Here is a 163,482-nt window from a genome sequence, read left to right as displayed (position 1 = left end):
TTTTAGCACGCTGTTGAGTTCTCAAGGAACGGTCGCTTCCTTTGTACTCACCCTCTCGGGCTTTCCTCCGGGCTTCCCTTCGGTGTTTCCGACTCTATCAGATCTTTTTCCGATCCGATTTCCTCGGTGCTTTCCAGGTTTTCGCTTTCGCGTTTCCCTTTCCGGCGGTTCCGACTCTATCAGATCCTTTCGGCGTCTGATTCCCAGTCAGAGGGGGTTGTCTTCCCGGCCCGCTGGGCCGTTCCGACGAGTGAGACTTTAGCGGATTCCCGGCTCCCGAGCTAATCGGGGGCCGCGTCCTTTCGAACACGGATTCCTCATTTCGCAAATGCGCACACGAGCATGCGACAGCAAGTGTCGATGTGTAGTGGGCCCTGCGAGATGGCTGTCCGGGGACCGACCGGAGTCGGCGCTCACGTCGGACAGCTCGGAGTACATTACGCATCCGGGGAGGGAGTGTCAACCCCCTCCCGCGAAGATCTTGCCGGGGTCAGTCCTTCTTGCCGGAGGCCAGCTCACGGCTGCGGTCGCGGGCCGCTTCCAGGGCGGCGATGAGGGCGGCCCGTACCCCGTGGTTCTCCAGCTCGCGGATGGCGTTGATGGTCGTGCCGGCCGGCGAGGTGACGTTCTCGCGGAGCTTCACCGGGTGCTCGCCGCTGTCGCGGAGCATCGTCGCGGCGCCGATCGCGGACTGCACGATCAGCTCGTGGGCCTTGTCGCGGGGCAGGCCGAGCAGGATGCCGGCGTCCGTCATGGCCTCGACCAGATAGAAGAAGTACGCCGGGCCCGAACCCGAGAGCGCCGTACACGCGTCCTGCTGGCCCTCGGGGACGCGGAGGGTCTGGCCCACGGCCCCGAAGATCTCCTCGGCGGTGGCGACGTGCTCCTCGGTGGCGTGGCTGCCCGGCGAGATGACGGACATGGCCTCGTCCACCAGGGCCGGGGTGTTCGTCATGACCCGGACGACGGGAGTGCCCTCGGCGAGCCGCTCCTCGAAGAAGGAGGTGGGGATGCCCGCGGCGCCGCTGATGATCAGTCGGTCGGCGGGGACATGGGGGGCGAGTTCGTCCAGGAGGGCGCCCATGTCCTGCGGCTTGACCGTGAGGATCAGGGTGTCGGCGCCTTTGGCGGCCTCGGTGTTGCTGACCGGGGTGACTCCATGGCGGGCACGGAGTTCCTCGGCGCGTTCCGGGCGGCGGGCGGTGACCAGGAGGTCGGCGGGCGCCCAGCCGCCCCGGATCATCCCGCTGAGCAGGGCTTCGCCGATCTTGCCGGTGCCGAGGACTGCGACTTTCTGGCTCATGCGGTTCATCCTCGCACCGGGGATACGGCGGGTGGGGCGTTTGTCCGGTGGGCGGACGCGGCCTCAGTCGGTGCGACGGCGCAGGGTGGCCGCGCCGAGGGCGAGGACCAGGAGCGCGCATCCGGCGACGATCAGTACGTCCCTTACGAAGGCCGAGGTCAGGTCGGTGTGGTGGAGGACCTCGTTCATGCCGTCGACGGCGTAGGACATGGGCAGTACGTCGGAAACGGCCTCCAGCAGCGGGTGCATGTCCGCGCGGGGCGTGAAGAGGCCGCACAGGAGGAGCTGGGGGAAGATCACCGCCGGCATGAACTGGACCGCCTGGAACTCCGAGGCGGCGAAGGCCGAGACGAAAAGGCCGAGGGCGGTGCCGAGCAGGGCGTCCAGGAGGGCGACCAGCAGAAGCAGCCAGGGTGAGCCGGTGACGTCCAGGCCGAGGAGCCAGACGGCGAGGCCGGTGGCGAGCGCGGACTGGACGACGGCCACGGTGCCGAAGGCGAGTGCGTAGCCGGCGATGAGGTCGGCCTTGCCCAGCGGCATCGCGAGGAGGCGTTCCAGGGTGCCCGAGGTGCGTTCGCGCAGGGTGGCGATGGAGGTCACCAGGAACATCGTGATCAGCGGGAAGATGCCGAGCAGTGAGGCGCCGATGTTGTCGAACGTGCGCGGGCTGGCGTCGAAGACGTAGCGCAGCAGGACCAGCATCAGGCAGGGGACGAGGAGCATCAGGGCGATGGTCCGGGGGTCGTGGCGGAGCTGGCGCAGGACGCGGGCCGCGGTGGCGGTGGTGCGGGCGGTGCTGAACGCGGCGGTGGGGGCGGCCGGGGTCGTCGTGCTCATCGGGTCGGCTCCTTGGTGCGGGCGTCCGCTTCGTCGACGAGGCGCAGGAAGGCGGCCTCCACGGTGTCGGTGGCGGTGCGGGTGCGCAGGTTCTCGGGGGTGTCGTCGGCGAGGACGCGTCCTTCGCGCATGAGGAGGAGGCGGTGGCAGCGCTCGGCCTCGTCCATGACGTGGGAGGAGACGAGGAGGGTGGTGCCGCGGTCGGCGAGTTCGTGGAACAGGTTCCAGAGGTCGCGGCGGAGTACGGGGTCGAGGCCGACGGTCGGTTCGTCGAGGACGAGCAGGTCGGGGGTGCCGAGGAGGGCGACGGCGAGGGAGACGCGGCTGCGCTGGCCGCCGGAGAGGTTGCCGGCCAGGGCGCCGGCGTGGGTGGTCAGGTCGACGTCGGCGATGGCGCGGGTGACGTGTTCGCGGCGGCGGTCGGCGGCGGCGCGGCCGGGGTCGAGGATCGCGGCGAAGTAGTCGAGGTTCTGTTCGACGGTGAGGTCGTCGTAGACCGAGGGGGCCTGGGTGACGTAGCCGATGCGGCTGCGCAGGGTGGGGTGTCCGGCGGGGCTGCCGAGGACGTCGAGGGTGCCGGTGACCTTGGCCTGGGTGCCGGTGATGGCGCGGATCAGCGTGGACTTGCCGCAGCCGGAGGGGCCGAGCAGTCCGGTGATCCGGCCTCGGGGGACGGTGAAGCCGAGGTCGTGCAGGACCGTGCGGGTGCCGCGTACGACGGTGAGGCCGGCGGCGTGGACGGCGTCGGGTGCCGTCGGCTGGGGTGGCTCGGGAACATTATTCATCACGTGATGAATAATGTTCCCGAGTCTGGGTGTCGTCAAGGGGTGTCGTCAACGGGCCGTGTCAGGGTCGGTCCGTTTCGGCTCGGGGATGCGTCAGGGTCGGCTCCGGGGCTGGTCAGGGGCGGGTCGGGGGTTCCGGGGTGGTGGCGACGAGCAGAACCACTTCGTACGTCTCCTCGACCAGGCCGTCGGGGAAGACCTTGATCAGGTGGGCGCGCTCGGCCGCGAAGAATTCGGTGCGGGCGGGCTCGGGGGCGAGGAGGAAAGCGGAATGACTGCCGATGTTGGCCAGGTGGGTGTCGAGCGGCACGTGACGGCTCCAGCGGACCGAGCGCCGGGTGAAGTCGAGCCGGCCGCTGGGATCGGCGGCGGCGACGCGGTCGGCGGCCTTGCGCTGCTCGGTGTGCACGGGCAGACCGAGGAAACGGGCGGCGCGCGTGGCGGCCGCGGCGATCCAGTCGACGTCCGTGGCGTCGGTGTTCCACCACAGCGCGAGCGCGCCGCCCGGCCGCAGCACGCGCAGCGCCTCCGGCACCGAGCGGGCCGGGTCGGTCCAGTGCCATGCCTGGGCGTAGGTGACGAGGTCGGCCCGGGCGTCGGCCACGGGGAGGGCGTCGCCGCTGCCCCGGACCAGGGAGAGGTGCGGGTTCCGGCGGCGGAACTCGGCGGCCATGCCCGCGCCGGGCTCGACGGCGAGCACACCCGCGCCCCGCTGGTGCAGCAGCTCGCTGGCGATGCCGGTGCCCGCGCCCACGTCCACGGCTCGGGCTCCGGTCAGGGGGCGGCCGGTGAGTTCCTCGATGGTGTCGAAGAGCGCGGGGGGATAGGAGGGGCGGTTCTCGGCGTACTGCGCGGCGGCCGCGTTGAAGGAGTGGGCGCGGGCTTCGGCGGTGGGGGCCTCTGGTGCGGTCATGCCGCCCATGGTGCTCGGCGCGCGGCCGGTGGGGACAGTGGCTTCGTCCGTCGCCCCCGGTGCCGCCTCCGGGGTCAGGCGCGGCGCTTCTTGCGGGCCTTCGCGGGGTTGCCCGTGCGCCGGGACTGGGTGCGCTCGTACTCGGCGCGGGCCGTGTCGTACTCGGCGCGGTGCAGTTTCTCGCCGGGCGCCTCGGTGAGGGAGCGGGCGGACCAGGCGAGGAGGGTGCCGACGAAGCCGACGGCGAGCAGGCCGCGCAGGCGGGCCTGGCGCTCGGGGTCGGGGCGGCGGCCGAAGTTGTCCCAGGTGGTGCGGAAGGCGAGCGCGCTGCACACCGCGAACATGACGATGACCAGGACGGTCACGAAGGAACCGGTACCGGCGATCTGGAGGCCCTGGTAGGCGAGGCGCAGGATCAGGCAGGAGACGGCGGCCGCGGCGAGGGCGCCGAGGGCGACGGCGGCGCGGCGGACCGCGTAGCCGCCGGTGTGGTCCACCCAGGTCGTGCCGAAGAAGCGGAGGGGTTCGGGGCGGGGCCCGCTCGTGGAGCCCGCCGGGGTGGCGCTGGTGCCGGTCTCGTCGCTCACGCGTCGATTATGGCTCCGCCGTCCGGCGGGCTCCGGGGCGGGGCGTCAGCCGCAGCGGCCGGTCACGTAGCCGTCGCTGCCGGTGTGCACATAGGCGTCGGACACGTACTCGCCGGAGCCGATGTTGTCCCAGATCTTCGTCGTGCCGTACGGGCCGGTCACGGTGGTGCCGGGCGTCTGGCAGTAGAGGGTGACGCTGGAGCCGGCGGGCAGCGTGCGGACGACGCCGTAGCCGGTGCCGGGGCCGCTGCGGACGTTCAGGGCGGTGCCCGGTGCGATCGGGAAGCGGGGCGCGGCGGCCGTGGCGGTGGTCGCCGCCGGTTCGGCCAGGATCGTGGGCGCGTGGTCGTCGGACATGAGATACCTCCCCCGTGACACCCCGTGACGGCCACGGGGTGGTGACGCCGCTCGCCGGGCATCGCGTACGGGTGCCGGACGGGCGGACGGGCCACGGCTGCGCCGCGACTCGCAGGCGGAGGTTAGCAAGCCGCCTCGGTGTCGTACGGGCAATCGAATAGGCTCCTTTCGTCGCGCGCGCGGCCGATGAGCACGGGGGTGGTCCATGGCGCCACGGCACAGCACCGGAGCCGGCGCGGAAGCGGAACTTCCGGCGTACGACGGCCACTACCGGCTGGAGTCGCGGCTCGGTTCCGGCGGGATGGGCGTGGTGCATCTGGCCCGCGGCGCCTCCGGGATGCGGGTTGCGGTGAAGGTGGTGCACGCGGAGTTCGCGCGGGACCCCGAGTTCAGGGGGCGGTTCCGGCAGGAGGTGGCGGCCGCGCGGCGGGTGAGCGGTGCGTTCACCGCGCCGGTGGTGGACGCGGACCCGGAGGCGGCGCGGCCGTGGATGGCGACGCTGTTCATCCCCGGGCCGACGTTGTCGCAGCAGGTGAAGCGGAACGGTCCGCTGGAGCCCGCGCAGGTGCGGCGGCTGATGGCCGGGCTCGCCGAGGCGCTCAGGGACATCCACCGGGTCGGTGTGGTGCACCGGGATCTCAAGCCGGGGAACGTGCTGCTGGCCGAGGACGGGCCGAAGGTGATCGACTTCGGGATCTCCCGGCCGAAGGACAGCGAACTGCGCACGGAGACAGGGAAGTTGATCGGTACGCCACCGTTCATGGCGCCGGAGCAGTTCCGGCGGCCTCGGGAGGTGGGGCCGGCGGCGGACGTGTTCGCGCTCGGGTCGGTGATCGTGCACGCGGCGACCGGGCGGGGGCCGTTCGACTCGGACAGTCCGTATGTCGTGGCCTATCAGGTGGTGCACGACGAGCCGGAGCTGGCCGGGGTGCCGCAGGATCTCGCGCCGCTGGTGCGGCGGTGTCTGGCGAAGGAGCCGGAGGACCGGCCGACGCCGGACGAGCTGATGCTGGCGCTGCGTTCGGTGGCGGCGTCGTACGACACGCAGGCGTTCATACCGGCGCAGCGGGAGGGAGGGGCGGACGGGGGCGGAGACGCTCCACAGCAGGAGGAGCCCGAGGTCGCACCCGAGTCGGCCCCGCCGAAGCGGCACCGGTGGCGGGGGCGGGCGGTGCTCGCGGCGACCGCTGCGGTGCTGGCCCTCGGCGGGATAGTGGCCTCGGTGCAGTGGGCCGGGGCCGGGCAAGGGCGCGGCGTGCGGCCGCAGGCGGCTCCGGCGGTGACGGCGGCCGGGTTCGAGGGGTGGCGGTCCGAGGCGGTGGCCGGGGTGCCCGGTGCGCCCCGGTGTGTGCTCGGCGCGGGCAGGTTGCTGTGCACGGCGGACGGGGCGGTCTTCGCGCTGGACCCGGTGAAGGGGTCCGTGGTGTGGCGGCGGGCGTTCGCGGGGGCGTTGTGGAGTGATCCGCCGGTGGTGTCGGGCGGGGCGCTGCGGCTGCGGAACCAGAGCGGCAGGCTGACGGCGCTCGATCCGGGCACGGGGCGTACGCGTGGGGAGCGGGAGCTGACCGGGGACACCGGGACGCGGTACATCGGGGACACGCTGGTGACGACCCGGGCGGACGGGGTGGTCATGGGGGCGGAGAGTGGTTCGGGGAAGGAGAAGTGGCGGCTGCCGTTGCCGGACGGGACCCGGCCGCGTATCGACGCCTTCGGCGCCGGGAGTGACGGGTACGCGACGGTGACCTCGGCGGACGGGCGGAGTACGCGGGTCACAGCGTTCGACCCGGCGTCCGGGGCCGTGCGGTGGAGTGAGCGGATGTCCGGGATGGTCGAACCGGTGGGCGCCGAGGGCGGGTTCGTGTACTTCCTCGACGACGATCCGGTGTACGGGGACACCAACGGGCTCGTGCGGTACGAGGTGAAGTCGGGCTCGACGCACCGGGTTGCGCTGCTGGGGCCCCGGCCGGACGCTCAGGCCACCGTGCGGGACGGGGTGGTGTACCTGCTCGCGGCCAACGGGGGGCTGGACGCGGTGGACATGGCGGCGGGCAAGCCGTTGTGGCACCTGGAGACGACGGTGAGCCGGGGTTCGGCGCCGGTGACGGACGGGCGGCGAGTGTACTTCTCGGCCGCCGACGGGCGGCTGCTCGCGGTGGACGTCCGCCGGGGCACCCTCGCGGGCCAGACCCGGCCCCGGCTCGGCGCGCGGGCGGACCGGGTGACGGCGGGGCTGCCGACGCCGGTGCTGGCGCTGGGCCATGTGTACGCGGGGGCGCCGGACGGGTCGGTGTTCGCGGTGAACACGGCTGATCCGGCGGCCTGGTGAGCGTGGAGCGCACCGGCCGCCGGAGAGCCCGAGCGGGTCAGCCCAGGAGGGAGACGTCGCGGACGGCGCCCCTGTCGGCGCTGGTGGCCATGGCCGCGTAGGCGCGCAGGGCGGCGGAGACCTTGCGGGTGCGGTTGGCGGGCGCGTAGACGCCGTTCAAGTCGGCTTCGCGGCGGGCGAGTTCGGCGTCGTCCACCAAGAGGTCGATGGTGCGGTTGGGGATGTCGATGCGGATGCGGTCGCCGTCCTGGACCAGGGCGATGGTGCCGCCGGAGGCCGCTTCGGGGGAGGCGTGGCCGATGGAGAGGCCCGAGGTGCCGCCGGAGAAGCGGCCGTCGGTGATCAGGGCGCAGGTCTTCCCGAGGCCGCGGCCCTTGAGGTACGAGGTCGGGTAGAGCATCTCCTGCATGCCGGGGCCGCCCTTGGGGCCCTCGTAGCGGATGACGACCACGTCGCCGTCCTTGACCTCCTGGGTGAGGATGCGCTGGACGGCCTCCTCCTGGGACTCGCAGACCACGGCGGGCCCCTCGAAGGTCCACACCGACTCGTCGACGCCCGCGGTCTTCACCACGCAGCCGTCGACGGCGAGGTTGCCCTTGAGGACGGCGAGGCCGCCGTCCTTGGAGTAGGCGTGCTCGGCGGAGCGGATGCAGCCGCCCTCGGCGTCGTCGTCCAGGGAGTCCCAGCGCTCGGACTGGGAGAAGGCTTCGGCGGAGCGGACGCAGCCGGGGGCCGCGTGCCACAGCTCGACGGCCTCGGCGGACGGGGAGCCGCCGCGCACGTCCCAGGTCTTCAGCCAGTCGGCCAGGGACGGGCTGTGGACGGAGTGGACGTCCTCGTTGAGCAGGCCCGCGCGGTGCAGTTCGCCGAGGAGGGCGGGGATGCCGCCGGCGCGGTGCACGTCCTCCATGTAGTACGTGCGGTTCTTCGCCACGTTGGGCGCGACCTTGGCCAGGCACGGCACGCGGCGGGAGACGGCGTCGATCTCCGGGAGGCCGAAGGGGACGCCCGCCTCCTGGGCGGCGGCCAGCAGGTGCAGGATCGTGTTGGTGGAGCCGCCCATGGCGATGTCCAGCGCCATCGCGTTCTCGAAGGCCGCGAAGGAGGCGATGGAGCGGGGCAGGACCGTCTCGTCGTCCTGCTCGTAGTAGCGCCGGGTGATGTCCATGACCGTGCGGGCCGCGTCCTCGTACAGCGCCTTGCGGGCGGTGTGGGTGGCGAGGACCGAGCCGTTGCCGGGCAGGGAGAGGCCGATGGCCTCGGTGAGGCAGTTCATCGAGTTGGCGGTGAACATGCCGGAACAGCTACCGCAGGTCGGGCAGGCGTTCTCCTCGATACGGAGGATGTCCTCGTCGGAGATCTTGTCGTTGACCGCGTCGGAGATCGCGTCGACCAGGTCCAGCGTGCGCACGGTGCCGTCGACCAGGGTGGCGCGGCCGGACTCCATGGGCCCGCCGGAGACGAACACGGTCGGGATGTTCAGCCGCAGCGCGGCCATCAGCATGCCCGGCGTGATCTTGTCGCAGTTGGAGATGCAGACCAGGGCGTCGGCGCAGTGGGCCTCCACCATGTACTCCACCGAGTCCGCGATCAGGTCGCGGGAGGGCAGGGAGTAGAGCATGCCGCCGTGGCCCATGGCGATGCCGTCGTCCACGGCGATGGTGTTGAACTCGCGCGGGATGCCGCCCGCGGCCGTGATCGCCTCGCTGACGATGCGGCCGACCGGCTGGAGGTGGGTGTGGCCGGGGACGAACTCGGTGAAGGAGTTGGCGACCGCGATGACGGGCTTGCGGCCGATGTCCGCACCGGGTACACCCGAGGCACGCATAAGGGCGCGGGCGCCCGCCATGTTGCGGCCGTGGGTGACTGTGCGGGACCTCAGCTCGGGCATCGTCGCTCGCTCCTTCTAGAGAAGACCGGTCAGAGAGACTTCTGACTGCTCCCGAGCGTACGCCGGTCATCCACGGGGCGGGACGAAGTGTCCGGAATGCGGGACGGACGTCTTGGCGCCCGGCCCCCCGCGCGCCCCACGCCGCACTCCCAGCGCGCCCCCTCGCCCAGTCCCGCCTCACTCCCCCGTGAGATGCCCCTGCACCACCGGTGCCAGCCGGGCCACGATGCGCTCCAGGTCGGCCGAGGCCAGCGGCTCCACCTTGATCACGTAGCGCAGCATGGCCGTGCCGACCAGTTGCGCGGCGGCCAGCTCGACGCGCAGCTCGGCGTCCGGCACGTCCAGGCGCCCGGCGATGCGGCCCAGGAGCTGGGCGGCGATCAGGCGGCGGAACACGGCGGCAGCGGTGTCGTTGTTGACGGCGGAGCGGACGATGGCCAGCAGCGGGGTGCGCGTGGCGGGGTTCTCCCACACGCCCAGCACGAACCGGGTCAGCCGCTCCCCCACCGAGTCCAGCGGGCCCTCGGCGATCGCTTCCGGCGCGGCGAGGGCGGGCGCGAAGGCGACCGAGACGGCGGCCTCGAAGACCTGCTCCTTGGTGCCGAAGTAGTGGTGGACCAGCGCGGAGTCGACCCCGGCGGCCTTGGCGATGCCGCGTACGGAGGTCTTCTCGTAGCCGCGTTCGGAGAACTCCTCGCGGGCGGCGCCGAGGATGCGGTCGCGGGTGTCGCCGGACTCGGCGCGCGGGGGCCGTCCCCGGCGCCGTGCGGTGGGCTCGCTCACGGCCGGGGCACCCCGGCGCCGGCCGCGAGGTGGCGGCGGGTGAAGGCGAGGGCCTCGGCGAGGTCGGCCTCGCGCTCCGCACTGGACATGGCCCGGCGGGTGTTGACCTCGATGACGACATGGCCGTCGAAGCCGGTGCGGGTGAGGCGGTCCAGCAGTTCGGCGCAGGGCTGGGTGCCGCGGCCCGGCACCAGGTGCTCGTCCTTGGCGGAGCCCCGGCCGTCGGCGAGGTGGACGTGGCCGAGCCGGTCGCCCATGCGGTCGATCATGCCGAGGGCGTCGGTGCGGGCGGTCGCGGTGTGGCTGAGGTCGATCGTGAAGTGCCGGTAGTCGTCCTTGGTGACGTCCCACTCGGGGGCGTAGGCGAGCAGTTCGCGGTCGCGGTAGCGCCAGGGGTACATGTTCTCGACGGCGAACCGCACGTCGGTCTCGTCGGCCATGCGCCAGATGCCGTCGACGAACTCGCGGGCGTACTGCCGCTGCCAGCGGAAGGGCGGGTGGACGACGACGGTGGAGGCGCCCAGCTTCTCGGCGGCCGACCGCGCGCGGCGCAGCTTGGTCCAGGGGTCGGTGGACCAGACCCGCTGGGTGATCAGCAGGCAGGGCGCGTGCACGGCGAGGATCGGCACGCCGTGGTGGTCGGAGAGGCGGCGCAGCGCCTCGATGTCCTGGCTGACGGGGTCGGTCCACACCATGACCTCGACGCCGTCGTAGCCGAGGCGCGCGGCGATCTCGAAGGCCGTCGCCGTCGACTCCGGGTAGACCGAGGCCGTCGACAGGGCGACCTTTACGTCCCTTGGTTCAGCCACGAACACACCTTACGGGGTGGGATACCGGGGACGAGGGGTGTGCCCGGGCCGGTGTGAGCTTCGCCATCGCGGGCCCGCGACACCGTTCACGCCGAGCCCATGTGGTCCAGGCGCCGCAGGATCACGCCCTCGCGCAGCGCCCACGGACAGATCTCCAGGCTCTCCACGCCGAACAGGTCCATCGCCCCCTCGGCCACCAGCGCCCCGGCGAGGATCTGCCCCGCCCGGCCCTCGGAGACTCCGGGCAGCTCGGCACGCTGCGCCGCGGACATCGCGGCGAGCCGGGGCACCCATGCCTCCAGCGACTCCCGCTTCAGCTCGCGCTGGACATAGAGGCCGTCGGCGTCCCGCGCGGCGCCCGCGATCCGGGCGAGCTGCTTGAAGGTCTTGGAGGTGGCGACCACATGGTCGGGGGCGCCGAAGCGGCTGAACTCGCCGACGGTACGGGCGATCTCCGCGCGCGCGTGGCGGCGCAGCGCGCGTACCTCGTCGGAGGTCGGCGGGTCCTCGCGCAGCCAGCCGGCGGTGAGGCGGCCGGCGCCGAGGGGCAGGGAGGCGGCCGCGTCGGGCTCCTCGTCGATGCCGTAGGCGATCTCCAGCGAGCCGCCGCCGATGTCGAGGACGAGGAGCTTGCCCGCGGACCAGCCGAACCAGCGGCGGACGGCGAGGAAGGTGAGCCGGGCCTCCTCGGCGCCGCTGAGCACCTGGAGGCGGACGCCGGTCTCGTCGGCGACGCGCGCGAGGACGTCGTCGGCGTTGCGGGCCTCGCGCACGGCGGAGGTGGCGAACGGCAGCAGGTCCTCGACGCCCTTGTCCTCGGCGGCCTGGAGGGCGTCCCGGACGACGGCGACGAGGCTTTCGATGCCCTCGTCGCCGATCGCGCCGCTGTCGTCGAGGAGTTGGGCGAGCCGCAGGTCGGCCTTGTGGGAGTGGGCGGGCAGCGGACGGGCGCCGGGGTGGGCGTCCACCACCAGCAGATGCACCGTGTTCGAGCCCACGTCCAGGACACCGAGTCTCATGGACGAAACGCTACTGCCAGAAGCCCGTTCCGCGGTGCCCGTACGGCCCTCATGCGTCTTACCCTGGACGGGTGCCAAAGACGAAAAAGGCAAAGGTCAACAAGGCCGCCAAGCCTGACAAGCCGACCAAGTCGCGCAAAGCCGACAAGGCCCTCAAGGACGACGAGAAGGGCCTCGACTTCGCGCGCGCGTGGGTGGAGTTCCCCGACCCCGCCGACGACGAGCAGATTTTCCGCTGCGACCTGACCTGGCTGACCTCCCGCTGGACCTGCATCTTCGGCCAGGGCTGCCAGGGCATCCAGGCCGGCCGCGCGGCCGACGGCTGCTGCACGCTGGGCGCGCACTTCTCCGACGAGGACGACGAGAAGCGGGTCGCGGAGCACGTGGCCCGGCTCACCCCGGAGATCTGGCAGCACCACGACGAGGGGCTGGCGGGCGGCTGGGTCTCGGAGGACGAGGAGGGTTCGCGGCAGACGCGTCCCTTCGAGGGCTCGTGCATCTTCCAGAACCGGCCCGGCTTCGCGGGCGGCGCGGGCTGCTCGCTGCACATCCTGGCGCTCAAGGAGGGCCGGGAGCCGCTGGAGACCAAGCCGGACGTGTGCTGGCAGCTACCGATCCGCCGCACCTACGACTGGATCGACCGCCCCGACGACACCCGCGTCCTGCAGGTGTCCATCGGCGAGTACGACCGGCGCGGCTGGGGCCCCGGCGGCCACGACCTGCACTGGTGGTGCACCTCGGCCACCTCGGCGCACGGCGCGGGCGACCCGGTCTACGTCTCCTACCGGGCCGAGCTGACCGAGCTGATGGGCAAGGCGGGCTACGACCGCCTGGTCGAGCTGTGCGAGCAGCGGCTGGCGTCGCAGTTGCCGCTGGTGGCTCCGCACCCGGCGGACCCGGCCTAACCGTCGGTGGGACTCGGGGTGTCCTCGTCGTCGCCCGGCGGCGGGGACGAGTCCGGCGGGTGGGAAGAGGGTGACGAGGGCGGATCGGACGGCTCGGGGTCCGGGCTCGGAGAGGTGCTGGACGGCGGCGGGGACTGACTCGGCGGGCTGGAAGAAGAGGGCGGAGCGGTCGGCGTCGTCGGGTCCGGGCTGGGCTGCGGGCGGGACGGCGTCGGGGCCGGGCCGTTGCCGTCGATGGTGACGACCGCGCCGGCCGGGGCGACGGCCACGCGGGCCCGCCAGTGGCCCGAAGGCTCGCGCAGATGGTCGACGTACACCTTGACCGTGACCGAGTCGCCCGGATCGAGGGTGCCCGCCGACCGGCTCAGATAGAGCCAGGGCGCGGAGGTGGTCGCGGACCAGCGCACCGGGGTGTCGCCGGAGGCGCTGAGGGTGATCAGCGTGGTGTCGCCGTGGTGGGCGGCAGCGACCGCGAGCCGGCCGGCGTCCTTCTCCCCGGCGCCGTTGACGCTGACGACCTCCACGGAGACGTCCGACTTGCCCTTCTCGGCGGGCCGGGTGCCGGGCTTCACGCTGGCGTTGCCCGCGTTCTGGTAGCCGCCCGCCGGGTCGCCGCCGAGCGCGCCGGGGCCGTCCGCCTCGCGGGCGGCGCCGGGGCTGTCGTCGCCGCCGAGGGTGGGGGCGCCCCGGTAGGCGGCCCACAGGGCGAGCACGGGGGCGGCGACCACGGTGGCGACGACGGTCGTGGTGACGGCACGCGAACGGAGCTTGTCCCGGCGGGCCGCGCGGTCCTTGGGGTCCATCGGGAAGCCGCGCCGGTCGAAGCGCGGCACGGCGGCGGACCGGGCGCGCGGTGGGTGGGCGAGCGCGGAGCGCAGGGCGGCGCGGGGCGCGGGCAGCACGGGCAGCTCGGCGGGGGTGACCGCGGCGCCGGGCCAGCGGCCGGGGACGGCGCGCTCGGCGGTACGGCGGCAGCGCGGGCAGTCGTCGACGTGCCGGACCAGCTCACGGCGCAGGGCCGCGCTGAGCATCAACTGGCTGTCGCCGGTGAGGTGGGCCACGCTCGGGCAGCCCCCGGTCTCCACCACGGCGAGGGCGGCGCGGGTGCGTTCGACCTCGCAGGCGGCGGAGGCCAGCAGTTCGCGGGCGGCGGCGGGCTCCAGCCCGAGCACGGCGGCGACCTCGGGGGCGGTGAGCTTGTGCCGGACGGCCAGCTCCAGCGCCTCGCGCTGCTCGGGCGTGGTCCCGGCCGCCTCCGGCCAGGCCAGCAGGGCGAGTTCGCGGCGGCGCAGCTCCAGCACCTCGGCGGGCGGCGCGGGTTCGGGCGCCGGAGCGCCCTGGGCGGGGCGGCCGGCGGCGTGGGTGGCCTGGCGTTTGCGGCGGGCCTCGGCGAGGCCGCGCAGACAGGCCCAGCGGGCCAGCGCGTACAGCCAGGCCCGGCGGTCGCCGGGGGTCTGCGGGTCGCGGCGGCCGCGCCGCTCGGCGATGACGAGGACCTCGCCCAGGGCGGCGGTGGCCGCGTCGTGGTCGCACAGCACCGACAGGCAGTAGGTGAACAGGCCGTCCAGATACGCCTCATGGCGCGACGACGCCCGCTGGGCGATGTTCCGCGCCGCGGATCGGTCGCGCGCCTCCCGGTGCGCCCGTTGCGCCCGGTGTGCGCCGGTGGTGCGGGTCGTGGTCTCCGGAGTGCTGCTCATCACCTGTGCGACCGTAGGCGTCGGCGGAGTGCCCCTACTTGCACCTTGAGCACTTTTAATCCGTACGGGTGAAACGATCCCTCATAAGGGGACACCGGCCTCCGGGGAGCGGGCGCGAACCCGGTGGACGGCATCCGGAACCATTCACTCCGCGTGCGCCCCGATGCCCCGGCGTGCGCCCCGCTCGCGCGCCCTCCGAGGCCGGGCGGCGGGCGTTGTCAGTGGCGGGGGCTACGGTTTCCGCATGGCCACCCGTACCAAGTCCGCCAAGGAGCGTCCGTCCTACCGCTGCACCGAGTGCGGCTGGCAGACGGCCAAGTGGCTCGGCCGCTGCCCCGAGTGCCAGGCGTGGGGCACGGTCGAGGAGTACGGCGCGCCCGCGGTCCGTACGACGGCGCCGGGCCGCGTCACCAGCTCCGCCCTGCCCATCGGCCAGGTCGACGGCCGCCAGGCCACCGCCCGCTCCACCGGCGTCCCCGAGCTGGACCGGGTGCTCGGCGGCGGACTCGTACCCGGCGCGGTGGTTCTGCTCGCGGGCGAGCCGGGCGTCGGCAAGTCCACGCTGCTGCTCGACGTGGCGGCCAAGTCGGCGAGCGAGGAGCACAAGACCCTCTATGTCACCGGCGAGGAGTCCGCGAGCCAGGTGCGGATGCGCGCCGACCGCATCAAGGCCCTGGACGACCACCTCTATCTCGCCGCCGAGACCGATCTGGCCGCCGTTCTGGGCCACTTGGACGCGGTCAAGCCCTCCCTGCTGATCCTGGACTCGGTGCAGACCGTCGCCTCCCCCGAGATCGACGGCGCCCCCGGTGGCATGGCCCAGGTCCGCGAGGTGGCCGGCGCCCTGATCCGCGCCTCCAAGGAGCGCGGCATGTCCACCCTGCTGGTGGGCCATGTCACCAAGGACGGCGCCATCGCGGGCCCCCGCCTGCTGGAGCATCTGGTCGACGTGGTCCTGAGCTTCGAGGGCGACCGGCACGCCCGCCTCCGCCTGGTCCGCGGCGTGAAGAACCGGTACGGGGCGACGGACGAGGTCGGCTGCTTCGAGCTGCACGACGAGGGCATCACCGGCCTCGCCGACCCCAGCGGCCTCTTCCTCACCCGGCGCGCCGAGCCGGTGCCCGGCACCTGTCTGACCGTGACCCTGGAGGGGCGCCGCCCGCTGGTGGCCGAGGTGCAGGCGCTCACCGTGGACTCCCAGATCCCCTCCCCCCGCCGCACCACTTCCGGCCTGGAGACCTCCCGCGTCTCGATGATGCTGGCGGTGCTGGAGCAGCGCGGCCGGATCAGCGCGCTCGGCAAGCGGGACATCTACTCCGCGACCGTCGGCGGGGTGAAGCTGTCCGAGCCCGCCGCCGACCTGGCCATCGCGCTGGCGCTCGCCTCGGCGGCCAGCGACACCCCGCTCCCGAAGAACCTGGTCGCCATCGGTGAGGTGGGTCTCGCCGGCGAGGTCAGACGCGTCACAGGCGTGCAGCGCAGGCTCGCCGAGGCGGCCCGGCTGGGCTTCACGCACGCGCTCGTACCGGGCGATCCGGGCAAGGTCCCGGCCGGGATGAAGGTCGTGGAGGTGGCCGACATGGGGGACGCGCTGCGGGTGCTGCCCCGCTCCCGTCGCCGAGAGGCCCCGCGGGAGACGGAGGACCGCCGGTAGACTTTGCGCAGGTCTCGCCCGTCCGTGCGAAACGCGTGCCGTGACGGAAGCGCGTCAGAACCTGCGACCGGAGGAGTGCAGTGGCAGCCAACGACCGGGCAGCAGCTCCCGGAAAGTCCGGTGGGAGTGCCGGTGCCGATGGCCTGATGCGCGCCTCGCTGAGCGCCGTTGCCCCGGGCACGGCCCTGCGCGACGGTCTGGAGCGGGTCCTGCGCGGCAACACCGGCGGCCTGATCCTGCTGGGCTGGGACAAGACGGTCGAGGCGATGTGCACCGGCGGTTTCGTGCTGGACGTGGAGTTCACCGCGACCCGGCTGCGCGAGCTGTGCAAGCTGGACGGCGGCATCGTCCTCTCCTCGGACCTGTCGAAGATCCTGCGCGCCGGCGTCCAGCTCGTCCCGGACCCCACGATCCCCACCGAGGAGACCGGCACCCGGCACCGCACCGCCGACCGCGTCTCCAAGCAGGTCGGCTTCCCCGTGGTCTCGGTGTCCCAGTCGATGCGGCTGATCGCGCTGTACGTCGACGGGCAGCGCCGGGTCCTGGAGGACTCGGCGGCGATCCTCTCCCGCGCGAACCAGGCGCTGGCCACGCTGGAGCGGTACAAGCTCCGCCTGGACGAGGTCGCGGGCACGCTGTCCGCGCTGGAGATCGAGGACCTGGTGACGGTCCGGGACGTCTCCGCGGTGGCGCAGCGGCTGGAGATGGTCCGGCGCATCGCCACCGAGATCGCGGAGTACGTGGTCGAGCTGGGTACGGACGGGCGGCTGCTGGCGCTCCAGCTCGAGGAGCTGATCGCGGGGGTCGAGCCGGACCGTGAGCTGGTCGTGCGGGACTACGTGCCCGAGCCGACGGCGAAGCGGTCGCGGACGGTGGAGGAGGCGTTGTTCGAGCTGGACGCGCTGAGCCATGCGGAGCTGCTCGAACTGGGGACTGTGGCGCGGGGGTTGGGGTACACCGCGTCTCCCGAGTCTCTGGACTCGGCGGTTTCGCCTCGTGGGTTCCGGTTGCTGGCGAAGGTTCCCCGGCTGCCGGGGGCGATCATCGATCGGCTGGTGGAGCACTTCGGGGGTCTGCAGAAGTTGCTCGCTGCCAGCGTGGATGATCTGCAGGCTGTTGACGGGGTGGGGGAGGCTCGGGCTCGTAGCGTGCGGGAGGGGCTTTCGCGGCTTGCCGAGTCTTCCATTCTGGAGCGGTACGTCTAGTTTTCGGGTGCGGGTGCGTGGGGGCTGGTCGCGCAGTTCCCCGCGCCCCTAAAAACTCACAGCTCGACCGGCATCCCAGCCTCTAGTCCGCCGACAGGACGAACGACGTCTGGGTCTTGGCGAAGCCCGATGCCTTGGCCTCCAACAGGTATGTGCCCGGCTTCGCCTTGCCGGCCGGCGGGGTCGCGCACTTGGCGGCGCTCGGGTGGCGGTCCCACTTGACCGTGTAGGTGATGCTCTCCTCGGCCGGGACGCGGAAGACCAGGCTCTTGGTGCCCTTGGGGCAGTCGTCGGAGGACCAGTAGGGGTCGTCGCCGTCGGCCGGGGTGATCGCGAGGATCGTGTGCTCGGGGCCGAGGTCGACCTTGCAGTCGCCGGACGAGCTGTTGCGGACGGTGAGTTCGAAGGTGGGGGTCTCGTCCGGCGAGAAGGAGTTGTGCTTGCTGCGCAGGCTCACCGTGACCTTGCCCGGCGCGCACACCGGGAGCGGGGAGGACGCGGCCAGCGCGTCGCCCGCGCCGACACTGCCGCCGCCCGTGCCGGACGCCGAGCCCGAACCGCCCGTACCTGAGCCGGAGTCACCGTCACCGGAGCCGTCCGAACCGGAGCCGTCGCCCGACCCGTCACCCGAGCCGGAGCCGTCGCCGGAACCGCCGTCACCGGAGCCGCCACCGCCCGACTCGTCGCGTCCGCCGGGGTGTTGGCTGATCGCGGGGCCCGAGGACGTGGGGCCCGGCGTGATCGTGGAGGCGGGATTCTTGCCGTCGGGCCCGTTGGCACCGTTCTTGCCTCCCCCGCCGCCCGACACGACGATCCAGGTGACCACGAGCGCCAACAGGGCGATCACGGACACGATGACGACCCTCCGTCGCCAGTAGATGGAGGAGGGAAGCGGCCCGACCGGATTGCGCAGAGATCCCACGCGGGAACTCTACGAGAGATCATGCCCACGACTCGCGTCCCCCGCCGCCCTCTCATCAACTTTTCCGGATCATCATCCCGGTAACTTCCCTCGCGCACCGGCATCTTGTGCCGAGCGCGACGCTCCGTGCACGGGCGGTGACCCACGCGGTCCGCGTGCGGCGTGGCAGGATCGGAAGGCCATGACTGAGAAGCTTCACGCCCCCGTGATCGACTGGTTCGACTCCCACGCCCGCGACCTCCCCTGGCGCCGCCCGGAAGCGGGGCCCTGGGGCGTGATGGTCAGTGAGTTCATGCTCCAGCAGACCCCGGTCAGCCGGGTGCTGCCGGTCTACGAGCAGTGGCTCGCCCGCTGGCCCCGCCCCGCCGACCTGGCCAAGGAGCCGCCCGGCGAGGCGGTGCGCGCCTGGGGCCGGCTCGGCTACCCGCGCCGCGCGCTCCGGCTGCACGGCGCGGCCGTCGCCATAACGGAGCGGCACGGCGGGGACGTACCCACCGACCACGCCCAACTGTTGGCGCTGCCCGGCATCGGGGAGTACACGGCCGCCGCCGTGGCCTCGTTCGCCTACGGGCAGCGGCACCCGGTGCTGGACACCAATGTGCGCCGGGTCTTCGCGCGTGCGGTGACCGGCGTGCGCTACCCGCCGAACGCCACCACGGCCGCCGAGCGCCGGCTCGCCCGTGAGCTGCTGCCCGAGGAGGACGACACCGCCGCGCGCTGGGCGGCTGCCTCCATGGAGCTGGGCGCGCTGGTGTGCACGGCGAAGAACGAGGAGTGCCACCGCTGCCCGATCGCCGCGCAGTGCGCCTGGCGGCTCGCGGGCAAGCCGGAGCACGAGGGTCCGCCCCGGCGCGGGCAGACCTACGCCGGCACCGACCGCCAGGTGCGCGGGAAGCTGCTCGCGGTGCTGCGGGACGCGCATGTCCCGGTGCCGCAGACGGCGCTGGACCGGGTGTGGCACGAGCCGGTGCAGCGGGCCCGCGCGCTCGACGGCCTCGTCACGGACGGTCTGGTGGAGCCGCTGCCCGGCGGGATGTACCGGCTGCCGCTCGGCTGACCCACAGGAAGGTCACAGCCACCGGCCGTCCGTCACGGCCTGACCACCCCAACAAAGCACCACATAAAGGGAAATAACGGGCGCTTTCCTTACCCCCGGCTCACGGCTGTTACACAACCGACGGACAGCCGAGTGCCGGCCGCAGGCTTCCTCGGACAACCCCGTGACAACCGCTCCGTAGCTTCGTTCCGTGCCCGGCGGACCACCGGGCCGGTGGGAAGAAGGCCCCGGCGTGGACCGGGGCGACGGGGAACACGGAAGGCGGTCGGGACATGGCGCAGGGCGAGGTGCTCGAGTTCGAGGAGTACGTACGGACCCGGCAGGACGCGCTGCTGCGCAGTGCCCGCCGTCTGGTGCCGGACCCGGTGGACGCGCAGGACCTGCTCCAGACCGCGCTGGCCCGCACCTACGGCCGCTGGGACGGCATCGCCGACAAGCGGCTGGCCGACGCCTATCTGCGCCGCGTCATGATCAACACCCGTACGGAGTGGTGGCGGGCGCGCAAGCTGGAGGAGGTGCCGACCGAGCAGCTCCCCGAGGGCCCGGTCGCGGACTCCACCGAGCAGTACGCCGACCGCGCGCTGCTGATGGACATCCTGAAGGTGCTCGCTCCCAAGCAGCGCAGTGTCGTGGTCCTGCGACACTGGGAGCAGATGTCCACGGAAGAGACGGCCGCGGCCCTCGGCATGTCCGCGGGCACGGTCAAGAGCACGCTGCACCGGGCGCTCGCCCGCCTCCGCGAGGAGCTGGAGGCCCGCGACCTCGATGCACGCGCGCTGGAGCGTGAGGAGCGGGAGCGTTGCGCGGCCTGATCCAAACGAGAGGCCCCAGACGTGTCCGAGGCGTACGCGCGGTGATCCTGGCGGTGGCCGGGATCGCCGCCGTCGGCATGTCCGCGACCGCCTGCGGCGCCGGGGGCACCGGCGCGCGGGACGAGGGCCCGGCGCACGCCTCCGCCGTGGCCGGCGCGGCGCCCGCCTCCCCCTCCTCCAGTCCGGCGGCCGGCTACCACCGTGTGAACGCGGTGAGCCTGCTGAAGCGGGACCCGGCGGTCTCGGCGGCCGTCAAGCACGAGCTGAAGCCGTGCGGCAGCGGCGACGACTATCCGGTGGACGTCTCCTACGGCGACCTGACCGACTCGGACCGTTCCGACGTCGTGGTCAACGTGCTGACCTGCGCCGACGCGGTCGGGATCGGCGCGTATGTGTACCGGGAGAGCGGGGGCTCGTACCGGAACGTGTTCAAGACCGAGGAGTCGCCGGTCTACGCGGAGATCGACCAGGGCGCGCTGACCGTGACCAAGCAGGTGTACAGCCGGGGGGACCCGATCTCCAGCCCGTCCGGCGAGGACGTCGTCCCCTATACGTGGAAGGCGGGCCGGTTCGTGGCGGGCAAGCCCGTGCACACGGACTACAGCGGGGCGGTGGGCCACGAGCCGAGCCCCGTGCCCGGCGACTGACGCGCCGCCCTACATCACGAGGACTGAGAGCACCGGATGCCAGAGCACACGCACGTCCTGTTCGTCGAGGACGACGACGTCATCCGTGAGGCCACCCAGCTCGCCCTGGAGCGGGACGGCTTCGCGGTCACCGCCATGCCCGACGGGCTGTCCGGGCTCGCGGCGTTCCGCGCCGACCGGCCCGACATCGCGCTGCTGGACGTGATGGTGCCGGGGCTCGACGGGGTCAGCCTGTGCCGCCGCATCCGGGACGAGTCGACGGTGCCGGTGATCATGCTGTCGGCGCGGGCGGACTCCATCGATGTGGTGCTGGGCCTGGAGGCGGGCGCCGACGACTACGTGACCAAGCCGTTCGACGGCGCGGTGCTGGTCGCCCGCATCCGGGCGGTGCTGCGCCGCTTCGGGCACGCCGGGCACTCGGCCGGTGCCGGGGCCGACGGTCCGGCGGACAGTGACGGGGTGCTGACCTTCGGCGAGCTGGAGGTGGACACCGAGGGCATGGAGGTGCGGCGGGCCGGGGTGCCGGTGGCGCTCACCCCGACCGAGATGCGGCTGCTGCTGGAGTTCTCCGGCGCGCCGGGCACCGTGCTCTCCCGCGACAAGCTGCTGGAGCGGGTCTGGGACTACGGCTGGGGCGGGGACACCCGCGTGGTCGACGTCCATGTGCAGCGGCTGCGGCAGAAGATCGGCCAGGACCGGATCGAGACGGTCCGCGGCTTCGGCTACAAGCTGCGGGGCTGAGGGCGGTCATGCGGAGTCTCTTCGGACGTCCGGTGCGGCGGGTGGCGGGCGTCGGCCTGCGCACCGGTCTGCGGTGGAAGCTGAGCGCGGCCATCGCGCTCGTCGCGGGTCTGGTGGCCATCGCGCTGAGCCTGGTCGTGCACAACGCGGCGCGGGTCTCCATGCTGGACAACGCCCGTGACCTGGCGAACCAGCGGGTCCAGCTCGCCCAGCGCAACTATGAACTCGCGGGGCGGCCCAACTTCCCCAGCATCAAGATCGACGACCCCGCCCTCCCGGCCGAGCTGCGGGCCAAGGTGGAGGAGGGGCGCCGGGCCAGTTACGTCAGCGACACGGGCAGCGGCGAGCCGGACATCTGGGCGGCGGTGCCGGTCAAGAACGGGCATGTGCTCTCGCTGCACGGCGCCTTCCCGGACAAGTCCGCGGACGTGCTGGCCGACCTCGACCAGGCGCTGCTCATCGGCTCCATCGCGGTGGTCCTCGGCGGCAGCGCGCTCGGCGTGGTGATCGGCGGCCAGCTCTCCCGGCGCCTGCGCAAGGCCGCCGTCGCCGCGAACCAACTGGCGACCGGCGAGACCGACGTACGGGTACGGGAGGCCATCGGCGGGGTCGTACGGGACGAGGCCGACGACCTGGCCCGCGCGGTGGACGCCATGGCGGACGCGCTGCGGCAGCGGCTGGAGGCGGAGCGGCGGGTCACGGCCGACATCGCGCACGAGCTGCGTACGCCGGTGACCGGGCTGCTCACGGCCGCCGAGCTGCTGCCGCCCGGCCGGCCCACGGAGCTGGTGCTGGACCGGGCCAAGGCGATGCGCACGCTGGTGGAGGACGTGCTGGAGGTGGCCCGGCTGGACGGGGCCTCCGAGCGGGCCGAGCTGCAGGACATCATGCTGGGCGAGTTCGTCGCCCGGCGCGTGGCCGCGAAGGACCCGGAGATCGCGGTACGGGTGGTGCACGAGTCCGAGGTCACCACCGACCCGCGCCGACTGGAGCGGGTGCTGCTCAACCTGCTGACCAACGCCGCCCGGCACGGCGAGCCGCCCATCGAGGTGACCGTCGAGGGCCGGGTGATCCGGATACGCGACCACGGCCCCGGCTTCCCCGAGGCTCTCCTCGCCGAGGGCCCGCTCCGCTTCCGTACCGGCAGCGAGGACCGCGCCGGCCAGGGCCACGGCCTCGGCCTCACCATCGCCGCCGGCCAGGCCCGCGTCCTCGGCGCCCGCCTCACCTTCCGCAACATCCACCCCCACGGCGAGGGCGCGATAGCCGTCCTCTGGCTCCCGGAACACGCCCCTACAGCCACGGGCAGCTACACGGTCCCCCCGACCCTGCGGGGCTGAACGCCTCCCGGCGGGGGCGCGACGCGGAGACACGCGGGCCCCGCCGGACCGGCGAAGCGCGCGGGTCGCCAGACAGACCGCAGGGTCGGAGACCAATGTCCCCGGGGCCGAGGGCCCGGAGGCAGGGGCCGAGGGCCGGGGGGCCGCAAGGCCGGAGACCGGGAGCGGCAAGACCCGGACCGGGGGCCGGGGACCGGAAAGCCCGGAGCCGCAAAGCGGGGGACCGGGAGCCGCAAGGCCGGAGGCCGGAGGCCGGAGGCCGGAGGCCGGAGGCCGGAGGCCGGAGGCCGGTGACCGGGGGCCGGGGGCCGGAGGCCGGTGGCCGTGGGCCGGAGGCCGGTGGCCGTGGGCCGGAGGCCGGTGACCGGGGGCCGGGGGCCGGAGGCCGGTGGCCATGGGCCGGAGGCCGGTGGCCGTGGGCGTGGGCCGCAAGGCAGGAGACCGGAAGCGGCGAGACCCGGAGCCGGAGGCCGTGGGCCGGCAGCCCTTCCGCCGTTCCCGGTGCGGCCGCCCAGGCCCCGGCGGATCGCCGAAGGCCCCCCGACCGATGGTCGGGGGGCCTTCGTGGGGTCGGGGCGGTCAGACCGCTTCGATCGCCGGGGCCGGGATCGCGTCCGTGGGGTCGGTGGACGGCTTCGCGGGGCCGCCGCGGAGGGGGACCTCCTTGACGAAGACGGCCGCGACGAGGACGACGACGGCGATGGCGGAGCCGAGGAGGAAGGCGGAGTGGGTGCCCGCGGACACCGCGTGCTGGTACGCCTCCCGTGCCGCGGCCGGCAGCTTGGCCAGGCTGGCCGCGTCGAGCTGGGCGGACTTCTCGGTGATGCCCTTGCCCAGCGCACCGGCGCGCTCGGTCATCACGTCCTGCACCCGGTTGTTGAACAGGGCGCCCATGACGGCCACACCGAACGAGGAGCCGAGCGTACGGAACAGGGTGGCGGAGGAGGACGCGACGCCCATGTCCTTCATTTCCACGCTGTTCTGCGCGACCAGCATGGTCACCTGCATCAGGCAGCCCATGCCCGCGCCGACCACGGCCATGTAGATACCGGAGGTCAGCCGGGTGGTGTCGGTGTCCATCGTGGACATCAGGTACAGCCCGACGATCATCAGCACCCCGCCGGCCACCGGGAAGACCTTGTAGCGGCCGCTGTTCGTGGTGACCCGGCCCGCGACCATCGAGGTCACCAGCATCGCGCCGAGCATCGGCAGGAGCAGCAGCCCGGAGTTGGTGGCGGAGGCACCCTGCACGGCCTGCTGGTACAGCGGCAGGAAGAGCGTCGCGCCGAACATCACGAAGCCGGTGACGAAGCCGATGAGGGACATCAGGGTGAAGTTCAGGCTCTTGAAGATGTGCAGCGGCAGCACCGGCTCGGCGGCCTTGGTCTGCCAGAACACGAACCCGACCAGCGAGACCACGCCGAGGGCGGTCAGCTCCATGATCCGCGCGGAGGTCCAGGCGTACTCGGTACCGCCCCACGTGGTGACCAGCACGATCGCGGTGATGCCGACGGTCAGCAGGACCACGCCGAGGTAGTCGATGCCCGCCTTGGCCCGCTTCTTCGGCAGGTGCAGCACCGCCGAAACCAGCGCCAGCGCGACCGCGCCGAGCGGCAGGTTGATGTAGAAGGTCCAGCGCCAGCCCCAGTTGTCGGTGATGGTGCCACCGACCAGCGGGCCGCCGATCATCGCCAGCGCCATGACGCCGGCCATCATGCCCTGGTACTTGCCCCGCTCACGCGGCGGAATCAGGTCGCCGATGATCGCCATGACGCCGACCATCAGACCACCGGCGCCCAGACCCTGGACGGCCCGGAACGCGATCAGCTCGCCCATCCCCTGGGCCATACCGCTCAGCGCGGAGCCGATCAGGAAGATCACGATCGAGCCGAGGAAGGCGCCCTTGCGCCCGTACATGTCACCGATCTTGCCCCAGACCGGGGTCGAGGCCGCGGTGGCGAGGGTGTACCCCGTCACGACCCAGGACAGGTGCTCGAGCCCGCCCAGTTCGCCCACGATGGTGGGCATCGCGGTGCCCACGATCATGTTGTCCAGCATCGCCAGCATCATGGCGATCATGAGCGCGAGCAGAACCACTCGTACGCTCTTCGGCTGCTTCTCCGGCTGCTCGGGCTCCGCCTGGCCCGCCTTGGCCGTCTGCGTGTCCGCCATTTCTCCCACTCCCCCTGGCGACTGCTACTTACTTGTCGCCCGGCTAGTTCACTACACTGGAAGGTAGCCTGCTACTAGCCGGGCGTCAAGTAAGTTTCCGCGGGAGCGGGAGGAGTACGAGGATGGGCGACACCATGGACGGCACCAAGCACCAGCGCCGCGGGAACACCCGCCAGCGCATCCAGGACGTCGCGCTCAAGCTTTTCGCGGAACAGGGCTACGAGAAGACCTCGCTGCGCGAGATCGCGGAGCACCTCGATGTCACCAAGGCGGCTCTGTACTACCACTTCAAGACGAAGGAAGAGATCATCGTCAGCCTCTTCGAGGACCTGACGCAGCCGATCGAGGACCTGATCGAGTGGGGCCGCAGCCAGCCGCACACCTTGGAGACCAAGCAGGAGATCGTACGGCGCTACAGCGCGGCGCTGGCCGGGGCGCAGCCGCTCTTCCGGTTCATGCAGGAGAACCAGGCGACGGTGCGGGAGCTGCGCATCGGTGACACGTTCAAGGAACGCATGAAGGGCCTCAAGGAGATCATCATCGATCCCGAGGCCGAGATGGTGGACCAGGTCCGCTCGATCAGCGCGCTGTTCACCCTGCACGCCGGCATGTTCGTGCTGGCGGACCTGGAAGGCGACCCCGAGAAGAAGCGCGAAGCGGTTCTCGAAGTCGCCGTGGATCTGGTGACGCAGGCGCACGAGGGCGCCCGCGGCAGGAGGTAGTCCGGACATCCGTGGTCCGGACTACCGGCGGTGGCCGGTGAGGGCCGGGGGGCGGTCGCCCAGGGCTCAGACGTGGACGCCGTGAGCCTTCAGGAAGGTGACCGGGTTGACGGCCGAGCCGTAGTTCGGCGTCTTGCGGATCTCGAAGTGCAGGTGCGGGCCGGTGGAGTTACCGGTGCTGCCCGACAGGGCTATGTGCTGGCCGGTCTTGACGACCTGGCCGACCTTGACGTCGACACGGGACAGGTGGGCGTACTGCGAGTACAGACCGTTGCCGTGCTTGATGACGACGGCGTTGCCGTACGCGGGGCCGTCACCGGCGCCGTTCGGGCCGGCCTTGACGACGGTGCCGCCGTGGGCCGCGAGGACCTCGGTGCCGGTGGGCACCGCGAAGTCCTGACCGCTGTGCTTGTGCGCCCAGTGGCTGCCGCCCTGGTCGAAGCTGGCGGAGAGGGTGTACTTCTTCACCGGGTCGACCCAGGAGGTCGCGGAGGCGGAGGCGGCGCTGGCAACCCCGCCACCCAGCACGGCCGCGCCACCGACAGCGGCGGCCAGGACGGCCACGCGAGTGCGGAGCGCGGACGTACGGACAGACGTGGAACGCTTGAACATCGATACCTCGTGAACTCGGAGACAGAGAGCCACCCGGCGTACGGATGTTTCACCGGTGCCGGGCGGGACTCCACATTGGTAACCCCTCACCCCATCCGGGTTCAAAGAGCCCATCTACGGCCCGAGGTAGTAGAAGTGTCTTAAATCGGTCATCTCTTGACAGGCCGGGCGCCACGGCCGGACCAGGCGGTACGGCCTGCCGATATCACTCAGGGTTTCGACGTGTACGTCTGGGTTTGCCCTGGTTTGGAATACCACTATCCCGGCTAGTACCGGACATTTCGCCTGTGCGGCATGTCACCGGCGGCCCCCGTCCGGGGCCCTATAAATGTGACGCGCGCCTCTAGCAACCTACCGTCCGGTAACCCTACGGTTCCCCTCGCGCCACCCGCTCCGCAGAGCATGCACTGCACCGTACGGACGCGAGAGGACCCCTCTTCATGACCAGACGCCCCTTGGCGCGCCGGATGGCCGCCGTCGCCGTCTCCACCGCCGCGCTGACCGCGCTCGCCGCCCCCGCCGAGGCCGCCACCCCGGCCCCCACCGCAGCCGCCGTCGACTACGCCACCTGGCAGCAGGACTGCGGGCGGGTGATGGACGAGGCCCTCCCCTACATCCAGAGCCGCGCGGCCACCGGTTCCGGTTCCGGTTCCGGTGAGAAGCAGGCCATCGTCCTGGACGTGGACAACACGACCCTGGAGACCGACTTCGGCTTCCAGTTCCCCCAGCCCGCCAACCGCCCGGTGCTGAAGGTCGCCCAGTACGCCCAGGACCACGGCGTCGCCCTGATCTTCGTCACCGCCCGCCCCGGCCTCCTGCACTGGCCCACGTCCTACAACCTCGAACACGACGGCTACCGCGTCACCGACCTCCGGGTGCGCGGCCTCGTCGACCTCTTCAAGGACGTCGCCGCCTACAAGACCGCCCAGCGGGCCGACATCGAACGCCAGGGCTACACGATCATCGCCAACATCGGCAACAGCGCGTCCGACCTGAGCGGCGGACACGCGGAGCGGACCTTCAAACTCCCGGACTATGACGGGCAGTTGTCCTGACCTGACCCGATATCCCTGGCTAGGGCCTGTCGTTTGGATCAGGGCGGCCGAGAGTGACTGCGCCTCTTGGCCGACCCGAGCGAGGCGTGGTGCGTGCAGATGCAAGGCGGAGGAGGGCGTCAACGCGGAGCGTTGGCAACCGACGACAACGCCGCAGATGTGCGTGCCACGCCCTGCGACGCCGGCATGATCCAAACGACAGGCCCTAGGCTCCATCCCGAAGACGGGGGTGACGGATGGAGCCGACAGCCATCGGCGGCAAGGTGGCCTCGGGGCTGCTGACCTCGCTGCTGAAGAAGGTCTTCCCGGCGGACGGGCCCGGCGCCGGGCTGGTCCCGAAGCCCGTACGGCTGGGCGGCCGGGTCTCCCTCGGCGGGGAGAAACGGCACCTGAGCGAACGGGAGCTGCGCCGGCTCGCCACGCATCTGGTGGACGAGGCGCTGGACACACCCGGCGAGCCGCCCTTCGCCCGCGACGAGCGGACGGCGGTCACCGACGCGCTGACCCGTCGGCTGCTCGCGCTCGGCGAGATCGACATGGACGCGGTGCAGTCGGTGGGGCTCGATGAGCGGGGGCTTGCGGGTCAACTGGTTGGGACAGCTTGCCGACTTGACGGTCTCTCCGGTGACGCTGAGCTGTTTCTGGATCGGGCCACCGAGTGGGCCTGCGGCCAGATCCTCGAGTTCTTCAGCCGCCGCTCCACCTTCCTGGCGCGGACCGTCGTGGAACAGAGTCGCGCGCAGGCCCGTACGGCCGCCGGGGTCGAGGAGTTGCTGGTGCGGACCCGCAGGCCCGACACCCTCGACCGCGACTTCGAGACGCGCTACCTGGCCCACCTGGCGAAGAAGCACGGCCGGCTCACGATCTACGGCATCGATCTCACCAATTCGCCGGGGCGCTGGCCGCTGGACGCCGCGTATCTGAGCCTGGAGGCGGTACGGCACGACAGTGAGCCCCTTAGCTCGGCCTTCGGCACCGCCCCCGCCAAGCCGGTCCGCGTACCGGCCGACGAGGCGCTGGCCGGGCACGACCGGGTACTGCTGCGGGGCGTCGCGGGCTCGGGCAAGACCACGCTGGTCCAGTGGCTCGCGGTGTCGGCGGCGAGCGGGGCGACCGGGCGGGTGCCGTTCGTCCTCCCCCTGCGCACGCTCACCCGGCACGGCGAGCAACTCCCCTCCCCCGCACGATTCCTGACGGCCGTAGGCTGCCCGCTGGACGGGGCTCAGCCGGAGGGCTGGGAGTACCGGGTACTGGCTTCGGGGCGGGGGCTGGTGCTGATCGACGGGCTGGACGAGGTGCCGGAACGCGAGAGGGAGAGGGCCCGCGGCTGACTGCCGCCTGGCCACCAACCCCTTGATGCGCGGCCCGATTTGCGCCCTCCACCGCGACCGGCGCGGCTATCTCCCGCAGGACCGCAGGGAGTTGCACGAATCTGCCCTGTCCATGCATGGCCGTCCCGGAGCTGAGCGAGGAACCCCAACTCCGGCTCCTGCAAAGGTTGGCGTACTGGCTGATCCGCAACGGCCTCCTTCTCACCTCCTCCCCCGACACCCTCCACTTCGTCCACCGCACCTTTCAGGACTACCTGGGCGCCCACGTGGCCGTAAAGGCAGACGACTTCGGCCTCCTGGCCGAACTACTGGACCTACTGGCATCGCAGTCGGACAAGCGGGCCCACCTACTGGCGATGGCCTGCCTGGAGCACGCGACGGAACTGGACCCTGCGGTCCGCACGCGAGTCCAGAACCTCGCCCGAAGGCTGCTGCCACCCCGCACAGCCGAGGAGGCGAGGGAACCGGCCCTCGCTGGCCCACGCGTGCTGGAACTGCTGCCGGGCCCCGAGGGGCTGTCGGACGAGGAGGCGGAAGCGGTGACCGCCACCGCGGCTCTGGTGGGCACGGACACCGCGGTGCCGCTGCTGGCGCGGTACACCTCGCATCCCTCACGGCGCGTGCGGGGCACTTTGATGCGCGCTTGGGAGTATTTCGATTCCTCCGGATACGCCGAGGAAGTGCTGGCGCATGTGGACTCCGAGGACTTCTACGTCCCCGTTTCCTCTTCGGACGCCTTGGCCGCGCTGCCCCGACTCGGACCCCGGTCACGGCTGACGTTCATCGGAAAGCACCCCCTGCCGGACATCCTGCGAGTGCTGCCGCCGGGCGTACGAAAGATCGGCCTGTCGGAGAATTACCCACTCCAGGATCTACGCCCCCTCACTTCCCTCCGCTGACCGTTATGACCGAACTCCCCGCAGGGCTGCGGAATCTGCCCCGCAATGCCTCCTTGGGCGCACTGCGTCTGGACGCGAACGCCTTGATGGTGAACGGCCTCAGGGGACTGAGCGACTGGCCGACGCTGAAGCAATTGGATCTGCGAGACGGCGTCGAACTCGCCACGCCCCGCCACGGCATCGTCCTGGACGTGAGCGCGTACGCGGAGGACTTCTCAGGCATCGAGGTAATGGCCCCACGCACCCGGGCCTACGCGCTCTGAAAAACACCAAAAGGGGCCGGCGCCAAAGGCACCGGCCCCTTCGGGCTACGCGAACCCCCGGAGGGTTACGCGTCCTTGCTCAGGTTGGGACCGCCGCCAGCCGCCTGCTCGATCGGCGGGGCGTCCGGGAGGGCGGCCTTTTCCTCGCCTCGGAAGGTGAAGGTCTGGTTGTCGCCCTCGCCCTCCGTGTCGACGACCACGATGTGACCGGGACGCAGCTCGCCGAAGAGGATCTTCTCCGAGAGGGTGTCCTCGACCTCGCGCTGGATCGTGCGACGCAGCGGACGCGCACCCAGCACCGGGTCGTAACCCTTCTTGGAGAGCAGCTCCTTGGCGGACTGGGACAGCTCGATGCCCATGTCCCGGTCCTTGAGGCGCTCGTCCACCTTGCTGATCATCAGGTCGACGATCCGGAGGATGTCCGCCTGAGTGAGCTGCGGGAAGACGACCACGTCGTCGACGCGGTTGAGGAACTCGGGACGGAAGTGCTGCTTCAGCTCGTCCGACACCTTGTTCTTCATGCGCTCGTAGTTGGTCTTCGTGTCGCCGGAGGCGGCGAAGCCCAGGTTGAAGCCCTTGGAGATGTCCCGCGTGCCGAGGTTGGTCGTCATGATGATGACCGTGTTCTTGAAGTCCACGACCCGGCCCTGGGAGTCGGTCAGCCGACCGTCCTCCAGGATCTGCAGCAGCGAGTTGAAGATGTCCGGGTGGGCCTTCTCGACCTCGTCGAAGAGGACGACCGAGAACGGCTTGCGCCGCACCTTCTCGGTGAGCTGGCCACCCTCCTCGTAACCCACGTAACCGGGGGGCGAACCGAAGAGCCGCGAGACCGTGTGCTTCTCGCTGAACTCCGACATGTCGAGGGAGATCAGCGCGTCCTCGTCACCGAAGAGGAACTCCGCGAGCGCCTTGGACAGCTCGGTCTTACCGACACCGGACGGACCGGCGAAGATGAACGAGCCACCGGGACGCTTCGGGTCCTTCAGACCGGCACGGGTACGGCGGATCGCCTTGGACAGCGCCTTGACGGCGTCGACCTGGCCGATGACCCGCTTGTGCAGCTCCTCCTCCATGCGGAGCAGGCGGCTGGACTCCTCCTCGGTCAGCTTGAAGACCGGGATGCCCGTGGCGGTGGCGAGGACCTCGGCGATCAGCTCACCGTCGACCTCGGCGACGACGTCCATGTCGCCGGCCTTCCACTCCTTCTCCCGCTTGGCCTTGGCGGCCAGGAGCTGCTTCTCCTTGTCGCGCAGGGAGGCGGCCTTCTCGAAGTCCTGCGAGTCGATCGCGGACTCCTTGTCCCGGCGGACACCGGCGATCTTCTCGTCGAACTCGCGGAGGTCCGGCGGCGCGGTCATCCGGCGGATGCGCATCCGGGAGCCGGCCTCGTCGATCAGGTCGATCGCCTTGTCCGGCAGGAAGCGGTCCGAGATGTACCGGTCGGCCAGGGTGGCGGCCTGGACCAGCGCCTCGTCGGTGATGGAGACGCGGTGGTGCGCCTCGTACCGGTCGCGCAGGCCCTTGAGAATCTCGATCGTGTGCGGCAGCGACGGCTCCGCGACCTGGATGGGCTGGAAGCGGCGCTCGAGAGCCGCGTCCTTCTCCAGGTGCTTGCGGTACTCGTCCAGCGTGGTGGCACCGATGGTCTGGAGCTCACCGCGGGCCAGCATCGGCTTGAGGATGGAGGCGGCGTCGATCGCGCCCTCGGCGGCGCCCGCACCGACCAGCGTGTGCAGCTCGTCGATGAACAGGATGATGTCGCCGCGGGTGCGGATCTCCTTGAGCACCTTCTTCAGGCGCTCCTCGAAGTCACCGCGGTAGCGGGAGCCGGCCACCAGGGCACCGAGGTCCAGGGTGTAGAGGTGCTTGTCCTTGAGGGTCTCGGGCACCTCGCCCTTGACGATGGCCTGGGCGAGGCCCTCGACGACGGCGGTCTTGCCGACGCCGGGCTCACCGATCAGCACCGGGTTGTTCTTCGTACGGCGGGACAGCACCTGCATGACCCGCTCGATCTCCTTCTCGCGCCCGATGACCGGGTCGAGCTTGGTTTCACGAGCGGCCTGGGTGAGGTTCCGGCCGAACTGGTCCAGGACCAGGGAGGTCGAGGGGGTGCCCTCCGCCGGGCCGCCGGCGGTGGCGGTCTCCTTGCCCTGGTAACCCGAGAGCAACTGGATGACCTGCTGGCGCACCCGGTTGAGGTCTGCGCCCAGCTTGACCAGGACCTGGGCGGCGACGCCCTCGCCCTCACGGATCAGGCCGAGCAGGATGTGCTCGGTGCCGATGTAGTTGTGGCCGAGCTGAAGGGCCTCGCGGAGCGAGAGCTCCAGGACCTTCTTGGCACGGGGGGTGAAGGGGATGTGGCCGGACGGGGCCTGCTGGCCCTGACCGATGATCTCCTCCACCTGCTGACGGACCGCCTCAAGCGAAATGCCGAGGCTCTCCAGGGCCTTAGCGGCGACACCTTCACCCTCGTGGATGAGACCCAGGAGGATGTGCTCGGTGCCGATGTAGTTGTGGTTGAGCATCCGGGCTTCTTCCTGAGCCAGGACGACAACCCGCCGCGCGCGGTCGGTGAACCTCTCGAACATCGTTAATCGCTCCTCAGAGCGGTCAGGCAGTGGGGGGAACTTCCCCTCCCTGTCCTTCCGCAGCTTAGTCCCGCAAGCGGGGACCGCTCATTCCAACTGCCGACACCGTCGATGGCCTCCTGACCCCGAACGCCGACATCTGCTCCAACTCGATGGTGCGAGACGATGTTCCCGCAGGCCAGGCAGTTACCCCACTCGCCGTTCCGCCGATGGCGAACGTGAGACGGCCTTTCCTGCGTGTCGCCCCCTCCCACTAGGCATGTCTTACCCGCGGTGACGGGCGGTCCATGCCGCGCGCACCGATTCCCTCCGCTATGGGCGAACAACCTCACGACTCCGGGTGCGCCCATGCGCTCCCCCACGCCGCACAGAACGTGACCGTCCGGACGCTCAGCGTAACTCCGAGGCGCCTTCGACGGTTGCACCTGGCATGGCTGGCTCAATTCCCCCGGCATCCTCCCCGGCGCCTCGCCCGGCGTCACCGGCGCTGCCCTTCCCGCGCCCGAGGCGCCCGCTCGGCCCGGCCCCCGGGGCGGCGGCCCGGCACTGGTACGAGGGCGTGCTGGGCTGGCCGACGGCGCCGGGGGCGCCGCTGCGGCTGGTGACGGGGGTGCGCTTCGACGTGCTGGACGTCCCGGCCGAGGCGGGGGCGGTGGCGCTCAGGCATCTGGCGCCCGCTTCCCCGGTGGCCCTGGCGGGCGGCCGGATGCGGCTGCTGGTGGCCGCGGGCAGCGCGGAGGAGCTGCCCGGGCTGCTCGACTGGCTGGAGTGGGGCGCGCTGGCGCTGGACCTGCGGGCGCTGGGCGCCGGGGGCCTGACCGAGGCGCCGGCGCCGCCCGTGCGGGCCGTGGGCGCGGCGGTGCCGGGGCAGGGCGCCGGGGCCTTGCAGGGGGCCGCCGTATGGCTGCGGCCCCCCGAGCCGGGGCGCGAGGTGGAGGCGTCGCTGCCCGCGCTGCCGTCCTTCGAGGGCGTCACGGGCGCCCCCGATCTCGTACGGCTGGTGGACACCGTGGCAGCGCAGTGCCACCGGGTCCGGCTGCGGCGGGGCGCCGGGCCCCGTTCGCGGGGGCGTGATCAGCCGTTGGCCTTCTCGTAGGCCTCGCGGATGGACGCGGGGACGCGGCCGCGGTCGTTCACGTCGTAGCCGTTCTCCTTGGCCCAGGCGCGGATGGCCGCGGTGTCCTGGTTGCCACCGGAGGCGGCGCGGGCCTTGCCGCGGCCACCGGAGGAACGGCCACCGGTGCGCCGGCCGCCCTTCACATACGCGTCGAGAAGGCCGCGCAGCTTGTCCGCATTGGCGGTCGTGAGGTCGATCTCGTACGTCTTGCCGTCCAACGCGAACGTCACGGTCTCGTCAGCCTCGCCGCCGTCGAGGTCGTCGACAAGAAGGACCTGAACCTTCTGTGCCACCGGATTTCCTTTCATCGAAAACGTGAGGGCGGGGAGGTCCCGCGGCGTACGCCGTTTAGCCGCCCCTGTTATATGCAGTGCAGCAGTACGCCGGAAAGCAAACCGCTTTTGCCGGAAAAACACAAACCCTCGGGGAGAGACCCCACGCCCTCTCGCGTCCGGAAACGTGCGCGTTTCGGACATAGGGCACCGGGGCATTGGCGATCACAGATGCAGAAGCATCCGGCTGTTGCCCAAGGTGTTGGGTTTCACTCGTTCGAGACCGAGGAACTCCGCGACGCCCTCGTCATAGGAGCGCAACAGCTCCGCGTACACATCGGTGTCGACCGGTGTCTCACCGATCTCCACGAAGCCGTGCTTGGTGAAGAAGTCGACTTCGAAGGTCAGACAGAAAACCCGGCGAACACCGAGCCGGCGCGCGGTGTCGAGCAACTTCCCCAGCAGCCGGTGGCCCACTCCGGCGCCCTTGAGGGCCGGGTTCACCGCGAGAGTGCGGACTTCCGCGAGGTCTTCCCACATGACGTGCAAGGCGCCGCAGCCGACGACCTCGGCGTTGTCGTCGCGTTCCGCGACCCAGAACTCCTGGATGTCCTCGTAAAGGGTGACCGTGGCTTTGTCGAGCAGGATGCGGTCGCGCGAGTAGGCGTCGAGGAGTCGGCGGACAGCGGGAACATCGCTGGTCCGGGCGCGCCGGACGGTGATGGCATTCGCGGAGACTTCGGGGCTCTTCGCTGACATGGGCGGACGCTATCGCCCGCCGGTCTCCTCCGCCGAACCGGGGTTCTCGCGCGTTTGCGGCCCTTGGACGATACGGATGGCGTCGCTGAGGGCCTGGCGCTGTTCCTCGCTCATCATCCCGAAGAAGGCGACGAGAGCGGCGGCGGGGTTGTCGCTCTGCGACCAGGCGTCGTTCATGAGGGCGGCCGCGTAGGCGGCTCTGGTGGAGACGGCCTCATATCGATAGGCGCGCCCTTCCGCCTCACGGCGGACCCAGCCCTTCTGATGAAGATTGTCCAAAACCGTCATGACGGTGGTGTACGCGATCGAGCGTTCCTGCTGGATGTCTTCCAGGACTTCCCGGACGGTCACCGGGCGGTTCCACTTCCACACCCGTGACATGACGGCGTCTTCGAGATCTCCCAAGGGGCGAGGCACAAAACAAATAATAGTGGGAGATCCGGTCAAACCGGCGCCGACGTGCGGGTGGCTCAGGCGTCGCCGTGGGCGGCCTGGCGGGCGTTCTCCGCGCGCGCGAGGGCGGCGTCGACGGCCGCGTCCTCCTTGCCCTTGGCCGCTCCGCCCTGGGACTTCACGATCACCCGGACCACCCCGATGAAGAGGGCGGCCATGACGAAGGGGGGCACCAGCGCGGAGACGTAGTCCATGGCTCCAGAGTAGCCAGGCGGGGCGGCCCGGCCGGGGCGGGGTGGGCCTTATGTCCTCCCCGCCCCATAGGGCCGGTCAGCCGGGTCAGCCCGCGGCGAGGTGGCGGGGGCGGTCCTGTCCGGCGGGCGGGGACTGCGGTTTGCGGCGCGGGAAGACCTCGCCGGGGGTGGGGACGGGGCGCTTCGGGGCGGCCGGTGCGGCGGGGCGCTCGCCGGGGCGCGGGGCGGGGGGCCGGGCGGGCTCCTCGGCGGGCTTCTGAGCGGCTTCCCCGGACTCGTCGGCCCCGGTGGGCCCGGAGCCCTCCGCGCCGCCCGTAAGGGCCAGCAGACGGGCGCGGGAGGGCGGTGCGGCGGGCGCGGGGACGGTGGGCGCGCCGGTGGCGAAGCGGGCGCGGACGCTGCGCTCGACCAGGCCCTGGCAGTGGGCCAGCAGGGCGGCGGCCACCGGGTTGCCGCGCAGGGCGCGCAGGGCGGCGAGGTCGTCCGGGGCGGGCCGGTGCCCGGCGCCGAGCGCCTCCTGGAGCAGGGCGAGGTAGCCGGCCGCGGTGCCGGGCAGGGCGGCTCGGTAGCGGCCCAGGTCGGCCAGGAGGAAGGCGCGCAGGCGAGCCGCTTCGTCCAGGGCCTCGTCGACCGAGTCGGCGAGGCGGAAGCAGTCCTGCACGTCCTCGGCGGAGGCCGTGCCGGGGTGGAGGGCGAGGGCGAGGGCGCGGCGGAGCACACGCAGCTCCTCCGCGCCGAACGCCATGCCGCCGCGAGTTCCGTATGGCGTGGGCATGCGGCGACGCTACCGCTAATCGGACAAAAGTTACGGAATGGGACGCTTTGTCACGCGTGTCGGACCCAGGGTTCCCCCGCCCGGCCCTGAGTCCCACGCGGGCCCGGCTACCTGCGCGGCACGTTGCGCTCGTAGACCAGGCGCAGACCGATCAGGGTGAGCCAGGGCTGGTGCTCGTCGATCACCGAGGACTCCCCCAGCACCATCGGCGCCAGACCGCCGGTGGCGATCACGGTGACGTCGTCGGGATCGGCGGCCAGCTCGCGCGCCATCCGGCCGACCACGCCGTCCACCTGGCCGGCGAAGCCGTAGACGATGCCGGACTGCATGGCCTCGACGGTGCTCTTGCCGATCACGTTGCGCGGGCGGGCCACCTCGATCTTGCGGAGCTGCGCGGCCTTGACGCCGAGGGCCTCCACCGAGATCTCGATGCCGGGCGCGATGACCCCGCCGACGTACTCCCCGCGCGCGGAGATCGCGTCGAAGGTGGTCGCGGTGCCGAAGTCGACCACGATCGCCGGGCCGCCGTACAGCTCGTTGGCGGCGACCGTGTTGATGATGCGGTCGGCGCCGACCTCCTTGGGGTTGTCGAACTGCACCGGCACCCCGGTCTTGACGCCGGGCTCGACCAGCACCGCGGGCACGTCGCCGTAGTAGCGCCGGGTGACCTCGCGCAGTTCGTGCAGCACCGAGGGCACGGTGGCGCAGATGGCGATGCCGGAGATGCCGTCGCCCAGTTCCTCGCCGAGCAGCGGGTGCGTGCCCATCAGGCCCTGGAGCAGCACCGCCAGCTCGTCGGCCGTGCGGCGCGGGTCGGTGGACACGCGCCAGTGCTCGACGATGTCCTCGCCGTCGAAGAGACCGAGGACGGTGTGGGTGTTGCCGACGTCGATCGTGAGCAGCATCCGCCTCACTCCGCCGGGCGCAGGTCCAGGCCGATGTCGAGCACCGGCGAGGAGTGGGTGAGGGCGCCGACGGCCAGGAAGTCCACGCCGGTGTCGGCGTAGGCGCGGGCGTTCTCCAGGGTGAGCCGCCCGGACGCCTCCAGCTCGGCGCGGCCGGCCGTGAGGGTGACGGCCTCGGCGCACTCGCCTGGGGTGAAGTTGTCCAGCAGGATCAGGTCGGCGCCCGCCTCGACGGCCTCGTGGAGCTGGTGCAGGGTGTCGACCTCGACCTCCACGGGGAGGTCCGGGAAGGTCTCCCGCACGGCCTTGAACGCCTCGGCCACACCGCCGGCGGCGAGGACGTGGTTGTCCTTGACCAGGGCGGCGTCGGAGAGCGACATGCGGTGGTTGACGCCGCCGCCGCAGCGCACCGCGTACTTCTCCAGCGAGCGCAGGCCGGGGGTGGTCTTGCGGGTGTCGCGCACGCGCGTGCGGCTGCCCTCCAGCACGTCGGCCCACGCGCGCGTGGCGGACGCGATGCCGGACATGCGGCCCAGGATGTTCAGGGCGCTGCGCTCGGCGGTGAGCAGGTCGCGGGTGCGGGTGGTGACCGACAGCAGGCGCTGGCCGGCTTCGATCAGGTCGCCGTCCTCGACGTGCCGCTCGACCTCGAACTCGTCCTCGCAGACCACGGAGAGCACGGCCTCGGCGACCCGGAGGCCCGCGACCACGCCGGCCTCGCGGGCGACGAAGTCGGCGGTGGCCACCGCGTCCTCGGGGATGGTCGCCACGGTGGTCACGTCGACGCCGCCGGCCAGGTCCTCCTGGACGGTGACGTTGGCGATGTCCTCGATCTCGACGGGGTCGAGCCCGGCCTCGGCCAGCAGCGCGGCCAGCGCGGGGTCGAGACCGCACTCCAGTTGCTCTTCGCCCTCCTCGTCCGCGCCACAGGCGCAGCCGTCGCCGCAGCCGCCGGTCGGGGCGAGGGGAAGGTCGTCGGTGCTCACGTTCGTCACTGCTCCTGGGGAGGCGGGTTCACCCGGTGGACCGAGATGTCACCGGGTAGGGGGGAAGTCTGCGCTGTCGGTGGTGCGTACGGCCAGCGAACGGTCCGCGCGGAGGGTCACCACCAGGTGGCGGCGCCAGTGGAGATCGTCGCGGCCGGCGTGGTCCTCGCGCCAGTGGCAGCCGCGGGTCTCCTCGCGCAGCGCTGCGGCGGCGACCAGGACGCGGGCCACGTCCAGCAGGTTGGTGGCCTCCCAGGTGTCGACGCCGGGCTCGGCGGTCTTGCCCTCGCCGTCCAGGGTGTCGCTGGCGCGGGAGTGCAGCTCCGCGAGGCGCTGTGCGGCACGCTCCAGGGAGGCGGCCGAGCGCAGGACGCCCGCGCCCTCGCTCATGATCCGCTGCACGGCGAGCCGGTCCTCGGGGGCCAGCAGGGGGTGCGCGGGCGTGCCGTGGTGCGGGACGGGGGCCGGTACGCGCGTGTGCGGGCCGTGCGCGGTGTGCTCGGCCGCGATGTCGGCGGCGATGCGCTCGGCGTAGACGAGCCCTTCGAGCAGGGAGTTGGAGGCGAGCCGGTTGGCGCCGTGCACGCCGGTGCAGGCGACCTCGCCGCACGCGTACAGGCCGGGCACCGTCGTACGGCCGCGGTCGTCGGTGCGGACGCCGCCGGAGGCGTAGTGGGCGGCCGGGGCCACCGGGATCGGCTCGGTGACCGGGTCGATGCCGTGGGCGCGGCAGGCGGCCAGGATGGTCGGGAAGCGGTGCTCCCACATGTCGGCGCCGAAGTGCCGGCCGTCGAGGTACATGTGCTCGGCGCCCAGCTCGTGCATCCGCCGCGTGATGCCCTTGGCGACGATGTCGCGCGGGGCCAGCTCGGCCAGCTCGTGCTGCCCGACCATGAAGCGGGTGCCGTCGGCGTCGACCAGGTGGGCGCCCTCGCCTCGCACCGCCTCCGAGACCAGCGGCTGCTGGCCCTCGGCGTCGGGGCCGAGGAACAGCACGGTGGGGTGGAACTGCACGAACTCCAGGTCGCTGACCTCGGCGCCCGCGCGCAGCGCCAGCGCCACGCCGTCGCCGGTGGAGACCGAGGGGTTGGTGGTCGCGGAGAACACCTGGCCCATGCCGCCGGTGGCGAGCACCACGGCGGGCGCGTGCACGGCGCCCACGCCGTCGTGCTGGCCCTCGCCCATGACGTGCAGCGTGACGCCCGCGGTGCGGCCCTCGGCGTCGGTGAGCAGGTCCAGGACGAGCGCGTTCTCGATGGTGCGCAGGCCCCGCGCGCGGACGGCGTCGACCAGCGCGCGGGAGATCTCCGCGCCGGTGGCGTCCCCGCCCGCGTGGGCGATGCGGCGCCGGTGGTGCCCGCCCTCGCGGGTGAGCTGGATCGAGCCCGCGTCGTCGGTGTCGAACCGGGCGCCGGTGTCGATCAGCCGCCGTACGGCGTCGGGGCCCTCGGTGACCAGGAGGCGTACGGCGTCCTCGTCGCACAGGCCCGCGCCCGCGACCAGGGTGTCGTCCAGGTGCTGTGCGGGGGTGTCGCCGTCGCCCAGGGCGGCCGCGATGCCGCCCTGCGCCCAGCGGGTGGAGCCGTCGTCCAGGCGGGCCTTGGTGACGACGACCGTCGTCAGGCCGGCCGCCTCGCAGCGCAGCGCGGCGGTCAGGCCGGCCACGCCGGAGCCGACCACCACGACGTCGGCCGGGATGGACCAGCCGGGGGCGGGCGCGTGCAGTCGTATGCCGGTGCTGTTCACAGGGCGGCTCCAGGGCTGCCGAAGGTGAGCGGGATGTTGTCGATCAGCCGGGTAGAGCCGACCTTCGCGGCGATCGCGAGGACCGCCTCGCCGGTGTAGTCGTCGGCGATCTCGGTGAAGTCGGCCGGGTCGACCAGGGCGAGGTAGTCCAGGTCGAGCGGCGGGTCGAAGCGGGCGGCCTCGTCCAGGGCCTGGCGGGCGGCCGCGCGGACGGCCGCCGGGCCGCCGGGCGCGGCGGTGGCCACGGCGTGCGCGTCGGCCGCCGCCCGCGACTCGCCTATGGCACTCAGCGCCTCCGCGCGCGCGTGCGTGGAGGGCACCTCCAGGGCCCGCGCGCGCAGGGCCTCCTGGGCCGCGTGCCGGTCGCGGCCGGCGAACAGGGCGCGGGACAGGGTGAGGGCGGTGGCGCGCTCCTCGGGGGCGAGGTAGCGGTTGCGGCTGGACAGGGCGAGCCCGTCCTCCTCGCGGACCGTGGGCACGCCGACGATCTCCACGCCGAAGTTGAGGTCGCGCACCATGCGCCGGATGAGCGCGAGCTGCTGGGCGTCCTTCTGCCCGTACAGCGCCACGTCGGGCCGGGTGAGGTGCAGCAGCTTGGCGACGACGGTGAGCATGCCGTCGAAGTGGCCGGGGCGGGTGGCGCCCTCCAGGCGGCCGCCCATGGGGCCCGCGGTGATGCGCACCTGGGGCTCGCCGCCGGGGTAGACCTCGTCCACGGACGGGGCGAACACCGCGTCCGCGCCCGCGCGGCCGGCGAGGGCCAGGTCGGCGTCCAGGGTGCGCGGGTAGCGGTCGAGGTCCTCGCCGGCGCCGAACTGGAGCGGGTTGACGAAGACGGTGACGACGACCTCGCCGTCCGGCCCGGCGATCTCGCGGGCGGCGCGGATCAGCGTGGCGTGGCCCTCGTGCAGGGCGCCCATGGTCATCACGACGGCACGGCGGCCGTGGCGCACGCGCGCGTGCAGCTCGTCGGCGGTGCTCAGCAGGGCGGTGGTCATCGGTCGTTCCCCTCGGGGCCGTTCTCGTCGTCGTCCGCGTCGGTGCCGGTGCCGGGCGCGCTGCCGGTGCCGGTGCCGGTCCCCTCGTCGGCGAGCACGCCGAGCAGGTCCTCGGCCAGCTCGGCCTTGAGCAGGCCGTGGGCGAGGGCGCGGTCGGCGGTCGCGCGGGCCATCGCCACATACCCGGCGACGGTCTGCGGGGAGTGCTCGCGCAGCTCGGCGATGTGCGCGGCGACCGTGCCCGCGTCCCCGCGCGCGACGGGGCCGGTGAGGGCCGCGTCGCCGGAGCGCAGCGCGTTGTCCAGGGCGGCGCCGAGCAGCGGGCCCAGCATCCGGTCGGGGGCGCCGACCCCGGCCGTGCGCAGCAGCTCCATGGACTGGGCGACCAGGGTGATCAGGTGGTTGGAGCCCAGGGCGAGGGCCGCGTGGTAGAGCGGGCGGCTCTCCTCGCTGATCCACTCCGGCTCGCCGCCCATCTCGATGACCAGGGCCTCGGCCGCGAGCCGCAGTTCCCCGGGCGCGGTGACGCCGAAGGAGCAGCCCGCGAGGCGCTGGACGTCGACGGGGCTGCCGGTGAAGGTCATCGCCGGGTGCAGCGCGAGCGGCAGCGCGCCCGCGCGCAGGGCCGGGTCGAGCACCGAGACGCCGTACCGGCCGGAGGTGTGCACGAGGAGCTGGCCGGGGCGGACGGCGCCGGTCTCGGCGAGGCCGGTGACCAGGCCGGGCAGGGCGTCGTCGGGGACGGTGAGCAGCACCAAGTCGGCGCGCTGGAGCACCTCGGCGGGCGGCACCAGGGGCACACCGGGCAGCATCTTCTCCGCGCGCCGCTGGGAGGCGTCGGAGACGCCGGAGACGGCCACCGGGCGGTGTCCGGCGAGCTGGAGGGACGCGGCCAGGGCGGGGCCCACGCGTCCGGCGCCGACGACACCGACGGTGAGCCGCGCGGGGCGGTCCCGGGTGTCTGTGCCGGCTGTGCCTTCAGGGGGATGGACTGTACTCACGCGACCGTGGCCTTCCCGTTCCAGTCCGCTCTGGGTACCGGACGATTTCTCGTCATGTTAACGCTATCCGGTGACCGGCCCCCGGTTGTCCACAGGCTGTGGGCCCCCGCACCGGCCCGCCCGGAAACCGGGTACCCGCGCGGGGCCCGGCGCGGCATGATCCCCCGCATGAGCGACACGACCGAGGACGAACAGCGGCCTTCGATACGGGAGCGGCGCCGGACCGCGATCCGCACCGCCCCGCGCGTGCTGGCGCGCGGCGGCTGGCGCGGCACCCTCCGCGAGCGCCTGGCGGAGCTGACGGAGTCGGCCCCCGAGGTGTACGACCTGGACGAACCCGCCGACCTCTACGGCGACGGCGTGGTGGCCGCCCTGGAGCGCCGGGTCGCGGAACTGCTCGGCACCGAGGCCGCCGTGTTCTTCCCGACCGGCACCATGGCCCAGCAGGTCGCCCTGCGCTGCTGGGCCGCGCGTACCGGCAACCCGGCCGTCGCCCTGCACGCCCTGTCCCACCCCGAGGTGCACGAACGTCATGCGTTCAGCCAGGTCAGCGGGTTGCGCCCGGTGACCGTGAGCCAGGAGCCGCGCCCGGTGACGGCGGCCGACGTGCACGGCCTGGACGAGCCCCTCGGCGCCCTCATGCTGGAGCTCCCGCTGCGCGACGCCGGGTTCCTGCTGCCCTCCTGGGAGGAGCTGACCGAGGCGGTCGACGCCGCGCGGGAGCGCGAGGCGGTGGTGCACTTCGACGGCGCCCGCCTCTGGGAGGCCACCGAGCACTTCGGCCGCCCTTTGGAGGAGATCGCGGCCCTGGCCGACAGCGTCTACGTGTCGTTCTACAAGTCCCTCGGCGGCCTGGGCGGCGCCGCGCTCGCCGGCCCCGCGAGCCTCGTCGAGGAGGCGCGCACCTGGCGGCACCGGTACGGGGGCATGGTCTTCCAGCAGTTCCCCACCGCGCTCTCCGCCCTCGCCGGCCTGGACCGGGAGCTGCCGAGGCTTCCGGAGTACGTCCGGCACGCGCGCGTGGTCGCCGCCGCGCTGCGCGAGGGGTTCGCCGAGGCCGGGCTGCCGTGGGTCCGGGTCCACCCCGAGGTGCCGCACACCCACGACTTCCAGGTCTGGCTCCCGTACGAGCCCGAGGTCCTCGCGGAGGCTGCGGTACGCCAGGCCGAGGAGACCGGCACCCTGCTGTTCGCCGGCGGCTGGGACTCCCGCGGCCCCGGCCTCTCCTTCACGGAGACCGGGGTCCGCGCGGCGGGCCTGGAGTGGACGGCACGCGACGTACGGGACGCGGCCGTGGACTTCGCCGGACGGCTGGCCCAAGGCACCTGACGTCCCGTCGATTGACGGTGGCCGTCAATCCGGGGGGCGTTGTCAGTGGTGGGGGGCACCATGGGCACATGAGCGTGACCATCGACGTCAAGGGGCTCCCGGCGGAGCGCATCTCCGTGGTGCCCTCACCGCTGACCGAGCTGGGGATGGCCCTGCACGCGCTCAGCGAGCCCGGTCACCATCCGGACCTCCAGGGCTGGGCGACCGCCGTGTCCGGCCGGCTGGACCCGTGCCTGGCCGACCGGCTCTGCGAGGCGGACTTCCTGTGGCGCACCACGTTCTCCGACGTGTTCGCCCCCTTCGCCGGGCTCCCCGGCCGGCGCGGGCTGCCGGGCGGCACGCTCGCCGAGGAACTCGACCTGCTGGACAAGCTGACGGACGAGCAGTTCGTCGACGCGGCCCTGGAGTTCACCTGCCACTCCCAGTACTCCCGGCAGAGCCCCGGCCCGCTGGGCGACCCGGAGCTGCGCCGCCGCGCCCTGGATCTGGCCGCCGCGCGCGGTGCCGTCCAGGAGCGGTTCGCCCGGCGCCTGCTGGAAGACCCGCCGGCGGTCCGCGCCTGGTTCCGGCAGCTCGTGCTCGACTGCGACGAGGCGTTCTTCGCCGACACCTGGGCCCGGCTGCAACCCCAACTCGCCGCCGACGCACGGCACAAGACCGAGCTGCTGCGCCGCAAGGGCCCCGCCGAGGCCCTCTCCTCGCTCTCCGGCGCGGTGTCGCTGGACGAGGAGGCCGGAATCGTCACGATCGACAAGCTCCTGGTGGGCCGGGGCACCACCGGTGACGGCGGGCTCGTCCTGGTGCCGACCAGCCTCGGGTGGCCGCATGTGATGGTGCTGCACCGGTACGGCTGGCAGCCCGTGATCACCTACCCCGCCAAGGCCACCCGCCCCAAGGCGCCCACCGTGGAGCAGCTCACCCTGCGCATGGAGGCCCTCGCCCACCCCGCGCGCCTGCGCCTGTGCCGCCACCTCGCCCGCAGCCCGCACAGCACCAGCGAACTCGCCGACGCGCACGGCATGTCCGCGCCGGAGATATCCCGCCACCTGGCCGTGCTCAAGAAGGCCGGCCTGATCACAAGCTGCCGCCAGGGCCGGTACGTCCAGCACCAACTGGACCTGGCCGCCGTGTCCCGGCTGGGCAGCGACTTCATCGAGGGCGTACTGCGCTGATCCCTACGGCTGCCCGCCCGCGCGGACCAGCCCGGTCTCGTAGGCGAGGACGACCACCTGGACCCGGTCGCGCAGCCCCAGCTTGGTGAGGATGCGGCCCACATGGGTCTTCACGGTGGCCTCGGAGAGGACCAGGCGGGCGGCGATCTCGCCGTTGGAGAGCCCCTGGGCGACCAGCACCATGACCTCGCGCTCGCGCTCGGTGAGCCGGGACAGCTCCGCGTGCCGGGGCTCCTTGACGGCCGAGGGCAGCATCGGGGCGAACCGGTCGAGCAGCCGGCGTGTGGTGGAGGGGGCCACGACCGCGTCCCCGCTGTGCACCGCGCGGATCGCGCTGAGCAGCTCGCCCGGCGGCACGTCCTTGAGCATGAAACCGGAGGCGCCCGCCTTCAGCCCGGAGAAGGCGTACTCGTCCAGGTCGAACGTGGTCAGGATGAGCACCTTGGGCGGCTCGGGCTCGGCGCAGATGCGCCGGGTGGTCTCCACCCCGTCCAGCTTGGGCATGCGCACGTCCATCAGGACCACGTCGACCGGGGTGGTGGCCAGCACCTGGAGCGCCTCCACCCCGTCACCCGCCTCCGCGACGACCTCCATGTCCGGCTGGGCGGCGAGCACCATCCGGAAACCGGTGCGCAGCAGCACCTGATCGTCGACGAGCATCACGCGGATCGCCATCGGGGTCCTCTTCCGTGTCCTTCTCGGGGTGTGCGGGCTTCAGGTGTGCGGGGCGCGTTCGTGACAGGTGTCAGTGCGCCGGTTTCAGCGGGAGCAGCGCGCTGATGCGGAAGCCGCCGCCGGGGCGCGGCCCGGCGTCCAGGGTGCCGCCGACCATGCCGACCCGCTCCCGCATGCCGATCAGGCCGTGTCCCTGGCCGTCCGCGCCGCCCTCCTCGTACAGCTCGTGCGGGGCGCCCTTGCCGTCGTCCTCGACCAGCAGGCCGAGCCCGTCGTCGAAGTACACCAGCCGGACGCTGGCGCCCGCCTCGGGCCCGCCGTGCTTGCGGGTGTTGGTGAGCGCCTCCTGCACGATCCGGTACGCGGTCAGCTCCACCCCGCTGGGCAGGGGGCGCGGGGTGCCCTCGACCTTGAAGTCCACCGGCAGCCCGGAGTCGCGGCACTGCTCGATCAGGTCGTCGATCTGCTCCACGTCGGGCTGCGGGACGTACTCCCCGCTCTCCTGGTGCTCGCCGGTGCGCAGCACGCCCAGCAGGCGGCGCATCTCGGCCAGCGCCTGGCGGCCGGTGGAGGAGATCGTCTCCAGCGCCTGGCGGGCCTGGTCGGGGGCGGCGTCCAGGACGTAGGCGGCGCCGTCGGCCTGCACCACCATCACCGAGACGTTGTGCGCGACCACGTCGTGCAGCTCGCGGGCGATCCGGGCGCGCTCGGCGGCGACGGCGACCTTGGCCTGCGCCTCGCGCTCCTTCTCCAGCCGGGCGGCGCGCTCCTCGAGCTGGGCGAAGTAGGCGCGGCGGGTGCGCATGGAGTCGCCGAGCACCCAGGCCAGCGCGAAGGGCACCGTCTGGAACACCGCGAGCGCGATCTGCCCCAGCCCGCTGACCTGCTCGTTCGGCCAGCGCAACTGCGCCAGCGAGGCCGCGACCAGGCTGGTGGCGAGCGCCAGCCGGGAGGCCCACAGGGCGCCGGTCGCGGCGACCGTGTAGACGACCACCAGCATGGTGAAGTCGGCGACGACCGGCTCGACGTCCAGGATGAGCTGCGCCAGCCCGGTGACCAGCACCGCGACCAGCATCAGCTCGGGCAGACGGCGGCGCAGGGCCAGGATCACGCACAGCACGGTGGAGATCGTCCAGGCCGCGGCGAAGGAGCCGTGGTGGTGCGGGGTGCCGTCCATGTTCACCACGCTCACGCCGGAGAGCCCGAGCAGGACGACGGCCCAGAAGCAGTCGACCCCCGTGGGGTGGCGGCGGAGGAAGTCATAGAGGCGCTGCACGTCATCAGCGTAGGGAAACCCGGTGCGCGCGGGGGTCAGCCGAAGGGGCGATCCGTGCCCGGCACACGTACGCCGCAAGGTGGATGCCCCGGTCCTCTGTACGCCTAGGCTGACCCGGTGCGGGAGACATCGGAGCAGGGCTGGCGGGCGGCCACCGAGCGGGCGCTGTACGGGCCCCAGGGCTTCTACCGGCGTCCCGAGGGCCCCGCCGGGCACTTCCGGACCTCCGTGCACGCCTCGCCGCTGTACGCCGCCGCCGTGGCCCGGCTGCTGTGCCGGGTGGACGGGGCGCTGGGGCGGCCCGAGGTGCTGGACTTCGTCGATCTCGGCGCGGGGCGCGGGGAGTTGGTCCAGGGGGTGCTGGCCGCGCTGCCGGACGAGGTGGCGGCGCGCACGCGGGCGTACGCCGTGGAGGTCGCGGACCGGCCCGAGGGGCTGGACGGGCGGATAGCGTGGCGGACCGAGGTGCCCGAGCGGGTCACCGGGCTGCTGTTCGCCAACGAGTGGCTGGACAACGTACCCGTGGACGTGGCCGAGACCGACCGCGCGGGCGTGCCCCGGCGGGTGCTGGTCGCGTCGGACGGCACCGAGCGGCTCGGGGAGCCGGTGACGGGCGCGGACGCCGCGTGGCTGGCCCGGTGGTGGCCGCTGGCCGCCGAGGAGGGGCTGCGGGCGGAGATCGGGCTGCCGAGGGACCGGGCCTGGGCCGGAGCCGTCGGCCGGGTGGAGCGGGGCCTCGCGGTGGCCGTGGACTACGCCCACACCCTCGGCACCCGCCCGCCCTACGGCACGCTCACCGGGTTCCGCGCGGGCCGGGAGACGGCCCCGGTGCCCGACGGCACCTGCGACATCACCGCGCACGTCGCCCTGGACGCCTGCGCGGCGGCCGGAAGCGCCCACGGCACCCCCCGCCTGCTCACCCAGCGCGAAGCCCTGCGCGCGCTGCATGTCACCGGCGCACGCCCCCCGCTCGCGCTGGCCGGCACCGACCCCGCGGCCTACGTACGCGCCCTCGCGGACGCCGGAGCCGCCGCCGAACTCACCGCGCCGGGCGGCCTCGGCGACTTCGGCTGGCTCCTCCAGCCGGCCGGGATGCCCGAGCCGCCTCTGTGACCTATTTGGCGCTATTTGTCGATGTCTCCGACCACGAAGAACAGCGACCCCAGGATCGCCACCATGTCGGAGACCAGCGTCCCCGGCAGCAGCTCCCCCAGCACCTGGATGTTGTTGTACGACGCCGACCGCAGCTTCAGCCGGTACGGCGTCTTCTCGCCCTTGCTGACCAGGTAGTAGCCGTTGATGCCGAGCGGGTTCTCGGTCCAGGCGTAGGTGTGCCCCTCGGGCGCCTTCAGCACCTTGGGCAGCCGCTGGTTGACCGGGCCGGGCGGCAGCTCCGCGAGCCGGTCCAGACAGGCGTCCGCGAGGTCGAGCGCGTTGTGGGTCTGCTCCAGCAGCACCTCGAAGCGGGCCAGGCAGTCGCCCTCGGTCCGGGTGACGACCTTCAGGGTGTCCTGGAGGTCCCCGTAGGCGAGGTACGGCTCGTCGCGGCGCAGGTCGAAGTCGACGCCGGAGGCGCGCGCGATGGGCCCGCTCACGCCGTACGCGTGCACGGCCTCCGGGGTCAGCGCCCCCACGCCCCGCGTGCGCCCCCGGAAGATCTCGTTGCCGAGCACCAGGTCGTCGAAGACGTCCATGCGGGAGCGGACGGCGGCCACCGCGTCCCGCGCGCGTCCGGTCCAGCCGTCGGTGAGGTCCTCCTTGAGGCCGCCGACCCGGTTGAACATGTAGTGCATGCGCCCGCCGGAGACCTCCTCCATCACGTTCTGGAGGACCTCGCGCTCCCGGAACGCGTAGAAGACCGGGGTGATCCCGCCCAGCTCCAGCGGATAGGAGCCGAGGAACATCAGGTGGTTGAGCACCCGGTTCAGCTCGGCGAGCAGGGTCCGGGTCCACACCGCGCGCTCGGGCACCTCCATGCCGAGCATCCGCTCGACGGCGATGACCACGCCCAGCTCGTTGGAGAACGCCGACAGCCAGTCGTGGCGGTTGGCCAGCATGATGATCTGCCGGTAGTCACGGGCCTCGAACAGCTTCTCCGCGCCCCGGTGCATATAGCCGATCACCGGCTCGGCGCGCTCGATGCGCTCGCCGTCCAGCACCAGCCGCAGCCGGAGCACGCCGTGCGTGGAGGGGTGCTGCGGGCCGATGTTGAGCACCATGTCGGTGCTCTCGGCGGCACCGCCGATCCCGACCGTGGTCTCCGTGGCAGTCATGCGTCCCAGTCTCCCCCACGCCCGGGCCCCCACGTCCGCGGGAGACAGGATCAGGAGGCCGCGCTGCGCAGCCCCTCCACGTCGATGTGCTCGGTCTCGTCGTGCGCGGTCAGATCGATGACCTGGCCCACGTCGTAGGTGCCGGCGGGCTTGTACGCCGTCCCGGCGTCCGCCTTGTGCAGGGCGAGGGCCTCCTGCCCGACCACGTCGGCCAGGTCCTCGTTGCGCACGTCCATCGCCGCGGAGGTGTCCTTCTGCGTACCGAAGAAGTCGAACCCGCCCTCGACCAGCGGACGCCGGGAGGGCGCGGCCGGTACGACGGCGACGGCGGTCGGCACGGTGAAGTGCCCGGCGGGGCGCTGCCCGGCGACGGTGTGCGCCTGCGCCTCCTCCGGCGTCTCCTCGGGGATGGTGTGCGCCTCGGTCACTTCGCCTTCGGCGTCCACGGGTCCCAGACCCTCGGCGGGCGCCTCGGCTCGCTCGGCGGGGGCGTGCTCGTCGGCGCCGGCCTCAGTGGCCGTACCGTCCGGATCTCCTTTGGCGACGGCTTCCACCCCGGACTCCGCCTCGGCGTCCGCAGCGGCTTCGGGCCCGGGCTCCTCCACCGGCTCCGCCGACCGCTCCAGCCGCGCCAGCGCGGTCGCGGCCTTCAGGTACAGCTCCTTGGCGGAGACGGCCGCCGGAGCCTCCGGGGTCTCGGTGGTGTCCGCCACGGTCTCCGCGCTCGGCCCGGCCGGCAGCGCGAGGGCGCCGGACTCCGGCACCGCCTCGATCTCCAGCAGCCGCCGCCCCTCCAGCGCGCTCGCGCGCTCGGTCTCGGCGGTGGCGTACCGGCGCAGCAGGGAGGCGTGTTCATTGCGCAGCCCGGCCAGTTCGGCGCGCTTGGCCCGCAGGCGCCGCTCCAGCTTGGCGCGCAGCTCGCGCGACTCCTCCAGGTCGGTCTCCAGTTCGGCGACCCGTTCGTCGTACCGCCATTCGTCGCTGACCCGGGCGCGGGTCAGCTCGGCGACCTGCTTGCCCGCCTGTGCGTCCCACTGGCGCATGACGACCGCGCCGCCGATCGCGGTGAGCGCGGCGACGCCGGCCAGGGCGCGCACCACCCCGAGGGAGGAGAACACCCAGGGTGCCAGCGCGCAGACGACGGCGACACCGGCGATCGCGGAGGGAGGCAACAGCCGGTGCAGAGGCGGTGAATGGCGGTGGCGTCCACGTGGCATGGCCAGAAACTTACCGCGCGTAGGCGCCTCATGGGCCCCCGAGGCCCAAAAATCCGGCCACGGCAAGGGCTTCACGGGGTTTCAGCACCCCCGGCTCAACGGTCGCTGAGCTGCCCGCTGAGCCACTGGAGGGCGGGCGGGACCTCGCGCCGCCAGGTGTTGAAGTTGTGACCGCCGCTCTCCAGGATGATGGAGGAGATCCTGGTCCGGCCGGTGGCGCGCACCTCCTTCACGAACCTGAGCGTGTCCCGGTAGTTGTGTTCGCCGACCTTGCTGCTGGTGACGAGCAGGGAGGTGTCGGGCGCCGGTTCGTGCGCGAGCAGCCAGTGCAGATCGGCGTGATCACGCAGGCTGCGGTCGCCGTGGAAGAGGTCGCCGGTGGTGGGGTCGAGGGGCGCGGTGTAGTACGCCGAGAGGCCGGCGCCGGCCGCGTAGACGTCCGGATGGCGCATGGCGAGCTTGAGGGAGCAGTAGCCGCCGGTGGAGTCGCCGATGATGCCCCAGCTTCCGGGGCGGGCGCCGGCCCGGTAGTGCGCGAGGACGGCCTCGGGGAGGTCCTTGGCGAAGAAGGTCTCGGTCTGCGGGCCCTGCGGGATGTCCACGCACTCGGTGTCGCGCGGGGGCGCCACGGTGGGCCGCATCATCACCAGGATCATCGGCTGCGCCCGCCCGTCCTTGGCCAGACCCCGCGCCACCGCCGGGTACTTGAGCTTGGTGACGAGGGCCTGCGCGGTGCCGGGGTAGCCGGTCAGCACCACCGAGACCGGGAACGTACGGGTGCGGAACCGGGGCTGGAAGTACTCCGGGGGCAGATACACGTAGGCCGGGGTGGCGATGCGGGAGACCCGGCCGACGATGTCGACCTTCTGTACCTGGCCCACCGCCGAGGCGCGTGAACCGTCGTCGCCCGGCGGGGACTTGATGCTCACCACCTGGAGCGGGCCGCCCGCGCCGGTGGTGGTCGCCGACTGGTCGACCAGGACGCCCTGTTCGGTCTCCCGGCCGAGCAGGTCGTCCCAGCCCGCGTAGAAGCCGAAGCTCTGGTTGGCGGCCACCCCGAGGGAGCCGATGAGCGCCAACTGGGTGGCGAGCAGCAGGCCGATCCGGCCGGCGAGGGCCGCCCAGCTCCGCCGGGCCAGGCGCGGCCACAGCCACAGCGTGGCCCCGAAGAGCACCACGGCGACCGCCACCGCCAGCACCAGAAGTGAGTTGCTCGTGAGACCCATGGCCGTCCTGCCTGCGCTTTCCGCCTCGGACACCGTGCGGTGGCACGGACTTGCCCCAGGCTTTCCTTGACCTTTGACCCGGCTTTCCGGAGCGGGAGGAACCTGTCTCCCCAAGACACCGTCCTAGAGGGCGCAATGTCACCGGATGCCCGATCGGCACCGGGTTTCAAGGTCTCTCGCAGAGCTACGGGATGCGATGTCTGTCAGGATAGATGGGGAATTGTCAGGCGGGGTTCCGCGGGGTTCGGACCGGGCGCGGCGCATACTGCGCGGCCCGCGCGCCGAGGCCGTCCCCACCCTGATCGGCCGGGCGTGCGCCCTCGTCGGCCTGCTCGACATCGCCGCGGGTGTCTTCCCGCGCTTCCGTCACAGCCGTATGCACGCGATCGCGGAGGCGCTGCCCGGTTCCTTCGGGCCGTTCGCGGCGGCCCTCTCGCTCAGCGCGGGCGTGCTGCTGCTCCTGCTCGCGCACGGGCTCAAACGCCGCAAGCGGCGCGCCTGGCGGGCCGCCGTGGTGCTGCTCCCGGCCGGTGCGGTCGCCGAGTTCGTGTACCGGCACTCGCTGCTCGGCGTGTTCATCTCGGTCGCGCTCCTGGTGCCGCTGCTGCGCCACCGCGCCGAGTTCGCCGCGCTGCCCGACCCGCGCAGCCGCTGGCGGGCCCTGGCCAACTTCGTCCTCATGAGCGCCGGTTCCCTCGTCCTCGGACTGGTCATCGTCAGCGTCCACCCCGAGCGGACCCTCGGCGACCCGAGCCTGGCCGATCGGCTGACCCACGTGGTCTACGGCCTGTTCGGCTTCGAGGGCCCCGTCGACTACCAGGGCAGCACCTCCTGGACGGTCGCCTGCTCCCTCGGCGCGCTCGGCTGGCTCACCGCCGTCACCACCAGCTACCTCGCCTTCCGGCCCGAACACCCCGCCGCCCGCCTCACCGAGGAGGACGAGGCACGCCTGCGGGACCTGCTGGACCGGCACGGCCGCCGCGACTCCCTCGGCCACTTCGCGCTGCGCCGGGACAAGGCCGTCGTCTTCTCCCCCAGCGGCAAGGCCGCCGTCACCTACCGGGTCGTCTCCGGCGTGATGCTGGCCAGCGGCGACCCCATCGGGGACGTGGAGGCGTGGCCCGGCGCCATCGAGCGCTTCATGGACGAGGCCAAGGCCCACTCCTGGACCCCCGCCGTCATGGGCTGCTCGGAGACGGGCGGCGAGGTGTGGACCCGTGAGACCGGCCTGGACGCCCTGGAGCTGGGCGACGAGGCGGTGGTCGACGTGGCGGATTTCTCCCTGGCCGGACGCGCGATGCGCAATGTGCGCCAGATGGTCAAGCGCATCGAGCGGGCCGGCTACGAGACCCGCGTCCGGCGCGTCCGTGATCTCTCCGCCGGCGAGCTGGAGCGGGTACGGCTGGCCGCCGAGGACTGGCGGGGCACCGACAACGAGCGCGGCTTCTCCATGGCGCTCGGCCGCATCGGCGACCCCGCCGACGGCGACTGCCTGATCGCCACCGCCCACAAACAGGACGACACACCCGGCCCGTACGGCGATCTGAAGGCGATCCTGCACTTCGTGCCGTGGGGCCAGGACGGCGTCTCGCTGGACCTGATGCGCCGTGACCGGACGGCCGACCCCGGCATGAACGAGCTGCTCATCGTCGCCGCCCTCCAGGCCGCGCCCAAGCTCGGCATCGCCCGCGTCTCGCTCAACTTCGCCATGTTCCGCGCCGCCCTCGCGCGCGGCGAGAAGATCGGCGCCGGGCCGGTGCTGCGGGCCTGGCGGGGGCTGCTGGTGTTCCTCTCCCGCTGGTTCCAGATCGAGTCGCTGTACAAGTTCAACGCCAAGTTCCAGCCCCGCTGGGAGCCCCGCTTCGTGGTCTACCGGGCCTCGGCCGACCTGCCCCGCATCGGCTTCGCCGCGATGCAGGCGGAGGGCTTCGTGGACCTCGCGCTGCCGCTGCCCCGCTTCCTGCGGCGCCGCCGGAACGCCGCCGCCCGGCCCTGCGCGCACCGCTCCCCCGAGCACGGCGTACGGGCCGCCTGACCCGGCCGGACCAATCCCGCCCAGCTCGCGCGGAGGGCCGCGCAGGCCCCGGACCGCCTTGCCGAGACGGTCCGGAAGGGGCCGTTCCGTACCGACCCGCGCACCTTCGCCGTGCACCTCGGGGCCTACGCTGAACGTATGAAGAACCTCAGCGGGCGCGGCGAAGTGGCGGGTCTTCCGACGTGGGACCGCTGCGCGGTCATGGGCGTCGTCAACGTCACCCCCGACTCCTTCTCCGACGGCGGCCGCTGGTTCGACACCACGGCCGCCGTCAAGCACGGGCTCGACCTCGCGGCCGAGGGCGCCGATCTGGTCGACGTCGGCGGCGAGTCCACCCGGCCCGGCGCGACCCGCGTCGACGAGGCCGAGGAGCTGCGCCGCGTGGTCCCCGTCGTACGCGGCCTGGCCGCCGAGGGCGTGACGGTCTCCGTCGACACCATGCGCGCGGCCGTCGCCGAGCAGGCGCTCGCGGCGGGCGCCGTCCTCGTCAACGACGTCAGCGGCGGCCTCGCCGACCCTGCGATGCTGCCCGTGGTCGCGCGGACCGGCGCCCCCTTCGTGGTCATGCACTGGCGCGGCCTCCTGGAGGGCGGCAACGTCCGGGGCGTCTACGAGGACGTCGTCACCGAGGTCTGCGACGAGCTGCACGCGCGCGTGGAGGCCGTCCTCGCGGCGGGCGTCGCCCCGGAGCGCGTCGTAATCGACCCCGGCCTCGGCTTCTCCAAGGAGGCCGAGCACGACCTCGCCCTCCTCGCTCACCTCGACCACCTGCGCGCGCTGGGCCACCCTCTCCTGGTCGCCGCCTCCCGCAAACGCTTCCTCGGCCACGTCCTGGCCGGCCCCGAGGGCCCCACCCCACCCGCCCGCGAACGCGACGCCGCCACCGCCGCCGTCTCCGCCCTCGCCGCCCACGCCGGCGCCTGGGCCGTCCGCGTCCACGAGGTACGCGCCACGGCCGACGCGGTCCGCGTGGCCCGCGCGGTGGAGGGCGCCCGGTGAGCGCCGCGGACGTCGATGTCGAAGAGGTGTCCGCCGCCAACACCTCCTTCTACGAGGCGATGGAGCGCGGTGACTTCGAGGAGGTGGCCGGGCTCTGGCTGGCCCCCACCGACCTGGGCGTCGACGAGGAGTACCACGACCCCGCCGACACCGGGGTCGTCTCCTGCGTCCACCCCGGCTGGCCGGTGCTCACCGGGCGCGGCGAGGTGCTCAGGTCGTACGCGCTGATCATGGCGAACACCGACTACATCCAGTTCTTCCTCACCGATGTGCATGTCTCGGTCACCGGGAACACCGCGATCGTGAGCTGCACCGAGAACATCCTCAGCGGCGGGCCCGCGCCCGAGGAGGGCGAGGAGCTGGGGCCGCTGGTCGGGCAGCTCGTCGTCGCCACCAATGTGTTCCGGCGCACCCCCGAGGGCTGGAAGCTGTGGTCCCACCACGCCTCCCCGGTCCTCGCCACGTCCGAGGAGGACGAGGACGAGGATGAGGGCGGGGCCGGCGGCGACGAGGGCGTGGGGCCGGACGACGGCACGCTGGCCTGAGGCGTGGTTGGAATCACGTTCGCCGGGGTAAGTGCGGCTACCACCGACGGCACGACCGGTTCCCCCTGGGCAGGCACCTGGGCAAACGCCCGGTGAACCCTTCCGGTACCGGCGCCGGGCCACACCCCCGTGGCCCGGCCCTGTCCGTGCGCGCAGGTAGATTCGTCCAGGGCCGGTGTGCCGCCCGAGCGCGGCAGCGACCGGCCGTTCCCGACGATTGCAGGAGTGATTCGCGTGGATCGTGTCGCGCTGCGGGGCCTGAAGGCCCGTGGGCACCACGGGGTGTTCCCCAAGGAACGCGAGGAGGGCCAGACCTTCATCGTGGACCTCGTCCTGGGTCTGGACACCCGCCCGGCCGCGGCCGACGACGACCTCACCAAGACCGTGCACTACGGCATCGTGGCCGAGGAGGCCGTGGCCGTGGTCGAGGGCGAGCCGGTCAACCTGATCGAGACCCTCGCCGAGCGGATCGCGCAGACCTGTCTGAAGCACGAAGGCGTCCAGGAGATCGAGGTCTGCGTCCACAAGCCGGACGCCCCGATCACCGTCCCCTTCGACGACGTGACCGTCACCATCCTCCGGAGCCGAGCATGACCCGCCCCTTCAGCAAGGGTCACAGCGACCCGACCGTCCAGCCGGTGCCCGCGTCCGTCGTCCAGCAGGTCGACGACGCCGACTCCACCCTGCACAACCCCCAGCGGGCCGTCCTCTCCCTCGGCTCCAACCTCGGCAACCGCCTGGAGACCCTCCAGGGCGCCGTGGACGCGCTGGAGGACACCCCCGGCGTCCGCGTCAAGGCCGTCTCCCCGGTGTACGAGACCGAGCCGTGGGGCGTCGAGCCCGGCAGCCAGCCCTCGTACCTGAACGCGGTCGTGGTCCTGAAGACCACCCTGCCGCCGTCCTCGCTGCTGGAGCGGGCGCAGGCGGTCGAGGAGGCGTTCCACCGGGTCCGCGACGAGCAGTGGGGCCCGCGCACCCTGGACGTCGACATCGTGTCCTACGCCGACGTCACCTCCGCCGACCCCCGGCTCACCCTCCCCCACCCGCGGGCCCACCAGCGGGCCTTCGTCCTCGCCCCCTGGCACGACGTGGACCCCGCCGCCGAGCTGCCCGGCCAGGGCGCGGTCGCCGGTCTGCTGTCCGGTGTCACCCGCGAGGGAGTCGCGCCCCGCGCGGATCTGGAACTCCGACTGCCCGAGTAGTCGTTAAGGTCGACAACGACCACGGGCCCGGCACGGTCCGGGGGGACCTGAAGGGACACCGTGAAACAGCTTCGCATCAGGGTGCTGGCAGGCGTGTTCGTCGTCGCCGGAGTCCTGTCCTGGGCCGGCGCGCGCCTCTGGAACTCGCTCGGCACCCTGCCCGGCGTACCGGTGGCCGCGCCCATCGTGCTCGCGCTGATCGCCGTGGTCCTGTTCGCCACGGCGCTCTCCCTGCGCGCCCGCCTCAAGGCCCAGCGCGAGCGCCGCCCCGACGCCAAGGGCGTCGACCCGATGATGGCCGCCCGCGCGGTCGTCTTCGGCCACGCCAGCGCCCTGGTCGCCGCCCTGGTCAGCGGGGTCTACGGCGGCACCGGCGTCCTCCTGCTGGAGCTGCTCGACATCCCGGCCCGCCGCGACCAGGCCATCTACGCCGGCTTCTCCGTCCTGGCCGGCTTCGCCGTCATAGCGGCCGCCATCCTCCTCGAACGCATCTGCCGCCTCCCCGAGGACGACGACACCCCGCCCACCGGCACGGAACCGGCCGCCTGAGGGGCCGCCGGTCCGCCGGATCGAGCGGGGTGGGGGGAGGCGCGGTCAGCGCGCCATGATGAGGCTCATCGCCTCGTTGCGGGTCGTCGCGTCCCGTAGCTGGCCGCGCACCGCCGAGGTGATGGTCTTCGCGCCCGGCTTGCGGATGCCGCGCATGGACATGCACATGTGCTCGCACTCGATCACCACGATCACGCCGCGCGGCTCGAGTATCTCCATCAGCGAGTCCGCGATCTGCGTGGTGAGCCGCTCCTGCACCTGCGGGCGGCGCGCGTACACGTCCACCAGCCGGGCGAGCTTCGACAGGCCGGTGATCTTCCCCGTGACCGAGGGGATGTAGCCCACGTGCGCCACGCCCCGGAAGGGGACCAGATGGTGCTCACAGGTGCTGTAGACCTCGATGTCCTTCACCAGGACCATCTCGTCGTGCCCGAGGTCGAACGTCGTGGTGAGCACGTCCTCCGCGCGCTGCCGGAGCCCGGAGAAGATCTCCCGGTACGCCCGTGCCACCCGTGCCGGGGTCTCCAGGAGGCCCTCGCGGTCGGGGTCCTCGCCGACGGCTATCAGGAGCTCGCGGACGGCGTTCTCGGCGCGTTTCTCGTCGAACTCGCCGATGGTGCCGTCTCCGGCCAGCGTCACGGGGTCGGTCATGTGGTGCCTCGTTCCTGTGCGTCCAGCGCGCGGGCATGGTGAAATGCCGCGCCCCCCAGGCTAGAACCCGGGGGGCGCGGCATACATTCCGGCCAGTGGCCGAAGGGAGCGTCAGCTCTCGGGGCGGTCCTCGGGGGACGGCTCCGGGACCGGACCGTGCTCGGTCGTCGTGGACTTGACCGTGCTGATCGCGGGCGTCGCGCCGTTCGCACCGTTGGTCAGTGCCAGCTCCCGGGGGGAGAGCACCGGCGGGCGGGTGGACGGCGTACGCCGCGAGGAGCCGGTCCAGGCCGGACGCGGCGGGCGCTTGTGGATCGACGCGAAGATCTCGGCGATCTCCTCCTTGCCCAGGGTCTCCTTCTCCAGGAGCGCCAGGACCAGGTTGTCGAGCACGTCCCGGTTCTCGACCAGGATCTCCCACGCCTCGTTGTGCGCGGTCTCGATGAGCTTCTTGACCTCTTCGTCGACCAGCCCGGCGACCTCTTCCGAGTAGTCGCGCTGGTGCGACATCTCACGGCCGAGGAAGGGCTCGGAGTTGTCGCCGCCGAACTTGATGGCGCCGAGCCGCTCGGTCATGCCGTACTGGGTGACCATCGCGCGGGCCACGTTGGTGGCCTTCTCGATGTCGTTCGCGGCGCCGGTGGTCGGGTCGTGGAAGACCAGTTCCTCCGCCGCGCGTCCGCCCAGCATGTAGGCGAGCTGGTCGAGCATCTCGTTGCGCGTGGTCGAGTACTTGTCCTCGTCCGGGAGCACCATCGTGTAGCCCAGGGCACGGCCGCGGGACAGGATGGTGATCTTGTGGACGGGGTCGGAGTTCGGCGAGGCCGCCGCGACCAGGGCGTGTCCGCCCTCGTGGTACGCGGTGATCTTCTTCTCCTTGTCCGACATGATCCGGGTCCGCTTCTGCGGGCCCGCGACCACACGGTCGATCGCCTCGTCCAGCGCCTTGTTGTCGATCAGCTTCTGGTCGCTGCGCGCGGTGAGCAGCGCCGCCTCGTTGAGCACGTTGGCCAGGTCGGCGCCGGTCATGCCGGGGGTCCGGCGGGCGACGGCGGCCAGGTCGACGTCGGGCGCGACCGGCTTGCCCTTCTGGTGGACCTTGAGGATCTCCAGGCGGCCCTGGAGGTCCGGCGGGTCGACCGCGATCTGCCGGTCGAAACGACCGGGACGCAGCAGGGCCGGGTCCAGGATGTCGGGCCGGTTCGTGGCGGCGATCAGGATGACGCCGCCCTTCACGTCGAAGCCGTCCATCTCGACCAGGAGCTGGTTCAGGGTCTGCTCGCGCTCGTCGTGACCGCCGCCGAGCCCGGCACCGCGGTGCCGGCCGACCGCGTCGATCTCGTCGACGAAGACGATCGCCGGGGCGTTCGCCTTGGCCTGCTCGAACAGGTCACGCACACGGGAGGCACCGACACCGACGAACATCTCGACGAAGTCGGAACCGGAGATCGAGTAGAACGGCACCCCGGCCTCGCCCGCGACGGCACGCGCCAGCAGGGTCTTGCCGGTACCCGGGCGGCCGTACAGCAGCACGCCCTTGGGGATCTTGGCGCCGACGGCCTGGAACTTGGCCGGCTCCTGGAGGAACTCCTTGATCTCGTGGAGCTCCTCGACGGCCTCGTCACAGCCGGCGACGTCGGAGAAGGTGGTCTTCGGCGTGTCCTTGGTGATGAGCTTCGCCTTGGACTTGCCGAAGTTCATGACCCGCGAACCACCGCCCTGCATCTGGTTCATCAGGAACAGGAACACGACCACGATCAGGACGAAGGGCAGCAGGGTGAGCAGCACGCCGACGAACGGGCTCTGCTTCGAGGGAGAGACGGTGTATCCCTCGGTGATCTGCTTGTCCTGGTACTTGTTCTGCAGCGTCTGCGCCAGTGCCACGCCCTGGTCGCCGATGTAGCTCGCCTGGATCTTCGAGCTGTCCTTGACCTTGACGCCGTCCTTGAGCGTGACCTTGATGGTCTGCTCGTCACCGGTGGTCAGCTTGGCCGACTTGATCTTGTTGTCGTTGATCGCCGCCACGACCTGGCCGGTGTCCACCGTCTTGTAGCCGCCGGAATTGCCGACGACCTGCATCAACACGACCACGGCAAGGACGGCCAGCACGATCCACATGACCGGCCCACGGAAGTATCGCTTCACGTCCATCCACACGGAGCGGTGACGCCCCGTCCCTCCTGCCATAGTGAGTTTGATAAGACAGTTCTTCTGACGGTACCCCAGCCTCGTCGTCCGCAGCCGCACTCGGCGGCCCGGACGGACCACGGCCCGTCTTCCAATGCTCCAACGTCACGGAGCCCGCCGGGGTTCCCGATCTTCCCCGGCGGTGTGCGCCGCTGGGGTCAGCCGCCGTAGACGTGGGGCGCGAGCGTACCGACGAACGGGAGGTTCCGGTACTTCTCGGCGTAGTCCAGGCCGTAGCCGACCACGAACTCGTTCGGGATGTCGAAGCCGGCCCACTCCACGTCGATGGAGACCTTGGCGGCGTCCGGCTTGCGGAGCAGCGTGCACACCTTCAGGGAGGCGGGCTCGCGCGAGCCGAGGTTGTTGATCAGCCAGGACAGGGTCAGCCCGGAGTCGATGATGTCCTCGACGATCAGGACGTGCCGGCCCTTGATGTCGGTGTCGAGGTCCTTGAGGATGCGGACGACACCGGAGGACTGGGTGCCCGCGCCGTAGGAGGACACGGCCATCCAGTCCATGGTGACGGGGGTGGACAGCGCACGCGCCAGGTCCGCCATGACCATGACGGCGCCCTTGAGGACACCGACGATCAGCAGGTCCTTGCCCGCGTACTCCGCGTCGATCTTCGCGGCCAGCTCGGCCAGCTTCGCGTCGATCTCTTCCTTGGTGATGAGCACCCGCTGGAGGTCGGCACCCATGTCTTTCGCGTCCACCCGCATCACTTTCGGTCGTCCCGCATGTACGGCCGCGCCGGCGGCCACCGGCAGGCCCGGCCCGTCGGAGTCGGGCTCCGGGGGTCGGATTTCAGCCTTGCCGAATCACCAGTCTGCCACCCTGCCGCTGGGCGACGACCTTGCCCGGCAGATTGATGGCTCCCTGGCCGCGCCAGCCGGTGATCAGGCGGTCCATCTCCTCGATGTGCCGGGCGAAGAGCGAACCGGCCGGAGCGCCCGCCTCGATGGCGGCCCGGCGCAGCACCCGGCGGCGCACGGCGGGCGGCAGCGCGTAGAGCTTGGCGCACTCCAGCACCCCCTCGGCGTCCCGTACGGAGGACTCGGCCTGGCCGGCCCAGGCGTCCAGGGCGTCGGCGTCGTCGCGGGAGAGCTGGGCGGTGCGGGCGAGCGCCTCCACGACGCCCTTGCCGAGCGCCTTCTCCAGCGCGGGCAGGCCCTCGTGGCGCAGCCGGGAGCGGGTGTAGGCCGGGTCGGTGTTGTGCGGGTCGTCCCAGACGGACAGCGACTGGACCAGGCACGCCTTGCGGGCGGTCTGCCGGTCGAGCTGGAGGAACGGGCGCCGGTAACGGCCGTCGGCCCCCGAGACCGCGGCCATGCCGGACAGCGAGCGGATGCCGGAGCCGCGGGCGAGGCCGAGCAGGACGGTCTCGGCCTGGTCGTCGCGGGTGTGGCCGAGCAGGACGGCGGCGGCGCCGTGGCGTTCGGCCGCGGCGTCCAGGGCGGCGTACCGGGCGTCCCGCGCGGCCGCCTCGGGGCCGCCGTCGCGGCCCACGGTGACGGCGACGGACTCCACCGGGGCGAGGCCGAGTTCGCGCAGTCTGAGGGCGACCTCGTCGGCGCGCAGGGCGGAGCCGGGCTGGAGGCCGTGGTCGACGGTGACACCGCCGGCGCGCAGGCCGAGGCGGGGGGCCTCGAAGGCGAGGGCGGAGGCGAGCGCCATGGAGTCGGCGCCGCCGGAGCAGGCGACGAGCACGAGCGGCGCGGTGGCGGGGGCGGGGCCCCGGTGGCGCTGCGCGGTGCTCGGGCCGCCGGTTCGGTGGGCGACGGCGACGGCGCCGTGGCCGCCGCTGCCGTGGGCGGTGCTGCCGTGCTCGGCGGCCTGGCCGGTGGCGATGTCGTGGAGGACGCGGCGGACCGCCAGGCGTATCGCCGCGACCGCGGGATGGGGACCCATGTCCGGTTCCCTTCATGAAGTTTCGGGGGACGAGCCCGAAGTCCGGTCACTCAGAGTGCGTCGATGGTGACAGAAGCGGGCCCTTCCCCGAGCATTGCACGCCTACGCATGGCTGACGGTCCCTCGGACGGGTGATTGGAGGGGCGTTTCCCTGCCGTCTGCCCGCCCTCCGGACTCGCCTCAGGGTTCCGTCGTGCGGTGCACGCGCGCGACCCAGCCGGCCGGGTCGGAGATCTCGGCCTTGGTGGGCAGCGTGTTGGGCGAGGTCCACACCCGGTTGAAGCCGTCCATGCCGACCTCGTCGACGACCGCGCGGACGAAGCGCTCGCCGTCCCGGTACTGGCGCAGCTTGGCGTCGAGCCCGAGGAGCTTGCGCAGCGCGAGGTCGAGGCGGGAGGCGCCCTTGGCCCGGCGCTGCTGGAACTTCTCGCGGATCTCGGCGACGCTCGGCACGACCTCGGGGCCGACGCCGTCCATGACGAAGTCGGCGTGCCCCTCCAGCAGGGACATGACGGCGGTCAGGCGGCCGAGGATCTCCCGCTGGGCCGGGGACTGCACCAGCTCCACCAGCGAGCGTCCGCCGTCCTCCTGCTCGCCCTCGGGGCGGCCCCCGGCGAGCGACTGGGCGGCGTCCCGGATGCGTTCGAGGAACGTCATCGGGTCGACGTCGGTCTCCGCGAGGAACGCCTGGATCTCGCCCTCCAGGTGGTCGCGGAGCCAGGGCACGGCGGTGAACTGGGTACGGTGCGTCTCCTCGTGCAGGCACACCCAGAGCCGGAAGTCGTGGGGGTCCACGTCGAGTTCGCGCTCCACGTGGACGATGTTCGGCGCGACGAGCAGCAGCCGGCCGCCTCCGCCGGGCGCGGTGCCGGCCGGCAGGTCGGGGGCGGCGGGGGCGAAGGTCTCGTACTGGCCGAGGACGCGGGAGGACAGGAACGACAGCAGCATGCCGAGTTCCACGCCGGTCACCTTGCCGCCGACGGCACCGAGGACGGCGTTGCCCGCGCCGGGGCCGCGCCGCTCCTGCATCTTGTCGAGCAGCGGCCGCAGCAGCTCCCGGAACCCGGCGACGTTGGCCCGCACCCAGCCGGGCCGGTCGACGACCAGTACGGGGGTGTCGTGGACGTCCCCGGTCCCCATGCGGGTGAACGCCCGTACGTGTTCCTCGGAGACCTTGGCGTGCCGGCGCAGCTCCGCCACCACCGCCCTGGCCTCGTCCCGGCTGATCTCCGGCCCCGGCCGCACGAGCCGCGTCGCGGTCGCCACCGCGAGGTTCCAGTCGACCATCCCCTGAGAAGCGGTGCCACCGAAGCTCGTCATGCGTCAACGGTACGTGAGCCCCAGCCCTCCGGGCAGTCCGCGAACGGGCCGGGCCGGGCCCCCGGTGACGGCGGGGCCTCGGCGGAGACGGGCGCCGAAGCCCATGGGCCGATCCCGCACCCCACCACGCGGCCTGCCACCGGCCCGGCAGGGCCCGGGGGCCGGCAGGGCCGGGGGGGCGGCAGGGCCCGGGGGGCGCCGGCTCAGCGGGACGGCCGGACACCGGCGGGGTCCGGCGGAGACGGCGCCGACATCCACGGGACGAGCCGCACCACAGCACGTGGCCCACCACCTACGTCCCGCAGGTAGCCGGGACCGGCAGGCCCAGCGAGACGGCGGACGCCGACGACGCCAAGCCCCCGCCCACCCACCGGACAAGCCCGCACGGCGTGACCCACCGCCTCGGCCCGCCGGGGCGGCCGGGACCGGCAGGACGGCGGACGCCGAAGGCGCCAAGCGCCCCCACGCCCCCACGGGACAAGCCCGCACGGCGTGGCCCACCGCCTCGGCCCGGCAGGGCAGCCGGGGCCGGCAGGCCCGGCGGGACGGCGGACGTCGACGGTGCCGAGCGCCCGCGCGGGTCTGCGGGACGAGTCCGCACCGCGCCCCGGTCCGGCAGGCCCCGCGGGGCGGGCGGACAGCGGCGGGGTCAATGGCCCGAGCGCCTTGGACGCCGGGGCTCCGCCGGGCGGGCCCCGTGTGGCCTGCCCGCTGAACCCGGCGGTCGGCCCTCTTGGCGCTTCCGGCGCCGAAACCCACCCCGCCAGGGGCGCCCGGCGCGGGCCCGTCGAACCGCCGGAGGCTACCCGCAGCCGCAGTTGGCCAGGGTGGTTGCCGTGTGGTCGAGGGCGGACTGGGCGGACTGGGGGTCGGTGGTGCCTGAGGTGAGGAAGGCGAAGGTGAGGAGGTGGCCGTCCTTGGTGACGACCGTGCCGGCGAGGGAGTTGACGCCGGTCAGGGTGCCGGTCTTGGCGCGGATGAGGCCGGCCGCGCCGCCGTCGGCGTAGCGCTCGGCCAGGGTGCCGGTGAACCCGCCGACGGGCAGGCCGGTGAGGACGGACCGCAGGCCGGGCCGGGCGGGGTCGGCTGCGGTGGCGAGCAGGGAGGTCAGGAGGTCGGCGGTGAGCCGGTCGTCCCGGTCGAGCCCGCTGCCGTCGTGGAAGGAGGCACCGCGCATCGGCAGCCCGAGCTTGGTCAGCCGGGCGGCGACGGCCTTGGCGCCGCCCGCGAAGCTGCCGGGCTGCCCGGAGGCGAGGGCGGTCTGCCGGGCCAGCGCCTCGGCGATGTCGTTGTCGCTGTTGGTCAGCATCCGCTCGACCACGTCGGACAGCGGGGGCGAGGAGACGGAGGCGAGGGTCGTCGCGCGGGAGGTGGCCTTGGAGGGGCCGGGCGGGGTCGCCTTGACGCCCGCGTCCTTCAGGAACCCCGCGAAGGCGCGCGCGGCCTCGGCGGCCGGGTCGGCCACGCGGGTCACCGGCCCGCTGCTGGAGTTGTCGGTGCGGCCCTCGTCGGCGGTGAGGGCGGTGACCTCGGCGAGGTTGTCGTTGACGCCGATGGGGTGCCGCGAGGGGCCGGAGTAGAGCGTCGTGTCGTAGGACAGCGTGACCTTGTCGACGCCCCGCTTCTTGAGCGCGGCGGCGGTGCCGGAGGCCAGGGTGCGCAGGCTGGCCCAGCCGCCGCTCGCCTTGTGCGCGGTGAGGGTGGGGTCGCCGCCGCCGACGAGGACCAGTTCGCCGGTGTCGGGTTCGAGCGCGGTGCGGGTGGTGAGCCGGTGGTCGGGGCCGAGCGCGGACAGTGCGGCGACCGCGGTGGCGATCTTGGTGGTGGAGGCGGGCGTGAACGCCTGGTCGGAGTGGGTGCCGTAGAGGCGGCGCCCGGTGGCCACGTCCACGACGGCGGCGGCCTGGCCCTCGCCGAGGGCGGGGTCGGCCAGCAGGGGGCCCAGGACGCCCGCGATGCCGCTCGGCGGCACCTTGCCGGACTTCGCGGGCTCCGCGGCCGCGCCGAGCGCGCGCAGCACGGGCGGGGCGCTCGGAACGGCGTCCGAACCGCCCGCCGGGACGCCGCCGCCGTCGTGATCTGCGCCACGTGCGAGCGTGAGGGCGACCGCGCGGTCCCGCTCGGCCGTACGCTGACCCGCGCCGTCGAAGGGGCCGGCCACGGCCACTGCGCCGGCGGCCAGGGCCAGTCCGGCGGTGGCCGCCGAGGCGGTGAAGTACCAGGTCCGAGAGGGCCTGGGACCGGACCGGCCGGGTCCGGGACGCAGGGCGGACGTCAACCGCGCAAGACGCGGTTTCACGACGGACGCGGTGTGCGCCAGACTCGGTCGTAGAGCGTCCGCGAGCCGCTTCACATGCGGTCTCACGGACCGCAAAGGTCCCAGCTCCGGCACGACCACCAGCCCCTTTCGCGATCACACTCCTGCGTGAGGGACACTTAATCACCAGAACTATGCGCTGATCATGGAGGAGCCACCGGTGGAGTTCGACGTCACGATCGAGATCCCGAAGGGTTCGCGGAACAAGTACGAGGTGGACCACGAGACCGGTCGGATCCGCCTGGACCGTCGCCTCTTCACCTCGACCGCCTACCCGACCGACTACGGATTCGTCGAGAACACGCTCGGCGAGGACGGCGACCCGCTGGACGCGCTCGTCATCCTGGACGAGCCCACGTTCCCGGGCTGCCTCATCAAGTGCCGCGCGATCGGCATGTTCCGGATGACGGACGAGGCCGGCGGCGACGACAAGCTGCTGTGCGTCCCGGCGACCGACCCGCGCGTGGAGCACCTGCGCGACATCCACCACGTGTCGGAGTTCGACCGCCTGGAGATCCAGCACTTCTTCGAGGTCTACAAGGACCTGGAGCCGGGCAAGTCGGTCGAGGGCGCCAACTGGGTGGGCCGCCAGGAGGCCGAGGCGGAGATCGAGCGCTCCTTCAAGCGCCTGGAGGAGCAGGGCGGTCACTGACCTGCCCTTCCCGGCGAGCGGGCCGTGTCACCCCGGTGGGGGTGGTGCGGCCCGCTCGCGCTTTCACGCGCATACTGAGGCGTAATCGGAAGGTGCCATTCAGGGAGCGGTGCGAGGTGTCGGAGGCGGAGGACCGCAAGCCCCGGTCGGACGAGGCGCGGGCCACGTTCGACCCGGAGATCACGTCCGAGTTCGCCATCCCGGAGGGACTCGCGGTCGCCAGGGGAAGCGGCGAGTCGGAGACGACATCCGAGTTCGCCGTGCCCAAGGGGCTGGAGTCGGCGCAGGCGGAGGCCGAGCCGGAGGGCTCGGCGTTCAACACGCCGCGCACGTACAGCGTCAAGGACGCGCCGCCCGCGTTCACCCCCGCGACGGGCGTCCCGATGATCACGCTGATCACGGACGCGCCCTGGCAGGACCGGATGCGCACGATGCTGCGCATGCCGGTGGCCGAGCGGCCGGCGCTGGAGCCGGTGGTGCGCTCCGAGGACGAGGGCCCGGCGGTCCCGCGCGTGCTCGACCTGACCCTGCGTATCGGCGAGTTGCTGCTCGCGGGCGGCGAGGGCGCCGAGGACGTGGAGGCCGCGATGTTCGCGGTGTGCCGGTCCTACGGGCTGGACCGCTGCGAGCCGACGGTGACCTTCACACTGCTGTCGATCACCTATCAGCCCTCCCTGGTGGAGGACCCGGTGACGGCGTCCCGGACGGTCCGCAGGCGCGGCACCGACTACACCCGGCTGGCAGCCGTCTTCCGGCTGGTGGACGACCTCACGGACCCCGAGGCGCACCTCTCCCTGGAGGAGGCGTACGGCCGCCTGGCGGAGATGCGGCGCAACCGGCACCCCTACCCCGGCTGGGCGCTGACCATGGCCAGCGGCGGGCTGGCGGGCGCGGCCTCGGTGCTGGTCGGCGGTGACGCGATCGTGTTCGTCGCGGCCGCGCTGGGCGCGATGCTCGGCGACCGGCTGGCCTGGCTGCTGGCCGGGCGCGGGCTGCCGGAGTTCTACCAGTTCACGGTGGCCGCGATGCCGCCCGCCGCGATCGGCGTGGCGTTCGCGCTGGCGGACGTCGACGTGAAGGCGTCCGCGGTGGTCACCGGTGGACTCTTCGCGCTGCTGCCCGGAAGAGCCCTGGTGGCGGGCGTGCAGGACGGGCTGACGGGCTTCTACATCACCGCGTCCGCGCGGCTGCTGGAGGTGATGTACTTCTTCGTCGCCATCGTGATCGGCGTGCTGACGGTGCTGTACTTCGGCGTGCAGGTGGGCGGCGAGCTGAACCCGGACGCGGTGCTGAACATCCAGTCCCGGCCGGTGCTGCAGATCCTGGCGTCCATGGTGCTGTCGCTGACCTTCGCGGTGCTGCTCCAGCAGGAGCGCTCCACCGTGCTGTGGGTGACGCTCAACGGCGGTGTCGCCTGGTCGGTGTACGGCGCGCTGCACTACACCGCGAACATCTCGCCGGTTGCCTCCACGGCGGTGGCGGCCGGTCTGGTGGGCCTGTTCGGGCAGTTGCTGGCGCGCTATCAGTTCGCGTCCGCGCTGCCGTTCACCACGGCCGCGATCGGCCCGCTGCTGCCCGGTTCGGCCACGTACTTCGGTCTGCTGTCCATCGCGCAGAGCGAGGTGGACAAGGGGCTGGTGTCGCTGGCCAAGGCCGTGTCACTGGCCATGGCCATCGCCATCGGGGTGAACCTGGGTGCGGAGATCTCCCGGCTCACCCTGCGGATCGGCTCCGCCGGCAAGCGCCGGGCGGCCAAGCGCACCAGGGGCTTCTAGGGGCGCGCCCCTACTGGGGGCGCTGGCCGCCCTGGTCGTACCCGTAGGGGTAGGGCTGCTGGGGCTCCTGGGGGCGTCCGTAGCCGTCGTACTGCGGCTGCTGCTGGGGCTGCCGGCCGTAGTACGGGTCCTGCTGCTGCCCGTAGCCGCCCTGGCCCTGACCGGGGTAACCCTGGCCGCCCTGGGGCTGGTTGCCGTACCCCTGCTGCCAGTGCTGCGGCTGCTGCTGGGGGGCCGCCTGCTGCTCGTAGGGGCGCCCGTAGGGGTCCTCGTAGGGCTGGTCGGGCTCGATGCGGCGGAGCTGGGTCGTGGAGTCGTCCATCACCGGGGCCTGCGGCTGCTGCTCGTACGCGGGCTGCTCGGGGGCCTCCCGCTCCGCGCGCTTGTTCTTGCCGCGGGCGCGCAGGAACTCGATGGCGATCGGGATCACCGAGATGAGGACGATGAGGATGAGCATCGCCTCGATGTTGTCCTTGACGATGCCGATGTTGCCGAGCCAGGAGCCCAGCAGCGTCACCCCGGCGCCCCAGAGCACACCGCCGATGACGTTGAAGGTCAAAAATGAGCGGTACCGCATCCCGCTGACGCCCGCGATGATCGGCGTGAAGGTGCGCACGATGGGCACGAAGCGGGCCAGGACCAGGGACTTGGGGCCGTACTTCTCGAAGAACTCGTGCGCCTTGGTGACGTTCTCCTGCTTGAACAGGCGCGAGTCGGGCCGGTTGAACAGCGACGGGCCGACCTTCTTGCCGAACATGTAACCCGCCTGGTCGCCCAGGATCGCGGCGACGCAGATCAGCGCGATCGCCCCCCACAGCGGGAAGTCGAGCTGCCCGGAGGTGATCAGCAGACCGGCGGTGAACAGCAGCGAGTCACCCGGCAGGAAGAAGCCGATGAGCAGGCCGGACTCGGCGAAGACGATGAGCAGCAGACCCCAGATGCTGTACGTGTCCAGCAGATAGTTGGGATCGAGCCAGCTCGGGCCGAGGGCGAGTGTCATCACGGGTCCGGGCTCCTGAGGGGGGAAGAGGGCGGCGACGGCGGCTGCGATGCATGGTGGCCGCCCAAAGCTATCAACGCTTCATGACGGGCCCAGGTTCCACCGGCCGTCCCAGAATGCACTGTGCGGCGACCGGGGCAAAGCTGTGCGTCATGGGACTCGAAGACTACGGCGGCGGCCAGGGGCCCGAGCCGGACGTACTGGTGGTGACGGCGAACGACGTGCCCGGACGGCGGGTGGAGCGGGTGCTCGGCGAGGTCTTCGGCCTCACCGTGCGCTCGCGGCACCTGGGCAGCCAGCTCGGCGCCGGGCTGAAGTCGATGATCGGCGGCGAGCTGAAGGGGCTGACCAAGACCCTGGTGCAGACCCGCAACCAGGCCATGGAGCGCCTGGTGGAGCAGGCACGCGCGCGGGGCGCCAACGCCGTGGTCGCCTTCCGCTTCGACGTCACCGAGGCCGCCGACCTGGGCACCGAGGTCTGCGCCTACGGCACGGCGGTGGTCCTGGCCCGCGAGTGAGCCAGGACCGGGGTGCCTACGCCCCGTGCCGGTCGGCGTTGGCGGCGATGGCCGCGTTCAGGTGGGCGGCGACACCGGGGCCGAGGGCGTCGTAGTACGCGGTGAAGCGGGCGTCGGCGACGTACATCTCACCCAGACAGCGGTGCATCGCGTACGGGCATTCGTAGAACCAGCGGCCGATGTGGCGGCGGTGCTCCTCGGCGAGGTCCATCGCCCCCGGGTCGGCGGGCGGGACGCCGTCGGCCACCAGGGTGGCGTAGCGGGTGTTCCAGTCGTCGGACTCGGCGCGCATCCGCTGCCAGTCGGCCTTGGTGTAGCGGGCGGTGCGGCGGCGGGACTCGGCGTACGCCTCGGTATTGCCCCAGCGGCGCTCGGTCTCCTCGGCGTATTGCTCGGGGTCGTGGTCCCCGAAGACCTCGAAGCGTTCCTCGGGGGTGAGGTCGATGCCCATCGTGCGTGCCTCCATGGCGTGTTCCACGGCCGCCGCCATCCGGCTCAGCCGCTCGATCCGGGCGGTCAGCAACTCGTGCTGCCGGCGCAGATGGGCGCGGGGGTCCGCGCCGGGATCGTCGAGCAGGGCGGCGACCTCGTCGAGCGGGAAGCCCAGCTCTCGGTAGAACAGGATCTGCTGGAGCCGGTCGAGGTCGGCGTCGGCGTAGCGCCGGTGTCCGGCGTGCGTGCGCCCGCTGGGCACGAGCAGCCCGATCTCGTCGTAGTGGTGCAGGGTGCGCACCGTGATCCCGGCGAACCCCGCGACCTGCCCCACGGAGAAGCTCAACGTTCCTCGCTCCTTGTCGTCGACGGCGCCGGGCGCGCCGCCGGGGTCCACGCTCGGCCCTCACGCCGGGTGAGGTGCAAGGGGGAATTCCGTCCGGGATGTTGTGTCCGTTGTGTCCACTTATGGTGAGCCCGTGGCCCAGGACACCGCGCGGCAGCCGCCTCCGACCGCTCCCACGGCCCCGGCGCGTGCGCTGCTGCCCCTGATCCTGCCCTCCGTGACGGTGGGGATCGTGACCAGCCTCGTCTTCGTCGGGGTGAGCACGGCGGCCGAGAAGCTCCAGCACGTGCTGTGGGGGCCGCTGCCGGACGCGCTGGGGGTGGGCCGGTACTCGGTGCTCTGGATGTTCGTGATGCTGTTCGCCACCGGTGTCGCGGTCGGCCTGGTGGTGTGGAAGGTCCCCGGACACGCCGGGCCCGACCCGGCCACCCTCGGCCTGGACGCGCCGGTGCTGCCGCCGAGGGTGCTGCCAGGGCTGGTGCTGGCGGTGGGGCTGATGCTGGCGGGCGGGCCGAGCCTCGGCCCGGAGAACCCGATCATCGCGGTCAACGTCGGGCTCGCCATGTGGCTCGGGCAGAAACTGGTGCCCCGCGCGCCGGGCTCGCTGTGGCCGGTGCTGGCGGAGGCGGGCACCATCGGGGCGCTGTTCGGCACACCGGTCGCGGCCGCGCTGGTGATCTCCGAGGCGCTGGCCGGGCGCCCGCTGCGGGGACGGCTCTGGGACAACCTGTTCGCCCCGCTGACCGCCGCCGCCTGCGGCGCCATCACCACCAGCCTGGTCGCCCGCCCCACCTTCGACCTGGGCCTGCCGCCCTTCGGCCACCCCCGGTGGGGCGACGTGGTGGCCGCCCTGGTGATCGCCTCGGCGGCCGCGCTGCTCGGCATGTGCGCGGTCCACGTCTTCCCCTACGTCCACACGGCCTTCCACCGGCTGCGGCACCCGATGCTGATGCTCCCGGCGGGCGGGCTCGTACTGGGCGCGCTGGCGGCCGCGGGCGGGCATCTGACGCTGTTCAAGGGGCTCACCGAGGTCGGGGAGCTGGCGCGGGACCCCGGCGGCTGGTCGGCGGCCCAGTTCGCGGTGCTGGCGGTGGTGAAGCTGGCCGCGCTGGTGGTGGCGGCCTCGTGCGGGTTCCGGGGCGGCCGGATCTTCCCGTCCGTGTTCATCGGGGCCGCGCTGGGGCTGTGCGCACACGCGCTGGTCCCGGCCGTGCAGCCCGCGGTCGCGGTGGCCACGGGCGTGCTGGGCATGCTGCTGGCGATCACCCGGCAGGGCTGGATCAGCCTCTTCACGGCCGCCGCGCTGGTCGCCTCCCCCGCGGTGCTCGCCCTGCTGTGCATCGCCTCGCTGCCCGCCTGGCTGCTGGTGACCGGGCGCCCGCAGATGCAGTTGCGCGCGGACGGGACCCCGATCCGCTGAACCTTCCCTGATGGAGGCATGGCCCATGGCGCTGCACCGAGGTTCCAGGAAGCACGGGGAACGCCCCATATCCGTCAACCCGTTCTTCGGGGACGCCGACCCCGTCAGCGGGATGACCGAGGCCCCGCCCACCCACCGGATGCCTCAGAAGCCGCTGGCCCCGGCGACGGCGTACCAGGTGGTGCACGACGAACTCATGCTGGACGGCAACGCCCGGCTCAACCTGGCCACCTTCGTCACCACCTGGATGGAGCCGCAGGCCGGGGTGCTGATGGCGGAGTGCCTGGACAAGAACATGATCGACAAGGACGAGTACCCGCGCACCGCCGAGCTGGAGCGACGCTGCGTGGCGATCCTCGCCGACCTCTGGAACGCCCCCGACCCCTCGGCCGTGGTCGGCTGCTCCACCACCGGCTCCAGCGAGGCGTGCATGCTGGCCGGCCTGGCGCTCAAGCGCCGCTGGTCCCAGCGGAACGCCGACCGGTATCCGGGGGCCCGCCCGAACCTGGTGATGGGCGTCAACGTCCAGGTCTGCTGGGACAAGTTCTGCGACTTCTGGGAGGTCGAGCCCCGGCTCGTCCCCATGGAGGGCGACCGCTTCCACCTCGACCCGCGCGCGGCGGCCGGGCTGTGCGACGAGAACACCATCGGGGTCGTCGGCATCCTCGGCTCCACCTTCGACGGCTCCTACGAGCCCATCGCCGGCCTCTGCGCCGAGCTGGACGCCCTCAAGGAGCGCACCGGCCTCGACATCCCGGTCCACGTGGACGGCGCCTCGGGCGCGATGGTCGCCCCCTTCCTGGACGAGGACCTCGTCTGGGACTTCCGCCTCCCGCGCGTGGCCTCGATCAACACCTCGGGCCACAAGTACGGGCTGGTCTACCCCGGCGTCGGCTGGGCGCTGTGGCGGGACGCCGACGCGCTGCCCGAGGAGCTGGTGTTCCGGGTGAACTACCTCGGCGGCGACATGCCCACCTTCGCGCTGAACTTCTCCCGCCCCGGCGCCCAGGTCGCGGCCCAGTACTACACGTTCCTGCGCCTGGGCCGCGAGGGCTACCGCGCGGTGCAGCGCTCCACCCGCGCAGTGGCGACCTACCTCGCCGGGAAGATCGAGGCGCTAGGCGACTTCCGGCTGCTCACGCGCGGCGACCAGCTCCCGGTGTTCGCCTTCACCACCGCCGGCCACGTCACCGCGTACGACGTGTTCGACGTCTCCCGGCGGCTGCGCGAGTACGGCTGGCTGGTGCCCGCGTACACCTTCCCGCCGGACCGGGAGGATCTCTCCGTGCTGCGGGTGGTGTGCCGCAACGGGTTCTCCCACGACCTGGCCGACCTCTTCCTCGCCGACCTGGAGCGGGCCCTCACCGGCCTGCGCCGCCAGGAGGGGCCGACCGGTGACAGGGAGGCCGCCACGGGGTTCCACCACTGAGCTAGGACGCCTGCTGCTCCTCCAGCGCCACCAGCTCGAACGCCGTCTTCCCGTCCAGGGACTCCCGGATGATGTCGGCGTGGCCGGCGTGCCGGGCCGTCTCGCGGATCAGGTGGAGGCAGAGCCAGCGCAGCGAGACCGCGCCGTCCGGCGGGAACCAGGGCTCCGAGGGCAGCGGGAAGGTGTCGTCCAGACTGGGCGCGGAGCGGATCAGCTTCTCCGTCTCCGCGGCCAGCTCCGCCCAGTACGCGAGCTGCCCCGCCACCGTCTCGTCCTCGGTGAGCTGGAAACACTCGTGCCAGTTCGACTGGTCCCGGACCACCGCCGGCTGCTCCTGCCGGGCGCGGGCCTGCCACGCCTGCTCGACCTCGGCGACGTGCTTCAGCAGCCCGCCCAGCGACAGTTCGCTCGCGCTGGGCCGGGTGCGCGCCTGCTCCTCCGTCACGCCCAGCAGGGCCCGGCGGATGCCGCCGCGCTGCTCCTCAAGGAACGCCAGCAGTGCCCCGCGCTCGTCGCCCGGCGCCTCGGCTCCCACATGAGTGACCATGACCGTCCGCCTCTTCTTCCGTCCCCGCCGGGGCCGTCCGCCCCGACACCGACGAAGCTACGGGCCATCGAGGTCAGATCCTGTCCTCAATGGCCCGTGACGGCGGAAGTTTCTCGCGGCGGCTCAGAACGGGAAGCCGCTGCGCCCGTGCTGCACCGAGATCCACTTGGTGGTGGTGAACGCCTCCAGCGTCGTCTCGCCGTTCAGCCGGCCGATGCCGGAGTGCTTCTCGCCGCCGAAGGGCACGATCGGCTCGTCGTGCACGGTGCCGTCGTTCACATGGAACATCCCGGTGTCGATCCGCCGCGCGAAGGCCACCCCGCGCTCGATGTCACCGGTGTGGACGGCGCCGCTGAGCCCGTAGGGGGTGTCGTTGACGATGCGGACCGCCTCCTCCTCGCCGTCGAACGGGACGAGGAAGACGATCGGCCCGAAGACCTCCTGGCGCAGCAGCTCCGAGCCCTCGGGCAGGTCGGTGAGCACACTGGGCGCGACCAGGTTCCCCTCCACCGAACCGTGCACCAGCGCCGTGGCGCCCTCCGCGAGCGCCTGCTCGACCACCGAGGAAAGGGCGTTGGCCTGCGTGGAGTTGATGACCGGGCCGATGACCGTGGCCGGGTCGCGCGGGTCGCCCACCGGCAGCGAGCGCACCTTGGCGACGAACTTGTCGGTGAACTCCCCGGCCACCGAACGGTCCACCAGCACCCGGTTGGCGGCCATGCAGACCTGCCCCTGGTGCACGAACCGGCTGAAGACGGCCGCGTCCACCGCGTAGTCCAGGTCGGCGTCGTCCAGCACCACCAGGGCGCTGTTGCCGCCGAGTTCGAGCACCGCCCGCTTGAAGTTGGCGGCACACACGGTGGCGACATGGCGGCCGGTGCCGTCGGAGCCGGTGAAGGAGATGACCCGCGGCACCGGGTGCTCGATGAAGGCGTCCCCGACCTCCGCGATGTCGGTGACGACCACGTTGAGCAGCCCGCCGGGCAGGCCCGCGTCCTCGAAGAGCTTGGCGATCAGGGTGCCGCCCACGACCGGGGTGTTCTGGTGCGGCTTGAGAACCACGCCGTTGCCGAGCGCGAGCGCCGGGGCGACCGACTTCAGCGACAGCAGGAAGGGGAAGTTGAAGGGGCTGATCACGCCCACCACGCCGACCGGCACCCGGTAGACGCGGTTCTCCTTGCCCTCCAGCGGGGAGGGCAGGATGCGGCCCTCGGGGGCCAGCGCCAGGTGGACCGACTCGCGCAGGAACTCCTTGGCGAGGTGCAGCTCGAAGCCGGCCTTCACACGGGTGCCGCCCAGCTCCGCGACGATCAGCTCCGCGATCTCCTCCTCGCGCTCCTCAAGCAGGGCGAGGGCCCGCTCGAAGACCGCGCGACGCGCGTAGGGGCTGGTGCGCGCCCATTCCTTCTGGACGCGCTCGGCGGCCCGGTACGCCTGGTCGATCTCGTCGACCGAGGCCACGGTGATCGAGGCCAGCTTCTCGTCGTCGTACGGGTTGAAGTCGATGACGTCCCAGGAGCCGGTGCCCGGCCGCCATTCGCCGTCGATGTACTGCTGGGCCAGGTCGCTGAAAAAGGCCGCCATGTGATCCCTCAATCGTGAGCGTACGGCTGAGTCACGCCAGGTGCTGATCACGGGCCATCGTACTGGTGCGCTACGGAGAGCGAGGAGCGCGCGGCCCCTCAACTCCCTTGTACGTCACACCTGTTCGGCGAGCCTCCGAATGAGGTCGCGGCTCTCCTCCGGACCCGGACTGTCCTGCTGGAGTTCCTTGAGGGCGTGCTCGTACTGGGCGACGTCCTCGCGTTTGTCCAGGTAGAGCGCGCTGGTGAGCTGCTCCAGGTAGACCACGTCGGAGAGGTCCGACTCGGGGAAACTGAGCAGGGTGAAGGCACCGCTCTCCCCGGAGTGTCCGCCGAAGGCGAAGGGCATTACCTGGAGGCGCACGTTGGGCCGCTCGGAGACCTCGATCAGGTGCTTGAGCTGGCCGCGCATGACCTCGCGGTCGCCGTACGGGCGGTGCAGGGCGGCCTCGTCGAGCACGATGTGGAACTCGGGCGCGTGGTCGCCGAGCAGATGCTTCTGCCGCTCCAGGCGCAGCGCCACCCGCCGCTCGACGTCCGCCGCGCTCGCGCCGCGCATGCCGCGCCGGACGACCGCGCGGGCGTAGTCCTCGGTCTGGAGCAGGCCGTGCACGAACTGCACCTCGTAGACCCGGATGAGGTGCGCGGCGCCCTCCAGGCCCACATAGGTGGGGAACCAGCTCGGCAGCACGTCGGAGTAACTGTGCCACCAGCCCGCCACGTTGGCCTCCCGCGCGAGGGAGAGCAGCGACTCGCGCTCCGCCTCGTCGTCGATGCCGTAGAGCGTCAACAGGTCTTCGACGTCCCTGGTCTTGAAGCTCACCCGGCCCAGTTCCATCCGGCTGATCTTCGATTCGGAGGCGCGGATCGAGTAACCCGCCGCCTCGCGTGTGATCCCCCGCGCTTCCCGCAGCCGCCTGAGTTGCGAGCCGAGCAGCATCCGCCGCACCACCGATCCGGGCTCTCCCGCGCTCACGTACGTCGCCTCCCCAACCATCCGCAAGTGCCTGAGTCTGCCACTAAAACACTTCAAGCAGTACTCGTACGGTTACGGAAACGGAAAGAGGTGAACCGTTTCTGCCCGCCACAGGTCACGACCACTGGCGCCGATGTGCGCCTTGATGGCGGAAAAAATGGCCAAGAAGCGGTACGCGCAGGGCGATTTCGGCCGCGTGCACGTGCATCTGCCCTTGCATCTGCTGTGCGCATCCGAAACCATGGGTGCCGCGCCACCGCTGCCTCGCAACGACCGCGAATTCCGGGAGTGCCTCGCATGGGGACGAATGGATCGACCATGCTCAAGCCGTTACGGCAGGGCCTTCCTCCGCTGGACCCCTCGGCCGTGTCCGATGCCGCCTCCTGCGCGCTGCCGGCCCGCTACGAGGCCGTCCGCGAGGCGCGGAACTTCACCCGCTCGACCCTCGGGTCCTGGGACGTCGGCGACCGCTTCGACGACATCGCGCTGGTCGTCTCCGAACTCGTCACCAACGCGCTGCGTCATGCCCTGCCCGCCGAACTCCCTTCGACCGGCGGGCAGTCGGCGCCCGTGCGGCTGCATCTGCTGCGCTGGACCGGGCGGTTGGTGTGCGCGGTGCGCGACCCGAGCGACGAGAGTCCGGTGCCGCGCGAGACCGAGGACGACTTCTCGGCCGAGTCCGGGCGGGGGCTACTGCTGGTGGAGTCCTTCGCGGACGGGTGGGGCTGGCATCCGGCTTCGGGCGGGGCGGGCGGGAAGCTGGTGTGGGCGCTGTTCCGGCTCGGGAAGGACGAGGTCTAGTCGGGTGATGATGCTCGACTGCCCTGCTGTTCAGGGGCGTTGACATCGTTGCCGGACCGGCTGCCGCCCGGGGCCGCCGGTGGTGGGGTCAGCCGGCGATGAGGTGGTCGAACTCGCCGTCCTTGATGCCGAGCAGCATCGCCTCGATCTCCGCGCGGGTGTAGACCAGCGCGGGGCCGTCCGGGAAGCGGGAGTTGCGCACCGCGACCTCACCGCCCGGCAGCCGCGCGAACTCCACGCAGGACCCCTGGGAGTTGCTGTGGCGGCTCTTCTGCCAGGCCACGCCGTCCAACTGCGTGGCAGCCATGCCGTTGTACACGTCGTACCCCCCGTACACGCTGTCAACGTAGCGGTCCACAGGTCGCTCCCCGCTGTGCACTGTCTGATGTGGCCATGGTCGATCGACCCGGATCATAACCTTGTTCATGTGCAGATGAATGGGCAGATGCACGTGCACGGCGGGTGTTCCCGCGGTTACAGCTTTGACGTCCGCTTTACCCGCGCCGCTGGGGCAGGTGGTGTTGACGCGTCTGCCCGAAAGCGGCTCGGGGCATGCGTCAGCGGGCGCCGCGCCCGCGCTTCCGCGCCAGGTCGTCCAAAACGGAACGTCCCGCCTTCGAGGGAGACGCGCGCCGGGCCCGTGTTGTTGCCCGGTGTCCCGGATTCCCCCGCGTAACGGCTGGTAACTTGCTGCGGACCTCCGGCTCTGGGGGGCCTCGCGCACGGCCGGCGGGGCGACCGGCTACTGGTTGGGAGCTTGACGTGACGACGGCGAAGGTACGGGCCGCTGCGGCGGCGGGACTGGTGGGCGCGCTCGCGCTGACCGTGACGGCGTGCGGCGGGGACGGCTCACCGGACGACTCCCCCTCGACGAGCAGTGCGGCCCCGGCCCCCTCCGGCTCGGACGGCTCCGGCGGCGCGGGCGCCTCCGACCGGCTCCAGGGGAGCTGGATCACCACCGGCGGCGGCAAGATCGTCGCCCTGGTCATCACCGGCAAGCAGGCCGGCCTCTTCGTCACCGGCGGCACGGTGTGCAGCGGTACGGCGGGCGAGCAGGCGGGCCAGGGTGTGATCAAGCTGAGCTGCCAGAGCGGCGACGACAGCCGGGCCGAGGGCACGGTCGACTCCGTGAACGGCAAGGCGCTCAAGGTGACCTGGAAGGGCAGTGCCGGGTCGGAGTCGTACACCAGGGCGGAGGGCGGCAAGCTGCCCACCGGGCTGCCGACGAGTCTCCAGCCGTCGTAGGCGGTCCCCGTCCTGGTGAATCGGCGGGGGTGCGTGCTCGCTGGCCGCGCCGAGGCGCCATGATGCGGGGAGACGTCACGACCTCGATGGGACCAGTACATGCGCCGCGTCATTCCGCTCACCCTCACCGCTCTCGCCGCCGCCCTCGCCCTGACCGCCTGCGACGACGGCGGCAGTGGCGGCGCGGACGGTGCCAAGAGCAAGGCCGGATCGGGCTGCGCGACCGGCGCGGTGGCCCTGGAGGTCGGCTCCGCGAGTGTCGCGCCCGCCGCCGGGGACACCGGCGAGGTGCCGGTCAGCATCACCAACCAGAGCGCCCCCTGCACCCTGGACCACTTCCCCGGCGTCACCCTCCGCCAGGGCGACCGCTCGGTGAAGCTCCCGGCCACGGAGGGCGCCCAGGCCCAGACCCTGAAGCTGGCCAAGGGCGCGTCGGCGACCTTCACCGTCTCCTACACCCGGGGCGCGGACGGCGACACGGCCGCCCTGAAGGCAAGCACCATCGAGGTCACCCTGCCGGGCGGCGGCGACGCGAAGAACTTCCCGTGGAAGTTCGGCCCAGTGGCGGCGAAGGGGGACACGGCGAACGCTTCGGTGAGCGCGTTCCAACAGGTCGGCGACTAGGGCTCCGCCCGGGGGCGGGGGCTCGGTGGGGCTGGGTCCGACAGCTTGCGGTGGGTACGGGCACGCCGCCTCGGCCGACTTCGGCGCGGCCAAGCTCCCTGCGGGGTCGCCGACCGGCGCCCAGGGCGCGACCAGCGGCTCCGAGCCTGACCGGTCTAGGTACGACGACCCGGCACCCGACAAGGCGCTCCGCCGGGGCCTTACGGCAGCCTCGGACGTGACCTCACCTGGGCCTCGTCCGCCGCCTTCGCTCCCTCTGTCCAGCCGGCCTCGTCGTTGATGCCGCGCAGGCGGGTGGTGGTTGTGCGGGGGAACATCGTTTCGAGGCGGTCGGTGACGGCTGTTTCGCGGGTGACCAGTACGGGGAGCAGGTCCTCGCTGACCTGGCTTTCGGCGGCAGCCGTGAGGCGGTCGCCGACGCGGTGGGCGTAGGCGGCGAGGAAGGACTGGCGGAAGGTCTTGGTCCGTTTGCGGCCCCCGGCTCGCTGGGCGGCCTCCGCCTTGGCCATCGCGTGCGTGGCCTGCACCAGCAGCGAGGTGTACAGCAACTCGACCGCCTCCAGGTCGGCCTCGAAGCCGACGACCGTGGAGAAGGCGTACGGCTCGTTCCACACCGCGCGGCAGTGGTTGGCGCGGGCGACCGCGTCCAGCAGTACGGCCTTGGCCTGCTCGTACGGCGGCTCGACGCCTATCCGGCAGGCGCCGGGCGCGTCCGGCGCCGGGGCGGAGGCGGCGAGCAGCGCCTCGTCGACGCTGTGCCGGGCCATCAGCTCCTGCGCCTTCGCGGTGAGCGCCTCGGCCTCCTCCGGATACCCGGTGCCCTCGGCCTTGGCGAGCAGCGCGCGGATACGGCCGAGCATCCGGGACGTGCCCGGTCCGGCGGGCCGGCGGGGTTCCTCCAGCGGCTCCAGGGTGGGCAGCCGCAGCACCAGCCGGTACAGCTCCAGAACGGTGGTGGCGTGCGAGAAGCGGTCGGCCGGGCGGGGCTCGGGCTGCTCGGCGAGGGCGTCGAGCTGGGCGGTCCAACGGGGCCCGCGCGGACGGTCCTTCGCGGCCTGGGCTCGGATCAGCGCGGCGGCGAGGCCGAGGTGGGCGTCCTCCAACTCCCGCCGCACCAACCGCGTCACGTCGGCGGGCTGCCACCCGCGCTGCCAGGCGGCCGCCATGAACTCCTCGCCACGCCGGGCGAGTTCGGCATCGGCACCGGTGTCGGCGGCGAGCAGGGACGCGCCGGTGTCGAGCCCCGAGTCGGTGTCGTCGTAGAGAGCGGCCGCGAAGGCGCGGTCGACGGTGCTGGCAGTGCTGGTCACGTGGTCGATCGTGCCACGACGGACCGACAGCCCGCCAAAGCCGTCCACAGCCTGTGGAAAACCTCCCAGCCCCCAGAAAACGACTGTCAACCATCGGTTGACACCCCGCCACTGTCAACCTACGGTTGTCACATGGCGACCAACCCGAAAGTCACGGCATCCGTACGCCTCGACGACCTCATCGAGGCCATCAAGACCGCCCACGCCGAACCCCTCGAACAGCTCCAGGACGCGGTGATCGCCGCGGACCACCTGGGCGACGTGGCGGACCATCTGATCGGCCACTTCGTGGACCAGGCCCGCCGCTCGGGCGCGTCCTGGACCGACATCGGCAAGAGCATGGGCGTGACCCGGCAGGCGGCGCAGAAGCGGTTCGTCTCCAAGGAGTCGGCCGACCTCGACCCCAACCAGGGCTTCAGCCGCTACACCCCCCGCGCCCGCAACGTCGTCATGGCGGCGCACAACGCCGCGGTGACCGCCCGCAACGCCGAGGGCCGCCCCGAGCACCTGGTCCTGGGCCTGCTGGCCGAACCGGAGGGCCTCGCGGTGAAGGCCATGGAGGCACAGGGCGTCCAGGCCGACGCCGTACGCGAGGCCACGACCGCCGCGCTCCCCCCGGCCACCGAGACCACCCCCGACCTGGTCCCCTACGGCCCCGAGGCCAAGAAAGCCCTGGAACTCACCTTCCGCGAGGCGCTCCGCCTCGGCCACAACTACATCGGCACCGAGCACATCCTGCTGGCCCTGCTGGAGCAGGAGAACGGCACCGGCGTCCTGGCCGGCCTCGGCATCACCAAGGACGGCACCGAGGAGTACGTGAACCGGGTGCTGGCCCTGCTCCTGGAGCAGAAGAAGGCGGCCACTACGGCCCAGCAGGCGGCCACCCACCCGGACGACGCGCAGGAAAGCTGACCAGCGCAGCTCAGGCCCGTTGTCAGACCCCCCTGCCACACTCAAACGCATGACCGACCGGTGGGCGCTCGCACCGGCCGAGGATGGTGGCGTGGACGTCGCCCCCCTCGGCCGGGACGGGCTGCCCTCGGGTCCGGTCCGGCGCGAGAGCGATCTCGCCCAGGCGGTGCGGAGCCGCCCGGAGACCGGACGCTGGGTGTGGAGGTCGACCGCCGAGGTCTACCCGCGCCTGCTCGCCACGGGGGTGCGAGTAGAGCGGTGCTACGACGTCGAGGACGCCGAGACCCTGCTCCTGGGCCACGAGGGACGGCACGGCGAACCGCGCTCGGCCGCCGCCGCCCTGGCCCGCCTCCGGGGCGGCGCCGTACCGCCCGACCCGCCCCAGCGCGCGGCCGAACCGGGCGCGCAGTCCTCCCTGTTCGAGCCGGCCGGCACCCGCATGCCGCTGGCCGACCTCCTGGAGGTCTACGCCGAGCAGCAGCGAAGACACGAGCGGACCGCCCACCCGGACCGGATGCGCCTGCTGACCAGCGCGGAGTCGGCGGGGATGCTGGTGGCCGCCGAGATGAACCGCGCGGGCCTGCCCTGGCGCGCGGACGTGCACCGCGCCCTGCTCACCGACCTGCTGGGCGAGCGGTACGCGGGCGGCGGCGAACCGCGCCGGCTGGCCGAGCTGGCCGACGAGGTGTCCGCCGCCTTCGGCCACCGGGTCCGGCCCGACCTCCCGGCCGACGTGGTCCGGGCCTTCGCGCGGGCCGGGATCAAGGTCGCCTCCACCCGTCGCTGGGAGCTGCGCGACGTGGACCACCCGGCCGTGGCCCCGCTGCTGGAGTACAAGCGGCTGTACCGGATCTGGGTGGCGCATGGCTGGTCCTGGCTGCGGGACTGGGTGCGCGAGGGCCGGTTCCGCCCGGAGTTCCACGCGGGCGGCACGGTCACCGGGCGCTGGGTCACCAACGGCGGGGGCGCGCTGCAGATCCCCAAGGTGATCCGCCGCGCGGTGGTGGCCGACCCCGGCTGGCGGCTGGTGGTGGCCGACGCGGCCCAGATGGAGCCCAGGGTGCTGGCCGCGATCTCCCGCGACCCCGGCCTGATGGAGGTGGCGGCCCGCGAGGGCGACCTCTACCAGGCGGTGTCTGACCGCACCTTCTCCGGCGACCGCGACCAGGCCAAGCTGGCCGTCCTCGGCGCGGTCTACGGCCAGACCGCGGGCGACGGCCTGAAGAACCTCGCCGCGCTGCGCCGCCGCTACCCCAAGGCGGTGGCCTACGTGGACGAGGCGGCCCGCGCGGGCGAGGAGGGGCGCCTGGTCCGCACCTGGCTGGGCCGCACCTGCCCGCCCGCGGCGGGGACGGGCGCGGACGCGGCCGAGGAGGCGGGCATCCCGCTGGGCGACGAGCGCGGGGAAACGGCCGCCGACCGGGGGCGGGGGCGGTTCGCCCGTAACTTCGTCGTGCAGGGCAGCGCGGCGGACTGGGCCCTGCTGCTCCTCGCGGCCCTGCGGCGCGCGTGCGCGGACCTCGCCGCCGAGCTGGTCTTCTTCCAGCACGACGAGGTGATCGTGCACTGCCCCGCCGAGGAGGCCGAGCAGGTCGCCGAGGCCATCCGGGAAGCCTCCGCCCTCGCCGCCCGCCTCACCTTCGGCGACACCCCGGTCCGCTTCCCGTTCAGCACGGCCGTGGTGGAGTGCTACGCCGACGCCAAGTGAGCCCGCGCCACCTGTGCGACCATGGCGGACAGAGCTCGAACGCGGCTCCTGGACGAGTGCGCCGTACCCAGCCCACGACAAGACGGCGCGTGGGAGTTCGCCATGGGATGGATCGCGCTCGTGATCTCCGGAATGCTGGAAGCGGTATGGGCGACGGCCCTCGGCAAGTCACAGGGCTTCAGCCGACCGCTCCCCTCCGTCGTCTTCGTCCTGGGCCTGCTGCTGAGCATGTCCGGCCTCGCCTTCGCCCTCCGCACGGTCCCGGTCAGCACCGGCTACGCGGTCTGGGTCGGCATCGGCGCGGCCCTCACGGCGGCCTACGCGATGCTCTTCGACGGTGAGCCGGCCAGTACGGTCAAGATCCTGCTGCTGCTCGGGATCATCGCGTGCGTGGCGGGACTGAAGCTGACGCACTGAGCGGTTCTCCGGACGGCCGGATGTGCCCCCGAGGCTGCCCTTCGGGTGCTTCCGCGACGGCGGCGGGCGCGGGGATACTGCGCGGGAACGTGTCATCCCCCTGCCGAAGGAGCAGCGTGCGCAAGCACGAGGAGCCCGACACCGCACCGGCCCGGTCCCGCCGCCCGGCCGTCCGCCCCGCCGTTCCGGCGCAGGCCCCGCCCTCGCTGCGCGCACTGCAGCGCAGCGTGGGAAACGCGACGGTGGCCCGCATGCTCTCGCAGCGCGAGGAGATGGCCGACGGCCCCTCCGTACAGCGGCGGTCCGCCGTCCACGACGTACTGCGCTCCTCCGGCCGGCCGCTGGAGCCCGGTGTCCGCGCGGAGATGGAGGGCCGGTTCGGCGGCGCCGACTTCGGTGACGTACGCGTGCACAAGGACGCGGCGGCGCAGCGCTCGGCGGCGGAGATCGGCGCCCGCGCGTACACCTCCGGGCGGCACATCGTCATCGGCGAGAACGGCGCGGACAAGCACACGCTGGCCCACGAGCTGACGCATGTCGTCCAGCAGCGCTCCGGCCCGGTCGCCGGCACGGACACCGGCCAGGGCCTGCGCCTCAGCGACCCCTCCGACCGGTTCGAACGGGAGGCGGAGGCCAACGCCCACCGGGTCATGTCGGGCGGCGGCCACACCGGGCACCCCGGACACGAGGCGGCGAGGGAAACGGCGCCGGAGAGTGGCGGGGCGCCCGTCCAGCGTTACGTGGAGATCGCGTCCACCGCGGACAACTACCCGTCCAAGCGCCGCCGTTCGCTCATGGGGTTCACCAGGAGCGCCGAGAGCGACGACGAGTTCTTCCCCAGCCAGTCCGAAGCGGGCGGCAGTTACTTCTCCGACGCGCCGACGCGCACGCCCAACGTCACCTACAACGGCAGAGTGCCCCTGCGCCTCTCGGACAGCTTCGACCTGGCGATCGAGCAGGGGACCGGCGAGTCGAAGGTCTTCTTCGCCACCGAGGACCACATCCGCACCGCGAACGAGGCGCTCGAAGGCCGGGTACGGCTGCGCCGGGGCTCCCGCTTCCTGACGGTGACGGGCGAGTCCGGGGAGCTGCGGCTCTACCAGGTCAAGCCGGTGGTGGAGACGAAGCGTCCCGGTGTGGCAGGGGCGCTGGGCATGACGAAGAAGGCGACCGGCCTGTCGGTCCTCACCCCGCAACGCTGCAACGAGATGGCCGAGTTCGTCACCGGAAAGAAGGGTCTCTCCGCGCAGGGCATCGGCGCCTGGGAGAACTTCCTGGCCCGGGTCCTCGACCTCGTGGACGGCGGCGGCAGCACGCATCTGGACGGAGTGAAGGAGGCATTCCAGAAGGGCGTGGCCGGGGACAGGGACGCCTACCTGTCGTACTCCCAGACGATGAGCCGCACCTTCCAGGACCTGAAGACGGCCAACTCGCCGGAACTCGACGCGGCCCTGCGCGAGCTGGGCCTCAACGAGTTCCTGCCACCCCCGCCGCCCGGCTCCGCCCTGGTGACGGTCGGCTACGGCGACGCCGCCCAGGAGGAGACCCGCTCCGGCAACCGCAGCCGCGGCCGCGACAATACCTTCGAGTACCACTTCGGCGCCACCGTGGCCACCAGCGGCAACGACTACGTCACCATGGAGAACTACGCCCGCCGCGACCCCGACGTGGGCAACGCCACCGCCTCCAGCGGCGACCCCTTGTTCTACTTCAAGATGTACGGCACCCGCCCCGAATCCGGCGACACCTGGCACAGCAGCCAACTCGCCACCGGCAGCTTCATCGGCGCGATCCTCTCGATCACCCTGGACGGCTGACCGCCCGGCGCCGACGGGCCAACAGAAAACCCCAGGCCACCCGACCTGGGGTCTCTCACCGGAGCCGCTTTCGGGATTCGAACCCCGCGACCTACGCATTACGAGGTCGAAGGCATTCATGCCACGGGATGCCGCACGATGCCCTCTCGTGGCGTTTCGCCTGATCAGAGCACGTGCTCCGGGCTGCCCCGTAGTACCTCACGCCGCCCCGTCCAAAGGCGTCTGTCCACCGGCTGTCCACCGGTCCATACGCTCTTGGACCGCCAGACGGCCCCACCGAGGAGACTGCGTTGCAGGCAGTACACGCTCGGGCAGCCCGCCACGCCACCTGTTGTGAACCTACAAGTCGTCGAGTCCTCGCGAACTCTGCTGGGAACAACACCGGCAGTGACAGCAGCAACGTCGCGTCACTTCTTCATGCGGGGCGGCAGCGTTCCTGTGATCCTGCGGCGGCATCACGCGCACTGATTCCTCCACCGTGTCGTCGACCGCCACCAGACGCTGGAGGTCGGCGGTCACTACCCGGTAGGCGTTGCCGAGTTTCAGCACCTTGCACGGGTACTCACCCCGCTTCGCCAGACCGTAGCCAGTAGACCTCCCTATCGAGAGGACCCTGTTCGCCGTCTGTAGGTCCACCGTGGGCGGCAAGGCCATCAGATCCTCACGAGTGAGTGCCGCACCGCCGGCCGCCCCGAGTTGCTCTGTCACCACGCCCTCCCCATGTCCCGGGTCGACGCCGCAGCGTCTTACGCCCCTGGCGGATCATCAGCGTCATCCATACGCACACGGAAAGAGCCTCCCAGAACAAGAGATTCACCCGTACGAGTGATCACAACCGGTTGTGATCGCCTGCTGCAAAGCAGACTCAGTGACGCCGGGGGCCGTTGCTCAGAGGTTCCGGTGGAGTTCACCGGCCGCCGGGAGTACTGGGCCGAAAGGTACGGCCGAATCCGCGCGGACCCTGCTCGCAGCAGGGGAAGAAGAACGGGCTGCTGCCGCACGCGCACCGTCCGCGCCCGGGCTGTGAAGTTCTTGCCGCCAGTCCCTGAACTGTGCGCGGATGCCGTCGACCCGGGCCTGATCCACCCCGTACACCAGGAACTACCGATCGCTGAATCGACCGACACCGGCCAGCATCTGAGCCAGGACGGTCCTGTCGAAGCGTGCATCCCGCTGGGCTGCGAGTTCGATCAACCGCTCCCGCGAGTACCCGGCCTGGATGAGGGCGTCGACGTCGATGAAGTCACGGACCTCGGCCCGGGAGAACAGGGCTTCCATCCTGCCGGCCGCCACATCGTCCCGATGCAGCACCGGCCCCCACTGGCGGCCGCTGGAGGATCTCCGCAACCAACTCGACCTCGGTCTCCTGCCCGCTCACCGGGTCCGAGACCACGAGCCGCACATAGGTTCCCGCCTGCTGGAGGATCTCTACGCGGTATCCGTTGTCGCCCAGAACGGCCACGATCCGCTCCGTGGCTGCGGGCACCTCGCCTCGGCACCCGATCGGAGCGAACAGGTCCACATCGTCACTGAGCCGCTGAACAATGTGATGGGCCTGAACGGCATACCCGCTGGCCAGAGCGAACCCAAAGTCGCCACCCAGCGCTTCCAGGCCGAGACGGATCAGCCGCAGGTGCAGCTCGTCCACTACGCGGCAGCCGACCGTCGTGCCACCAGCTCAGGGAACCGGCGCTCCCACAGAGCCCTCGTCGGGACAGGCAGCACGAGCCGACCGCAGAGCCTCCGCAACATGGCGCCATCGAGATACGCCACGGCTTGCATCCCCGACGGGAGCCAGGGCTGGAACGCGGACCGCGAGGTCGAAGGCGAGGTCGATAAGGGCTAGCGTTCGACTGTGCTGCATCCCGCGCGGTTGGGCAGCACCAGTCTTCAGCGGCCAGTTGTAAGAGCAGCCTCTGACGACTGCACATCGCCTCCACCGCCGCCAACACGAGGGAAGCCGACGATCACGATCCGAGATCCAGGACGATCCAGTCAACGCCCTGAAGGTCCACGCCGCGTGGGCTGGCAAATCGCTCCAGGCGTACGCCGTTGACCTCCTGGCCCGGGGGGCCATCAAGCCGCGAGGTGAGTGTGGGTGCTCGGCCGCATCCAACGTACCCCCGTCAGGAACAACACCCTGTCTTAGACCCTTGCTGGTGGCACAAGAACGTCAGTTCCCACCCACAGGTGTCGATCTTGCGTGACACCCCCAGGTGTCGGTGCTCTGGCGGAGACTATCTATGCGGCAATGCAAGACCCAAGAGAGGTGACACCAGGCATGGATGGGATGGCACGCGACGGTTCGGTAGAACTCCTCAAGTACTTGCACAAGCGACTGCATAACCACTTCCGGAGCCTTCACGAACATCGCCAGGCCCTCCAGCCGGCGGCTCCCGTCTTTGCGCTGGAGCACAGCCTCAGCAGTGGCGACTTCGAGCTGCTTCTGACAGCCGTGCGTGGGGCCGTCGGACAGGGACTCGATACTCTCTCCCGCACCTGGTGGCTACCCTTTGTAGTTTACGCAGCAGAGATCGGCTATGAGTACGTTGGAGATGAGTATTGGCCTCTCTTCGCTCAGAAGACACCAGGCTGGGAAAGCAGTCCGGGTTGGAGTGTGCCCACCAATCGCCAGCGCATTAAACAATGGTTCAAGCGGTTCGCAACCGACTACGGCGGGGCCGAGCCGAAGGGAGGCTTTGCGGCCAACTTCAACATCATTGCTTGGCCAATCACGCACGCAATCATGCCGGCTGATCTCCAACGGCAGTTCGCGCAGCTTCTGTTTGAGTCAAGCGCGGTATTGACCGCGGAGCTCCTTAGCGATCCCAACGCTCTTGGCGCATGCTTGGCTTCGCGCACGGGTGGATACAGCGAGCGTTTCCAGATTTTCTGCAACAACCAGAGCCTCCTCGGCCAGGTGGCCGCCGCAATGCTCTCAGGCGACGATGAGGACTCCCCGTACCTGGTGCGATCGACACTCACTCGCCTGGTCGACGACCTGACCAACGAAGGGCAGTCACGAACCTGGTTGACCCGTGCCAAGCACTCCGCCAACTTGGTCCGTTCAAGCGGATTCCTCCCTATGAAGTCGAGCACGGGACCCGCGAACCGGGGGCGGCCACTTGCGGCCGCCACTAACCCGAAGCTAGTCCTGCGGCTGATAGACGGCGGTTGGCGTCCCTCATTGGAGCTGCCGGATCTCACGCCACTGCAGGCACGGAACGATCAAGTTGGTCAGGAACTTCGGAATTGTCGCCCGAAAATTGAGGGTCGCCGCCAACCGCTTCCCCGCGGAAAACTGCTGTACCCAGGCGAAGTCGCTCTGTCCACATGGCCTCGGCCCGAGAGTCCCATTATCCAACTGGAGCGAGGGTCATCGGCGGTTAACAGTCTGATCGCGGATCATTGCTCCATCACCCAGGGCCCGTGGTGGGTGTTCCGGAAGCAACCGGGTGGGCTAGCCGTTGAGGTCAAGGGAAAATTCGTGCGACCCGGCCACGAATATTGTTTAGTTGGACGACTCGATAGTGAACCGCCCGCGCTGCCGTCCGCCGTTGAAGCAACGGTTCTGGCTGAAGGCGTGCACGCCTTCGAGGTGAAGATTCCAGAAGTTATTAGCGAAGTGGAAATCGCCAAGCTTGCGGCGGCCGGGTTGTCAGTGGTGACGGATGTGTCAATTCGGCCCGTGGGGCTCGTCCCTGGGGCTTGGGACGGCGAGGGCGCTGTCGAGTGGCTCGCTGGGGAGCCGGCGCTGCTCGCGGTGCGATCTAGTCAGGCGACGGAACTGTGCGCCGTGACGATCGACGGCAGCCTCCCCATCGTGCTCAAGTGGCCTGCCACCAAGCCCGAGTTGATCTTTGCCCTTGAGGACCTCGCTGTGGGCCCTCATGAGGTGGACGTTGCGCTCCTAAACGTAGGCGCGGGTGCGACTGTTGCAAGCGGTTCGCTCGCAATCACGATCTGCGACCCACACACGAACCTGGATGACTCTACGGAGGGAGCAGGCATCCGGCTGTTCGCCACGCCAGCTCGTCCGAAACTGACCGAGCTCTGGGATGGTGGGGCGAGCCTCTCGATCGACGGTCCGCTAGATACGAAGGCGGAACTCATGATTGCGCTGCGTGACGATGCTGGCAATACGCTGGCACAGGCGCATCACAGTATCTCGCTTCCCTTCAGCGACAGCGCGTGGGAACGGTTGGCAGATCAGGAACTGCACAAGAGAAAGCTGCTCGCCGTCTACGACGAGGCTGAGTCGTGTGAAGTATCGGTGTCCCGGAGCGGAGTAGGTTTCGCGTCCCTGGTCTGCGAACGTGGCTTCCATCCGCTCCGCTGGGTGCTTGCCAAGCGGCACAATGGCGGGCACGAGGCCCGTCTGATCGATCGGACGGGCAGGGATGACACTCAGGTGCTCCTGTTTCCGGTGGAGACACCTCTGACCGGCGAGCGCCGCGATGCCCGTCGATCAATTGCCGTCCCGGCGAATGGAGGGCTGCTGCAGGCGACGTCTGGCAATGTGGCCGCGGCCATCGTCTTGCCACCTGAGCCAAACCGGATGCGCCAGAGAATAAACGACCGTCCGATCATCCGATACTCAGACAAGTCACTCTCCGAAATGAAGCGACTCATCTTCAGTCACCACCGATGGCTTCACGCCGATGCGCCGGCAGATCCGTTCACCCGTCATCAGCGGGAACAAGTTCTCAATACAATCACGACGGCCCTTGTATCCCTTGCCGCAGGGAACAGGTGGGCTCATTTGGAACGCAAACGCATTCCTGTCGGTGATCGCAAGCCGCCGGATGTGTTGGACGAAATGCGGGAACTCGTGGGTCAGAATCCGAAGCAGCGTGCTGCGGCTCAGCAGATTGCCAGCCACCTCTGGCAATGGGCGGACTCACCGGCAGCCCTGAGCGGGGGATTCGCCAGTGCGATCCGCATCATCGCTACAGCTAGCGGCATCGACGATCCGCACACCGCAGCAAACTTCTTGCTTCCTCTTGTGACCAGACCGGGCTCTCTCGCGAGTTGGGACGAGACCGAACGAGACCAGCTCCTGGACTGTGTGCTGCACTCTCCTGCGCTCATTCGGGCAGCTCGATTCGCTGTGCTCGGGACTGAAGACCTGCGAGAGGCGTCACACCTGCCGGTTATCGGAGGTAGCCGATGAACATAACTCCGGTCAGTGGTACGCATGCTGCGGAGCGGGCGGTCCGTGCGCTGGGGCTGGATGAGACGGCTACTGACCTGTTCTCGACGGAAGCGATATGCGCCTCGCTTCGCCGAGCGGCCTCGTTCCTGTGTCCGGCGACGCCACGTCGACTCGTGGAAGCCGTCCTTGAAGCCATTAGCCCGCTCGACGAGTCCTGCTTGGTTACTCGCGGCCAGGTGGCGGAACAATTGGATCTCTTGGTGTCGATTGGTGACCTGGTCGAACTACCTCGCCAGGAGGATCGTGGCAGTCGCCAGCTCTACCTGGCTCCTCCCTCGTACGTGGCGAAGGCTCCCGGCCAGTACCTCTTGCTAGGCGTACGCCCGAACGCCTCCCCGCTCGTGGATGAGTCTGTGGGCGCGGAGGTGCTGTACGAGGGCCATACACGGTCCGTCGAACTGGACCCCGAGGTGGGTCCTATCCGATTGCGTGCCGCCAGCCTGCGTGAGATCCGGCGTGAGCACTGGCTCAGACACCCGAGCGCGGATCGCGCAGCCGCTGTCGTCGTTGCGATGCGTCAGCGCCTGGACCAGGCTGCAGAATCTGGCCATGTCAGCGGTCTAACAATCATCGATCCTGGGGCGTCAGTTCGCTACTACCGCGGCCGCTGGCGACCACCCTCGGACGTCGACTCCGGCGACTTCGTTGCTCGCCGGCCCCAGGCCTACGGTGCAGACCTGTGGTGCCTAGTACGGATCGAGCGTGGCGCGCCTAGAGCACTTGTGGATCTGCCGGTTGAGGCCTCTGACGCGCCGGCGTACGACGAAGCGTGGCGCTTCCAGGCAGCCATCGATGCCGTGATCGGAAACCCGCAGGTGATGCACGTCCGGCCCACTGCAGGGGCGCCCGGGAGCCGAGTGTTGGACCTGTTCGGGCCTGTGCCCGGCTGGGCTCAGCGCTACCTCGAGCTCGTGGGAACCCCTGTCTCACGGACGAGAGGCGCATTGATGTCGTATCGCGTGCCGATCTCGGTGATTGGCGAGATGTCGGCGTTCGTCACTGACATGCTGTGGATGCACGTCAGAGAAGAGGGAGGGGTGGCGTGACAGTGGAAGCGCCAACGATCGCGGAGACGGTCACCAAGATTCAGGCGGCCCTTCGGGACTACATCGAGGCGACCTATCACGTGGGGCATCCCACCGTGATCGATCAGCGTCGTGTGCTGCTCGAACAAGAGGGCGTGCTGTTCCGAGCCCCCTTCATCGAGAGCACCCCCCGCTATCAGACGAACCGAAGTTTTGGTGATCTCGAACTCGCTGCACCTGTCCATGCGCTCTTCGGCAGCTTGACAACACACGTTGGTGACCTAAAGCCACTGCTGTACGACCCGCCCTATACCCACCAGGCCGAGGCACTTGAGTGGACGACTCGTGACGGCCTTAGCCTTGCGGTCACCACGGGTACCGGCTCCGGAAAGACCGAGTCGTTCCTCCTGCCGATGCTGGCGAAGCTCGCAGCAGAGGCGGCGAACAGGCGCGACTCCTTCGCCGCTCCGGCTGTGCGGTCCTTGATCCTCTATCCGATGAACGCGCTGGTGAATGACCAGTTGGGTCGTCTTCGGCTCCTGCTCGGCGATCCGCGCGTCACGGCCCAGTTCAGCGCGTGGGCCGATCGCCCAGCACGCTTCGCCCGTTACACCAGCCGAACCCTGTACCCGGGCGTACGGAAGGTCGAGAAGGACCAGGCACGGCTTCGCTCGATCGAGGACTTCTACGTTCACCTCATCAACCGGGCAGACGACCCTTCGTCGCAGGGGCACGGCGAGGCGGCAGCTCTCATCGACAAGCTGCGATCACGTGGCAAGTGGCCAGCCAAGCCAAATCTGAAGGCCTGGTACGGCGAAAGTGGCTCCCGTTGGAAGAACAAGGATGGGGAGTTCGTCCGTGCCGTGCTTCAGCCCAACGACCCCGAACTCCTGACGCGCCATGAGGTGCTCGACGCACCTCCGGATGTCTTGATCACGAACTACTCAATGCTTGAGTACATGTTGATGCGCCCGCTTGAGCGGCCGGTGTTCGATGCGACGCGGGCCTGGTTGGCGAACAACCCTGACGAGAAGTTCCTCCTGGTCATCGATGAGGCCCATCTCTACCGCGGCGCGGCCGGCGCCGAGGTTGCTCTCCTGCTGCGCCGGCTTCGCGCAAGGCTTGGGATCACGCCCGAACGGCTGCAGGTGATCTGTACGAGCGCGAGCTTCGCGAGCCCTGAGTACGCGCGTCAGTTCGCTGCGCAGTTGAGCGGCAAGTCCGAGTCCGACTTCAAGACGGTAGAAGGTCGTCTCGCTCTCCGAGAACTCGCTGGGCCGGGGAGCCTCCAGGACGCTCAAACTCTCGCTGCCGTACCGATGCACGACTTCTACGAGGGTGAAGACGACGAGGCCCGCATCGCCGCTGTTCAGGGGCTCCTGGACTATCGAAAAGTCGCCGTAAAAGAGGGCGTCGCGGTCGGTGAACTGCTGCACAATGCTCTCAGCGGATTCGACCCGATGAATCTGCTCGTCAACGAGACGATGCAGCGGGCACAACCGGTGAGTGAGTTGAGCGCGCTCATTTTCCCGACTGTTGAGACGGAGCTTGCCGATAGGGCTGTATCTTCCCTAGTAGCACTCGGTAGTGCGGCACGACGATCGGCCGATGACGCGGGTCTGCTGCCATGTCGTGTACATGCATTCTTTCGTGGGCTGCCCGGCCTGTGGGCGTGCCTCGACCCCGATTGTCCAGAGGTCGACCGGGAAGTGCACCCGGACCCGGGGCCGGTTGGCAAGCTTTACGCCCAGCCGCGGGCAACCTGTGGCTGTGGTGCCCGAGTCTTCGAACTGTACACCTGCAGGCACTGCGGCTCCGCCTATGCACGGACCTATACCGACGACGTAATCGAGCCGTCGTACCTATGGCATGAGCCGGGGGGATCCTTCGAGTCTGCATCGGGTTCCATCCCCGAACTCGAGGCACTCGATCTTCTACTTGAGGACCCCTCCGATGGCGATGTCGAGCCCGCCGACATCGATCTCGTTACCGGTCGGCTCAATCCAGAAGAACTCGGTGCCCGCATCCGCAGTGTCTTCATTCCTCGGCTTCGAAGGGGAGAGGTCGTCAAGGGTGACGACGAGGGCAGTGATGGCGAGGCGGAGGCGAACGGAGAGTTCAAACCATGCGGTGTCTGCGGGCAACTCGCCGGATTCGGTCGTTCCTCGGTGCAGGATCACCAGACGAAGGGTGACCAGCCGTTCCAAGCCTTGGTGACACGTCAGCTCGAGGTCCAACCGCCGGGTGCCCAGCCGTACACCGAATTTGCGCCGCTACGCGGTCGCAAGGTGCTCGCGTTCTCCGACTCCCGGCAGGTTGCTGCGCGGCTTGCGCCCAACCTTCAGAGCTACTCGATGCGCGATGCCATTCGGCCGCTGATCTTGCGCGGATGGCAGGAACTGGCGAATCAACCGTTCCTGGCGCCGTCGCTCAGCTTGGAGCGCCTGTACGTGGCCGTCATGGTCGGAGCGCGAGTGCTGTCGGTGCGGCTGCGGCCGGAACTTCGCCCCATGGAGACCCTCCACGTCTTGGACACGGTCGCGAAGGCAATCGACAAGGGTGCGCTCTCGGGTAATGTACCGGAGTTGTTCCCACTGCTCACCACCGCCAATCCGCCACAGTCGCTGCTGAGGGCGATGTACGCGACGCTAACGGACAAGTACTACGGGTTGTCGTCCCTGGGCCTTGCATCTCTCCGTGAACGGGTAAATCTCACCGATACGTTGTTGACGGAACTGCCAGACATCGACGGGGTCGCAAGCACCGCCGACACCAAACTCGCGCTCGTTCGGTTGTGGCTGGCGCAATGGAACACTCCAACCCGAGGCATCTGGTTCCCGTCGATGACCGAAGGTGACTGGTGGAGGACAAAGGGCGGCGTCAAGCCGCACACGGGTAAGTTCCAAGCGATCGAGCGTTGGCTCGGTTCAAAGACAGCAAAGAAGAAGTTCGCGGACGACTGGCTGCAGAAACTCCTCTCAAATTTCTGCGAACCCGTGGCCGGCAAGTTTCGGTTGCTGGCCCAGCACGTTGCCCTGGAACTCGGCGGCATGTGGGGATATTGTGAGCGCTGCCGCTCCACGCAGCGGCCCTTTCCCGGAACAACCCGGTGCGTCAACTGCAGGCACGATCGCGTTCGCACGCTAGATCCCGACAAGGATCCGATCTTCCAAGCACGGAAAGGCTACTACCGGGCCAGTGCGGCCAGGGCTTTGAGTGACCCGCCCGAGCCACCCTTGAGCATCATCGCCGCCGAGCACACGGCACAGCTCAATGCCGCCCAGTCCGACGCCGTATTCTCCAAGGCTGAAGAACACGAGTTGCTGTTCCAGGACGTCGACCTCGGCTTGACCCGCCAAGGCGAGCAGTCACGCGCCGCCATCGACGTTCTGTCCTGCACGACCACTATGGAAGTCGGCATCGACATCGGCAGCCTGACCGGCGTCGCGCTGCGCAACATGCCCCCATCTCGTGCCAATTACCAGCAGCGTGCAGGGCGGGCGGGGCGTAGGGGCAACGCTGTCGCCACCGTACTGGCCTTCGGAAGCGCCGACACACATGACGACCACTACTTCCGTCAGCCAGCGCTCATGATCCGCGGCGAAGTCGACGACCCAGTACTGACGATGAATAATGACGAAATCGCGCGTCGCCATGTCATCGCCTACCTGCTACAGCGCTATCACCAGGATCGGCTGCCAGCAATCGAGCCCGACGAGCAGCCGCAGCTCTTCGAAGTCCTCGGCACTGTGGAGGCATTCGTAGGGACAGCATCCCCCCTGAATCGGACCGACTTGGAAGAGTGGCTGAGGTCCGAGGAGCATGCGCTGCGTGAGGAGATTGCGTCCTGGCTTCCTTATGAACTGAGTGAGGCGGACCGCGAGGCCGTTCTGAGCGGTGTCGTCACGAACACACTCCGTGAGATCGATAAGGCCCTTGACCTGGACCTCGACGGGAGTTTGCCAGCTGATCCCGAGGGAGATGCCTCACCGGAGCCCGATGAGGTGGAGGCAGAGGGCCCCGCTGAAGACGGCGCCGAGGAGCCGAGCGCCCGGCGGAGCCAGACGAACCTGCTTGATCGGCTGCTGTACAAGGGGGTGCTGCCGCGCTACGCGTTCCCGACGGATGTCGTGGCCTTCCACGTCTTCGATCTTGATCGGTCAACACCGTTCAAGGCCGAGTTCCACTATGCACCCAGTCAAGGGCTCCCGGTGGCCCTCAGCCAGTACGCACCTGGCAAAGTGGTGTGGGTTGATAACAAGGAGTGGACCTCCGGTGCTATCTACGCACCGGTCCAGGAGGAACGCTTCCAGGCCTGGCGGGACAAGCTGCTGTACTTCGAGTGCCAGGTATGCCACTACGCCAAGCACTTCCCTCACGACCCGGCAGAGCGTGGGAAAGAGCGTGACTGTCCAGCCTGCGGTGCCGAGGGCAAGTTCGGCAAGGCGAAGAACTGGATGCGGCCGCCAGGCTTTGCGCACCCGGCCGATAAGGCGCCGGGCACAAGCCCAGACGACGCGCCGGCCCGCAGTTACGCCACGCGCGCCAAACTCATGGCGCCCGGTCCGACCGAGGAGACTGCCTGGCAGCATGTCACCGATCGCTTGGCACAGACGTACCGCCGCGAAACCCTGCTCGTCACCAACACCGGCCCACGCAAGGAGGGATACACCTACTGCACGCGCTGCGGGCTTATCGAGCCGACTGCGACTGCGACTGGGGTAGTCGTCGGTACGCACAAGAAGCCTTACCCCGACGAAAAGGCCCCTGACTGTCCCGGCACAGGCTCAACACGGGGTTTGGTGCTGGGAACTGACTTCATTTCGGATGTGCTTCTGGTTCGCTTGAAGGTGGCCTCGCCGATCACGTTGAGGCCAGCTCTGCTGTCGACACACGTTGCGCTCCGTACGGTCGCTGAGGCGCTGACGATCGCCGCGACCCAAAAGCTCGATATCGACGCGACGGAACTACAGGCAGAGTACCGTCCTGCGCTGACTCCTCTCGGTAAAGAAGGCCTTGAGGCCGAGATCTATGTGTATGACACGCTCGCAGGTGGTGCTGGCTTCGCTCGACGGGTCAACGACTACGGAATGGAAATCCTTGAACTGACGCTGGAGCGACTCGAAGAATGCCCGGCGAACTGCGACGAGTCCTGTTACCGCTGTCTACGCAGCTTCCGTAACCGATTCGAGCATAACCTCCTTGACCGGCACGTCGGTGCCAGTCTGCTGCGCTACCTGATCCACGGAACCCCGCCGAGTCTGGACGAGGAGCGACTCGAACGATCGGCTGACAAGCTCTACGAGGACCTCAACAGCCGAGCGCTCGACGACATTTCCTTCGCCCGAGGGGCCAAGATCGACGTTGAGGGAGTTGGAACGATCACCGCGCCGATCCTGGCAAGGCATGGCGACCAGCAGTGGATCCTGGGCGTGCACGGCCCGCTAAGCCCTGATCTGGCGCCAACTAACGGTCTACGTACGGCAATGCAGTCCGGCAACGTACTGGTCCGTCTGATCGACGACATGGTGATCTCTCGCAATCTCCCGTTCGCCAGCCAGCAGGTACTGCAGGCGCTGAGCTGATCTGGACCGCCATCGGCGCCGAGGCGTTGGTGGCGGTCCTGTCGTCGCCATCCGCAACCGTCGTTCGTGTGACGTAGCCCATGAACGGAAAAGAATAGACTTTAGGGTGACTTTGACCGCTGGCTGCGATACCAGGAGGGGGATGTATGCCGGCAGATGACCTCGAAGAGGCCATGGGTGAGGATGACCTCGCAGAGGGGCAAGTGCCGATCACGGCACTACAGGAACATTTCAGCGTGTCGTTTACGCGAATGATCGCCTACGCCGCCGGATGCTCGATAAAACCTCATGAGACCGACTATGAGGGCGTTGACATTACGATCGTTTCATCGACGGAGTACCGCGGTTACTACGGTCCGCAGTTCGAGCTCCAATTGAAGTGCACCTACCAAGAAAGTCTGCTCAAAGATGACAGCATGACCTGGCGTATGAAGGCAAAGCCGTTTCGGAAATTGACACGCAGGAAACGGTACATCCCCGCCTATCTCGGTGTACTCCTTATCCCACGCGAACCAGAGCCATGGCTACGAACCGATGAATGGGGCTTGTTCACGCGAAGCCGCATGTTCTGGGAATCTGCCGATAACCTGAGATACGACGGCCCGATCAAGGAGTACCACACGGTACATTTGCCACGTCGCAACATGTTCACGGGCGAGCAGCTTTTGGGCATAATGAAGACGATCGGCGATGCAGAGGAGGGTTCGCGGTGAACCGATCCATACTCGAAAGTTACCGCGATATTGCATCTGCGTTGACTCCTCTTGCTGTCTCCCAGTTCCTGGCTTCTCATGACTGGGAACTGGAACATCAACAGCCCGATGTTCGTCAGGTCTGGCGCTATGGCTCGGGTCACTTGTCCACCGCGCCACGTGTCATGATCCCGCTTGCTACGGACTTCGCAGATTTCATGCCACGCTTCGTGGACGCGCTCGAGTCACTCGGGCACATTCATGACTGGGATGCAGGTCAGCTACTAGAACACGTCATCGCCACACGTGCGGATCTCTTTTTCGTTCGTATCGATCAAGGCATGATTGACGGCACAATCCCCTTCCAACAAGCCGAAAGGACGCTGCAAGCCATCTACAAGATGATGAGGGCAGCAGCAACCACAACCGCTGACCCCCATCACTCGCATAAGGGACGCCGGCCAGCGGCAGTAGGCGAATTCCTCGATGAAGACGTACGCCTCGGGCACACGAAGCGTGGCAGTTTTGTATTCACTGTCGTAACACGCCTGGGAGACCCTAGCGCTCAGGCTATCGGCAGCCCCGAGCGGCCAACTATTGCCTTCCCTCGGCGGGTCATGGAAACCCTAGCTAGAGGACTTGAGACCACAAAGCGCCTGACGCAATTCTGGGACCAGGAGGCCCTCGAATTTCCAAGCGCTCGCGGGCTAAGTGCAGGGCTGGTCGAGTCACTCGAAGATATGTCGCAGCCCGAACACCTTCGTTCGCTGGACTTGTCTTTCCAATGGGCAGCATCTGAACGTAGGCCAGATGTGGGACTAGCAGCCATTGTGCTGGACCGCGATGTGATTGATGGGCTCCCGCGAGTCCGGGAGCGGCTCGTACGAAGGGAAGAGCCCACACGACGGGAGACGTTGGTCGGACTCGTCAAATCACTCACGCGGGATGATGCGGCATCCAGCAACGACGAATCAGCAATCATCACCGTAGCGGCGGAGGTAAGTGGCAAAAGTCTGCGAGTCCAGGTTCCGCTAGCTGGCGAGAATCACGGCTGGGCAATAATGGCATACAAGCGCCAACTGCCCTTTACGGTGACCGGAGACCTCTCATACGAACGTCGCGCATGGCGTCTGACAGGCGATATCGAAGTCGACTCGAGCTTCCTGCAGCACGTCTCAGGATCGTCAAAACCCGACTTGGGCGAGGCATGAAGCAAGAGCATTCCAAGCACCAGCGTCCGTCCCCCGCGGGCTGTGCTCCCGGAACCCGGGGTAGCACAGCCCGCGGGCACAAGCGATCGCATGACGACTTCTGTGCTCAAGCATCCGCGCTTGAGTACGAGACTGGTCACGCCCCGTCGGTAGTCATCGTGCCGGAAGGCCTCCCAAGCAGCGCGCTGGGCCGACGCCAGCGTCTGGAGTAGGTGGTAACGGTCTCTTAATCGGAGATAGGAAACATTTCCTCGCCGGGCGCCGGCATTCCCTCTCCTACAGGCAGCGGTACGCGGGCACCGTGCTCCACTGGACGGACCAACCGATGCGAGCGCATGGACTCAAGAACATGCTCCTGTGTGGCCCGTCGTCGGCACCAGCGCTCAAGCCACCACTCGGAGACCTTGGCGTCCGCCTCGGTCAGTTCGGGATTCAACAGGTACCTCGGCTCCTGGTCGACGCCGAGCGAGTAGTCCCGCAGGTTCTCGACCAAAGGAACCCCGTAGAGGATGCGCTCCCGTCCGTGCTTGAGAAGCTCGTTGGCGGGCCAGCCAAGAGCTGCCAGCCCCACTCGGACCTTACGTAGTCGGGGGCTGACACCCTCGCCGAAGAGACTGTTGACCCGGACGAGCGAGCCGCTCAACGTCGAGGCTCGAACCAGGGCGTCGACTGTCTCATCGGAGAAGTGAGAGGTCCCGAAGGACCGTGACCGTCCAAGCTCGTGAAAGCCCATACGGATGTCGCTCTCACCGCCCATGACGTCAGCAGGCCAAAACAGTCGGTTGTACTGACTTGAACCGGTGCCGTAGAGCGACGTGGTTCCGACGAAGGAGAGCCGGGGCTCACGCAGGATCGGGCGGCCGGCCATCGCCGACGCGATCTCGCTCGGGCGTGCATACTTCTCGCGGTAAGCGGACAGAACCTGGGGCGAGACGGCAAGAGCCCCCACTAGCTTCCCCGCCGCTAGCGCGCTGTAGGGCGCCACGGCGCCGCAGACGGTGAGGTCGGCGATGACAGTACCGACCCTCTCTCCACGTGCGCGACGCACCACTCGGCGCATCTGCGAACGGGCCTTAGGATCCGAGAAGGCCTTGGTGAGTCCTTCCATCGTGGGCGGGGAGAGATAGCCTCCAAGCAGGCTGGCGATCTCTAGGGCTTCTGCGAGCGCTGACGAACGCTTGCTCCGAAATAGGTCAGTTTCGGCGCGCTCCACCCACGCTTCGCGGTCGATGTTGCGGACCGCACGGATCGTGCTCGCCTGGTGGTGCCTCTGCCGATGCCGATCGGCATCGGCCCGCAACCGAGCGATGACCTCAGGCGTGGGCGCTGCCAGGTCGGTCGGTTGGAGAATCCCGTCACGAAGGAGATCGTCAACGTAGATCTCGCGCTGCTGGCCCTCGATCCGCTGAGCCAGCCAGCCAGCAATATCAGCAGTGGGCTCAGCTTGCACCTGCTCGAGGAACTGATCCGTCTCCCAGCCCATCCAGTGGTCACGCTCGGCAATCTGGACGACGGGGCTGGAGATGGCCGCCAACCCGATCACCGCGTGAAACTCGGTGGCTGCGTCCCGGACCAGGATCGGCATCGAACGGCCAGGCACGGTCGCGTAGGCGTTGGACCATGTGTGGCGGAAGTAACGCCAGATGTCGTGAAGTTTGAATCCGGTCAGCTCACAAGTCGATGAGTCGACGATCTGAACGTAGGGCTTAATGACATCCGCAGACGCGCCGGCGCGCTGAAGCGCGTCAGCCATCTCGCGGCCGTCACGCATCAGGTTGAAGACGGAGACCAATCGGTCGCCGTGCTGGTGCGTGCGCTCCATTCCCTCGACGAACCGTCGAACGCTGCTCTTTCTGAGCTGTTCGTCACGGCGGAGGTGCTCCTGACGCCGGATCCGGGCCTTCTCCACCTTGCGGTCGCCGTGGACTGAAGGGGGAGTAAAGACGGCCTTAGACTTGTCCACTCGGACCGTCCAGCCTTGATCCACAAGATCGATGGCGACGTGAGCAGCTGCCGCGAGCAGAGGCTGGTCGTACAGGTTGTTGATCTTGGCTGCCTTCATCCACCGCTCGTGGTCGCCTACGGCTTCAGCCCCCACCGGCGTGCTCGCAAGCTGGGTGCAGAGCCGGGCGAACCCTTGCCGTTCCCCGCGGGAGGAATCGGCCGGAAGGCTGAGAGGGACGAGTTTTGCCTCTTCTTTCATGACTTTTGGAGCATCCGTCCGTAGGTCCTGCTCCACATGCGCAGGAGATCGTCGCAGTTGTGGCCGTCGCGGCTGAGGAGTGTTGTGGTGCGGGCGAAGGACAGGAGGAACAGTTCGAGGGCAGTCCGGAGTTCTCCTGCCGCCTCATCACCCAACTTCTGGAGCGGGCGGTACAACGCTGCGAAGGCAGGGTGGTCAACGTTCAGCGTGACATCGAGCGTGCGCCGCTTCAGAGAAGAGGCGAACATCTTATCGATCGAGAGTTGCTCGGATCCAATCCGGTAACTCAGGGCGCCTGATCCCCTACCCGACGTAGGGATGACAGGTAGATCGACATCCGCGGCCGCCGCTACCCGGCATGACGCCTCCGTGGCCGCTTGAAACTTGACCTCCTCGAAAGCCTGGCGGACACGTGAGTTCAAAAGCCGGGCGATCGCCTCCAACTCTGACCCGAGGGCCTCCTGGAGTACCTGGGAAGGCCGAATTCCCTGCTTGTTGATGGTGATACCAAAATGCTCGTCGAGGACGGGATCAAACTCGATCTCGCAGCGCCACCAGTCGTCGTAGTTCTCTTTGCGCTTCGCCCCCATAAGGTGCCAGCCGGTCGCGATCTCGCGACCGGCGCGGAGGATGGAGACGCCAGCTCCGCCTACGATGCCGCTGCGCCGCTTGGTCGCATTATCCAGGTGATGCCAGTGCTGCACCGGCAGCATCGCGAACCGGACAGTAACGAAGGCCGTCCTGCCCGACGACGCTGCCAGTTCGTAGCGAAGCGGCTCGAACGCCAAGCCGCCGCTGTACCCCTCGATCTTCGCCGTGAGAAGCATGGGATCGACCGGGTCGACCCGCCTCCCATTGAGGGTCAACGTGACGTCCCCGTTGCTGAGGAAGCGGCGGTAGATGCGTCCAAGGTCCCGCCGCAGCGCACGCTCGAGCCAGGCGAGGCGCTGGTACTCGATACGGTCACAGTGCTGCCAGGTCACCAGGCAGCCCGACCCCGTCGTGACGCCGGGCTGACGGCGAGCCCGAAGATCAACCGGGGTCCCGGCCGCGATGGCGTCAACGTCCAAGCAGACCCGGTTGGCCACCTGACCGTTCTGCCATGAGGTCACCTCTACTCGCCGCGCCTGGCTGAGGGACGCGGCAGGCAGCCCCATGCCGAACCGGCCGAACGACTGCCTTTCGTCGAAGCGTGACGAGCCGCCGAAGCGGAGGCATGCCTCGAGCCGGGAGCGCGACATGCCTTCGCCGTCGTCCTCCACACCGATCTCCGGAAGGCCACCTGGTTTGGGCCTCGTGACCGTGACCGCGACCTTCGTCGCTGCCGCCTGGAGCGAGTTGTCGATGAGTTCTGCGAGGGCGGTCGAGAGGCTGACGTAGCCCGACTCCCGGACTGCGCGGATGAAGTTGGAGGAGACCAGGAGGTCGTCCTTACGTTGCGTCTGCCGGCCCATCGCTTCTCCCGATGACTTGCTCAGATACCTGCGTCGAGAGTAGCTGCATCGAGGCCGCCTGGAAAGCCAGTCATACGGTGCGGCAACGTCACTCAGACCTGGTCACGATCGTGACTGTGATCCGCTTCGTCTTAGCTGGCTCGGTCAGGTCCACGCCTGATCCGTCAGCCGTGAGAAGGCGGACCGTAGGGCGGCTAACCCCAGCAACATGCTGGTAGGGCTCGGCAGATTCGAGCATCACGACCCGGCCCGTACGTTGCAGATCGAACGAGATGCGGTGGCCGGCCGTGTGCATGGTGATGATGCGCTCCGCGACGTCCACCTCTGCCACTGCCTCCCCGACGAGCGCGTCTGGAAGAGGTGAAATGGACTTGAGAGAGTTGACGCCGAGCACCTGGAGCGCGGCGATCTTCTTCCCATTGAGTCCCTCCAGGAGGGATGCGATCTCGGCTGCTGACTGGATGGTGGCCATGTGAGCATCATGACTGAAGAGACAAGCCGTGTGTGCCGAGGCGGTCAGCTGCCGTCTGGAGTATCCACTGCCTTTCCTGCCAGTCTGTGGCGAGACACCCGGTATAGCGGGTTGTCCGTCCTGAGCAAGGCAGGGGCCCTGCCCTGATGGCGACGCGAACAGCGTGGAGCCGGATCTTCGCGAGTTTGCCGTTCACCCTGGCAGTCTTGCGGCTGGTATCCAAAGAAGGCACTGCAAGAAGCCCGCCCCGTACGCCTGCTCGGCAAGCCTTAGCCCGACGTTCCAGCCCGAGGACGCGGCGCCAGCAACCGGGCCAACGCCTGCTGGCTCTCAACCGCCAAGGGCCTCACACCTCACAGGCTGTGTCACACCCACCGAACCTAGATGGAAGACCCGGGCACCGGGAGGGTCCTCATGGACAACCGAAGGGGCCACATCGACGGCTCTGTCTCAGCACCCAATGCCCGCGTTACCCCTGGCATACACAAGCGCCTCATGATTGGGCTGACTGAGCAGTGGGAGACAGCGCTCGACGCCCGGCTGGCAGTGCACTCAGCTCGCCGGTGTGCATCCTCAACGATCTCCTTCGCACACGCGCGTCCGTGATTCGACCTTCTCGCCATCGATCCATGTCAGAACCAAACAGTCCCCACGCCGCCGACGGCCCCTCGAAGACCGGTGAATTTCACCCGTTGGCCAGGGGGTGGCGAAGGTTTCTGACGGAGCTTCACGCACGGCTGTCCACCGGTTGTCCACCAGGATCCGTTGTGCCAACCTGGCCTGTCCGCTACCGGCAAGCAAAAGACCAGTTCAGAGCCTTGGCCCGTCGGTCTCGTCACAGAATCGAACCTTCGACCTACGCATTACGATGCACAGATAGAGGGTGCCCGATTTGCCGAGATTTCAAGGCCAACAGAAAAAGAAACCCCAGCTCAGACGCCTGAGCTGGGGTTCAATGGAGCCGCTTTCGGGATTCGAACCCGAGACCTACGCATTACGAGTGCGTTGCTCTGGCCATCTGAGCTAAAGCGGCGTGTTGGACGCACCGGGGTGCGATCGGCAACGTCGGTAAGTCTACACAGGTTCGAGGGGTGGTTCGTACCGGGCCCCCGGTCCGTGGGGGCCCGGTACGGGGGGGGGTCAGGTGCAGCGTTTGCCGGGGGCCGGCGGGGTGCCGTGGAGGAGGTAGGTGTTGATCGCGGAGTCGACGCAGGAGCTGCCGCGGCCGTAGGCGGTGTGGCCGTCGCCCTCGTAGGTGAGGAGGCGGCCCGAGGAGAGCTGGCGGGAGAGGGACTGGGCCCAGCGGTAGGGGGTCGCCGGGTCGCGGGTGGTGCCGACGACCACGATGGGCGCCGCGCCCTTCGCCTCGATGCGGTGCGGCTCGCCGGTGGCCTTGACCGGCCAGTACGTGCAGTTCAGGGAGGACCAGGCCAGGCTCGGGCCGAACACCGGGGACGCCTTCTCGAACCGCGGCAGCGCCTGCTCCACCTGCTCCGGGCTCTCGAAGGCGGGCGGCAGGTCGAGGCAGTTCACGGCCGAGTTGGCCATCATCAGGTTGCTGTAGTGGCCGCGGGCGTCGCGCTCGTAGTAGCTGTCGGACAGGGCCAGCAGGCCCGCGCCGTCGTTCTCGTCCATCGCGGAGTCCAGCGCCTCGCGGAGCTGCTCCCAGGTGCTCTCGTCGTACATCGCCGCGATCACGCCGATGGTCGCCAGCGACTCGGTCAGGCGGCGGCCGTCCGCGTCGCCGGCCGGGATCGGGTGGGCGTCGAGCGCGCGGAAGAACTTCTCCAGGCGGTCGCCGACCTGCGCGGGGGTCGCGTCCTTGCCGTCCAGCGGGCAGTCGGCCTGCTTGACGCAGTCCGCCGAGAACGCCTGGAACGCCGTCTCGAAGCCCGCCGTCTGGTCCAGGTTGATCTGCCGGGCGTCCAGCGAGGGGTCCATCGCGCCGTCCAGCACCAGCCGGCCGGTGCGGTGCGGGAACAGCCCGGCGTAGGTCGCGCCGAGGAACGTGCCGTACGACGCGCCCACGTAGTTCAGCTTCTTGTCGCCGAGCACTTCGCGCAGGACGTCCATGTCGCGGGCCGCCTCGACGGTGGAGACGTGCCGGAGCAGCTTCGCGGAGTGCTCCCCGCAGCCCTCCGCGAACGTCCGGTCGGCGCCGACCAGGGCGTCCGTCTCCTTGGCGTCGTCCGGGGTCATGTCCGTCTGCGTGAACGTGTCCATCTGGCGGCCGTCGAGGCATTCCACGGGCTCGCTGCGGGCCACCCCGCGCGGGTCGACGGCGACCATGTCGTAGCGGGCGCGGACCTCGGCGGGGTAGCCGATGCCGGCGTACTGCTGGAGGTAGCCGATCGCGGAGCCGCCCGGACCGCCCGGGTTCACCAGCAGGGAGCCGAGCGGCTTGCCCTTGCCGGTGGCCTTCTTGCGGGCGACGGCCAGCTTGATGTCGCCGGAAGCGGGCTTGTCGTAGTCGAGCGGCACCTTCATCGTGGCGCACTCGAAGCCGGGGGCGCCGCACTCCCGCCAGCTCAGCTTCTGCGTGTAGTACGGCGACAGCGCCGACGGGGTCGACATCGGCAGCGCGGCCAGCGCCGCCGCCACCGTGCCGTCCGAGCCCGTACCGCCCGCTCCGCAGCCGGACACGAACAGCGCGGACGCCGCGAGCAGGGCGGCCACCGTCCGGGCCGTGGCGCGGGGGGCGGCCAGCGGCCGGAACGGGCGGCGCGCCAGCGGCGGCCGGGCGGGCGGGGGCGAGGAGGGCCTGGTGTCCATCAGGCGAGCGTAACGCTGCGCGACGTTCCGTGTGCTCTGGGTCCAAGTCGTGGCGTCACCCCACGCTCATCCCGCGCGCAGGGCCATCGTCATCGCCTCCACCGCCAGCAGCGGGGCCACATTGCGGTCCAGGGCGTCGCGGCAGGCGGCGATGGCCTCGATACGGCGCAGGGTGGACTCCGGGGAGCCCGCGCCGGCGATCCGCTGGAGGGCGTCCTCGGCGTCCTCGTTGGCGATGGCGACGCGGGAGCCGAGCTGGAGGGCGAGGACGTCACGGTAGAAGCCGGTGAGGTCGCCCAGGGCGACGTCGAGGCTGTCGCGCTGGGTGCGGGTGCGGCGCCGCTTCTGCATGTCCTCCAGGTCCTTCATCACCCCGGCCGTACCGCGCGGCAGCCGTCCGCCCTGGGCGGCGCCGAGCGCGGCCTTCAGCTCGTCGGTCTCCTTGCCGTCCATCTCCTCGGCGAGCTGCTTGGCGTCCTCGGCGGCGGCGTCCACCAGCTCCTGGGCGGCCTTGAGGCAGCCGCCGACCTCCTCGACGCGCAGCGGCAGCTTCAGCACCGAGGCGCGGCGACGGCGGGCCTCGGGGTCGGTGGCCAGACGCCGGGCACGGTCGACGTGCCCCTGGGTGGCGCGGGCGGCGGCCGCGGCGACCTCGGGCTCCACGCCGTCGCGGCGCACCAGCATGTCGGCGACGGCCGCGACCGGCGGGGTGCGCAGGTTCAGGTGGCGGCAACGGGAGCGGATGGTCGGCAGCACGTCCTCGATGGACGGCGCGCACAGCAGCCACACGGTGCGCGGGGCGGGCTCCTCGACGGCCTTGAGGACGGCGTTCGCCGACTTCTCGTTCAGCCGCTCGGCGTCCTCGACCAGGATGATCTGCCAGCGGCCGTTCGCCGGGCTGGTGTACGACTTGCGGACCGTGTCCCGCATGTCCTTGACCAGGATCTCCGCGCCCACGGCCGCGACCGAGGACACGTCCGCGTGGGTGCCGAGCAGCGCGGTGTGGCAGCCGTCGCAGAAGCCGCAGCCGGGGGTGCCGCCGAGGGCGCGGTCGGGGCTCACGCACTGGAGGGCGGCGGCGAAGGCGCGCGCCGCCTGGTTGCGGCCCGCGCCGGGCGGGCCGGTGAACAGCCAGGCGTGGGTCATCTTCGACGTCTCGGGCGGCGGCTGGTCGGCCGCGGCGGCGGTGACGAGCGCGTCGGCGTCCCGCGCGGCCGCCTCCAGCGCCGCGCTCACCTTCTCCTGCCCGACGAGGTCGTCCCAGACGCTCATGGGTCACGCCGCCCTTTCCGTCACTTCGTGTTCCGTCGTCCATTGTGCGGGGGGCCACCGACAATGCCGCCCGCACGGCGAAGGGCGGCGCCCGCCGCGACGCCGAAGCGCCCGGTGGACACCGCCCCTGATCCCGCCTTCGTCAGCTACGCCGGCCCCGGCCGCGCCGGCCGCCGTCGTCGTGCCGGTCGCGCTCGTCGTGCTCGTCGTAGGACCCGAGGAGTTCGTCCGCGAGCGACGGCAGATCGTCCAGCGGGGTCTCCTCGGCCCAGTCGGGGCGCGGGCGCCGGGGCTTGCCGTCGGCACCGAGCTGCGGGATCTCGCGGGTGCGGTCCTCCGCGTCGTCGCGGACCGGCGGCAGGACGGCCGTCTCCTCGGCGGGGCTCACCGGGGGCAGTACGGCGGTCTCGTCGGCGTCCCGGTCGGAGAACTTCGGCAGCAGCGCCGTCTCGTCGGCCGCGCCCTGCGGGGCGGGCGGCTGCGGCAGCTCGGCCGTCACCTCGGCCTCGGAGCCGCCGTCGCGCACCGGGCGCAGTACGGCCGTGTCGTCGCCCGCGCGGGGCGCCGGGGCGTCCGGGACGGCGCGCTCGCGCTCGGACGGCTTGCGGGCCGCGGTGTCGGCCGCGGCTGCGGCCTCCGCCGCGCGCCTGCGGGCCTCCTCGGCGCGCAGCAGCGCGTCCTCGGCCTTGCGCTGCTTCTCCAGGCGCAGGGCCTCGGCCTCGGCACGCTGCCGGGCCTCCTCCTCGGCCTGCTTGCGGCGCCGCTCCTCCTCGGCCCTGCGGCGGGCCTCCTCTTCGGCGCGGGCCTTCTCCTCGGTGAGGAGCCGCTGACGCTCCTCCTCGGCACGGCGGTGCGCCTCCTCGGCGCGGCGCCGGGCCTCCTCCTCCTGGCGTTCGGCCTCGCGGCGCTGCGCCTCCTCCAGCTCGCGGCGCTTGCGCTCCTCCTCCTCGGCCCGCAGCCGGGCGAGCTGCTCGGCACGCTCACGCGCGACGCGCTCCTCCTCGGCCTTGCGGGCGGCCTCGGCCTCGGCCTTGCGGCGGGCCTCCTCCTCGGCCTGCTTCCGCGCCTCCTCCTGGGCCTTGATCTCGGCCTCGGAGAGCGGCAGCACGGTGTCGAGCCGGTGCCGGATCACGCTGGTGACGCCCTCGGACTCCTGGCCCGCGTCCACGACCAGGTAGCGGCCGGGGTCGGCGGCGGCAAGGGTGAGGAAACCGGCCCGCACGCGCGCGTGGAACTCGGCCGGCTCCGACTCCAGCCGGTCCGGCGCCTCGGTGAAGCGCTCCCGCGCGACCTCCGGCGGCACGTCCAGCAGGACGGTCAGATGCGGGACGAGACCGCCGGTGGCCCAGCGGTTGATCCGGGCGATCTCGGTCGGCGACAGGTCCCGCCCGGCGCCCTGGTAGGCGACGGAGGAGTCGATGTACCGGTCCGAGATGACGACCGCGCCGCGCTCCAGGGCGGGGCGTACGACGGTGTCGACGTGCTCGGCGCGGTCGGCGGCGTACAGCAGCGCCTCCGCGCGGTGCGACAGGCCCGCCTCGGAGACGTCCAGCAGGATCGAGCGGAGCCGCTTGCCCACCGGGGTGGCGCCGGGCTCGCGGGTGAGGACCACCTCGTGGCCCTTGGCGCGAATCCACTCGGCGAGCGCCTCGGCCTGGGTGGACTTGCCCGCGCCGTCGCCGCCCTCCAGGGAGATGAAGAAACCGTTCCCCGCGGGGGCGGTGACCGGATCGTCGCCGCCGAGCAGGGCGTCCTTGATGTCCTGGCGCAGCGGGATGCCCGAGCGGTCGTCGACCTTGGCGAGGACCAGCACGGCCACCGGCAGCAGCAGCGCGCCGACCAGCATCAGGGTGAACGAGGCACCGCCGTGCGCGAAGACGAAGCGGCCGTTCTCCAGCCGGTGCCGGCCGATGAGCCCGGCGACGACCGGGGCGATCAGGGCGCCGAGCGCCATGAAGACCCGGACGACGGCGTGCAGGTGCTCGGTGATCCGGGTACGGCGGGAGTCCTCGGTCTCCTGGTCGAGCAGGGCGTGCCCGGTGTTGGCGGAGATGCCCGCGCCGACACCGGCCAGGGTGAGGATCAGCAGGACGGTGGTGACGTCCGGGACGAGTCCGGCGGCCAGCAGGGCGATGCCGGTGAGCGCGATGGCCAGCGCGAGCAGCCGGCGCCGGGACAGCGAGGGCAGCAGCGCGGGCGCGGTACGGATGCCGACGCCGACACCGCCGGTCAGGCCCAGCACCAGCAGGCCGTAGAGCACCGGGCCGCCGCCCAGGTCGGAGGCGTGCAGCACGCACACCGCGACGGCGGCGGAGATGGCACCGGCCACCGCGGCGCAGGCGACGACCAGCGGCAGCACGGCGCCCGTGCGGCCCTTGTCCACGCCGGAGCCGGAACGCGGGCGGCGCAGGCCCTCCAGCGGGGAGCGCGGGCGCGGGGTGCGCGTGCCGGGCAGCTTCAGGGCGGTCAGCACGGACACCGAGGCGGCGAACAGGCCGGCGGCGACATAGGCAGCGAGGGCCGCGTGGTGCTGGTCGAACCAGGCGATGCCGGTGCCCAGCAGGTTGTTGAAGAGGGAGGCGGTGACCAGGGCGGCGGCGGCCAGCGGCAGCGCCACGAAGCCGGTGCGCAGCGACAGACGGCGCAGCGCGTCCAGGTGGTCCGGCAGCGGCCGCACCGACGCGCCCTCCGGGGGCGGGGCGGGCAGCAGCGCGGGGGCCGCGCTCTCCCGGCACACCGTCCACAGCCGCTCGGCGATGCCGGTGACGAAGGCGGTGGCCAGCAGGACGGTCAGGGCGTTGCCCGGCGTCCAGTCGATCCACAGGGGCGCCACGATCAGCAGCGCGGCCCGCGCGCCGTCGGCGCCGACCATGGTCCAGCGCCGGTCGAGCGGGCCGTCCGGGGCGGTGAGCGTGGTCAGCGGACCGAGCAGGACGGCGCCGAAGAGCACGGTGGCCAGCACCCGGGCGCCGAAGACCGTCGCCACTGCGAACGCCGCGCCCCGGTAGCCGCCGCCGAAGGAGCCCTGGGTGACCGCCGCCTGGAGGACGAGCACCACCAGCACGAGCAGCGCGAGGGCGTCACCGACGCCACTCACGAGCTGCGCGCTCCAGAGGCGGCGCAGGTCGGGTCGGCGCAGCAGTGAACGGACGGCGCGCTCGCGGGAATCCGCGACGAGGGCGTCGTCCGGTGCTGGATTGGGGGCCGTTGGCTGCTCGGCTCGCGTCATGCGTTCAGCCTATCCGCAGCCACCCACCCCCATGCCCCCCTTGTCCCCACCCCTTCCCTGACCCTCACTCCTTGATCCCCTAAGGGGCGCACGCCGGAGCGCGGAACACCCCGGTACCGAGGCCGGTACCGGGGTGTTCGCGAACGCGGAAGAGGGCGAGGGGGATCAGTCCTCCGAGCCGGAGCCCGTCGCCTTGGCCGCCGTCGTCTTCTTGGCGGTCGTCTTCTTCGCCGTGGTCTTCTTGGCGGCCGCCGTCGTCTTCTTGGCCGCCGTCTTCTTGGCGGCGGTCTTCTTCGCCGGGGCCGTCTTCTTGGCCGTGGCCTTCTTCGCCGTCTTCTTGGCGGGCCCCTTCGCCCGCTTCTCGGCGAGCAGCTCGAAGCCGCGCTCGGGGGTGATCTCCTCCACACTGTCGCCGGAGCGCAGCGTGGCGTTGGTCTCCCCGTCGGTGACGTACGGACCGAAGCGGCCGTCCTTGACCACGACCGGCTTGCCGGAGACCGGGTCCTCGCCCAGCTCCTTCAGCGGCGGCTTGGCGGCCGCCCGGCCACGCTGCTTGGGCTGGGCGTAGATCGCCAGCGCCTCCTCCAGCGTGATCGTGAAGAGCTGCTCCTCCGCCGTGAGCGAGCGCGAGTCCGTGCCCTTCTTCAGGTACGGGCCGTAGCGGCCGTTCTGCGCGGTGATCTCCACGCCCTCGGCGTCGGTGCCGACCACGCGGGGCAGCGACATCAGTTTCAGGGCGTCCTCGAGCGTGACCGTGTCGAGGGCCATGGACTTGAAGAGCGACGCCGTGCGCGGCTTGACCGCGTTCTTGCCGGTCTTCGGGGTGCCCTCGGGGAGCACCTCGGTGACGTAGGGGCCGTAACGGCCGTCCTTGGCGATGATCTGGTGGCCGCTGGCCGGGTCGGTGCCCAGCTCGAAGTCGCCGCTGGGCTTGGCCAGCAGTTCCTCGGCCAGCTCCACGGTCAGCTCGTCCGGCGCCAGGTCCTCGGGGACGTCCGCGCGCTGGTGCTGCTCGGTGTCCTTCTCGCCCCGCTCGATGTACGGGCCGTAGCGGCCGACGCGCAGCACGATGCCGTCGCCGACCGGGAAGGAGGAGACCTCGCGGGCGTCGATGGCGCCCAGGTCGGTGACGAGTTCCTTCAGGCCGCCGAGGTGGTCGCCGTCGCCGTTGCCCGCGTCGGCGGCGGCGCCGGTGTCCAGGCCCTCGCCGAAGTAGAAGCGCCTGAGCCACGGCACGGACTGGGCCTCGCCGCGCGCGATGCGGTCGAGGTCGTCCTCCATGCGGGCGGTGAAGTCGTAGTCGACGAGCCGGCCGAAGTGCTTCTCCAGCAGGTTGACCACGGCGAAGGACAGGAAGGACGGCACCAGGGCCGTGCCCTTCTTGAAGACGTAGCCGCGGTCCAGGATCGTGCCGATGATCGACGCGTAGGTCGACGGGCGGCCGATCTCGCGCTCCTCCAGCTCCTTGACCAGGGACGCCTCGGTGTAGCGGGCCGGGGCCTTGGTGGCGTGGCCGTCGACCGTGATCTCGTCGGCGGCCAGCGGGTCGCCCTCGGAGACCTGGGGCAGCCGGCGCTCGCGGTCGTCCAGCTCGGCGTTGGGGTCGTCGGCGCCCTCGACGTACGCCTTGAGGAAGCCGTGGAAGGTGATCGTCTTGCCGGAGGCGCTGAACTCGACGTCCCGGCCGTCGGCGGAGGTACCGCCGATCTTGACGGTCACGCTGTTGCCGGTCGCGTCCTTCATCTGGGAGGCGACGGTGCGCTTCCAGATCAGCTCGTACAGCTTGAACTGGTCGCCGGTCAGGCCGGTCTCGGCGGGGGTGCGGAAGCGGTCGCCGGAGGGACGGATCGCCTCGTGCGCCTCCTGCGCGTTCTTGACCTTGCCCGCGTAGGAGCGCGGCTGCGGCGGGAGGTAGTCGGCCCCGTACAACTGCGTGACCTGGGCGCGGGCGGCGCCGATGGCCGTCTCGCTCAGGGTCGTGGAGTCGGTACGCATGTACGTGATGTAGCCGTTCTCGTACAGCTTCTGGGCGACCTGCATGGTCGCCTTCGCGCCGAAGCCGAGCTTGCGGCTGGCCTCCTGCTGGAGGGTCGTCGTACGGAACGGGGCGTACGGCGAGCGGCGGTACGGCTTGGACTCCACCGAGCGCACGGAGAACCGGGTGGTCTCCAGGGCGGCGGCGAGCGCGCGGGCGCCTCCCTCGTCGAGGTGGAGGGTGTTGGCGCTCTTGAGCCGGCCGAGCGAGTCGAAGTCGCGGCCCTGGGCGACACGCCGGCCGTCGACGCTCTGCAGGCGGGCGACCAGCGAGGACGGGTCCGAGGCGTCACCGGCGCGGCCGGTGGCGAAGGTGCCGGTCAGGTCCCAGTACTCGGCGGAGCGGAAGGCGATGCGCTCACGCTCGCGCTCCACGATGAGCCGGGTGGCGACGGACTGGACCCGGCCCGCCGACAGCTTCGGCATGACCTTCTTCCACAGGACCGGCGAGACCTCGTACCCGTAGAGGCGGTCGAGGATGCGGCGGGTCTCCTGGGCGTCGACCAGCTTCTTGTTCAGCTCGCGCGGGTTGGCGACGGCCTCGCGGATCGCGTCCTTGGTGATCTCGTGGAAGACCATCCGCTTGACGGGGATCTTCGGCTTGAGGACTTCCTGGAGGTGCCAGGCGATGGCCTCGCCCTCGCGGTCCTCATCGGTGGCGAGGAAGAGCTCGACGGAGTCCTTCATCAGGTCCCGGAGCTTCTTGACCTGGGCCTTCTTGTCCGCGTTGATGACATAGATCGGCGCGAAGTCGTGTTCCACGTCCACACCGAGGCGGCGGACCTCACCGGTGTACTTCTCCGGCACCTCGGCGGCGCCGCTGGGAAGGTCCCGGATGTGCCCGACGCTCGCCTCGACTACGTATCCGGGGCCGAGGTAGCCCTTGATCGTCTTCGCCTTGGCAGGCGACTCGACGATGACGAGTCGGCGGCCGCCCTGTGCGGTCTCGCTGGTCGGGGACAACTTCGCTCTTCTCTCCGGTCGGCGCTGGGGTCCTCCCCCGGGCGCTCGTCCCTGGGGTCGCGGCGTGCGGTGGCTGGTGTGACGCTGCGGAGTGTGACGGTACATCCCGCCCCCGTGTCAAACGGGAAAAGCCCACAACGGCCACTCGAACGGTAACCCGACTACCGCCATTCCTGCCGCCCGGAGTACCCGCCGAACGCTCACCCCATGCCCGGAGCCCTCCGCTCCGGCCGCCGCCGCGCCGACCCGGCCCACGCGGTCAGGGACGCGTCAGGCAGTACGCGGCCAGTCCCAGCGAGACGAGTGCGGCGGCCGTCGCGAACACCGCGGATGCGACCCGGTTCACACCGGCGGCGACCGGTTCGGCGCGGCGCACCCGCACCCCGGTCCACACCATCAGAGCCCCTCCGAACAGCGCGAACACCGCTCCCGCGAACACCGCAGGCACGCTCTCCATGATCCGTCCGCCCCTCCCGCGCGCCCGGGCGCGGTCCGCAACTCTCCAGCGCGGGGAGGCTGCCACGCCCGGTGGACGGCGGGGCGACGGCGGGATGAACGGACGGGGCCGCCTCTGTCGCCGTCGGGACGGCACACATCACTTTCCGGCCTTTTTGCCGTTCCGCGCCGTGCCCCCGGCATACGACGATGATCCGGCGGCCCGTCCACCGGACCGGGTACGCCGGGTACGACAACCGGATCAGCCGACGTGTCCGCCCCGGCGCGGCTCAGCCCAGCGGTTCCAGGAAGCCCTGCTCCACCAGCAGCCGGATCTGCGCGGGCGTACGGTCGCGCAGCACCACGGGGTCCTCGCCGACGAGCTGGGCGATGGCGTCCAGGATGACGCCCGCGCTCAGCGAGCCGTCGCACACGCCCGCGAAGCCCGCGCCGATGGTGTCCACCTTCGTCGCCCGGCGCATGCCCCGGTGCTGACGGAGCACCACATGCTCGGGGTCCTCGGCGCCGGGCAGGCCGACCTGCTCCTGCACGACCTCGGCGGCCAGCCTGAAGTGGCCCTCCAGCAGGGCCGCGTCGTCGTGCGCGCGCAGGTGGTCGAGGCGCTCGAAGTGGTCCCGGATGGTGTCGCCGAGCGGCTGCTCGACGGGGTGCGGCCACTCCTCCACGGTGACGGAGGGCTCGGCCGAGCCCGTGCGGCGCAGGGTGATCCAGCCGAAGCCGACCGCCTTCACCTTGCGCGCCTCGAACTCGTCCAGCCACGCGTCGTAGAGCGACTGGTACTCCGCCCGGTCCTCGCGGTGGTCCCCGGCGTCCCTGAGCCACAGCTCGGCGTACTGCGTGATGTCCTGGACCTCGCGCTGCACGATCCACGCGTCGCACCCGCGCGGTACCCAGGAGCGCACCCGGTCCTGCCAGTCCTCCCCCTCCACGTGCTGCCAGTTGGCGAGGAACTGCGCGAACCCGCCCTCGTTCAGCCTGTCCCCCGCCTGCTGAACGAGCGAGCGGCACAGATCGTCCCCGCTCATCCCGCCGTCACGGTAGGTGAGCCGGGCGCCGGGCGAGATGACGAAGGGCGGGTTGGACACGATCAGGTCGAACGTCTCGTCGTCCTTGACCGGTTCGAACAGTGAGCCCTCGCGCAGGGTCGCGGCGGGCGCGCCGGAGAGGGCGAGGGTGAGCGCGGTGATGTGCAGGGCGCGCGGGTTGAGGTCGGTGGCGGTGACCCGGGTCGCGTGCTGGGCGGCGTGCAGCGCCTGGATGCCGGAGCCGGTGCCGAGGTCGAGCGCGGCGGCGACGGGGGTGCGCACGGTGATGCCGGCCAGCGTGGTGGAGGCGCCGCCGACGCCGAGGACCACGTCCTCGTCCCGGCTGCCGATGCCGCCCGCCCCGCCGACCGCGCAGCCGAGGTCGGACACGATGAACCAGTCCTCGCCGTCGGGCCCGCCGTAGGGGCGGACGTCGACGGTGGCGGCCAGCTCGTCGCCGCCCACGGCCTTGAGCCACCCGGCGTCCACCGCGTCCTCGACGGGCAGTACGTCCGTCAGGCGGGCGCGGGGCACCGGCTGCTGGAGCAGGAACAGCCGGACCAGGGCCTCCAGCGGCGTGTCGCCGCGGGTCGCGCGCAGGGCGGGCACGGTCTCGCTGCGGGCGAGCGCCGCGTAGGCGGGGGCGCCGAGCAGGTCGAGCAGGCCGTCCGCGGTGAAGGAGGCGGACAGCAGGGCGTCGCGCAGGCGGGCGGCCGCCTCGGGCCGGTCGGTGGCGGGCAGGGGGGCGGAGCCGGAGTCAGTCACGCCCCCATTGTGGCCCGCCGCGCCGTGCCCGGCCGTCCGCGCGAGTGGCGTCAGCTCTTGGCGGCGGGCGGCGCCGAGGCGGAGACCTTGCAGCTCTGCTGCTCGGCGATGGCCTCCTTGACGTCGCCCTGCTCCAGGCGCTTCAGGGCCTCGGTGCCGCTGCTGCTCTGGCGGCCGATCTCCTTGGTCTGGTCGGCGACCTCGTGCAGGCCCTTGGCGAACTTGCCCTGGTCCTTGGTGTCCAGCCCGTCGACCTTCTTCTTGAGGTCGGCGTAGGAGGTGGCCAGGCTGTTGAGGTTCTTGACCGCGTCCTGCTGCCGCTTGGCCCCGCCGTCGACCCCGGGGGGCGCACCGGCGTCGTTGATGGCGGTGGCGATGGCCTTGTAGCCGTCGGACATGTCCTGGAACGCCTGCGCGTACGTCTCCTTCGCCGTCTTGGGCGGGAGGTCGCTGTCGCTGGCGATCTTGGCGATCCCGGCGTTGGCCGCCTTGATCTTGGTGTACTGCGCGGGCACCGCGTCGCACACCTTCTTCGCCCAGACACCCAGCTTGGGGTCGGGGCCGCCGCCGTCGCTGCCGCATCCCGTCAGCGCCGTTATCAGTACCGCGCCGCCGGACAGGGCGGCCGCGAGCTTCTTGTTCACCGGATCGGTCCCTTCCATGGCTATCGGCCACCGGAATCTACACGGCGGAACGAGACCATCCACACGACCGATGCCCTATAAGCAGACTTTTGCGGTGCTTCGCACCATGCGAGAGAAGGCTCACGGCCGATGGGCCCGTGCGGGGTGTCCCCACGCACGCGGGCGGGCGGCGACGCGTCAGCCCGCGCCGTCCGCCCGCCGTTGTGCCTCGCTTACGGAACCACCGCCGGGGGCGTGGAGTTGGAGACCTCGCCCGCGTCCTCGTCCCCCACCGCGATCCCGCGCCGCTTGGACACGTACACCGCGACGACGATCACCAGCAGCGCGAACACCGCGACCAGGACGCGGACGAGCATGCTGCTGCTGCCTCCGTAGGAGAACTTGATCACCGCGGGGGCGATGAGCAGGGCGACCAGGTTCATCACCTTCAGCAGCGGGTTGATGGCCGGGCCCGCGGTGTCCTTGAAGGGGTCGCCGACCGTGTCGCCGATCACCGTGGCCGCGTGGGCGTCGCTGCCCTTGCCGCCGTGGTGGCCGTCCTCCACCAGCTTCTTGGCGTTGTCCCAGGCGCCGCCGGAGTTGGCGAGGAACACCGCCATCAGCGTGCCCGCGCCGATCGCGCCGGCCAGGAAGGCACCGAGGGCGCCGACGCCGAGGGTGAACCCGATGAAGATCGGCGCCATCACGGCGAGCAGTCCGGGCGTGGCCAGCTCGCGCAGGGCGTCGCGGGTGCAGATGTCGACGACCCGGCCGTACTCGGGCTTCTCCGTGTAGTCCATGATCCCCGGCCGCTCGCGGAACTGCCGGCGCACCTCGAACACCACCGAACCGGCCGACCGCGACACGGCGTTGATGGCGAGCCCGGAGAAGAGGAAGACGACGGCCGCGCCCGCGATCAGGCCGACCAGGTTGTTGGGCTGGGAGATGTCCATGGACAGGGTCAACGGTGAACCCGGTCCGCTGAGCCGCTCCCCCACGTCCTGTACGCCGGTGGTGATCGCGTCCCGGTACGAGCCGAAGAGGGCCGCGGCCGCGAGAACGGCGGTGGCGATGGCGATGCCCTTGGTGATGGCCTTGGTGGTGTTGCCGACCGCGTCCAGGTCGGTGAGCACCTGGGCGCCGGCGCCCTCCACGTCCGAGGACATCTCGGCGATGCCCTGCGCGTTGTCGGAGACCGGGCCGAAGGTGTCCATGGCGACGATCACCCCGACCGTGGTCAGCAGCCCCGTCCCGGCGAGCGCCACCGCGAACAGCGCCAGCATGATCGAGGTGCCGCCGAGCAGGAACGCCCCGTACACGCTGAGGCCGATCAGCAGCGCGGTGTAGACGGCGGACTCCAGGCCCAGCGAGATGCCGGAGAGGACGACGGTCGCGGGGCCGGTCAGCGAGGTGCGGCCGACGTCGCGGACCGGGCGGCGGGTGGTCTCGGTGAAGTAGCCGGTGAGCTGCTGGATGACGGCCGCGAGCAGGATGCCGATGGCCACGGCGACCAGCGCCAGCACCCGGGGGTCGCCGTCCTTGCCGCTGATCGCCGCGTCGGTCACGCCGGCCAGCTCGGAGTAGCGGCCGGGCAGATAGACGTAGACGGCGACCGCGACCAGCGCGAGGGAGATCACGGCGGAGACGAAGAAGCCCCGGTTGATGGCGCTCATCCCGCTGCGGTCGGCGCGGCGCGGGGCGACCGCGAAGATACCGATCATCGCGGTGACGACACCGATCGCCGGGACCAGCAGCGGGAAGGCGAGCCCGGCGTCGCCGAAGGCGGTCTTGCCGAGGATCAGCGCGGCCACCAGGGTGACGGCGTACGACTCGAAGAGGTCGGCCGCCATGCCCGCGCAGTCCCCGACGTTGTCGCCCACGTTGTCCGCGATGGTCGCCGCGTTGCGCGGGTCGTCCTCCGGGATGCCCTGCTCGACCTTGCCGACCAGGTCGGCGCCGACGTCCGCGGCCTTGGTGAAGATGCCGCCGCCGACGCGCATGAACATGGCGATCAGGGCGGCGCCCAGGCCGAATCCCTCCAGCACCTTGGGCGCGTCGGCCGCGTAGACCAGCACCACGCAGGAGGCGCCGAACAGGCCGAGTCCCACGGTGAACATGCCGACCACGCCGCCGGTGCGAAATGCGATCTTCATCGCCTTGTGCGAGACGACGGTGAGGTCCTTTTCCGCCTCGCCCTCTCCCGGAGTCGCCTCCCGGGCGGCCGCGGCGACGCGCACATTGCTGCGTACGGCGAGCCACATGCCGATATAGCCGGTGGCCGCCGAGAAAACCGCGCCGATCAGGAAGAACACCGAGCGCCCGGCCCGCTGATTCCAGTCGTCGGCGGGAAGCAGCAGAAGCAGGAAGAACACCACGACGGCGAAAATGCCGAGGGTGCGCAACTGCCGCGCCAGATATGCCTTCGCGCCTTCCTGGACCGCCTCCGCGATCTCCCGCATGCGTGCGGTGCCCTCGCCCGCCGACAGCACCTGGCGCACCAGGACGCCCGCGACGACCAGTGCCGCAAGGGCCACCGCCGCGATCACGGCGACCAGCGCGCGGTTGCCGTCGGTGAGGACGACGGCCGCGAGGGACGCGGAGTTGGATGCGGAGTGACCCGCCTGACCAGGGATGAGAAGCCCCGCCATTCGTCCTCCTTGACGCTTGGGCCGAGCTCAAGCTGTGGACGGACTTGTAGCTGCCCGATGGTGATCCCGACCGGCACGGTAAACAGAATTGCCCGCCCCTAACCCTTTAGCAAACGATCGAGGAGACGACCAGAGCACGAAACCCGGACGGAGTAATGCCCCTGAGGCATTTAAGATCGCGCCTTCACCGGCGCGATCTGCGGGGGTTTCCGGTCGTGAATTCCTTCACGTATTCGGGGCGGCCGGCGGTTCGGCCGAAAGTGGCCGGAACGACGCGAGGGGCCCTGCGGTGCAGGGCCCCTCGGAAGTCGTCCGGCGCGCTTGGCGCCCGGTTCAGATCAGTACGGTCGGCGGCGGGGTGGTCGGCCAGGACATGCGGATCAGGCCGCCGTTCTCACCGGTGGTGACCTCGACGTCGTCCACGAGGCCGCTGATGACCGCGAGGCCCATCTCGTCCTCCTCGGCCTCCACGTCCGCGTCGGCGGCCGCGCCGCCCGCGACCCGCTCGGCGGGCACCGCGTGCGGAGCCTCGTCGCCGACCTCGATGGAGAAGAGCTTCTCCTCCTCGATCAGCGCGACCTTGACCGGCGCGGTGATGCCCACGCTCTGGTGGAGTCCGACCGCGCGGGAACACGCCTCACCGACCGCGAGGCGGACCTCGTCGAGTACGGCCTCGTCCACTCCGGCCCTGCGCGCCACCGCGGCCGCCACCAGACGGGCGGTCCGGACGTGCTCGGGCAGCGCGCTGAAGCGGAGTTCGACGGTGGCCATGCATCCCCCTCGCGTACTACGGGCGTGCGGTGCGGGGCCGGGGCCGCCGAAAGCCCGCACCCCCACGATGAAACTTCCGCGCCCCGACCGCTGACGGCACCGGGGCGGAGTCAACCGGCGCCCGGACCGCACAGGCAGCCCGGACCCGGCTTACGACCCTGGTCAGTCGGTGGCCGCCACCGCTTCCTCGACCGAGGTGTGGATCGGGAACACCTTGGTGAGGCCGGTGATACGGAAAATCTTCAGAATGCGCTCCTGGTTGCAGACCAGACGGAGCGAGCCCTCATGGGCACGCACCCGCTTCAGGCCACCGACCAGCACGCCGAGCCCGGTGGAGTCGAGGAAGTCCACGCCCTCCATGTCGACGACGAGGTGGAAATTGCCGTCGTTCACCAGCTCGACCAACTGCTCGCGCAGCTTGGGCGCGGTGTACACATCGATTTCGCCACCGACCTCGACGACCGTACGATCGCCGACGGTACGGGTCGACAGGGACAGGTCCACGAATCCTCCAGCACCTTGCTATCGAGCGGTCATCCCTCGGGACATCCCGGCTTACGGCCCTTGGAACACTTCGCCAGCCGCCATGGCATTCAATCACTTACCGGCAGGTGTGCACGACGCCTTGGCTCCATTGTCCGTCAAGCCGGTGACACACTCGGTGCCGATGGCCAAGAATCACCGACCCGATCACCCCCAGCCGGACCCGGCGTCCCGCCCGTCTCCGGAGACGGTTCTGCACCGGCTCGCCTCCGGTCCGAGCAGGTCCGCGCGCATCACTCATACGGAGCACTTGCCCCCGCGCGCGGGCCGCCATGCCGTCTGGCCGGACCGGATTCGCGCCGAGGTGATCGCGGCGGTCCAGGAGCGCGGGATCGAGCACCCCTGGGCCCACCAGGCAATCGCCGCCGAGCACGCCCTGGACGGCGACTCGGTGGTCGTCGCCACCGGCACCGCCTCCGGCAAGTCCCTGGCCTATCTGATGCCGGTGCTCTCCGCCCTGCTGGACGGGTCCGAGGCGCCGAACGGCCGGGGCGCCACCGCCCTGTACCTCTCCCCCACCAAGGCCCTGGCCGCCGACCAGTGCCGCGCGGTACGGGAACTCGCCGCGCCCCTGGGCAACGCGGTGCGCCCCGCGGTCTACGACGGCGACACCCCGTTCGAGGAACGCGAGTGGGTCCGGCAGTACGCCAACTACGTCCTGACCAACCCCGACATGCTGCACCGGGGCATCCTGCCCTCCCACCCCCGCTGGTCCTCCTTCCTGAAGTCGCTCAAGTACGTCGTGATCGACGAGTGCCACACCTACCGGGGCGTCTTCGGCTCGCACGTCGCCCAGGTGCTGCGCCGGCTGCGCAGACTGTGCGCCCGCTACGGCGCGTCGCCCGTCTTCCTGCTGGCCTCCGCCACGGCCGCCGAGCCCTCGGTCGCCGCCCGCCGGCTGACCGGGCTGCCGGTGGTCGAGGTCGCCGACGACGCCTCCCCCCGCGGGGAACTCGTCTTCGCCCTCTGGGAGCCCCCGCTCACCGAGCTGCACGGCGAGAAGGGCGCCCCGGTGCGCCGCACCGCCACGGCCGAGACCGCCGACCTGCTGACCGACCTCACCGTGCAGGGCGTGCGCTCGGTCGCCTTCGTCCGCTCCCGGCGCGGCGCCGAGCTGATCTCGGTCATCGCGCAGGAACGGCTCGCCGAGGTCGACCGCTCCCTGGTCCGGCGTGTCGCCGCCTATCGCGGCGGCTACCTCCCCGAGGAGCGCCGCGCCCTGGAACGCGCCCTGCACTCCGGCGACCTCCTCGGCCTCGCCGCCACCACCGCCCTGGAGCTGGGCGTGGACATCTCCGGCCTGGACGCGGTGGTGATCGCCGGTTATCCGGGCACCCGTGCCTCCCTGTGGCAGCAGGCGGGCCGCGCCGGGCGCTCCGGGCAGGGCGCGCTGGCGGTCCTGGTGGCCCGCGACGATCCGCTGGACACCTATCTCGTCCACCACCCGGAGGCCCTGTTCGACCGCCCGGTGGAGTCCACGGTCCTGGACCCGGACAACCCCTACGTCCTCGCCCCGCACCTGTGCGCGGCCGCCGCCGAGATCCCGCTGACCGAGGCCGACCTCGAACTCTTCGGCCCGGTGAGCGCCGATGTGCTGGGCCAGCTTGAGGCCGCGAAGCTGCTGCGCCGCCGCACCCGCGCCTGGCACTGGACGCGCCGGGAACGCGCCGCCGACCTGACCGACATCCGGGGCACCGGCGGGCCTCCGGTGCAGATCGTGGAGGAGGGCACCGGACGCCTGCTCGGCACGGTCGACGCGGAGGCCGCGCACTCCGCCGTCCACGAGGGCGCGGTCCATCTCCACCAGGGCCGCACCTACCTGGTGCGCTCGCTCGACCTGAAGGACTCCGTCGCCCTGGTCGAACAGGCCGACCCGCCGTATTCGACCGCCGCCCGCGACACCACGTCCATCGCCGTCCTGGAGACGGAGACGGAGATCCCGTGGGGCTCCGGCCGGCTGTGCCTCGGCTCGGTCGAGGTCACCAACCAAGTGGTCTCCTTCCTGCGCAGACGCCTGATCACCGGCGAGGTGATGGGCGAGACGAAACTCGATCTCCCTCCGCGCACGCTCCGTACCCGCGCGGTGTGGTGGACGGTCACCGAGGACCAGCTCGACGAGGCCCGGATCAACCCGGAGATCCTCGGCGGCGCCCTCCACGCCGCCGAACACGCCTCGATCGGCATGCTGCCCCTCTTCGCCACCTGCGACCGCTGGGACATCGGCGGGGTCTCGGTCCCGCTGCACCCCGACACGCTGCTCCCCACGGTCTTCGTCTACGACGGCCACCCCGGCGGGGCGGGCTTCGCCGAGCGCGCCTTCCACACCGCCCGCGCCTGGCTGACGGCCACCCGCGAGGCCATCGCCTCCTGCGAGTGCGAGGCCGGCTGCCCGTCCTGCATCCAGTCCCCCAAGTGCGGCAACGGCAACGAGCCGCTGCACAAACGGGGGGCGGTACGGCTGCTTACGACGCTGTTGCGGGGGGCGCCGGAGGAGGGGGAGTCCGGCGGGGACGGGGCCGGGGCCGGCGGGGCGGAGGCGGCCGGGGCCGATGCGGAGGCGGCCGGGGAGGCGGGCTGAGCTAGGGGCTGGGGCCCTGTGATGCGGGCGCCCGGGTCTCCGTGACCGGCGGGTCAGGAGGTCCCGCCCTGGCCCGTACCTCCGCCGCGAACGGTCCGTGTCCCGACCCCGCGCTCACGTCCGAGGTCTCGCCGACGATCGCGCACCGCACCAGCCGCGCACCCTGGGCCGACGCCACCCGGCGACCCGCGTCGCACGCCGCCTCCGTGCCCTCGGACCAGTGGTCCGCCGCCGCGAGCGCCGCCAGATCGGCCGCGCCGGCCGCCCGGTGCCGTACGACTACCGCGTGCCCCAGGCCGAGTACGGCGCCGAACACCACGCACAGCAGAGCGATCACCCCGAGGCTCCAGACGGTCGCGGAACCCCGGTCACCCTCCCCGCACCTCATGGCCCCTCCTCTCCGGCCCCCACCGCGTCCTCGGCGGCGGCCACGGCCTCCTCCCGTACCTCGAACGGCAGCCCCGTCAGCACCGGCGGCTTCGCCACCACCGTCACGCGGACCTGCTCGCCCTCGCGGGCGACGCCGACCGTCGCCCCGCGCGGTGCCGCTTCTCTGGCCAGCCGGACCACCGCTTCGGGCGGGTCCTGGCGGGCGGCCGCCCGCGCCCCGGTGCGGGCGGCGTCCACGCACTGGATCTGGGCGGCCACGGCGAGCAGCCCCCAGACCAGCGCCATGGTGAACGCCACCAGCACCGACAGCACCACGGCCGCCTCGGCCGTCACGAACCCCCGGTCCGCGCCTCGTTCACATGCGCGCACTGAGCGCTCGTTTCACGATGCCCTGGAGCTCCGCCTTGACCTGGCCGCTGGTGACGACCTCGTAAAGCAGCAAGGCGAATCCGACCGCCGCGATGATTCCCATGGCGTATTCGGAGGTCACCATTCCGGCGTCCTTGCGGCACCGCTCCCGCAGCAGCGCCCATGCCCTGCCGGCCTTTTCTCGCATCTCAAGTTCCTTTCGGTGAAGCTCGGTTGTCGTTGTCGTTGTCGTTGTCGTTGTCGTGCACGTCGGTCCGTTCGGTCAGGGCCCACCTCCTCCCATCGCGCCGCCCGCGAGGCCGATCACCACGGGCAGGACGCCGACCGCGATGAAGGCGGGGAGGAAGCACAGCCCGACCGGTGCCGAGATCAGTACGGCCGCCCTGCGCGCCCTGACGGTGGCCGCCCGTATCGACTCCGCCCGCGCGTCCGAGGCCAGTCGGGCCACGGGTTCGGCCGCCGGAAGCCCGGACCGGTCGGCCCGCTCCAGCAGGCGGGCCAGTGCTCCGGCGCCGGGCAGGGCTGTCAACCGGGCCCAGGCGTCCGCCGGTTCACCGCCGAGGCGGGCTTCCGCCGCGCCCCGCGCCAGCGCGTCGCCGACCGGGCCTCCGAGCGCCTCCCCTACCGCCTGGGCGGCGACCACGGGACCGGCCCCGGCCTCGATGCAGGCGGCCAGCAGCTCGGCGGCGAGGGGGAGTTGCCGAGCTGCGGCGGCCGCATCAAGAAGCTCCGCCGCGGGTCGTTCCAACGCCCGCCGTTCCTGCCACCGCCACAGCGCCACACCGGCCCCGAGCCCCACCAGCGCCCCGAAGACCCCGCCGACCACCGCCCACGCCCCGCACCCGATCCCGGCCACCGGCAGCCACTTCCGCGCCGCGTCGGCCACCGCGAGGGAGCGACCCGCCTCGGGCGACTCCACGGCCAGCAGTCCCGCCACCCTCCGCCGCACCAGGCGCCGTTGTCGCATCAACTCCAGCCGACGGACCGCCCAGTCGAGGGCGACGGCCGTCCCCACGGCCACCCCCAGGTTGTGGACAACATCCCCGCTCATGCCGCCTCAGCTCCCCGCACGATCCGTGCCGCCCACCAGACCCCGGCGCCCTCGAACACCGCTCCCGCCACCAGACAGCCCAGCCCGGCCCCGGTGTGCAGGAGCACCCGGAGTGGGTCGGCCCCCATGGCCGCGCCCAACAGCAGCCCGAACAGGGGCAGCACCGCCAGCAGCAGGGCCGTGGCGCGAGCGCCGGACAACTGGGCGCGCAGGTCGGCGCGTTGGTCCCGTTCCGCGCGCAGGGCGCCGTCCAGCCGGTCGAGGCCGGCCGCCAGGCCCGCGCCCTGGTCCACGGCCACCCGCCAGCAGGCGGCCAGCCCCAGCAGCCCCTCGGCGCCCGGTTGCCGGGCCGCCACGGCGAGCGCGCCCGGCACATCGCCCCCGAACCGCGCCGCCGCGATCGCGGCCGCCTGCGCCTCGTCCAGGCCCCCGGAGTCCCGCTCGGCCCGCAGCAGGGCCTCGCCCGGCTGTTGACCGGCGCGGACCTCCCCGGCGAGCACCCCGCACAGGGCGATCACCGCGTCCGCCCGGCGTTCCCGCACCAGCCGGGCCCGCCGCGCCTTTCCCACCCGGCGCAGCACCGGCACCCCGGCGGCCCCCGCCACCACCGGAATGACCGAGGCCCCCAACAGCGCCAACACCAGCCCCGCCACGAGCGCCCACCACTCGGCACCCACCCGTTCATGGAGCCGCCGCAGCTCACCGAGACCCCGCTCCCAAGGCATCAGCACGGGGTCCGCCACTCCACCGCCCACGAACAGCAACCGCGCCCGCCGCACCCCTTGATGCCGGGCGTTCACCGCCCAGGCCACTCCCCCGGCACAGGCCAGCCCCGCGCCCAGCACCGCCTCTCCGACACCGACGTCAGCCATGGCAGACCCCCTCACTCCAGTCGTGCAGCCGCCGCAATTCCCCGAGGCCCCGCGCACAGGGCGTCGGCCAGGGGCCCACCGCCCCGCCGCCCGCGAACGGCAGCCACACCCCTTGATCCCGTGCGTGCAGCCCCCAAGCCACGCCCCCGACACAGACCAGCCCTACGCCAAGTTCAGACATCACCAACCCCCTCGCCCCCAGCCCCCTCGGACAGCAACCCCCGCAGCCGCTCCCACCCGCGCCCCGGAACGAAGCCCCGCTCCCCCCACCGCAGTGCCGGTACCGTCCGGACCAGCCCCGAGGGGTCCCGCTCCAGCACATGGACCTCCGCGATCCGGCGCCGCCCGGCGCGGTCGCGTACCAGGTGGATCACCACCGAGAGCGCGGCCGCCAACTGGCTGTGCAGCGCGGCACGGTCGAGGCCGGCTGCCGTACCCAGGGCCTCCAGGCGGGCCGGGACGTCGGCGGCCGCGTTGGCGTGCACGGTGCCGCAGCCGCCCTCGTGGCCGGTGTTGAGCGCGGCCAGCAGATGGACCACCTCGGGGCCGCGCACCTCCCCGACGACCAGCCGGTCGGGCCGCATGCGCAGCGCCTGCCGGACCAGGTCCTCCAGCGTCACCAGTCCGGCGCCCTCCTGGTTGGCGGGCCGGGTCTCCAGCCGGACCACGTGTGGATGGTCGGGCCGCAGTTCCGCCGAGTCCTCGGCCAGCACGATCCGTTCACCGGGGCCGACCAGTCCGAGCAGTGCGCTCAGCAACGTCGTTTTTCCTGTGCCGGTTCCGCCGCTGACCAAGAACGACAGCCGGGCCGCCATCAGCGCCCGCAGCAGCCCCTCCCCGCCCGGCGGCAGCGTGCCCGCGCGGGCCAGTTCGCCGAGGGTGAAGGCGCGGGGCCGGACCACGCGCAGGGACAGGCAGGTGCAGCCGACCGCCACCGGGGGCAGCACCGCGTGCAGGCGGGTCCCGTCGGGGAGGCGGGCGTCGGCCCAGGGCCGGGCGTCGTCCAGGCGGCGTCCGGCGACGGCGGCCAGCCGTTGCGCGAGCCGTCGGACCGCCGGGGCGTCGGGGAAGGTGACCGGGGTCAGTTCCAGGCCGCCGCCCCGGTCGACCCACACCCGGTCCGGCGCGGTGACCAGCACGTCGGTGACGCTCGGGTCGGCCAGCAGCGGCTCCAGCGGGCCGGAGCCGACGAGTTCGGAGCGCAGATGCTCGGCCGCGCCCAGGACCTCGGCGTCGCCCAGCACCCGCCCCTGTTCGCGCAACGCCTGCGCCACCCGCGCGGGCGTGGGCTCGGCCCCGCTCTCGGCGAGGCTGCGCCGGACGCCGTCGAGGAGTGCCGCGCCGTCGGCAAGGTCGAGTCCGGGAAGCGTCATCGCGGGCCTCCCGCCTCGGTCAGCGCCTGCTCCCAGAAGGCGGTGCAGAACCGGGACAGCGGGCCGCGTCCGGTCGCGCCGGGCGGTCTGGCGGTACCTCGGGGCCGCAGCAGCGCGGGCTCGACGGGCACGGTGCCGATCAGCGGCAGCCCGAGCAGCCGGGCCACCTCGTCCTCGTCCAGCCCCGGCCCGTACGGCCCCCTGACCGCCACCCGCAGATCCCGCACGACCATGCCCATGGCAGAGGCGACCCGGCCGGCCGCGGCCAGCGCGCGCAGCTCCGCCGGGACGACGAGCACCGCCATGTCGAGCTGGGCCAGGGCTTCCGCGACCCCGTCGTCCAGACGGCGCGGGAGGTCGACGACCACCGTGCCCCCGCGTCGCCGGGCGGCGGCGAGCACCGCGCGGACGGCCTGGGGCGGTACGGCCACGCAGTCGCCCCGGTCCCAGCTCAGGACGCGCAGCGCGTGCAGTTCGGGCAGGGATTCCTCCAGGGCGCCGCCGCCGACTCTGCCGCGTGAGGCGGCGAAGGCGGGCCAGCGCAGCCCCTCCGCGGTCTCGCCCCCGAGGAGCACGTCGAGTCCGCCGCCGAGCGGGTCGGCGTCCACGAGCAGGGTCCGCAGCCCCTGGTGGGCGGAGGTGACGGCGAGGGCACAGGCCAGCGTGGAGGCCCCGGCGCCGCCCCGGCCGCCGATGACGCCGACGGTGAGGGCGGGGCGGCCCACGCCCTCCGCCACGTCGGCGATGCGGTCGATGAGCCACTGCTCGCCGTCGGGCAGCATCAGCACATGGTCGGCGCCGATCCCGACCGCGCGTTTCCACACGTCCGGGTCGTCCTGGTCACGGCCGACCAGGACCACACCCCGCCGCCGCGCGGCTCCGCGCACCCGGCGGGCGGCGTCGTCCCCGACCAGGACGAGCGGTGCGCCGTCCCATCCCCCGCCGTGGTCCGGGACTCCGTGGTGGACTTCTGGTGTGGCGCCGGCCGCCGCGCACAGGCGCAGCAGATCGTCCAGGAGCGCCGCGTCCTCGGTGACGATGAGCGGCCGTCCCGGTCGTCCGGCCGTGGCCGGAGGCGGATCGTGCGCGACGGTTCCGGTCATGGTGTTCCCCCTTCACTGCGACTTCCGCGCCGCTCTCTCGGCCGCGCGATTCCCAAGATGTGGAGAACCGGTAAAGGTCTCCATATGAACGGCCGACAGAAACCGGCCAAACGCACTCCGCATTGCGATCCGGCCATGAACAGGCCCGGATCAGGAGCGCTGGAATCACGATGGGGCGAACCGCGAAATCGTGTGGATCTTGGTCAAAAACTGTGGACGGCGGAGCGCCTGTGAATAACTTCGTCACTCATACCGGTGACATCGGCACGCGCTGTGTACGAGTTTCCGAGCGCACCCTGATGATTACCGTACGTAATCAATCATGGGCATGACGAAAGGGCGGCCGCAGCCGCCCGGTGCCGGTCTCGTACCGGCCGAAGAGGGGGTGAAAACGCGTCCGGACATGCGACGACCCCCGCCGGGGGGGAGAGCGGGGGTCGTCCCCACGGCCGACTCGGGGGGGGAGGAGTCGGACCGGGGTTAGCACGGTCGCGAACGATCCGTGACTTCCATGGTGTACCCGAGAGGCTTCTCAGGCAAACCCACACGCCCCACCTTACGCCGAATGGTGGGCGCCTATGCTCAGGGACGTGGAAAACCACTCCTTGCCTCGCGCAGCGGCCTTCTTCGACCTGGACAAGACGGTCATTGCGAAGTCCAGCACGCTCACCTTCAGCAAGTCCTTCTACCAAGGCGGACTGATCAACCGCAGAGCGGCCTTGCGCACCGCGTATGCCCAGTTCGTCTTCCTGGCCGGCGGTTTGGACCATGACCAGATGGAGCGCATGCGGGAGTACCTCTCGGCGCTCTGCCGGGGCTGGAACGTGCGCCAGGTCAAGGAGATCGTGGCCGAGACCCTGCACGACCTGATCGACCCGATCATCTACGACGAGGCCGCCTCGCTGATCGAGGAGCACCACACGGCGGGCCGGGACGTCGTGATCGTGTCCACCTCGGGCGCGGAGGTCGTGGAGCCGATCGGCGAGCTGCTCGGCGCCGACCGGGTGGTGGCGACCCGTCTGGTGGTCGGCGAGGACGGCTGCTTCACCGGCGAGGTGGAGTACTACGCGTACGGCCCCACCAAGGCCGAGGCGATCCGGGAGCTGGCCGCCTCCGAGGGGTACGACCTCGACCGCAGCTTCGCCTACAGCGACTCCGCCACCGACCTGCCGATGCTCCAGGCCGTCGGCCACCCGCACGCCGTCAACCCCGACCGCGCGCTGCGCCGCGAGGCCGTCTCGCGCGGCTGGCCGGTGCTGGAGTTCCGCAAGCCGGTCCGGCTCAAGCAGCGCCTGCCCTCGCTCCACGCACCCCGCCCGGCGGTCGTCGCGGCAGCGGCACTGGGCGCGGCGGCCGCGACCGCCGGCCTGGTCTGGTACGCCAGCAAGCGCCGGGGCACGACCGTTTGACCGGGCCCCTCCGGCCGCCCGATTCACCCCTGTTTGAACCTAAAAGTAAAGAACTCCGGGCAGGGGTTTCGCTCGTCACGAGGTTGCAGTACAAAGGATTCACGGCCTGCGGGACCTAAAGGACATCCGAGAGGATTCCCTACCACTACGCATCTGGGCCCCACGGACCTCGCATGAACACAGGGCACCCACGCGACGTCGGACCGTCGATTACGGGCCTGCTGCACCAGGGCCGGGCAAAGACCCCGACCTGATGAGCAACATATCGAGGACGCTTGGTAACCCGGTGAACATGCCAGCGGCGGTACGAGGACTCCTCGTACCGCCGCAACCATGTGTGAGGGGTCAGGCCGCTCCGCGCTGGAGGGCCTCGCAGACCGCCGTCGACTCGCGGGCGCCCAGCTCGACCGCGCGCCCGCAGTGGGCGATCCAGGCCGCCATGCCGCCGGGGGTGCCGGAGACATAGCCGTCGAGCGCGGCGAGGTAGGAGGCGCGGCCCAGTTCGGCGTGGCCGACCTCGGCCGGGCACACCGACTTCGGGTCCAGGCCGCTGCCGATCAGGACGATCCGCTCGGCCGTGCGCGCCACCAGCCCGTTGTGCGAGGTGAAGGGGCGCAGCGCGAGGATCTCGCCGTGCACCACGGCGGCCGTCACCAGGGCGGGCGCGGAAGAACCGGCGATGATCAGCTCCGCGAGGCCGTCCAGGCGTCCGGACACCTCCGGGGCGTCCGGCAGCGGCAGCTCGATGAGGGGCTCGTCGGCGAGTTCGCCCGCCCGGCGCGGCCGGCCGACCTCGTCGGTGTCGCTCGCGGCGGCCACCATGTGCAGCCGGGCCAGCACCCGCAGCGGGGACTGCCGCCAGATGGACAGCAGTTGCCCGGCCTCGGCGGTCAGCCTCAGGGCCGCGCCCATGACGCGCGCCTCGTCGCCGGTGCTGAAGTCGGTGCGGCGCCGCACCTCTTCCAGGGCCCAGTCGGCGCCGGACAGCGCCGCCGAGCCGCGGGCGCCGCGCAGGGCCGCCTCGGAGGTGATGGCGTTGCTGCGACGGCGCATGATCCGGTGCCCGTACACCCGGTCCACGGCCTTGCGCACGGACTCCACGGAGTCGGCCACGCCGGGCAGCGAGCCCAGGGCCGCAAGGGGATCTGCGGTCGCTCCTGTCGTACTCATGAGGTCGACCCTACGCGCCCACGCCTTTGGCCGGCCGTCAGCCCTTGTTCGGCGCTCACACCCCTCGAAGGAGTGACGTTCGGGGCCTTCCTGGCACATACAGCTACGAGCTGACTACCCTTCGTGAACATGAAAATTGCTTTCGTCGGGAAGGGCGGCAGCGGCAAGACCACGCTCTCCTCCCTCTTCATCCGCCATCTCGTCGCCGCCGGGGCCCCGGTGGTCGCGATCGACGCGGACATCAACCAGCACCTCGGACCCGCGCTCGGCCTCGACGAGGACCAGGCGGCGGCGCTGCCCGCGATGGGCGACCGGCTGCCGCTGATCAAGGACCATCTGCGCGGCTCCAACCCGCGCATCGCGTCGGCCGAGACAATGATCAAGACCACCCCGCCCGGCTCGGGTTCGCGGCTGGTCCGGATCAGCGAGCCCGACGCGATCTACGACGCCTGTGCGCGTCCGGTGGAACTCGACGGCGGTGCCGTCCGTTTGATGGTCACCGGCCCCTTCACCGACGCCGACCTGGGGGTCGCCTGCTACCACTCCAAGACCGGAGCGGTGGAGCTGTTCCTGAACCACCTCGTCGACGGCCCCGGCGAGTACGTCGTGGTGGACATGACCGCCGGCTCGGACTCCTTCGCCTCCGGCATGTTCACCCGCTTCGACATGACGTTCCTCGTCGCCGAGCCGACCCGGAAGGGGGTGTCCGTCTACCGCCAGTACAAGGAGTACGCCCGCGACTTCGGTGTCACCCTGAAGGTCGTCGGCAACAAGGTCCAGGGTCCGGACGACGTCGACTTCCTGCGCGAGGAGGCCGGGGACGACCTGCTGGTGACGGTCGGGCACTCCGACTGGGTGCGCGCCATGGAGAAGGGGCGCCCGCCGCGCTTCGGCCTGCTGGAGGAGGGAAATGTCTCCGCGCTGGAGACGCTCCGGGCCGCCGCCGACGCGACGTACGGGCTGCGGGACTGGGAGCGGTACACCCGGCAGATGGTCCACTTCCATCTGCGCAACGCCCAGTCGTGGGGCAACGAGCGCACCGGGGCCGACCTGGCGGCGCAGATCGACCCCGGCTTCGTGCTCGGCGAGAGCGTGGCGACTCCCGTCTGACATCTACTGCCGCTTGACGCTTACTGCTTGGCGGCCGGCGCTCCAGGGACGCCCTTCGGCGCCGGGGCCGGGCGGCCGGAGAGCAGGGACGCCCAGCCCTGCTTGGGCGCCTCGCCCACCTCGAGGGTGCGCAGCTTGGCCAGGGTCTGCGGGTCCTGGGCGTCCAGCCAGTCGGTCAGCTCGTGGAACGAGACGCAGCGGACGTCGGGCTTGTTGCACACGTTCTTGACGACGTCCTCGATGGCGCGCATGTACGTGCCGCCGTTCCAGGACTCGAAGTGGTTGCCGATGATCAGGGGCGCGCGGTTGCCGTCGTAGGCGCGGTCGAAGCCCTTGAGGAGGCCGTCGCGCATCTCGTCGCCCCACAGGGCGAACTTGTCGGGGTCGCCCTGTGTCCGGGTGCCGGACTGGTTGACCATGAAGTTGTAGTCCATGGTGAGCTGCTCGAAGGTGTGGCCGGGGAAGGGCACGAGCTGCATGGACAGGTCCCAGAGACCTTCCTTCTTCTTCGGCCAGACCTGGTTGTTGACGCCGCTGGAGTCGTAGCGGAAGCCCATCTGGCTCGCCGCCTTGACGAAGTTCTTCTGCCCTTCCAGACAGGGGGTGCGGGCGCCGATGAGTTCCTTGTCGTAGTCGAAGGGCAGCGGCGAGGACTTCTTCAGGCCCGAGTTGGTCTTCCAGGTCTTCACGAACTCCTTGGCCTGGCTGATCTCGCTCTTCCACTCGGCCACGGACCACTGGCCGACCCCGCCCTCGGGTCCGCAGAAGTGGCCGTTGAAGTGGGTGCCGATCTCGTTGCCCTCCAGCCAGGCCAGGCGCGCCTGCTTGGTGGTGTCGGCGATGCCCTGCTCGTCGTTGAAGCCGATGTCGGAGCGGCCCGGCGAGTGCTGCGGCGGCTTGTAGAGGTCCCGCTTCTCCTCCGGCAGCAGGTAGACGCCGCTGAGGAAGAACGTCATGTTGGCGCGGTTGTCCTTGGCGACCTTGCGGAAGTGCGAGAACAGCTTCTGGCTGTCCTCACCCGCGCCGTCCCAGGAGAACACCACGAACTGCGGCGGCTTCTGACCCGGCTTCAGCTTCTCGGGCCTGGGCAGGTGCGGCTGCGCGCCGGTGTACGCGGTGGACCCGTCGCCGATCAGCCGGACGACGCTCTGCGGGGCCGGGGCGCCCTTCTGCGGGCCGGACGCGCCTTCCCGTGCCTGGTCGGAGCCGGCGGCACAACCGGCGAGGGACGCGGCACCGGCAGCGGCGACCATGGCACAGACGGCGATCCTCTGGGTGGCGGCCATGTTCCGCCCACCTTCTTCCTTCTCTCGGGCGAACTCTCAGGCGAACGCCGATGAGGGCGTTTTCTGGTGATGCGCCGGATTCCTCCTGGCGGCGCCGTCAAAGTCGCATGGGGTCGAGAAGGAACTAGTACGACAAGCCGACCAAATGCCCGCTTCACTCGGCCGAGTGCACATATGTGCCATTTGCTTCGAAAAGACTTGCCGAGCCTTTACTCTGGATTACGGTTCGTTTACCGAGCGTTGAATCATCCCGCCGCTGCACGCCGTGACCCACGGCCGCGACCGAACCCCCCCGCCGCCGGGCGGGACCCCACAGACCGCGACCGCGCTGCCCCGGAGGAGACGGGAACATGTCAGCCTGCGCACCACCCCGTACCGAGCACTCCCCGCCCACCACCCCACCGCCCCGGCGCCGCCGTTTCCGCGTCGAGAGCGCCGACGTCTCCGCGTGCATCGCGGTGTTCCTCATCGCCCTGCCGCTCTCGCTCGGCATCGCCCTGGCCACCGGCGCCCCGCTGCAGGCGGGCCTGGTGGCCGCGGCGGTCGGCGGGATCGTCGCCGGCCGGATCGGCGGCTGTCCCTTGCAGGTCAGCGGGCCCGCCGCCGGCCTGACCGTGGTCACCGCCGACCTCATCCACCAGTACGGCTGGCGGGCGACCTGCGGCATCACCGTCCTCGCCGGACTCGCCCAGCTCGGCCTCGGCTGCCTGAAGGTGGCGCGCGGCGCGCTCGCCGTCAGCCCGGCGGTCGTGCACGGCATGCTCGCGGGCATCGGCATCACCATCGCCGTGGCCCAGGTGCACATCGTGCTCGGCGGCCGCCCGGACAGCTCCGTCCTCACCAACCTGCGCGCGCTACCCGCCCAGTTGGCCCACCTCGACCCGGCCGCCGTGGTGATCAGCGCGCTGACGCTGACCCTGCTGCTGGCCTGGCCCCGCATCCCCGACCCGGTGGGCAGCCGGCTGCGCAAGGTGCCGGCCGCGCTGGTCGCCGTCGTCGGGGCCACCGTGACGGCGGCGCTGACCGGGATCACCCTGCCCCGCGTCGACCTGCCGTCCTGGCGCAGCCACGCCCTGGCCGGTCTCCCCGAGGGCCCGGCGCTCGGCATCGTCGCCGCCGTGCTCACCACCACCCTGGTGTGCAGCGTGCAGTCGCTGCTCGGCGCGGTCGCCGTGGACAAGCTGGCCGCCGGCCGCACCGGCCCCGCGCGCGTGGGACGCTCCGACCTCGACCGTGAACTGCTCGGCCAGGGCGCGGCCAACATCGTCTCCGGCGCGCTCGGCGGACTGCCGGTCGCGGGGGTGGCGGTACGCAGCACGGCGAACGTCAACTCGGGCGCGGTGAGCCGGAACTCCACGATGCTGCACGGCGGTCTCGTGGTGATCGCCGCGCTGCTGCTGGTCCCCCTCCTGGAGCAGATCCCGCTCGCCTCACTCGCTGCCCTGGTGATGGCCGTCGGCATCCAGATGGTGTCCCTGAACCACATCCGCACGGTGACCCGGCACCGCGAGGTGCCGGTGTACGTCGCGACCACCCTCGGCGTGGTCTGCCTCAACGTCCTTCAGGGCGTGCTCCTGGGCATCGCCGTGGCCGTCGCCCTCGCCCTGCACCGCCTCACCCACACCCGCATCACGCACGAGGAGAGGGAGGGAGTCCATCACGTCCGGGTACGCGGCCAGTTGACGTTCCTCGCCGTGCCCCGGCTCAGCCGGGCCCTGCACCGCGTCCCGCACGGCACCCGTGCCGTCGTCGAGCTGGACGGCTCCTTCATGGACCACGCGGCGTACGAGTCGCTCCAGGACTGGCGGAGTTCCCACACCGCGCGGGGCGGCTCCGCCGAGCTGAAGGACCGCCGTACCGGGGTGCGCAGCGCGGGCACCCCGTCCTCCGCCGTCTGCCGGTGCCGCCCCTGGACCCCGTGGCGCAACCACCGGTGCGACATGCCGACGGCGGCCATGAGCAAGGGTGCCGCCGACAGCACGGGCGCCTCACGCCCCGACACCCATGAACTCGCCCGTGGCATCAGCTCGTTCCAGCGGAACACCGCCCCGCTGGTCCGGGAGGAGCTGGCCCGGCTGGCCAGGGAGGGACAGCGGCCCTCGCAGCTCTTCCTCACCTGCGCCGACTCCCGGCTCGTCACCTCGATGATCACCGCCAGCGGTCCCGGCGACCTGTTCGTGGTGCGCAACGTCGGCAACCTGGTGCCGCCGCCCGGCCAGGAGCACGCCGACGACTCGGTGGCCGCCGCCATCGAGTACGCGGTGGACGTGCTCGGGGTCAGGTCGATCACCGTGTGCGGGCACTCCGGGTGCGGGGCGATGCAGGCCCTGCTCGCCGCCGAGCCCGGCGCCGCCCCCACCCCGCTGCGCCGGTGGCTGCGGTACGGCGAGCCCAGCCTGGCCCGGCTGGCCGACGGGCGCCCGGAGCGGCCCCGGCTCGCCCCGCGTCCGGCGACCGACACGGTGGAGGAGCTGTCGCTGGCCAATGTGGTGCAGCAGTTGGCGCATCTGCGGGCGCACGAGTCGGTGGCGCGCGCCCTGGCGGCCGGTGCGCTGGAGCTGCACGGCATGTACTTCCACGTCGGAGAGGCGCGGGCGTACCTGCTCGGCGGCGAAGGAGCCGAGGGGGACGAGGCGGAGGCCGCGGTGTTCCACGAGGTCAGAGAGGACGCCAAAGAGGACGTGCGAGAGGCGCCGGAGGTGGGCAGCTTGGTCTGAGCGGCCACCCGCGCGGGGACCGCAGAAAGGTCTAAACCAATTCTGCGGTCCACCCTTGTCATCAGCCCCGACGTCTGATGAGGTGTGGCCTGGGACACAACGGACACCCTGGGAAAGGGAGATGTCGTGAGCAACGAGAGCCTGGCCAACCTCTTGAAGGAGGAGCGACGCTTCGCGCCGCCGGCCGACCTGGCCGCGAACGCCAACGTCACGGCCGAGGCGTACGAACAGGCCGCGGCGGACCGGCTCGGCTTCTGGGCCGAGCAGGCCCGCAGGCTGAGCTGGGCCAAGGAGCCGACGAAGACGCTGGACTGGTCGAACCCGCCGTTCGCCAAGTGGTTCGAGGACGGCGAGCTGAACGTCGCCTACAACTGCGTGGACCGGCACGTGGAGGCCGGGAACGGCGACCGGGTCGCCATCCACTTCGAGGGCGAGCCGGGCGACAGCCGCTCCCTCACCTACGCCGAGCTGAAGGACGAGGTCTCCAAGGCGGCCAACGCGCTGCTGGAACTGGGTGTCCGCAAGGGCGACCGGGTCGCCATCTACATGCCGATGATCCCCGAGACCGCCATCGCCATGCTGGCCTCGGCCCGCATCGGCGCCGCGCACTCGGTGGTCTTCGGCGGCTTCTCGGCCGACGCGCTGGCCACCCGGATCAAGGACGCGGACGCCAAGGTCGTCATCACCGCCGACGGCGGCTACCGCCGGGGCCAGCCGTCCGCGCTCAAGCCCGCCGTGGACGACGCGGTCGCCAAGGCCGACGGCACCGTCGAGCACGTGCTGGTGGTGCGCCGTACCGGGCAGGACGTGGCGTTCGACGCCGAGCGGGACGTGTGGTGGGACGAGCTGGTCGGGCGCCAGTCGGCCGAGCACACCCCGGAGGCGTTCGACGCGGAACACCCGCTGTTCATCCTCTACACCTCCGGCACCACGGGTAAGCCCAAGGGCATCCTGCACACCTCGGGCGGCTACCTCACGCAGACCGCGTACACCCACTGGGCGGTGTTCGACCTCAAGCCGGAGACGGACGTCTACTGGTGCACGGCCGACGTCGGCTGGGTCACCGGCCACTCGTACATCGTGTACGGCCCGCTGGCCAACGGCGCGACCCAGGTGATGTACGAGGGCACCCCGGACACCCCGCACCAGGGCCGCTTCTGGGAGATCGTCGAGAAGTACCGGGTTTCCATCCTGTACACCGCGCCCACCGCGATCCGGACGTTCATGAAGTGGGGCGACGACATCCCCGCGCAGTTCGACCTGACCTCGCTCCGGGTGCTCGGTTCGGTGGGCGAGCCCATCAACCCAGAGGCGTGGGTCTGGTACCGCAAGAACATCGGCGCCGACCGCACCCCGGTCGTGGACACCTGGTGGCAGACCGAGACCGGCGCGATGATGATCTCGCCGCTGCCGGGCGTCACCGAGACCAAGCCCGGTTCCGCGCAGCGCCCGCTGCCCGGCATCAGCGCCACCGTCGTCGACGACGAGGCGAACGAGGTGCCGGACGGAGGCGGCGGCTACCTGGTCCTCACCGAGCCGTGGCCGTCGATGCTCCGCACCATCTGGGGCGACGACCAGCGCTTCCTGGACACCTACTGGTCGCGCTTCGAGGGCAGGTACTTCGCCGGCGACGGCGCCAAGAAGGACGACGACGGGGACATCTGGCTCCTCGGCCGGGTGGATGACGTGATGCTGGTGTCGGGCCACAACATCTCCACCACCGAGGTGGAGTCGGCGCTGGTGTCGCACCCGGCGGTCGCCGAGGCGGCCGTCGTGGGCGCCGCCGACGAGACGACCGGGCAGGCCATCGTCGCGTTCGTCATCCTGCGCGGCTCGGCCGCCGAGGACGAGAAGCTGGTCGCCGAGCTGCGCGACCATGTCGGCGCCACCCTCGGCCCGATCGCCAAGCCCAAGCGCGTCCTGCCGGTCGCGGAGCTGCCCAAGACCCGCTCCGGCAAGATCATGCGCCGGCTGCTGCGGGACGTGGCGGAGAACCGGCAGCTCGGAGACGTCACCACCCTGACCGACTCCACGGTGATGACGCTCATCCAGTCCAAGCTGCCGTCGTCCTCCAGCGAGGACTGAGCACAGGCGGACAGAGGGTGCCCCGGCGAGCGCGCCGGGGCACCCGGCCTGCCAGATCATGTGATCTTAGGTAAAGTAAACAAAGTACGGCAGTAGTCCGTGCCTCGAGGTGCGCCGGGAAGTCTGGTCGGCAAGCGTTCTGTCATGCCCACCAGCCGGAGGTCTCCACCGTGGCCGCGCCCCGCACCCCCCGCACCGCCCGCAAGGCGCTCGCCCGCCTGTCGCTGCCGGAGCGGACCGCCGTGGCGGACGCGCTGCGCACCGAGACCGTGGGCGGTGTCCTCCTGCTCGCCGCCGCCGTCGCGGCGCTGATCTGGGCCAACGTCCCCGCGCTGAGCCACGCCTACACGACCGTCAGCCACTTCCACCTCGGCCCCGCCGCCCTCGGCCTGGACCTCTCCGTCGCCCACTGGGCGGCCGACGGCCTGCTCGCGGTGTTCTTCTTCGTCGCCGGGGTCGAGCTGAAGCGGGAACTGGTCGCCGGCGACCTGCGCGACCCCAAGGCGGCCGTGCTGCCCGTGGTGGCCGCGCTGTGCGGGATGGCCGTCCCCGCGCTGGTGTACACGCTCACCAACCTCACCGGAGGCGGCTCCCTGGCCGGCTGGGCGGTGCCGACCGCCACCGACATCGCCTTCGCGCTCGCCGTCCTCGCGGTCATCGGCACCTCGCTGCCCAGCGCGCTGCGCGCCTTCCTGCTGACCCTCGCGGTGGTCGACGACCTCTTCGCCATCCTGATCATCGCCGTCTTCTTCACCAGCCAAATCAACTTCGCCGCCCTCGGCGGGGCGGTCGTCGCCCTCGCGGTGTTCTGGCTGCTGCTGCGCAAGGGCGTGCGCGGCTGGTACATCCATCTGCCGCTGGCGCTGGTGATCTGGGCCCTGATGTACAACAGCGGCGTCCACGCCACCATCGCCGGTGTGGCGATGGGCCTGATGCTCCGCTGCGTCACCCGTGAGGGTGAGGAGCGCTCGCCGGGTGAACGGCTGGAGCATCTGGTGCGACCGCTGTCGGCCGGGCTGGCGGTACCGCTGTTCGCCCTGTTCAGCGCGGGTGTGCCGGTGTCCGGCGGGGCGCTGGCCCAGGTGTTCACGCGGCCGGAGACGCTCGGGGTGGTGCTCGGCCTGGTGGTCGGCAAGACGGCCGGTGTCTTCGGCGGGACCTGGCTGACCGTGCGCTTCACCCGTGCCTCGCTGAGCGAGGGGCTGGCCTGGGCCGACGTCTTCGCGGTCGCCACGCTCGCCGGGATCGGCTTCACCGTCTCCCTGCTCATCGGCGAGCTGGCCTTCACCGGCGACCTCGCGCTCACCGAGGAGGTCAAGGCGTCCGTCCTCGTCGGATCGCTGATCGCGGCCATCTGTGCGACGGTGCTGCTGAAGGTGCGCAACGCCAGGTACCGGCGGCTGTGCGAGGACGAGGAGCGCGACGAGGACCAGGACGGCATCCCCGACGTCTACGAGCAGGACGACCCGGCGTACCACCTGCGCATGGCCGAGATCCATGAGGGGAAGGCCGCTGAGCACCGGCGTATCGCGGCCGGGCTGTCCGCCGCCGCGCGCCACGCGCGTGCCGAAGTGCCGGGCGGGGCAGGCGAGGAGAACGGTCGTCCGGCATGATCTGACGAGACGGTACAAAACAAGACGGCATCACAAGCAGAGGGAGAGAACGCGATGAGCGCACCCGACGGCAGGCCGGTCGGCGCCGAACACAGCATCGGCCAACTGGTCGCCTCGGCGACGACCGAGATGTCGGCGCTGGTGCACGACGAGATCGCGCTGGCCAAGGCGCAGCTCAAGCGGGACGTGAAGCGCGGCGCGGCGAGCGGCGGGGCCTTCTCCGGCGCGGGCGCGGTGCTGGTGTTCTCGCTGCCGATGCTCAACTTCGCGCTGGCGTACGGCATCCGGACCTGGAGCCACTGGAACCTCGCGGTGTGCTTCCTGCTGTCCTTCGCCGCCAATGTGCTGGTGGCCGGTCTGCTCGCGCTGATCGGTGTGGTGTTCGCCAAGAAGGCCAAGAAGAGCAAGGGCCCGCAGAAGGTCGCCGCGTCCGTGAAGCAGTCGGCGGGCGTCCTGCAGAACGCCAAGCCACACCCGCGTGAGCTGCCTCCGGCGGACCGCGCGCACAAGGCTGTGGCACGCTCGTCCTCATGACGGAACCCGCCGCCGCACCGGCCGTACGCCTCGACCTGCCCTCCGGGGAGCGGGTGACGCACCGGGATGTCGCCGCCAACGGCGCGCGTTTCCACATCGCGGAGCTGGGCGACGGCCCCCTGGTGCTGCTGCTGCACGGCTTCCCGCAGTTCTGGTGGACCTGGCGGTACCAGTTGTCCGCGCTGGCGGGCGCGGGCTACCGGGCCGTGGCCATGGACCTGCGGGGCGTCGGCGGCAGCGACCGCACCCCGCGCGGGTACGACCCGGCCAACCTCGCGCTGGACGTCACCGGGGTGATCCGCTCGCTCGGCGAGCCGGACGCCGCGCTGGTCGGCCACGACCTGGGCGGCTACCTGGCGTGGACGGCGGCGGCGATGCGGCCCAAGCTGGTCCGGCGGCTCGCGGTGGCGTCGATGCCGCACCCGAGGCGCTGGCGCGCGGCGATGCTGCGCGACGCCCGGCAGACGGCGGCCAGCTCCTACATCTGGGGTTTCCAGCGGCCGTGGATTCCCGAGCGGCAGCTCACCGCGGACGACGGCGCGCTGGTGGGCGAGCTGATCCGGGACTGGTCCGGGCCGCGCCTGCCGGAGGACGCGGACGTGGCGGCGTACCAGCGGGCGATGTGCATCCCGTCGACGGCGCACTGCTCGATCGAGCCGTACCGCTGGCTGGTGCGGTCGCTGGCGCGGCCTGACGGCATCCAGTTCAACCGGCGGATGAAGCGGCCGGTGCGGGTGCCCACGCTGCATCTGCACGGCTCGCTGGACCCGGTCACCCGCACGCGCAGCGCGGCCGGTTCGGGCGAGTACGTGGAGGCGCCGTACCGCTGGCGGCTGTTCGACGGGCTGGGGCACTTCCCGCACGAGGAGGACCCGGTGGCGTTCTCCACCGAGCTGATCAACTGGCTGAAGGACCCCGAACCCGATCGGTGACCGTTCGGATGCGCCGAGTGCCCGCTTTCCCGACCGTTCCTGACTGTTTGCGCACCGAACTGCCACATGCCTGACGCATAGGCCGATCGGGGGGCCCGGACGCGGTTACTGACCTTGGGGCGGGGGCACACGTCGGGGTATGGGCTGGACGCACGACTACGGTGACGCACCCCGCGAACGACGCTCGGCCTCCGGGCCGGATTCGCCGCAACCAGGAACGCCGCAACTCGCGGAGGCGGACCCGAGGGTGGGGATTCCGCGTATCCTGCGCCGCCGGGCCCGCTGGGTCTCCGTACGCCTGCGCCACACCGCGCGCACCTGAACCCGCGTCACCTCTGGAGGACGCGGTCGCCTCACAGGGCGCAGTTGTCGGTACCCACCTGGCTGTTCGCCGTACGCCCCCGTGTGATGTCGGGGCGGATCTCGTCCGCGGTCAGGGCGTAGCCGGTCTCGGCGTCGTCGCGCGACTTGGCGAACACCACGCCGTACACCGTGCCCTGAGGGGTCAGCAGGGGGCCGCCGGAGTTGCCCTCGCGGACCGTGGTGAACAGTGAGTACACGTCACGGCCGACCGTGCCCCGGCGGTAGATGTCCGAGCCGTTCGCCATGATGCGCCCGCGCACCCGCGCCGCGCGCACGTCGTACGCGCCGTTCTCCGGGAAGCCGGCCACGATGGCGCCGTCCCCGCTGCCGGCGTCCTTCGAGGCGAACCGCAGCACGGGGGCCTTGAGGTCGGGCACGTCCAGGACGGCGATGTCGCGCCGCCAGTCGTAGAGGACGACGGTCGCGTCGTATGTGCGGCCCTCGCCGCCTATCTGGACGGTGGGTTCGTCGACGCCGCCGACGACATGGGCGTTGGTCATCACGCGCCGGTCGCCGAAGACGAAGCCGGTGCCCTCCAGCACCTTGCCGCAACTGCGGGCGGTGCCGGTGACCTTGACGATGGAGCGCTGGGCCCTGACCGCCACGGCGCTGCTCGCCAGGGCCGGGTCCGGCGGCTGGACCTCGCGGATCTGCTCGTCGGAGAAGGGGCTGAAGACCTGCGGGAAGCCGTTCTGCGCGAGGACCGAGCCGAAGTCCTTGAACCAGGTGTTCGACTGCACCGGCAGCACCTGGTCCATCCCCACCAGCACCTTGGAGCCGCGGACCTCGCGGCCGAGCGTCGGCAGCGTGGTCTGGGCGAGCGCGGAGCCGATCAGCCAGGCGACCAGCAGCATGGCGCCCACGTTGACCAGGGCGCCGCCGGTGGCGTCCAGCGCGCGGGCCGGGGACCAGGTGATGTGGCGGCGCAGCTTGTTGCCCCAGTGGGTGGTGAGGGCCTGCCCGACGGAGGCGATCACGATGACGACGATGACCGCGACGACGGCCGCCACGGTGCCGACCTCGGCGTTGTCGGTCACCGCGTCCCAGACCGGGGGCAGCGCGTAGACGGCGAGCAGGCCGCCGCCGAGGAAGCCGATCACCGACAGGATGCCCACGACGAAGCCCTGGCGGTAGCCCACGACCGCGAACCAGACGGCGGCCAGCAGCAACAGGATGTCCAGCACGTTCAACGCTTCAGGCCCCGCCCGTCGACTTTCCCGCGGTAACGATCACGCACGACACCCTGTCACGACCAGCGGTCGAGCGGGACCTGCCGGGTCCGGTCCCAGGGCAGCTCCCAGCCCGCGTAGTGCAGCAGCCGGTCGATGACCCCGGCCGTGAACCCCCACACCAGCGCCGATTCGACCAGGAACGCCGGGCCCCGGAACCCGCTGGGGTGCACGGTGGTCGCGCGGTTGGCGGGGTCCGTGAGATCCGCCACGGGGACGGTGAAGACGCGCGCCGTCTCGTTGGGATCGACCACTCCGACCGGGCTCGGCTCGCGCCACCAGCCGAGGACGGGGGTGACGACGAACTCGCTGACCGGGATGTAGAGCGCGGGCAGCACCCCGAAGAGCTGGACGCCGGCCGGGTCGAGCCCGGTCTCCTCCTCCGCCTCGCGCAGGGCCGCCCGCAGCGGACCGTCGGTCTTGGGGTCGCCGTCCACCGCGTCGAGGGCGCCGCCGGGGAAGGAAGGCTGGCCCGCGTGGGAGCGCAGCGAGCCGGAGCGCTCCATCAGCAGCAGCTCGGGGCCGCGCTCGCCCTCGCCGAACAGGATCAGCACCGCCGACTGCCGGCCGCCGCCGTCCTCGGGCGGCAGGAAGCGGCTGAGCTGCAGCGGCTGGACCGTCTCGGCGGCCCGCGCCACCGGCTCCAGCCAGCCCGGCAGCCCCTGTCTGCGCAGCGCCACCGGGCTCTCGTGCGTGTCACGCGTGTACGTCATGCCACCCCCTGCTGCCGTGTCCAACGCCCGACTGCCCCCTGATCGTTCCCCTCATCCGGCCCCCAGCGGCGGGGCCGGGATGCCGCCCGCGTCCAGATAGGACTGCGGCGGGTTGAGCCGCTGGCCGGGGAAGCCGCCCTTCTCGTACTTGAGGAGCTTGCGGGCCTTGTCCGGGTCGGTCTCGCCCTCGCCGTAGGACGGGCAGAGCGGGGCGATCGGGCAGGCGCCGCAGGCGGGCTTGCGGGCGTGGCAGATGCGGCGGCCGTGCCAGATGACGTGGTGGGAGAGGTCGGTCCAGTCCTTCTTGGGGAACAGCTCGCCGACCGCGGCCTCGATCTTCTCGGGCTCGGTCTGCTCGGTCCACTTCCAGCGCCGCACCAGCCGCTGGAAGTGGGTGTCCACGGTGATGCCGGGCCGGCCGAAGGCGTTGCCGAGGACCACGAAGGCGGTCTTGCGGCCGACGCCGGGCAGCTTGACCAGGTCCTCCAGCTTTCCGGGGACCTCACCGCCGAAGTCCTCCACGAGCGCCTTGGACAGCCCTATGACCGAGCGCGTCTTGGCCCGGAAGAAGCCGCAGGGGCGCAGGATCTCCTCCACCTCGGCGGGGTCGGCCGCCGCGAGGTCCTCCGGGGTGGGGTACTTGGCGAACAGCGCCGGGGTCGTCTGGTTGACGCGCAGGTCGGTGGTCTGGGCCGACAGGACCGTGGCGACCACGAGCTGGAAGGGGTTCTCGAAGTCCAGCTCGGGGTGGGCGTACGGATAGACCTCGGCGAGTTCGCGGTTGATCCGGCGGGCGCGGCGGACCAGGGCGGTGTGCGATTCGCCGGCCGTCCCACCGGCCGTCTTCGCGGGGTCCTTTTTTATGGATTTCACCTTTTTGCCACTTCCGTCGGAATCCTGTTCGCCCACGGCGGAATCACGTCGTGCAACCACCCGCGCGGCCCCCTCGGCCTGTGCTCTCACCGGCGATTTGGACACCCGGCCAGCCTAGAGCCCGGCACCGACATCCGCGCCGGACCCGGAAGATCGGCCCCCGATTGGACCCCTGCCGCTTACCCCGGGACACCTGTGCGGCATCCTTGTGACAGATCACACTGTTTGGACCGTCCGGGAAAACGGGGAACACGGTCCCCTGGCACGCTGGGGAGGAACATCCCCTGAGCAGCTCGACAAGGAGAGAACTCGTGGACGACGTTCTGCGGCGCAACCCGCTCTTCGCGGCTCTTGACGACGAGCAGTCCGCGGAGCTGCGCGCCTCCATGAGCGAGGTCACCCTCGCCCGTGGCGACTCCCTCTTCCACGAGGGCGACCCCGGTGACCGGCTCTACGTCGTCACCGAGGGCAAGGTCAAGCTGCACCGCACCTCCCCCGACGGGCGGGAGAACATGCTGGCCGTCGTCGGCCCCAGCGAGCTGATCGGCGAGCTGTCGCTGTTCGACCCGGGCCCGCGTACGGCCACCGCGACCGCGCTGACCGAGGTCAAGCTGCTCGGCCTCGGCCACGGCGACCTCCAGCCCTGGCTGAACGTCCGCCCCGAGGTCGCCGGCGCCCTGCTGCGCGCCGTCGCCCGCCGGCTGCGCAAGACCAACGACGCCATGTCCGACCTGGTCTTCTCCGACGTGCCCGGCCGTGTCGCCCGCGCCCTGCTGGACCTCTCGCGCCGTTTCGGCGTGCAGTCCGAGGAGGGCATCCACGTGGTGCACGACCTCACCCAGGAGGAGCTGGCCCAACTGGTCGGCGCCTCCCGCGAGACCGTCAACAAGGCCCTCGCCGACTTCGCCCAGCGCGGCTGGCTCCGCCTGGAGGCCCGCGCGGTGATCCTGCTCGACGTGGAACGCCTCGCGAAGCGCTCGCGCTGACGCCTGCCCGTAATTGACCTGCACCGCCGCCTTCGGCGGTGCACAGTGTCCGCATGTCCGGACCGCCCGCGCCCCACGGCCTCGACGCCGAGGGGTTCATCGCCCGTGAAGGCTCCCTCGCGCGCGTGCAGGACGCGTTCCGTCCCGTCGTGGCCGCCGCGCGGGACGGGCTGACGGAGACCTTCGGGGCGCGGCTGCACAGCGGCTATCTCTACGGGTCCGTCCCGCGCGGCACCGCGCGCGTGGGGCGCAGCGACCTGGACCTGCTGGTGGCGCTGCGCGAGGAGCCCACCGACGCCGACCGCACCGCCCTGGCGGCCCTCGGTACGGCCCTGGACCGCCAGTTCCCCGAGATCGACGGCTTCGGCCCGCTGCTGTACGGCGAGGCCCGGCTGCTGAGCGAGGCCGAGCGGTACGACATGGGCTGGTTCCTGGCCTGTCTGTGCACCCCGCTGGTCGGGGACGACCTCGCCGGGCGCCTGCCCCGCTACCGGCCCACTTCCCGCCTCGCCCGCGAGACCAACGGCGACCTGGCGGCGCTGCTCCCGCGCTGGCGCGAGCGGATCGCGGGGGCCGCCGACTCGGAGGAGGCCCGGCGTCCGCTGGTCCGGTTCATGTCCCGGCACCTGGTGCGCACCGGCTTCACCCTGGTCATGCCCCGCTGGAACGGCTGGACGAGCGACCTGGCCGAGATGGCCGAGGCCTTCGGCGCCTACCACCCACGCCGGGCCGCCCAGATGCGCGTCGCGGCACGCTACGGCCACGATCCCGTCGGAAACGCCGCGATCCTGCGCGGCTACGTGGACGACCTGGGCCCGTGGCTCGCCGGGGAGTACGCGCGCGTGCACGGCGTGAAGGGCGCCTCCTAGATGAGGCCGTGCTCGCCCAGGTAGTCCAACTGGGCCCGTACCGACAGCTCGGCCGCCGGCCAGAGGGAGCGGTCGACGTCGGCGTAGACGTGGGCCACGACGGCCTCGGCGGTGCGGTGGCCGTTCTCTACGGCCGTCTCGACCTGGGCGAGGCGGTGGGCGCGGTGGGCGAGGTAGAAGTCGACGGCGCCCTGGGCGTCCTCCAGGACCGGCCCGTGGCCCGGCAGGACGGTGTGCACGCCGTCGTCCACGGTCAGCGAGCGCAGCCGGCGCAGGGACGCCAGGTACTCCCCGAGGCGTCCGTCGGGATGGGCGACCAGGGTCGTACCGCGCCCGAGGATGGTGTCGCCGGTGAGCACGGCCCGGTCGGCCGGGATGTGGAAGCTGAGGGAGTCCGCGGTGTGGCCGGGCGTGGGGACCACCCGCAGCTCGAGTCCGCCGACCGTGACCACGTCCCCGGCGCCCAGCCCCTCGTCCCCGAGCCGCAGCGCCGGATCGAGCGCACGCACGCGCGTGCCGGTGATCTCCGCGAACCGGGACGCGCCCTCCGCGTGGTCGGCGTGGCCGTGGGTCAGCAGGGTGAGCGCTATCCGCTTGCCGGCCTTCTCGGCGGTGTCGACGACCTCGCGCAGGTGGCCTTCGTCCAGCGGGCCGGGGTCGATGACCACGGCGAGGTCGGAGTCGGGCTCCGCGACGATCCAGGTGTTGGTGCCGTCCAGCGTCATGGGCGAGGCGTTGGGCGCGAGCACGTTGACGGCGCGCTCGGTGGCCGGGCCCGAGCGGACCGCGTCGCGGGGCTGGCCGGGCAGGGCGGCGGCGTCGGTCATGCCGCTCCTCCCCGAGGGCCCGGAGCGGCCGGGACATGCTTGGTGAACTCGTCGTGCCCCGGCCAGCTCAGCTCCACCCGGCCGTCCAGCAGCCGGGCCCGCGCGAGCACCGGGGTGAGATCGCGCTCCGGGGCCGCGGCGAGGGCCTCCGCGGCGGTGCCGTAGGGCAGGAGTTGGCGCAGGGTGGCGATGGTGGGCGGCATCATCAGCAGCTCGCCCCTGTCGTACCCGGCGGCGGCCTCGGCGGGCCGGGTCCACACCGTGCGGTCGGCCTCGGTGGAGAGGTCACGGGTGCGCTGGCCCTCGGGGAGGGCGGCGACGAAGAACCAGGTGTCGTAGCGCCGGGACTCGAACTCCGGGGTGATCCAGCGGGTCCACGCGCCCAGCAGGTCGGAGCGCAGCACGAGCCCCCGGCGGTCCAGGAACTCCGCGAAGGACAGCTCGTGCGCGACCAGGGCGAGCCGGTCCGCCTCCCAGTCGTCGCCGCTGGTGTCGCCGACGACCGTGTCGGGGCCGGGCCCGGCGAGCAGGACGCCGGCCTCCTCGTACGTCTCGCGCACGGCCGCGCAGACGATCGCCTGGGCGACCGTCTCGTCGCCCTCTTCCATGCCGAGCCGGTCCGCCCACCACGCGCGCGTGGGGCCCGCCCAGCGGACGTGGTGGTCGTCGTCGCGCGGGTCGACACCGCCGCCCGGATACGCGTACGCGCCTCCGGCGAAGGCCATGGAGGCGCGTCTGCGCAGCATGTGGACGGCCGGTCCGGCCGGGGTGTCCTTGAGCAGCAGCACGGTCGCCGCCCGCCGGGGCACGACGGGAGTGAGCGTGCCGTCCGCGAGGGCGCGGATGCGGTCGGGCCACTCCGGGGGGTACCACTGACCGTTCGCCATGGGCGGAGGCTATCCCGAACAGGGCAGATGTTCGAGAGGTACCGGACCGGAGTCCGCGCGGGCTACGGAAGAAGCTCGACCAGGATCTCGACCTCGACCGGAGCGTCCAGCGGGAGCACCGCGACACCGACCGCGCTGCGGGCGTGCACGCCCTTGTCGCCGAGGACCTCGCCGAGCAGCTCGCTGGCGCCGTTGAGGACACCGGGCTGGCCGGTGAAGTCGGCGGCGGAGGCGACGAAGCCGGTGACCTTCACCACGCGGGCGATCAGGTCCAGGTCGCCGGTGACGGACTTGACGGCGGCCAGCGCGTTCAGCGCGCAGGTCCGGGCCAGGTCCTTGGCCTCCTCGGCGGTGACCTCGGCGCCGACCTTGCCGGTGACCGGAAGCTGTCCGTCCACCATCGGGAGCTGGCCGGCGGTGTAGACGTACTGCCCGGAGCGCACGGCGGGCTGGTAGGCGGCCAGCGGGGGCACGACCTCCGGCAGCGTCAGGCCGAGGTCGGCGAGCCGGGCCTCGACCGCGCTCACGCCTGCTTCTCGCGCTTCAGGTAGGCGACGAGCTGCTCGGCGTTGGGCCCGGGCACCACCTGGACGAGCTCCCAGCCGTCCTCGCCCCAGTTGTCCAGGATCTGCTTCGTGGCGTGGACGAGCAGCGGCACAGTTGAGTATTCCCACTTGGTCATAGGCCGACTGTAGTCGCTGTTATCCACAGCCTCCCGCGTGAGTGTCGCCCGGACTGGTTAGGCTCGAAGACGTGAGCAGGCTCCAGGTCGTCAGCGGCAAGGGCGGGACCGGAAAGACGACGGTCGCCGCCGCTCTAGCGCTGGCTCTCGCCGACGAGGGGAAGCGGACGCTTCTCGTCGAGGTCGAGGGCCGGCAAGGAATCGCGCAGCTCTTCGGGACCGAGGCGCTGCCCTACGAGGAGCGGAAGATCGCCACCGCTCCCGGCGGAGGAGAGGTGTATGCCCTCGCCATCGACGCCGAACAGGCGCTTCTGGACTACCTCCAGATGTTCTACAAACTCGGCGGCGCCGGCCGCGCGCTGAGAAAACTCGGCGCCATAGACTTCGCCACCACCATCGCCCCCGGCCTGCGGGACGTCCTGCTGACCGGCAAGGCGTGCGAGGCGGTGCGCCGCAAGGACAAGAAGGGCGCGTTCCTCTACGACCACGTCGTGATGGACGCTCCCCCCACCGGCCGCATCACCCGCTTCCTCAATGTCAACGACGAGATGGCCGGCCTCGCCAAGATCGGTCCGATACACAATCAGGCGCAGGCCGTGATGCGGGTGCTGAAGTCCCCGGAGACAGCCGTGCACCTCGTCACGCTGCTGGAGGAGATGCCGGTCCAGGAGACCGCCGACGGCATCGCCGAACTGCGCGCGGCGGGGCTGCCGGTGGGCCGCGTCATCGTGAACATGGTCCGCCCCGAGCTGCTGGACGCGGCCGACCTGGACCTGGCCCGTACGGTCCCGCACACCGCGGTCGCCCGCGCGCTGTCCTCGGCGGGCCTCGGCGGAGCGCGGCGCGGCGGGCACGCCGAGCGGCTGGTCGACCCGCTGCTGGCGCAGGCCGCCGAGTACGCCGAGCGGCACACCCTGGAGCAGGAGCAGCGCGCGGTCCTCGGCGAGCTGGACCTGCCGGTGGCCGAGCTGCCGCTGCTCCCCGAGGACATGGACCTGACGGGCCTGTACGAACTGGCCACCGAGTTGCGGAAGCAGGGGTTGTCATGAGCCAGGAGCCGCAGACCGCCGCCGACCCGGACGCGCGCTCCGGCCGCTCCCCGGCCCCGACCCTGCACGTGGACGCGCTGCTGGACGATCCGGAGACCCGGATCGTGGTGTGCTGCGGCTCCGGCGGCGTCGGCAAGACGACCACGGCCGCCGCGCTCGCCCTGAGGGCCGCCGAGCGCGGCCGCAAGGTGGTCGTCCTCACCATCGACCCGGCCAAGCGGCTGGCCCAGTCGATGGGCATCGACTCCCTCGACAACGTGCCGCGCCGGGTCAAGGGCACCGAGGACCGCCGCGAGGAGGCCCCCGGCGAGAGCGACGGGCCCGGCGAACTGCACGCCATGATGCTCGACATGAAGCGCACCTTCGACGAGGTCGTGGAGACGCACGCGGACCCCGAGCGGGCGGCCCAGATCCTGGCGAACCCCTTCTACCAGACGGTCTCCGGCGGCTTCGCGGGCACGCAGGAGTACATGGCGATGGAGAAGCTGGGCCAGCTCCGCGCCAAGGACGAGTGGGACCTGATCGTCGTCGACACCCCGCCCTCGCGGAACGCGCTGGACTTCCTCGACGCGCCCAAGCGGCTCGGGTCGTTCCTGGACGGCAAGCTGATCCGGCTGCTGACCGCGCCGGCCAAGCTGGGCGGCCGCGCGGGGATGGCGTTCCTGAACGTGGGGATGTCGATGATGACCGGCACCCTGGGCAAGATCCTGGGCGGTCAGCTCCTCAAGGACGCGCAGACGTTCGTCTCCGCCATGGACACCACCTTCGGCGGCTTCCGCACCCGCGCGGACGCCACCTTCAAGCTGCTGCAGGCGCCGGGGACGGCGTTCCTCGTGGTGGCGGCGCCCGAGCGGGACGCGCTGCGCGAGGCGGCGTACTTCGTGGAGCGGCTGGCCGCCGAGAAGATGCCGTTGGTCGGCCTGGTGCTCAACCGGGTCCACGGCAGCGGCGCCACCCGGCTGTCGGCCGAGCGGGCGCTCACCGCCGCGGAAAATCTTGCGGAGCCCGGCATTGTGGATCAGACGGACGGGAATGCTGACGTTCGTAACTCCCCCGAAACAGACGGAAGTTCAGATTCCGGCCCCGAAGACTCCCGCCCGGCGGATTCCGCCCCGGACCCGGACCGGCCCGTGGACGAGCTGACCGCGGGTCTGCTGCGCCTGCACGCCGAACGCATGCGGCTGCTCGCGCGCGAACAGCGCACGCGGGACCGTTTCATCGGCCACCACCCCGAGGTGGCCATCGTGGAAGTACCCGCGCTCCCCGGCGACGTCCACGACCTCACGGGCCTGCGCGACATCGGCGACCGCCTCGCGGCGGGGCACACGGAACTGTCCTAGCGGCCCCTGGCCGCGTCACAGCCACGCGCCCGTGCGGACCGTCGGTGCCGCCGGTGCCGCCGTCCTATGCCGGAGGCGAGCCGTCAGCTCACGGCCGCGTAGTTCTCGTAGACCTCGTCGTCGTCGAGGGGCACGATGCCCGTGCCGCGCTCGTACTCCGAGCGGGCGGTCTCCAGCAGCCGCCGCCAGGAGCTCACGGTGGGCCGGCGGCGCAGCAGCGCCCGGCGCTCGCGCTCCGTCATGCCTCCCCACACGCCGAACTCGACGCGGTTGTCCAGCGCGTCGGCCAGGCACTCCGTGCGCACCGGGCATCCGGTGCACACCGCCTTGGCCCTGTTCTGCGCTGCTCCCTGCACGAACAGTTCATCCGGATCGGTAGTGCGGCAGGCGGCCTGCGCACTCCAGTCGGTAACCCAGCCCATACCGGCGCCGTCCTCTCCCGAATCGAGGCTCCCCCACGGCGGCAGCGGCATATTCACCGCCGCCAGTTGAGGACGTTACGGAAGGCGCGGACAGCGCAACACCCCCTTCGGGCCCAATCTTGAATGGCCCGAACGGACTATGGGTAAGCGGCAGATCACCCGGAGGAGTGAGCGGGCGACATGCGTGATCATCCCGGCAAAGCGGGACGGTTGTGGTGCGGCACATGGGGCGCCGGGTGACACACGAGGCGGTTTCGGACACGTGCCCGTCGGGAAGTCGGGGCTCTCCGGAGCGATTCGGGGTCGCCGGACGTATTGCTACCTGGCCGCGCCGCTGTGACAGTTGACTGCAGCTTAGGCCAACGCCTGTGCGTGTGTCCGGCGAATGACAACCTGAGCCCCCGCTTTGCCGTGCCGTGACGCCGTCATGCCGTCGCGCCACCCGACCGGACGTCACGATCCTGCACCCGAACCGCCCGGCGGCCCGTCGCTCCCCCGGAACGCTTATCACCACGGCTTAGGCTGCACCCATGCCAAAGAAGCGCTCGGGCGGTGGTCTGTCGGCCACGCAGCAGGCCGCCAAGTTCCTCGGTGTCAGCGTGCTCGCGGGGGCGGTGATGGCGGGGATCGCACTGCCGGCCGCCGGGGCGCTGGGCCTTGCCGCGAAGGGCTCGGTACAGGGCTTCGACGAGATCCCGGCCAACCTCAAGAGCCCCCAGCTCAGCCAGCGGACGACCATACTGGACAGCCGGGGCAACCAGATCGCCAGCGTCTACTCCCGTGACCGCACGGTGGTGGAGCTGAAGGACATCTCGCCGTACATGCAGAAGTCCATCGTCGCCATCGAGGACTCGCGCTTCTACCAGCACGGCGCGATCGACCTCAAGGGTGTGCTGCGCGCGCTGAACAAGAACGCGCAGAGCGGGGGCGTCGCCCAGGGCGCGTCCACCCTCACCCAGCAGCTCGTGAAGAACTACTTCATCGAGGAGGCCGGCGACGACCCCACCAAGGTCGCCCAGGCCACCCAGCAGACCCTCGGCCGCAAGGTCCGCGAGCTGAAGTACGCGATCCAGATCGAGGAGAAGCTCGGCAAGAAGAAGATCCTGGAGAACTACCTCAACATCACCTTCTTCGGCGAGCAGGCGTACGGCGTCGAGGCCGCGGCCCAGCGCTACTTCTCCAAGCACGCCAAGGACCTCAACCTCCAGGAGTCCGCCCTGCTGGCGGGCATCGTGCAGTCCCCGAGCCGCTACGACCCGGTCAACGACGAGGCCGAGGCCACCAAGCGGCGCAACACCGTGCTCCAGCGCATGGCCGAGCTGGGCGACATCTCGCGCGCCGAGGCCGACCGCGCCGGCAAGCAGCCGCTGGGCCTGCACGTCAGCCGCCCCAAGAACGGCTGCATCACGGCGACCCGCGACTCCGCTTTCTTCTGCAAGTACGTCGAGAACGTCTTCCTCACCGACCCGGTCTTCGGCAAGTCCCGCGAGGAGCGCGCCAAGCTCTGGAACAAGGGCGGCCTGACGATCCGTACGACGCTGGACCCGCAGGCGCAGAAGTCGGTGCAGGACTCGCTCAAGGACCACGTCTACAAGTCGGACTCGGTCGCCGCGGCCGCGACCCTGGTGCAGCCGGGGACCGGCAAGGTGCTGGCGATGGGCCAGTCGAAGCCGTTCGGCTACGGCAAGGACGAGACGGAGTACAACTTCTCGGTCGACCGGGACCTGGGCGGCTCCAACTTCGGCTTCCCGACGGGTTCGACGTTCAAGCCGTTCGTGGCGGCGGCCGCGATCGAGGGCGGCAAGCCGCCGACGCAGGCGTACTCGGCGCCGTACAAGATGGCGTACCCGAGCCCGGTGCAGCGGTGCGGTTCGACGCCGTACCGGAACACCAAGAAGGAGACGGTGGAGAACGAGAACGAGTCCGAGAAGGGCCCGTACCGCATGAAGGAGGCGATGGCCAAGTCGGTCAACACCTACTTCGTGCAGCTCATCTCCGACATCGGGCTGTGCCCGGTGGCCAAGATGGCGGACAAGCTGCACGTGGTGCAGGGCGACGGCTCGAAGCTGCCGCAGGAGCCGTCCATCGCGCTCGGCTCCATCGGCCTCTCCCCGCTGACCATGGCGAACGCGTACGCCACCTTCGCCTCGCGCGGCATGTACTGCACCCCGGTCGCCATCGAGTCGATCACCGAGAAGTCCGGTGACGAGGAGAAGTCGCTGCCGGTGCCGAAGTCCACGTGTACGCGGGCGATGAGCGAGAAGACGGCGGACACCGTCAACACCCTGCTCCGGGACGTGATCGACTCCGGTACCGGCCAGGAGGCGGGGCTGAACGACCGGGACAGCGCGGGCAAGACGGGTACGACGGACGAGCGGAAGAACGCCTGGTTCGTCGGCTACACCCCGAACATGTCCGGCGCGGTCTGGGTCGGCAGCGCCCGGCAGAACGTGAAGATGACCGGCATCACCATCGGCGGGACCTACCACGACCTGGTCTTCGGTGGTGGCGTGCCGGGTCCGATCTGGCGGGACGCGATGTCCGGCGCGCTGGTGGGCAAGGACGCGCCCGACTTCAACACGATCGACATCCCCGACGACCAGGACAAGGGCGACGGCGGGGGCGACGGCCGGGGCGACGGCAACGGCAATGGCAACGGCGGTCGTCAGGGGACGCCGGGCGGGGGCCTGATCGGCGGCCTCTTCGGCGGGCTGACCGGCGGGAACGGCGGCAACAACGGCGGCCAGCCGAAGCCGACGAAGCCGGGGAACCTGGTGCAGGGGAACGCGAACGGCGGACGCCGGAACTGAGGTTCTTCTACGACAGTGGGGCCGCACCTTTTTACGGGTGCGGCCCCACTGTCATGTTCTGCCTAGCCCTGGAGCTGCTGCTTCACGATCGCGGCGACGCGGCCGCCGTCGGCCTGGCCGGCCACCTTGGGGTTCACGATCTTCATGACGGCACCCATGGCCCGCGGCCCCTCGGCGCCGCCCGCCCTGGCCTCCTCGACGGCCTGGGCCACGATCGTGGTCAGCTCGTCGTCAGAGAGCTGCTTGGGCAGGTAGGTGGCGAGCAGCTCGCCCTCCGCCTTCTCCCGCTCGGCCTGCGCGGGACGACCGCCCTGGGCGAAGGCGTCCGCGGCCTCGCGGCGCTTCTTCGCCTCCTTGGTGATCACCTTGAGGACCTCGTCGTCGGACAGCTCGCGCTTCTCCTTGCCCGCGACCTCCTCCTTGGTGATCGCGGCGAGGGTCAGCCGGAGCGTCGCGGAGCGCAGCTCGTCGCGCTCGCGGATCGCGGCGTTGAGGTCGTCGTGGAGCTTCGACTTGAGCGTGGTGGTCATGGAGCGATTGTCGCAGGTGCGTCATGCCGAACGCCCCTTGATTAAGGGGCCTTGATCAAGGGGGCGCCACCTCTTGAGGCTTCGGCGGGGTCTGACACGATGGGCGTATGCGCGCGCGATACGGAGTACCCCTGGGGATCATGGCGGCCGGGGCCGCCGGAGTGGCGTACGCGGCGGGCTTCGAGGTCCGCTCCTTCCGCCTCCGACGAGTGACCGTGCCGGTCCTCCCGCCGGGCATGCGCCCGCTGCGGATGCTTCAGGTCTCCGACATCCACATGGTGGGCGGGCAGCGCAAGAAGCAGCGCTGGCTCCAGTCGCTGGCCGGGCTGCGCCCCGACTTCGTGATCAACACCGGCGACAACCTCTCCGACCCCGAGGGCGTCCCGGAGACGCTGGACGCGCTGGGCCCGCTGATGGAGTTCCCGGGCGCGTACGTCTTCGGCTCCAACGACTACTACGGTCCCAAACTCCGCAACCCCGCGCGGTACTTGCTGGAGAAGACGAGCGGGAAGCACGGCCTGAACGGCAACGCGCCCGCGGTCGGCGTGGTCCACAACCCCTGGGAGGACCTCAGGGACGGCTTCGACACCGCGGGCTGGCTGAACCTGACCAACCAGCGGGGCGTGCTGAAGGTCGAGGGCGTCTCCATCGAGCTGACCGGCCTGGACGACCCGCACATCAAGCGTGACCGCTACGCCCGCGTGGCCGGCGGCCCCTCCGAGGGCCACGACTTCTCGATGGGCGTCGTGCACGCGCCGTACCTGCGCTCCCTGGACGCCTTCACGGCGGACGGCTACCCGCTGGTCCTCGCCGGGCACACCCACGGGGGCCAGCTCTGCATCCCCTTCTACGGCGCACTGGTCACCAACTGCGACCTGGACACCGACCGGGTGAAGGGGCTGTCCACCCACACGGCGGAGGGCAACACGTCCTACCTGCACGTCTCGGCGGGCTGCGGCACGAACCGCTACACCCCGATCCGCTTCGCCTGCCCGCCGGAGGCGACGCTGCTGACGCTGGTGGAGCGGGTGTGAGCCTGGCTGGGCGGGCGGTGAGGCAGGCGATGGGGCGGGCGTAACCCGATCGGATTGCCCTGAATGGTCGCATTTCGCCCTCCTGCCTAGCGTGAGGGCATGACCGCACCGATACCGCCCGTGCCCCGGGAGATCCCGGATCTGCCCGCGATCCCCTGGGAGAGCACGCCCGTACTGAAGCCGTCGTTCGTGCCGGTGACGGCGGTGGTGGCGCCGGTCCGTCGCCCCCTGGTGGCCGCGTACCGCCTGCTGACCGCGCTGCTGGCGGGGGCGGGGGTGGCCCTGGAGATCTACCTGGCCGGCCCGGCCCGCGCGCTGAGCTACTTCCAGGTCCAGAGCACGGTGCTGCTGGCGGTGGTCATGCTGGTGTCGGCCTCGCGCTCCTGGCGCCCCCGCCGCGCCCTGCCGGCCGCGCTGACGGGGGCGGTGCTGCTGTACGTGGTGATCGGCGCGGTGGTGTACCACGGGCTGCTGGCCCACACGACGCCTCCGTTCACCATGACGGGCGCGACGGCGCCGCCGGCGCGGTGGCACGCCCAGTGGGCGGCGCTCCAGGTGCTGCACACGCTGGTGCCGCTGGCGGCGGTACTGGACTGGCTGCTGCTGACGCCGGCGTCACGGATGCATCTGCGGCAGGCGGCGGGCTGGCTGCTGTTCCCCCTGGCGTACCTGATCTTCCTGCTGACCCGGGCCCGCTCCCTCTACCCCTTCCTGGACGTCCCGGCCCACGGCTACCGCCACACCCTGGCCAACGCGCTCCTGCTGGGCCTGGCGATCTACGCCTCCGCGGTGCTCCTGATCGCCCTCGACCACGCCCGCCCCTCCCCGGTCCGCCGCCGCGTCTAACCGGATTTCGCCTGAGGCCCCCGGTGGGCTAAAGTAAACGACGTCGCCGCGACAGCAGCGACATCGGGGTGTAGCGCAGCTTGGCAGCGCGCTTCGTTCGGGACGAAGAGGTCGTGGGTTCAAATCCCGCCACCCCGACAGTGAGGGCCCGGTGCTGAGGGATCAGCACCGGGCCTGATTTGTGTGCGGAGACGTTCCAGGTGCCATCTGGGATGGGACTCAGGTCCCGTACTGATCCATGTACTTGTCCAAGATTGCCAGCGCCTGCCCCTTCATTCGAAGCTCGGCCCGGCTCCGGACGATCTCCGCGATTTCCTCCGGCGTGTGGCCGAGCCAGCGCATGACGTTGAGGGCGACGCTGATGATGTCAGCGACCTCGCGGGCAGCGGCTTCCCTGTCACCGACGGCAAGGTGCTCCTCCACTTCGTCGAACTGGATATCCGCAGTGCTGCGGAAATGGGACAGCGGCTTACGGGTGATCTCGTTGTGCGCTTCGTCCCAGGCTTCCCACATGCCCTGGAACGGACCTAGCTCGTCCGCCATGACGCGTCCTTCCATGTCGTTGGCCAGATGATCGACGCCCCCGGGGATTCATCGCGCCGACGAGATGAACTGATGCGCCGCCGAGGCAGGACGACGTGCGGTCTGGTCGACCAAGAGCCCTGCCCCGACAAAGAGAAGCCCGGCGAAGGCCAGCGCGGCTACCCGTCGCGCCGAAAGGCGCGGGACCTCCACCTCGTTGATCTTCATTCCTCCCCCCACGATGGCAACAGCGACACAGAGGGCGCCTACGATCTGCAACGTCATACAGTCCTCCCCATCGAGTCTCAGCGTTCTTCTGTGGAATTTTCCATAGTTATCAATGGGTGTCTACATGCTTCACACTGTCAATCTACGCAGACCTTCAAGGTCGTGGAGCGTGATCTGACGTCGTCCTGTACTGACGAGCCCCTGCTCGCGCAGTTGCCGCAGCGCGATCGCCACCGCGTCTCGCGACGCGCCGATCCTGTTGGCCAGGTCGTTCTGACTGACAGGGACATCGAGCACCCAGTCCTCGCCACGCAGGCTGCCGAACTCAGCGGCCAGCTCGAGCAGCCACCGAGCGAGCCGATTCTTGACTCCCATCCGGGCCAGGACCGCCTGCTGGTCCGACTCTCGTCGACGCCAGACCGCAGCCTTGTACATCACCGGCCACAGGCGCTCTTCCTCAATGAAGGAAAGAAGGGAGTCCGCTGCAATGTCCACGCCGGCCACCTCCGTGATCGCTGTGACGGACGCAGAGCGCACCTCCCCCATGAGGACCCCCTCGTCTCCCATGACCTCTCCAGGACCCCGGACGGCGAGAATCACCTCGGTACCGTCGGCCGCCCGCCGGGTCACCTTGATATGGCCGTGCTCAATGACCAGGACGGACCGAGAAGGTTGCCCCTCCCAGAAGATGGTCTGCCCTTCCGGAAAACGCACCTCGACACCCCGGTCATGCAGGGCCTGACGTTGGTCTTCCCTCAGGACGTCGGTGATCGAGTGAGCTTCATTCGCCATAGAGGTGAGCGTACGGTTCGGCCCTCCTCTATGGAATGTTCCATACCCACTGCCAATCCTTAAGCCGACGGGATCGGACGTTGGCCTGATTCCGTGGTCTCTTCTCTGAAGGGGCGAGAGAGGATCTTGTCCTGTCGTACGAGGGGGGCCTCACATGACCGACCAGCACGATCGTCGCTGTGGACGACCGACCCGTTCCGGGAGCCCATGCAAGATGCGGCTGTCCGGTTCGGACGTGGCGTGTGGCACGCACGCCACTGAGCAGGACAAGGCCGTCACTGAAGCCCACCGGCGCGGGTGGAGAGAAGGTCACGAGACCGGCTGGAAGAGCAGCGCGCGGTCTTCCGCGTCGCGGATCGAACAGTTGGAGAGGCGCGTCCATGAGCTCGAGGAACAGCTCGACGGCGCCAAACGCGTATATGAAGTGGGCGGCCATCAGGTGGTGGATGTCGGCGGATACGCCTACCGGTGGCGGGGAGGGGACCTGCTTGAGGTCGGCGACCGGGTACTGCTGCCCGAGAACTACGTGAGTCGCTTGAGGAATGGTCCAGGCCCCACCGTGGGAGTGGTGAGCCAGCTCGGCACTACATATCGAGGTCCGCTGGCCGACATCGTCAGCCGTATGCCAACGACACCTGAGTAGCCCCGTGGGTCCGCGTGACAGCCCGTGATCAGGTTCGTTCGCCGGCCAGCATGGGCAGTCCACCGTCAAGGAATCTCAGGTACCGAGTTGGGGGGCGCAGTGGCGGGCGGGAATGATCCACACGCGCGAGAACTCGCGCGGCAGAACAGGGAACGGGAAAAGGCTCAGAAGGCCGCGGAAGTCGCGGCCAAGCGCAAGGCTCGTGAGGAGAAGCTGGCCTACGAGGCAGCCCGCGCCCAGGAGGCGGTCGATCGGACCAGCGTGGCGGAACACGATGTCGAGCAACTCACCAAGCTGCTGCACTCGTCCGTGCTCGACGGGAAACCCCTGACGTTCGCCCGGCTGAAGCAGAAGTTCACGCCCTCCCTATTCCTGCCGCCCAAGGGACGCAAGAAGGCGGCGCCGCTGCCCCGTTGGGAGGAGTACGAGCCGGAGCCGCCCCGAGGGCTGCGCGGTGCACTCGGATTCGGGCGTCGCGGGTACGAAGCGGAGGTCGAAGTCGCGCGGAAGCGGTTCGATCGAGCACTCCGTGACCACGCCCGTGACGAACTGGAGCGCGCGGACAAGCTGGACAGGGCGCGTGCACGCCACGAGGAAGCCAATCAGGAAGAGGCTGCGCGGATCGAGGCGTGGAACGCCGACCTTGAGGCGCGCCGGGACGCATATCAGGACAGAGACGTCGAAGCTGTCGAGTGGTTCACCAACCAGGTCCTGGCGGCATCCACCTATCCGCACGGCTTTCCCAAGACCAACAAGGTCTCCTTTCAGGCCGACACCGGCGACTTGCTGGTCGAGATCGACCTCCCCTTGGAGGACGTAGTCCCTGCCGCCCGTGCCTACCGGTATGTGAAGGCACGCGACGAGATCACACCCGTTCCACGTCCCGAGAAAGAGCGCAAGGAGTTGTACGCCTCCGTTCTTGCGCAGACGGCTCTACGCACCGTCTATGAACTCTTCACCTCTGACTCCGAGGGGGTGGTCCGGTCCATCGCCTTGAACGGACACGTGGCCACCATCGACCGCGCCACGGGGCGAAGCGTGCATCCCTGCCTGATCACCCTCCAGGCCGATCGAGACGAGTTCAAGGAACTCGTGCTCACTCAGGTTGACCCGCGTGCCTGCCTGAAGCGGCTGCGCTCACTGATCTCACCCAACCCGTATGAACTGGAAGCGGTACGCCCGCTCGTCACGTTCGACTTGTCCAAGTTCCGCCTCATGGACGGGCTGGACGTAGTGGCCGGTCTGGACAGTCGGCCCGTGCTGATGGACTTGAAGCCCACCGAGTTCGAGCACCTCATTCGGCAACTGTTCGAGGCCATCGGTCTGGACAGCGTGAACACCCAGCCGTCGAAGGACGAGGGGGTCGACGCGGTGGCGATGAACACCGACCCTGTCATGAAGGGGTTGTGTGTCATCCAGGCCAAGCGCACGAAGAACGTGGTGCCGTTCGAGACCGTGTCCGCCCTCGCCGGCGTCGTGGAACACAAGCGGGCGGCCAAGGGAATCCTGGTGACAACATCCTGGTTCGGCGCGGCCAGTGAGGCGTTCGCCAACGAACACGGTCGCCTTGAGCTCCTCGACGGGGCGAATCTGGTGCATCTGTTCAAGGAACACATGAACTTGGATGTCATCCCTGGCCCGGTGCCGCCGAAGCGGCGCCCTCGCTAGGGATCAGAGCAGGCGCTTGGGTGTCCCGGTATGCCTCGGTCACCGCTGCTTGGAGTTCTGGAGCCGTGAGATCGGTGGGCTCAGCTAGCTCCGGGGCCACTTCGTAGTCCTCCAGGAGCAGGAAGACGTGGTTGAAGAGTTCTTCCAGGGGGCCTCGGACTCGTTCGCCGTTCGACTTGGCAGTTCGGCGGGTCTGCCACCAGGCGTAGGCGAAGGTGGGGGCTGGGAGGGTGCCGTTGGAGAACTCGCGTAGCAGGTTCAGGTGATGGGCGGTCGCGGTGTCCGGGGGCACCTCTGCGGCGTCGGACCAGGCGTGGTGGGTGGGGACGTACGTAGCTGCCACCGCGAGGAGTTCGGGGTGGCGGGCCGCTTGTTTGCAGGCGTAGCGGGTGAAGCGGGCTCGGGCTGCGTCGGTGCCCTCGGGGACGGCTGCTGTCATGAAGGGCTTGGTGCCGGCCAGCAGGACGTGGCCGGGGGCCGGGAAGAGTAGCGCGCCCTGGTGATCGGGGGTCCAGAGGAGGGTCGACGGGCGGGTGGTCACGTCGGCGGGGATCGCGCTGGTCGTCACGATCGGGTCCGCGCCGAGCGGGGCGTACCGGAGGTGGGTGGCGCCGGTCGAGCGGCACCCGGCCATCACCCGGTCCGCCAGGATCGCGCCCAGCCGCTCACCAGCGGTGAGAGGGGTCACCGACTTTCCGCTCAGCCAGGAAGGGGCGAGGTTTCCGTCCAAGGTGAGCAGCACGGCCAGATCCGGATCTGGGCGTTCCGTTGACGCTTCCAAGCTTCCCTCCGGCATAGATCCCCTCTTCACTGGAAGAGGAGCCGGTCCTGAACTGAAATTCGGGGGAAGATATCGATTTCCATGACGCCGGCACACTCGCCTACAGAGAAGTCGATCTGCGCACCGACAGTCGAGGGAGTGGATATGAACGTGAGCCGCGTGGCGCCCTCGCGGTAGACATCCAGCAGCGCATCCCCCTCGACGTTCGACCAGCGCACCCTGACCGATCGGGTAACGGCTTCATACGAGAGCACAAACATCCCCTCGTCGGAGCGCCAGGTCAGTACACGCGCCCCACTTTCTTGAATCTCCGGCCATTCACCGACGATGTCGAAAACTTCTTCGTCGTCAGGGAACACAAAATGTCCATGCAAAGCCAACCCCCCTGCACCATTCTCCGACCCACATCCGCGCAGGCAATTTCTCCAAACTCTTATCACTCGGAGTGAAGAGTCGTGATGATCACGCCTCGCTCAAGCCTTGCACCGCCCTCCCCCGACAGACACACCTTCGCACTGTGTGGCGGATCAAGGAAATCTGCCGGCTTTTCGTAACGGAGGATCCGTTCCAGCCTTATGGGAGAGTGCACATCGATGCCAGACGCACTGGCGGTGAAATAAAAGTCCTGGCCGACACGTGCAATTCCTCCCACGCAGCGAACAACACATACGACCCCACCTTGGGCGTCCTGCTCGGAGGAGTAGATCTGCAGCCTTGCCGCATCAAGTTCACCCATGCCTGTATGCCTCCCGCACGAATTGCTGCACCTGCTCAGGTGAAAGCTTTGGTATGTCCCACTCAAGGGCATCACTGATGCCCTCGTACGATTTGATTCTAGGTACGTTGATTCCCATGTCGCTCAGAATCCGCTGTGCAGTGCTCACGGGAAGCTCTACGGTGGCCCTGCTGGCAAGCTCCCGTGCGGAAAGATTCACTCCCACTTCTGCCTCCGCACGAATATACCCGGGCATAAGTTCTACCCCTTCGAGCGCGTTACGAGGTATGAGCTGCACCACTGCGTCACCGAATTGCTCCGAGTGCCGCGCGAAGGCTGTCGCCACACCCGGATCAGTAGACGTCGGAGTAGTCCCGGAGGCCTGGGTTCCCGAGCTGGCTTCGTATCCCTTGGTGGTACCCCGGAACAGGTGCTCGTCAGTACAGGCCGCTGGGGCCAGCCCTAGGACATCGACCCATCTATTCGGATTGAGGACGTAGGTCGCCGGATTGGGAGCGGGCGCGAGGCCGAGTGGGTCGGCCGTGATGTACCGCGCCGTCTCCGGGTCGTAGTGCCGGAAGTAGTTGTAATGCAGCCCAGTCTCAGGGTCGAAGTACTGACCCGGGAAGCGCAACGGCGTATACGCCGTGCTGTTCGCTGTCCATGCCGTCGTGCCCCACAGGGTGCTGCGGGTGCGCCAAGCCGTTTCTCCCGCCTCGTCTACCAGTTCCGTCGGCGTGCCGATCAGGTCGGTGACGATGGCGTAGAAGCGGGAGTCGATTTCGGAGTCGGGGGTGGTGATGCGTTCGGTCTGGGTGACGGGGTGGAGGCCCTGGTGGTTCCAGGTGAGGGTTACCGGGTGGGGGAACTCGGGGGAGGTCGTGGTCTGTTCGCAGAGGGTGGTGCCGTCCCAGGTGAAGACCACGCACTCCACCACCCTCTCGCCCGCCATGCGGAGCTTGGCCGTGCGGCGGCCCAGGGGGTCGTAGGTGTAGTGCCAGCGGGTGCCGTCCGGGGTGGTGACGGCGGTGAGGCGGTCCTCGGTGTCCCATTCGTAGCGCCAGGTGTCGGGGCGCCGGGAGAGGCGGGTCTTCTGGCGGAGGACCGTGCGGCCGAGGGCGTCGTGCTCGTAGCGGATGTTGCCCGCACGGGTGATGCGGGTGCCGGTGTAGGCACGCGGGCCCGTCGCCTCGCCGCCCGGATGGGTCGAGGGCCAGCTCGCCTCGGTCTGGTTGCCCGCCTCGTCGTACGCGTACCGCTCCGTCCAGCCGGCCGCGTGGACCGCCGTGACCCGGCCGGTGGCGTCCAGGTCGAAGGTGCGGGAGGACAGGTCGTCGTCGATGCGGGTGACGTTGCCGTCCGCCCGGTACTCGTACGCGCGGTGGCGGAGGAGGCCGCCGCGCGGCGTCCGTACCGACTGGGCCGTCAGGCGGCCCAGGACGTCGAAGGTGTGCTCCAGGGAGAGTGACTCGCCGATGTGGCGGCCGACTTCGCGGCCGGCCGCGTCGTAGGTGAAGTCGATGCTGTGGCCGGAGGCGACCATGCCGGTGCGGCGACCCGCCGGGTCGTAGGACCAGGTGGTCGTGGCCCCGGTGGGGGTGGTGCGGCCGGTGCGGCGGCCGAGGGTGTCGTGCGTGTAGGTCAGCGTGCGGCCGTCGACCGTCTCGGAGACGGTACGGCCGTAGCGGTCGCGCAGGATGCGCAGGGTGCTGCCGTCCGGGCCGACCGCCTCGGCCAGTTGATCGGTGAGGTCGAAGGCGTACGTGGTGACCGCGCCCGCCGCGTCCTTGCGGACGGTGCGGCCCAGCTCGTCCCGCTCGAAGGCGATGGTCTCGCCGAGGGCGTTGGTGCGGGCGGTGAGGCGGCTCGCGGGGTCGTAGGCGTAGGTGAGCGTGCGGTCGTCGAAGTCCGTCTCCGCCGCGAGGCGTCCCGCCGGGTCGTACGTGTAACTCCACGTCAGGCCCTGCGGGTTGGTGACCTCGGTGAGCCGCAGCTCGGTGTCGTACGTGAACGCGTGCCGTACGCCGTCCGGGCCGGTGCGGGCCGTCAGGAGGTCGAAGTGGGTGTACTCGAAGCGGGACACCGCGCCCAGGGCGTCGGTGTGGGTGGTGCGGTTGCCCTCACCGTCGTACGTCCACGACTCGGTCGTGCCGTCCGGTGCCGTACGGCGGGCCAGGTGGCCCTCCACCGTCCACTCCAGGCGGGTCACCGCGCCGGTGGGGTCGGTGATCGCGACCGGGCGGCCGAAGGCGTCGCGGCCGTAGGACGTGGTCGCGCCCAGCGGGTCGGTGACGCGCAGCGGGAGGCCGGCGCGGTCGGTGGCGATGGTGGTGGCGTGCCCGAGCGGGTCGGTGACGGAGACGAGGTGGCCGGCGTCGTCGTACGCGAGGTGCGTGGTCTGCCCGGCCGCGTCGGTGATCGAGGTGAGGTTGCCGCGGTCGTCGTAGGTCTGGCGGACCGTGGTGCCGTCGGGGCGGGTCACCTTCACCGGGAGGCCGAGGGTGTCGTACTCGGCGCGGGCCTCGCGGCCGTCGGGGCGGATGACCGTGAGCGGGTTGCCGTCGGCGTCGCGGTGGAACTCCGTGGTGTGGCCGAGCGGGTCGGTCACCGAGAGCAGGCGGTTGCGGCGGTCGCGCTGGTAGCGGGTGGTGGCGCCGAGCGGGTCGGTCTCGGCGACGACCTGGCAGTGGCGGTTGACGCGGTAGTGGCTGGTGTGGCCGAGGGAGTCGGTGATGGCGGTGACCAAGTCGCCGGTGGCCGGGTCCGGGTCGCCGTAGGTGAAGGTGGAGCGTAGGTGGCCCTCGGCGCCGGACTGGTGGACGCAGCGGTCCTGGTCGTCGTAGGCGTAGGTGAAGTGGCTGTCGTTGGTGTCGGTCCAGGAGGTGATGCGGGCCGAGGTGTCGTAGGTGAAGCGGGTGGGGCGGCCGGAGGAGTTGGTGACCTCGGTGAGGTGGCCGCCCGAGTGGCCGTAGCGGATCAGTTCCTGGTCGGCGCCGGTGAGGCGGAGGGCGGTGACGCGGCCCTCGGCGGTGGATATCCCCAGGTGGTAGCCGCCGCTGTGGACGAGGGCGCTGGGCGCGCCGTCGGCGTCGTACTCGAAGGTGATCCAGTTGCCGTTGCGGTCGTCGAGCTGCTCCAGGACCGCGAGGGTGTCGGAGCGGTCGGCGAAGTGACGGGTGTGCCCGGATTCCGGGTCGGTGAGGGTGTAGCCGCCCTCCACCCGGTCCAGCGGCCAGCGCGGGCCGTGCGAGGGCAGGGTCGGGACGCCGGGCGCGGGGTGCGGGTAGGG

Annotated in this window: 139 protein-coding genes, 2 tRNA genes, 4 pseudogenes and 1 riboswitch (1 of these 146 cut by a window edge); of the genes and pseudogenes, 60 read left to right on the top strand and 85 right to left on the bottom strand. The window is 70.9% G+C overall.

The window, feature by feature from the left end; all coding sequences use genetic code 11:
* Positions 1-490: 490 nt before the first annotated feature.
* The 6 genes from proC to E5083_RS22610 all read right to left on the bottom strand — a co-directional run bounded on the left by proC (position 491) and on the right by E5083_RS22610 (position 4,782).
* Positions 491-1,303, bottom strand: coding sequence for a pyrroline-5-carboxylate reductase (gene proC / locus E5083_RS22635; protein ID WP_130338395.1), 813 nt, complete (start codon positions 1,301-1,303; stop codon positions 491-493).
* Between the two features lie 63 nt (positions 1,304-1,366).
* Positions 1,367-2,140 (bottom strand): ABC transporter permease, encoded by a 774-nt coding sequence (locus E5083_RS22630; RefSeq protein WP_135787493.1) that lies wholly within the window; start codon positions 2,138-2,140, stop codon positions 1,367-1,369.
* Entirely contained in the window at positions 2,137-2,925 is a 789-nt protein-coding gene (locus E5083_RS22625; protein ID WP_135787492.1) for an ABC transporter ATP-binding protein, read from the bottom strand. The genes E5083_RS22630 and E5083_RS22625 overlap by 4 nt, the downstream gene beginning before the upstream one ends.
* A gap of 115 nt (positions 2,926-3,040) precedes the next feature.
* Entirely contained in the window at positions 3,041-3,838 is a 798-nt protein-coding gene (locus E5083_RS22620) for a class I SAM-dependent methyltransferase (RefSeq protein WP_425276742.1), read from the bottom strand.
* A 74-nt stretch (positions 3,839-3,912) separates the two neighbouring features.
* A complete protein-coding gene (locus tag E5083_RS22615; protein WP_135787490.1) occupies positions 3,913-4,425 on the bottom strand; it encodes an EamA/RhaT family transporter in 513 nt (170 codons plus the stop codon).
* A gap of 45 nt (positions 4,426-4,470) precedes the next feature.
* Positions 4,471-4,782: an SH3 domain-containing protein gene (locus tag E5083_RS22610; protein ID WP_135787489.1), complete on the bottom strand. Its 312-nt coding sequence runs from the start codon at positions 4,780-4,782 to the stop codon at positions 4,471-4,473.
* Between the two features lie 205 nt (positions 4,783-4,987).
* Between E5083_RS22610 and E5083_RS22605 the strand changes: the two genes are divergently transcribed.
* Positions 4,988-7,108, top strand: a complete 2,121-nt coding sequence (locus E5083_RS22605; RefSeq protein ID WP_135787488.1) for a protein kinase domain-containing protein — start codon at positions 4,988-4,990, stop codon at positions 7,106-7,108.
* 37 nt (positions 7,109-7,145) lie between these two features.
* Here E5083_RS22605 and ilvD read toward each other — a convergent pair whose 3' ends face one another.
* From ilvD to E5083_RS22585, 4 genes are all read right to left on the bottom strand, one after another.
* The gene (gene ilvD, locus E5083_RS22600; protein ID WP_135787487.1) at positions 7,146-8,999 is read right to left on the bottom strand and encodes a dihydroxy-acid dehydratase; all 1,854 of its coding nucleotides are present in this window, start codon (positions 8,997-8,999) and stop codon (positions 7,146-7,148) included.
* Positions 9,000-9,176: 177 nt separating this feature from the next.
* Entirely contained in the window at positions 9,177-9,782 is a 606-nt protein-coding gene (locus E5083_RS22595) for a TetR/AcrR family transcriptional regulator (RefSeq protein ID WP_135787486.1), read from the bottom strand.
* On the bottom strand, positions 9,779-10,591 hold the full coding sequence (locus E5083_RS22590) for a sugar phosphate isomerase/epimerase family protein (protein ID WP_135787485.1): 813 nt from the start codon (positions 10,589-10,591) through the stop codon (positions 9,779-9,781). Before E5083_RS22590 ends, E5083_RS22595 begins: the two co-directional genes overlap by 4 nt.
* A gap of 86 nt (positions 10,592-10,677) precedes the next feature.
* Positions 10,678-11,610 (bottom strand): Ppx/GppA family phosphatase, encoded by a 933-nt coding sequence (locus E5083_RS22585; protein ID WP_135787484.1) that lies wholly within the window; start codon positions 11,608-11,610, stop codon positions 10,678-10,680.
* 71 nt (positions 11,611-11,681) lie between these two features.
* Here E5083_RS22585 and E5083_RS22580 point away from each other — a divergent pair, with 71 nt between their 5' ends.
* Complete coding sequence (locus E5083_RS22580; protein ID WP_135787483.1) at positions 11,682-12,515, top strand: DUF3109 family protein; 834 nt, start codon at positions 11,682-11,684, stop codon at positions 12,513-12,515.
* On the opposite strand, the gene E5083_RS22575 is transcribed toward E5083_RS22580, so the two are convergent.
* On the bottom strand, positions 12,512-14,215 hold the full coding sequence (locus E5083_RS22575; protein ID WP_425276741.1) for a BACON domain-containing protein: 1,704 nt from the start codon (positions 14,213-14,215) through the stop codon (positions 12,512-12,514). The two genes, E5083_RS22580 and E5083_RS22575, sit on opposite strands and share 4 nt — an antisense overlap.
* Before the next feature lie 244 nt (positions 14,216-14,459).
* Between E5083_RS22575 and radA the strand changes: the two genes are divergently transcribed.
* Entirely contained in the window at positions 14,460-15,869 is a 1,410-nt protein-coding gene (gene radA / locus E5083_RS22570; RefSeq protein ID WP_135787481.1) for a DNA repair protein RadA, read from the top strand.
* A gap of 80 nt (positions 15,870-15,949) precedes the next feature.
* The gene (gene disA / locus E5083_RS22565) at positions 15,950-17,074 is read left to right on the top strand and encodes a DNA integrity scanning diadenylate cyclase DisA (protein ID WP_135787480.1); all 1,125 of its coding nucleotides are present in this window, start codon (positions 15,950-15,952) and stop codon (positions 17,072-17,074) included.
* Between the two features lie 82 nt (positions 17,075-17,156).
* On the opposite strand, the gene E5083_RS22560 is transcribed toward disA, so the two are convergent.
* Positions 17,157-17,996: a hypothetical protein gene (locus E5083_RS22560; RefSeq protein ID WP_208754123.1), complete on the bottom strand. Its 840-nt coding sequence runs from the start codon at positions 17,994-17,996 to the stop codon at positions 17,157-17,159.
* A gap of 181 nt (positions 17,997-18,177) precedes the next feature.
* Here E5083_RS22560 and E5083_RS22555 point away from each other — a divergent pair, with 181 nt between their 5' ends.
* The 5 genes from E5083_RS22555 to cseC all read left to right on the top strand — a co-directional run bounded on the left by E5083_RS22555 (position 18,178) and on the right by cseC (position 22,593).
* Entirely contained in the window at positions 18,178-19,053 is an 876-nt protein-coding gene (locus tag E5083_RS22555; protein ID WP_135787479.1) for an HhH-GPD family protein, read from the top strand.
* 272 nt (positions 19,054-19,325) lie between these two features.
* A complete protein-coding gene (locus E5083_RS22550) occupies positions 19,326-19,865 on the top strand; it encodes a SigE family RNA polymerase sigma factor (protein WP_031182797.1) in 540 nt (179 codons plus the stop codon).
* Between the two features lie 41 nt (positions 19,866-19,906).
* Positions 19,907-20,512 carry a hypothetical protein gene (locus tag E5083_RS22545; protein ID WP_425276740.1) on the top strand — a complete coding sequence of 202 codons (606 nt, stop codon included), beginning with the start codon at positions 19,907-19,909 and terminating at the stop codon, positions 20,510-20,512.
* A 36-nt stretch (positions 20,513-20,548) separates the two neighbouring features.
* On the top strand, positions 20,549-21,253 hold the full coding sequence (gene cseB / locus E5083_RS22540) for a two-component system response regulator CseB (RefSeq protein ID WP_135787478.1): 705 nt from the start codon (positions 20,549-20,551) through the stop codon (positions 21,251-21,253).
* An 8-nt stretch (positions 21,254-21,261) separates the two neighbouring features.
* Positions 21,262-22,593 carry a two-component system sensor histidine kinase CseC gene (cseC, locus tag E5083_RS22535; protein WP_135787477.1) on the top strand — a complete coding sequence of 444 codons (1,332 nt, stop codon included), beginning with the start codon at positions 21,262-21,264 and terminating at the stop codon, positions 22,591-22,593.
* A 579-nt stretch (positions 22,594-23,172) separates the two neighbouring features.
* Here cseC and E5083_RS22530 read toward each other — a convergent pair.
* On the bottom strand, positions 23,173-24,765 hold the full coding sequence (locus E5083_RS22530; RefSeq protein WP_135787476.1) for an MDR family MFS transporter: 1,593 nt from the start codon (positions 24,763-24,765) through the stop codon (positions 23,173-23,175).
* 122 nt (positions 24,766-24,887) lie between these two features.
* On the opposite strand from E5083_RS22530, the gene E5083_RS22525 reads away from it, so the two are divergent.
* The gene (locus E5083_RS22525) at positions 24,888-25,487 is read left to right on the top strand and encodes a TetR/AcrR family transcriptional regulator (protein WP_135787475.1); all 600 of its coding nucleotides are present in this window, start codon (positions 24,888-24,890) and stop codon (positions 25,485-25,487) included.
* A 66-nt stretch (positions 25,488-25,553) separates the two neighbouring features.
* On the opposite strand, the gene E5083_RS22520 is transcribed toward E5083_RS22525, so the two are convergent.
* Positions 25,554-26,099 (bottom strand): M23 family metallopeptidase, encoded by a 546-nt coding sequence (locus E5083_RS22520; RefSeq protein ID WP_135787474.1) that lies wholly within the window; start codon positions 26,097-26,099, stop codon positions 25,554-25,556.
* A gap of 440 nt (positions 26,100-26,539) precedes the next feature.
* Here E5083_RS22520 and E5083_RS22515 point away from each other — a divergent pair, with 440 nt between their 5' ends.
* The 3 genes and pseudogenes from E5083_RS22515 to E5083_RS31825 all read left to right on the top strand — a co-directional run bounded on the left by E5083_RS22515 (position 26,540) and on the right by E5083_RS31825 (position 29,647).
* Positions 26,540-27,154: an HAD family acid phosphatase gene (locus tag E5083_RS22515; RefSeq protein WP_135787473.1), complete on the top strand. Its 615-nt coding sequence runs from the start codon at positions 26,540-26,542 to the stop codon at positions 27,152-27,154.
* Positions 27,155-27,390: 236 nt separating this feature from the next.
* Positions 27,391-28,946 (top strand): annotated as a pseudogene (locus tag E5083_RS31835) (NACHT N-terminal Helical domain 1-containing protein); the annotation flags it as partial.
* 443 nt (positions 28,947-29,389) lie between these two features.
* Positions 29,390-29,647 carry a hypothetical protein gene (locus E5083_RS31825; RefSeq protein ID WP_244317614.1) on the top strand — a complete coding sequence of 86 codons (258 nt, stop codon included), beginning with the start codon at positions 29,390-29,392 and terminating at the stop codon, positions 29,645-29,647.
* A gap of 65 nt (positions 29,648-29,712) precedes the next feature.
* Here the strand turns inward: E5083_RS31825 and E5083_RS22500 are convergent, their stop codons facing one another.
* Positions 29,713-32,235, bottom strand: coding sequence for an ATP-dependent Clp protease ATP-binding subunit (locus E5083_RS22500; protein ID WP_135787471.1), 2,523 nt, complete (start codon positions 32,233-32,235; stop codon positions 29,713-29,715).
* Positions 32,236-32,665: 430 nt separating this feature from the next.
* On the opposite strand from E5083_RS22500, the gene E5083_RS22490 reads away from it, so the two are divergent.
* On the top strand, positions 32,666-33,331 hold the full coding sequence (locus E5083_RS22490) for an SCO3374 family protein (RefSeq protein WP_244317613.1): 666 nt from the start codon (positions 32,666-32,668) through the stop codon (positions 33,329-33,331).
* On the opposite strand, the gene E5083_RS22485 is transcribed toward E5083_RS22490, so the two are convergent.
* The 10 genes from E5083_RS22485 to E5083_RS22445 form a co-directional block, all read right to left on the bottom strand.
* On the bottom strand, positions 33,310-33,645 hold the full coding sequence (locus tag E5083_RS22485) for a histone-like nucleoid-structuring protein Lsr2 (protein ID WP_130338348.1): 336 nt from the start codon (positions 33,643-33,645) through the stop codon (positions 33,310-33,312). The genes E5083_RS22490 and E5083_RS22485 overlap by 22 nt on opposite strands.
* Before the next feature lie 204 nt (positions 33,646-33,849).
* Entirely contained in the window at positions 33,850-34,383 is a 534-nt protein-coding gene (locus E5083_RS22480; protein WP_030811231.1) for an amino-acid N-acetyltransferase, read from the bottom strand.
* Positions 34,384-34,392: 9 nt separating this feature from the next.
* Positions 34,393-34,788: a BlaI/MecI/CopY family transcriptional regulator gene (locus tag E5083_RS22475; RefSeq protein WP_078858492.1), complete on the bottom strand. Its 396-nt coding sequence runs from the start codon at positions 34,786-34,788 to the stop codon at positions 34,393-34,395.
* Between the two features lie 65 nt (positions 34,789-34,853).
* Positions 34,854-35,030, bottom strand: coding sequence for a hypothetical protein (locus tag E5083_RS31270; protein WP_167513602.1), 177 nt, complete (start codon positions 35,028-35,030; stop codon positions 34,854-34,856).
* Positions 35,031-35,115: 85 nt separating this feature from the next.
* Entirely contained in the window at positions 35,116-35,775 is a 660-nt protein-coding gene (locus tag E5083_RS22470; RefSeq protein ID WP_135787547.1) for a hypothetical protein, read from the bottom strand.
* A 137-nt stretch (positions 35,776-35,912) separates the two neighbouring features.
* The gene (locus E5083_RS22465; protein ID WP_135787470.1) at positions 35,913-36,710 is read right to left on the bottom strand and encodes a type III pantothenate kinase; all 798 of its coding nucleotides are present in this window, start codon (positions 36,708-36,710) and stop codon (positions 35,913-35,915) included.
* A 5-nt stretch (positions 36,711-36,715) separates the two neighbouring features.
* Entirely contained in the window at positions 36,716-37,696 is a 981-nt protein-coding gene (nadC, locus tag E5083_RS22460; RefSeq protein ID WP_030811240.1) for a carboxylating nicotinate-nucleotide diphosphorylase, read from the bottom strand.
* A gap of 48 nt (positions 37,697-37,744) precedes the next feature.
* Entirely contained in the window at positions 37,745-39,442 is a 1,698-nt protein-coding gene (locus E5083_RS22455) for an L-aspartate oxidase (protein WP_135787469.1), read from the bottom strand.
* Entirely contained in the window at positions 39,439-40,440 is a 1,002-nt protein-coding gene (panC, locus tag E5083_RS22450; RefSeq protein ID WP_135787468.1) for a pantoate--beta-alanine ligase, read from the bottom strand. Before panC ends, E5083_RS22455 begins: the two co-directional genes overlap by 4 nt.
* On the bottom strand, positions 40,437-41,441 hold the full coding sequence (locus tag E5083_RS22445) for a Rossmann-like and DUF2520 domain-containing protein (RefSeq protein WP_135787467.1): 1,005 nt from the start codon (positions 41,439-41,441) through the stop codon (positions 40,437-40,439). The genes panC and E5083_RS22445 overlap by 4 nt, the downstream gene beginning before the upstream one ends.
* A 156-nt stretch (positions 41,442-41,597) precedes the next feature.
* On the opposite strand from E5083_RS22445, the gene E5083_RS22440 reads away from it, so the two are divergent.
* Positions 41,598-42,770 (top strand): threonine aldolase family protein, encoded by a 1,173-nt coding sequence (locus E5083_RS22440; protein ID WP_425276739.1) that lies wholly within the window; start codon positions 41,598-41,600, stop codon positions 42,768-42,770.
* Between the two features lie 68 nt (positions 42,771-42,838).
* On the top strand, positions 42,839-43,942 hold the full coding sequence (locus tag E5083_RS22435; protein ID WP_135787465.1) for a DUF5937 family protein: 1,104 nt from the start codon (positions 42,839-42,841) through the stop codon (positions 43,940-43,942).
* A gap of 3 nt (positions 43,943-43,945) precedes the next feature.
* On the opposite strand, the gene E5083_RS22430 is transcribed toward E5083_RS22435, so the two are convergent.
* Both E5083_RS22430 and E5083_RS22425 read right to left on the bottom strand, forming a co-directional pair.
* A complete protein-coding gene (locus E5083_RS22430) occupies positions 43,946-44,617 on the bottom strand; it encodes a response regulator (protein ID WP_135787464.1) in 672 nt (223 codons plus the stop codon).
* A 70-nt stretch (positions 44,618-44,687) separates the two neighbouring features.
* Complete coding sequence (locus tag E5083_RS22425) at positions 44,688-45,893, bottom strand: sensor histidine kinase (protein WP_135787463.1); 1,206 nt, start codon at positions 45,891-45,893, stop codon at positions 44,688-44,690.
* 117 nt (positions 45,894-46,010) lie between these two features.
* On the opposite strand from E5083_RS22425, the gene E5083_RS22420 reads away from it, so the two are divergent.
* Positions 46,011-47,006: an SAM-dependent methyltransferase gene (locus E5083_RS22420; protein WP_135787462.1), complete on the top strand. Its 996-nt coding sequence runs from the start codon at positions 46,011-46,013 to the stop codon at positions 47,004-47,006.
* Between the two features lie 11 nt (positions 47,007-47,017).
* On the opposite strand, the gene E5083_RS22415 is transcribed toward E5083_RS22420, so the two are convergent.
* From E5083_RS22415 to E5083_RS22405, 3 genes are all read right to left on the bottom strand, one after another.
* On the bottom strand, positions 47,018-48,166 hold the full coding sequence (locus E5083_RS22415) for an NADH-quinone oxidoreductase subunit D (RefSeq protein WP_135787461.1): 1,149 nt from the start codon (positions 48,164-48,166) through the stop codon (positions 47,018-47,020).
* A 50-nt stretch (positions 48,167-48,216) separates the two neighbouring features.
* A complete protein-coding gene (locus tag E5083_RS22410; RefSeq protein WP_135787460.1) occupies positions 48,217-49,383 on the bottom strand; it encodes a hypothetical protein in 1,167 nt (388 codons plus the stop codon).
* A gap of 95 nt (positions 49,384-49,478) precedes the next feature.
* On the bottom strand, positions 49,479-50,609 hold the full coding sequence (locus E5083_RS22405) for an alpha/beta hydrolase (RefSeq protein ID WP_135787459.1): 1,131 nt from the start codon (positions 50,607-50,609) through the stop codon (positions 49,479-49,481).
* A 220-nt stretch (positions 50,610-50,829) separates the two neighbouring features.
* On the opposite strand from E5083_RS22405, the gene E5083_RS22400 reads away from it, so the two are divergent.
* The 6 genes from E5083_RS22400 (at position 50,830) to E5083_RS22375 (ending at position 55,939) form a co-directional block, all read left to right on the top strand.
* Positions 50,830-52,644, top strand: coding sequence for a phosphatidylglycerol lysyltransferase domain-containing protein (locus E5083_RS22400; RefSeq protein ID WP_135787458.1), 1,815 nt, complete (start codon positions 50,830-50,832; stop codon positions 52,642-52,644).
* Between the two features lie 138 nt (positions 52,645-52,782).
* Positions 52,783-53,643 (top strand): dihydropteroate synthase, encoded by an 861-nt coding sequence (gene folP, locus E5083_RS22395; protein WP_135787457.1) that lies wholly within the window; start codon positions 52,783-52,785, stop codon positions 53,641-53,643.
* Positions 53,640-54,188, top strand: coding sequence for a nuclear transport factor 2 family protein (locus tag E5083_RS22390; RefSeq protein ID WP_135787456.1), 549 nt, complete (start codon positions 53,640-53,642; stop codon positions 54,186-54,188). Before folP ends, E5083_RS22390 begins: the two co-directional genes overlap by 4 nt.
* A 234-nt stretch (positions 54,189-54,422) precedes the next feature.
* Positions 54,423-54,782 carry a dihydroneopterin aldolase gene (gene folB, locus E5083_RS22385; RefSeq protein ID WP_030811277.1) on the top strand — a complete coding sequence of 120 codons (360 nt, stop codon included), beginning with the start codon at positions 54,423-54,425 and terminating at the stop codon, positions 54,780-54,782.
* Positions 54,779-55,390: a 2-amino-4-hydroxy-6-hydroxymethyldihydropteridine diphosphokinase gene (gene folK, locus E5083_RS22380; protein ID WP_135787455.1), complete on the top strand. Its 612-nt coding sequence runs from the start codon at positions 54,779-54,781 to the stop codon at positions 55,388-55,390. Before folB ends, folK begins: the two co-directional genes overlap by 4 nt.
* Positions 55,391-55,450: 60 nt before the next feature.
* Complete coding sequence (locus tag E5083_RS22375; RefSeq protein ID WP_135787454.1) at positions 55,451-55,939, top strand: DUF3180 domain-containing protein; 489 nt, start codon at positions 55,451-55,453, stop codon at positions 55,937-55,939.
* Positions 55,940-55,984: 45 nt separating this feature from the next.
* Here the strand turns inward: E5083_RS22375 and folE are convergent, their stop codons facing one another.
* From folE to dacB, 6 genes are all read right to left on the bottom strand, one after another.
* The gene (folE, locus tag E5083_RS22370; RefSeq protein WP_135787453.1) at positions 55,985-56,590 is read right to left on the bottom strand and encodes a GTP cyclohydrolase I FolE; all 606 of its coding nucleotides are present in this window, start codon (positions 56,588-56,590) and stop codon (positions 55,985-55,987) included.
* Positions 56,591-56,701: 111 nt separating this feature from the next.
* Entirely contained in the window at positions 56,702-58,741 is a 2,040-nt protein-coding gene (gene ftsH, locus E5083_RS22365) for an ATP-dependent zinc metalloprotease FtsH (RefSeq protein WP_135787452.1), read from the bottom strand.
* A 194-nt stretch (positions 58,742-58,935) separates the two neighbouring features.
* A complete protein-coding gene (hpt, locus tag E5083_RS22360; RefSeq protein ID WP_031182761.1) occupies positions 58,936-59,496 on the bottom strand; it encodes a hypoxanthine phosphoribosyltransferase in 561 nt (186 codons plus the stop codon).
* An 85-nt stretch (positions 59,497-59,581) separates the two neighbouring features.
* The gene (tilS, locus tag E5083_RS22355; protein ID WP_135787451.1) at positions 59,582-60,685 is read right to left on the bottom strand and encodes a tRNA lysidine(34) synthetase TilS; all 1,104 of its coding nucleotides are present in this window, start codon (positions 60,683-60,685) and stop codon (positions 59,582-59,584) included.
* A 180-nt stretch (positions 60,686-60,865) separates the two neighbouring features.
* Positions 60,866-61,972, bottom strand: coding sequence for a zinc-dependent metalloprotease (locus E5083_RS22350; RefSeq protein ID WP_161187155.1), 1,107 nt, complete (start codon positions 61,970-61,972; stop codon positions 60,866-60,868).
* Between the two features lie 835 nt (positions 61,973-62,807).
* Positions 62,808-64,358 carry a D-alanyl-D-alanine carboxypeptidase/D-alanyl-D-alanine endopeptidase gene (dacB, locus tag E5083_RS22345; protein ID WP_135787546.1) on the bottom strand — a complete coding sequence of 517 codons (1,551 nt, stop codon included), beginning with the start codon at positions 64,356-64,358 and terminating at the stop codon, positions 62,808-62,810.
* A gap of 124 nt (positions 64,359-64,482) precedes the next feature.
* Here dacB and E5083_RS22340 point away from each other — a divergent pair, with 124 nt between their 5' ends.
* Both E5083_RS22340 and E5083_RS22335 read left to right on the top strand, forming a co-directional pair.
* Positions 64,483-64,974: an inorganic diphosphatase gene (locus tag E5083_RS22340; RefSeq protein WP_135787545.1), complete on the top strand. Its 492-nt coding sequence runs from the start codon at positions 64,483-64,485 to the stop codon at positions 64,972-64,974.
* A 116-nt stretch (positions 64,975-65,090) separates the two neighbouring features.
* Positions 65,091-66,749, top strand: a complete 1,659-nt coding sequence (locus E5083_RS22335) for a threonine/serine exporter family protein (protein WP_135787449.1) — start codon at positions 65,091-65,093, stop codon at positions 66,747-66,749.
* Positions 66,750-66,759: 10 nt separating this feature from the next.
* Here the strand turns inward: E5083_RS22335 and E5083_RS22330 are convergent, their stop codons facing one another.
* Positions 66,760-67,752 carry a DedA family protein gene (locus E5083_RS22330; protein WP_135787448.1) on the bottom strand — a complete coding sequence of 331 codons (993 nt, stop codon included), beginning with the start codon at positions 67,750-67,752 and terminating at the stop codon, positions 66,760-66,762.
* A gap of 149 nt (positions 67,753-67,901) precedes the next feature.
* Here E5083_RS22330 and E5083_RS22325 point away from each other — a divergent pair, with 149 nt between their 5' ends.
* Positions 67,902-68,267, top strand: a complete 366-nt coding sequence (locus E5083_RS22325; protein WP_135787447.1) for a YbjQ family protein — start codon at positions 67,902-67,904, stop codon at positions 68,265-68,267.
* A 16-nt stretch (positions 68,268-68,283) separates the two neighbouring features.
* Here E5083_RS22325 and E5083_RS22320 read toward each other — a convergent pair whose 3' ends face one another.
* Positions 68,284-69,045, bottom strand: a complete 762-nt coding sequence (locus tag E5083_RS22320; protein ID WP_135787544.1) for a MerR family transcriptional regulator — start codon at positions 69,043-69,045, stop codon at positions 68,284-68,286.
* A 133-nt stretch (positions 69,046-69,178) separates the two neighbouring features.
* Here E5083_RS22320 and E5083_RS22315 point away from each other — a divergent pair, with 133 nt between their 5' ends.
* On the top strand, positions 69,179-70,465 hold the full coding sequence (locus E5083_RS22315) for an ion channel protein (RefSeq protein ID WP_135787446.1): 1,287 nt from the start codon (positions 69,179-69,181) through the stop codon (positions 70,463-70,465).
* 25 nt (positions 70,466-70,490) lie between these two features.
* The gene (gad, locus tag E5083_RS22310) at positions 70,491-71,894 is read left to right on the top strand and encodes a glutamate decarboxylase (protein WP_135787445.1); all 1,404 of its coding nucleotides are present in this window, start codon (positions 70,491-70,493) and stop codon (positions 71,892-71,894) included.
* 1 nt (position 71,895) lies between these two features.
* Here the strand turns inward: gad and E5083_RS22305 are convergent, their stop codons facing one another.
* The 3 genes from E5083_RS22305 to E5083_RS22295 form a co-directional block, all read right to left on the bottom strand.
* Positions 71,896-72,441 carry a DinB family protein gene (locus E5083_RS22305; protein ID WP_135787444.1) on the bottom strand — a complete coding sequence of 182 codons (546 nt, stop codon included), beginning with the start codon at positions 72,439-72,441 and terminating at the stop codon, positions 71,896-71,898.
* A 123-nt stretch (positions 72,442-72,564) separates the two neighbouring features.
* Positions 72,565-74,025, bottom strand: a complete 1,461-nt coding sequence (locus tag E5083_RS22300) for an aldehyde dehydrogenase family protein (protein WP_135787443.1) — start codon at positions 74,023-74,025, stop codon at positions 72,565-72,567.
* Positions 74,026-74,139: 114 nt separating this feature from the next.
* A complete protein-coding gene (locus E5083_RS22295) occupies positions 74,140-74,964 on the bottom strand; it encodes a helix-turn-helix domain-containing protein (RefSeq protein ID WP_135787543.1) in 825 nt (274 codons plus the stop codon).
* Positions 74,965-75,297: 333 nt separating this feature from the next.
* Here E5083_RS22295 and E5083_RS22290 point away from each other — a divergent pair, with 333 nt between their 5' ends.
* The gene (locus tag E5083_RS22290; RefSeq protein WP_208754121.1) at positions 75,298-75,801 is read left to right on the top strand and encodes an ATP-binding protein; all 504 of its coding nucleotides are present in this window, start codon (positions 75,298-75,300) and stop codon (positions 75,799-75,801) included.
* Between the two features lie 88 nt (positions 75,802-75,889).
* On the opposite strand, the gene E5083_RS22285 is transcribed toward E5083_RS22290, so the two are convergent.
* Complete coding sequence (locus E5083_RS22285; protein WP_202440822.1) at positions 75,890-76,108, bottom strand: DUF397 domain-containing protein; 219 nt, start codon at positions 76,106-76,108, stop codon at positions 75,890-75,892.
* 455 nt (positions 76,109-76,563) lie between these two features.
* Between E5083_RS22285 and E5083_RS22280 the strand changes: the two genes are divergently transcribed.
* Together E5083_RS22280 and E5083_RS22275 are read left to right on the top strand one after the other, a co-directional pair.
* Positions 76,564-77,046 (top strand): hypothetical protein, encoded by a 483-nt coding sequence (locus tag E5083_RS22280; RefSeq protein WP_135787441.1) that lies wholly within the window; start codon positions 76,564-76,566, stop codon positions 77,044-77,046.
* 99 nt (positions 77,047-77,145) lie between these two features.
* Positions 77,146-77,670 carry a DUF4232 domain-containing protein gene (locus tag E5083_RS22275; protein ID WP_135787440.1) on the top strand — a complete coding sequence of 175 codons (525 nt, stop codon included), beginning with the start codon at positions 77,146-77,148 and terminating at the stop codon, positions 77,668-77,670.
* Between the two features lie 200 nt (positions 77,671-77,870).
* On the opposite strand, the gene E5083_RS22270 is transcribed toward E5083_RS22275, so the two are convergent.
* Positions 77,871-78,980 (bottom strand): DUF2786 domain-containing protein, encoded by a 1,110-nt coding sequence (locus E5083_RS22270; protein ID WP_208754120.1) that lies wholly within the window; start codon positions 78,978-78,980, stop codon positions 77,871-77,873.
* A 132-nt stretch (positions 78,981-79,112) separates the two neighbouring features.
* On the opposite strand from E5083_RS22270, the gene E5083_RS22265 reads away from it, so the two are divergent.
* The 4 genes from E5083_RS22265 (at position 79,113) to E5083_RS31820 (ending at position 83,834) form a co-directional block, all read left to right on the top strand.
* On the top strand, positions 79,113-79,892 hold the full coding sequence (locus E5083_RS22265; RefSeq protein WP_135787439.1) for a Clp protease N-terminal domain-containing protein: 780 nt from the start codon (positions 79,113-79,115) through the stop codon (positions 79,890-79,892).
* A gap of 49 nt (positions 79,893-79,941) precedes the next feature.
* Positions 79,942-81,600: a bifunctional 3'-5' exonuclease/DNA polymerase gene (locus tag E5083_RS22260; protein ID WP_135787438.1), complete on the top strand. Its 1,659-nt coding sequence runs from the start codon at positions 79,942-79,944 to the stop codon at positions 81,598-81,600.
* 28 nt (positions 81,601-81,628) lie between these two features.
* A riboswitch (guanidine-III (ykkC-III) riboswitch) is annotated at positions 81,629-81,692 on the top strand.
* Between the two features lie 10 nt (positions 81,693-81,702).
* Complete coding sequence (locus E5083_RS22255; protein ID WP_135787437.1) at positions 81,703-82,017, top strand: DMT family transporter; 315 nt, start codon at positions 81,703-81,705, stop codon at positions 82,015-82,017.
* Positions 82,018-82,133: 116 nt separating this feature from the next.
* Entirely contained in the window at positions 82,134-83,834 is a 1,701-nt protein-coding gene (locus tag E5083_RS31820) for an eCIS core domain-containing protein (protein WP_244317612.1), read from the top strand.
* Between the two features lie 486 nt (positions 83,835-84,320).
* Here the strand turns inward: E5083_RS31820 and E5083_RS22245 are convergent.
* The 3 genes and pseudogenes from E5083_RS22245 to E5083_RS31810 all read right to left on the bottom strand — a co-directional run.
* A pseudogene (locus tag E5083_RS22245) lies at positions 84,321-84,488 on the bottom strand (integrase); the annotation flags it as partial.
* Positions 84,489-84,935: 447 nt separating this feature from the next.
* On the bottom strand, positions 84,936-85,112 hold the full coding sequence (locus tag E5083_RS31815; RefSeq protein ID WP_244317611.1) for a hypothetical protein: 177 nt from the start codon (positions 85,110-85,112) through the stop codon (positions 84,936-84,938).
* On the bottom strand, positions 85,078-85,482 hold the full coding sequence (locus E5083_RS31810) for a hypothetical protein (protein ID WP_244317610.1): 405 nt from the start codon (positions 85,480-85,482) through the stop codon (positions 85,078-85,080). The genes E5083_RS31815 and E5083_RS31810 overlap by 35 nt, the downstream gene beginning before the upstream one ends.
* 633 nt (positions 85,483-86,115) lie before the next feature.
* On the opposite strand from E5083_RS31810, the gene E5083_RS22230 reads away from it, so the two are divergent.
* The 5 genes from E5083_RS22230 (at position 86,116) to E5083_RS22210 (ending at position 97,562) form a co-directional block, all read left to right on the top strand.
* Positions 86,116-89,007 carry a hypothetical protein gene (locus E5083_RS22230; protein WP_135787435.1) on the top strand — a complete coding sequence of 964 codons (2,892 nt, stop codon included), beginning with the start codon at positions 86,116-86,118 and terminating at the stop codon, positions 89,005-89,007.
* A complete protein-coding gene (locus tag E5083_RS31265; RefSeq protein ID WP_167513600.1) occupies positions 89,004-90,095 on the top strand; it encodes a hypothetical protein in 1,092 nt (363 codons plus the stop codon). The genes E5083_RS22230 and E5083_RS31265 overlap by 4 nt, the downstream gene beginning before the upstream one ends.
* Positions 90,092-95,659 (top strand): DEAD/DEAH box helicase, encoded by a 5,568-nt coding sequence (locus E5083_RS22220; protein ID WP_135787433.1) that lies wholly within the window; start codon positions 90,092-90,094, stop codon positions 95,657-95,659. Before E5083_RS31265 ends, E5083_RS22220 begins: the two co-directional genes overlap by 4 nt.
* 146 nt (positions 95,660-95,805) lie before the next feature.
* Positions 95,806-96,372: a DUF4365 domain-containing protein gene (locus E5083_RS22215; protein WP_135787432.1), complete on the top strand. Its 567-nt coding sequence runs from the start codon at positions 95,806-95,808 to the stop codon at positions 96,370-96,372.
* Positions 96,369-97,562 (top strand): hypothetical protein, encoded by a 1,194-nt coding sequence (locus tag E5083_RS22210; RefSeq protein ID WP_135787431.1) that lies wholly within the window; start codon positions 96,369-96,371, stop codon positions 97,560-97,562. The genes E5083_RS22215 and E5083_RS22210 overlap by 4 nt, the downstream gene beginning before the upstream one ends.
* A 226-nt stretch (positions 97,563-97,788) precedes the next feature.
* On the opposite strand, the gene E5083_RS22205 is transcribed toward E5083_RS22210, so the two are convergent.
* The 3 genes from E5083_RS22205 to E5083_RS22195 all read right to left on the bottom strand — a co-directional run bounded on the left by E5083_RS22205 (position 97,789) and on the right by E5083_RS22195 (position 101,691).
* A complete protein-coding gene (locus E5083_RS22205) occupies positions 97,789-99,765 on the bottom strand; it encodes a Druantia anti-phage system protein DruA (RefSeq protein WP_135787430.1) in 1,977 nt (658 codons plus the stop codon).
* The gene (locus E5083_RS22200; RefSeq protein WP_135787429.1) at positions 99,762-101,219 is read right to left on the bottom strand and encodes an ATP-binding protein; all 1,458 of its coding nucleotides are present in this window, start codon (positions 101,217-101,219) and stop codon (positions 99,762-99,764) included. The genes E5083_RS22205 and E5083_RS22200 overlap by 4 nt, the downstream gene beginning before the upstream one ends.
* A gap of 88 nt (positions 101,220-101,307) precedes the next feature.
* Entirely contained in the window at positions 101,308-101,691 is a 384-nt protein-coding gene (locus tag E5083_RS22195) for a hypothetical protein (RefSeq protein WP_135787428.1), read from the bottom strand.
* A gap of 210 nt (positions 101,692-101,901) precedes the next feature.
* On the opposite strand from E5083_RS22195, the pseudogene E5083_RS31805 reads away from it, so the two are divergent.
* Positions 101,902-102,287 (top strand): annotated as a pseudogene (locus E5083_RS31805) (LacI family transcriptional regulator); the annotation flags it as partial.
* A gap of 360 nt (positions 102,288-102,647) precedes the next feature.
* Here E5083_RS31805 and E5083_RS22185 read toward each other — a convergent pair.
* The 11 genes from E5083_RS22185 to bldG form a co-directional block, all read right to left on the bottom strand.
* Positions 102,648-102,724 (bottom strand) — tRNA-Thr (locus E5083_RS22185).
* Between the two features lie 107 nt (positions 102,725-102,831).
* Positions 102,832-104,463 carry an alpha/beta hydrolase gene (locus tag E5083_RS22180; protein ID WP_135787427.1) on the bottom strand — a complete coding sequence of 544 codons (1,632 nt, stop codon included), beginning with the start codon at positions 104,461-104,463 and terminating at the stop codon, positions 102,832-102,834.
* A gap of 66 nt (positions 104,464-104,529) precedes the next feature.
* Positions 104,530-105,735, bottom strand: coding sequence for a DNA polymerase III subunit delta' (locus tag E5083_RS22175; RefSeq protein WP_135787426.1), 1,206 nt, complete (start codon positions 105,733-105,735; stop codon positions 104,530-104,532).
* A 142-nt stretch (positions 105,736-105,877) separates the two neighbouring features.
* On the bottom strand, positions 105,878-108,964 hold the full coding sequence (tmk, locus tag E5083_RS22170) for a dTMP kinase (RefSeq protein WP_135787425.1): 3,087 nt from the start codon (positions 108,962-108,964) through the stop codon (positions 105,878-105,880).
* Between the two features lie 165 nt (positions 108,965-109,129).
* On the bottom strand, positions 109,130-111,961 hold the full coding sequence (gene topA / locus E5083_RS22165; RefSeq protein ID WP_135787424.1) for a type I DNA topoisomerase: 2,832 nt from the start codon (positions 111,959-111,961) through the stop codon (positions 109,130-109,132).
* A gap of 259 nt (positions 111,962-112,220) precedes the next feature.
* Complete coding sequence (locus tag E5083_RS22160; RefSeq protein WP_135787423.1) at positions 112,221-112,418, bottom strand: hypothetical protein; 198 nt, start codon at positions 112,416-112,418, stop codon at positions 112,221-112,223.
* Positions 112,419-112,686: 268 nt separating this feature from the next.
* Positions 112,687-114,207 (bottom strand): DUF7059 domain-containing protein, encoded by a 1,521-nt coding sequence (locus tag E5083_RS22155; protein WP_135787422.1) that lies wholly within the window; start codon positions 114,205-114,207, stop codon positions 112,687-112,689.
* Positions 114,208-114,257: 50 nt separating this feature from the next.
* Entirely contained in the window at positions 114,258-114,869 is a 612-nt protein-coding gene (locus E5083_RS22150) for a small secreted protein (protein ID WP_208754119.1), read from the bottom strand.
* A 194-nt stretch (positions 114,870-115,063) separates the two neighbouring features.
* Positions 115,064-117,478 (bottom strand): sodium-translocating pyrophosphatase, encoded by a 2,415-nt coding sequence (locus E5083_RS22145; protein WP_135787421.1) that lies wholly within the window; start codon positions 117,476-117,478, stop codon positions 115,064-115,066.
* Between the two features lie 333 nt (positions 117,479-117,811).
* Positions 117,812-118,249, bottom strand: a complete 438-nt coding sequence (locus tag E5083_RS22140; RefSeq protein WP_135787420.1) for an ATP-binding protein — start codon at positions 118,247-118,249, stop codon at positions 117,812-117,814.
* A 162-nt stretch (positions 118,250-118,411) separates the two neighbouring features.
* Positions 118,412-118,753, bottom strand: coding sequence for an anti-sigma factor antagonist BldG (gene bldG, locus E5083_RS22135; protein ID WP_010986038.1), 342 nt, complete (start codon positions 118,751-118,753; stop codon positions 118,412-118,414).
* Positions 118,754-118,835: 82 nt separating this feature from the next.
* On the opposite strand from bldG, the gene E5083_RS22130 reads away from it, so the two are divergent.
* Positions 118,836-121,370 carry a DEAD/DEAH box helicase gene (locus E5083_RS22130; protein ID WP_244317609.1) on the top strand — a complete coding sequence of 845 codons (2,535 nt, stop codon included), beginning with the start codon at positions 118,836-118,838 and terminating at the stop codon, positions 121,368-121,370.
* Position 121,371: 1 nt separating this feature from the next.
* On the opposite strand, the gene E5083_RS22120 is transcribed toward E5083_RS22130, so the two are convergent.
* The 7 genes from E5083_RS22120 to ssd form a co-directional block, all read right to left on the bottom strand.
* Positions 121,372-121,758, bottom strand: coding sequence for an Rv3654c family TadE-like protein (locus E5083_RS22120; RefSeq protein ID WP_135787419.1), 387 nt, complete (start codon positions 121,756-121,758; stop codon positions 121,372-121,374).
* Positions 121,755-122,093 (bottom strand): TadE family type IV pilus minor pilin, encoded by a 339-nt coding sequence (locus tag E5083_RS22115; RefSeq protein WP_135787418.1) that lies wholly within the window; start codon positions 122,091-122,093, stop codon positions 121,755-121,757. The genes E5083_RS22120 and E5083_RS22115 overlap by 4 nt, the downstream gene beginning before the upstream one ends.
* A 22-nt stretch (positions 122,094-122,115) precedes the next feature.
* Positions 122,116-122,316 carry a DUF4244 domain-containing protein gene (locus E5083_RS22110; RefSeq protein WP_086690392.1) on the bottom strand — a complete coding sequence of 67 codons (201 nt, stop codon included), beginning with the start codon at positions 122,314-122,316 and terminating at the stop codon, positions 122,116-122,118.
* Between the two features lie 75 nt (positions 122,317-122,391).
* Positions 122,392-123,180 (bottom strand): type II secretion system F family protein, encoded by a 789-nt coding sequence (locus E5083_RS22105; protein WP_135787417.1) that lies wholly within the window; start codon positions 123,178-123,180, stop codon positions 122,392-122,394.
* Positions 123,177-124,052, bottom strand: a complete 876-nt coding sequence (locus E5083_RS22100; RefSeq protein ID WP_135787416.1) for a type II secretion system F family protein — start codon at positions 124,050-124,052, stop codon at positions 123,177-123,179. Before E5083_RS22100 ends, E5083_RS22105 begins: the two co-directional genes overlap by 4 nt.
* Before the next feature lie 173 nt (positions 124,053-124,225).
* The gene (locus tag E5083_RS22095) at positions 124,226-125,425 is read right to left on the bottom strand and encodes a TadA family conjugal transfer-associated ATPase (RefSeq protein WP_135787415.1); all 1,200 of its coding nucleotides are present in this window, start codon (positions 125,423-125,425) and stop codon (positions 124,226-124,228) included.
* Positions 125,422-126,528 carry a septum site-determining protein Ssd gene (gene ssd / locus E5083_RS22090; protein ID WP_135787414.1) on the bottom strand — a complete coding sequence of 369 codons (1,107 nt, stop codon included), beginning with the start codon at positions 126,526-126,528 and terminating at the stop codon, positions 125,422-125,424. The genes E5083_RS22095 and ssd overlap by 4 nt, the downstream gene beginning before the upstream one ends.
* A gap of 578 nt (positions 126,529-127,106) precedes the next feature.
* On the opposite strand from ssd, the gene E5083_RS22085 reads away from it, so the two are divergent.
* Positions 127,107-127,937, top strand: coding sequence for an HAD family hydrolase (locus E5083_RS22085; RefSeq protein ID WP_135787413.1), 831 nt, complete (start codon positions 127,107-127,109; stop codon positions 127,935-127,937).
* Between the two features lie 345 nt (positions 127,938-128,282).
* Here E5083_RS22085 and E5083_RS22080 read toward each other — a convergent pair whose 3' ends face one another.
* Positions 128,283-129,107 carry a Fic family protein gene (locus E5083_RS22080; RefSeq protein ID WP_135787412.1) on the bottom strand — a complete coding sequence of 275 codons (825 nt, stop codon included), beginning with the start codon at positions 129,105-129,107 and terminating at the stop codon, positions 128,283-128,285.
* A 129-nt stretch (positions 129,108-129,236) separates the two neighbouring features.
* Here E5083_RS22080 and E5083_RS22075 point away from each other — a divergent pair, with 129 nt between their 5' ends.
* Positions 129,237-130,217 carry an ATP-binding protein gene (locus tag E5083_RS22075; RefSeq protein ID WP_208754117.1) on the top strand — a complete coding sequence of 327 codons (981 nt, stop codon included), beginning with the start codon at positions 129,237-129,239 and terminating at the stop codon, positions 130,215-130,217.
* A 20-nt stretch (positions 130,218-130,237) separates the two neighbouring features.
* Here the strand turns inward: E5083_RS22075 and E5083_RS22070 are convergent, their stop codons facing one another.
* A complete protein-coding gene (locus E5083_RS22070) occupies positions 130,238-131,503 on the bottom strand; it encodes a polysaccharide deacetylase family protein (protein WP_135787410.1) in 1,266 nt (421 codons plus the stop codon).
* 350 nt (positions 131,504-131,853) lie between these two features.
* On the opposite strand from E5083_RS22070, the gene E5083_RS22065 reads away from it, so the two are divergent.
* From E5083_RS22065 to E5083_RS31800, 6 genes are all read left to right on the top strand, one after another.
* Positions 131,854-134,220 (top strand): SulP family inorganic anion transporter, encoded by a 2,367-nt coding sequence (locus E5083_RS22065; protein WP_135787409.1) that lies wholly within the window; start codon positions 131,854-131,856, stop codon positions 134,218-134,220.
* Between the two features lie 126 nt (positions 134,221-134,346).
* Entirely contained in the window at positions 134,347-136,305 is a 1,959-nt protein-coding gene (acs, locus tag E5083_RS22060) for an acetate--CoA ligase (RefSeq protein WP_135787408.1), read from the top strand.
* A gap of 170 nt (positions 136,306-136,475) precedes the next feature.
* On the top strand, positions 136,476-137,918 hold the full coding sequence (nhaA, locus tag E5083_RS22055; protein WP_135787407.1) for a Na+/H+ antiporter NhaA: 1,443 nt from the start codon (positions 136,476-136,478) through the stop codon (positions 137,916-137,918).
* A gap of 54 nt (positions 137,919-137,972) precedes the next feature.
* On the top strand, positions 137,973-138,452 hold the full coding sequence (locus E5083_RS22050) for a phage holin family protein (RefSeq protein ID WP_135787406.1): 480 nt from the start codon (positions 137,973-137,975) through the stop codon (positions 138,450-138,452).
* Entirely contained in the window at positions 138,449-139,384 is a 936-nt protein-coding gene (locus tag E5083_RS22045) for an alpha/beta fold hydrolase (protein ID WP_135787405.1), read from the top strand. The genes E5083_RS22050 and E5083_RS22045 overlap by 4 nt, the downstream gene beginning before the upstream one ends.
* 139 nt (positions 139,385-139,523) lie before the next feature.
* Positions 139,524-139,706, top strand: coding sequence for a hypothetical protein (locus E5083_RS31800; protein WP_078858501.1), 183 nt, complete (start codon positions 139,524-139,526; stop codon positions 139,704-139,706).
* 31 nt (positions 139,707-139,737) lie between these two features.
* Here the strand turns inward: E5083_RS31800 and E5083_RS22035 are convergent, their stop codons facing one another.
* From E5083_RS22035 to nth, 3 genes are read right to left on the bottom strand one after another with little or no spacing between them, the layout of a single operon-like run.
* On the bottom strand, positions 139,738-140,937 hold the full coding sequence (locus E5083_RS22035; protein WP_135787404.1) for a MarP family serine protease: 1,200 nt from the start codon (positions 140,935-140,937) through the stop codon (positions 139,738-139,740).
* Between the two features lie 56 nt (positions 140,938-140,993).
* Positions 140,994-141,689, bottom strand: a complete 696-nt coding sequence (locus E5083_RS22030) for an NUDIX hydrolase (RefSeq protein ID WP_135787403.1) — start codon at positions 141,687-141,689, stop codon at positions 140,994-140,996.
* Positions 141,690-141,740: 51 nt separating this feature from the next.
* Positions 141,741-142,562 carry an endonuclease III gene (nth, locus tag E5083_RS22025; protein WP_244317608.1) on the bottom strand — a complete coding sequence of 274 codons (822 nt, stop codon included), beginning with the start codon at positions 142,560-142,562 and terminating at the stop codon, positions 141,741-141,743.
* A 311-nt stretch (positions 142,563-142,873) separates the two neighbouring features.
* Between nth and E5083_RS22020 the strand changes: the two genes are divergently transcribed.
* A complete protein-coding gene (locus E5083_RS22020; protein WP_030811441.1) occupies positions 142,874-143,548 on the top strand; it encodes a Crp/Fnr family transcriptional regulator in 675 nt (224 codons plus the stop codon).
* A 53-nt stretch (positions 143,549-143,601) separates the two neighbouring features.
* On the top strand, positions 143,602-144,417 hold the full coding sequence (locus tag E5083_RS22015) for a nucleotidyltransferase domain-containing protein (RefSeq protein WP_135787402.1): 816 nt from the start codon (positions 143,602-143,604) through the stop codon (positions 144,415-144,417).
* On the opposite strand, the gene E5083_RS22010 is transcribed toward E5083_RS22015, so the two are convergent.
* The 4 genes from E5083_RS22010 to sp36 all read right to left on the bottom strand — a co-directional run bounded on the left by E5083_RS22010 (position 144,414) and on the right by sp36 (position 146,813).
* Complete coding sequence (locus tag E5083_RS22010; protein ID WP_135787401.1) at positions 144,414-145,244, bottom strand: MBL fold metallo-hydrolase; 831 nt, start codon at positions 145,242-145,244, stop codon at positions 144,414-144,416. The two genes, E5083_RS22015 and E5083_RS22010, sit on opposite strands and share 4 nt — an antisense overlap.
* Positions 145,241-146,131: an NUDIX hydrolase gene (locus E5083_RS22005; protein WP_135787400.1), complete on the bottom strand. Its 891-nt coding sequence runs from the start codon at positions 146,129-146,131 to the stop codon at positions 145,241-145,243. Before E5083_RS22005 ends, E5083_RS22010 begins: the two co-directional genes overlap by 4 nt.
* 62 nt (positions 146,132-146,193) lie before the next feature.
* A complete protein-coding gene (locus E5083_RS22000) occupies positions 146,194-146,658 on the bottom strand; it encodes a RidA family protein (RefSeq protein ID WP_031182708.1) in 465 nt (154 codons plus the stop codon).
* A complete protein-coding gene (gene sp36 / locus E5083_RS21995) occupies positions 146,655-146,813 on the bottom strand; it encodes a Sp36 family protein (protein WP_086694324.1) in 159 nt (52 codons plus the stop codon). The genes E5083_RS22000 and sp36 overlap by 4 nt, the downstream gene beginning before the upstream one ends.
* 71 nt (positions 146,814-146,884) lie before the next feature.
* On the opposite strand from sp36, the gene bagA reads away from it, so the two are divergent.
* Together bagA and bagB are read left to right on the top strand one after the other, a co-directional pair.
* Complete coding sequence (bagA, locus tag E5083_RS21990) at positions 146,885-147,862, top strand: ATPase BagA (RefSeq protein WP_135787399.1); 978 nt, start codon at positions 146,885-146,887, stop codon at positions 147,860-147,862.
* Positions 147,859-149,202, top strand: a complete 1,344-nt coding sequence (gene bagB / locus E5083_RS21985; RefSeq protein ID WP_135787398.1) for an ATPase BagB — start codon at positions 147,859-147,861, stop codon at positions 149,200-149,202. Before bagA ends, bagB begins: the two co-directional genes overlap by 4 nt.
* 83 nt (positions 149,203-149,285) lie before the next feature.
* On the opposite strand, the gene wblA is transcribed toward bagB, so the two are convergent.
* Positions 149,286-149,624, bottom strand: a complete 339-nt coding sequence (gene wblA / locus E5083_RS21980; RefSeq protein WP_030811461.1) for a transcriptional regulator WblA — start codon at positions 149,622-149,624, stop codon at positions 149,286-149,288.
* Positions 149,625-150,154: 530 nt separating this feature from the next.
* On the opposite strand from wblA, the gene E5083_RS21970 reads away from it, so the two are divergent.
* Positions 150,155-152,434 carry a transglycosylase domain-containing protein gene (locus E5083_RS21970; RefSeq protein WP_135787397.1) on the top strand — a complete coding sequence of 760 codons (2,280 nt, stop codon included), beginning with the start codon at positions 150,155-150,157 and terminating at the stop codon, positions 152,432-152,434.
* 62 nt (positions 152,435-152,496) lie between these two features.
* Here E5083_RS21970 and E5083_RS21965 read toward each other — a convergent pair whose 3' ends face one another.
* Positions 152,497-152,964, bottom strand: a complete 468-nt coding sequence (locus E5083_RS21965; protein WP_135787396.1) for a GatB/YqeY domain-containing protein — start codon at positions 152,962-152,964, stop codon at positions 152,497-152,499.
* 107 nt (positions 152,965-153,071) lie between these two features.
* Here E5083_RS21965 and E5083_RS21960 point away from each other — a divergent pair, with 107 nt between their 5' ends.
* From E5083_RS21960 to E5083_RS21950, 3 genes are all read left to right on the top strand, one after another.
* The gene (locus tag E5083_RS21960) at positions 153,072-153,998 is read left to right on the top strand and encodes a metallophosphoesterase (protein ID WP_135787395.1); all 927 of its coding nucleotides are present in this window, start codon (positions 153,072-153,074) and stop codon (positions 153,996-153,998) included.
* A 99-nt stretch (positions 153,999-154,097) separates the two neighbouring features.
* On the top strand, positions 154,098-154,844 hold the full coding sequence (locus tag E5083_RS21955; RefSeq protein ID WP_135787394.1) for a Pr6Pr family membrane protein: 747 nt from the start codon (positions 154,098-154,100) through the stop codon (positions 154,842-154,844).
* 64 nt (positions 154,845-154,908) lie between these two features.
* A tRNA-Pro gene (locus E5083_RS21950) sits at positions 154,909-154,982 on the top strand.
* Positions 154,983-155,063: 81 nt separating this feature from the next.
* Here E5083_RS21950 and E5083_RS21945 read toward each other — a convergent pair.
* The 3 genes from E5083_RS21945 to E5083_RS21935 form a co-directional block, all read right to left on the bottom strand.
* Positions 155,064-155,387 (bottom strand): hypothetical protein, encoded by a 324-nt coding sequence (locus E5083_RS21945; RefSeq protein ID WP_135787393.1) that lies wholly within the window; start codon positions 155,385-155,387, stop codon positions 155,064-155,066.
* 48 nt (positions 155,388-155,435) lie between these two features.
* A complete protein-coding gene (locus tag E5083_RS21940; RefSeq protein ID WP_135787392.1) occupies positions 155,436-155,651 on the bottom strand; it encodes a hypothetical protein in 216 nt (71 codons plus the stop codon).
* A gap of 72 nt (positions 155,652-155,723) precedes the next feature.
* Entirely contained in the window at positions 155,724-156,386 is a 663-nt protein-coding gene (locus E5083_RS21935) for a Crp/Fnr family transcriptional regulator (protein WP_135787391.1), read from the bottom strand.
* A gap of 154 nt (positions 156,387-156,540) precedes the next feature.
* Between E5083_RS21935 and E5083_RS21930 the strand changes: the two genes are divergently transcribed.
* Both E5083_RS21930 and E5083_RS21925 read left to right on the top strand, forming a co-directional pair.
* Positions 156,541-157,029: a hypothetical protein gene (locus E5083_RS21930; protein WP_244317607.1), complete on the top strand. Its 489-nt coding sequence runs from the start codon at positions 156,541-156,543 to the stop codon at positions 157,027-157,029.
* Positions 157,030-157,128: 99 nt separating this feature from the next.
* The gene (locus E5083_RS21925) at positions 157,129-158,697 is read left to right on the top strand and encodes a restriction endonuclease (protein ID WP_244317606.1); all 1,569 of its coding nucleotides are present in this window, start codon (positions 157,129-157,131) and stop codon (positions 158,695-158,697) included.
* On the opposite strand, the gene E5083_RS21920 is transcribed toward E5083_RS21925, so the two are convergent.
* The 4 genes and pseudogenes from E5083_RS21920 to E5083_RS21905 all read right to left on the bottom strand — a co-directional run.
* Entirely contained in the window at positions 158,657-159,478 is an 822-nt protein-coding gene (locus E5083_RS21920) for a hypothetical protein (protein ID WP_135787390.1), read from the bottom strand. The genes E5083_RS21925 and E5083_RS21920 overlap by 41 nt on opposite strands.
* A gap of 26 nt (positions 159,479-159,504) precedes the next feature.
* Positions 159,505-159,837, bottom strand: coding sequence for a hypothetical protein (locus E5083_RS21915; protein WP_244317605.1), 333 nt, complete (start codon positions 159,835-159,837; stop codon positions 159,505-159,507).
* Positions 159,838-159,914: 77 nt separating this feature from the next.
* Positions 159,915-160,214 carry a hypothetical protein gene (locus E5083_RS21910; RefSeq protein WP_135787389.1) on the bottom strand — a complete coding sequence of 100 codons (300 nt, stop codon included), beginning with the start codon at positions 160,212-160,214 and terminating at the stop codon, positions 159,915-159,917.
* A pseudogene (locus E5083_RS21905) lies at positions 160,207-163,482 on the bottom strand (putative T7SS-secreted protein) (it continues 1,437 nt past the right edge of the window). The gene E5083_RS21910 and the pseudogene E5083_RS21905 overlap by 8 nt, the downstream one beginning before the upstream one ends.

The sequence above is a fragment of the Streptomyces bauhiniae genome (assembly GCF_004784475.1).
GTDB lineage: Bacteria > Actinomycetota > Actinomycetes > Streptomycetales > Streptomycetaceae > Streptomyces > Streptomyces seoulensis.
This window is presented reverse-complemented; position numbering and strand designations above follow the sequence as displayed.

What these genes read in the sequence shown, in the direction of transcription:
- radA (WP_135787481.1), top strand. Translation starts at nt 14,460, where the DNA reads ATGGCCACCCGTACCAAGTCCGCCAAGGAGCGTCCGTCCTACCGCTGC.
- panC (WP_135787468.1), bottom strand. Translation starts at nt 40,440, where the DNA reads ATGACCACCGCCCTGCTGAGCACCGCCGACGAGCTGCACGCGCGCGTG.
- E5083_RS22030 (WP_135787403.1), bottom strand. Translation starts at nt 141,689, where the DNA reads ATGACGTACACGCGTGACACGCACGAGAGCCCGGTGGCGCTGCGCAGA.
- E5083_RS22265 (WP_135787439.1), top strand. Translation starts at nt 79,113, where the DNA reads ATGGCGACCAACCCGAAAGTCACGGCATCCGTACGCCTCGACGACCTC.
- E5083_RS22285 (WP_202440822.1), bottom strand. Translation starts at nt 76,108, where the DNA reads ATGGCTGCCACGCAGTTGGACGGCGTGGCCTGGCAGAAGAGCCGCCAC.
- E5083_RS31270 (WP_167513602.1), bottom strand. Translation starts at nt 35,030, where the DNA reads ATGGACTACGTCTCCGCGCTGGTGCCCCCCTTCGTCATGGCCGCCCTC.
- E5083_RS21910 (WP_135787389.1), bottom strand. Translation starts at nt 160,214, where the DNA reads ATGGGTGAACTTGATGCGGCAAGGCTGCAGATCTACTCCTCCGAGCAG.
- E5083_RS22080 (WP_135787412.1), bottom strand. Translation starts at nt 129,107, where the DNA reads ATGAGTACGACAGGAGCGACCGCAGATCCCCTTGCGGCCCTGGGCTCG.
- E5083_RS22290 (WP_208754121.1), top strand. Translation starts at nt 75,298, where the DNA reads ATGGGGACGAATGGATCGACCATGCTCAAGCCGTTACGGCAGGGCCTT.
- E5083_RS22275 (WP_135787440.1), top strand. Translation starts at nt 77,146, where the DNA reads ATGCGCCGCGTCATTCCGCTCACCCTCACCGCTCTCGCCGCCGCCCTC.
- E5083_RS22255 (WP_135787437.1), top strand. Translation starts at nt 81,703, where the DNA reads ATGGGATGGATCGCGCTCGTGATCTCCGGAATGCTGGAAGCGGTATGG.
- E5083_RS22145 (WP_135787421.1), bottom strand. Translation starts at nt 117,478, where the DNA reads ATGGCGGGGCTTCTCATCCCTGGTCAGGCGGGTCACTCCGCATCCAAC.
- cseB (WP_135787478.1), top strand. Translation starts at nt 20,549, where the DNA reads ATGCCAGAGCACACGCACGTCCTGTTCGTCGAGGACGACGACGTCATC.
- E5083_RS21945 (WP_135787393.1), bottom strand. Translation starts at nt 155,387, where the DNA reads ATGGCGGACGAGCTAGGTCCGTTCCAGGGCATGTGGGAAGCCTGGGAC.
- E5083_RS22100 (WP_135787416.1), bottom strand. Translation starts at nt 124,052, where the DNA reads ATGGCTGACGTCGGTGTCGGAGAGGCGGTGCTGGGCGCGGGGCTGGCC.
- tilS (WP_135787451.1), bottom strand. Translation starts at nt 60,685, where the DNA reads ATGGGTCCCCATCCCGCGGTCGCGGCGATACGCCTGGCGGTCCGCCGC.
- E5083_RS22195 (WP_135787428.1), bottom strand. Translation starts at nt 101,691, where the DNA reads ATGGCCACCATCCAGTCAGCAGCCGAGATCGCATCCCTCCTGGAGGGA.
- E5083_RS22415 (WP_135787461.1), bottom strand. Translation starts at nt 48,166, where the DNA reads ATGACTGCCACGGAGACCACGGTCGGGATCGGCGGTGCCGCCGAGAGC.
- proC (WP_130338395.1), bottom strand. Translation starts at nt 1,303, where the DNA reads ATGAGCCAGAAAGTCGCAGTCCTCGGCACCGGCAAGATCGGCGAAGCC.
- E5083_RS22610 (WP_135787489.1), bottom strand. Translation starts at nt 4,782, where the DNA reads ATGTCCGACGACCACGCGCCCACGATCCTGGCCGAACCGGCGGCGACC.
- E5083_RS22430 (WP_135787464.1), bottom strand. Translation starts at nt 44,617, where the DNA reads ATGGCGATCCGCGTGATGCTCGTCGACGATCAGGTGCTGCTGCGCACC.
- E5083_RS22305 (WP_135787444.1), bottom strand. Translation starts at nt 72,441, where the DNA reads ATGGTCACTCATGTGGGAGCCGAGGCGCCGGGCGACGAGCGCGGGGCA.
- ftsH (WP_135787452.1), bottom strand. Translation starts at nt 58,741, where the DNA reads ATGGACGTGAAGCGATACTTCCGTGGGCCGGTCATGTGGATCGTGCTG.
- E5083_RS21940 (WP_135787392.1), bottom strand. Translation starts at nt 155,651, where the DNA reads ATGACGTTGCAGATCGTAGGCGCCCTCTGTGTCGCTGTTGCCATCGTG.
- E5083_RS22555 (WP_135787479.1), top strand. Translation starts at nt 18,178, where the DNA reads ATGACTGAGAAGCTTCACGCCCCCGTGATCGACTGGTTCGACTCCCAC.
- E5083_RS22630 (WP_135787493.1), bottom strand. Translation starts at nt 2,140, where the DNA reads ATGAGCACGACGACCCCGGCCGCCCCCACCGCCGCGTTCAGCACCGCC.
- E5083_RS31800 (WP_078858501.1), top strand. Translation starts at nt 139,524, where the DNA reads ATGGGCTGGACGCACGACTACGGTGACGCACCCCGCGAACGACGCTCG.
- E5083_RS22605 (WP_135787488.1), top strand. Translation starts at nt 4,988, where the DNA reads ATGGCGCCACGGCACAGCACCGGAGCCGGCGCGGAAGCGGAACTTCCG.
- E5083_RS22110 (WP_086690392.1), bottom strand. Translation starts at nt 122,316, where the DNA reads ATGCGAGAAAAGGCCGGCAGGGCATGGGCGCTGCTGCGGGAGCGGTGC.
- E5083_RS22050 (WP_135787406.1), top strand. Translation starts at nt 137,973, where the DNA reads ATGAGCGCACCCGACGGCAGGCCGGTCGGCGCCGAACACAGCATCGGC.
- folP (WP_135787457.1), top strand. Translation starts at nt 52,783, where the DNA reads ATGAAGAACCTCAGCGGGCGCGGCGAAGTGGCGGGTCTTCCGACGTGG.
- E5083_RS22465 (WP_135787470.1), bottom strand. Translation starts at nt 36,710, where the DNA reads ATGCTGCTCACGATCGACGTCGGCAACACCCACACCGTCCTCGGTCTC.
- E5083_RS21930 (WP_244317607.1), top strand. Translation starts at nt 156,541, where the DNA reads ATGACCGACCAGCACGATCGTCGCTGTGGACGACCGACCCGTTCCGGG.
- E5083_RS22200 (WP_135787429.1), bottom strand. Translation starts at nt 101,219, where the DNA reads ATGGGCCGGCAGACGCAACGTAAGGACGACCTCCTGGTCTCCTCCAAC.
- E5083_RS22140 (WP_135787420.1), bottom strand. Translation starts at nt 118,249, where the DNA reads ATGGCCACCGTCGAACTCCGCTTCAGCGCGCTGCCCGAGCACGTCCGG.
- E5083_RS22530 (WP_135787476.1), bottom strand. Translation starts at nt 24,765, where the DNA reads ATGGCGGACACGCAGACGGCCAAGGCGGGCCAGGCGGAGCCCGAGCAG.
- bagB (WP_135787398.1), top strand. Translation starts at nt 147,859, where the DNA reads ATGAGCCAGGAGCCGCAGACCGCCGCCGACCCGGACGCGCGCTCCGGC.
- E5083_RS22410 (WP_135787460.1), bottom strand. Translation starts at nt 49,383, where the DNA reads ATGCCACGTGGACGCCACCGCCATTCACCGCCTCTGCACCGGCTGTTG.
- E5083_RS21970 (WP_135787397.1), top strand. Translation starts at nt 150,155, where the DNA reads ATGCCAAAGAAGCGCTCGGGCGGTGGTCTGTCGGCCACGCAGCAGGCC.
- E5083_RS22065 (WP_135787409.1), top strand. Translation starts at nt 131,854, where the DNA reads ATGTCAGCCTGCGCACCACCCCGTACCGAGCACTCCCCGCCCACCACC.
- E5083_RS21965 (WP_135787396.1), bottom strand. Translation starts at nt 152,964, where the DNA reads ATGACCACCACGCTCAAGTCGAAGCTCCACGACGACCTCAACGCCGCG.
- gad (WP_135787445.1), top strand. Translation starts at nt 70,491, where the DNA reads ATGGCGCTGCACCGAGGTTCCAGGAAGCACGGGGAACGCCCCATATCC.
- E5083_RS22620 (WP_425276742.1), bottom strand. Translation starts at nt 3,838, where the DNA reads ATGACCGCACCAGAGGCCCCCACCGCCGAAGCCCGCGCCCACTCCTTC.
- E5083_RS22440 (WP_425276739.1), top strand. Translation starts at nt 41,598, where the DNA reads ATGATCCCCCGCATGAGCGACACGACCGAGGACGAACAGCGGCCTTCG.
- tmk (WP_135787425.1), bottom strand. Translation starts at nt 108,964, where the DNA reads ATGACGCGAGCCGAGCAGCCAACGGCCCCCAATCCAGCACCGGACGAC.
- E5083_RS22175 (WP_135787426.1), bottom strand. Translation starts at nt 105,735, where the DNA reads ATGAGCGTCTGGGACGACCTCGTCGGGCAGGAGAAGGTGAGCGCGGCG.
- E5083_RS22150 (WP_208754119.1), bottom strand. Translation starts at nt 114,869, where the DNA reads ATGGAAGGGACCGATCCGGTGAACAAGAAGCTCGCGGCCGCCCTGTCC.
- E5083_RS22350 (WP_161187155.1), bottom strand. Translation starts at nt 61,972, where the DNA reads ATGGTCGACTGGAACCTCGCGGTGGCGACCGCGACGCGGCTCGTGCGG.
- hpt (WP_031182761.1), bottom strand. Translation starts at nt 59,496, where the DNA reads ATGCGGGTGGACGCGAAAGACATGGGTGCCGACCTCCAGCGGGTGCTC.
- E5083_RS21935 (WP_135787391.1), bottom strand. Translation starts at nt 156,386, where the DNA reads ATGGCGAATGAAGCTCACTCGATCACCGACGTCCTGAGGGAAGACCAA.
- E5083_RS21955 (WP_135787394.1), top strand. Translation starts at nt 154,098, where the DNA reads ATGACCGCACCGATACCGCCCGTGCCCCGGGAGATCCCGGATCTGCCC.
- E5083_RS22625 (WP_135787492.1), bottom strand. Translation starts at nt 2,925, where the DNA reads ATGAATAATGTTCCCGAGCCACCCCAGCCGACGGCACCCGACGCCGTC.
- E5083_RS22160 (WP_135787423.1), bottom strand. Translation starts at nt 112,418, where the DNA reads ATGGAGAGCGTGCCTGCGGTGTTCGCGGGAGCGGTGTTCGCGCTGTTC.
- folK (WP_135787455.1), top strand. Translation starts at nt 54,779, where the DNA reads ATGACCCGCCCCTTCAGCAAGGGTCACAGCGACCCGACCGTCCAGCCG.
- E5083_RS22045 (WP_135787405.1), top strand. Translation starts at nt 138,449, where the DNA reads ATGACGGAACCCGCCGCCGCACCGGCCGTACGCCTCGACCTGCCCTCC.
- E5083_RS22525 (WP_135787475.1), top strand. Translation starts at nt 24,888, where the DNA reads ATGGGCGACACCATGGACGGCACCAAGCACCAGCGCCGCGGGAACACC.
- E5083_RS22095 (WP_135787415.1), bottom strand. Translation starts at nt 125,425, where the DNA reads ATGACGCTTCCCGGACTCGACCTTGCCGACGGCGCGGCACTCCTCGAC.
- E5083_RS22130 (WP_244317609.1), top strand. Translation starts at nt 118,836, where the DNA reads ATGGCATTCAATCACTTACCGGCAGGTGTGCACGACGCCTTGGCTCCA.
- wblA (WP_030811461.1), bottom strand. Translation starts at nt 149,624, where the DNA reads ATGGGCTGGGTTACCGACTGGAGTGCGCAGGCCGCCTGCCGCACTACC.
- E5083_RS22500 (WP_135787471.1), bottom strand. Translation starts at nt 32,235, where the DNA reads ATGTTCGAGAGGTTCACCGACCGCGCGCGGCGGGTTGTCGTCCTGGCT.
- E5083_RS22230 (WP_135787435.1), top strand. Translation starts at nt 86,116, where the DNA reads ATGGATGGGATGGCACGCGACGGTTCGGTAGAACTCCTCAAGTACTTG.
- ssd (WP_135787414.1), bottom strand. Translation starts at nt 126,528, where the DNA reads ATGACCGGAACCGTCGCGCACGATCCGCCTCCGGCCACGGCCGGACGA.
- folE (WP_135787453.1), bottom strand. Translation starts at nt 56,590, where the DNA reads ATGACCGACCCCGTGACGCTGGCCGGAGACGGCACCATCGGCGAGTTC.
- E5083_RS22325 (WP_135787447.1), top strand. Translation starts at nt 67,902, where the DNA reads ATGGGACTCGAAGACTACGGCGGCGGCCAGGGGCCCGAGCCGGACGTA.
- E5083_RS22520 (WP_135787474.1), bottom strand. Translation starts at nt 26,099, where the DNA reads ATGTTCAAGCGTTCCACGTCTGTCCGTACGTCCGCGCTCCGCACTCGC.
- E5083_RS22515 (WP_135787473.1), top strand. Translation starts at nt 26,540, where the DNA reads ATGACCAGACGCCCCTTGGCGCGCCGGATGGCCGCCGTCGCCGTCTCC.
- E5083_RS22215 (WP_135787432.1), top strand. Translation starts at nt 95,806, where the DNA reads ATGCCGGCAGATGACCTCGAAGAGGCCATGGGTGAGGATGACCTCGCA.
- cseC (WP_135787477.1), top strand. Translation starts at nt 21,262, where the DNA reads ATGCGGAGTCTCTTCGGACGTCCGGTGCGGCGGGTGGCGGGCGTCGGC.
- E5083_RS31815 (WP_244317611.1), bottom strand. Translation starts at nt 85,112, where the DNA reads ATGGAAGCCCTGTTCTCCCGGGCCGAGGTCCGTGACTTCATCGACGTC.
- E5083_RS22070 (WP_135787410.1), bottom strand. Translation starts at nt 131,503, where the DNA reads ATGGCCGCCACCCAGAGGATCGCCGTCTGTGCCATGGTCGCCGCTGCC.
- E5083_RS22490 (WP_244317613.1), top strand. Translation starts at nt 32,666, where the DNA reads ATGGCTGGCTCAATTCCCCCGGCATCCTCCCCGGCGCCTCGCCCGGCG.
- E5083_RS22180 (WP_135787427.1), bottom strand. Translation starts at nt 104,463, where the DNA reads ATGGACACCAGGCCCTCCTCGCCCCCGCCCGCCCGGCCGCCGCTGGCG.
- E5083_RS22550 (WP_031182797.1), top strand. Translation starts at nt 19,326, where the DNA reads ATGGCGCAGGGCGAGGTGCTCGAGTTCGAGGAGTACGTACGGACCCGG.
- E5083_RS22435 (WP_135787465.1), top strand. Translation starts at nt 42,839, where the DNA reads ATGAGCGTGACCATCGACGTCAAGGGGCTCCCGGCGGAGCGCATCTCC.
- E5083_RS22405 (WP_135787459.1), bottom strand. Translation starts at nt 50,609, where the DNA reads ATGGGTCTCACGAGCAACTCACTTCTGGTGCTGGCGGTGGCGGTCGCC.
- E5083_RS22105 (WP_135787417.1), bottom strand. Translation starts at nt 123,180, where the DNA reads ATGAGCGGGGATGTTGTCCACAACCTGGGGGTGGCCGTGGGGACGGCC.
- E5083_RS22575 (WP_425276741.1), bottom strand. Translation starts at nt 14,215, where the DNA reads ATGAGCAGCACTCCGGAGACCACGACCCGCACCACCGGCGCACACCGG.
- sp36 (WP_086694324.1), bottom strand. Translation starts at nt 146,813, where the DNA reads ATGACCAAGTGGGAATACTCAACTGTGCCGCTGCTCGTCCACGCCACG.
- E5083_RS22205 (WP_135787430.1), bottom strand. Translation starts at nt 99,765, where the DNA reads ATGAAAGAAGAGGCAAAACTCGTCCCTCTCAGCCTTCCGGCCGATTCC.
- E5083_RS22120 (WP_135787419.1), bottom strand. Translation starts at nt 121,758, where the DNA reads ATGAGGTGCGGGGAGGGTGACCGGGGTTCCGCGACCGTCTGGAGCCTC.
- E5083_RS22470 (WP_135787547.1), bottom strand. Translation starts at nt 35,775, where the DNA reads ATGGCGTTCGGCGCGGAGGAGCTGCGTGTGCTCCGCCGCGCCCTCGCC.
- E5083_RS31265 (WP_167513600.1), top strand. Translation starts at nt 89,004, where the DNA reads ATGAACATAACTCCGGTCAGTGGTACGCATGCTGCGGAGCGGGCGGTC.
- E5083_RS22300 (WP_135787443.1), bottom strand. Translation starts at nt 74,025, where the DNA reads ATGGCGGCCTTTTTCAGCGACCTGGCCCAGCAGTACATCGACGGCGAA.
- E5083_RS22075 (WP_208754117.1), top strand. Translation starts at nt 129,237, where the DNA reads ATGAAAATTGCTTTCGTCGGGAAGGGCGGCAGCGGCAAGACCACGCTC.
- ilvD (WP_135787487.1), bottom strand. Translation starts at nt 8,999, where the DNA reads ATGCCCGAGCTGAGGTCCCGCACAGTCACCCACGGCCGCAACATGGCG.
- E5083_RS22480 (WP_030811231.1), bottom strand. Translation starts at nt 34,383, where the DNA reads ATGTCAGCGAAGAGCCCCGAAGTCTCCGCGAATGCCATCACCGTCCGG.
- E5083_RS31825 (WP_244317614.1), top strand. Translation starts at nt 29,390, where the DNA reads ATGACCGAACTCCCCGCAGGGCTGCGGAATCTGCCCCGCAATGCCTCC.
- E5083_RS21960 (WP_135787395.1), top strand. Translation starts at nt 153,072, where the DNA reads ATGCGCGCGCGATACGGAGTACCCCTGGGGATCATGGCGGCCGGGGCC.
- E5083_RS22260 (WP_135787438.1), top strand. Translation starts at nt 79,942, where the DNA reads ATGACCGACCGGTGGGCGCTCGCACCGGCCGAGGATGGTGGCGTGGAC.
- E5083_RS22295 (WP_135787543.1), bottom strand. Translation starts at nt 74,964, where the DNA reads ATGCTGCTCGGCTCGCAACTCAGGCGGCTGCGGGAAGCGCGGGGGATC.
- E5083_RS22585 (WP_135787484.1), bottom strand. Translation starts at nt 11,610, where the DNA reads ATGAGACTCGGTGTCCTGGACGTGGGCTCGAACACGGTGCATCTGCTG.
- E5083_RS22085 (WP_135787413.1), top strand. Translation starts at nt 127,107, where the DNA reads ATGCTCAGGGACGTGGAAAACCACTCCTTGCCTCGCGCAGCGGCCTTC.
- E5083_RS22005 (WP_135787400.1), bottom strand. Translation starts at nt 146,131, where the DNA reads ATGGCGAACGGTCAGTGGTACCCCCCGGAGTGGCCCGACCGCATCCGC.
- E5083_RS22010 (WP_135787401.1), bottom strand. Translation starts at nt 145,244, where the DNA reads ATGACCGACGCCGCCGCCCTGCCCGGCCAGCCCCGCGACGCGGTCCGC.
- E5083_RS22015 (WP_135787402.1), top strand. Translation starts at nt 143,602, where the DNA reads ATGTCCGGACCGCCCGCGCCCCACGGCCTCGACGCCGAGGGGTTCATC.